The 214,948-nt window shown below is 64.5% G+C and carries 208 protein-coding genes, 2 tRNA genes, 1 pseudogene and 3 riboswitches (1 of these 214 running past the window's edge); of the genes and pseudogenes, 117 read left to right on the top strand and 94 right to left on the bottom strand.

What is annotated here, in order from left to right:
• The 4 genes and pseudogenes from H290_RS31570 to H290_RS0103205 form a co-directional block, all read right to left on the bottom strand.
• Positions 1-287 (bottom strand): annotated as a pseudogene (locus tag H290_RS31570) (HNH endonuclease); the annotation flags it as partial.
• 150 nt (positions 288-437) lie between these two features.
• Positions 438-2,774 carry a serine/threonine-protein kinase gene (locus tag H290_RS0103215; RefSeq protein ID WP_020105324.1) on the bottom strand — a complete coding sequence of 779 codons (2,337 nt, stop codon included), beginning with the start codon at positions 2,772-2,774 and terminating at the stop codon, positions 438-440.
• A gap of 12 nt (positions 2,775-2,786) precedes the next feature.
• A complete protein-coding gene (locus tag H290_RS0103210) occupies positions 2,787-3,788 on the bottom strand; it encodes a glutamate ABC transporter substrate-binding protein (protein ID WP_020105323.1) in 1,002 nt (333 codons plus the stop codon).
• Positions 3,788-5,149: a hypothetical protein gene (locus tag H290_RS0103205; protein WP_020105322.1), complete on the bottom strand. Its 1,362-nt coding sequence runs from the start codon at positions 5,147-5,149 to the stop codon at positions 3,788-3,790. Before H290_RS0103205 ends, H290_RS0103210 begins: the two co-directional genes overlap by 1 nt.
• Positions 5,150-5,368: 219 nt before the next feature.
• Here H290_RS0103205 and H290_RS0103200 point away from each other — a divergent pair, with 219 nt between their 5' ends.
• Entirely contained in the window at positions 5,369-5,869 is a 501-nt protein-coding gene (locus H290_RS0103200) for an NUDIX hydrolase (RefSeq protein WP_020105321.1), read from the top strand.
• Here the strand turns inward: H290_RS0103200 and H290_RS0103195 are convergent.
• Both H290_RS0103195 and thiE read right to left on the bottom strand, forming a co-directional pair.
• Positions 5,862-6,338: a hypothetical protein gene (locus H290_RS0103195; protein WP_020105320.1), complete on the bottom strand. Its 477-nt coding sequence runs from the start codon at positions 6,336-6,338 to the stop codon at positions 5,862-5,864. The two genes, H290_RS0103200 and H290_RS0103195, sit on opposite strands and share 8 nt — an antisense overlap.
• 136 nt (positions 6,339-6,474) lie before the next feature.
• Entirely contained in the window at positions 6,475-7,173 is a 699-nt protein-coding gene (thiE, locus tag H290_RS0103190; RefSeq protein WP_081631467.1) for a thiamine phosphate synthase, read from the bottom strand.
• A 32-nt stretch (positions 7,174-7,205) separates the two neighbouring features.
• Positions 7,206-7,328: riboswitch (TPP riboswitch) on the top strand.
• On the opposite strand from thiE, the gene thiO reads away from it, so the two are divergent.
• The 5 genes from thiO (at position 7,319) to H290_RS0103165 (ending at position 11,162) form a co-directional block, all read left to right on the top strand.
• A complete protein-coding gene (gene thiO, locus H290_RS27665; protein WP_020105318.1) occupies positions 7,319-8,359 on the top strand; it encodes a glycine oxidase ThiO in 1,041 nt (346 codons plus the stop codon). It overlaps the preceding riboswitch by 10 nt.
• A complete protein-coding gene (gene thiS, locus H290_RS0103180) occupies positions 8,356-8,559 on the top strand; it encodes a sulfur carrier protein ThiS (protein ID WP_020105317.1) in 204 nt (67 codons plus the stop codon). Before thiO ends, thiS begins: the two co-directional genes overlap by 4 nt.
• Positions 8,552-9,313 carry a thiazole synthase gene (locus H290_RS0103175; protein ID WP_020105316.1) on the top strand — a complete coding sequence of 254 codons (762 nt, stop codon included), beginning with the start codon at positions 8,552-8,554 and terminating at the stop codon, positions 9,311-9,313. Before thiS ends, H290_RS0103175 begins: the two co-directional genes overlap by 8 nt.
• A 47-nt stretch (positions 9,314-9,360) precedes the next feature.
• Positions 9,361-10,413 carry an ABC transporter ATP-binding protein gene (locus H290_RS0103170; protein WP_020105315.1) on the top strand — a complete coding sequence of 351 codons (1,053 nt, stop codon included), beginning with the start codon at positions 9,361-9,363 and terminating at the stop codon, positions 10,411-10,413.
• The gene (locus tag H290_RS0103165; protein WP_020105314.1) at positions 10,413-11,162 is read left to right on the top strand and encodes an ABC transporter permease; all 750 of its coding nucleotides are present in this window, start codon (positions 10,413-10,415) and stop codon (positions 11,160-11,162) included. Before H290_RS0103170 ends, H290_RS0103165 begins: the two co-directional genes overlap by 1 nt.
• Positions 11,163-11,165: 3 nt before the next feature.
• Here the strand turns inward: H290_RS0103165 and thiD are convergent, their stop codons facing one another.
• Together thiD and thiC are read right to left on the bottom strand one after the other, a co-directional pair.
• The gene (gene thiD, locus H290_RS0103160) at positions 11,166-11,960 is read right to left on the bottom strand and encodes a bifunctional hydroxymethylpyrimidine kinase/phosphomethylpyrimidine kinase (RefSeq protein ID WP_081631477.1); all 795 of its coding nucleotides are present in this window, start codon (positions 11,958-11,960) and stop codon (positions 11,166-11,168) included.
• A gap of 53 nt (positions 11,961-12,013) precedes the next feature.
• Entirely contained in the window at positions 12,014-13,675 is a 1,662-nt protein-coding gene (gene thiC, locus H290_RS0103155; protein WP_020105312.1) for a phosphomethylpyrimidine synthase ThiC, read from the bottom strand.
• Positions 13,666-13,778: riboswitch (TPP riboswitch) on the bottom strand. Its footprint overlaps the gene before it by 10 nt.
• Before the next feature lie 79 nt (positions 13,779-13,857).
• On the opposite strand from thiC, the gene H290_RS0103150 reads away from it, so the two are divergent.
• Positions 13,858-14,295 (top strand): MarR family winged helix-turn-helix transcriptional regulator, encoded by a 438-nt coding sequence (locus H290_RS0103150; RefSeq protein ID WP_020105311.1) that lies wholly within the window; start codon positions 13,858-13,860, stop codon positions 14,293-14,295.
• A gap of 4 nt (positions 14,296-14,299) precedes the next feature.
• On the opposite strand, the gene H290_RS0103145 is transcribed toward H290_RS0103150, so the two are convergent.
• On the bottom strand, positions 14,300-15,106 hold the full coding sequence (locus H290_RS0103145) for an exodeoxyribonuclease III (RefSeq protein ID WP_020105310.1): 807 nt from the start codon (positions 15,104-15,106) through the stop codon (positions 14,300-14,302).
• Positions 15,107-15,252: 146 nt separating this feature from the next.
• Here H290_RS0103145 and H290_RS31910 point away from each other — a divergent pair, with 146 nt between their 5' ends.
• The 6 genes from H290_RS31910 (at position 15,253) to H290_RS0103115 (ending at position 21,637) form a co-directional block, all read left to right on the top strand.
• Positions 15,253-15,387, top strand: a complete 135-nt coding sequence (locus H290_RS31910) for a hypothetical protein (protein WP_020105309.1) — start codon at positions 15,253-15,255, stop codon at positions 15,385-15,387.
• Positions 15,368-16,558 carry a N(5)-(carboxyethyl)ornithine synthase gene (locus H290_RS0103135; RefSeq protein WP_036517694.1) on the top strand — a complete coding sequence of 397 codons (1,191 nt, stop codon included), beginning with the start codon at positions 15,368-15,370 and terminating at the stop codon, positions 16,556-16,558. The genes H290_RS31910 and H290_RS0103135 overlap by 20 nt, the downstream gene beginning before the upstream one ends.
• 70 nt (positions 16,559-16,628) lie before the next feature.
• A complete protein-coding gene (gene eat / locus H290_RS0103130) occupies positions 16,629-18,038 on the top strand; it encodes an ethanolamine permease (RefSeq protein WP_020105307.1) in 1,410 nt (469 codons plus the stop codon).
• Between the two features lie 2 nt (positions 18,039-18,040).
• Positions 18,041-19,462, top strand: a complete 1,422-nt coding sequence (locus tag H290_RS0103125; RefSeq protein WP_020105306.1) for an ethanolamine ammonia-lyase subunit EutB — start codon at positions 18,041-18,043, stop codon at positions 19,460-19,462.
• Entirely contained in the window at positions 19,462-20,184 is a 723-nt protein-coding gene (gene eutC, locus H290_RS0103120) for an ethanolamine ammonia-lyase subunit EutC (RefSeq protein WP_020105305.1), read from the top strand. The genes H290_RS0103125 and eutC overlap by 1 nt, the downstream gene beginning before the upstream one ends.
• 196 nt (positions 20,185-20,380) lie before the next feature.
• A complete protein-coding gene (locus H290_RS0103115; protein WP_020105304.1) occupies positions 20,381-21,637 on the top strand; it encodes a wax ester/triacylglycerol synthase domain-containing protein in 1,257 nt (418 codons plus the stop codon).
• On the opposite strand, the gene H290_RS0103110 is transcribed toward H290_RS0103115, so the two are convergent.
• Positions 21,634-22,203 (bottom strand): hypothetical protein, encoded by a 570-nt coding sequence (locus tag H290_RS0103110; protein WP_020105303.1) that lies wholly within the window; start codon positions 22,201-22,203, stop codon positions 21,634-21,636. The genes H290_RS0103115 and H290_RS0103110 overlap by 4 nt on opposite strands.
• Positions 22,204-22,315: 112 nt before the next feature.
• Between H290_RS0103110 and H290_RS0103105 the strand changes: the two genes are divergently transcribed.
• Positions 22,316-22,765, top strand: a complete 450-nt coding sequence (locus H290_RS0103105) for a protein-tyrosine phosphatase family protein (RefSeq protein ID WP_028462705.1) — start codon at positions 22,316-22,318, stop codon at positions 22,763-22,765.
• On the opposite strand, the gene H290_RS0103100 is transcribed toward H290_RS0103105, so the two are convergent.
• Complete coding sequence (locus H290_RS0103100) at positions 22,734-23,045, bottom strand: hypothetical protein (protein WP_020105301.1); 312 nt, start codon at positions 23,043-23,045, stop codon at positions 22,734-22,736. The two genes, H290_RS0103105 and H290_RS0103100, sit on opposite strands and share 32 nt — an antisense overlap.
• Positions 23,046-23,124: 79 nt before the next feature.
• On the opposite strand from H290_RS0103100, the gene H290_RS0103095 reads away from it, so the two are divergent.
• On the top strand, positions 23,125-23,667 hold the full coding sequence (locus H290_RS0103095; RefSeq protein ID WP_028462704.1) for a TetR/AcrR family transcriptional regulator: 543 nt from the start codon (positions 23,125-23,127) through the stop codon (positions 23,665-23,667).
• A 3-nt stretch (positions 23,668-23,670) separates the two neighbouring features.
• Here H290_RS0103095 and H290_RS27660 read toward each other — a convergent pair whose 3' ends face one another.
• Positions 23,671-24,291, bottom strand: a complete 621-nt coding sequence (locus H290_RS27660) for a TetR/AcrR family transcriptional regulator (protein ID WP_051121839.1) — start codon at positions 24,289-24,291, stop codon at positions 23,671-23,673.
• Positions 24,292-24,427: 136 nt separating this feature from the next.
• On the opposite strand from H290_RS27660, the gene H290_RS0103085 reads away from it, so the two are divergent.
• From H290_RS0103085 to H290_RS0103070, 4 genes are read left to right on the top strand one after another with little or no spacing between them, the layout of a single operon-like run.
• Positions 24,428-26,794, top strand: a complete 2,367-nt coding sequence (locus H290_RS0103085; RefSeq protein WP_036517691.1) for a xanthine dehydrogenase family protein molybdopterin-binding subunit — start codon at positions 24,428-24,430, stop codon at positions 26,792-26,794.
• Positions 26,791-27,666: a xanthine dehydrogenase family protein subunit M gene (locus tag H290_RS0103080; RefSeq protein ID WP_020105297.1), complete on the top strand. Its 876-nt coding sequence runs from the start codon at positions 26,791-26,793 to the stop codon at positions 27,664-27,666. The genes H290_RS0103085 and H290_RS0103080 overlap by 4 nt, the downstream gene beginning before the upstream one ends.
• Complete coding sequence (locus tag H290_RS0103075) at positions 27,659-28,150, top strand: (2Fe-2S)-binding protein (protein ID WP_020105296.1); 492 nt, start codon at positions 27,659-27,661, stop codon at positions 28,148-28,150. The genes H290_RS0103080 and H290_RS0103075 overlap by 8 nt, the downstream gene beginning before the upstream one ends.
• A complete protein-coding gene (locus tag H290_RS0103070; RefSeq protein ID WP_020105295.1) occupies positions 28,147-28,836 on the top strand; it encodes an SRPBCC family protein in 690 nt (229 codons plus the stop codon). Before H290_RS0103075 ends, H290_RS0103070 begins: the two co-directional genes overlap by 4 nt.
• An 84-nt stretch (positions 28,837-28,920) precedes the next feature.
• Here H290_RS0103070 and H290_RS0103065 read toward each other — a convergent pair whose 3' ends face one another.
• Positions 28,921-29,883, bottom strand: coding sequence for an N-acetyltransferase (locus H290_RS0103065; protein WP_020105294.1), 963 nt, complete (start codon positions 29,881-29,883; stop codon positions 28,921-28,923).
• Positions 29,884-30,501, bottom strand: a complete 618-nt coding sequence (locus tag H290_RS0103060) for a peptide deformylase (protein WP_020105293.1) — start codon at positions 30,499-30,501, stop codon at positions 29,884-29,886.
• A 152-nt stretch (positions 30,502-30,653) separates the two neighbouring features.
• Here H290_RS0103060 and H290_RS0103055 point away from each other — a divergent pair, with 152 nt between their 5' ends.
• The 4 genes from H290_RS0103055 to H290_RS0103040 all read left to right on the top strand — a co-directional run bounded on the left by H290_RS0103055 (position 30,654) and on the right by H290_RS0103040 (position 33,567).
• Complete coding sequence (locus H290_RS0103055; protein ID WP_020105292.1) at positions 30,654-31,004, top strand: DUF3263 domain-containing protein; 351 nt, start codon at positions 30,654-30,656, stop codon at positions 31,002-31,004.
• A gap of 138 nt (positions 31,005-31,142) precedes the next feature.
• Entirely contained in the window at positions 31,143-31,622 is a 480-nt protein-coding gene (locus H290_RS0103050) for a LytR C-terminal domain-containing protein (RefSeq protein WP_020105291.1), read from the top strand.
• A gap of 126 nt (positions 31,623-31,748) precedes the next feature.
• Positions 31,749-32,429, top strand: coding sequence for a superoxide dismutase family protein (locus H290_RS0103045; RefSeq protein WP_020105290.1), 681 nt, complete (start codon positions 31,749-31,751; stop codon positions 32,427-32,429).
• 1 nt (position 32,430) lies between these two features.
• Positions 32,431-33,567 carry a glutamate--cysteine ligase gene (locus tag H290_RS0103040; protein ID WP_028462701.1) on the top strand — a complete coding sequence of 379 codons (1,137 nt, stop codon included), beginning with the start codon at positions 32,431-32,433 and terminating at the stop codon, positions 33,565-33,567.
• On the opposite strand, the gene H290_RS0103035 is transcribed toward H290_RS0103040, so the two are convergent.
• The 7 genes from H290_RS0103035 to H290_RS0103005 are packed head-to-tail and all read right to left on the bottom strand — an operon-like array spanning position 33,557 to position 41,368.
• Positions 33,557-34,942, bottom strand: a complete 1,386-nt coding sequence (locus H290_RS0103035; RefSeq protein WP_020105288.1) for an AarF/ABC1/UbiB kinase family protein — start codon at positions 34,940-34,942, stop codon at positions 33,557-33,559. The genes H290_RS0103040 and H290_RS0103035 overlap by 11 nt on opposite strands.
• A 16-nt stretch (positions 34,943-34,958) precedes the next feature.
• Complete coding sequence (mnhG, locus tag H290_RS0103030) at positions 34,959-35,291, bottom strand: monovalent cation/H(+) antiporter subunit G (RefSeq protein WP_020105287.1); 333 nt, start codon at positions 35,289-35,291, stop codon at positions 34,959-34,961.
• A gap of 3 nt (positions 35,292-35,294) precedes the next feature.
• Positions 35,295-35,558: a monovalent cation/H+ antiporter complex subunit F gene (locus H290_RS0103025; protein WP_020105286.1), complete on the bottom strand. Its 264-nt coding sequence runs from the start codon at positions 35,556-35,558 to the stop codon at positions 35,295-35,297.
• Positions 35,555-36,286, bottom strand: a complete 732-nt coding sequence (locus H290_RS0103020) for a Na+/H+ antiporter subunit E (RefSeq protein WP_020105285.1) — start codon at positions 36,284-36,286, stop codon at positions 35,555-35,557. Before H290_RS0103020 ends, H290_RS0103025 begins: the two co-directional genes overlap by 4 nt.
• A complete protein-coding gene (locus tag H290_RS0103015; RefSeq protein ID WP_051121869.1) occupies positions 36,283-37,839 on the bottom strand; it encodes a Na+/H+ antiporter subunit D in 1,557 nt (518 codons plus the stop codon). The genes H290_RS0103020 and H290_RS0103015 overlap by 4 nt, the downstream gene beginning before the upstream one ends.
• Positions 37,840-37,892: 53 nt before the next feature.
• A complete protein-coding gene (locus H290_RS0103010) occupies positions 37,893-38,486 on the bottom strand; it encodes a Na(+)/H(+) antiporter subunit C (protein WP_020105283.1) in 594 nt (197 codons plus the stop codon).
• The gene (locus tag H290_RS0103005) at positions 38,483-41,368 is read right to left on the bottom strand and encodes a Na+/H+ antiporter subunit A (RefSeq protein ID WP_051121868.1); all 2,886 of its coding nucleotides are present in this window, start codon (positions 41,366-41,368) and stop codon (positions 38,483-38,485) included. The genes H290_RS0103010 and H290_RS0103005 overlap by 4 nt, the downstream gene beginning before the upstream one ends.
• Positions 41,369-41,622: 254 nt before the next feature.
• On the opposite strand from H290_RS0103005, the gene H290_RS0103000 reads away from it, so the two are divergent.
• The gene (locus H290_RS0103000; protein ID WP_020105281.1) at positions 41,623-42,045 is read left to right on the top strand and encodes a hypothetical protein; all 423 of its coding nucleotides are present in this window, start codon (positions 41,623-41,625) and stop codon (positions 42,043-42,045) included.
• An 88-nt stretch (positions 42,046-42,133) separates the two neighbouring features.
• On the opposite strand, the gene H290_RS0102995 is transcribed toward H290_RS0103000, so the two are convergent.
• From H290_RS0102995 to H290_RS0102960, 8 genes are all read right to left on the bottom strand, one after another.
• Entirely contained in the window at positions 42,134-42,349 is a 216-nt protein-coding gene (locus H290_RS0102995; RefSeq protein ID WP_020105280.1) for a ferredoxin, read from the bottom strand.
• Positions 42,349-43,623, bottom strand: coding sequence for a cytochrome P450 (locus H290_RS0102990; RefSeq protein ID WP_020105279.1), 1,275 nt, complete (start codon positions 43,621-43,623; stop codon positions 42,349-42,351). The genes H290_RS0102995 and H290_RS0102990 overlap by 1 nt, the downstream gene beginning before the upstream one ends.
• A gap of 85 nt (positions 43,624-43,708) precedes the next feature.
• Positions 43,709-44,551, bottom strand: coding sequence for a mycofactocin-coupled SDR family oxidoreductase (locus tag H290_RS0102985; RefSeq protein ID WP_020105278.1), 843 nt, complete (start codon positions 44,549-44,551; stop codon positions 43,709-43,711).
• 145 nt (positions 44,552-44,696) lie between these two features.
• The gene (locus H290_RS0102980; protein ID WP_020105277.1) at positions 44,697-46,940 is read right to left on the bottom strand and encodes an AAA family ATPase; all 2,244 of its coding nucleotides are present in this window, start codon (positions 46,938-46,940) and stop codon (positions 44,697-44,699) included.
• Positions 46,941-46,959: 19 nt separating this feature from the next.
• A complete protein-coding gene (locus H290_RS0102975; RefSeq protein WP_020105276.1) occupies positions 46,960-47,892 on the bottom strand; it encodes a phosphatidylcholine/phosphatidylserine synthase in 933 nt (310 codons plus the stop codon).
• Positions 47,889-48,602, bottom strand: a complete 714-nt coding sequence (locus H290_RS0102970) for a phosphatidylserine decarboxylase (RefSeq protein ID WP_020105275.1) — start codon at positions 48,600-48,602, stop codon at positions 47,889-47,891. Before H290_RS0102970 ends, H290_RS0102975 begins: the two co-directional genes overlap by 4 nt.
• A 94-nt stretch (positions 48,603-48,696) precedes the next feature.
• On the bottom strand, positions 48,697-49,932 hold the full coding sequence (glp, locus tag H290_RS0102965; protein WP_020105274.1) for a gephyrin-like molybdotransferase Glp: 1,236 nt from the start codon (positions 49,930-49,932) through the stop codon (positions 48,697-48,699).
• Positions 49,932-51,293: a dipeptidase gene (locus tag H290_RS0102960; RefSeq protein ID WP_020105273.1), complete on the bottom strand. Its 1,362-nt coding sequence runs from the start codon at positions 51,291-51,293 to the stop codon at positions 49,932-49,934. Before H290_RS0102960 ends, glp begins: the two co-directional genes overlap by 1 nt.
• 91 nt (positions 51,294-51,384) lie before the next feature.
• On the opposite strand from H290_RS0102960, the gene H290_RS0102955 reads away from it, so the two are divergent.
• Positions 51,385-52,173 carry an HAD-IIA family hydrolase gene (locus tag H290_RS0102955; protein ID WP_020105272.1) on the top strand — a complete coding sequence of 263 codons (789 nt, stop codon included), beginning with the start codon at positions 51,385-51,387 and terminating at the stop codon, positions 52,171-52,173.
• A 15-nt stretch (positions 52,174-52,188) separates the two neighbouring features.
• Here the strand turns inward: H290_RS0102955 and H290_RS0102950 are convergent, their stop codons facing one another.
• The 3 genes from H290_RS0102950 to H290_RS0102940 form a co-directional block, all read right to left on the bottom strand.
• Positions 52,189-52,644 carry an SRPBCC family protein gene (locus H290_RS0102950; RefSeq protein ID WP_020105271.1) on the bottom strand — a complete coding sequence of 152 codons (456 nt, stop codon included), beginning with the start codon at positions 52,642-52,644 and terminating at the stop codon, positions 52,189-52,191.
• A gap of 86 nt (positions 52,645-52,730) precedes the next feature.
• The gene (locus H290_RS0102945) at positions 52,731-53,855 is read right to left on the bottom strand and encodes an acyl-CoA dehydrogenase family protein (protein ID WP_020105270.1); all 1,125 of its coding nucleotides are present in this window, start codon (positions 53,853-53,855) and stop codon (positions 52,731-52,733) included.
• Positions 53,856-53,891: 36 nt separating this feature from the next.
• A complete protein-coding gene (locus H290_RS0102940; protein WP_020105269.1) occupies positions 53,892-55,064 on the bottom strand; it encodes an acyl-CoA dehydrogenase family protein in 1,173 nt (390 codons plus the stop codon).
• Positions 55,065-55,281: 217 nt separating this feature from the next.
• Between H290_RS0102940 and H290_RS0102935 the strand changes: the two genes are divergently transcribed.
• Positions 55,282-56,025, top strand: coding sequence for a hypothetical protein (locus H290_RS0102935; RefSeq protein WP_155976660.1), 744 nt, complete (start codon positions 55,282-55,284; stop codon positions 56,023-56,025).
• On the opposite strand, the gene H290_RS0102930 is transcribed toward H290_RS0102935, so the two are convergent.
• Entirely contained in the window at positions 56,022-56,588 is a 567-nt protein-coding gene (locus H290_RS0102930) for an NADPH-dependent FMN reductase (protein ID WP_020105267.1), read from the bottom strand. The genes H290_RS0102935 and H290_RS0102930 overlap by 4 nt on opposite strands.
• Positions 56,589-56,838: 250 nt before the next feature.
• On the opposite strand from H290_RS0102930, the gene H290_RS0102925 reads away from it, so the two are divergent.
• From H290_RS0102925 to H290_RS0102880, 9 genes are all read left to right on the top strand, one after another.
• Positions 56,839-57,363 carry an MSMEG_0572/Sll0783 family nitrogen starvation response protein gene (locus H290_RS0102925; RefSeq protein ID WP_020105266.1) on the top strand — a complete coding sequence of 175 codons (525 nt, stop codon included), beginning with the start codon at positions 56,839-56,841 and terminating at the stop codon, positions 57,361-57,363.
• 10 nt (positions 57,364-57,373) lie between these two features.
• The gene (locus H290_RS0102920) at positions 57,374-58,465 is read left to right on the top strand and encodes an MSMEG_0568 family radical SAM protein (RefSeq protein WP_051121838.1); all 1,092 of its coding nucleotides are present in this window, start codon (positions 57,374-57,376) and stop codon (positions 58,463-58,465) included.
• 2 nt (positions 58,466-58,467) lie between these two features.
• Positions 58,468-59,877 carry an MSMEG_0567/sll0787 family protein gene (locus H290_RS0102915; protein ID WP_020105264.1) on the top strand — a complete coding sequence of 470 codons (1,410 nt, stop codon included), beginning with the start codon at positions 58,468-58,470 and terminating at the stop codon, positions 59,875-59,877.
• A complete protein-coding gene (locus H290_RS0102910) occupies positions 59,874-60,767 on the top strand; it encodes a carbon-nitrogen hydrolase family protein (protein ID WP_020105263.1) in 894 nt (297 codons plus the stop codon). Before H290_RS0102915 ends, H290_RS0102910 begins: the two co-directional genes overlap by 4 nt.
• The gene (locus H290_RS0102905; RefSeq protein ID WP_020105262.1) at positions 60,760-61,077 is read left to right on the top strand and encodes an MSMEG_0570 family nitrogen starvation response protein; all 318 of its coding nucleotides are present in this window, start codon (positions 60,760-60,762) and stop codon (positions 61,075-61,077) included. Before H290_RS0102910 ends, H290_RS0102905 begins: the two co-directional genes overlap by 8 nt.
• A complete protein-coding gene (locus tag H290_RS0102900) occupies positions 61,074-62,357 on the top strand; it encodes an MSMEG_0569 family flavin-dependent oxidoreductase (RefSeq protein WP_020105261.1) in 1,284 nt (427 codons plus the stop codon). The genes H290_RS0102905 and H290_RS0102900 overlap by 4 nt, the downstream gene beginning before the upstream one ends.
• Positions 62,358-62,368: 11 nt before the next feature.
• Entirely contained in the window at positions 62,369-63,205 is an 837-nt protein-coding gene (locus H290_RS0102895) for a carbon-nitrogen hydrolase family protein (RefSeq protein ID WP_020105260.1), read from the top strand.
• Positions 63,202-64,290: an MSMEG_0565 family glycosyltransferase gene (locus tag H290_RS0102890; RefSeq protein WP_028462696.1), complete on the top strand. Its 1,089-nt coding sequence runs from the start codon at positions 63,202-63,204 to the stop codon at positions 64,288-64,290. Before H290_RS0102895 ends, H290_RS0102890 begins: the two co-directional genes overlap by 4 nt.
• A 387-nt stretch (positions 64,291-64,677) precedes the next feature.
• Positions 64,678-66,279 (top strand): ABC-F family ATP-binding cassette domain-containing protein, encoded by a 1,602-nt coding sequence (locus tag H290_RS0102880; RefSeq protein ID WP_020105257.1) that lies wholly within the window; start codon positions 64,678-64,680, stop codon positions 66,277-66,279.
• Here the strand turns inward: H290_RS0102880 and H290_RS0102875 are convergent.
• Positions 66,183-67,409 carry a benzoate/H(+) symporter BenE family transporter gene (locus H290_RS0102875; RefSeq protein WP_028462695.1) on the bottom strand — a complete coding sequence of 409 codons (1,227 nt, stop codon included), beginning with the start codon at positions 67,407-67,409 and terminating at the stop codon, positions 66,183-66,185. The two genes, H290_RS0102880 and H290_RS0102875, sit on opposite strands and share 97 nt — an antisense overlap.
• Before the next feature lie 76 nt (positions 67,410-67,485).
• On the opposite strand from H290_RS0102875, the gene H290_RS0102870 reads away from it, so the two are divergent.
• Both H290_RS0102870 and H290_RS0102865 read left to right on the top strand, forming a co-directional pair.
• Positions 67,486-68,181: a GntR family transcriptional regulator gene (locus tag H290_RS0102870; RefSeq protein WP_020105253.1), complete on the top strand. Its 696-nt coding sequence runs from the start codon at positions 67,486-67,488 to the stop codon at positions 68,179-68,181.
• A gap of 37 nt (positions 68,182-68,218) precedes the next feature.
• Positions 68,219-69,001 carry a DNA-formamidopyrimidine glycosylase family protein gene (locus tag H290_RS0102865; RefSeq protein ID WP_020105252.1) on the top strand — a complete coding sequence of 261 codons (783 nt, stop codon included), beginning with the start codon at positions 68,219-68,221 and terminating at the stop codon, positions 68,999-69,001.
• Here H290_RS0102865 and H290_RS0102860 read toward each other — a convergent pair.
• Both H290_RS0102860 and H290_RS0102855 read right to left on the bottom strand, forming a co-directional pair.
• Positions 68,964-70,238, bottom strand: a complete 1,275-nt coding sequence (locus tag H290_RS0102860; protein WP_020105251.1) for an MFS transporter — start codon at positions 70,236-70,238, stop codon at positions 68,964-68,966. The genes H290_RS0102865 and H290_RS0102860 overlap by 38 nt on opposite strands.
• A gap of 62 nt (positions 70,239-70,300) precedes the next feature.
• Complete coding sequence (locus tag H290_RS0102855; RefSeq protein ID WP_020105250.1) at positions 70,301-70,639, bottom strand: hypothetical protein; 339 nt, start codon at positions 70,637-70,639, stop codon at positions 70,301-70,303.
• Between the two features lie 257 nt (positions 70,640-70,896).
• Here H290_RS0102855 and groL point away from each other — a divergent pair, with 257 nt between their 5' ends.
• Positions 70,897-72,522 carry a chaperonin GroEL gene (groL, locus tag H290_RS0102850; protein ID WP_020105249.1) on the top strand — a complete coding sequence of 542 codons (1,626 nt, stop codon included), beginning with the start codon at positions 70,897-70,899 and terminating at the stop codon, positions 72,520-72,522.
• Positions 72,523-72,662: 140 nt separating this feature from the next.
• Here the strand turns inward: groL and H290_RS0102845 are convergent, their stop codons facing one another.
• Positions 72,663-73,487: a DUF559 domain-containing protein gene (locus H290_RS0102845; RefSeq protein ID WP_020105248.1), complete on the bottom strand. Its 825-nt coding sequence runs from the start codon at positions 73,485-73,487 to the stop codon at positions 72,663-72,665.
• 213 nt (positions 73,488-73,700) lie between these two features.
• On the opposite strand from H290_RS0102845, the gene H290_RS0102840 reads away from it, so the two are divergent.
• The gene (locus H290_RS0102840; protein ID WP_020105247.1) at positions 73,701-74,360 is read left to right on the top strand and encodes a DsbA family protein; all 660 of its coding nucleotides are present in this window, start codon (positions 73,701-73,703) and stop codon (positions 74,358-74,360) included.
• Between the two features lie 79 nt (positions 74,361-74,439).
• Here the strand turns inward: H290_RS0102840 and H290_RS0102835 are convergent, their stop codons facing one another.
• The 4 genes from H290_RS0102835 to solA are packed head-to-tail and all read right to left on the bottom strand — an operon-like array spanning position 74,440 to position 78,360.
• Complete coding sequence (locus H290_RS0102835; protein ID WP_028462694.1) at positions 74,440-75,144, bottom strand: GNAT family N-acetyltransferase; 705 nt, start codon at positions 75,142-75,144, stop codon at positions 74,440-74,442.
• Positions 75,141-76,316 carry an LLM class flavin-dependent oxidoreductase gene (locus H290_RS0102830; protein ID WP_020105245.1) on the bottom strand — a complete coding sequence of 392 codons (1,176 nt, stop codon included), beginning with the start codon at positions 76,314-76,316 and terminating at the stop codon, positions 75,141-75,143. Before H290_RS0102830 ends, H290_RS0102835 begins: the two co-directional genes overlap by 4 nt.
• 8 nt (positions 76,317-76,324) lie before the next feature.
• A complete protein-coding gene (locus H290_RS0102825) occupies positions 76,325-77,227 on the bottom strand; it encodes a glutathione S-transferase C-terminal domain-containing protein (RefSeq protein ID WP_020105244.1) in 903 nt (300 codons plus the stop codon).
• A 2-nt stretch (positions 77,228-77,229) separates the two neighbouring features.
• Positions 77,230-78,360, bottom strand: a complete 1,131-nt coding sequence (gene solA / locus H290_RS0102820; protein ID WP_020105243.1) for an N-methyl-L-tryptophan oxidase — start codon at positions 78,358-78,360, stop codon at positions 77,230-77,232.
• Between the two features lie 255 nt (positions 78,361-78,615).
• A riboswitch (SAM riboswitch) is annotated at positions 78,616-78,728 on the top strand.
• A gap of 87 nt (positions 78,729-78,815) precedes the next feature.
• Here solA and H290_RS0102815 point away from each other — a divergent pair.
• Complete coding sequence (locus H290_RS0102815) at positions 78,816-80,015, top strand: aminotransferase class V-fold PLP-dependent enzyme (RefSeq protein ID WP_020105242.1); 1,200 nt, start codon at positions 78,816-78,818, stop codon at positions 80,013-80,015.
• Here H290_RS0102815 and H290_RS0102810 read toward each other — a convergent pair whose 3' ends face one another.
• Together H290_RS0102810 and H290_RS0102805 are read right to left on the bottom strand one after the other, a co-directional pair.
• Positions 80,016-81,209, bottom strand: coding sequence for a SpoIIE family protein phosphatase (locus tag H290_RS0102810; protein WP_020105241.1), 1,194 nt, complete (start codon positions 81,207-81,209; stop codon positions 80,016-80,018).
• The gene (locus H290_RS0102805; protein WP_028462692.1) at positions 81,206-82,015 is read right to left on the bottom strand and encodes an alpha/beta fold hydrolase; all 810 of its coding nucleotides are present in this window, start codon (positions 82,013-82,015) and stop codon (positions 81,206-81,208) included. Before H290_RS0102805 ends, H290_RS0102810 begins: the two co-directional genes overlap by 4 nt.
• A gap of 196 nt (positions 82,016-82,211) precedes the next feature.
• On the opposite strand from H290_RS0102805, the gene H290_RS30065 reads away from it, so the two are divergent.
• Complete coding sequence (locus H290_RS30065; RefSeq protein WP_020105239.1) at positions 82,212-82,685, top strand: hypothetical protein; 474 nt, start codon at positions 82,212-82,214, stop codon at positions 82,683-82,685.
• Positions 82,686-82,690: 5 nt separating this feature from the next.
• Here the strand turns inward: H290_RS30065 and H290_RS27650 are convergent, their stop codons facing one another.
• Positions 82,691-85,195 (bottom strand): helix-turn-helix transcriptional regulator, encoded by a 2,505-nt coding sequence (locus H290_RS27650; RefSeq protein WP_020105238.1) that lies wholly within the window; start codon positions 85,193-85,195, stop codon positions 82,691-82,693.
• A 4-nt stretch (positions 85,196-85,199) separates the two neighbouring features.
• Positions 85,200-86,885, bottom strand: coding sequence for an Hsp70 family protein (locus H290_RS0102790; protein ID WP_196809484.1), 1,686 nt, complete (start codon positions 86,883-86,885; stop codon positions 85,200-85,202).
• Between the two features lie 274 nt (positions 86,886-87,159).
• Here H290_RS0102790 and H290_RS30060 point away from each other — a divergent pair, with 274 nt between their 5' ends.
• From H290_RS30060 to H290_RS0102760, 6 genes are all read left to right on the top strand, one after another.
• The gene (locus H290_RS30060; protein ID WP_155976659.1) at positions 87,160-87,744 is read left to right on the top strand and encodes an IniB N-terminal domain-containing protein; all 585 of its coding nucleotides are present in this window, start codon (positions 87,160-87,162) and stop codon (positions 87,742-87,744) included.
• Between the two features lie 174 nt (positions 87,745-87,918).
• The gene (locus tag H290_RS0102780) at positions 87,919-88,935 is read left to right on the top strand and encodes an IniB N-terminal domain-containing protein (protein ID WP_155976658.1); all 1,017 of its coding nucleotides are present in this window, start codon (positions 87,919-87,921) and stop codon (positions 88,933-88,935) included.
• Positions 88,936-89,048: 113 nt separating this feature from the next.
• A complete protein-coding gene (locus H290_RS0102775; RefSeq protein ID WP_028462691.1) occupies positions 89,049-89,378 on the top strand; it encodes a hypothetical protein in 330 nt (109 codons plus the stop codon).
• Between the two features lie 401 nt (positions 89,379-89,779).
• Complete coding sequence (locus H290_RS0102770) at positions 89,780-90,466, top strand: hypothetical protein (RefSeq protein WP_020105234.1); 687 nt, start codon at positions 89,780-89,782, stop codon at positions 90,464-90,466.
• A gap of 84 nt (positions 90,467-90,550) precedes the next feature.
• A complete protein-coding gene (locus H290_RS0102765; RefSeq protein ID WP_020105233.1) occupies positions 90,551-92,341 on the top strand; it encodes a dynamin family protein in 1,791 nt (596 codons plus the stop codon).
• A complete protein-coding gene (locus H290_RS0102760; RefSeq protein WP_020105232.1) occupies positions 92,338-93,849 on the top strand; it encodes a dynamin family protein in 1,512 nt (503 codons plus the stop codon). The genes H290_RS0102765 and H290_RS0102760 overlap by 4 nt, the downstream gene beginning before the upstream one ends.
• A 212-nt stretch (positions 93,850-94,061) precedes the next feature.
• Here H290_RS0102760 and htpG read toward each other — a convergent pair whose 3' ends face one another.
• Complete coding sequence (htpG, locus tag H290_RS0102755; RefSeq protein WP_028462690.1) at positions 94,062-96,011, bottom strand: molecular chaperone HtpG; 1,950 nt, start codon at positions 96,009-96,011, stop codon at positions 94,062-94,064.
• A 116-nt stretch (positions 96,012-96,127) separates the two neighbouring features.
• Between htpG and H290_RS0102750 the strand changes: the two genes are divergently transcribed.
• On the top strand, positions 96,128-96,799 hold the full coding sequence (locus tag H290_RS0102750; protein ID WP_020105230.1) for a DUF4166 domain-containing protein: 672 nt from the start codon (positions 96,128-96,130) through the stop codon (positions 96,797-96,799).
• 68 nt (positions 96,800-96,867) lie between these two features.
• Here H290_RS0102750 and H290_RS0102745 read toward each other — a convergent pair whose 3' ends face one another.
• Together H290_RS0102745 and H290_RS0102740 are read right to left on the bottom strand one after the other, a co-directional pair.
• Positions 96,868-98,205 carry an NtaA/DmoA family FMN-dependent monooxygenase gene (locus H290_RS0102745; RefSeq protein WP_020105229.1) on the bottom strand — a complete coding sequence of 446 codons (1,338 nt, stop codon included), beginning with the start codon at positions 98,203-98,205 and terminating at the stop codon, positions 96,868-96,870.
• Complete coding sequence (locus tag H290_RS0102740) at positions 98,202-99,434, bottom strand: LLM class flavin-dependent oxidoreductase (protein WP_020105228.1); 1,233 nt, start codon at positions 99,432-99,434, stop codon at positions 98,202-98,204. The genes H290_RS0102745 and H290_RS0102740 overlap by 4 nt, the downstream gene beginning before the upstream one ends.
• Before the next feature lie 171 nt (positions 99,435-99,605).
• Between H290_RS0102740 and H290_RS30055 the strand changes: the two genes are divergently transcribed.
• From H290_RS30055 to H290_RS0102725, 3 genes are read left to right on the top strand one after another with little or no spacing between them, the layout of a single operon-like run.
• Complete coding sequence (locus H290_RS30055) at positions 99,606-100,196, top strand: GNAT family N-acetyltransferase (RefSeq protein WP_020105227.1); 591 nt, start codon at positions 99,606-99,608, stop codon at positions 100,194-100,196.
• Complete coding sequence (locus H290_RS0102730; RefSeq protein ID WP_020105226.1) at positions 100,193-100,465, top strand: WhiB family transcriptional regulator; 273 nt, start codon at positions 100,193-100,195, stop codon at positions 100,463-100,465. The genes H290_RS30055 and H290_RS0102730 overlap by 4 nt, the downstream gene beginning before the upstream one ends.
• Before the next feature lie 26 nt (positions 100,466-100,491).
• Entirely contained in the window at positions 100,492-101,370 is an 879-nt protein-coding gene (locus H290_RS0102725) for an aldo/keto reductase (protein WP_020105225.1), read from the top strand.
• Between the two features lie 23 nt (positions 101,371-101,393).
• Here H290_RS0102725 and H290_RS0102720 read toward each other — a convergent pair whose 3' ends face one another.
• Complete coding sequence (locus H290_RS0102720; RefSeq protein WP_020105224.1) at positions 101,394-102,296, bottom strand: helix-turn-helix transcriptional regulator; 903 nt, start codon at positions 102,294-102,296, stop codon at positions 101,394-101,396.
• 292 nt (positions 102,297-102,588) lie between these two features.
• On the opposite strand from H290_RS0102720, the gene H290_RS0102715 reads away from it, so the two are divergent.
• From H290_RS0102715 to H290_RS27635, 5 genes are all read left to right on the top strand, one after another.
• Positions 102,589-103,473, top strand: a complete 885-nt coding sequence (locus H290_RS0102715) for an aldo/keto reductase (protein WP_020105223.1) — start codon at positions 102,589-102,591, stop codon at positions 103,471-103,473.
• Positions 103,474-103,479: 6 nt separating this feature from the next.
• Positions 103,480-103,878 (top strand): cupin domain-containing protein, encoded by a 399-nt coding sequence (locus H290_RS0102710; protein ID WP_020105222.1) that lies wholly within the window; start codon positions 103,480-103,482, stop codon positions 103,876-103,878.
• Positions 103,879-103,905: 27 nt separating this feature from the next.
• Complete coding sequence (locus H290_RS0102705) at positions 103,906-104,334, top strand: PPOX class F420-dependent oxidoreductase (protein ID WP_020105221.1); 429 nt, start codon at positions 103,906-103,908, stop codon at positions 104,332-104,334.
• Between the two features lie 143 nt (positions 104,335-104,477).
• Entirely contained in the window at positions 104,478-104,882 is a 405-nt protein-coding gene (locus H290_RS31565; protein WP_231373488.1) for a hypothetical protein, read from the top strand.
• Between the two features lie 21 nt (positions 104,883-104,903).
• A complete protein-coding gene (locus tag H290_RS27635) occupies positions 104,904-106,520 on the top strand; it encodes a CocE/NonD family hydrolase (protein WP_231373498.1) in 1,617 nt (538 codons plus the stop codon).
• Positions 106,521-106,545: 25 nt separating this feature from the next.
• Here the strand turns inward: H290_RS27635 and thiM are convergent, their stop codons facing one another.
• Together thiM and H290_RS0102690 are read right to left on the bottom strand one after the other, a co-directional pair.
• Complete coding sequence (gene thiM / locus H290_RS0102695) at positions 106,546-107,388, bottom strand: hydroxyethylthiazole kinase (RefSeq protein WP_020105218.1); 843 nt, start codon at positions 107,386-107,388, stop codon at positions 106,546-106,548.
• A gap of 39 nt (positions 107,389-107,427) precedes the next feature.
• Complete coding sequence (locus H290_RS0102690; RefSeq protein ID WP_020105217.1) at positions 107,428-108,309, bottom strand: sulfurtransferase; 882 nt, start codon at positions 108,307-108,309, stop codon at positions 107,428-107,430.
• A 126-nt stretch (positions 108,310-108,435) separates the two neighbouring features.
• On the opposite strand from H290_RS0102690, the gene H290_RS0102685 reads away from it, so the two are divergent.
• The 3 genes from H290_RS0102685 (at position 108,436) to H290_RS0102675 (ending at position 110,563) form a co-directional block, all read left to right on the top strand.
• Complete coding sequence (locus H290_RS0102685; RefSeq protein WP_020105216.1) at positions 108,436-109,566, top strand: LLM class flavin-dependent oxidoreductase; 1,131 nt, start codon at positions 108,436-108,438, stop codon at positions 109,564-109,566.
• Positions 109,566-110,201 carry a GntR family transcriptional regulator gene (locus H290_RS0102680; protein ID WP_020105215.1) on the top strand — a complete coding sequence of 212 codons (636 nt, stop codon included), beginning with the start codon at positions 109,566-109,568 and terminating at the stop codon, positions 110,199-110,201. Before H290_RS0102685 ends, H290_RS0102680 begins: the two co-directional genes overlap by 1 nt.
• Before the next feature lie 140 nt (positions 110,202-110,341).
• Positions 110,342-110,563, top strand: coding sequence for a DUF3263 domain-containing protein (locus tag H290_RS0102675; protein ID WP_081631464.1), 222 nt, complete (start codon positions 110,342-110,344; stop codon positions 110,561-110,563).
• Positions 110,564-110,573: 10 nt separating this feature from the next.
• Here H290_RS0102675 and H290_RS0102670 read toward each other — a convergent pair whose 3' ends face one another.
• On the bottom strand, positions 110,574-111,011 hold the full coding sequence (locus H290_RS0102670; RefSeq protein ID WP_028462687.1) for an SRPBCC family protein: 438 nt from the start codon (positions 111,009-111,011) through the stop codon (positions 110,574-110,576).
• Positions 111,012-111,222: 211 nt separating this feature from the next.
• On the opposite strand from H290_RS0102670, the gene H290_RS0102665 reads away from it, so the two are divergent.
• The 3 genes from H290_RS0102665 to H290_RS0102655 all read left to right on the top strand — a co-directional run bounded on the left by H290_RS0102665 (position 111,223) and on the right by H290_RS0102655 (position 113,781).
• The gene (locus H290_RS0102665) at positions 111,223-111,786 is read left to right on the top strand and encodes a DUF6764 family protein (protein WP_051121837.1); all 564 of its coding nucleotides are present in this window, start codon (positions 111,223-111,225) and stop codon (positions 111,784-111,786) included.
• A gap of 161 nt (positions 111,787-111,947) precedes the next feature.
• Complete coding sequence (gene ppk2, locus H290_RS0102660) at positions 111,948-112,916, top strand: polyphosphate kinase 2 (RefSeq protein WP_020105211.1); 969 nt, start codon at positions 111,948-111,950, stop codon at positions 112,914-112,916.
• Between the two features lie 43 nt (positions 112,917-112,959).
• Positions 112,960-113,781: a hypothetical protein gene (locus tag H290_RS0102655; RefSeq protein WP_028462684.1), complete on the top strand. Its 822-nt coding sequence runs from the start codon at positions 112,960-112,962 to the stop codon at positions 113,779-113,781.
• A gap of 33 nt (positions 113,782-113,814) precedes the next feature.
• Here the strand turns inward: H290_RS0102655 and H290_RS0102650 are convergent, their stop codons facing one another.
• The gene (locus tag H290_RS0102650) at positions 113,815-114,186 is read right to left on the bottom strand and encodes a hypothetical protein (RefSeq protein WP_020105209.1); all 372 of its coding nucleotides are present in this window, start codon (positions 114,184-114,186) and stop codon (positions 113,815-113,817) included.
• Positions 114,187-114,232: 46 nt separating this feature from the next.
• Between H290_RS0102650 and dinB the strand changes: the two genes are divergently transcribed.
• Both dinB and H290_RS27630 read left to right on the top strand, forming a co-directional pair.
• Complete coding sequence (gene dinB, locus H290_RS0102645) at positions 114,233-115,444, top strand: DNA polymerase IV (protein WP_028462683.1); 1,212 nt, start codon at positions 114,233-114,235, stop codon at positions 115,442-115,444.
• Positions 115,445-115,491: 47 nt separating this feature from the next.
• Entirely contained in the window at positions 115,492-116,970 is a 1,479-nt protein-coding gene (locus tag H290_RS27630; RefSeq protein ID WP_020105207.1) for a DUF2079 domain-containing protein, read from the top strand.
• Between the two features lie 339 nt (positions 116,971-117,309).
• Here H290_RS27630 and H290_RS0102635 read toward each other — a convergent pair whose 3' ends face one another.
• Genes H290_RS0102635 through H290_RS0102620 form a run of 5 tightly spaced genes read right to left on the bottom strand, consistent with a single transcriptional unit; the run spans position 117,310 to position 123,606 of the window.
• Entirely contained in the window at positions 117,310-119,349 is a 2,040-nt protein-coding gene (locus tag H290_RS0102635) for a prolyl oligopeptidase family protein (RefSeq protein WP_020105206.1), read from the bottom strand.
• Positions 119,346-120,335, bottom strand: coding sequence for a M28 family metallopeptidase (locus tag H290_RS27625; RefSeq protein ID WP_196809482.1), 990 nt, complete (start codon positions 120,333-120,335; stop codon positions 119,346-119,348). Before H290_RS27625 ends, H290_RS0102635 begins: the two co-directional genes overlap by 4 nt.
• A gap of 26 nt (positions 120,336-120,361) precedes the next feature.
• Positions 120,362-120,613: a hypothetical protein gene (locus H290_RS31560; RefSeq protein WP_231373487.1), complete on the bottom strand. Its 252-nt coding sequence runs from the start codon at positions 120,611-120,613 to the stop codon at positions 120,362-120,364.
• Between the two features lie 5 nt (positions 120,614-120,618).
• A complete protein-coding gene (locus H290_RS27620; protein WP_020105203.1) occupies positions 120,619-121,566 on the bottom strand; it encodes a M43 family zinc metalloprotease in 948 nt (315 codons plus the stop codon).
• A gap of 12 nt (positions 121,567-121,578) precedes the next feature.
• On the bottom strand, positions 121,579-123,606 hold the full coding sequence (locus tag H290_RS0102620) for a DNA/RNA non-specific endonuclease (protein WP_020105202.1): 2,028 nt from the start codon (positions 123,604-123,606) through the stop codon (positions 121,579-121,581).
• Positions 123,607-123,816: 210 nt separating this feature from the next.
• On the opposite strand from H290_RS0102620, the gene H290_RS0102615 reads away from it, so the two are divergent.
• Together H290_RS0102615 and H290_RS0102610 are read left to right on the top strand one after the other, a co-directional pair.
• A complete protein-coding gene (locus H290_RS0102615) occupies positions 123,817-124,185 on the top strand; it encodes a YciI family protein (RefSeq protein WP_020105201.1) in 369 nt (122 codons plus the stop codon).
• Positions 124,186-124,189: 4 nt separating this feature from the next.
• Positions 124,190-125,440 (top strand): DUF6596 domain-containing protein, encoded by a 1,251-nt coding sequence (locus H290_RS0102610; RefSeq protein WP_020105200.1) that lies wholly within the window; start codon positions 124,190-124,192, stop codon positions 125,438-125,440.
• On the opposite strand, the gene H290_RS0102605 is transcribed toward H290_RS0102610, so the two are convergent.
• The gene (locus H290_RS0102605; protein ID WP_020105199.1) at positions 125,367-126,668 is read right to left on the bottom strand and encodes an NADH:flavin oxidoreductase; all 1,302 of its coding nucleotides are present in this window, start codon (positions 126,666-126,668) and stop codon (positions 125,367-125,369) included. The two genes, H290_RS0102610 and H290_RS0102605, sit on opposite strands and share 74 nt — an antisense overlap.
• 128 nt (positions 126,669-126,796) lie before the next feature.
• On the opposite strand from H290_RS0102605, the gene H290_RS31020 reads away from it, so the two are divergent.
• The 3 genes from H290_RS31020 (at position 126,797) to H290_RS0102590 (ending at position 129,358) form a co-directional block, all read left to right on the top strand.
• A complete protein-coding gene (locus H290_RS31020) occupies positions 126,797-126,958 on the top strand; it encodes a hypothetical protein (RefSeq protein ID WP_020105198.1) in 162 nt (53 codons plus the stop codon).
• A 96-nt stretch (positions 126,959-127,054) separates the two neighbouring features.
• Positions 127,055-128,440, top strand: a complete 1,386-nt coding sequence (lpdA, locus tag H290_RS0102595; RefSeq protein WP_028462680.1) for a dihydrolipoyl dehydrogenase — start codon at positions 127,055-127,057, stop codon at positions 128,438-128,440.
• A gap of 6 nt (positions 128,441-128,446) precedes the next feature.
• A complete protein-coding gene (locus H290_RS0102590) occupies positions 128,447-129,358 on the top strand; it encodes a DNA-3-methyladenine glycosylase (RefSeq protein ID WP_020105196.1) in 912 nt (303 codons plus the stop codon).
• Between the two features lie 177 nt (positions 129,359-129,535).
• Here H290_RS0102590 and H290_RS27615 read toward each other — a convergent pair whose 3' ends face one another.
• Positions 129,536-130,411: a DUF559 domain-containing protein gene (locus H290_RS27615; protein WP_020105195.1), complete on the bottom strand. Its 876-nt coding sequence runs from the start codon at positions 130,409-130,411 to the stop codon at positions 129,536-129,538.
• A gap of 210 nt (positions 130,412-130,621) precedes the next feature.
• Between H290_RS27615 and H290_RS0102580 the strand changes: the two genes are divergently transcribed.
• Both H290_RS0102580 and H290_RS31395 read left to right on the top strand, forming a co-directional pair.
• Complete coding sequence (locus tag H290_RS0102580) at positions 130,622-132,724, top strand: ATP-dependent DNA helicase RecQ (protein ID WP_020105194.1); 2,103 nt, start codon at positions 130,622-130,624, stop codon at positions 132,722-132,724.
• 71 nt (positions 132,725-132,795) lie between these two features.
• Positions 132,796-132,957 carry a hypothetical protein gene (locus H290_RS31395; protein WP_020105193.1) on the top strand — a complete coding sequence of 54 codons (162 nt, stop codon included), beginning with the start codon at positions 132,796-132,798 and terminating at the stop codon, positions 132,955-132,957.
• On the opposite strand, the gene H290_RS0102570 is transcribed toward H290_RS31395, so the two are convergent.
• Positions 132,939-134,360 carry an amidase gene (locus H290_RS0102570; protein ID WP_020105192.1) on the bottom strand — a complete coding sequence of 474 codons (1,422 nt, stop codon included), beginning with the start codon at positions 134,358-134,360 and terminating at the stop codon, positions 132,939-132,941. The two genes, H290_RS31395 and H290_RS0102570, sit on opposite strands and share 19 nt — an antisense overlap.
• 73 nt (positions 134,361-134,433) lie before the next feature.
• Here H290_RS0102570 and H290_RS0102565 point away from each other — a divergent pair, with 73 nt between their 5' ends.
• Complete coding sequence (locus H290_RS0102565; protein WP_020105191.1) at positions 134,434-135,177, top strand: FadR/GntR family transcriptional regulator; 744 nt, start codon at positions 134,434-134,436, stop codon at positions 135,175-135,177.
• On the top strand, positions 135,167-135,868 hold the full coding sequence (locus H290_RS0102560) for a sterol desaturase family protein (protein ID WP_020105190.1): 702 nt from the start codon (positions 135,167-135,169) through the stop codon (positions 135,866-135,868). The genes H290_RS0102565 and H290_RS0102560 overlap by 11 nt, the downstream gene beginning before the upstream one ends.
• Positions 135,869-135,880: 12 nt before the next feature.
• On the opposite strand, the gene H290_RS0102555 is transcribed toward H290_RS0102560, so the two are convergent.
• Both H290_RS0102555 and H290_RS0102550 read right to left on the bottom strand, forming a co-directional pair.
• Entirely contained in the window at positions 135,881-136,630 is a 750-nt protein-coding gene (locus H290_RS0102555; protein WP_020105189.1) for a class I SAM-dependent methyltransferase, read from the bottom strand.
• On the bottom strand, positions 136,627-137,157 hold the full coding sequence (locus H290_RS0102550) for a carboxymuconolactone decarboxylase family protein (protein ID WP_020105188.1): 531 nt from the start codon (positions 137,155-137,157) through the stop codon (positions 136,627-136,629). Before H290_RS0102550 ends, H290_RS0102555 begins: the two co-directional genes overlap by 4 nt.
• A gap of 155 nt (positions 137,158-137,312) precedes the next feature.
• On the opposite strand from H290_RS0102550, the gene H290_RS31965 reads away from it, so the two are divergent.
• Both H290_RS31965 and H290_RS0102535 read left to right on the top strand, forming a co-directional pair.
• A complete protein-coding gene (locus H290_RS31965) occupies positions 137,313-138,734 on the top strand; it encodes an ABC transporter permease subunit (RefSeq protein WP_081631476.1) in 1,422 nt (473 codons plus the stop codon).
• The gene (locus tag H290_RS0102535; RefSeq protein WP_020105186.1) at positions 138,731-139,531 is read left to right on the top strand and encodes an amino acid ABC transporter ATP-binding protein; all 801 of its coding nucleotides are present in this window, start codon (positions 138,731-138,733) and stop codon (positions 139,529-139,531) included. Before H290_RS31965 ends, H290_RS0102535 begins: the two co-directional genes overlap by 4 nt.
• A gap of 34 nt (positions 139,532-139,565) precedes the next feature.
• On the opposite strand, the gene ramB is transcribed toward H290_RS0102535, so the two are convergent.
• On the bottom strand, positions 139,566-140,975 hold the full coding sequence (gene ramB, locus H290_RS0102530) for an acetate metabolism transcriptional regulator RamB (RefSeq protein ID WP_020105185.1): 1,410 nt from the start codon (positions 140,973-140,975) through the stop codon (positions 139,566-139,568).
• A gap of 103 nt (positions 140,976-141,078) precedes the next feature.
• Here ramB and H290_RS30045 point away from each other — a divergent pair, with 103 nt between their 5' ends.
• From H290_RS30045 to H290_RS0102515, 3 genes are all read left to right on the top strand, one after another.
• Positions 141,079-141,792 carry a hypothetical protein gene (locus H290_RS30045; RefSeq protein ID WP_020105184.1) on the top strand — a complete coding sequence of 238 codons (714 nt, stop codon included), beginning with the start codon at positions 141,079-141,081 and terminating at the stop codon, positions 141,790-141,792.
• Positions 141,793-142,183: 391 nt separating this feature from the next.
• Positions 142,184-143,479: an isocitrate lyase gene (aceA, locus tag H290_RS0102520; protein WP_028462676.1), complete on the top strand. Its 1,296-nt coding sequence runs from the start codon at positions 142,184-142,186 to the stop codon at positions 143,477-143,479.
• Positions 143,480-143,664: 185 nt separating this feature from the next.
• Complete coding sequence (locus tag H290_RS0102515) at positions 143,665-144,552, top strand: 3-hydroxybutyryl-CoA dehydrogenase (RefSeq protein WP_020105182.1); 888 nt, start codon at positions 143,665-143,667, stop codon at positions 144,550-144,552.
• A gap of 13 nt (positions 144,553-144,565) precedes the next feature.
• Here the strand turns inward: H290_RS0102515 and H290_RS0102510 are convergent, their stop codons facing one another.
• Positions 144,566-144,889 (bottom strand): putative quinol monooxygenase, encoded by a 324-nt coding sequence (locus H290_RS0102510; RefSeq protein ID WP_020105181.1) that lies wholly within the window; start codon positions 144,887-144,889, stop codon positions 144,566-144,568.
• Positions 144,890-144,989: 100 nt separating this feature from the next.
• Here H290_RS0102510 and H290_RS0102505 point away from each other — a divergent pair, with 100 nt between their 5' ends.
• Entirely contained in the window at positions 144,990-145,604 is a 615-nt protein-coding gene (locus H290_RS0102505) for a cysteine hydrolase family protein (protein WP_020105180.1), read from the top strand.
• A 104-nt stretch (positions 145,605-145,708) separates the two neighbouring features.
• Here H290_RS0102505 and H290_RS0102500 read toward each other — a convergent pair whose 3' ends face one another.
• The 3 genes from H290_RS0102500 to H290_RS0102490 all read right to left on the bottom strand — a co-directional run bounded on the left by H290_RS0102500 (position 145,709) and on the right by H290_RS0102490 (position 148,428).
• Positions 145,709-146,428, bottom strand: a complete 720-nt coding sequence (locus H290_RS0102500; protein ID WP_020105179.1) for a hypothetical protein — start codon at positions 146,426-146,428, stop codon at positions 145,709-145,711.
• 357 nt (positions 146,429-146,785) lie between these two features.
• Positions 146,786-147,634 carry an SDR family NAD(P)-dependent oxidoreductase gene (locus tag H290_RS0102495; protein WP_020105178.1) on the bottom strand — a complete coding sequence of 283 codons (849 nt, stop codon included), beginning with the start codon at positions 147,632-147,634 and terminating at the stop codon, positions 146,786-146,788.
• A 5-nt stretch (positions 147,635-147,639) separates the two neighbouring features.
• Positions 147,640-148,428 (bottom strand): TetR/AcrR family transcriptional regulator, encoded by a 789-nt coding sequence (locus tag H290_RS0102490; RefSeq protein WP_020105177.1) that lies wholly within the window; start codon positions 148,426-148,428, stop codon positions 147,640-147,642.
• 131 nt (positions 148,429-148,559) lie between these two features.
• Here H290_RS0102490 and H290_RS0102485 point away from each other — a divergent pair, with 131 nt between their 5' ends.
• From H290_RS0102485 to H290_RS27595, 7 genes are all read left to right on the top strand, one after another.
• Positions 148,560-149,879 (top strand): DUF445 family protein, encoded by a 1,320-nt coding sequence (locus tag H290_RS0102485; RefSeq protein WP_020105176.1) that lies wholly within the window; start codon positions 148,560-148,562, stop codon positions 149,877-149,879.
• A 122-nt stretch (positions 149,880-150,001) separates the two neighbouring features.
• The gene (locus H290_RS27600) at positions 150,002-150,496 is read left to right on the top strand and encodes a helix-turn-helix domain-containing protein (protein WP_020105175.1); all 495 of its coding nucleotides are present in this window, start codon (positions 150,002-150,004) and stop codon (positions 150,494-150,496) included.
• Positions 150,483-151,265 (top strand): hypothetical protein, encoded by a 783-nt coding sequence (locus H290_RS0102475; protein ID WP_020105174.1) that lies wholly within the window; start codon positions 150,483-150,485, stop codon positions 151,263-151,265. Before H290_RS27600 ends, H290_RS0102475 begins: the two co-directional genes overlap by 14 nt.
• A gap of 101 nt (positions 151,266-151,366) precedes the next feature.
• Positions 151,367-151,660, top strand: coding sequence for a DUF2516 family protein (locus tag H290_RS0102470; RefSeq protein ID WP_020105173.1), 294 nt, complete (start codon positions 151,367-151,369; stop codon positions 151,658-151,660).
• Positions 151,661-151,785: 125 nt separating this feature from the next.
• On the top strand, positions 151,786-152,553 hold the full coding sequence (locus H290_RS0102465) for a MerR family transcriptional regulator (protein ID WP_020105172.1): 768 nt from the start codon (positions 151,786-151,788) through the stop codon (positions 152,551-152,553).
• A gap of 21 nt (positions 152,554-152,574) precedes the next feature.
• Positions 152,575-153,624, top strand: coding sequence for an alpha/beta fold hydrolase (locus H290_RS0102460; protein ID WP_020105171.1), 1,050 nt, complete (start codon positions 152,575-152,577; stop codon positions 153,622-153,624).
• Positions 153,624-154,544, top strand: coding sequence for an alpha/beta fold hydrolase (locus tag H290_RS27595; RefSeq protein WP_020105170.1), 921 nt, complete (start codon positions 153,624-153,626; stop codon positions 154,542-154,544). Before H290_RS0102460 ends, H290_RS27595 begins: the two co-directional genes overlap by 1 nt.
• A gap of 16 nt (positions 154,545-154,560) precedes the next feature.
• On the opposite strand, the gene deoC is transcribed toward H290_RS27595, so the two are convergent.
• Positions 154,561-155,253 carry a deoxyribose-phosphate aldolase gene (gene deoC / locus H290_RS0102450; RefSeq protein WP_020105169.1) on the bottom strand — a complete coding sequence of 231 codons (693 nt, stop codon included), beginning with the start codon at positions 155,251-155,253 and terminating at the stop codon, positions 154,561-154,563.
• A gap of 27 nt (positions 155,254-155,280) precedes the next feature.
• Here deoC and purU point away from each other — a divergent pair, with 27 nt between their 5' ends.
• On the top strand, positions 155,281-156,168 hold the full coding sequence (gene purU / locus H290_RS0102445) for a formyltetrahydrofolate deformylase (RefSeq protein WP_020105168.1): 888 nt from the start codon (positions 155,281-155,283) through the stop codon (positions 156,166-156,168).
• Positions 156,169-156,191: 23 nt separating this feature from the next.
• Here purU and H290_RS27590 read toward each other — a convergent pair whose 3' ends face one another.
• From H290_RS27590 to H290_RS0102420, 5 genes are all read right to left on the bottom strand, one after another.
• The gene (locus H290_RS27590) at positions 156,192-157,292 is read right to left on the bottom strand and encodes an LmeA family phospholipid-binding protein (RefSeq protein ID WP_020105167.1); all 1,101 of its coding nucleotides are present in this window, start codon (positions 157,290-157,292) and stop codon (positions 156,192-156,194) included.
• A gap of 47 nt (positions 157,293-157,339) precedes the next feature.
• Entirely contained in the window at positions 157,340-158,170 is an 831-nt protein-coding gene (locus tag H290_RS0102435) for a carbon-nitrogen hydrolase family protein (protein ID WP_020105166.1), read from the bottom strand.
• Positions 158,171-158,329: 159 nt separating this feature from the next.
• The gene (locus H290_RS0102430; RefSeq protein WP_028462673.1) at positions 158,330-159,082 is read right to left on the bottom strand and encodes a hypothetical protein; all 753 of its coding nucleotides are present in this window, start codon (positions 159,080-159,082) and stop codon (positions 158,330-158,332) included.
• A 19-nt stretch (positions 159,083-159,101) separates the two neighbouring features.
• Entirely contained in the window at positions 159,102-159,611 is a 510-nt protein-coding gene (locus H290_RS0102425) for a DUF2505 domain-containing protein (protein WP_020105164.1), read from the bottom strand.
• A gap of 69 nt (positions 159,612-159,680) precedes the next feature.
• Positions 159,681-160,181, bottom strand: a complete 501-nt coding sequence (locus H290_RS0102420; protein WP_020105163.1) for a DUF2505 domain-containing protein — start codon at positions 160,179-160,181, stop codon at positions 159,681-159,683.
• Between H290_RS0102420 and H290_RS0102415 the strand changes: the two genes are divergently transcribed.
• A complete protein-coding gene (locus tag H290_RS0102415; RefSeq protein WP_020105162.1) occupies positions 160,180-161,265 on the top strand; it encodes a UDP-N-acetylmuramate dehydrogenase in 1,086 nt (361 codons plus the stop codon). The two genes, H290_RS0102420 and H290_RS0102415, sit on opposite strands and share 2 nt — an antisense overlap.
• A 78-nt stretch (positions 161,266-161,343) precedes the next feature.
• On the top strand, positions 161,344-162,657 hold the full coding sequence (locus tag H290_RS0102410) for an Ig-like domain-containing protein (protein WP_020105161.1): 1,314 nt from the start codon (positions 161,344-161,346) through the stop codon (positions 162,655-162,657).
• A gap of 86 nt (positions 162,658-162,743) precedes the next feature.
• Here the strand turns inward: H290_RS0102410 and H290_RS27585 are convergent, their stop codons facing one another.
• Positions 162,744-164,333 (bottom strand): DUF6777 domain-containing protein, encoded by a 1,590-nt coding sequence (locus tag H290_RS27585; protein WP_036517676.1) that lies wholly within the window; start codon positions 164,331-164,333, stop codon positions 162,744-162,746.
• Positions 164,334-164,475: 142 nt separating this feature from the next.
• Positions 164,476-165,243 (bottom strand): SDR family NAD(P)-dependent oxidoreductase, encoded by a 768-nt coding sequence (locus H290_RS0102400; RefSeq protein ID WP_020105159.1) that lies wholly within the window; start codon positions 165,241-165,243, stop codon positions 164,476-164,478.
• Positions 165,244-165,286: 43 nt separating this feature from the next.
• Here H290_RS0102400 and H290_RS0102395 point away from each other — a divergent pair, with 43 nt between their 5' ends.
• Entirely contained in the window at positions 165,287-166,435 is a 1,149-nt protein-coding gene (locus H290_RS0102395; protein ID WP_155976656.1) for an ROK family protein, read from the top strand.
• A gap of 35 nt (positions 166,436-166,470) precedes the next feature.
• On the top strand, positions 166,471-167,298 hold the full coding sequence (locus H290_RS0102390) for a transglutaminase family protein (protein WP_028462670.1): 828 nt from the start codon (positions 166,471-166,473) through the stop codon (positions 167,296-167,298).
• Between the two features lie 304 nt (positions 167,299-167,602).
• Here the strand turns inward: H290_RS0102390 and otsB are convergent, their stop codons facing one another.
• The 4 genes from otsB to H290_RS27580 form a co-directional block, all read right to left on the bottom strand.
• Positions 167,603-170,158: a trehalose-phosphatase gene (gene otsB, locus H290_RS0102380; RefSeq protein ID WP_028462669.1), complete on the bottom strand. Its 2,556-nt coding sequence runs from the start codon at positions 170,156-170,158 to the stop codon at positions 167,603-167,605.
• A 97-nt stretch (positions 170,159-170,255) separates the two neighbouring features.
• Positions 170,256-171,734 carry a trehalose-6-phosphate synthase gene (locus H290_RS0102375; RefSeq protein ID WP_020105154.1) on the bottom strand — a complete coding sequence of 493 codons (1,479 nt, stop codon included), beginning with the start codon at positions 171,732-171,734 and terminating at the stop codon, positions 170,256-170,258.
• A gap of 3 nt (positions 171,735-171,737) precedes the next feature.
• Entirely contained in the window at positions 171,738-171,905 is a 168-nt protein-coding gene (locus H290_RS31390; protein WP_020105153.1) for a hypothetical protein, read from the bottom strand.
• A gap of 18 nt (positions 171,906-171,923) precedes the next feature.
• Complete coding sequence (locus H290_RS27580) at positions 171,924-173,441, bottom strand: threonine/serine exporter ThrE family protein (RefSeq protein ID WP_081631461.1); 1,518 nt, start codon at positions 173,439-173,441, stop codon at positions 171,924-171,926.
• A 6-nt stretch (positions 173,442-173,447) separates the two neighbouring features.
• Here H290_RS27580 and H290_RS0102360 point away from each other — a divergent pair.
• The 3 genes from H290_RS0102360 to H290_RS0102350 all read left to right on the top strand — a co-directional run bounded on the left by H290_RS0102360 (position 173,448) and on the right by H290_RS0102350 (position 176,957).
• A tRNA-Thr gene (locus H290_RS0102360) sits at positions 173,448-173,522 on the top strand.
• Between the two features lie 172 nt (positions 173,523-173,694).
• On the top strand, positions 173,695-174,399 hold the full coding sequence (locus tag H290_RS0102355; RefSeq protein WP_020105152.1) for an ABC transporter ATP-binding protein: 705 nt from the start codon (positions 173,695-173,697) through the stop codon (positions 174,397-174,399).
• Positions 174,399-176,957: an ABC transporter permease gene (locus H290_RS0102350; protein WP_155976655.1), complete on the top strand. Its 2,559-nt coding sequence runs from the start codon at positions 174,399-174,401 to the stop codon at positions 176,955-176,957. The genes H290_RS0102355 and H290_RS0102350 overlap by 1 nt, the downstream gene beginning before the upstream one ends.
• Positions 176,958-176,990: 33 nt before the next feature.
• On the opposite strand, the gene H290_RS0102345 is transcribed toward H290_RS0102350, so the two are convergent.
• Both H290_RS0102345 and H290_RS0102340 read right to left on the bottom strand, forming a co-directional pair.
• Positions 176,991-178,310, bottom strand: a complete 1,320-nt coding sequence (locus tag H290_RS0102345) for an acyltransferase (protein WP_020105150.1) — start codon at positions 178,308-178,310, stop codon at positions 176,991-176,993.
• Between the two features lie 21 nt (positions 178,311-178,331).
• On the bottom strand, positions 178,332-178,823 hold the full coding sequence (locus H290_RS0102340; protein WP_020105149.1) for a hypothetical protein: 492 nt from the start codon (positions 178,821-178,823) through the stop codon (positions 178,332-178,334).
• A 97-nt stretch (positions 178,824-178,920) separates the two neighbouring features.
• On the opposite strand from H290_RS0102340, the gene H290_RS0102335 reads away from it, so the two are divergent.
• The gene (locus H290_RS0102335) at positions 178,921-179,307 is read left to right on the top strand and encodes a RidA family protein (protein ID WP_028462668.1); all 387 of its coding nucleotides are present in this window, start codon (positions 178,921-178,923) and stop codon (positions 179,305-179,307) included.
• Positions 179,307-180,494 (top strand): winged helix DNA-binding domain-containing protein, encoded by a 1,188-nt coding sequence (locus H290_RS0102330; RefSeq protein ID WP_020105147.1) that lies wholly within the window; start codon positions 179,307-179,309, stop codon positions 180,492-180,494. The genes H290_RS0102335 and H290_RS0102330 overlap by 1 nt, the downstream gene beginning before the upstream one ends.
• 62 nt (positions 180,495-180,556) lie before the next feature.
• Here H290_RS0102330 and H290_RS0102325 read toward each other — a convergent pair whose 3' ends face one another.
• The 3 genes from H290_RS0102325 to H290_RS0102315 all read right to left on the bottom strand — a co-directional run bounded on the left by H290_RS0102325 (position 180,557) and on the right by H290_RS0102315 (position 182,730).
• Positions 180,557-181,288, bottom strand: coding sequence for a hypothetical protein (locus H290_RS0102325; RefSeq protein ID WP_020105146.1), 732 nt, complete (start codon positions 181,286-181,288; stop codon positions 180,557-180,559).
• 116 nt (positions 181,289-181,404) lie between these two features.
• Complete coding sequence (locus H290_RS0102320) at positions 181,405-182,133, bottom strand: hypothetical protein (protein ID WP_020105145.1); 729 nt, start codon at positions 182,131-182,133, stop codon at positions 181,405-181,407.
• Between the two features lie 523 nt (positions 182,134-182,656).
• Positions 182,657-182,730 (bottom strand) — tRNA-Cys (locus H290_RS0102315).
• A gap of 288 nt (positions 182,731-183,018) precedes the next feature.
• On the opposite strand from H290_RS0102315, the gene H290_RS0102310 reads away from it, so the two are divergent.
• Together H290_RS0102310 and H290_RS0102305 are read left to right on the top strand one after the other, a co-directional pair.
• The gene (locus H290_RS0102310; protein WP_020105144.1) at positions 183,019-183,717 is read left to right on the top strand and encodes a response regulator transcription factor; all 699 of its coding nucleotides are present in this window, start codon (positions 183,019-183,021) and stop codon (positions 183,715-183,717) included.
• Positions 183,714-185,162 carry a cell wall metabolism sensor histidine kinase WalK gene (locus tag H290_RS0102305; RefSeq protein ID WP_020105143.1) on the top strand — a complete coding sequence of 483 codons (1,449 nt, stop codon included), beginning with the start codon at positions 183,714-183,716 and terminating at the stop codon, positions 185,160-185,162. The genes H290_RS0102310 and H290_RS0102305 overlap by 4 nt, the downstream gene beginning before the upstream one ends.
• Before the next feature lie 11 nt (positions 185,163-185,173).
• On the opposite strand, the gene H290_RS0102300 is transcribed toward H290_RS0102305, so the two are convergent.
• A complete protein-coding gene (locus tag H290_RS0102300) occupies positions 185,174-185,599 on the bottom strand; it encodes an HIT family protein (protein WP_020105142.1) in 426 nt (141 codons plus the stop codon).
• Positions 185,600-185,693: 94 nt separating this feature from the next.
• Here H290_RS0102300 and H290_RS0102295 point away from each other — a divergent pair, with 94 nt between their 5' ends.
• From H290_RS0102295 to purD, 4 genes are all read left to right on the top strand, one after another.
• On the top strand, positions 185,694-186,965 hold the full coding sequence (locus H290_RS0102295) for a bifunctional glycosyltransferase family 2/GtrA family protein (protein ID WP_020105141.1): 1,272 nt from the start codon (positions 185,694-185,696) through the stop codon (positions 186,963-186,965).
• Positions 186,962-189,082, top strand: a complete 2,121-nt coding sequence (locus H290_RS0102290; RefSeq protein WP_020105140.1) for a glycosyltransferase family 39 protein — start codon at positions 186,962-186,964, stop codon at positions 189,080-189,082. Before H290_RS0102295 ends, H290_RS0102290 begins: the two co-directional genes overlap by 4 nt.
• Positions 189,083-189,171: 89 nt before the next feature.
• Positions 189,172-190,449: a low temperature requirement protein A gene (locus tag H290_RS0102285; RefSeq protein ID WP_051121864.1), complete on the top strand. Its 1,278-nt coding sequence runs from the start codon at positions 189,172-189,174 to the stop codon at positions 190,447-190,449.
• 35 nt (positions 190,450-190,484) lie between these two features.
• Positions 190,485-191,735, top strand: a complete 1,251-nt coding sequence (gene purD, locus H290_RS0102280; RefSeq protein ID WP_020105138.1) for a phosphoribosylamine--glycine ligase — start codon at positions 190,485-190,487, stop codon at positions 191,733-191,735.
• An 86-nt stretch (positions 191,736-191,821) separates the two neighbouring features.
• Here the strand turns inward: purD and H290_RS0102275 are convergent, their stop codons facing one another.
• On the bottom strand, positions 191,822-192,778 hold the full coding sequence (locus H290_RS0102275; RefSeq protein ID WP_028462664.1) for an alpha/beta hydrolase family protein: 957 nt from the start codon (positions 192,776-192,778) through the stop codon (positions 191,822-191,824).
• A gap of 90 nt (positions 192,779-192,868) precedes the next feature.
• Between H290_RS0102275 and H290_RS0102270 the strand changes: the two genes are divergently transcribed.
• From H290_RS0102270 to H290_RS0102245, 6 genes are all read left to right on the top strand, one after another.
• Positions 192,869-194,017, top strand: a complete 1,149-nt coding sequence (locus H290_RS0102270; protein ID WP_020105136.1) for a pyridoxal phosphate-dependent aminotransferase — start codon at positions 192,869-192,871, stop codon at positions 194,015-194,017.
• A gap of 73 nt (positions 194,018-194,090) precedes the next feature.
• Positions 194,091-194,699 (top strand): TetR/AcrR family transcriptional regulator, encoded by a 609-nt coding sequence (locus H290_RS0102265; RefSeq protein ID WP_020105135.1) that lies wholly within the window; start codon positions 194,091-194,093, stop codon positions 194,697-194,699.
• Positions 194,700-194,767: 68 nt separating this feature from the next.
• Entirely contained in the window at positions 194,768-196,195 is a 1,428-nt protein-coding gene (gene purB / locus H290_RS0102260; RefSeq protein ID WP_028462663.1) for an adenylosuccinate lyase, read from the top strand.
• Between the two features lie 333 nt (positions 196,196-196,528).
• A complete protein-coding gene (locus tag H290_RS0102255) occupies positions 196,529-196,885 on the top strand; it encodes a helix-turn-helix transcriptional regulator (protein WP_020105133.1) in 357 nt (118 codons plus the stop codon).
• Positions 196,882-197,334, top strand: coding sequence for an SRPBCC domain-containing protein (locus tag H290_RS0102250; protein ID WP_020105132.1), 453 nt, complete (start codon positions 196,882-196,884; stop codon positions 197,332-197,334). The genes H290_RS0102255 and H290_RS0102250 overlap by 4 nt, the downstream gene beginning before the upstream one ends.
• A complete protein-coding gene (locus tag H290_RS0102245; RefSeq protein ID WP_020105131.1) occupies positions 197,331-197,825 on the top strand; it encodes a pyridoxamine 5'-phosphate oxidase family protein in 495 nt (164 codons plus the stop codon). Before H290_RS0102250 ends, H290_RS0102245 begins: the two co-directional genes overlap by 4 nt.
• 5 nt (positions 197,826-197,830) lie before the next feature.
• On the opposite strand, the gene H290_RS0102240 is transcribed toward H290_RS0102245, so the two are convergent.
• A complete protein-coding gene (locus H290_RS0102240; RefSeq protein ID WP_020105130.1) occupies positions 197,831-198,121 on the bottom strand; it encodes a SelT/SelW/SelH family protein in 291 nt (96 codons plus the stop codon).
• A 94-nt stretch (positions 198,122-198,215) separates the two neighbouring features.
• Here H290_RS0102240 and H290_RS0102235 point away from each other — a divergent pair, with 94 nt between their 5' ends.
• On the top strand, positions 198,216-199,109 hold the full coding sequence (locus H290_RS0102235; protein ID WP_020105129.1) for a phosphoribosylaminoimidazolesuccinocarboxamide synthase: 894 nt from the start codon (positions 198,216-198,218) through the stop codon (positions 199,107-199,109).
• Positions 199,106-201,223: a S9 family peptidase gene (locus H290_RS0102230; protein ID WP_020105128.1), complete on the top strand. Its 2,118-nt coding sequence runs from the start codon at positions 199,106-199,108 to the stop codon at positions 201,221-201,223. The genes H290_RS0102235 and H290_RS0102230 overlap by 4 nt, the downstream gene beginning before the upstream one ends.
• Positions 201,224-201,306: 83 nt before the next feature.
• Here the strand turns inward: H290_RS0102230 and H290_RS0102225 are convergent, their stop codons facing one another.
• A complete protein-coding gene (locus H290_RS0102225; RefSeq protein WP_369758738.1) occupies positions 201,307-202,707 on the bottom strand; it encodes a DHA2 family efflux MFS transporter permease subunit in 1,401 nt (466 codons plus the stop codon).
• A gap of 325 nt (positions 202,708-203,032) precedes the next feature.
• On the opposite strand from H290_RS0102225, the gene H290_RS27575 reads away from it, so the two are divergent.
• From H290_RS27575 to H290_RS0102205, 4 genes are all read left to right on the top strand, one after another.
• Positions 203,033-203,737: a DUF2334 domain-containing protein gene (locus tag H290_RS27575; RefSeq protein ID WP_051121862.1), complete on the top strand. Its 705-nt coding sequence runs from the start codon at positions 203,033-203,035 to the stop codon at positions 203,735-203,737.
• An 80-nt stretch (positions 203,738-203,817) separates the two neighbouring features.
• Entirely contained in the window at positions 203,818-204,066 is a 249-nt protein-coding gene (purS, locus tag H290_RS0102215) for a phosphoribosylformylglycinamidine synthase subunit PurS (protein WP_028462662.1), read from the top strand.
• On the top strand, positions 204,063-204,743 hold the full coding sequence (gene purQ, locus H290_RS0102210) for a phosphoribosylformylglycinamidine synthase subunit PurQ (RefSeq protein WP_020105124.1): 681 nt from the start codon (positions 204,063-204,065) through the stop codon (positions 204,741-204,743). Before purS ends, purQ begins: the two co-directional genes overlap by 4 nt.
• A gap of 7 nt (positions 204,744-204,750) precedes the next feature.
• Positions 204,751-206,022: a M18 family aminopeptidase gene (locus H290_RS0102205; RefSeq protein ID WP_020105123.1), complete on the top strand. Its 1,272-nt coding sequence runs from the start codon at positions 204,751-204,753 to the stop codon at positions 206,020-206,022.
• Positions 206,023-206,106: 84 nt separating this feature from the next.
• Here H290_RS0102205 and H290_RS0102200 read toward each other — a convergent pair whose 3' ends face one another.
• The 4 genes from H290_RS0102200 to H290_RS0102185 form a co-directional block, all read right to left on the bottom strand.
• Positions 206,107-207,393 (bottom strand): VOC family protein, encoded by a 1,287-nt coding sequence (locus H290_RS0102200; protein ID WP_020105122.1) that lies wholly within the window; start codon positions 207,391-207,393, stop codon positions 206,107-206,109.
• Positions 207,390-207,884, bottom strand: a complete 495-nt coding sequence (locus H290_RS0102195; protein ID WP_028462661.1) for an RNA polymerase sigma factor — start codon at positions 207,882-207,884, stop codon at positions 207,390-207,392. Before H290_RS0102195 ends, H290_RS0102200 begins: the two co-directional genes overlap by 4 nt.
• A 117-nt stretch (positions 207,885-208,001) precedes the next feature.
• Positions 208,002-209,285 (bottom strand): PQQ-binding-like beta-propeller repeat protein, encoded by a 1,284-nt coding sequence (locus H290_RS0102190; RefSeq protein ID WP_028462660.1) that lies wholly within the window; start codon positions 209,283-209,285, stop codon positions 208,002-208,004.
• Between the two features lie 13 nt (positions 209,286-209,298).
• A complete protein-coding gene (locus H290_RS0102185; protein ID WP_020105119.1) occupies positions 209,299-210,228 on the bottom strand; it encodes an AraC family transcriptional regulator in 930 nt (309 codons plus the stop codon).
• A 71-nt stretch (positions 210,229-210,299) separates the two neighbouring features.
• Here H290_RS0102185 and H290_RS0102180 point away from each other — a divergent pair, with 71 nt between their 5' ends.
• The 3 genes from H290_RS0102180 to H290_RS0102170 all read left to right on the top strand — a co-directional run bounded on the left by H290_RS0102180 (position 210,300) and on the right by H290_RS0102170 (position 214,607).
• Entirely contained in the window at positions 210,300-211,136 is an 837-nt protein-coding gene (locus H290_RS0102180) for an NAD(P)H-binding protein (protein WP_020105118.1), read from the top strand.
• Positions 211,136-211,612, top strand: a complete 477-nt coding sequence (locus H290_RS0102175) for a DUF1772 domain-containing protein (protein ID WP_036517858.1) — start codon at positions 211,136-211,138, stop codon at positions 211,610-211,612. Before H290_RS0102180 ends, H290_RS0102175 begins: the two co-directional genes overlap by 1 nt.
• Before the next feature lie 457 nt (positions 211,613-212,069).
• Complete coding sequence (locus H290_RS0102170) at positions 212,070-214,607, top strand: ATP-dependent Clp protease ATP-binding subunit (protein ID WP_020105116.1); 2,538 nt, start codon at positions 212,070-212,072, stop codon at positions 214,605-214,607.
• Positions 214,608-214,697: 90 nt separating this feature from the next.
• Here the strand turns inward: H290_RS0102170 and kstR are convergent, their stop codons facing one another.
• Positions 214,698-214,948 carry the final stretch of a cholesterol catabolism transcriptional regulator KstR gene (kstR, locus tag H290_RS0102165; RefSeq protein ID WP_020105115.1) on the bottom strand. The gene runs 400 nt beyond the window's last position, so only the last 251 of its 651 coding nucleotides appear in the window; the start codon falls outside the window, past its right edge — the gene reads right to left on this strand; it ends in the stop codon at positions 214,698-214,700.

Raw genomic sequence — 214,948 nt, 5'->3', positions numbered from 1 at the left:
GCGACCGATGGAATGTCCTTCAGTGCTTTGCCCACCCGCACGTAGCGGTGGGCCACCACTGGCGCCATCCCGGCTTCCTGTAGCAGCTTCGCCGTAGATCCCTTTCCGGATTTCTGCGCGATCCCACGAGTGTCAATTTCACCCACCAGTCGGAGTAGTTGTTCCACTACATGATTGAGTCGAATAACCGCCACCGTACGCGACGACACCTGCGCATCGTCGCCGGCAACCAAAGCCGCATCCCCTACCAGATCTGAAAGCCTGGCGAACATTCCCCCGAAGTCCATGGCTCCAATGTACCCGCAAATGCAAGTTCGCACAAGCGTTCGACATGAATATTTCCGTTGTCTGGCAACATCTTTCGGTCGTAGGCAGTTGCCAAGCGTTCCATGCTATCTGGAGGGTCCGACACGCTCAGTTCGTGAGACTGCCAGAGGTCAGAACAATGTATGTGGTCGAACGAAGTTGGCGAGATCGACCAGGCGGAAACGTTGGGTGCGGTTGACGGTGCTGCGGGCGAGTCGTCGGAGTGACTTCTCGGTACCGGCTCGGAGTCCGTGATCGTTGAACGGGTAGCCGAGGATGTCGCCCCGTGCCGATGCGTCGGTGGGGGATTGGTCGGGGCGGCGATGGATCCAACCGAGTGCGATGCCCAGGACCAGGATCACCAATCGTTGTTTGCGTGGCTCGGCGTCCGACATGGATTCGAGACGCCGTGCGGCCTCGCGTAGTTCGTCTTCCTGAACCGATGCCGGGTCGCGTCCGTGGACGAGGGTCAGAACCGAGGTGCAGTTGGCGGCGTTGTAGTGGCGGCTGGTCGGGGGTACCTCGTCGAGTGCCCTGACCGCACCAGGGATGTCTCCCATGGCAAACCGCATGCGCGCCAGGCCGAATGCGGCGGTGATGATGGCGCGGTCGGTCTGCCACAACGACCTGTAGTGCGAAAGCGCAACCTCGTGGCGGCCCATGAGTTCCGCCGTCGCCGCCACGGCCAGCTTGGGGGCGGCTTCGCCGGGCATCGCGGAGAGGACGTCGTTGAACCGTTCGTGCGCCGTCGGGACATCGCCGATCAGCAGGGTGCCCAATCCGATGAACCAGTCTGTGCGCCAGGACTTTCCGTGATGTTCGGTGGCGTCGTTCAGGAGGTTGAGGGCCGTTTGTGCCTCGCCCAGTTCGAGGTATGCACGAGCCTCGATCAGGTCGATCTCGCGGGAGGGATGATCGTCGGACGGGTCGGTGCCGATGACCGACGATAAGCCGCCCTCGCGTGCGCTGCGGATCGAGTCGAGTGTCTGGGTCGGCTCGGACAGCGCTGTCGAATTGAGCAGTCCGGCCGCCGGATCCGACTGGTCGACCAGCGGGACCGGAAGGGCCGCCACGATGTCGATCGGGTCCAGGTTTCGTCGGGTGCGGACCGGCTCGAGGATGCCGTCGACGGGCGCCAGCATCATCTCGGTGCCGAAGGTGGTTCGCTGGGGGCTGAAGACCGTCGACAACCCCGGGCGGGGGATGCCGGTGTGGGCGGCGACGGTTTCGCGCAACACGTTGAGCAGTTGTCCGGCCATCTCGTCTGCGGTGGTGAACCGCTGGCCGGGGTCGGGATGGGTGGCGCGCTGCAACAGCCGGTAGAACGACGGATTCTCCTGGAACAGGGGCACATCCGCTGGGTCCGGGAGACCGTCGAGGTAGCGGCCCTTCTCGATCGGCATGTCGACGGTCAACACGGCGAGGGTGCGTCCGAGGCTGTAGATGTCGGTCGCGACCTGCGGGCCGGTCCGGACGATCTCGGGGGCCTGGAATCCGGGTGTCCCGTACAGATGGCCGTAGCCGTTGATGCGGGAGACGGCACCGAGGTCGATCAGCTTGACGTCCTCGCTGCCGATCATGATGTTCTCGGGCTTGATGTCGTTGTACACCAGTCCCACCGAGTGGAGATAGGTGACGGCCGGCAAGACCTCGAGCAGGTAGGCGATGGCCTGCTCCGGTGTCAATTGCTTTCGGCGCGAACCGGATTCGTCCGCGGCGGAAGTGATGTCCTTGAGTGTGCTACCGCCGACGTACTCCATCACGATGTAGCCGAAGGTGTTGTCGCGCCGATCGTGGTGCTCGACGAAATTGTAGATCTTCACGATTCCGGGATGCGAGACCGACGCCAGGAACTGGCGTTCTGCGAGCGCAACGGCCTGTGCCTGAGAGTCTTTCGAGTTGAGCAGGCCCTTGAGGACCACGGGCCGATCGGACACGTTGTGGTCGATTGCCAGGTAGATCCAGCCCAGCCCGCCGTAGGCGATGGCGCCCGCGATCTCGTACTGGTCGGCGACCATGGTTCCCTTGTTCAAACCCGGGACGAAGGAGTATCGAGCGCCGCAGGTGTTGCACGTTCCGGTCTCCGATCCCTTGCCTTCGCCCGACGACCTTCCCACCGGTCGGCCACACTTCCAGCACAACCGTTTTGCCTCGGGGATGACGGCATCGTCCATGACTGCGTCGAAGGGTTCGATGTCGTGGACGCGCGGCACGTCCACCAGGCCGCCGCCGAGTCGCCGTCGGCTACGCGAATTCCGGCTGGTGGGTACGAGGACGGCGGGCTGGCTGGAAGTGCCGATCGGTGTGCGTGCGGTCGGTTCCGTGAAGGCCATGTCCATCGGTACGGCCTGCGTCCTGACATCCGCATGGTTGGTGCCGGTGGGTTCCGTGGCCAACTCGAGATCCCTGAACGTGGCGGCTTGGGTGCCGACCTCAGGGGTCTTGTCGGAAGACGGATGCTCAGTCAATAGATTTCCGTCCTAATCCCGGTACTCGGGTTGCGGCGGATAGTATTTCGGCCCCAGGCTCGACAGCCAGCGGTTGTAGATCTCGAACCACGTCCCGTCGGCGCGGATCTGCTCGAGGATCCCGTTGGTGAAGCGCACCAGGTCCTCGTCGAACTTGTTGATGCCGATCCCGTAAGGCTCCTCGCCGAGGCTCTGCCCAACGACGTGGAGGTACGGATCCTGGGCCGCCATGCCGGCGAGGATGGCATCGTCGGTCGAGACGGCATCCACCTGGTTCTGCTGCAGCATCACGAGGCAATCCGCCCAGCTCGTCACGGTGTCGACGATGGCATCGGGTACCCGCTGCTGGATCGGGGCGATCGAGGTGGTCCCGCGAGCCGCACACACCCGCTTGCCGGACAGGTCGGCAACACCGTTGATGCCCGAGCTGCGCATGGTCAGTATTCGCTGGGACGCTTCGTAATACACCGTGGAGAAGGCGATCTCTTGGAGCCGGTCGCAGGTGATGCTCATGGTCTTGACCACGATGTCGACCGAACCGTCCTTGAGCGCCTTGATCCGGTCGTCGGAGTTGAGGATCCGGAACTCGATGCGTTCGGGATCCCCGAAGATACCGCGGGCGACTTCCTTCGCGATGTCGACGTCGAAACCCTCGATGTTCCCGCTGATCGGGTCACGGAATGAGATGAGATTCGAACCGATGTCGAGGCCGACCTTGAGCCAGCCACGTTTGTAGATGGAGTCCATGCTGGTGTTGGGCGGCATTTGACCGGGTGTCGGCATCGGACCGGGCGTCAGGCTTGCGGTGGCATCGCAGGATTCGGTGGCCGGTGACGCTTCCACCGGAGCGTTGGTGCTGACTCCGGCTGGTGTGGGCCAGGCCGCGACGGCGGAGGGGGGATCGCTCGGTGGTGCGGACGTGTCCACGCAGCCGGCCAGCAAGGCCGCAGTCAGGGCGATGGCAGCGGCGGCGGTGGCCGGTCGGCGAGTACGTCGCATGGTCGGTCGCATCATCACCGGTACTCCCGAATCCGCGGTCCGATGCCGAATACGGACGCGACGGCCGCGGCGATACCCAGTAGCAGGATTCCCAGGCCGGCGTAACCGATCACGACCCAGGCGGTGTTGATGTCATCACGGAAGGTTTCCCTGGTGACCGTGATGCCCTCGACCAGTGCGTCATCGAGCGCGGTGTAGGCGGCCGCGGATCCGTCCGGGTTGTCGCCGACCGCGATGGCGGTGGCACCGTTGAAGTCGCCGGCGTTGGCGCGTTCCAGCATCGCCGCATGAGCCTCGCGCCAGAGGGCCAGTGCGCTCTGGGCCTCGGTGACCGAGTCCTCGGCCACGTCTTTGCGGTCGTCGGCCAGATAGTCGTCGAGCACCGCGTCGATCTCGTTGATCGCGGAGCCCCAGCTCTCCTCGAGAGCTTGCTCATCTCCGCGGCGGACGAGCGAGAGGGTTTCGTCCGATCGGGCCTGCTGGGTGAGGATCCGGGCAGAGGTGAGTTCGCCGAGCGGTGCGGCCCCGAGGTTCTCTGCATCGCTCGTCGACTTCACCGACAACAATCCGCCGATCAGCAACCACATCAACCCGATCACCACGCACCAGATGGCAATGAGCAACCCGACGTTGAATCGGCGGCGGCTGCGACGCGCGATGTAGAGGTGGGTGGCGATCAATGCCGCCAAGACGAGCGCCAGGGCGAAGTAGACGCCCCACGGTGGCTTGGTGAAGTTGGTCCGGGCATCGCCGATGGCTTCGGATCGTTCGGTGTAGAGACGTTCCGCGGCGGGCAGAATGGTCTCCTGCATCATGTTCGACGCCTCGCCCAGATACGCCGATCCGACCGGGTTGCCCAGGCGATTGTTGAGACGGGCCGATTCGATGAGTCCGGTGTAGACGGGCAGTTGCGTCGACAGGGTCGTCAGATCCTGGCGGACCTGGGTGCTGTCCATCGACGTCCCGCTGGCCGACTGGATCAGGGCGTTGGCTGCCGTCGCCACCGCATTGTTGTAGTCGGCACGAAGTGCCGCGGGCTCGAGGCCGGCGGAGATGAATGCGGTGTTGGCAGCGGCGTCGGCGATCGAGAGCGAGCTGTAGAGGACCTGCGAGGCCTCGGCCAGGGGCTCGGTGTCGTTGATCATCTCTTCGAGGGTGCTGGTGCGTTGGTCGAGAGTGTTGGAGGCATACCAGCCGACGGTGACGCACGAGATGATCAGGACCGCCAGGATGATCATCAGCCTGCCGGGGCTGGTCTTGGCGATCTCCCGCATGTTCGTGATGGGGTGCGACACCGACCGCTCACGGGTCAGATTCATCAGTTCGCGACGCGTCAGCGGTGCCGGCCGGTCGGCGTAGGGCTTATCCGCACGCATGAACCGGGTACGCAAAGATGTTGCGTTGCCGCCGGTCACGCGGTCCCTTCTTCCTGGCGTCCGCCCGGTCTCTCGGGTCGTGTCCTGATCGAAGAATTTCTAGAACTGACAGCGACATTACTGCGAATGATCATTGCCTTGTGGCAGTGCGCCCCCGTGTCACTCGGTCACTCCAAGTAGCGTGACAATCAACAACCGCGGGCTGCGAGGAGGTGTCGGGTGCGAGGCGACGGCGACGGATGGGTTTTCGACGCGGACGGGTCGCGATACTGGGGCCGTCACGGTGCTGCCGGGCTATTGCTCTTCACACTTAGTGAAGCGGGTGAGGCGCTGATTCTGTTACAGCATCGCGCGGTCTGGAGCCATCAGGGCGGAACCTGGGCGCTGCCCGGTGGAGCCCGCGATTCCCACGAGAGTGCGATCGACACCGCCGTGCGCGAAGCCGACGAAGAAGCCGGTATCGCCGACGCGGAACTGACCGTGCACACCGAATCGGTGACACATCGCGCACCCAGCGGCTGGACCTACACCACGGTGATCGCCGAGGTTGCGACCCCGCTGGTGACGACCGCGAATCTCGAGTCGGTGGAATTGCGCTGGGTCAGCTCCGACAAGGTGGGCGAGCTGCCGCTGCATCCGGCTTTCGGGGCGAGCTGGCCGGACCTGAGGTCCCAACTCGTGACGATTGTCGCGGCATCGGATTCCGACACCGTCAGCTGAGTCGGTTCGCCGCCGCGATCATTGCCCCGAGTGTCGAGTCCTCGCCGCTGGTGCCCGTGCCCATCGCCCAGATCCGTCGACCGTCGCGGTCGCAGCGCAAGATCGTGGTGACTCCGTCCGCGTGGTCGTACTGGTGGATGCAGACGATCTCGAGCCCGGCACCGAGCTGATACAGCATGTCGGTGAGTGCCCCGATCGGTCCGGGGGCGGTGGCCGTCAGCGCCGAGATGGTGTCACCGTCGGCGATGGTTGCCCGACAGAACAGCAGGTCGTCGGCGCCGCGGTCGGCCGTCCAGGATCCCAGCCGGATCGGTCCCGAGGTGGGGGCATAGGTGCTGGTGAAGGTGGACCAGCTCATATCTGCGGCCTCGGCGCGCAGGGCCGTCGGCAGTGGCCGCCCCAGACGAGCGGTGAAGTGGTCGCAGTGTCGGTGCGAGGAGATCGAATCGGTGTGGATGTGAGTGTTCATGAGAGTTGGTCTTCCGGGAGTGAGGACGACCAGCAGGTAGCAGAACGGCCCGCAGCGGGGGGCCGGTCGAATCAGACCCCGCTACGGCGGTGAACTACGAGAAGCTGCTTCATCATGATGAGCACCACCCTAGCGCTCAGTTTTTGGAAGATGCAAGGAGCATGTCCGTCAAACGGAGTGCTGCCGCCTCCGGATTTTCGGCGGCGGTGATCGCCCGGACCACCACGATGCGATGGGCGCCGGCGGCGATGACCTCGGGCAACCGCTGCTCGTCGATGCCTCCGATGGCAAACCACGGGCGGCTGGTTCCCTGCGTCGCGGTATCCCGCACCAACTCGAGGCCCGGCGCGCTGCGTCCGGGTTTGGTGGGTGTCGGCCAGCAGGGGCCAGTGCAGAAATAGTCGACCCCGGCTTCGGTGGCGGCGCTTCTTGCCTCGGCGGCCGAATGGGTGGAGCGGCCGATGACGATGTCGTCGCCGACGATGCGGCGGGCCGCCGAGACCGGCAGGTCGTCCTGGCCGAGGTGCAGGATGTCGGCGCCGGACGCGACGGCGATGTCGGCGCGGTCGTTGACCGAGAGCAGCGCGCCGTGATTCCTGGTCACCTCGGCGAGTTCGGCGAGCAGGTCCAGTTCCTGAGCGGCTTCCAGCGGACCGAACTCGCGCTCGCCCGGTGAACCCTTGTCGCGGAGCTGGATGATGTCGACACCACCGGCGAGTGCGCGGTTGGCGAACTCGGCGAGGTCACCTCGCTCACGGCGGGCGTCGGTGCAGAGGTAGAGCCGGGCAGCAGTCAAACGATTACGGGCAGTGCCGGGGCGATCGTGGGCAGTCACAGTGCCCGAATGTACCGGCGTATGGTGATCGGCAGTACACACACGGGTGCTCGAGGGATTCGCTCGGGCTGAGATCGCAGGACACGAACCGTCCGCGAGACCGTTACACCTGATCCGGATAATGCCGGCGAAGGAAGGACGTGGGATGAAGACCCTCGGTATTGTCGGTGGCGGCGTCATCGGGTTGTCCTGTGCGCTCAGGGCGGCCGAAAGTGGCTGGCAGGTAACCATTCATGACCCGGGCCGGGGTGACGCGGCGTCGGCCGTCGCGGCCGGGATGCTGGGTATCGCCGGTGAGAGCCGCACCGGTGAAGACACCTACCTCGCCTTTGCCGAACGCGCGATGGAGCGGTGGCCGGCTTTTCTGGAACGCCTGGCGGACCCCCGCGTGAGCGCGGCGCGGTCCAGCGTGATGGCGGGGGTGGACAGTGCCGATGTGGGTGAACTCACGATGGCCGCGGACTGGCTCGGTGAGCGCGGACATCCCGTGCTGCCGTTGACCGGCAAAGAGATTCGCGTCCTCGAACCCGCCGTGTCGACACGGGTGCGGAGCGGGTTTCTGGCCCGTCGCGAGATGGCCGTCGACAACCGGCGGCTGTTGGCTGTGCTCACCGACGCGGTGGCTGCGCTCGGTGTTCGCCGGGTCGAGGGGGAGGTCGTCGATCACGACACCCTGCCGGGTGATCAGCTACTGCTGACCGCGGGTGTGGGGTCGGCAAAGCTGTGGCCGGGTCTGCCGGTGTATCCGTCGAAGGGTGAGGTACTGCGGCTCGGCTGGGCCCGTGGTGCGCTCGCGCCGCCCAAACATGTTGTCCGTGGGCTGATCAACGGCCGCGCGGTCTACATCGTGCCGCGATCGGACGGAGTTGTGGTGGGGGCGACCCAGTACGACGGCGATGCGGACCTGCAACCGGTGGTCGGTGGTGTCGCCGACCTGCTGTCCGACGCGATCGAGTTGATGCCGTCATTGCGCGAGTACCGCCTGCTCTCCGCCGATGCCGGGCTCCGTCCGCTGACACCCGACGGACTCCCGATCATCGGCAGACTCGACGATCGCACGTCGGCGGCCACCGGCCACGGCCGCAACGGCATCCTGATGAGCGCCATCACCGCGGACCTCGTCGCGGACATGCTCGCGGGCAACAACATTGATGAACCGGCCGTCGATCCAGGGAGATTTTCATGACAACCGATGTCGTCGTCAACGGGGTGGCCACCGCGCTGCCCGACGGGATGACCGTGGTCGAACTGCTCGACCACCTCGACCTGCCGCGGACCGGCGTGGCCATCGCGGTTGACGGTCAGGTGCGTCCGAAGTCCACATGGCACACCGGACTCGGATCGTGTGGCAGCATCGAGATCCTGACGGCGGTGCAAGGTGGATGATCCGCTGATCATCGGTGATCGCACACTGCACTCGCGACTGATCACCGGAACCGGGGGCGCAGCGAATCTGGCTGTGCTCGAAGAGGCCCTGATCGCCTCGGGAACCGAACTCACGACTGTGGCGATGCGGCGCGTCGACTCCACAGGCCGGACGGGTGTGCTGGACCTGTTGCGCCGGTTGAACATCGACGTACTGCCGAACACAGCCGGCTGCCGGTCGGCCGCCGAAGCGGTGCTGACCGCCCAACTCGCCAGGGAGGCACTCGGTACCAATTGGGTCAAGGTCGAGGTTGTCGGCGACGACCGCACCTTGCTGCCCGACGGACCCGAACTGGTCGCGGCGACCACCGCGTTGGTCGACGACGGGTTCGTGGTGTTGCCGTACAGCAACGACGATCCGATCCTGGCCCGCCGGCTCGAAGACGCGGGTGCGGCTGCGGTCATGCCGCTGGGATCGCCGATCGGTACCGGACTCGGGATCATCAACCGGCACAACATCGAGATGATCGTCGCGGCCGCGCAGGTACCGGTTATCCTCGACGCGGGTATCGGGACCGCGAGTGATGCCACGCTGGCGATGGAACTGGGTTGCTCCGGGGTGTTGCTCGCCTCGGCGGTCACCCGGGCGTCAGACCCACCCCGTATGGCCGCCGCCATGCGCGCCGCTGTGGTCGCCGGCCGGTTGGCCCATGGCGCCGGGCGTATCCCGAAACGGTTCTGGGCGCAGGCATCATCACCGGACATGGATCGCTGACCTGGTACTCCGCAGATTCGCGATGCCGCGATGGCAGACTGTTGGGCATGATCAGTGTTCAGGGATTGACAAAGGTCTACGGCCAGAACCAGGTGGTCAGCAACCTCACCTTCGATGTGAAGCCCGGTCTGGTGACCGGATTCCTCGGGCCGAACGGTGCCGGCAAATCGACCACGATGCGGCTGATCCTCGGTCTGGACCGTCCCACCGCCGGGACCGCGACCATCAACGGACGGCCGTACCACGACCTGAAGAATCCGTTGACGCAGGTGGGAGCTCTTCTCGACGCAAAGTGGGTGCACCCGAACCGAACCGCCCGCAATCACCTCCGGTGGATGGCGGCGTCCAACGGGATTCCGCTACATCGCGTCGACCAGGTCCTCGCAGACGTGGGGCTCACCGAAGTGGCGGGCAAAAAGGCCGGCGGGTTTTCGCTGGGCATGTCGCAGCGTCTGGGCCTCGCCGGCGCACTGCTCGGCGATCCCGGAGTCCTGCTGTTCGACGAACCGGTCAACGGCCTCGATCCCGAAGGCATCGTCTGGATCCGAAAGTTCATGCGAGCCTTGGCGAATCAGGGTCGTACGGTGCTGGTGTCCAGCCACCTGCTCACCGAGATGTCGCTGACCGCAGAGCATCTGATCGTCATCGGACGGGGACGGTTGATCGCGGACTCTTCGGTGAAGGACTTCACCGGTGGTGCTCACATCACGGTCCGGGTGCGTAGTCCCCGGCTCGGCGAACTGCAAGCAGCACTTGCCGCCGCCGGGCTACGGTCCGTCCCGATCCCGGAGGACGACGGATCCCCGGCGCTGAGTCTCGAGAACGTGACCACCGATCAGGTCGGTGACATCGCGGCTGCCAACGGAATCGGCTTGCACGAGCTGTCCGGGTCGACAGCCTCACTGGAAGAGGTCTTCATGTCGATGACCGCCGGATCCGTCGAGTACCACGGCAGCGACTCCATGGCGAGCAGTGCCCACCAACCGCCGCCCGGATGGGCGCCGTCAGGTCCACCGCCACAACAGGACTGGAATCAACAGGGCGCGAAGCAACCGGACTGGAACCAGCAGGGCTGGAACCAGAGGGGGGGAACCAACTGATGCTGGCACATGCAATCGCAGCCGAGCGGATCAAACTGCTCACCACCAGGTCGGCGTACTGGTGCAGCGGCATCGTGGTGCTGCTCGGACTCGGACTCGCAATCCTGCTGGCCTGGGCCACCACCTCTGACAGCGGCAGCAGCAGTAATACATCGGAATCCGACTTCCTGGTCGGCACCACAGCCTTCGGTGTCACAGTCCTGATGATCATGGCTGTTCTGGCGGTAACCAGCGAGTTCCGCTTCGGGACCATTCGGACGTCGTTCCAGGCGATTCCGCAGCGGTCGAATGTGATGTTCGCCAAAGCTGCTGTCTACGGCGGATTGTCGGCCCTGTTGACGTTTGTCCTGACCGTGATCTCGCTGCCGCTGGCCAAGTCGATCTCCGGCAACGATCTGGCGCTGCTCGGTTCGGACGCACTCCGGTTGTATTGGGGCGTTCCGCTGTACACATTCCTGTCGGTTCTGATCGGTCTCGGTCTGGGTGCACTGATCCGGCAGACGGCAGGGGCCATCGTGATCCTGCTGGTCTGGAGTCTGGTGCTCGAAGGTGTGCTGTCGGTGATCCCGAAGGTGGGCGATGCGGTGGGCCCGTTCCTTCCGTTCCTCAACGGCAGTCACTTCATCGACGGCGGCGACCTGGGCATCGACTGGCACTGGAACGGATACGGTTCGCTGATCTACTACCTGGTGTTCGCCGTGGTGATGTTCGGCGCCGGGGTGCTGGTCACCGACCGGCGCGACACCTGACCTTCAGACAGTCAGGCGCCACAGCGGATTCACCGGTCCGTGGCCTGCCCCGAGCGGGTAGGCTGCGGCCAGTGAACGGGTCACCCACGATTTGCCGAAACGCACCGCATCGGGCACCGAATAACCGTGGGCCAGTGCACATGTGATGGCCGCTGCCAAGGTGTCCCCGGCGCCGTGATCGTGCGCGGTGTCGATGCGTTTTGCGGTCAACTCGATGAAGTCGGATCCGTCGAACAGCAGATCGGGACTGTTCGGATCCGTCCGCAGATGGCCGCCCTTGACCAGTGCCCACTGGGTGCCGAGTGCGTGCAGCGCCCGGGCGGCGGCCTCCTGACTGGCCCGATCGGTCACATCGATCCCGGTGATCAGCCGCACCTCATCGAGGTTCGGTGTGATGAGGGTCGCGATCGGGATCAGTTTGCCGCGCAACGAATCCATCGCCTCATCGGCCAGGAGTCGGTCGCCGTGCATCGACGCACACACCGGGTCGACCACCAGGGGGATCGTCCCGCCGCGACCGATGTCGAGGTCTCCGGCGACATCGACGATCGCGTTGATGATGTCGCCCGAGGCCAGCATGCCGGTCTTGGCTGCCCCGATCCCGATGTCGGTGACGACCGAGCGGATCTGGCCCGCGACCACTTCCGGGGGGATCGCATGAAAGGCGCTGACCCCCAGACTGTTCTGAACGGTCACCGCCGCCACCGCCGCCGTGGCGTGCACTCCTAGCAGCGCCATGGTGCGCAGGTCGGCGTTGATGCCCGCGCCACCCCCGGAATCGGTTCCGGCGATGGTCATCACGCGAACGGGGGTCTGGCCCGGTTCCGGCAGCGGCAGCAGCGGTGTCTCACTCACGGCGTTGCGACCGTATCCACCTCGGTCAGTGACAGATACACGGAACCTCCCTTGTTCAGGAACTCCTGGGACTTGGCCGCCATGTCGGCCGCCAGCTTCCGGTCGATGTCTTCCTGCGTCACCAGGTTGTGCTTCTCCGCGTATTCGCGGACGTCGGCAGAGATGCGCATCGAGCAGAACTTCGGTCCGCACATCGAACAGAAGTGTGCCGTTTTGGCGGGTTCGGCCGGCATCGTCTCGTCGTGATACTCGACAGCGGTATCCGGATCGAGCGCCAGATTGAACTGGTCGTTCCAGCGAAACTCGAAGCGCGCCTTGGACAGGGCATTGTCCCGGTCCTGTGCCCGCGGATGTTCTTTTGCGAGGTCGGCGGCATGCGCGGCGATCTTGTACGTGATCACCCCGACCTTCACGTCGTCCCGGTTGGGCAGACCGAGATGCTCTTTGGGGGTTACATAACAGAGCATCGCGGTGCCGGCCTGAGCGATCATCGCGGCGCCGATCGCCGAGGTGATGTGGTCGTAGCCCGGCGCGATATCGGTGGCCAGAGGTCCGAGGGTGTAGAAGGGGGCCTCTTCGCAGAGTTCTTCCTCCAGTCGGACGTTTTCCACGATCTTGTGCATGGGGACGTGGCCCGGACCCTCGATCATCACTTGCACACCAAAGGATTTGGCGATCTTGGTCAGCTCGCCCAGTGTTCGCAACTCGGCGAACTGCGCGGCGTCGTTCGCGTCGGCGATGGAGCCGGGGCGGAGGCCGTCGCCGAGTGAGAAGGTGATGTCGTACTGGGCGAAGATGCGGCAGAGATCGTCGAAGTGCGTGTAGAGGAACGATTCTTCGTGGTGGGCCAGGCACCAGGCGGCCATGATGGAACCGCCGCGGGAGACGATGCCGGTGACACGGTTCGCGGCCAACGGCACGTACCGCAGGAGGACACCCGCGTGCACCGTCATGTAGTCGACGCCCTGCTCGGCCTGCTCGATCACGGTGTCGCGGTAGATCTCCCATGTCAACTGGGTCGGATCGCCGTTGACCTTCTCCAGCGCCTGGTAGATGGGAACGGTCCCCACCGGCACCGGCGAGTTGCGCATGATCCATTCACGGGTGGCGTGAATGTCCTTGCCGGTGGACAGGTCCATGATGGTGTCGGCACCCCACCGGGTTGCCCACACCATCTTCTCGACCTCTTCGGCGATGGACGATGTGACCGCCGAGTTCCCGATGTTGGCGTTGACCTTCACGGTGAACGCCTTGCCGATGATCATCGGCTCCGATTCCGGATGCCGGTGATTGGCCGGTATCACCGCGCGACCTGCGGCGACCTCGGCGCGGACGAGTTCGACGGGAAGTTGTTCCCGGGCCGCAATGTACCGCATCTCGTCGGTGATCAAACCGGCTCTCGCCCAGGCCAACTGGGTACTGGCGCCGTCGCTGGGTGCGGGTCGTTGCCAGGTGTCGCGGGTTTTGGGGAGACCCACTTCGAGGTCGTACTGCGGGTCGGTCTCGGTGTAGGGCCCCGACGTGTCGTAGAGGTCGAGGTGCTCACCGTTGGACAGATGTACGCGTCGGCCCGGAACGCGCAGATGATCGATCTGTTGATAGGTCTTGGAACTGCCACGAATGGGTCCGGTCGTGACGGAATGGACGGCTGTCGCCATGGTGTTCTCCCTACGCCGGCATTATCCGGTCAGGTTCATACAGTCGACGGCCGCCTGCCGTCATCTCAGCCCCTGGTTCGTGGGAGCCCCCGTGTTGATTTGATTGTCCGCCACGCATGCTACCTCCCTCCGGAGGGTCTGGCATGAGCAGGTCTGAAAATGCGCACGTAAACTAACTGTTTATGACAGCGCCCAGTACCGCCGCCGCCTCACTGTCCCGTGATCTCGCGAGGATTGCCCGGGCGTTGCGAGCCGGGGCGAACAAGAGTTCGTTGCCGCTGAGTTCGCTGTCGGCGCTGTGGGTCCTGAACGACGCCGGGGAGCCGATTCGGCTGTCCGACCTGGCCGAGCGCGAGAACCTGACCGTGCCGACGATGTCCCGGATCGTCGCCGGTCTGGAACGCGATGGGCTGGTGGTGCGCACCGCGGATCCGGCGGACGGGCGGGCGAGCCTGCTGGTGCCCAGTGAATCCGGGGTCGAACTGGTGAACGGCAATCGGTCGCGTCGCGTCCAGGCCCTGGAGCGGGCCCTCGATGGACTCGACGCCGCCGAGCGGGACGTGCTCGCGCGGGCGCTCCGCAAGGTTGCCGAGGAACTGACCGAACGCCCCGCAGAGTGAGCGGCTAGTCTCCGAGCTCGATGATGACCGGCGCATGATCGCTGGCGCCCTTGCCTTTTCGCTCCTCGCGATCGATCTCGGCATGGGTGACGCGGGTGGCTAGCGCCGGTGAACACAGGCTGAAGTCGATCCGCAGTCCCTGGCGTTTGGGGAACCGGAGTTGCGTGTAGTCCCAGTAGGTGTAGACACCGGGGCCGGGCGCGTGGGGTCGCACCACGTCGGCGAATCCGGACTTGATCATCGCCTGGAATGCGCTGCGTTCGGGTTCGGACGTGTGGGTCTTGTCCTCGAAGAGCGCCGGGTCCCACACATCGTCGTCCGTCGGCGCGATGTTCCAGTCCCCGGTCAGCGCGATCTGTGCCTGCGGGTCGTCGGCGAGCCACTTGTCCGCGTTCTCACGCAAGGCTGCGAGCCATTCCAGTTTGTACGTGTAGTGCGGATCGGTGAGGGTGCGCCCGTTGGGCACGTACAGGCTCCACACCCGCACGCCGCCGCACGTGGCACCGAGCGCCCGGGCTTCCAGGGCCGGGTCGATCTCCGCGTCTTTGCTGAATCCGGGCTGGTTGTCGAATTGCTTCGCAACGTCCTCGAGGCCGACGCGCGAGGCGATCGCCACACCGTTCCACTGGCTGAAGCCGAGGGTGGCGACCTCGTAACCGGCGGCTTCGAACCCCATCGCGGGGAACTGCGCGTCCTTGCACTTCGTCTCCTGCATCGCCAGGACGTCGATGTTCGAGCGCTCGAGCCAGTTGACCACCCGCTCACTGCGGGCGCGGATGGAGTTGACGTTCCAGGTGGCGATACGAAGCATGCTGAGATTTTGGCACACCGCTCCGCGGTCACGGACTTTTGCACATCGCTTCCGCGGTGAAGGCGTGCGCCCGGGGTTGCCGGAGCCGGTGGGCGTAGGATGAGCCCATCGGGACCTATCAGGTTCTCAATCAAGGGATCGCCAACATGGCCGACAAATCACCTCGTCAAGGCATGTCCAAAAAGTCCGGCAAGTCCCTGAAAGAAAAGCGTGCCATCAAAAAAGGCAAGGAAGATTCGGCTCCCGGTGAGACCATTTTCAGTGGCAACAAAAAGCGCTGAGGTGCCCACACTTTCTATTGGGATACTTGCACATTCGGCCAAAGAGAATGAACATCGTCTACCGATTCATCCGCGACATTTTGTCGATATCGACCCTTCCTTGCATCCGTACATTCAGCTCGAGCACGGATATGGTGAGCGTTTCGGTGTCACTGATGCGGATCTGCTTCCCCTGGTCGGAAGGATCGCTTCCCGCGCGGAGCTGATTGCCGATTGTGATGTGATCCTGCTGCCCAAGGTCCAGGCCGATGATCTGCTCGAAATGCGTGTGGGACAAACGATCTGGGGTTGGCCGCACTGTGTCCAGGATACTGCGCTCACCCAGATCGCGATTGATCGGCGATTGACGCTCATCGCATTCGAGGCGATGAACCATTGGACTGCCGACGGTCGTTTCGCGCTTCACGTATTCCACAAGAACAATGAATTGGCAGGGTACTGCTCGGTTCTGCAGGCGCTGGAGCTGGCCGGCAAGACCGGCGACTACGGACGCCGCCTGAAGGCCACCGTGATCGGCTTCGGGGCGACCGCCCGCGGAGCGGTGACGGCGCTCAACGCGCACGGTGTCGATGAGGTTCATGTCCTGACCAACCGCGACGTCGCGGCGGTAGGTTCACCGATCCACGGAACCCAGATCGTTCAGCTCGAACACGATGACGGTGACCCCGGCACCATGTGGGCGCAGACTCCGGACGGTCGGGTGTCGGTGGCCGAGTTCCTCGCGGGCAACGACGTCATCGTCAACTGTGTCCTGCAGAACACCGATCAGCCGCTGACATTCCTCGATGAGGATGATCTGGAGACGTTTCCGGCAGGCAGCATCATCGTCGATGTCTCGTGCGACGAAGGCATGGGCTTCAGTTGGGCGCGTCCGACCACCTTCGATGAGCCATCGTTTGTCGTCGGCAACAACGTCCTCTACTACGCCGTCGACCACAGTCCGTCCTACCTGTGGGACTCGGCCACCTGGGAAATCAGTTCTGCGCTGCTCCCACATCTGCAGGTGATCATGGACGGGCCGTCGTCCTGGGATCGCGCACCGGTCATTTCCCGGGCGATCGAGATCCGTGAAGGCATGATCCTGAATCCGTCGATCCTGTCATTCCAGGATCGCGAGAGTGCATTCCCGCATGTGTTGCGGGCGGATCGCAGAGCCGTCGTCACGAGCTGAACAAAACGTACGAAACAAGGTCGCAAGCTGAAGCTAACCTCGCGGCTGCAATCCTTGGATACCGTTCGGCATGACTCATACACCTGAGATCTCGGAATCCGCCGAATATCTTCAGAAGCGTCAACTGCGCAAGGGCACAGCCGGGTGGGTTCTCCTCGCCGGACTCGGTGTCAGCTATGTGATCTCCGGTGATTACGCCGGATGGAATGCCGGTCTGCTCGAAGGTGGATTCGGTGGCCTGCTCATCGCGGCGGTGATCATCGCCGCGATGTACTTTGCGATGGTGCTGGGCATGGCAGAGATGTCATCGGCACTGCCGGCCGCGGGCGGTGGTTACACATTCGCCAGGCGGGCTATGGGTCCGTGGGGTGGTTTCGCCACCGGCACGGCGATCCTGATCGAGTACGCGATCGCCCCGGCGGCGATCGCCACCTTCATCGGCGGCTATGTCGAATCGCTGGACCTGTTCGGTATCTCCGACGGGTGGTGGGTCTACCTCACCGTGTACGTCGTATTCATCGGGATCCACCTGGTCGGAGCGGGTGAAGCACTCAAGGCCATGTTCGTCATCACCGCGATCGCACTCGTCGGTCTGGTGATCTTCGGTATCGCCGCCATCGGGAGCTTCGACGCGAGCCTGCTCACCGACATCGCCCCCGATTCGGGTGCGGCCGGCTCGTCGGACTTCCTGCCCTTCGGCTACCTGGGGATCTGGTCGGCGATTCCGTTCGCGATCTGGTTCTTCCTGGCCATCGAAGGTGTGCCGCTGGCCGCGGAAGAGGCGGAGAACCCCGAAAAGAACGTGCCGCGGGGCATCATCGCCGCGATGAGTGTGCTGTTGCTGACCTGTGCGCTGGTGCTGTTCCTGGCGACCGGCGCGCTCGGTGCGCAGGGTGTTGGTGAATCCGTGAACCCACTGGTCGATGCGCTCGACGGTACGGCGGCCACGGTCGTCAACTACATCGGTCTGGCCGGCTTGGTCGCCAGCTTCTTCTCGATCATGTACGCCTACTCCCGGCAGCTGTTTGCGTTGTCGCGCGCCGGTTATCTGCCGACAGCGCTCTCGATCACCAACAGCCGGAAGGCGCCAATTTGGGCCCTGATCATCCCGGGAATCATCGGATTCGGCCTCACCTTCACCGGTGAGGGCGCAATCCTGCTGAACATGGCCGTCTTCGGAGCTGCGCTCAGCTACGTGTTGATGATGATCAGTCACATCGTGCTCCGGGTCCGTGAGCCACAGATGCCGCGTCCGTACAAGACCCCCGGCGGGATCTACACCACCGGATTCGCACTGGTCATCGCCGTCGCTTCGGTGATCGCGACCTTCCTCGTCGACACCACGGCCGCACTCTGGTGTCTGGGAGCATTTGCTGCATTCATGGCCTACTTTGGCTTGTACAGCCGCAAGCACCTGGTCGCGAACTCGCCCGACGAGGAGTTCGCGTTGCTGGCCGCGGCGGACGAGGAATTGGAATAGGTGTGACGCTCTATCGACATACCCTGGCCGGCACCACGTACACGTTCGATGGATTGGTGGAGCTGCTGGCGAAGGCAACGCCGGCTCGTAGCGGGGACGAACTGGCCGGGTGCGCCGCCGAGTCGGACACCGAACGGGCGGCGGCGCAGTGGGCGCTGGCCGATGTGCCGCTGACGGTGTTCCTGAACGAGACAGTGGTGCCGTACGAGACGGACGAGATCACCAGGCTCATCATGGATACGCATGACCCACAGGCATTTTCGCCGGTGTCGTCGTTCACGGTGGGTCAGTTCCGGGATTGGTTGCTCGACGTGGCCGCCGGCCCCGCAGACGTCGCGGCCAGCACGTTCACGTCGGTGTCCCGAGGGCTGACACCGGAGATGGTGGCGGCGGTCAGCAAGCTGATGCGTAACCAGGACCTGATCGCGGTGTCACGGGCGGTGAAGGTGGTGACGGCGTTCCGGACCACCATCGGTCTGCCGGGAACGCTCGCCACCCGGTTGCAGCCCAACCATCCGACCGACGATCCGACGGGCGTTGCCGCGGCAACCCTGGACGGATTGTTGCTGGGTTGTGGGGACGCGGTGATCGGGATCAACCCGGCGACCGATTCACCGCACGCCACATCGGAATTGCTGCATCTGCTCGACGACATCCGGCTGCGGTACGAGATTCCGGTCCAATCCTGCGTGCTCTCGCATGTCACCACCACGATCGGGCTGATCGAGGCCGGGGCGCCGGTGGACCTGGTGTTCCAGTCGATAGCCGGAACCGAAGGCGCCAACAAGGGATTCGGTGTCGACCTCGCTGTGCTGAAAGAGGGCAACGAGGCCGGCAAATCGTTGCAGCGCGGGACCGTCGGCAACAACGTGATGTACCTCGAGACCGGGCAGGGCTCTGCGTTGTCGGCCGGCGCGCACATCGGTACCGGTGACAAACCGGTTGATCAGCAGACGTTGGAGACCCGCGCGTATGCCGTTGCGCGCGAACTAGATCCGCTGTTGATCAACACCGTCGTCGGCTTCATCGGCCCGGAATACCTGTACGACGGCAAGCAGATTCTGCGGGCCGGTCTGGAAGACCACTTCTGTGGCAAGTTGCTGGGTCTGCCGATGGGGGTGGACGTCTGTTACACCAACCATGCCGAAGCCGATCAGGACGACATGGACAACCTGCTGACACTGCTCGGGGTCGCCGGGGTGCCCTTCGTCATCACCGTGCCCGGCGCCGACGACATCATGCTCGGATATCAGAGCCTTTCTTTCCACGACGCGCTGTATGCCCGCCGCACACTGGGTTTGGCGCCGGCGCCGGAGTTCGCGGCCTGGCTCGACCGGGTCGGGATGCTCGGTCCGGACGGACGGGTTCTGGATCTGGCGCCAGAAGCCTCACCGCTTCGCTCGCTGGCGGGACCGGTGGCCTGATGAGTGAACTGTGGGATGCGCTCCGGCTTCAAACCGCGGCCCGAATCGGGTTGGGGCGCACCGGTGATTCACTGCCGACGACGCGCGTGCTCGAGTTTGCCGCCGCCCATGCCGCGGCCCGCGACGCCGTCCATCAACCCCTTGATGTCGATGCGCTCGTCGCCGATGTCGCGGCGGTGGGTCTGGGGGATCCGCTGGTGGTGACCAGTAAGGCGGGTGATCGCAGCGAGTATCTGCGGCGACCGGATCTCGGGCGGGAGCCGGAAAACCTGGAGTCGGTGTCCGAAACCGATGCCGACGTCGGCTTCGTGCTGGCAGACGGATTGTCGCCGATTGCGCTGTCCGAACATGGGGCCGGGATGCTGTCGGCTCTGAAAGATGTTTTGGCACCCCGCTATTCGCTCGCACCACCGGTGATCGCCACGCAGGCCCGCGTGGCACTCGGTGACCACATCGGGGCGGCGCAAAAGGTGGGCACCCTCATCGTCATCATCGGTGAACGGCCGGGCTTGTCGGTCGCCGACAGTGTCGGGATCTACCTCACGCACCTGCCGACTCCGGGCCGGGCCGATTCGATGCGCAACTGCATCAGTAACATTCACCCACCCGGCGGCCTGGGCTACGCCGACGCCGCCCGCGTGTGCGCGGCACTGGTGGAAGGCGCTCGCAAGCTGGGGCGTAGCGGTTTTGAACTCAAGGACAACAGCCGCGCCCTCACTTGACGAACTTGGGAAACCGATCGAACCTGGAGGCTAGTCGGATCCGCGGTCGTGATCGTCAGGCATGGGGTTCCATTCGTCGTCGTTTCCCCATCACTAGCAGATGCGGACGTCGGATCGTGTTCGTCCACCTCATCGCGTGGCGCGAACCGGCGTACCGTCCGGAATGTTCGCGCAGTGCTCAGGTCAGGGGTAGTCGATGAGCAGTCCGGTTCCGGACGTTCCGATCGCCGCAGTGGATGTGGCGACACTCGGTATCAGTACCGGTGGTCAGCCGTATGTGGTGACCCTGGCCGGATTACTCGGTGCCGGCGGCTTCGTCGACGACAACGGCCGACCTGACATCGATCGGCTCCGCGCCTCGCTCGCGCCGAGGATCGAGGCAGAGGCTGATCTGCACTCCTGTCCCGAGCGCCGGGACGGGCAATGGTGGTGGACGCGGGCACCGGCTGATCTGACAGCGCACATCACCGTCGAGAAAGCGCTCCCGTCCGAAAGCTTTGAAGATGTGTGCGGGCGCTTGGTGATGGCGCCGTTGGAAGCGAGCCGTCCGCCGTGGCACATCGCACTGGTACCGGCCGCCCGGCCGGGTCGCTGCGGGATAGTCGTGCGGTTACACCACGCACTTGTCGACGGCGCCCGCGCCAGCGCGTTGATGGAGCGGCTGTTCGGGTCGGAGCGAGGCGTGTCCGAGCACGAGAAGTCCGGCGCCGGCGCCGCGAGAGTTGCTGAGCGCGAGCAGAGTTCGAGACCATCGTTCGGCGCCAGGCTGGGTTTCCGGGTGCGCTCGCTGCGGCGGTCGCGCATCAGTTCCCGGGCGCTGCTGGGCCCAGTGGGTGCGGCGCGGGCGGTGTCGTCCGCGAGCGTCGACCTGGCGGCACTCGAAGCGGCAGCTCAGCGCGGCGGAGCAACGGTGAACGATGCTTACCTGGTTGCGGTGGGGCAGGGGCTTCGCATCGTGCTCGAGCGTGCGGGAGAACCGATTCCGGAGTCGCTCGCGGTCTCGGTTCCGGTGCGAATCGACGCGGTCGACGCCGCGCACAATGCCGTCGGCGTTATGATCGTCGACGTCCCACTGGCCGAACCCCGGTCCGCACTCGCGGTGGTCGCCCGGCGGACCGCGGCGTCGAAGCCGCTCGCGCGGGCCTCGGGAACCGTCATCCGCTCAGCACTTCTCGCGCGGGGGTTCAACGTGTTCGCCCGACATCAACGGATGATCGCGACCGTTGCGTCCAACGTTCGGGGACCCCGCCATCCGCTGGCACTCGATGGCGCACCGCTCGTCGAACTGTGGCCGTTGGGCCCGCTTGCCGGCAACGTCCGGGTCGGCTTCACGGCAGTGTCTTACTGCGGTCGGTTGTCGATCGGTATCGAAACCGACTCCGGCCACCTACCCTTCGCGGCGGAGATCGCGGTGGCGGTCGAGGCGACGTTGGCGGCGATCGCCGGTGACTAGAGCCCGGGTCCCTGTGCGCGAAGGTCGTCGACCTCGTCCATCGCCGAGCGCAGTTTGCCCAGCCATTCGTCGGTGTGGGCACCGACGAGTTTGACCGACCACGCCAGTGCGTCGGCACGCGACCGGGCGACCCCGGCGTCGACCAGGGTGTCCAGGACCTGTCGTTCAGGTTGCCGCAGCCGGGTCATCACCGGAACGGCGATGTGGGTGAACAGAATTCGTTCGTCACCGACCTTGACGCCCCACGAGACCTTCCGTGCGTAACGGGCCTGGGCTTCATCGGCAATGGACATCCGCTCACCACGGGTGTCTTCGCGGAAGCGGGAGGCGCGGCCTTGTGCAGCAGCGGCCGCGTTGTCGTCGTTGTCGGTGTCGGGGGGTGTCAGGGTGCCGATGACGGTGATTTCGTCGCGGTCGACGGTGACGTCGACGGGTCCGTCGAACCACTCGTCGGGCAGTCGGCCGGCGAACCAGGCGCCGGCGTCACCGGCATCTGGAAGTTCTGCCTGCTGCCAGCCGCCGCGTCGTCCGCCGGGTCCTCGGGATCCTGGGTGTGAGCCTTTCATGATTCCTCCTTGGTGGTTGATTACATAATTACACCGTTGCAGGGATTCGTCATCCAGATTCGCTGTGAGCAGATGGGGAGTTCGTGACCGCTGTCCCGCTTACGCTGTCGACATGGCTCTCACCTGGGATGACTCGACAGGGGTGCTCGAACTCCCCTCCGGCAGACGGGTGCGGGGACGAGGATTACGGGAGTCGATGCCGCCCGGTCCGCAGCCTGAGTTCGGGCTCTATCTGGTCGGTCGCGAGCCCGCACCCGTGGCGTGGCCGAGTCGATGGCTGCGGTGGCGAGATTTCTGGCTACCTGCCGATCGGGCCGCGGCGGCCGATGCGTTCCGGGAGGTGTGGGAGCGTGCCGAGACCGAACGGGTGGAGGTGGCCTGCTTCGGAGGTCGGGGCCGGACCGGGACGGCGTTGGCCGCTATCGCGGTGATCGACGGCGTCCCCGTGCACCGTGCCGTCGACTATGTCCGGGCCAACTACCGCGAGGGTGCCGTCGAAACACCTTGGCAGAGAAGGTATGTCGCCCGGTTCACGCAGGGCGATCGGCCGAGCGGTAGTTGATCAGGTACTGCTCGACTTCGCTGTCGTATTCGGGTGGCGTCAAGAGGTCGACGCTCAGCAGTGGGCTGTCCTCGCGAAGTGGATGCCGGATCTGATACCTGCGCAGGTAGTAGCCGCCGATGGCTCCGGCAAACGACAGGGCGGTACCGATCCCCGTGAACAACGCGATTGGGTGCTGATTCGCGAGGGTGAAGGTGAAGACACCCAGGAATGCGAAACCGGCCAGGATCAGCATGTACGCGATGTAAGGGACGGGGGTTCGTTCGATGATCGATCTCATGTCAGCCTCCTTGGGGCTTCTGATTGCTAACGATACGCTACACGTAGCGTAGCGATCGGGATCGCGCTAATATTCCCGCGTGAGTTCCAGACCCCCGGATGTGAAGATCGCCGACGCCACGCTCCAGCTACTTCGTGAACGTGGTCCCAGGGCGGTCACCGTGGAGGCCGTTGCTGCGGCCTCCGGTGTTGCCAAGACGACCATTTACCGGCGTTTTCGCGACCGTAGGGAGATGCTGTCGAGTGCGCTGGCCCCGGCGACCGAACCCGACGCTCTCCCAGAAGGGCTTCCGGTCGAGGAACAGATCCGATGGATGGTTACCGAGGCTCTGCGTGCCATTGACGACGGAATCGGGTTCGGGGGACTCGCGGCGCTGCTGACCGATGAAGATCCGGAGTTCACGAGGGCATTCCGCTCGCAGCTGACCGATCAGCGCCGCCGGTTCATGCCTCTGATCAGCGCCGGTATCGCCGCCGGTGACATCAGGTCCGACGTCGACCTCGACACGCTCGTAGATGCTGTTGTCGGGATCTACGTATGTGAGCGGGCGCGCACCGGACAGTCGGCTCCGGGAACCGTCGACCGGGTCGTGGCCCTCATGCTCCCCGCGATCTTGGCCTGACGGCTAGTCAGGGGAATGGTCGGTCTGCGAGGGCCGGAGCTCGAGTTGCCGCACCAGGTCGTCCAGTAGCCGCCTGGTCTGGTCGTGGCCGCCGGTGATACCCAGTTCGGTCTCCATGACGAGGGTTTGGGTCACGCAGGTCACCGCCACGGAGACCGCCACCGCCGGGAGGTCGTGGGGATCGATGCCGCGAGCGCCCAGCAGCATGGCAAACGCGGCAGTCTCGATCTCGCGGAATCGCAGGCCGTATGCCGCGATCTCGGAGCGGATCGCCTTGCGGTGATTCGACAGCGCCATGAACTCCATCTGGAGTGCGGTGCCCATCGGGTCGCTGTGCAGCTGCAGGACCGCCCGCATCGGTTGCTTGTCGGCGAGTGCCGCCTTGAGGCGTTTCAGATTCGCTTCGGCACCTTCCCGGAAGACAGCCAGGTAGAGGTCGTCCATGGTCGGGAAGTAGTAGTGCACCAGGGGCGGCCTGATGCCGGCCCGCGCCGCGACCCGGCGTGAGGTGGCCGCCGCGTAGCCCTCTTCGAGCATGATCTGAGCGGTTGCCCGCACCAGGGCGTCACGCGTCTCAGACTCTCCGCCGCCGTCGATTCTTCGGCGCCGTACACCTTCTGTCACGCCAATACACCTGGTGTTTTATGCGACTGCGGAGGAGGGTTAAGCCTTGACCGTCTTCTCCGGGAACTGCTATACATACCGCAATCCTACAAAAGCTGAGCGAGTGCACAAAAGTGGTTGATCATGCGCGATATGAATGGACAGAGGGGTGTTGGTGAGCACTACTGAAGTATCCACCGACCGGTACGTCGGGACCCGGGTTCCACGGGTTGAGGACGCCCGGCTCGTGGCCGGCGCCGGCTGCTACGTGGACGACATCACCCGCGCAGGCATGCTGCACATCGCGTTTGTGCGAAGCACGGTCGCGCGCGGCCGGATCCTCGGTGTCGACACCTCCGAGGCTCTGGCGATCGATGGCGTCAAGGCGATATACCTTGCGGCCGACATCAATCCGGCCATCCACGAACTCCGTTACTCACTCGACGGGATGGTCGGCGGATCGTCGCAGTGGCCGGCGCTCGCCGAGGACGAGGTCCGATTCGTCGGCGACCCGATAGCCGTTGTGGTCGCCACCAACCGGTACGTCGCCGAAGATGCTGTTGACATGGTGATCGTCGATTACGACGTGCTGCCCCCGGTGGTCGACTACCGGACCGCGCCGGAGTCGGATGATCTGGTCCATGCCGCATTCGCGAAGAATCTGGCGATCGAACTGCCCGGGCGTCCGGCATCGGAGATGGACCCGATCTTCGACGCGGCCGCGCATGTCGTCCGCCAGACCGTGTACCAGCAGGCACATTCGCCGATGCCGATGGAAACGCGTGGCATCGTCGCCGAATGGTCTTCTCCCAGTGGAGAGATGACGATCTGGATCTCCAGTCAGTCGCCACATGAAGCGCGTGGATTCGCATCTCGGATACTCGGTGTCCCCGAGCATCGGGTGCGGGTGGTGTGCAAAGACACCGGAGGTGGCTTCGGCCAGAAGGTGGTACCCCAGCGCGAAGAGATCTGCGTGATGATCGCCGCGAAGATCATCGGTGTTCCGGTCAAATGGATCGAGGATCGGCAGGAACACCTGATGTCGGCGGGGATGGCGCGCCAGGATCACGGCAATGCCCGGATGGCGTTCGACGAGGACGGAAAGATCGTCGCCGCCGAACTCGATCACGTCCAGAACATCGGGGCCTACCCCATACCGTCGCCGCTGACCGGAGCGGGAGCGGTGGGAATGCTGTTCCCCGGTCCGTACCGGGTTCCGCAGGCCACTTTCAGTCTGAAGCTGGTCTATACCAACACCGTTGGGCGCGTGGCGTACCGCGGGCCATGGCAGTACGAGTCGATGGCCAGGGAGGTGTTGCTCGACACCGCCGCCCGCCAGATGGACATCGATCCGATCGAGTTGCGTCGTCGTAACCTGCTCCGGGCCGACGAGATGCCGGTGAGCAATCCGTTGGGTATGCCCTATTCGGATGCGACACCTCTGGAGACCTTCGACAAGGCGATCGAGGCGCTCGACTATCCGGCATTCCGGCGTGAGCAGGAGGCCGCGCGGGCAGCAGGGCGTTATCTGGGCGTGGGTACCTGTAGCTACATCGAACCCACGTCGGCGTCGACCCCGTTCATGGCCACCGAGGGTGCCACGATCCGGGTCAATCCGTCTGGGACGGTGGATGTCTACGTGAACGGCGGTTCCGCGGGCAACAGCGTCGAGACGACGGTTGTGCAGTTGACCGCGGACGCACTCGGTGTCGCGATCGAGGACGTCAACACCATCCAGGGTGACACCGCGGTCACCCCGTTCGGTGCCGGAACCCAGGGCAGTCGTAGTGGTTCGATGACCGCCGGTGCGGTGGCCGTGACCGCAACGGGCGTGCGGGAGAAGATCGTGGCGATCGCTGCCCACAAGTTGGGTGTCGATGCGGCCGACATCGACTTCATCCGCGGTCGCGCCTCGGTCCGCGGAGTGCCGGGACCGGAGCTGACACTCGCGGAGATCGCGGATATCGCCTATTACCAACCAGATTCGCTGCCACCCGGTGTGTCTCCCGGGCTCGAGTCCAGTGGTCGCTACAAAGCGCAGGCCCCGATGATCTGGGCCAATGCCACCCACGTGTGCACCTGTGAGGTCGACATCGAAACCGGTGAGGTGACGCTGCTGCGGTTCATCGTCGGCGAGGACATCGGACCGATGATCAACCCGAACGTGGTGGAGGGTCAGATCCGCGGCGGAACCGTGCAGGGGATCGGCGGTGCCCTCTACGAGCACCTGGCCTACGACGAATCCGGAAACCCGGTGACCACAACATTTATGGACTACTTGATGCCCACCACAACCGAGGTTCCGGCGAACATCGAGATCGTGCACGTCGAGACCATGGGCCCCGGCCCGGGTGGCTTCAAAGGCGTCGGTGAGGGCGGTGCCATCGGCTCGGCACCGGCCGTCGTCAACGCCGTTGCAGATGCATTGGCACCGTTCGGTATCGAGATCAGTGAACTACCGCTGAGTCCGGCGAGGATTGTCGCGATGGTGGATGCTGCCCGCGGCGAAGCGGTGGCCCGATGAAGCCCGCAGCGTTCGACTATCACCGGCCGGCCACCGCGCAGGAGGCCGTCAGTCTGCTCGCCGAACTCGGCGACGAGGCGAAATTCATTGCGGGCGGCCAGAGTCTGATGCCGATGCTGAACCTGCGCATCGCAGCCTTTGAGCACCTGATCGACATCAGTCGGCTGTCCGGGCTCGAAGGTATCGAGGTCCGTGGCGGATCGCTCTGGATCGGTGCCGGAACCCGGCAGGCCGTGATCGGCCGCTCCGAGACAGTGGCGGCGTCAGTGCCGTTGCTGGCGCGGGCGACACCACTGATCGGGCACTTCCAGATCCGCAACCGCGGAACGATCGGCGGTTCGATCGCGCACGCCGATGCCGCTGCCGAATACCCGGCGGTGGCCATCACCCTCGATGCAGAGATCGAATTGCTCTCGCCGCGTGGTGCCCGGACTGTTCCGGCGGCGGACTTCTTCACGGGCATGTGGAGCACCGACATGGCCGAGGACGAATTGCTGACCGGCATCAATTTCCCCATCTGGGAAGGCAGATCCGGTTTTGCGATCGACGAGTTCGCCCGTCGCCAGGGCGATTTCGCGATCGCCGGTGCAACGGTGGCCGTGCGGATCGATGACAACGCCCGGATCGACAAATGCGCCATCGGACTATTTGGTCTCGGTCCCGCGGTCACCCGTGCCACCGCCGCGGAACAGGCGCTGATCGGAGTGTCCGTCGACGATGTCGACACCAAGGAGATCGCGGGCCTCGCGGTGTCGGGGCTCACCTCGGTTCCGGCAGACCTGCACGGCTCCACCGAATACCGAACCCGGGTCGGGGCAACACGAGTCAACCGTGCGCTCGATCGCGCGCTCTTGGAGGCGAAGAATGGCTGATGTAGAGATCAAGGTATGGGTGAACGGTGCCCTCCACCAGGCGACGATCCCGCCCCGGCTGACGCTGGCGGATTTCCTGCGTGTCGACTGTGGTTTGACCGGAACGCATCTCGGGTGTGAACACGGTGTGTGCGGCGCATGTACCGTGCTCGTCGACGGTGAGGCCGTCCGTGCCTGCCTGTTGTTCGCGGTCCAGACAGATGGCGCCGAGATCACCACCATCGAGGGTATGGCGTCGTCAGACGGTGAGCTCTCCACGGTCCAGTGCGCATTCCGGGACCACCATGGCCTCCAATGTGGTTTCTGCACACCGGGTTTTGTGGTGTCTGCGACAGCGTTCCTGCGGGAGACCCCCGATCCGAGCGACACCGAGATCAGGGAAGCGCTCTCCGGCAACATCTGCCGGTGCACGGGATATCAGGGAATCGTGGAAGCCGTTCGCGCGGCCGCCGATTCGATCAACGGAAGTGAAGGGTCCGCATGAAGCTCGAGAACCAGTTCAGCATCGCCGTTCCGGTCGAGGAAGCATGGAAGGTGCTACTCGACATCGAACGGGTGGCGCCCTGCGTTCCGGGAGCCACGCTCACCTCGAACGAGGGTGATCAGTTCAAGGGCAAGGTCAAGGTCAAGCTGGGCCCGATCTCGTTGAGCTACGCCGGAATCATCAAGTTCCGTTCGCGCGACGAAGAAGCGAAGATCGCGGTCCTCGAAGGCAGCGGCCGCGAGGCCCGGGGCAACGGCACCGCCAGCGCGGTGGTCACCTGTCGTCTCGTCGATGCCGGCGACACCACCGATGTCTTCGTCGAGACCGAACTCGACATCACCGGCAAACCCGCACAGTTCGGGCGCGGTGCGATGGCAGAGGTCGCCGGCAAACTGATCGGGCAGTTCTCCGAGAATCTTGCCGCGGAAATCGAGAACAAGCCGGACGTCGCACCGGCAGAAGTGGCTGCACCGGCGTCAGAGACCGCTACCTCCGAGACCGCAGCACCCGCAGTGGCGCCGGTGGCCGACAAGCCGGTGGTGCCGAGGAAGTCCGCCGAGCCCATCGACCTGATCGAGGCTTCGGGCCTGGGTGGCGTGGCCACGCGGACCGCGATCGCAGTCGCGGTTTCACTCGTGGTGGCCGCGGTGGTTGTCCTGTTCTTCGGGCGACGCCGGGCGAGCTGACTCTGCAAACGAGCCGGTAATACGAAGACGAGCCGCGAATATGTGGCTCGTCTTCGTACATCTGGCTCGTTTGCGTTTGGCGGACTAGCGGTCCTCGAGGTACCCGTAACTGTGGTGAAGTCCGAAACCCAAGCGGCGGTACCACTCCCGGGCACGTTGGTTGGTGGTCTCGACCTGTAGGTATGTCGAGACCGCGCCCGCGGTGGCGCCCCACGCCTCGATCGCGGCCATGATCGACCGGCCGTGGCCATGGCCGCGGTGTCCGGGAACTGTCAGCAGGGCCGAGAGGCCCAGCCAGACCTCGTCTTTGAGGCCGGTGGTCACCGCACCGCGGCCGATGGCGATGACACCGCCCTCGGGGTCGCGTATTTCGGCAAAGCCAAGCCGTCCGCCATCGTAGGCGCAGACAACAGCTCGCGCCACGGACACATCGGGGATCGTCCGTCCGTCCGCGTAGTTGGCGATCCACTCGTCGGACGGTTGATCGGAGATCGCCACGGTGTGCTCGGGTTGAGTTGTCCCCGTTGTCCCGACGGGTCCGGTCAGGACATCGACCGTGCAGGTGTAATCGGCCACGGGGACATGGGCGCTGGGGATCAGCCGGGACACCGCGGAAATCAGCAGAGGCAGATCCCGCGCGGCGTACCACTGCCGCAACCGATCGGTGGTCTGCGAGTCGAGGCGCGCACCCATCTCGAGTGGCACCGCCGAGTTCGCCCGCCGGGTGAATCCGCCACCCGCGCGGGCGAGCCAGCCGTCGATCATCTCCGACTCCAGCCCGGGCCAGCCCCGGGCCGCCGCGACTTCCAGCGACCGGATCTCCGAATTTCGGACGGGTTTGTCGGACAGCACCTTCACCGCGACCACCAGCTCAGCGGGAATCAGCAGTGACTCGCCCCCGCGACGAACCCGGAGATCCGGGTCCGCGGATTCCAGGATCCCGGTGACGTCGCTGAGGGTGGCGGCCTCGTCGGCGCGCCAATCGGCGGGCGCCCCGGGACCTTTCCGGAAGCGCACCACCACCCGGTCACCCGCGGACGGGTTCACCTAGTTGTCGTCGTCTTCGTCGTCGTGGCCGAATGGGTCGGCCTCCTCGCCGGGCATCCAGGACAGCCCGGGGACGCCCCAGTTGGAGCGCTTGATGGCCTTCTTGGCGGCCCGGGCGTTGCGGCCGAGCAGTACGTCGACGTACAGGAAGCCGTCGAGATGTCCGACCTCGTGCTGCAGCATCCGGGCGAAGAAGCCCTCGCTCTCCAGTTCGACCGGATCGCCGTTGCGGTCGACGCCGGTGACCTTGGCCCAGTCTGCGCGCCCCGTGGGGAATTGCAGTCCGGGGACCGACAGGCAGCCTTCGTCGTTGTCGTCGGGGTCGGGCATGGTCTCTGGGATCTCGGACGTCTCGAGCACCGGGTTGATCACCTCGCCGCGACGACGCGGACCGGCGCGACCATCGCCGTCGGGGCAGTCGTAGACGAAGAAGCGCCGACCCACCCCGACCTGATTGGCGGCCAGGCCGACACCGTTGGCAGCATCCATGGTTTCGTACATGTCGTCGAGCAAAGCCACCACGTCAGCCGGGGGTTTGCCGTCGGCATCGAGGGTGACGATCTCAGTGGGATTGTGCAACACCGGATCACCGACGATGCAGATGGGGAGAATTGCCATGAGGGTCAGATTACTCGGCACGCCACGGCGCGAAATCCACTGGAGGCGTGGTTAGATATAGACCGAACCACACTGATGTAATTCGCGCCATAACTATCGTCAAGTGGTGTGTGGCGACGGGGTGGAGTAGGACCGATTCTCAAGGGAGCGAGATGGACGGCGCAACCGCGCGAGACCAGAAGAATTCCGGACTTGCGGACAACATCAGCCAGGCACACGCAGAGTTGGGCCCCGGTGAGGTTGGAGCCGACGGACTGACTCGGCGCGAGCATGAGGTTTTGGCCTTCGAGCGCCAATGGTGGAAGTACGCCGGCGCCAAAGAAGAGGCCATCAAAGAACTATTTGGATTGTCCGCGACCCGCTACTACCAAGTGCTCAATGCACTCGTCGACCGTCCTGAGGCGCTGGCCGCCGACCCGATGTTGGTCAAGCGCCTACGTCGTCTGCGGGCCAGCCGTCAGAAGGCCCGTGCGGCCCGCCGCCTCGGTTTCGACGTCACCTGATGGGTTCTTTGACCCGCCGCGTGCGGATGGGTCGGGAAGTTTCGTAAGGTTGACCCAATGACCAAGTCCGACCGATCTGGCCCGCCGGATTCTCCCACGCGCCGGGAAAACGCTCACCTGCCGCTTCGCGCTGGGGCAATGCTTTTGATTGCCATCGCCGTGGTGTTCATCGGACTCGGTTGGCAGTCGGCCGCCAACAGCGATTCCGACCCCGAGGACGGGCTCGAAGCTGCCCAGAGCCGGCAATCGACCTCCGCCGCCGCGCCCGAATCGGCGGCGCCGGCATCCTCGGTTGCGGCGAGTACCTCGGCGTCGCCCACGACGTCGTCGTCGATTGACCCGAGCAAACCCCAGGTCTGTGTTTTCAATGCCGGAACGGTCAGCGGCCTGGGCCAGACGTTCACCAAGAAGGTCGATGTTCTGGGTTGGGAAACCGCGGAACCTGGCAATTTGCAGTCGGCCAGCATCACGGAGAACACCATCTTCTACACACCCCGGCAGAAGGCTGCGGCAGAACAACTCGCCGAAGATCTGGGTGGAGACGTCTCGGTCGATCCGCGTCCATCGGCGTTCAGCCAGTGCCAGGGCGGGTTGGCACTGATCGTCGTGACCAACTGAATCCGGAGTGGACGACGAAGCCGGAGGCGGAGGCGCAGCTCGACCCGGGCACCCGATATGATTTCGCTGACCTACTACCGACGGTAGAACCCCGAATTCGTACGCCCAACACAAGGGAGCTCAACCATGGCGCAGCGCTCGCTCAAGAACCTCGGCACTTTGCGGCGGACCGCCGCGCTGGTCGCCCCGGCAGCGATGGCTCTGCTCGTCGTGGCGGGCTGCAGCGCGGGTCAGGAAGCCAGCGATGTTCCGGGAACTCAGCCGAGCGTGGTCACCGGTGATCCGGCGCCGCTGGATGTCGGCGCTGTCGGCGATCCGAGTGAAGGTGGCGAGGCCACCGCAGCACTGTTGACCCCGAGTGGAGGGACGGCCGGAGTCGCGAGCTTCGACACCGTCGAGGGTTCGGTGGTCATCTCGGTGACGGCAGAGAACCTGGCCCCCGGCTTCCATGGCATGCACATCCACGCCGTGGGCAAATGTGAGGCGAACTCGGTTTCTCCCACCGGTGGCGCTCCGGGAGATTTCCTTTCCGCCGGTGGACATCTGCAGGTCGAAGGCAATGACTCGCATCCGGCCAGCGGTGACCTCGTGTCGATCTACATCAATGACGAGGGCAAGGGCGAAACCGTCACCACCAGTGACAACTTCGACATCGAACAGCTCATCCAGACCGCCATCGTGATCCATGAGAAGCCGGACAACTTCGGCAACATCCCCACCCGGTACGCACCGGCACCCGACGAGGAAACTCTGAAGACCGGTGACGGTGGCAAGCGGATCGCCTGCGGCGTCATCGAAAAGAGCTGAGATAAACAACCGTCGATCGATCGACTTCAACACTTCGCCGAGGCCGACGCTCGGCGTGGAGTGGGAGTTCGCCCTCGTTGACAAGCAGACCAGAGACCTGTCGAACTCCGCGGCTCAATTGTTCGAAGAGGTCAGCCGGCTCGACAACCCGAGTTCGGGCGACCGGATCCACAAAGAGTTGCTGCGCAACACTGTTGAACTCGTGACGGGGATCTGCCGCAACACCGGTGAGGCGATCGCCGACCTCTCGGAGTCGATGGCGGTGGTCCGCCGGATCGCTGACGGAATCGGTGTCGACCTTTTCGGCGGCGGAACCCATCCGTTCGCCCAGTGGTCGGCCCAGCAGTTGACGCCTTCGCCGCGGTACGCCGAGATGATCGAGCGCACCCAGTGGTGGGGTCGCCAGATGCTGATCTGGGGTGTCCACGTCCATGTCGGTATCAATCACCGCGACAAGGTCTTACCGATCGTGTCGTCGCTGTTGAACCAGTACCCGCACCTTCTCGCGCTGTCGGCGTCGTCGCCGATGTGGGCGGGGCAGGACACCGGGTACGCGAGCAATCGCGCGATGATGTTCCAGCAGCTCCCGACCGCCGGCCTGCCGTTCCAGTTCCAGAAATGGGCGGAGTTCGAGCACTTTGTCGGCGATCAGATGACCACCGGAATCATCGAGCACCTCAACGAGATCCGCTGGGACATCCGGCCGTCGCCGCACCTGGGGACCGTCGAGATCCGGGTCTGCGACGGAGTGTCCACGGTTGCCGAGCTGGCCGGACTGGTCGCACTCATCCACTGCCTGGTGGTCGATCTCGATCATCGACTCGATGCCGGTGAGGAACTGCCGGTGATGGCACCCTGGCTGGTGCAGGAAAACAAGTGGCGGGCAGCCCGTTACGGGCTCGACGCCATCATCATCACCGACGCCGAATGCAACGAACGCCTCGTCACCGACGATCTCGACGACATCCTCACCCGGCTGATGCCGATCGCCGTCGAACTCGACTGCGTTGACGAATTGGCCTCGGTGGCCGACATCCCGCGTCGTGGCGCCTCGTATCAGCGTCAGCGCAAGATCTATGCGGAGACCGGCGACATGGTTGCCGTGGTCGACGCGGTCGTCGGCGAACTCAGTCGCTGAAGGTGCGCTTACGCCACCACTGATCCACCTGTCCGAGTTCGGTTTCCGGTTCGGCTCCGGTCAGCCACTCGGATTCGATCCGGAACCAGTTGGCGCTCGCGCCGAGCTGACCGAGCATGGCGCACGTATAGAACTCGACCCGCCGGGCCATCAGGTGCTCTTCCGGGAAACGTTGTCTACGTGAGGGTTCGGCATATTCGTGCGCGGGGTGCACGGCAGCCACCATGGCGGCGTTGGCGATCTCCGGTGTGATGGTCAACGTCGTATCGTCCATGTGCCACCACGTGGAGTCATGGACATAGGCCAGGACATCGGCGTCGGTGATGTTGTCCTCGTCGATGAGGATGTCGCCGCGTCGCAAGATCTGGGCGACCTTGGTGGCGTCGCCGGCGCGGGCGGCGATCAGTGCGGATCGCTCGAGTTGCACTGCGCGCTTGGACATCGTCTTACTCGAGCCGAAGTCGAGGAACGCGACGCGGCCATCGTCGGCGAGCATGATGTTGCCCGGATGCGGATCACCGCAGAACGTGGCATCGGTGTGGATGCTGCCGCAGTAGAACCGGTAGATCACCTCACCGACCTGGTCGCGGGTCTCCGCATCCAGGCCGGTCACCTCGTCGAAGCTGATCCCACTGACCAGCTCGGTGGTCAGAACCTTTGGTGTGCAGAGGTTTCCGATGACATCCGGGATCTGGATGAACGGGTGCCCCTGATAGCGCACCGCGAGCCGACGCTGGTTGTCGGCCTCGGCCTCGTAGTCGAGTTCGGCGATGATGTTTCCGGTCACCTCACGGACAAACGACTGTGGATCGACCGTCGGCAGCAGACGTTTGTAGAGCCGCAAGGCGATGGCGAGGTTCTTGAGGTCCGAGCGCACCACCCGGTCGATGCCGGGGTACTGCACCTTGACTGCAACGTCGCGGCCGTCGGTGAGGCGGGCCCGGTACACCTGACCGATGGATGCCGCGGCGATCGGTTCGGGGTTGATCTCGGCGAAAGCCGACATCCGGTCACCGAGCTCGGCCCGGACCACACCCAGCATCGTCTCACTCGATACCCGCGGTGCATTGTCGCGGAGGATGGCCAACTTCTGGGTGAACGCGGGCCGCGCTGACGGGGGCACCATGTCCAGGTCCAGCAGCGAGAGGAACTGCCCGACCTTCATCGCCGCGCCCTTCATGGAGCCGAGCACCGTGATCAGCTCGTCGGCCGCGGCCAGGGCATCGTTCTCGGCACGTCGGCGACGTTCGTCGGGTGAACCACCCAGGGTGGCCGCGCGTGATCGGACTCGTCGGATCGCGGTGTGTGCGGCCACTTTTCCGAGCTCGCCACCGCGGCGCAACGCAGAGGTGGATGGCGAGGGTTCGGTGTCCATCAGTTCGGGACGGGCATCAGTCGGTGCGGTGGGTTTCGATCTCGTCCTCGCGGATGAGGTCGTCGCGCATCCGCTGTTCCTGGTACGCGAGTTTGCCGACTCGATGTGCGATGACCGGCGCGGTGATCAGTGCAAAGATGCCCGACAACACCAGCATTCCGAAATCGACGGTGTCCCAGAGCCGGATGCCGGCCCCGGCCAGCACCAGGAGCAATCCGAGGGTCTGCGGTTTTGTGGCGGCGTGCATGCGGGTCATGGTGTCGGGGAAACGCAAGATGCCGATGGACGCGGTGAACGCCAGCAATGATCCGGTGAGCACCAGGATCGAGACGAAGATGTCGGAGATCATGCGCTACACCTCGTTGTCCCGGACGCGGAAGCGTGCAACCGCAACGGTTCCGACAAAGCTGAGCAGGGCCAGTGCGACGATCCCGGGCACCACGGTCGAGTCCATCGAGTAGGCGGCCCACACCGCCAGTGAGCACATCGACACCGCCACCGCGGTGTCGAGGGCGACCAGCCGGTCGAGTGTGTCGGGGCCGATCAGCATGCGTGCGGTGGTGAGTATCGAGGCGGCGAGCAGGAGGACTGCCGCAATCGTCCAGACAACGTTCACTTCATGACTCCGCTCGGATAGTCATCGTCGATCCCGTGGTACGGGCTGGCGTGCCATTCACTGTCACGCTCGAAGGCCCTGATGAACATTCGTTCGGTGGTCGCGACCTGCTTGTGGAAGGTCTTGACCTTTTCCGGGGAACTTGCGTCGATGAGGTGGACGTACAACAGCCGCCGGCTGTGGTCGATTTCGAGCACCATGGTTCCGGGCACGAGGTTCAGATAGTCGACGGCCAGCGTCAGGACCATGTCCGACTTGATGGCCATCCGGACCCGCAGCACTGCACTGAGCGGGGGCTTCGCGGGCCGGATCGCCAGCCACGCGACCTGAACACTCGACTTGCAGAGGTCGATCAACAAGCGGACGCACAATTCGAGCAGCGTCAACGGGTGGACGCGGCCTTCCACCGGCACGCGGGGCAGGGGCAGCACGATGAGGACAACGAGTGCCACACCGATCCCCACCAGTACATTTGCCAGATCGTAGGTGCCCCAGAGCAGGACCCAGACGCCGGCGAGCCAGGCGACCGTCCACAACCGGACCGCCACCTCGCGGCGGTTGCCGCCGAACCAGCGTTTGATCTGGGTGTGGGTTCTGATCCAGATCAGGATTTTCAGCAGATTCCAGGCCAGGTAGAGGACGGTGGTCCGCCAGGCGTTCACCAGATGCGCACGGATCGGCCCACGCGGGGGCGGCAGCTGTGGTCGCTGCACGGCGGGTTCTGTCACCGGCCACCTCCCAGGACGGCATTGAGGTAGATGCTCGAGTCGGTGAGGTCGGCCGCCGCCTGGTCGGTGAACTCGAAGATCGGACCCGCCCACAGCGTAAGGGTGATGCCGGCGACAACCATGGCGATCGTGGGTACCACCATGCCGACCGGCATCCGGCCGACGTCGACGCGGTCGTCGAAGGCGACGTCATCGGCGTCCGAACCGTCGAGCAGTGGTGAGGGTCCGGCGTCGGCGAGTTCGCCTTCGGGCGCATCGGCGCGGGGGCGCCAGAATGCCTTGGTCCAGACGCGGGCCACCACGTACAGCGTGAGCAGGCTGGTCACCACGGAGCCGGCGACCAGCAGCCAGGCGAGCACACTGCCGTCCTGGACACCGGCTTCGATCAGCGCGACCTTGCCGATGAACCCGGAGAACGGCGGGATGCCACCGAGATTCAATGCGGGGATCAGGAACAGTGCGGCCAGCAGGGGACTGGCCGCCAGGCCGCCGAGCCTGCGCAGCGAGGCCGACCCGGCCTGTCGTTCGATCAGTCCGACCACCAGGAACAGTGTTGTCTGGACCAGAATGTGGTGGGCCACATAGTAAATCGCCCCGGACAGGCCGAACTCTGTGGACAGGGCCAAGCCGAAGATCATGTAGCCGATGTGGCTGACCAGGGTGAACGACAACAATCGTTTGATATCGGACTGGGCGATCGCACCGAAGATGCCCACCAACATCGTCAGCAGTCCGGCGACCATCAGGACGTTGTCCATCGAACCACCGGGGAACAGCAGCGTATGGGCGCGGATGATCGCGTACACACCGACCTTGGTCAGCAAGCCGGCGAACACCGCGGTGACCGGCGCGGGAGCCGTCGGATACGAGTCGGGCAGCCACGTCGACAAGGGGAAAACGGCGGCCTTGATCCCGAACGCGACCAGCAGCACCGCGTACAGCGCACCCTTGGTGCCATCGGGTACGTCCTGCAGGCGGATCGCCATCTCGGCGAGGTTCAGTGTTCCGGTCGCGGCGTAGGCGAAGGCGATGCCGACGAGGAACACCAGCGACGACACCATCGACACCATCACGTACGACACACCGGCACGGACGCGGTCCGCGCTGGCCCCGAGTGTCAGCAACACATAGCTCGCGGCCAGCAGGACCTCGAACGAGACGTACAGATTGAACAGATCGCCGGCGAGGAACGCGTTGCAGACGCCGGTGCACAGCAGCAGGTAAGTCGGCAGGAAGATCGAAACCGGCTGGTCGATCGTGCCGTCGCGAATACCCTGACCGACCGCGTACAGCATGACGCAGAGCAGGACCGCGGTCGAGACCACGAGCATCAGGGCCGAGAGCTGGTCGGCGACAAGGGTGATGCCCAGGGGACCGAGTTCACCGTTCTTCGCATCCCAGCCACCGATGTGGAGGGCGTAGGTGCCGTCGCGGTTGGTCAGATACAGCAGCAGGCAGGCGGCGATGAAGGCAACCGAGATCGCCACGACGGTGACCACACGCTGAAAGCGGGGATAGCGCCCCATGATCAGCGTGAGCACGGTGCCGATCATCGGAACCAGCACCGGCGCCACGATCAGTGTGGGGAACCAGGCGTTGGACAACGTCACGTGTCTGAGCCCCCTCTGATGTCCGGCACGGTCTCTTCGAGCTCCTCGACGAATTCGTCGTCAAGGTCGTCGGGGTCGGGAAGGATGTCGGTTTCGTAGATCTCGGCGCGGCGCGCTTTGATCTGTTCCTCGGTGAGCGGGTTGCCGTCGTCGTCGAACATGTCGCCGCGCTTGGTGTCGGAGCCGGTCACCGGGTCGTCGCTGCGGTCGCGGTCGGGCGCGTCCGCACTGCGCTGGTGCTGGACCTTCAGATCCTCGGGATCGTCATCGACCTCGTCGTCGGTGTTGATCATGAAGCTGCGGTAGGCCAGCGACAGGATGAACGCGGCCATGCCCATCGTGATGACAATGGCGGTCAGGATCATGCCCTGCGCCAGCGGATCTGCGTCTGACGTGCGGTCTTCCGAGTTGCGCCCGACGATCGGTGGATTGCCCATCGCGCCCGAGAGAGTGATGATCATCAGGTTGATCGCGTTGCCGACCAACAACAATCCGAGCAGCATCTTGACGAGGCTGCGTTCGAGGAGCAGGTAGACGCCGCACGCGGCCATCAGCCCGACGACGATGAGCAGTCCGAGATTGACACTCATACCGAGACCTCCTGCGACGCCCGGCGGACCCGGGGAGCGTCTTCGTCGAGGCGAGCGCCGAGGCTGCGCAGGACGTCGAGGACCAGACCGACAACGATGAAGTAGACACCGAGGTCGAAGAACAGTGCGGTCACGAGTTTCACGTCACCGAAGATCGGGAGCGTCAACTCGATGGTCGCCGAGGACAGGGCCGGTGCGCCCATGAAAACCGATGCCACCGCGGTGCCCACCGAAAGACCGAGTCCGATACCGAGGATTCGCCCGGCATCGATCGGGATGGCTTCGCCCAGTTCGTAGCGACCCCCGGCCAGATACCGGAGTACCAGGGCCAGGCCCATCGTGAGACCGCCGGCGAAACCGCCGCCGGGCGCATTGTGGCCGGCGTAGAAGAAGTACAGCGACAGCACTATCATCGTCGGGAAGATCAGTCGCGTGGTCGCCTCGAGCACCATCGATCGATGTCGGGGGTCGCGGAAGTCGCTGCCGCGCAGCCATGTTGTGCGCTCGCCGAACAGCTGGCTGCCGTCGTATTCGGTGCGTGGCGCTTTCTTGCGGGTGGCGTCGGCGACACTGGGCGCTGCTCCGAATCTGCGGTGCCGGAAGACCATCGATGCCACACCGGTCGCGGCAACGAGGAGGACGGAGATCTCTCCGAGTGTGTCCCAGGCGCGGATGTCGACCAGCAGCACGTTGACCGTGTTCGATCCGTTGCCGTACTTGTACGCGGCGTAAGGCAGTTCACTCGCCATCGGGATCGTGTTGCGCGCCCCCGCGGCGAACAGGCCGACCAGCACCAGGACCGCGCCGAATGCCAAACCGAGGAGCGCGCGCAGCGGCTTGAAGCCGGTCGCGTGCCGGGTCTCGGCCTCTGCCGGCAGTTTGCGCAACACCAGGACGAAGATGACCAAGGTCAGTGTTTCGACCAGGAACTGGGTCAGCGCCAGATCGGGTGCGCCGTGCAGCGCGAACAACACACCACAGCTGTAGCCCGTGGCACCGACGAGCAAGACGGCGGCCAGCCGGTTCCGCAGAACGGTGGCGGCGATCGCGGAGGCGACCATGATGCCGCCGATGACCGCCTGAATCGGTGTGTCGAACCCTTCGAGAACCAGGTCGTTTCGAGAGCCCAGGAACAGCACGATCGTCGGCAGCAGCACCAGGGTGACGACGATGATGCCCTGGGTCAGCGGCAGCGAACCGCGCTGGGTGTTGCGGGTCAGATTCACCGACACCGTGTCGGCGCCCCGCAGGACCGCGTCGTAGATGCGGTCGGCGTTGCCGAGCGCCGGCTTCACGAAACCGAGGCGGCCGAGTTCGCGAACAAGCGCGAACAGTGCGGTGCCCGCGACCACTGCGATCGCGGTCAGGGCCAGCGGAAGGTTGAACCCGTGCCACAGCGCGAGGTGGACGATCTCCTCGCCGTAGTTGGGCAGTGTTTCCGCGTAGGGCTCGAAGAGCTCGCCGATCGGACCGGCGAGTGGGCCGGCCACGACACCGGCCACCGCGAGAACTCCGGCCGGGATGAGGAACGCGGCATTCGGCTTGTGCAGGCGTGCAACAGCCGGGCTCGGTGCGGTCTTGCGTTTACGGCCGAACGCGCCCCAGAGGAACCGCAGCGAGTAGGCAACGGTGAGGGTCGAACCCACCACCAGGACGATCACCACAACCGGCCCCTGCCAGGCATTGAGGGCGCCGGTGTCCCAGATCTCGGCGAAGGCGGTCTCTTTGCCGACGAATCCCAGCGTGATCGGCAGGCCTGCCATGCTGGCCGCGGCCAGTGTCGCGATCGCGGCGAGCCAGGGGGCCTCGAGGCCCAGACGGGCCAGCTTGCGCAGGTCGCGGGTGCCGGTGGAGTGATCGACGATGCCGACGACCATGAACAGCGACGCCTTGAAAAAGGCGTGGGCGACGAGCATCGTGAGGCCGGCCATCGCCACATTGGCATCGCCGATCCCGACCAGGACCATCAGGAACCCGAGTTGGGAGACGGTGCCGAAGGCGAGGACCAGTTTGAGGTCGTATTCGCGCAGCGAACGGAACCCGCCGAGGAGCATCGTCACCATGCCCAGCCCGACGACCATGATCTGCCAGGACACCAGGTGGGAGAACCCCGGGGCCAGACGGGCGACGAGGTAGATGCCGGCCTTCACCATCGCGGCGGCGTGCAGGTACGCACTGACCGGGGTGGGGGCGGCCATTGCGCCGGGCAGCCAGAAGTGGAACGGGAAGATGGCTGATTTGCTCAGGGCCCCGATCAGGATCAGCACGATCGCGACGGTGACCGATATGCCGGACGGTGGGTTGGCCACGATCTCCGACATGGAGAACGTGCCGGCGACCTCACCCAGGATGACGATGCCGACCAGCATCGCCAGCCCGCCGGCCGTGGTGACCAACAGTGCCTGGGTGGCGGCGCGGCGGCTGGTGGCGCGCACCGCATAGAAGCCGACCAGCAGGAACGACAGCACCGTCGTCAGTTCCCAGAAGATATAGAGCACCAGCATGTTGTCGCTGCAGACCAGGCCGAACATGGCGCCGGCAAAGGCGACCATCTCGCCACCGAAGCCGGCAACCCGACGTCGTGTCTCGGTGAAGTACTCGGCGCAATAGCAGAGGACCAGGGCACCGACTCCGAGAACCAGCACCGACATGATCGCGGCCAGGGTGTCGAACCGCAGATCGATGTTCATCTCCAGGGCGGGCACCCAGGTGATCGATTCGGTGCGGATGCCGTTCGCTTCGTCGGGCCAGTTCGCGAAGACCCAGATGAGCCCGAAGAAGGGCGCGAGGGCGAGCACGTAGAAGCCGCGTCGACCCAGCCAGGTGATGATCGCAGGCGCCAGTACAGCCGTGATGGCCAGCACGGCCAGGACTGCAATCAAGGGCACTCCGTCGATTAGGTGGGCGGTGTGTCGTCGCGCGAGGCCGCAGGGAGCAAACTACGCAAATCCGGTGGTCTGCGCGTGCCGCTGTGTGGTGTCCGGCCTCGTTCTCTGGTGTCCAGCCTACCGTTGGTGCTGCTAGGTGACGTATTCGGGAGTCAATCACCCAGGTCGGGAACCGTTGGGCCAGGTCACGGAAAAGCGGGCCGCAGGTCGGTGCGCCAGTCGGCGACCTCACCCCCTAGTCTGTTCGCATGGTTCGGGTGCGGGTGGTTGTGATGCTGGTTTTGGCGGGTCTGGTTTTGCTGGTGGGAGCGTGTGGCAGCGATGAATCAGAGCCTGATTCGACGACGGCCGGATCGCTCGCACTGCCGGATGACTTTCCCGCCGCGGTCCCGGTGATCGAGGGCGCGGTGCTCGCTGTCGGCGGCACGGCCAAGGACGGCTGGAATCTCACCGTGGCAGGCCGGGCCGATGCCGGCGATCCATTCGACAACGCATCGACACAACTCCTCGACGCCGGCTACACCGAACAGTTCCAGCGCCAGGAGGGCAGCGAATCGGTGAAGGGCTTTGTCGCGGAGTCGGACGGCAAGCGCTACACCGTGGTGATCGGCACCACCGAAGCATCGGTCAGCGGCCCGACGGCGATCACCTATCAGGTCTCGCAGTCGTAGACGCCTGGGAGCCCAGCACCCCTGAAGACTGTTGAATTCGAGGTCGCCGAGGGTAAATCTCCCTCGCCGACCTCATATCCGACAGGTTTCAGGGCGAATCGGAGATGCTGATCGCTTGCCGGGGACAGGCGGCGATCGCGGCACGGACTGCCTTCTCGGTACCTTCCGGCGGATACTCGACCCAGATGGCGAGGTCGTCGTCGCCGATGTCGAAGACCTCGGGAGCACTCTGGACGCACATGGCGTGGCCTTCGCAGCGGTTCTTGTCCACAGTGAGTCTCGGGCGCGATGTGGTCATGGTCATCACTGCGCCGGCGGGGTGAACAGCAGGTGCAGTTCGGACAGCCCACGGAGCAGAAAGGTCTTTTCGTAGCTGTACGTGCGACCTTCGGCCGGGCCGTGCTTCTCTTCGTTGATCGAGATGTTGCCGGAACTCGCCAGATACCGTTCGACGGTGATGGTGGCCTCGGCGCGTGCCAGCGGTGCGCCCGGGCAGGTGTGTGCGCCGCGACCGAATGCGATGTGCTGGTTGTTGTTCTCGCGGTCGAGATCGAACTCGTCCGGGTTCTCGAACTTGCGATCGTCGCGGTTGCAGGCGCCGGGATGCACCATCACCGTGGTGCCGGGCGGGACGTCGACCCCACCGAGGTTGACGGCCGATTTCGTGTACCGGAAATCGCTCTTCGTGGGGCTCTCCAGGCGAAGGGTCTCCTCGATGAAGGCCGGAATGAGCTTGTTGTCCGCGCGCAGCTTCGCTTGCAGCCCTTGATCTTCGGCGATGATGCGCAGCGCCGAGCCGATCAGCCGCGCGGTGGTGTCCTGGCCGGCGCCGAAGAGGAACGATGCCAGTCGGACGACGACGTCGGGCTCAGGGATGGAACCATCGGGGTAGGTGGCGTTGGCGAGTTGGGTGAGCACATCGTCGCGTGGATTGGCCCTCCGATCGATGACGTACTCCAGGAATCGTTCTTCGCAATACTGCAGCAGGTTGGTCTCGATGGTCTCTGAACTACCCAGGGCACCAACAACCTTGGCCTTGAAGTTGCTCATTCGCAGGTTCACCCGGTCCTCGTCCGGCATGCCGAGGAGGTCGGCGATCACCAGTGTGGTGAACGGCCGCGCAAAATCCCCGACGACCTCACTGGCGCCGCTGCTGACACCTTCGAGGAGGCATTGGTCGGCGATCGCGGACATCGCCTCGACGTTTTCCCTGAGCCGACGCGGGGTCATGATGCGACGAAGCAGGCCCCGCTCCTTTTCGTGGGCCTCACCGTCCATGGTGATCAGGTATTCGAAGAAGAACCAGTGTTCCCGGTTCTGCTCCACGTAGTCGCTGATGTCGTCGCCGGCGGGCAGGCCCTCCAGCGGCGGAAATGGTCCGGCCACGGAATTGCAGGCAGAGAACACTTCGGCGTCGCGGTAGACCTCGATGGCCTCTTCATAGCCGGTGACGGCCATGACCCGTGGCATGCCGATCGGATGCACCGGACATCGCGACCGCAGTTCGTCGAAGTACGGATAGGGATCGTCCGCGAGCGTGGGATCGCTGAAGAAATCTGCTGTCGAGATGTCAACCATCGGTAGGCCTTTCAGTTCTTCATAAAACGCAAGAATCCACGGGCGACGAAACGCCGCTCGTGGATTCTTCCGGACATCGGTCTGACTACTTCAGGCAGCTGCCGGCGTCGACAGACAGCGTGACGCCGGTGACGAAACGGGCTTCGTCGGAAGCCAGGAACAGGACCGCGTTGCTGATGTCTTCGGGTTCGACCCAGCCGATCGGCAGCACGTGCATGAACTTCGCGACGAGTTCCATGTCCTCCGGGCCCGGGTTCTCCAGATCGGGGCGGAACAACTTCATGGTGCCTTCGTTCATGAACATCGGCGTGTTCACGTTGGTCGGGTGCACAGAGTTGACGCGGATGGAATGCTCGCCGAGTTCGACGGCGAAGCTGCGCATGAGCCCGACGACGCCGTGCTTGGCAGCGATGTAGTGACCGGTGTTCGGGTAGGCCTTGAGTCCGCCGACCGAGCTGGTCAAGATGATCGATCCACCGTTGCCACCTGAGATAAGGTGCGGCACACCGGCTTTCACCGACTTCCAGACACCCGACAGGTTGATGTCGATCATCTCCTGCCAGTCGCGCTCGCTGGTCTTGTCGAGGGTGGCGCCGCCGTTGCCGATGCCGGCGTTGGCAACGATGATGTCGAGCTTCCCGAGTTGCTCGACGCCGCTGTCGACGGCTGCCTTCAGGGCATCGAAATCCCGGACATCTGCCTGAATTGCGACGATCCGGCGGTCGAGATCCTCGACCAGCTTGACGGTTTCGGCGAGGTCTTCCGGCGTGGACGCCGCGATCACGGCCGGCTCGTCCGAGATCGGTCCGCAGATGTCGACAGCAATGATGTCGGCACCTTCCTGTGCCAAACGCACTGCGTGGCTACGTCCTTGACCACGCGCCGCTCCCGTGATGAAGGCGACTTTGCCCTCCAAACGTCCCGCCATCGTGCACCAAACCTTTCAAGATCGACAGACGCCGGGCTTCGCTTCGAGCCGACGATTCCGCAAAATGCTGAACACTCGCTCAGCACGATTCCATCAAACGGGTCAGCGTGTCAACGTTTTGACTTAATTGCGCGATTGCGCGGGCTCAGACGCCGCGCTTGTCGGCGTATTGCCGCAGATTCTCCACCTGGTCGGGGTCGAGGGAGGGGCGAACCTTCGCCCTGGCCGAGGCAACGTCCTCGGCGGTCACGGTGGCGGCGTCGATGTTGCGGCGCATGGCGGCCAGGGCCGCCTCGCGCAGGAGCGCCGAGCAGTCGGCGGCGGAGTATCCGTCGAGGTCAGCGGCAAGTTCATCGAGATCGATGCCGTCTGCCAGCGGTACCGACCGGCTCGACGTGCGCAGGATGTCGCCGCGGGCGCCGGCGTCGGGCGGCGGTACGAACACCAGGCGTTCGAGGCGGCCGGGGCGCAGGAGGGCGGGGTCGATCAGGTCGGGCCGGTTGGTGGCGCCGAGGACAACCACGTCACGCAACGGTTCGACGCCGTCGAGTTCGGTGAGCAGCGCCGCGACCACCCGATCGCCGACACCGGAGTCGGACGACTGCCCACGGCGCGGGACCAGCGCGTCGATCTCGTCGAGAAAGATCAGCGACGGTGCGGATTCGCGAGCCCGGTCGAACAGGTCGCGGACGGCCTTTTCGGAACTGCCGACCCACTTGTCCATGAGCTCAGCACCTTTGACGCTGTGGACACTGAGCTGTCCGGATGCGGCCAGGGCGCGCACCACAAAAGTTTTGCCGCAACCCGGCGGACCGTAGAGCAACACACCGCGGGGTGGATCGACGCCGAGGCGGGTGAACGTGTCCGGATGCTGCAGTGGCCACAGGACCGCCTCGGTCAGCGCCTGCTTGGTCTCGACCATGTCACCGACGTCGTCGAGGGTGATGCCCCCGACCGCCACCTCGGGCGAGGCCGACCGTGACACCGGCCGGATCACCTCGAGTGCGCCGCTGAGGTCGGCTTCGGTCAGCTTGGGAGGCCGGCTGTCTCGCGCGCTGCGGGCGGCAGCGCGCAGCGCTGCTTCGCGGGTCAGGGCCGCGAGGTCGGCGGCAACAAAGCCGGGGGTTCGGGAGGCGATGTCGCCGAGATCGATCGTTTCGGCCGGAACTTTTGTCAGCAGAGCGGTGAGCAGGCCGCGCCGGATTTTGCTGTCCGGCAGGCCGATCGACAGTTCCCGATCGCAGAGGTCGGGGTCGCGAAGGCGGGAGTCGAGGTTCTCCGGCCGTGAGCTGGTGCAGATGAGGGCGACCCGCGGCGCGGTGATCGCGGTGCGCAGCGCGTCGAGTATCAGCGCCGACACCGGATCGGCCTCGGTCGGCAGCAGTGCTTCCACGTCACTGATCAACAGGACGGCCCCGCGCTTGTCGGACGATGAAATGAGTTGATCCACGGCATCTTTGACCGCGGCCAGCCGTCCTGACGACTCCAGGGCGCCGGTGAGCGGGCCGTCGAGGTAGACGAGGTTGCGGTCGGCGCACACAGCCCGGATCACCGTCGCCTTGCCGACACCGGGTGGGCCGGTGACCAGTGCTCCGAGGCGGGCCTGGGCGCCGAGGGTGGTGAGCAGTTCCGGGTTGTCGAGGGTGAGCCCGATCCACTCGGTGAGTTTGCCGACCTGCGTATCCACACCGACGAGCTCGTCGACGGGTCGAACCGCCGGTGGCGGGGTGCTCGGGGTCTGTGCGCGCGGCCGCGTGCGGGGTGCCGGTGCGGCCGCTGTGCTGGGGCCCTCTGTTCCGTCCGCCCACAGGACGGCGGTGTCGGGCTGCACACTCACCGGGCCGTCGGGTTCGGCTGCGACGACCGTCAGGAGTTCGTTGGTCCAGGTGATGCCGACCGACCGTGCCAACTTGCGGGTGGCCTCAGAGGTGGCGAAGTCGGGGCCGAGGTCGCGGGGGAGTAGCGAGACCACATCGCCGACCGTCACGACCTTGCCGAGCAGGGCCCGCCGCAATGTCCGTACGTCCACCGATTCCGATGTCAGCGACGAACCCCGGACCACGATGCGGGTGGCGCCGTGGACCACCGCGGGGGCGAGCACCACGGGTGCGTCGGGTTTGATCCCGGCGTTCGACAGCGTCAGTTCGTCGAGCAGGGCGATACCGGTGGGTTCGGTCGATGCGGTTGCGGCGATCACCGCGGTGGTGGTCCGCGATCCGATGACCGCGACGCCATCCCATTCGCGCAACGCCAGGCCGGCGAGTACTTCGGGGTGCACCCGGACGATGCCGCGCCGGGCTTCTGCTGCCGACAGGTTGAGCCGTGCGGTCAGTGTCAGCTGCGGCGATCCGGAGTAGGCGGGACCAGCGGACGCGGAATCGGATGTCACAGAAGCAAAACTACCGGTATCAGTGCCCGGGACGCCTCAATCCGAGGCGGGCTGCGGATTTCGTCGGACGTCCGCGACGCACTTGCCGGATCGCCCGGCGTTCGGCACGACGTTGACGCGGATGGTAGTCCCAGGTCTCCGGTCGGCTGGCGACCCAGCGTTTGGTGCGCCAGGCGAATGGGATGTGGAGCAGGTAGAGCGCGATGGCAGCCAGCATCAGTGCGTACGGGTAGGTCATCAGTGCGGCGGCGAACAGGGCCACGCCGATCAGTACGAGCACCAGCGCATTGGGTGGTACGGCAAACGATTTGAACGACGCGGTGGGTATACGGCTCACCGCGAGCAGTGCGGTCGAGGTCATCCATACGCCGACAAAAGCGTCCGATGTCCACCAACCGCTGCCGAATTGCTGATCGAGCGCGATGGGCATGATCGCGATCAGGGCGGCGGCCGGCGCGGGTACGCCGACGAAGTAGTCCTTCGTGTACTGCGGACGGTCATCGTCATCGATCAGGGTGTTGAACCGGGCCAGACGCAAAACGATTGCGCAGCAGTAGATCAACGCGAGCAGCCAGCCGACGTCGTTGCCCTCCAACATCAACACGTACAGCACAAGTGCGGGGGTGACCCCGAAGTTGATGGCATCGGCGAGCGAATCGAGTTCGGCGCCGATTTTCGTTGTTGCACCGAGGAGACGCGCGATCCGGCCGTCCACACCGTCGAGCAGTGCTGCGGCCGCGATCATCGCGACGACCAAGTCGACGCGGCCGTCGAGTGCGAACTTGGTGGCCGACATCCCCGCGCAGATCGCGAGCACCGTGAAGGCCGACGGCACGAGCAGTTTGCCGGTGTTCAGGGTTCCGGCTCGACTGGGCCGTCGTCGGCGGTGGGGGGTGGTGGAGAGATGGCGGGAGGCCGACCGCTTCGTGTCGCCCCGTCCGGATGCGATCATTTCAATTGCGCCAGGACGGTTTCCGCGCCCACCGCGCGTTGCCCGACGGACACCAGCGGGCGGGTGCCCTCAGGCAGGTAGAGGTCGACCCTGGATCCGAACCGGATCAGGCCGTAGGTGTCGCCGAGTGTGACCTGATCACCGGGCCTGGCATCGCAGACGATGCGGCGGGCCAGGAGTCCGGCGATCTGCACCACGGCGAGCTCGGCGCCGTCGTCGGTGCGGATCAGCATCGAGTTGCGCTCGTTGGCGTCGCTGGCTTCCGGGAGGTCGGCGCTGACGAACGACCCCGACCGGTATTCGATCGCCTCGACCTTGCCGGCGGCGGGGATCCGCTGCACGTGCACATCGAACACGGACAAGAAGATCGAGACTCGGGGACGCGGTGTGTCGCCGAGTCCCAACTCGGCCGGCGGGGCCGCATGATCGACCAGGGCGACCTGACCGTCGGCCGGGGCGACAACAACACCGGGCGCGTTCGGTGGCACCCGGGACGGGTGGCGGAAGAACGCGGCGGTGGCGAGTGCGGCGACGGTGGCCGGCGTGCGGATCCATCCGTGTTTGCGTCCGGCAAGAGCAATGGCGGCGGGTACCGCCACGAACGGGATCCCGGCGCGATGTAGTGGCGGCACTGTCTCGCGGATGAGGTCGGCGATGTGAGCCAGACCGGTAGTCGGCTCGGCGTCTGTCGGAGTGGGGCGTCTGGCCATGGCAATTATTGTCGCAGGCGCACACTGCGGTCCGCGGTCGGCGCTGGTGATACCGCCGTAGCCGCAGGTCCCGGGCGATGTCGGTGATGGGTTGTCATAGCTCTTCGAGTACCAATACCTCGACCGTATTGCCGGCTTCGACCTTGTCGGTGTCGGCGGAGATGTCCAACAGGACGTTGGCCGATGCCATGTATGCGAGGTGGTGTGACGCGGGCGGTCCGATGGGCTGAACCTGCGCGCGACCGTCGGTGACGGTGAGCTCTCCGCGCCGGAACTGCCGCTTTCCCTTGGGTGAGCTGAAGGTCTCGGTGACCGATGCCGGGATGGTTCTGCGCTGGGCGGGTAGTCCCATCGCCGACCGCAGCGGTGGGCGGACGAACACCTCGAACGACACCTGGGCGCTGACCGGATTGCCCGGCAACGTGATGATCGGGACCGGGTTGCCGCCGGCGCTGGTGTAGGTGCCGCAGCCCTGGGGCATCCCGGGCTGCATCGCAACCTTCACGAAGTCGACGCCCTCACCGGTGAGGGCATCCTTGACGACCTCGTAGGCGCCGGCGCTGACCCCGCCGGAGGTGATGATCAGATCGACGCCCGGCTCATCCCCGCCGTCGATGTAGCTGTCGAGACGGGCCCGGAATTCGACGACGTCGTCGGGAACGAAATGAACCTGGGTGGCGTGGGCGCCGGCCTCGATGGCCGCCGCGGTCAGCATCGCGCCGTTCGACTCGTAGATCTGACCGAACTCCAGCGGTGTGCCGGCCGGAACCAGTTCGCTGCCGGTGGAGAGCACCAGCACGCGTACCGGCGCGTAGACCGGTAGCTCGGCCAGGCCCAGCGCGGCGGCGAGGCCGAGCTGAGGGGCCCGCAGGACACGGCCGGCGGGCAGCGCGCGCACGCCGGCGCCGATGTCGGACCCGGCCCGGCGGATTGCCGTGCCGGCCGGGGCAGCGGCAAAGATCGCAACGTTGTCGGTGCCACCGTCGGTGCGTTCGACCTGGATCACCGCGTCGGCGCCGGCCGGCATCGGTGCCCCGGTCATGATCCGGTGTGCGGTTCCGGGCGCCAGGGTGAGTTCGTCGGTACGTCCGGCCGGGATGTCGGCGGCCACCGGCAGGGTCACCGGAGATTCCTCGGTGGCGGCGGAGATGTCTTCGGCGCGGATGGCGTAGCCGTCCATGGCCGAATTGTCGAAGCCCGGCAACGTGATCGGGGCAGCGATGTCTTCCGCGAGGACGCGGCCCAGTGCGGATGCGGCGGGCACTGTGACGACGCGCGGCGCGCGGAACAGCGCCGCCACCACATCCTGATGTTCGGAAACGCTGCGCATCAGTTCTGGGCTCCGTACTTCGAGAGGAAAAGGGCAAGGGACAGTGCAGTTTTGGAGATCTCGTCGGGATCGACGCTCTCGTTCGGGGCGTGGATCCGGCAGGCGGGCTCTTCGACACCGAGGAGTGCGATCTCGGCCTGTGGGCAGATCTCTGCGAGCACGGTACACAGCGGAATGGAGCCGCCCTGACCCGAGTGGACAACGCGTTTGCCGTAGGCCTTGGCCATCGCCTTGGTCAGGGCGGTGTAACCCGGGCCGGAGGTGTCAGCGGAAAACGGGGCGCCGGTGGCCCCGATCTCGACATCCACCCGCGCGTGCCACGGAATGTGTTTGAGCAGATGCTTTTCCAGCGCGGCGGCAGCATCGTCTGGGTTCATGCCGGGTGGTACCCGAAGGTTCAGCTGCGCCGCCGCCCGTGGGTTGATCGCAGCGGGTGCTCCGGCGGTCGGTGGTGCGTCGATGCCGATCACGGTCACAGCCGGACGCGCCCACACCATTTCGGCGGGGGTTCCCGAACCGATGAGGTCGACGCCGTCGAGAGTCGTCGAGTCGGCCCGGAACTGTTTCGGGTCATACGGGGTACCGGGCCAGGCCTGATCGCTGGTGAGACCGTCGATGGTGGTGTTGCCGTCGGCGTCGCGAAGTGTTGCCAGGCCCGCGATCAATGCGGCCAGCGCGTCGGGGGCGCCGCCGCCGAACTGCCCGGAATGTACTTCGGAGGCAAGCGTTTCCACGGACACCTTCACCGCGGCCATGCCCCGCAGGCTGGTGGTGAGTGTGGGGATACCGGGTGCGACGTTGCCGGTGTCGCAGATCAGGATCATGTCGGCCTGGAACAATTCGGGCCGTGTCCGGGCCAGGTGCTCGAGGCCTTCGCCGCCGGCTTCTTCAGATCCTTCGATGACAATTCTGATCCCCACCGGCGGAAGCGGATCGAGAGCGCGCAGCGCGGTGAGAATGGCGACCACGTTGCCCTTGCAGTCGGACGCGCCGCGTCCGAACCAGCGGCCGTCCCGTTCGGTCAGGGAGAACGGTGTGCTCTCCCACAGCTCCTCCGGACCGGAGGGCTGAACGTCGTGGTGGGAGTAGAGCAAGACCGTCGGGGCTCCGGCGGGGCCGGGGACGAAGCCCAGGACCGTCTGACTCCCGTCGACGGTGTCCATCACGAGCGAGTCGACACCGGCATCGGAAAAGGCTCCGCGCACCCAGGCGGCGCTGGCCCGGCAGTCGTCGCGTTTAGCCGGGTCGACGTGCACCGACGGCAGGGCAACCACGTCGGCGAGGTCGGAATGTGCGCGCGTCATCAGGCCGGTCACTCGTTTGGACAGGGCAGAAAAGGTGGGTGCGCGTTGATCGGGCATGAGGCCAAGCATGCCGGACCGGAAGGGCGCCTGTCAGCAAGCTGCCCATCCCACCGTGCGCCCGCGCAGGGGCAGGACTAGTTTTTGAGTCATGGCTGAAGGGTTGCTACTCGACATCGACGGGGTGATCGTCACTTCGTGGGAGCCGCTGCCCGGCGCTGTCGAAGCGTTGGAAGCGATCGCCGAATCCGGGATTCCCCGGATGTTCTTGACCAACACCACATCCAAGTCGAGGAGTCAGATCGCGCAGACGCTGACCCGCGGTGGATTCAAGGTGGCCGACAGCGAGATCCTGACCGCTGCGGTGCTCACCGCCGAGTACCTGCGATCGCATCACCCTGGCAAGCGGGTGATGGTTCTCAACGAGGGCCCGGTCACCGAGGACATGGCCGGGATCAACATCGTCGAAGATGACCCGCAGGTGCTGGTGTTCGGCGGTGCCGGACCCTCGTTCACCCACGATCTGCTGTCGAAGGCTTTGGCTTGGATGATCGACGGTGTCCCCGCGATCTCGATGCACCGGTCCATGTCGTGGTCGACGGCCTCGGGCCCCAAGATCGACACCGGGATCTACCTCGAAGGTCTGCAGAAGGCGACCGGAAAGAAGATCCCGGCGATCGGGAAGCCGTCGCCGCTGGGATTCCGTCACGCGGTGGAGATGCTCGGAGTCGGTGATCCCGCCGAGGTGGTCATGGTCGGCGACGACATCCACGGCGACGTTCTCGGCGCACAGAAGGCAGCGATGGTCGGTGTGCTGGTCCGCACCGGAAAGTTCCGGCCCGAACAACTCGACGCATTGCACGCCGACGAGTTCGGGCAGGTCCCCGACCACGTCATCGACTCGATCGCGGACCTGCCCGCCCTGCTCAAGAAACTCTGATCGACCCCAGGCGGGTCAGGAGACGGCGAGTTTGATCTTCGTCAGTGTCTGATTCATCCCGTCCACCAGTTCAGCATCAAAGGGCTTCTCGCCGCCCATCGCAACGTTGATGAGGACCTGCGAGACCTTGCTGGTGTTGTTGGGTGCTTCCCGGCGTTCGGTGAGCTTCACACCGTTGTCGGAGGGCGTGATGGTGAAACTCCACACGCTGCCGTTCTCCTTGATCCGGTACGCGATCTCCTTGTTCGGCTCGTACCGGACAACCTTGGCCGTGGTCGGCCAGACCAGCAGACCGCGCTTGTTGACGTTGATGGTCTTGGTCCCGAGCGTGATCGGTCCGCTGCCGCGAACGATGACCTTGCGGCATTGCGGGCTCCATTCGCCCATCCGCTTCAGATCGGACACCACCTTCCACACCTGTTCGGCGGAGGCTTTGATCTCGGTGGACGCTTCGAGCAGGGGGGCAGCCATGGTTCTCCTGGTGAGGTCTGGTCGACGAACCCGTCAGCCAGATTCGTCGATGCGCCGCCGGTACGGCATGTCAATGAGTGTTGTCACTATCCGATCAGGATCTTGTCATAGTCCGCGACGCGGTCGGCGAGGGTACGCAGATGTTCCGCACTGCCACCGAGCGTGTGTTCGATGGCCAGCAATCGGCTCGCGTAGTGGCCGACCGGATACTCCGCGGTGATTCCGATACCGCCGTGCATCTGGATCGACTCCTGCCCGACCTTGCGTGCCGACCGGCAGATCTGCAGTTTGGCACGCGAGGCGATCACCGGATCGATGTCGCCTTCGGCCAACGCAACCGTCGCGTACAGGCTCATACTGCGGGCCAGTTCGACAAGGACGTACATGTCCGCGGCCCGATGTGTCAACGTCTGGAATTTGGCAAGCGGCACCCCGAACTGCTTGCGCTGCTTCAGATACTCGGCAGTCAGCCGCACTGTTTCGTCCATGGCGCCGACTGCTTCGGCACACAACCCGACCTGCGCGACCACTTCGCTGCGGATCAAGGCTGCGGAGGTGTCACCGGAATCGAGCAGTGTTGCCGGCGCGTCCTGCAGGACGATCTGGGCGCCGCGCCGCGAATCGTGGGTCCGGAACGCAGTGCGTGCAACACCGGTTGCATCGGCATCCACCAGGAAGAGCCGGATGTCCCCGTCGAGGCGGGCGGTGACCACCAGGGTGTCGGCGCAGTCACCGTGCAGCACCGGGTTCTTGGTGCCGGTCAGTGTGTAGCCGTCGCCGGCCGGTGTTGCGGTGGTCGTCACCGCGGCGTTCGGCCAGCGGTCTCCCGGCTCTTGATGGGCGAATGCGGCGAGCAGTTCACCGGAGGCAAGCGCGGGCAGGTACTTCGACCTCTGCTCGTCGTTGCCGGTGTCGGCGATGATCCCGCCGGGGATGATGACCGCGTCGAGAAGCGGTTCGGGAGCGAGTGCGCGACCGAACTCACCGAGCACGGCGCCGATCTCCTCGGGGCCGGCGCCCATTCCGCCGTCGTCCTCGCTGAACGACAGGCCGAGAATCCCGATCTCCCCCAACGACTTCCAGAGGTCGCGACTCCAGCCGAGGTCGGTATCGGTGACCTCGCGGAGTTTCTCGAGATCGTAGAACTTGGACAGCACGTCGCGCGTGGTGTCACGCAGCATCGTCTGTTCTTCGCTGTATTCGAAATCCATGGTTTTCGGTGGTCCTTTACAGGTGTGCGGGCGACTTCACAGCCCGAGGATGGAGGACGCGATGATGGTGCGCTGCACCTCTGACGAACCGCTGTAGATCGACACCTTGCGGAAGTTGAGGTACGTCGGGACCGTCTCCTGAGCCCAATGGGGAGAAGCGATGTCAGCAGCATTCACTGCGAGTGAGTCGACTCCGGCGATATCGGCGAGAAGCTCGGTCGACGCCTGCTGCAACTCGCTGCCACGCAGTTTCAGGACGGACGACACCGGATCGGGCTTGCCGTTTGCCGACGCGGCGACCACCCGCAGCTGGGTGAGTTCCAGTGCCAGCACCTCGTTCTCGAGCTCGGCGAGCCGGGCGGCGAACAGTGGATCCTGCAGCAGCGTTCCGTCGCCCGACGGGATGGCGGCGGCCAGTTCCTTGGCGCGGGCCAGCCGGGTCTTGGTGATGCCGACCCGGGTCACCCCGGCGCGCTCGTTGCCGAGCAGGAACTTGGCGTAACTCCATCCGGCGTTCTCTTCGCCGACGAGATTCTCGACCGGGACCTTCACGTCTTCGAAGAAGACCTCGTTGACCTCGAAGCCGCCGTCGATCAGCTGGATCGGCCGGACGGTGATACCAGGGGTATTCAGGTCGATGAGCAGAAAACTGATGCCCGCCTGACGTTTCGGGGCATCGGGATCGGTCCGGACGAGCGCGAAGATCCAGTCGGCGAACTGCGCCATCGTGGTCCAGGTCTTCTGGCCGTTGACCACATAATGGTCGCCGTCCCGCACGGCCCTGGTCTTCAGCGACGCGAGGTCGGATCCCGCCTCGGGTTCGGAGAAGCCCTGGCACCACCAGATGTCGAGGTTGGCCGTGGCCGGGAGGAACCGCTCCTTGATCTCCTGCGAGCCGAAGTTGGCGATCACCGGTCCGACCATGTCGGCGTTGAAGGCCAGCGGTTCCAGGACGGAGGCGAGATTCATCTCGTTCTGCCAGATGTGCTTCTGCACCGGGGTCCAGTCCTTGCCACCCCACTCGACCGGCCACTTCGGAACCGCCAGGCCATGCTCATTGAGTTTGCGCTGCACGGCAATCATGTCGTCGGGCCAGATCGAGGTACCGGCTGCGGCGCGCTCACGGAGTTCTTTGGGGACTTCGTTGGCGAAGAAGCTCCGCAGTTCCTCGCGGAAGGCGACGTCTTCGTCGCTGAGTTTGAGGTGCATGGTTCCTTGATACTCCCCGAGGCCGATCCGCGTGAGCGCTACGTGCGACGTCGGTGCTCACGGCTATACTTCTGCTGACGCCGGACCTCATCTGTGAGGGACCCCGTTCTCTTCAACTGAATTGGCGCGGTGAGCTGCCGGACGCGATGGGTTGGTGGAATCGTCCACCGAGTCCCCGCGGGCCGGGCGCCGTTGCCGGGAGAACCAGGTGGCACCGATGACAACACAAACGAACCAAGCACCCTCGCCGTGGCCGGGGTCGGAGTACTCGGCCCAACTCGACTGGGACCTCGACGACGTCGGGACCTTGCCGGAGCTGGCCGGCAAACTCACCGCGACCGGTGAACAGTTGTTGGCCGCGCACGTGGCCGGCTGGACATTGGTGGCGCCGATGTCGGACGGTCGGCTGCATGCGCGTCGGCAGTCCCGTCGCATGCGCGGCCGCGCACCCGTCAGTCCTGTTGGTATCCCGTCAGGCGACCTGGCTCCGCGTCTGCGCTGGCGTCTGCGCATTGTCGACGAACCTGCCGACGAGCGCTCGGACCGGCTGACTGTCGAGGCCGCGACTGCCACGCCGTGGCTGCTGGCCCGGGGCGACAGACTCGAGCAACTGAGCGGGCCGGAGATCGACGCCGACACCCTGGCCCGGGTTCAGGCGCAATTCGGGCCCGGGGAGGCCGGCGATCGCCGGTGGGCGTTGGTCTCGGCCCGCATCGGTCCGTCGAAGGATCTGATCGCCGAAGGCAGTCGACTGCGCCTGCACGCGGTGGTCGACGGTGTTGTGCTGCGCACCGTCGAGACCCTTGGCCACCGGCATGCGGCCGATCGCGCGACGGACCTGCCCGCCGCGGCCGGCGCCTACCGCCGACTGGCGGCAGCGGCGATGGCGATGCACCAGGCAGGTGGCCGGTTGGGCGCCATCGACGACGGCTTCGTGGTGGTCGAATACCCGGTCCGCTAACGCGGTAGAACCGTGAGGACCCGGTGGATGTGGTTGCGGAACTCGAGCATGTATTTGCGCAGGAACTTCTCGGTGGAGGCGTCGTTCACGGTGCCGTCCTCGCCGAATCCCTCTGGGGTGTATTGGATATACGCCTCCGGTGCGGTCATCTGCCGGGCATTGCAGAAGCTCAGTACCGCCCGCAGACTCTGTTGACCGACGGCCGTACCGAGTTTCCCGACTGACGCACCGATCATGGCGGCGGGGATGTGGTCGAAGGAGTTCTGACCCCACGGACGGGATGCCCAGTCGATGGCGTTCTTCAGTGCGCCGGGGATCGACCGGTTGAACTCGGGCGTGACGAAGAGCACCGCGTCCACGGCCGAGATCGCCTCTTTGAACGCGGTGGCTTCGGGAGGAAAGTTGTTGTCGTAGTCCTGGCTGTAGAGCGGCAGGTCCCGGATCGGGATCTCGACGAACTCGAGATCTTCGGGAGCGAGCTTGATCAGTGCACTTGCCAGGATCCGGTTGATCGAAGTGGATGACAGGCTTCCGATGAAGTACCCGACCTTGTAGGTGCTCATGGGTGGATCCGCCCTTCTGCGGTTGCAAGCGGGCCAATGGTAGCCCGCAGTGCCAGGCGTGACCGGGGGTTTGAGCCGCTGATTACCGGAGTGTTACCGCGGTGAGGTCTTGGAAGTGCGCTGTTGGTCCCGCGATAACCACTGTGAAACCACCGGCTTCTTTACTGGAACACGCAGCCGGATCCGGCTTCTCGCCTAGCGGCAGTGTCGCCGCAGCGGCCTCAACATTCCGTCCCATCAGGAGGACCCTATGTCCGAGATCGACCAGACCATCGCCGAGAATATCAAGACCTCCCTTGCCGAGATCCCGCACCCGTCGTTGCCGAAGGGCAGCAACATCTACGGCGGCACCAAGATCTTCCCCGACTACAAGGCGCAGGAGGGAGAGTCGTACTTCACGCTGGTTCACGGCATCGCCCACGAATCGTCGGTGAGTTTTGTGGCGGTCCTGCAGGCCACCAGGGCGCTGCGTAAGGGCTTTGAGTCGGCGATGTACTTCTACGGCCCCGGTGCCATCAATTGCCTTGCCACACGCGGCTTTCCGACCACCGGAGATTCCGGCTTCCCGGGTGAGCAGAACATCAACGATTCGCTCGCGACGTTCATCTCGGAAGGCGGCACCGTGTTCTGTTGCCGTTTCGGTCTGGCACTGCACGGCGGACGCGAGGAAGACCTCATCGAGGGAGTCATCCCGGCGCATCCGCTCGATGTGCAGGATGCGCTCATCCATTACGCGCGCAAGGGCGCCATCATCAACTCCACCTACATGGTCTGAGAGTGCCGACATGCTGGAGACGGAGCGAAGCGGAGCTCGACCGGAGCAGGCACTATCGGCACGCGTAGATCTTGCGTTGCTCGGTGTTCGTGGGTCACCGCCAGTGCGCCGATCCGCCGGCGCCGGTCCCAGCGACGACGGCCACCTGATCATCGATGGCCTCAGTGCTGCGGTCCCACGCAATCCGCTGAGTCCTTATGTCCTGGACGGTGATCGGGTGTTGTTCGACGGTGATGAGACCGGGCTGGAGGTGTTGGCGATCGACAGACCGGTCTTCTACGACCTGCGCACCGACACGGGAATCGCGTACGAGAAGATCGCCAAGCTGCACGGCCGCGACGTCTTGGCGACCACGGTGATGCAGACCTGTATCCGCTACGACGAGTCGCAGCGCTGCAGGTTCTGCACAATCGAGGAGTCCATGCGGTCCGGCGCCACCGTGGCCGTCAAGAAGCCCGCAGAGCTGGCCGAGGTCGCCGAGGCGGCGGTCCGCCTCGACGGGGTGAAGCAGATGGTGATGACGACGGGTACCTCCGCGGCGGCGGACAGGGGCGCAAAACATCTGGCGCGCTGCGTCCGTGCGGTGAAAGCTGTGGTGCCGGATCTGCCTATCCAGGTCCAGTGTGAACCACCCGGCGACCTGGCCACGCTCACCGAATTGAAGGAGGCCGGAGCCGATTCCATCGGTATCCACATCGAGTCCCTCGATGATTCCGTCCGCCGGCGTTGGATGCCCGGCAAGGCGAGTGTCTCCACCGACGAGTACCGGGCGGCCTGGGCGGAAGCCGTGCGCGTCTTCGGCCGCAATCAGGTCTCGACCTATCTGTTGATCGGACTGGGGGAGGAACCCGACGAATTGGTGTCGGGTACAAGAGAACTCATCGAGATGGGGGTGTATCCCTTTGTGGTGCCGTTCCGTCCGCATGAGGGATCGCTGGCCGTCGATGTCGATCATGTCGGCGCCCCTCGCAGTGACGTCGTCGAGGACATCACCCGGCGAGTCGCCAAAGAATTGACAGCCGCGGGCATGCTCGGCGCCGATCAGAAGGCCGGATGTGCCGCGTGCGGCGCATGCAGTGTTCTGCAGAACGTGGGAGGTTGATCATGCAAGCAGGCAGCAGAGATCTGGCGATCCTGACCGGCCCGCGCTTGGCCACATCGCCTGCCCCGTTCCTTATCCAACCTGTCGGGAGCACAGGTGAACTCGCGCAGTATCGGGCGCTTCGCCACGAGGCGTTCGTCGTACGGCAAGAGCTGTTCGCCGGATCCGACCACGACGAACTCGACGATGATCCCCGCACCGTGGTGCTCTGTGCGACGGCACCCGACGGCACCGTGCTCGGTGGGGTGCGGCTCGCGCCGGCCACCGCCGACGACATCGGATGGTGGACCGGCAGCCGGTTGGTGGTGGCGCCGACCGAACAGGCCCGAGGGGTCGGTCCGGCGCTGGTGCGGGCGGCGAGTGCACGCGCCGAGAGTTCCGGTGTCCTGCGGTTTGATGCCGCCGTACAGCAGCGGTACCGGTCGATGTTCACCTCGCTGGGGTGGCAGCACACCGGCGATGTCGACGTGGCGGGCGTATCCCACGCCGCGATGCGCTGGCCGATCAACAAGATCGAACGTCTCGTCACAGCCACCAAGGCGATGCTGGCCGAAGTGCTGGCGCCGCTGGCGGCACAGTCGATGGGATTGGGGCCCAGCGGATTCCGTGGTGACGACGGGACCCCTGTTCCAGGTAGCGATCTGATCGCAGCCTGCGACGCGATCATCCCGTCGATGGTCGAACGTGACCCCGAATGGGCCGGGTGGTGTGCGGTACTGGTCAATCTCAACGACCTGTCCGCGATGGGCGCCACCCCGGTCGGTCTACTCGACGCGGTGGGGGCACCCACCCGATCGCAATTGACGAGAATAATTCGTGGGATGGCCAGAGCCGCTGCAGCCTGGGGTGTTCCGGTCCTCGGCGGTCACACGCAGGCAGGCGTTCCGGCGTCGTTGTCGGTCACCGCGCTGGGCCGCACGTCCAGGCCGATACCCGCCGGGGGTGGACGCGTCGGCCACGACCTGCGGCTCACAGCCGATCTCGGGGGCAACTGGCGGCCGGGATATGCCGGTCAGCAATGGGATTCCACATCGACGCGCAGTTCCGGGGACCTGGCGCGGATGGGATCGTATGTGCAGCGGGCAGCACCGGCCGCTGCGAAGGACGTCAGCATGGCCGGGCTTGTCGGCACCACCGGAATGCTGGCCGAGGCCTGCGGAACCGGTGCGCTCCTCGACATCGACTGTATTCCAAGGCCTTCCGGAGTTGCGATGGGCGAGTGGGTCACCGCCTTTCCGGGATTCGCCATGATCACGGCAGACGCGCCGGGCCGGGAGGTTCCCGATGCGGGACCGGCAACCGGTGCGGTCTGCGGACAACTCATCGAAGGCCGTGGCGTCAGCCTGCGTTGGCCGGACGGCACGATCACACAAGCGGTGCAGGGCACCGTCACAGGATTGGGAAAAGCATGAGCACAACAATTTCTGTCGCGTCGGCTCAGTTCGGTCGCGACATGGAAGAGGCGTACCGGACGATCGGTGCGCTCATCGAACAGGCGAATGAGCGGGGCAGTGACCTGCTCGTTCTCCCAGAGGCGGCGTTGGGCGGCTATCTACCCAGTCTGGGTGGGGGCGACGAGAGTCCGGAGGCACGTCAGCGCCGGCTTGAAAGTCTGCCACCGGCACTCGAACTGGGTGGCCCGGAATTGGCCCGGGTCGCCGCGATGGCCGGCGACATGACAGTGACGTTGGGCTTCTGTGAGGCCGATGGCGACACCCGCTACAACGCCGCCGTCACCCTGTGCGGCGACGGGATCCTCGGATCGTATCGCAAGGTCCATCAACCGCTGGGTGAAAACCTCTGCTATTCAGCCGGTTCGGGGTATCCGACCTTCGAGACGCCGGTCGGGCGGATGGGGATGCAGATCTGCTACGACAAGGCATTCCCGGAGGCTGCCCGGGCGTTGTCGCTCGGCGGAGCAGAGATCATCGCGTCAATTTCGGCCTGGCCGACATCGCGGACCAACACCACACCCAACATGGACGACGACCGCTGGAAGCAGCGGTTCGACATCTACGACCGGGCCCGCGCGCTCGAGAACCAGTTGATCTGGGTCGCATCGAATCAGGCCGGAACCTTTGGCTCCCTTCGATTCGTGTGCAGCGCGAAGATCGTCGGTCCCGGTGGTGAGGTTCTCGCCGACACCGGCACCGAGGAGGGCCTCGCGACGGCAACACTCGACGTCAAGGACGCGATGCGAGCGGCGCGCGGCGGCGGGATGTACAACCTGCGGGATCGACGTCCCGAGCTCTACGGCAGTGTCACCGAGCCCAATCGAGTCGAGGAACTGACCTATGCCTGAGATGAACTTCACCGTCCGCTGGCCGGATGGCTCACAGCAGCAATGCTATTCACCATCCCTGGTGATGCACGATTTCCTGGAACCAAACGTCGACTACCCGTTGGGGGAGTTCGTATCCCGCAGCACCGAGGCCTTGACCATCGCCAGTGAACGCGTCCGCGCGAAGTTCGGTTTCGCCTGCACGTCCGCGGCAGCGCAGATCGAGGACATCGAGGCGGCAGCGAGAAAGATGCCCGACGGGCAGGTCCGGGTACTGGCGATGACCGGTGCCGAATTGATCACGCCCGCACAGGCAGGACAGCAGTCATGAACGATTCACCAGCAGGTACTCCGGCGGTCGAGGAGGTGCCGGTGGTGGTCATCGGTGCCGGACAGGCCGGCCTCTCGGCCAGTTGGCATCTCACCCAGCGAGGTGTTGCCCATGTAGTACTAGAACGCGACACCATCGCCCATGAATGGCGTGATGGCCGCTGGGACAACTTCACGCTTGTCACTCCCAACTGGCAGTGCAAGCTGCCGGGATACGAATACTCCGGTGACGATCCGAACGGCTTCATGACCCGCGACCAGGTCTACGCCTGGGTCCGGGACTATGCGAGAACGTTCGATGCTCCGGTGCGCGAACATGTTTCGGTGACGTCGGTCAGCCGGCGCGCCGCCGGTGGATTCGACGTCCTCACCACCGCCGGGCCGCTACAGGCGCAGCAGGTGGTGGTCGCGGTCGGTGGCTATCACACGCCGGTGATCCCGCGGTTCGCCGAGAAACTGCCCGACCGGATCCTGCAAGTGCATTCGTCGCAGTACCGCGGCGCCGATCAGCTCCCTGCTGGCGCTGTGCTGGTCGTCGGGTCCGGTCAGTCGGGCGCGCAGATCGCCGAGGACCTGCACCTGGCCGGACGAAAAGTGCACTTGGCCACGGGAAGTGCGCCGAGGGTGGCCCGCTTCTACCGGGGTCGTGACTGTGTCGCCTGGCTGCACGAGATGGGTGTCTACGACGTCTCGATCGACCAGCATCCGGGCGGACTGTCCAAACGTGAGAAGACCAATCACTATGTGACGGGCCGCGATGGCGGACGTGACATCGATCTACGCGCGTTCGCCCGCGACGGTATGCAGCTGCACGGCAGATCCACCGGGCTGGTGGGAACGACGATGACCTTCGCGCCCAACCTGGCCAAGAACCTCGCCGGCGCCGACGCCGTCAGCGACGCGATCAAGAACGACATCGACGCCTACATCGAGCGCACCGGCATCGATGCGCCGACCGAACCGCGATACGTCCCGGTGTGGACGCCCGAAACCGAAGTCACCGAACTGGATCTGGCGACCACCGACATATCGGCGATTGTCTGGTCGATCGGCTTCCGGACCGACTACCGGTTCCTCAAGGTGGGAGTCTTCGACGGAGAGGGCATGCCGACCCACAACCGTGGGGTGACGTCGACGCCGGGGGTCTACTTCCTCGGCCTGCCATGGCAGCACACCTGGGGGTCGGGCCGATTTGCGGCCATCGCACGTGATGCCGAGTATCTGGCGGACCAGGTGACCGCAGGGCGTGTTCCGAGCGCACCGGCCAGAGCGAGTCACTAGGCTCAGCGGCTATGGCACCCATTCGAGTTGCCGCACTGGCAGCCCACTTCGGCAGGGATGTCGAGCGGGCGGTGAGCAAGATCGTCGGGATCATCGAGGCGGCCGCGCGCGACGGCATCGACCTGTTGGTGTTGCCGGACGCGTCGATCGGTGGCTACATCGGTGACCTGCGATCACCGGACATCGACCACCTGCCGCCAACAGTGGACACAGATGGTCCGGAACTGACGAGGATCGCGGAGGCCGCGGGACCGATGACGGTGTGTGTGGGATTCACCGAGGCCTCGGAGGGCAAGCGGTACAACACCGCGGTCTGTCTGTCCGGTGATGGCATCCTGGGCCTGCACCGCAAAGTCCATCAGCCGGCCGGTGAATCGTTGGCTTACGCAGCGGGTGACACCTTCGCCGCCTTCGACACCCCGGTGGGCCGGATCGGAATGCTCATCGACTACGACAAGACGTTTCCGGAATCAGCCCGCACGTTGGCGCTCGACGGCGCAAGGATCATCTGTGCCCTGTCGGCGTGGCCGGCGAGCGTCACCGATCGTGCCTCGCGGCTACCCAACGACCGCCAGTCCCGGCTGTTCGACCTGTACGACGCGGCCCGGGCAGCGGAAAATCAGGTGGTGCTGGTGTCGTCGAACCAGACCGGCGTGATGGGTAAGTTGCGGTTCCTCGGGCAGGCCAAGGTGGTCGGTCCCGGCGGCGAGGTGCTCGCGAAGACATGGGCCAAAGGTGGAATGGCGATGTGCGACATAGACATCGATGCCGAGATCAACCGCGCCCGGACCGTGCTGCATCACCTGGAAGAGCGGCGCATCGACGCATACTGGCAGGACAATCCTTGAGAGTTTCATTACTGACCTACTCCACCAAACCGCGAGGCGGGGTGGTCCACACGCTCAATCTCGCCGAGGCATTGGCCCAGGCCGGTGCAGACGTCACGGTCTGGTCGCTGGCGCGGGGCGGCGACCCGGGCTTCTTCCGCCCGGTGGATCCAGCCGTGACGGTGCGACTGGCCCGTTTCGACGACCTCGAAGGCGACACGGTCACCGACCGGATCGTCCGGTCGATCGCAGTCCTGGGCGATGAGTTCGACTCGGCTGCAGCAGATATCGTCCACGCACAGGACTGCATCAGTGCCAATGCGGTGGGTCGGTGCATCCGGACCATCCACCACCTCGATCAATTCACCACACCGGTGCTGGCCGCCTGTCACGAGAAGGCGATCGTCGAACCGTACGCCCGGATCTGTGTGTCCTCTGCGGTCGCACAGGAGGTCCGGCAGGGGTGGGGGTTCGAACCGACGGTAATACCGAACGGCGTGCAGGCGTCCCGGTTTGCGGATGCGGCCGGGGACGATCTGGAATCCGTTGCTGCGTGCCAACAATGGCGCGCCCGTCTCGGAAAGTATGTGCTGGCGGTGGGTGGGATCGAACCCCGGAAGGGGAGCATCGATCTGCTGGATGCCTATGCCTTGATGCGGCGCGACGATCCGGACCTGCAGCTCGTCTTCGCCGGCGGTGAAACGCTGTTCGACTACCGAGGCTATCGAGCCGAATTCGACAGCCGGGCAGCAGAACTTGGCATCGCACCGATTGTCCTGGGTCCGGTGCCCGACGACACCTTGCCGGCACTGGTGGCCGCCGCCGCGGTGTTTGCGTTCCCGTCGACCAAAGAGGGTTTCGGCCTCGCTGCGATGGAAGCCCTGGCCGCCGGCACGCCGGTGGTGGCCCGCGATCTACCGGTATTGCGGGAGGTCTTCGGAAAGACGGTTCGTTACGCTTGGGCCGTCGCTGATCTGGCATCGCAACTGACAGCAGCGATGGACATCGACCGGGTCAGGCAATCGGCCGGCCGGGAACTGGCAGGTGGACTGACCTGGGACCATGCCGCCGAGCGCCACCTGGATTTCTACCGCTCCCTCCTCTGACCCCCGCCGTCGAGCGTGCCCATCGAACCGCCGAGCGTGCCCACATCACCGCCGAGCGGGCCCATCGAACCGCCGAGCGTGCCGAAAGTGATTGCACACGAACAGGTTAGGCACGTTTGATGGTAACGAGGGCACGGTCGACGGCGTTATCGGCACGCTCGGCGGTGATGTGGGCACGCTCGATCACATCATTCTGCTCGACGGAAAGCACTTGCCAGATCGGGAGCCGGTCCTGCACACTGGACGACGTTCTGTTCCCGACAGTCAGGTTTCCAGTGAAGATCATCGACGGCCCCGCGTCCTAGCGCGCTGACACCGTTCGATTCGCCGCGTCTGCGGTGGGATGAGTTGTTGGCGCACTCCGTCACCATCCTCATTGGGAGTCCCATGCCTCCGTATTCTGAATCCGTAATATCTCTCCGTGACGTCTGCCTTGATTGGCCCGACGGTACCTCTGCTCTGTCCAACCTGACGGCGTCTTTTGGTGTCGGCCACATCGGTGTCGTCGGTGCCAACGGATCAGGCAAATCGACCCTGCTGAAAGTCGTTGCGGGCAAGGTTGTCCCGACGTCGGGTTCGGTCACGGTCGGTGGTGAAACCGCTTACCTGCCACAAGATCTCACTTTGCAGACCGACGCCACGGTGACCGACCTTCTCGGTATCCGTGCTCGGCTGGATGCGTTGTCGGCGATCGAGGCCGGGTCCACCGATCCGGCGGACTACGAAACGCTCGGCGACAACTGGGATGTGGAAGCGCGGGCGCACCACGTCCTTGCCGAGGCCGGTATCGGGAGTCTTGGTCTGGACCGTGATGTCGACACCTTGTCGGGTGGCGAAGTCATGCTGACCGCGATCGCCGGGTTACGACTGAGGGATGCGCCGATCACGTTGCTGGACGAACCGACCAACAACCTCGACCGGGCCGCGCGGACGCGGCTCTACTCTCTGATCCGGAACTGGCCCGGGACCCTGCTGGTCGTGTCCCATGACACCGCGCTACTCGAATTGATGGACACCACAGCCGAACTGCGCGACAACGAGATCACGCTGTTCGGAGGACCGCTGAGCGAGTACCGAGAACAGGTGCGACTTCAGCAGGAGTCTGCCCACCAAGATCTGCGGTCGGCACAACAAGATCTGAAGGTTCAACAGCGACAACGGATCGACACCGAAACGAAGGTTGCACGGCGCAGTCGGTACGGGAAGAACAACACCGGCCTGCCGAAAATCCTGCTCGGCGCCCGTAAGCGCAGTGCTCAGGAGACTGCCGGTCGGTTGCGTTCTGAAGGTGACAACAAGATCAATGATGCACGGCGAGCGATCGAGAGTGCCGCCGAACTGATCCGCGACGACAAGCACATTCGGATCGAATTGCCCGATCCGGACGTCCCGGCTGGGCGCCGGTTGGCGGAAATACACAGTGGCGATTCGACGATCGTGGTCGCCGGACCGGAACGGGTCGCCCTCAGCGGCACCAACGGTTCCGGAAAGACGACGCTCCTACGAACGCTGTGGAATCCCGATCCACCCGAGGATGGTCCGTACGCGGTGGCCCACACCGACCATATCGGTTACCTCGCACAGCGTCTCGATGACCTCGACGACGCCGCGAGTGTCCTCGACAACGTGCGATCCGCGGTACCCGACGCCGAGCCGAATGTCGTGCGCGCCAGGCTGGCTCAGTTCTTGTTGCGCGGGGACGCGGTGGATCGGCTGGTCGGTGAACTGTCCGGTGGTGAACGATTCCGGGTGGCGCTGGCGCGACTTCTCCTGGCCACGCCGCCGGTTCAACTACTTGTTCTCGACGAGCCGACCAACAACCTGGACATCGATAGCGTCGACCAGTTGGTGGAGGCCCTCTCGGCGTATCGGGGCGGGATGCTGGTGGTCAGTCACGACGACGGATTCTTGGCCCGGCTCGGTATCTCGCGGTCGCTGGTGCTGTCCGGTGGGGTGGTGGAGTCCGGCGAACTCTTCAACACCGCGTAGACACCGAGGCCGGCGATGAGTGCCCAGAAGGCGGATCCGATGCCCGCGACCGAGATGCCCGCCGCGGCGACGACAAAGGTCAAAATTGCGGCTGTTCTGCTCTTTACGTCATGTAGGGAGGCGGCCAGAGCGCCGGCGAGGGTGTCGAGCAACGCCAGGCCGGCCACCGTTTCCACCAGTCCGGTCGGCGCAATTGTCACCAGTGCGGCAACGGCTGCTGAGCTGATGCCGATGACAAGGTAGACCGGGCTCACTGCGGCAGCGGCAATCCATCGTCGACGGGGGTTGGGTTCGGCGGTGGGCGCGGCCGTCAGCGCGGCACTGATCGCGGCGAGGTTCACCGCGTGGCCACCGGCCGGCGCCACCAATGAGGTGAGGGCGCCGGTCACCAGCATCGAAGGGCGCCAAGGGATCCGGTAGCCGAAGCTGGCCATCACCGCGGTGCCGGGCAGGTTCTGAGAGGCCATCGTGACGATGTACAGCGGCAGTGCGATCCCGACACAGGCCTGCCACGTCCATTGTGGAACAACAAGATCCATCCGGGGTACCAGCGAATCCGCGGTCACACCCTTGTCCGACGTCAACAGCACCACCGCGATGACAACGGCTGCGGTTCCGAAAGCGGCGGGCACCGCCCAGCGCTTGGCGTACCGGATCAAGATCAACCAGACGACGATGACCGGGGCGATGGCCAGGGGTTCGTCGGCAACCGCACGCACGGGTTCGAGGCACAGGGGCAACACGATTCCGGCGAGCATCGCCTGGGCGATGGGTGTGGGAATCGCCTGCACCAGGGAGCCGAGGCGTGGCCACAACCCGGTCGCGACGACCATCACCCCGACTAATACGAAAGCTCCGACCGCGGCTGGGAAGCCGCCATCCGGTGTCGCCGTGCCGGCCAGCAGTGCCGCGCCCGGCGTCGACCAGGCCAAGGTGATCGGCATCCGGTAACGGGTCGCGAGGAACCCGACTCCAATGGCGATGGCCATACACAGGGCGAACAGACCCGAGGCAGCTTGCTCGGGCGATGCGCCGACGGCTCTCAGGCCGGTCAGGACCACCGCAAAGGAACTGGTGAATCCCACCAGCGACGCGACGACGCCGGCGGTGATCGGCTGGGTGAGCGACACACGAACCTCCGCGAGTCGGGACAGTAGTGTTCATCGTAAAGTAGATTGGATCTTGGATCCAATTATAGGAAGAAGTATGCCGCCGACACGTTCCACGCAGGTCCTCGACGCCCTGGGGCTTCGTCCCACCGCGGTGCAGCACGCCCGCACGGTCATCGAAACGACCCTGGCGGCGGCGATCCTCGACGGCTCGCTGGCCAGTGGCACTGCGCTTCGCCAGGCCGAGCTGGCCGAGGTGTTCGGCGTCAGCCGGATGCCAGTCCGCGAAGCGCTCCTGTCGTTGCAGGCCCGCGGTCTGGTCGATCATGTGCCCCACAAAGGTGCGGTGGTGGTCGGGGTCGACCCGGAAGACGTCGTCAACACCTATCGGATCCGGCTGCTGCTGGAACCGGAAGCGCTTGCGGGCTCGATCCCGAATCTCGGACCTGCCGACATCGACGAGGCGCGCCGCATCCTGGCAGCGATGGAAGACGACCCCGACCTGGTGGACCTCGGCCGGCTGAACTCCGACTTCCATCTCGCGCTCTACAAGCGCCATCCAAATGCCAAGTTGCTGAAGCTGATCGGGCAGGAACTCGACGACGAGGACCGCTATCTACGTTTCCATCTGGCCGAGTTGGGGTCAGATCAACTGGCCCAGACCGAGCATCGACAGCTGGTCGAGCTGGCCGCCACCGGTGCGGTGGACGACGCGGTGGCGTTGCTCCGGCAGCACATCGCTGCCGCCGCCGATGCCATCGAGGCGTATTTCTTCAGCCGATCGCACACCTGAGTCGGGTATCCCTGTTTGAGTCGGGTAACAAGGAGGCATGCCCGAAGGCGACACCGTGTTCCAGGCCGCAGCGCGTCTGCATCGTGCATTGGCCGGAAAGACGCTGACCCACTGCGATGTTCGGGTTCCGCGGTACGCAACATCGGATCTGTCCGGCCTTACCGTGGATGAGGTTGTCGCTCGCGGGAAACATCTATTGATCCGCGTGGGCGAGTACACGGTGCACTCTCATCTGAAGATGGAGGGCAGGTGGGAGATCTACACCAAGGGCGCCCGATGGCGGCGTCCGGCATTCAAGGCCCGGATCATCCTGGAAGCAGGACGAGTGCAGGCGGTTGGCTTTGAACTCGGAACGCTCGAAATCCTCCGGCGCGCCGACGAAGACGCGGCACTGGGCCACCTCGGTCCCGATCTACTCGGAAGCGACTGGGACGCCGATGTCGCGGTCGCGAATCTCTCGTCTGATCCGGCCCGGCCGATCGGCCTCGCCCTGCTCGATCAGCGGGTGATGGCCGGAATCGGCAACGTCTTCCGCTGTGAGATGTGCTTTCTGCGCCGGACTCACCCGGCGGTGCCGGTGGCCGACGCGGGCGACGCCGAAGAGTGGGTCGATCTGGCCAAGAAGGTGTTGGAGTTCAACCGAAACCGCTCGATCCGGGTCACCAATGTGGACCGCGCCGGTGAACGCACCTGGGTCTACGGCCGGGCGAAGCGACCGTGCCGGCGATGCGGGACCGCCATCAGATCAGCGGAACTCGGCGGAACCACAGACCTCGAGCGGGTCATCTACTGGTGTCCGTCATGTCAGCCGCCACCGTGACGAGAGGGGCTGCAATCGGTGCATCCACGGGTGCAGCCTGCCGAGCCGCCCGGACGCGCAGGATGGCCGCGGTCCCGGCCGCGATCACGACCACCAGGACATAGATGCTGTACCCGATGGCGGTGGGTCGCAAGCCGTAGTGGCCGACCGCGATTCCGCCGATCACCGCCGGAATACTGAATCCGAGGTAACTCACCACGTACAGGGTCGAGAAGACCTGGCCGCGCTGTGCCGGTTCGGTTGCGGCGATCAGTGTGGCCATCACGCCGACAAACGTCGACCCGAACCCGAAGCCGGCGATCACCGATCCGGTGAGATAGATCGGCAGAGTCGCCGACATCGTTCCGATCAGGTTGATGATCAGGCCGGTTCCGAGCGTCGCGAGTCCGATCCCGAGCTTGCGGTCGGCCGACCACCGTGACGTCGCCACGCATCCGACCGCACCGAAGGTGAAGAACGTCCCGAGGATGAGTCCGGTGGCCATGTGGTTCTCGATGCCGAAGATCGTCGGCACGATCGACGACCCCAACGAGAGGGTCAGTCCGCCGAGCGACCAGGTGGCCAGGACCCCGAAGGTCGACATGAGGAACACGCCGCGAACCGACGGCGGCAGACCGGCGCTGGGACGAAGCACCTGCCAGAAGTGCCGGCGCGAGGTGAAACCGGTACGTGCCGAGGTTTCCGGAATGAAGGCGACGAGGACCGCGGAGATGACAAACGCGACGATCAGCACCAGGAAGATCAGTTCTCGCGGTCGCGGCGCGTATTCGATGAGGATGCCGGCGGTCACCGCGCCGAAGGCGAGCCCGCCCAGGGGTGCGCCAGAACTGATGACGGACCCGAGCCGGGGGTTGGGTTGCAGATCGACCATCGTCGCGCTCAGCGTGCCGGTCAGTGCTCCGGCGGCCAGGCCCTGCAGGATGCGCGCCGCGATCAGGGTGGGGACTCCGTCGGCGACCGCGAACATCACCATCGACGCAGTCATGAGTGCCAAACCACCCAACAGCACCGGACGTCGGCCGATGTGATCCGAGAGCGACCCCACGGTGAGGAGGCCGGCCAGCAGCGCGATCACGTAGACGGCGAAGATGACGGTCAAGGTGAAAGCCGAGAAGCCCCAGAGTTCCTGATAGACGGGATACAGGGGAGATGGCGCTGCCGCGGAGAACATCATCGCGACCGTGGTGGACGCGATCACCGTGAACGCGGCGAGCGGACCGATCTTCAGTGGTGCCATTCCTGTACCCAACCCCCGGCAGGCGCCGACAATTCCTGACGTCTGCGAAAGAGTTGGAGATCTCAGCCGGCCGGCGGGTTCGGTGGCTGCTCGAGTGTTGCCCGGAACGCATCGGCGGCCGCGTCCCCGTGGTGTTTGTAGCTGTTCCGCGGATCTTTCATGTCGAATCGGACAGCACCCGACTTGGCCTCCCGGAGTACCCCCCGGGTCTCACGGGCGGTCGGCGGCCAGAAATCGGTCGTCCATCGCGGTTCTGTGAGCTTGGCACGGAACGGATCGATGCCCGGGACGACGATGTCGGCCGCGAATTCGCGGGTGGGGGTTTGCCCGTCGCTGCTCACCCGGACGATGTTGACGGCCACGATGGTCGCGGTGCCGGATACCCAGGTCTTACCGAACATCGCGTTCCTTTGGTCAGGGAGGAGGCCTAAACCATAAGCGCCGTGAATCGATGTTGCCCGAGTTCAGGAGGTTTTCTCACCCATCGACCTTGCACTCGACCCGTGTGAGTGCTAAAACGAAACCTGGCACTCACCAACCGTGAGTGCTAGGTCGGAACGGTGAGACCGGTCCTAATGACACGACCGGTCGTCCGTCGCGGGCACCGAACCCGACTATGAACTTCCAGTGTCACCCCCTATCGGAGGATCACTTCGTAATGGCCAAGATCATCGCATTTGACGAAGAGGCTCGTCGCGGCCTCGAGCGGGGCCTCAACGCCCTCGCCGACACCGTAAAGGTGACGTTGGGACCCAAGGGTCGCAACGTCGTGCTCGAAAAGAAGTGGGGCGCCCCCACCATCACGAACGACGGCGTTTCCATCGCCAAGGAGATCGAGCTCGAGGATCCCTACGAGAAGATCGGCGCTGAGCTGGTCAAAGAGGTCGCCAAGAAGACCGACGACGTCGCTGGCGACGGCACCACCACCGCCACCGTCCTGGCTCAGGCCCTCGTCCGCGAAGGCCTGCGCAACGTCGCTGCCGGCGCGAACCCGCTCGGCCTGAAGCGCGGCATCGAGAAGGCTGTCGAAGCCGTCACCGAGTCGCTGCTGAAGTCCGCCAAGGAGATCGATACCAAGGAGCAGATCGCTGCTACCGCCGGTATCTCCGCGGGCGACCCTGCCATCGGTGAGCTCATCGCCGAGGCCATGGACAAGGTCGGCAAAGAAGGCGTCATCACCGTCGAGGAGTCGAACACTTTCGGCCTGCAGCTCGAGCTCACCGAGGGCATGCGCTTCGACAAGGGCTACATCTCCGGCTACTTCGTCACCGACGCAGACCGCCAGGAAGCCGTCCTCGAAGATCCGTACATCCTGCTGGTCTCCGGCAAGGTGTCGACCGTCAAGGACCTGCTGCCGCTGCTGGAGAAGGTCATCCAGGCCGGCAAGCCGCTCCTGATCATCGCCGAGGACGTCGAGGGCGAAGCCCTGTCGACCCTGGTTGTCAACAAGATCCGTGGCACCTTCAAGTCCGTCGCCGTCAAGGCTCCGGGCTTCGGTGACCGTCGCAAGGCCATGCTGGCCGACATCGCCATCCTTTCCGGTGGCGAGGTCATCAGCGAAGAGGTCGGACTGTCCCTCGAGGGCGCCGGCGTCGAGCTGCTGGGCACCGCACGCAAGGTTGTTGTCACCAAGGACGAGACCACCATCGTCGAGGGCGCCGGAGATTCCGAAGCCATCGCCGGACGCGTGGCTCAGATCCGTGCCGAGATCGAGAACAGCGACTCCGATTACGATCGCGAGAAGCTGCAGGAACGTCTGGCCAAGCTGGCCGGTGGCGTTGCTGTCATCAAGGCCGGCGCTGCGACCGAGGTCGAGCTCAAGGAGCGCAAGCACCGCATCGAAGATGCCGTGCGTAACGCCAAGGCTGCTGTCGAAGAGGGCATCGTCGCCGGCGGTGGCGTGGCCCTGCTGCAGTCCGAGTCCGCAATCGACTCGCTGACCCTGGAAGGCGATGAGGCCACTGGCGCCAACATCGTCCGCGTCGCTCTGGAGGCTCCGGCCAAGCAGATCGCCATCAACGCCGGCCTCGAGCCCGGTGTTGTCGCCGACAAGGTCCGCAACAGCCCGCTGGGAACCGGCCTCAACGCCGCCACCGGCGTGTACGAGGACCTGCTGGCCCGCGGCATCGCGGACCCGGTGAAGGTCACCCGCTCGGCGCTGCAGAACGCAGCCTCGATCGCGGCTCTGTTCCTCACCACCGAGGCCGTCGTCGCTGACAAGCCCGAGAAGAATGCTGCACCGGCCATGCCGGGCGGCGACGAGATGGGCGGCATGGGCTTCTAGTCCACGCTTTCCAGCTCTACTTCTGCAGACCGGCCCACTCCTTCGGGGGTGGGCCGGTTTCGTCGTTGAGGGCGTGCCTCGTTGCGCACAAATCGTCCTCAGAGGGCCGGATGTGACTTCGCGAGCGAACTTGTGTGCACTCAGGCACGTCGACTGCGACGACGCTTGCGTACGACGCGGATGATGTCGTCGACGACCTCGTCGAGATGGGCCATCGCCGTGGCTGCCGAGTAGCGCAGGATCCGCCAGTCGTTGTCGATCAGTTCGTTCTGACGCTTTCGGTCGTTGTTGAACGGTCCGGGTTCGATGTGGAACTCGCGTCCGTCGATTTCGACGATCACCCGCGCCCGCCGGCACACGAGATCGCCGTAGTAGCGACCAATTCTGGCGTTGATCTCGAGTGGGAAATTGCGTGCGGTCAGGGCGCGCGCGACGATCCGTTCGGCTTCGGACCGTGTCAGCGGGCAGCAGGTGCGTAGTTGTTCCCTGACGGCGGCGATGCCGTGCCGGCCCGGGGACCGTTCGCACATTCGTGCGACCGCACGCCAATCCACCCGTGTACCTATCGCAGCGTCGAACAGCCCTTCCAGAGCCGGCCGATCCATAGTGGTCGCGACATCGATCAGGCACTGCTCGATCGGAACGACGGGGAACCCCTTGCGCACCAGTGTCGTGTCTACCTCGCGGCGATACAGCACGACCCACTTCGGGCCTCGTGCTTGCGTTTTCGGCGGCACGGTCGCCTCGACCAGCGTCGGTTCTCCCTCGATGAGCCCCCAGAGCCAGGCCGCGGACGAGTGACTGATCACAGCGGCCGGCTTCCACAAGGTGACGGCTCGACACCGGTCGAGATAGTCGGGCTCGCTCGTCGAATAGATCGCGGGCAATATTCGGTGCAGCTTCGACAGCTCGCGGCGACTCATCCCGGAGGCCAGCAGCTGTTCGCGACTGTGAACATCTCCCATGGCCAACACGATGTCTGCGCACGCGGACGATTCGGCGAGCGGAGGACATCGGCGAGCACGGTTATCCACAGTTCGCGGACGATGCACAGGCCGTCAGCGGGCGCGGGTGCACACAAGTTCGCAATCGAGGGCCGGATGTGACGTCCTGGATGGACTTGTGTGCAACGAGGCACAGGCGGGAATGGCCTGCCTCATGTGGTTGTTGAACTTCGAGTGCCTACACCCATCACCGTCGACATCTGGTCTGACATCGCCTGCCCCTGGTGCTACATCGGAAAACGTAAGTTCGAGGCCGGTCTGGCTGAGTTCGAAGGCCGTGACGACGTCGAGGTGACGTATCACAGCTACGAATTGTCCCCGGATACGCCGGAGGACTTCGCCGGGTCGTCGGTGGATTTCCTGGTGAAGCGCAAGGGGATAGATGCTGCGCAGGTGCAGCAGATGCTGGAAAACGTCTCCGGGATCGCTGCCGAGGTCGGCCTCGATTTCGACTACGACGCGGTTCTGCACACCAAGACGCTCAAGGCACATCAGGTCCTGCACTACGCCAAGGCGCAGGGCAAGCAACTCGAGTATGCGGAGCGGTTGTTCCAGGCGTACTTCGAGCAGGGCCGTCACGTGGGCCGCAGCGAAGACCTCGCCGATCTCGCCGCGGACGTGGGACTCGACCGGGACGCGGTGCTGAAGGTTCTGGAATCCGGTGAGTACGCCGACGCGGTGGATGCCGACATCAATCAGGCTCGCGCGTACGGCATTTCGGGTGTCCCGTTCTTCGTCATCAACGGCAAGTACGGCGTCTCCGGCGCACAGTCGGCAGAGACGTTCACCGGAGTGCTCGACAAGGTCCGGGCAGAAGAGTCCACCAATGCCTGAAACCCCGCACACCCCGTTCGAACTCGTCGGCGACTCTGAAGGCGCCGTCTGTGTCGACGGGGTGTGCGCGGTACCGGGATCAGAGGCCGGGGGACTGGACCACCGTGAAGGTGATGTTGGTCCGCAGCCGGAAGCCTAGGTGTTTGTAGAGTTCGATCGCGTTGGTGTTGTTCGCTGCGGCGTGTAGGAACGGAGTCTCGCCGCGGGCGTAGATCCCGTGGGCGACAGCCAGAACCAGTCGGGTTGCCAGGCCCTCGCCGCGGTATTCTGCGTCGGTACACACCGCGCTGATCTCGGTCCACCCCGGTGGATGGAGACGCTCACCGGCCATCGCGATGAGCCGGCCCTCACGGCGGATGCCGAGATAGGTTCCCAGTCGGTAGGTTTCGGGGGCGAAGGGGCCGGGCTTGGTGCGGTCGATCAGCTCGAGCATCTCGGGAACGTCTTCTGCCCCAAGCACTATCGCCTCGGGTTCGGGCCGTGGCCTCAGTGTTTCGGTGGCAACCATCTGAACGCCCGGGCCGCTCGTCACAACCTCCCAGCCGTCGGGCAGGTTGGACACCTCCACCGGCAATGCGACCTGCTCTCCGGGACCGATCAATTCGACGAGGTCGGCCCAGGTCTGTTGATCGCTCAGGTCGCCGACGCCCACAAATGGCGAGATCGTCGGAAGGTAACGGCGCGCCCGGGTGGTGCCCTCACTCAGATGCAGGTGAGCGCCGATCATGCTCTCCCACATGGCATTGTCGAGGACATCGGTATCGGGTGTGGTCTGCGCTGTCATCTGCCGTTCCATTCTTTCGAGATGAGTTCGTATGAGCGCACCCGTGCCTCGTGGTCGTGGGTGATGGTCGTGATCGAGATCTCGGCGGCGCCGGTGGCATCGCGGAGCACTTCGAGTTTGTCGGCGACGGTGGCCGGAGATCCGACAAACTGCGTCAGAACCCGGTCGCGCACCAGCTCGCGGTCGTCGTCCGTCCAATCGAAGGCAGCAGCTTCTGCCGGAGACGGGAACGGGATGGCGCCCTCGCCGCGGCGGATACTTCGGACCCAGGGTGCGTAGCCGCTGGCCAATTCGATTGCCTCATCATCGGTTTCGGCGGCCACCGCGTCCACCGACACTGCCACGTACGGTTCCGGGACATCGGCGGACGGTTGGAATGCGGCGCGGTAGGCCTCTACCGCGTCGATGACGGTACTCGGGCTGTGGTGATAGCTGGCGACAAAACGCAAACCCTTGGCGCCGGCCACCGCGGCGCTCGAACCGCCGGAAGCTCCCAGGATCCAGACCTGTACATCGGAATCCTCGCCCGGTGCGGCGTGGGCGGGAAGTCCTTGCGAACTGACGTAGGTTCCGTCGAGGAGCGCGAGCACCTCGGAGATCTGCTTGTCGTAGCCGGGTGCGTACGCGCCGGGCTGCTGGAGCAGGTCGAGCAGGTGGGTGATCGCCTGACTCGTCACGATGCCGGCGGTGTTGTACTGCTTGGGGATCAACAGCCCGTTGGACGTGTAGGTGTCTTCGGTGTGCGCGCCGCCACCGCGTGCTGCGAGGTAGTTCTTCGCAGCTGCTTCGGTCACCGATCCTGACTCCACACCTGACGCGGGTTCGGGCCGGGAGAACGACCGTCCGATCCCGAGGTCGAGGCGGCCCGGGTACAGGGCATTGATCAGGCCGAACTCCTCGACCGTTGCGAGCGGCGTCCGATGACCGAATTGCACTCCGGCCGAACCCAATCGGATCGTCGAAGTGGATCCGGCGATCAGTGCGATCTCCACGGCGGGCGACGAACCGATGACCCCGGGGTTCAGGTGGTGCTCGGCGAACCAGTACCGGGCGTATCCGAATTGCTCCGTGCGCTGGGCGAGGTCGATCGTGTTGCGTAAAGCGGTGGTGTTGTCCGACCCGGCCGAACGTGGCAGAAGGTCGAGGACCGACAATGGAATGGGCGCAGCCATCCGAACTCCTAGTGGGCTGATGCGGATGACGTGATCGGCGACTTCCAGTCGTCGACCACGGCGTCTGATGCACCGAAGGATGTGAAATCGGTGGTGACGCGGAATGCGTCCAAGGAGTACAGGTCTCGGGCGTAGCGCCACAGGTTCGGGAAGTCCGAGAGGCGCCGGGTCCCGGTCCTGGCGGCGGCGGCGTCGTGACGGACCAGCGTCACCCAGAGCCGGACATCGGCCAGGGTCACGTTGTCGCCCAGCAGGAATCGGCTGTCGGCCAATCGGCTGTCGAGTTCGGAGTACGCCCCGAACACCGTGGTTGCCGCTTCTTCGGCGGCCGGACCGGTGCCGGTGGCGACGTTGGCGGTGCTGTTGACGGTGGCACGCAACCACGCCTCCAGCTCGTCGATCTGCGCACGCAGGTTCTCCGGGTAGAGGTCGAACTCGCTGGTGACCTGACCTCGGAACTGCGTCGCGAGATCGGCGTCGAGCGTGTCGAACGTGTTGCTCACCACCTGCTTGGTGGTGCGGTCCCACAGGGTCGGAACCGAAACGTGGCCGTCGAAGCCGGGTTCGGTCGCGTTGTAGGCATCGCGCAGCAGCGTGAAGCCGTTGACCGGGTCGGGGCCGGTACTTTCACGGAAGCCCCAGCCGCGGGCGTCGCGACCACCGGCGACGTAGCTGACACTCACCAGATCGGACAGGCCCGCCAATTCGATCACGAGCGTGACGCGCTGCGCCCAGGGGCAGAACCACCCGGAATAGACGTGATAGCGCCCGGATTCGGCCGGATAGGGCGTGGAACCGTCATCGCTGATGCGACCCGTGAATCGGTACACGGGGCGGGTGTCGTCCGGCGCGCGAGTGATCGTGTACTCGCCGTAGGTTTCGGTATCGACTGGACTGGCGTAGTTCGACATGTTCAAACAACCTTCTCTGCGGAGTGGGAACGGAACGAAAACAGTGCGGGCGCGTCCTTGTCGACGGTGAGGTCGGCGAGGAGGCGGCCGATGGCCGGGACGAACTTGAAGCCGTGCCCGGAGAATCCGGCCGCGACAACAACCGGACCGGACCGGTCGATGACAAAGTTGGAGTCGGGTGTGGTGGCGTACGTGCAGCTGATCGGGGTCAGAGCGTCGGCGTCCACGCCCGGCACCCAGCGCCGGACGTAGTCCTGTAGGGCCGCGAGTTGCCGTGGTTCGGCCGTGAAATCGCGGCGATCGGGGTCGACAATTGGACCGGTTCCGTGGAAGCCGACCTTGACACCTTCGGCACCTGAGGACAATCCGTACACGCCACCGAACTCGGGTGCATCGGGTCCATCCGGATCGTGCAGGATTCCGAAGCTGGGCCAACTGGCGTCCGGATCGCGCGGTACAAAGTGTGCGGGCTGCTCCTGGGTGACGGTGATCGCGGGCAGTGGCGCGATGCCGGTCAACAGCTTTGATGCCCATGCGCCGGCCGCGACGACCACCCGGCGAGCCACATACTCGTGATCGTCGGTGCGGACGAAGACCGAATTGTCGTCCCTGACGTCGATGGATATCACCCGCGATTCGTGTCGGACTTCTGCTCCACCAGCGGCCGCGCTGCGCTGCAGTGCGTGCACGGCATCGTCGGCATGCAGTCGACCGCTGTTGGGGTAGTACAACGCGCGGCCGGCGAAGGTGATTCCGGGCCAACGCTGCGCGGCCTCGGCGGCATCGAGCCACTGATGGGGGAGCCCCAGTTCGGCGAGGGTGCCGGCGATGCCGGCGAGGTGAGTGGCCGCGCCCTGGTCGACGCCGCCGGTGACCGTGAGCAGGTCAGACCCCGACTCGTGCTCGAGTTCCGTCCAGAGCCTTTCGGCCTCGCGGGCCAACTCGACGTAGGTGCGGTCCGCGTACGACGTACGGAAGATCCGCGAAGCGCCGTGCGATGCCCCGTTTGTGTGGCCCGGTGAAAAGCGTTCCAGCAGAACGGTCTCCACGCCACGGCGGGCAAGTTGCCAGGCTGCGGCCGAACCCATCGCACCGCCACCGACCACCACGGTGTCGACACGTGTCGCGCTCATGCGGATCGGCCTGCTCTCTTGTTCGTGCGGCGCTTCGAGGAAGCCGCCGCTTGGAGTTCGAAACGTCGACGAGTGGCCGACCGAGAAATACGAGCGGCCGGGGAGAGGGCATGCTCGGGCTCTGAACTTCAACTGTTGACAGAACGATACTCACGGGTCGGCTTAAAGCCGATGACTGAGTGGGGTTTCGATCACCGGGAAGTTAATTGATTCGTATCTGGACTTGAGCCGGGAAAGTCTGTTAGCGTCAGCGTCGGTCATGAGTGCCAGCGCATAGCCCCGGCTTGCTGGTCAGCAACCCTCCTTCGCGGCGGGGTGCTCCGGGTGAGGACCTGGCCTGTTCGATCCCGAGCAGGCAAGCGCGGACCCCACACGTCCGAGTTGTCGAACTGCCGTATCGGCAGGTTCGTTCCTCAGTGCGTGCGGTATCCCTGACACCGGAAGAGGTGTGAGATATGAGCACTACAACACTTGATCATTCCGTCAAAGCCCTTGCTGCGATTGAGGGTTCGGACACACAGGCACCGCTGAGGGACGGCTCGACCACTCGATACGTCAACTTCGACTACGCGGCGAGTGCGCCGGCATTGTGCAGCGTCGTCGAGAGGATCTCGCAGCTGCTGCAGACCTATTCGAGCGTCCACCGGGGTGCCGGATACGCATCCCAGGTGACCACCAAGGCCTACGAAACCGCCCGAGGGCAGGTTGCGGACTTTGTTGGTGCCGGCAACGAGCACTGTCTGATCTTCACGCGGAACACCACCGACTCCCTGAACCTGCTGGCTCGTTGTGTGCCGGGAAAGGTGGTGGTGCTCGACCTGGAGCACCACTCAAACCTGTTGCCGTGGAATGACGTTCATGTCGTCCGTGGCGCGAATACGTTGGCCGCGACGATCAGTCGGGTGGAGACCGCGCTCAAAGACACCCGCGCAGTCCTGCTCGCGGTCACCGGCGCGTCCAACGTCACCGGTGAGATCTTGCCGATCGGTGAGCTGGCGGAGATCGCGCACCGCCACGGTGCCCGGATCGCAGTCGACGGTGCGCAATTGGTTCCGCACCGCCGGGTCGACATCACCGCCACCGGAATCGACTACCTCGCATTCTCGGGGCACAAGACCTACGCACCATTCGGGTCCGGAGTACTTGTCGGACTTCGGGATTGGCTGGATGCGGCAGATCCGTACCTGGCCGGTGGCGGTGCGGTGCTCAACGTGACCGCTGACGACGTGAAGTGGGCGCCCGCGCCGGCCCGCCATGAAGGCGGCTCGCCCAACGTCCTGGGAGCGGCAGCGCTTGCCGCCGCGTGCGTCGAAATCGAGTCCCTCGGGGATGCTGTGGTTTCCCATGAGGCAACGCTCACAGAGCAATTGCGCGATGGACTGTCCGAGATCCCCGGCGTGCACACGCTGAAGATCTTCGCCGACAGCACCGATGCCGTCGGCGTGGTCAGCTTTGTTGTCGACGGTCATCAGGCCGCCGAGGTCGCGGCCCACCTGTCGGCGGAATACGGCATCGGTGTGCGCGACGGGCGATTCTGCGCGCACCCGCTCCTGGACCGGCTGGGCCACGGATCAGGTGCTGTGCGGGCAAGTCTGGGCCTCGGCTCGAGTTCTGCCGACGTGGACCTTCTCCTGGCGGCCCTTCGCGCTCTGTGACTATCTGAGCGGCACACCCAGCGCCATGAGGGCGGTGTCGTCTTCCAGTCCGGCGCCGAAACTGTCGAGCAACGCGTTAAAATCCTTGACGATCTGCTCGGCGGAGGTCGGCGCGTGCGCCGCCGCGAACTCGAGCAGTGCGCCGTTGTCGTCGTACCTCTCCGGGCCTGGTCCGATCCTCGCCTCGGTCAGTCCGTCGGTGTAGAGCAAGAGCGTGTCACCGGGTGCCAGGTGAACGTGTGTCGAGACGAACTTGGGATCGTGGAGGATACCGACGAGTTGCCCGCCCTCGGTACTCAGATATTGGGCTTCGCCGGCGGCGGTGAGCAACAGGGCCGGCGGATGTCCTCCGCTCGCGAGTTCGACATCGAATCCGTTGTCGCGGCGGGTGAGCACACCGAATATCACTGTGCAGAAACGCGGGTCGTCCTCGTGGTGATTCTCGTGCAGCACGGTGTGCAGGTTGTGCAGAACAGCAATCGGATCGTCGTTGTACACGGCGGCGGCGCGCAGCGTGTAGCGGGTCAGCGAGGTCACCGCTGCTGCACTGGCTCCTTTTCCACACACGTCACCGAGGAAGAAACCGGACTTGCGATCCGACAGGGCGAACATGTCGTAGAAATCGCCGCCGACGTCATAAATTGATGCCGCGTGATAGTAGGCCGCTGCGTCCATGCCTTCCGGAGGCAGGAGCGAGGGCGGGAGCAGTGAGCGCTGCAGGGTCGTGGCGAGCACCTCCACTCGCGCACGTTCCTGTTCGGCGTGACGACGTGCCTCGAGCAACTGTTTCTCGTACTCGCGCCGGTCACGTGCATCCTGAACCGTGATGCGGATGAGCGCGGCGGTTCCGTCCGCACCGGCCTTCACGTTCGCGGTGACGAAAACCGGTAGCCGGCGACCGTCTGCCGCGACGAGATCGACGGTGATTCCGCTCAGTACGCCCTCGAGCTGTACCAGTGGCGCGAAGTGGGTTTCGTAGTGAATCCGGCCACCGGCGGTGAGCAGATCGGTGACAGGTCTGCCCAGCAGGGACTGTCGGTCATACCCCAGCCACGTCGTGAGGGTGGTGTTGATCTTCGCGATGCGCCCGTCCGGCCATGTCGAGAAATAGCCGCACGGTGCATTCTCGTACAGGTCTTCCAGACTTTCGTCGAGTACGTTCTGCGATGAGATGTCGCTGTGCGACTTGCTCATCGAAGTCGGTCGACGAAGGCAACGATGGCATCTGTGGTTGGCTCGGGGTGGCTGAGCTGGGGGCAGTGACCACCGGCGTCGAGCGTGACGAGTTCGCTGCCGGCGATCTGTTCATGTACGTAGGCGCCGACATGGCGCGGGGCCAGGGAGTCGCGTGCGCACTCGATCACGAGGGTGGGCACCGTGACGCGCGCAAGGTCGGACCGGTTGTCGGACAAGAACGTGGCGCGGGCGAACGCGAGCGCTCTCGCTGGGTCCGTCCGGCAGAAGGCGTCGGTCAACTCGCCGCCGAGTTCTGGTCGGTCGGGGTTGCCCACGATGTTCGGCGCCATCGCCGCCGACCACCCGAGATAGTTGCTCTCCAGGGATTCGACGAGTTCATCGATGTCGGCGCGCGTGAATCCGCCCTTGTAACCATCGGACTCATCGTCGAGGTAACGCGGCGACGGGGTCAGCAACACCAGTTCGGCGAACCGGCTGGGATCCTCGGCGACGGCGAGCACACCGATCATCGCCGCGACGGAGTGGCCAACGAACACCACGTCATGCAGATCCAGTTCCGCCACGATGTCCAGGACGTCCTGCGCATATGCATCGAGGGTCGAATAGCGCTCGGCATCCCACGCGGCGGGGTCCGAGGCACCGGCACCGACATGATCGAACAGAACCACCTGGTGGTCCGACACCAACCGCTCGGTCACCCGACGCCACATACTTTGATCGCATCCGAAACCATGGGCCAGCATGATCGTCGGGCCGTCCTCGCGGCCGACGACCTTCACATTGTTCTTCGCACGGGTATCCACGTGTTTCATTCTCGCACTTCTGCGAATTCGGTGGATTTTGGTGAACAAAACCCCAGGTGGGGTCCACCAGAAGCCACCATCATCGGGATACCGGGTATTGCCGCCTCAGAAATCGAGTAGTCCGCTACTCGTGCCCGACCGTGGTCGGTGGTCGTAATTTTGAAGATGCGAACCGCTGACAATCGATGGGGCATCTATGGCTAAGGCGAGTGCGATCGCGACCTGGGTCTGCGAATCCGGTCCGAGGACTGTTGACGAGCTGTTCTCCGGGGTGAGCCTCGGACGTGCCCGGCTGGTCCAGGACGGCGTCGTTGAACCGTTGACTCCGGGATCGTCCATCACCCTCATCGCGGGCATCGCTGTCACGGTGGTGGCCGAGGTCAAGTCGGTCTTCCCGGTCACCGATGTGGTCGGGCAGGTCGTGCGCGGGTTCGACGAGCTGTCTGCTGACGTCGTCCCGGCCGTGGTCACCGATGGGTTCTGTGACGCGATTTCGGCGGAGCGCGGGGGACTGCTCGAGCTGGCTGTCGATGGTGCCCACATCCACGGAGACGTGTCGCTGGTACTTCAGATCGGTCTGATGAGATCCAGGATGACCGACGAAATTCGGTTTCAGATCCAGGCCGCCGCGTCCGAGGATCGCGACGACGCGGGCCGCCTTCTCTCGTGAGCTCATCAGGGTTCTGAATCAGCCTGCATCGCTCGCAACACCGACAACATCTCCGCGCGACTGTTCGCGCCGATCCGGCGTCGAATGCGGGCGACGTGATGCTCGACGGTCTTGGCGGAGATGAACAGCCGGTCGCCGATGTCCTTGTAGGTGATGCCGAGCAACAGCAATGACACGACCTCACGTTCACGCTCGCTCAGCTGTGCCGCCGGAGATTGCGGTGCCGGCGCATCGCTGGTCTCGGTGACGGGGTTCTGGTGCGTCCGCAGGGATCGGGCCAACTGCAGCATCGTCGAGGCCACCCGGGAGTCCGACGAGTAGAGGGCTGCCTGGCTGGCCAGGCGCGACCCGTCCCAGCTGTGACCGACGTCGGCGAGCCCGCGGGCGGCCGTCTCGACATCGGCCGGATCGATGTTCCCGCCGAGCATGTGGATCCAGACCCGTCCGGCACGTGCCAGCGTGGCCGCATAGGGACTGGTCCGGGCGGCCTCGGCGAGCGCTTGCGCATGCGGAACCAGTTCGGACGGAGAGTCGCCGGCGATCGCGGCATGCACGCCGTACCAGTGCATCGATGCCGACCACGATGGTGGATTGCCGAGGTTCGACAACAGCTCCTGCAACTGTTCGAGGGTCGGAGCCAACTCGTCGAGAACCTGCAGACGTGCGGCGGCCACCCATATTTCGCCGATCGGCAAGAGGCCGCACAGATCCACCGAGTACTCGCTCAGCGGTTCTTGCACGGCTTCCCAGGCGCTGCGCAACTCGCCGAAATCGCCGGACCGCCGGGCCAGTGCCACCCGGAGTCCGCCTCGACTGAGCTGATCGCGAAGATGCATCGTGGATTGTCCCAGCCGGTCCAGCTGCGCTGATGCTGCCGCCACGTCACCCTCGAACAGGGTCACCCACGCGAGCAGGAGCTGATGCCGGACCCGATGCAGCGGCGGGATGTCGTCAACCGAATGTTGCGCCAGAACCGCACGCGCCTTCGGCAACTTACCCAGGTGGATGGCCAAGGTGGCGGCCATCGCGGCGGACCTGTCCGGAGTGGTCGTCGCGGCCGTTCCCCGTTCGAGCGCGGACGCGCGCATCAACGTGTTGAGGGCATTCGACGCCGGCGCGTCGATGGACTCCACCAATCCCTCGAGGACGAGTCGATCAACGGCGGCGCGGGTGTGTGGTGGGTTCTGTGCCGGAGCCCCTGAATCTTCGAGCGCCTTGCGCCCCGCAGCGGTGTTGCCGATCGACACGTGCACCGCCGCCGCCATCACGTCGTCGACGCCGGAGGTGTGAGCCAGCCAGCAATACAGTTCGGATGCGCGCCTTGCATTTCCGCGAATTGCCGAGGCGGACGCGACAATTCTGACCGCGAGTGGACGGGTGCCGTCTGACAGGTTGTCCCACAGGGAATCCACGGTGCGCGTCGCCCCGGTGAGATCGCCTGCGCAGGCCCGGGATTCAGCGGCGAGTAGCCGGGTCCGGACGGTCTCGCTGCTGATCCGGGCCGCGGCATCATAGAACGCCGTTGCCTGTGTCGGCTTGGCCCCCGCGGCCGCATCGAGCAATGTGGGAACCAGCTGCGGGTCGGCGATCCCATGAGAGGCCAACTGCAGCGCCAGAGGTCCGGACAGCGGCCCCTGCTCCAGTCTGTTTGCAAGCAACGAACTCTCGATCTCATACCGCCGTTGATGCCCGATGACACCGACCGCGGCCGAATACACCCGCTCACTCCATTCGGCCGGGCCATCGATCAGTCCGGTACACCGTGCGGAATCGATCAGCTGCTCGGCCTCGGAGGGTGATGCTCCCAGCACCGAGATGAGCTCGGCCGTACCGATGGCGATGCGCAGGCTGCACAGCAGGACGGTGGCGACCTCGGATTCATCGAGTGCGTACAAGCGCTCACGCATGGCCCGTTCGACTGCTTTTGCCACCGTCTTGGGGCTGCCGCCGGCGCTGCCGTGGATTGCTGCGATCGCCGCGTCGACGAATCCCCGGTTTCCGCCGGTCAATGCCTGGATGTGATCGATCAGCGTGGACGGTGCGGTCGATCCGGTCGTATCGGTCAACCGGGCTGATATCTCTTCCCGGGTCAGGGGTTCCAGATGAACCGGTGCGGCATCGCGCTGCAGTGTCGCCAGCGTCCGGGTCAGTGCGAGCTTTCGGTGGCGGGGTTCGCAGGCGAACACAACGGTGTGGTTTCCCGCGGCGGCGATGGTCGCGACCGTGTCCAGTTTGTCGTCCGGCAACAGATGCCCGTCATCGATGACAACCGCGTCGTAGTCCTTCAGGCCGGCATCGACATGGGTTGCGACCCGCATGCCCAATTCGTCGAGAGCGAGCCGAACCGAGTGCACCGCAGCGGTTTTACCGGTGCCCGCGTCTCCCACGAGTGCCTGGCACCGGTGCTGCTCCGGGTTGGCCTTCGTCGCGGAGAGGAAGCCGCGAAGCTGCCGCGGCAGCCGCCCGATCGATGGATCGGGCGGGCGTCCGCTGTTCGGTGTCAACGACATCGAGCTACGTCGGGAGGGGTTCCACGGGGGTCTCCACCTCCGGAGACACTACCGGGCTCGAGGACTCGGATTCGCTGGACGGTGTATCCGATGTGGTGACCTGCGGTTCAAAGGTCTCTTCGGGAACGAACGTCTCTTCGGGGACCACGACTTCCTCTTGCGTTGTTTCCTCGGTTGTCTCCGGGGTTGTCGTGATCGACACCGACACCGACGGCGCAGGTGCCTCGGGCGTTCCGGAATCGTTGTTGGTCAGTGCATATGCGGTCCCGGCAGCGGCCGCGAGCACGCAGGCGGCCGCCACGCCGATGAGCAACAGCCGTCGCCCGTGACGGCGGTCCGAGTCTTCGGCGGTTTCCGCGTGGTGGTCGTTGAATGTCAATGCGGGCCGCGGCTGCGCCGGCGGTGGGGTCTTGTTGTCGTTCTTGATCGGGACCAGGTTGGGGTCCGTGTTGGCCGGATCGGGTCTGGCGCCGGCCGATTGGGTGGCGGGAGGCCGGGTGCCCGCCGGAAACGCCTCCGTCGGCGGGGGCTGACGGGTTCCGTTTGCCGGTTGTGGCGCCGTATGGGGCCCACTGTTCGCCTGCCGTGGAACGGGGAACGCCACGGCCCGCGGTACCCGGGTGGGTCCGGAATCGGTGGCCGCCCTGGGCACGGATGCGGCGGCGATCCGCGCCGCACCCGCGGCAATCGTGAGATGGGGGTTGGTGTCGATGCTCACCGGGAGGTGTAGATCTCCGGAAAGGCGTTGTGTCAGTAGAGGTATCGCGGCACTTCCGCCGAACGCGAACACGCCGCCGAGCTTGTCGGCTGCGACCGCTTCCCGGTCGAGTAGTTCCCGCAGGGCATCAACCGTTCGACCGAGCGGTTCGGCCGCGATGTCCTCGAACTCGGCCCGGGTGATCCGGACGTCACCGCCGAACATCGGCAGATCGACCGCGATGGTGGCGGCGGTCTCCGACGAGAGTTGCTCTTTGGCTGCCACACACTGGGCACGCAGTTTCGACAACGCGCCCAACAGATTCGGATCAGGGTTGGACAACTGGTGCGGGTCCTCGACAACGAGTCCGAGCACATGGCGCATCAGTGCGTGATCGAAGTCGACCCCGGCGGGTTCGTCGACGCGGAGCGGTTCTCCGATCAACTGGGCCTTGCCGGCATCTGCGAGTGCCACCGATGTGCCGGTTGCACCGGCATCCACCAGCGCGACGATCCCACCGGACGGAAAGTCGGGGTGATTGCGGATCTGCGCGAGTGCGGCGGCCATGCCCGAGTGGAGTTGCACCGTGGCGGGCAACCCGGCGGCGGGCAACGCACCATGGAGATCGGAGATCGCATTGATCGGCCAGTAGGACGGGTAAGCGATGACGATCGGCGGAGGTTGGTGAGACTGCCCGAGGAGACCGCGGATGACACTCTTGACGGCCGCTGCGGTGAGCATCTCGGCGCGATGGGTGTTGCCGTCCGGGGACGTGATCGGCACCGGATCGCCGACGCGCTCGACAAAACCGGACACCGTCACACCGTCACCGCGGACCCGGGGATTCTCTGACGCGGTCCCGCATTCGATGGGACGATCAGGCGAGAGTGTCAGGACCGGGGTTCGGATGACCGGTGGGGCAAAATCTGTGGGAATCGTTGTGGCAGTGAGACGCTGCGAGCCGATCGCCACTCCAATCGCGGTGGGATGCATGGCCTTTCCTTTCGGTCGTTCATCCATCATCGCAGGCGGCCCCATCCGGGGATAGAGCATTCGGCCGGGAGAAAAATGCTTTGGGAGATATCCCCGATAGGGGTGGGTGTCCCCATCGGGGGTAGTCCCTAATGCCCTTGGTCAGAGTGCGGGTTGAGCCAGTAGTCCATATGGCACGCGCGTCGATATCCTCGGACATACATAGTTTGAAGTTGCCCGGGCCGGCGCGGGCTGGGAAGAGTGTGGCGTGCGAGATGGCACGGAGAGGATGATCATGCCCGAGACCACGTTGTTGGATTTTGTGATGGGACTGGTCCACGATCCGGTGGCGGCCTCCGAATACCGATTGAACCCGGACCAGGCCATTGCCGACGCCGACCTGCACGGTGTGACCGCCGGCGACATCGAAGCCCTTATTCCGATGGTGTCCGAGAGAGGCCAGGACGGTTCGGGTATGCAGAATCCGGATCGAGGTATCTGGAGTGGCGGTGATGTCGTGCAGTCGTTTGACGCATTCGATGCCCCGGGTCTGGCCCCGGAATCGATACATTCTGACACTGCTGCCTTCGATGACCTCGATTCGTTGCAAACATCGCCCGGATTCGACAATGGGAACGGAAACGGTGACGGGTTCTTCGACTCGGTCCCCGATGCGCCACTGCCTTCACCCGAAGTTGTCGACGACGACTCGTTCGCTCAGAGCATCGATCCCCTCGGAGACGTGACACCGTCGCTGGAGCCGGCCGCAGTGCCCTTCGACGATCCCTCATCTGCGCCGCTGGATTCTCACGCCACACCCGGCAATGAAGGATTCGACACGGGTCACGACTGGGGATCAGTCGACGAATTCGACATCTGAGATCTCGGGCTTTGAGTCGATTCCCCCAATGGGCACCCCACCCCGGATAACGCACCCCATATCGGGGATCCAAATGAGGGGGTTCGCCCCCGTTATCCGCAGAGGTCAATTTCTCTAACGTTGGTTTCAGCTACTCCAGAGGGGAGGGCGACACCAACTATCCAGGAGAGTCCGATGACACAGACACCAATGGCCTTGTTCGAGTTCGTGATGGACTTGTTCGGGGACGAAGCGAAGGCGGCGGAGTTCGACAAGAATCCCGGCAAGTGCATGGCGGACGCCGGATTGGACAAAGTGACGCCGCACGAAGTGAGCGCTGTGATACCTATTGTCGCCCAATCTGTTACACCTCCCGGTGGCGGCTCCTGGTCACCCTCGGTCCCGTCGCATGGGAGTCCCTCGCAGATGATCCAGCAGGTCGTCAACAATTTTTACGACCAGTCGATCCACAACGAAATCGTCAACAACGGCAGTGGCGACATCGACGTCGACGTGAAGCAAACCAACGCCAATGGTGAGGGGGCCGTGGCCGTCGGCGGTGACGCCCATGGGCCAATAGCCACCACCGGGGGAGTGGCCGGCACCGGCAACGAGGTCGGAAACTCCAAGGACGATCACAGCACCCACAGGGACGATTCGATTCACGGCGACAACAGCGGAAATGCCTCGAGCACAAAGGTTTCCGACAACAGCCGAAATGACAGTCACAACAAGCTGGATGTCACGTCGACCGGTGCTCCGGCACCCATGGCGCCTCCGCCTCCTCCGGTCCCGATCCCGGTGGACCCGTTCGACGCGCACGGTGGCATTCCGTTTGTACCTGGTGGTGACGACCTCGCGATTGGCGCCAACGACTTCATGTACTTGGACCAGCCAGATTCACCTGAAGGCAGCACTGGTGGTAGTCCAGCTGACAACTCTCACATCTTCGATGCGCTGGATCCGGGCGAAGCCATCTCGCCGGATGTTATCGACGGTGATCTGCAGCCCGGCAGCGACGGCATGCCGGTCCCATTCGACCCCACGGCACCCGATGGCGACGCTTTGGGTATTTCCACCAGCGATATCGTCCCGACCGAGCACGTGGAGCCGATGGTGGCCGAGATGGATATGGGGCAGTCATATGCGGCAGAGCCGGCCATGGCGGTGGCCGAGGCACCCGTTGCAGATCAGGGAGACGCCGACTTCTGACAGCGCGCAAACGCCGGCGGGCACGATTCGAAACATGAATCGTGCCCGCCCTTTTTGTGTGCCCCTATGTCAGGCTCCAGGTGAGTCGTCACCGCGCACCGAGAGTAAGCCCGATGCTTGCCCTCGCAACTGCTGCTCGCCTGGACCAGCGGCTCCGCGAAAAGGTGAACTCAATCATCGACATCTGCTCCCGCAAGATCATTGCCAACCGCGCCGAAAGCCGCGAAGGCGACTACATGGCAGTGGGAATCTTCGAAACCGCATTCACCGCAGAAGTATCCAAACCGCAATGGGTACAGGCTGATTCAGGATCCGTAAGGCGCTCAGCTGCTCCGAATCAGAATTTCGGACCCTCAAACATCGCAAACACTTCCCCCGGCATCTTCGAAACCTCGAACAAGCCCGCGACCAGTCACCACCTACAACCACGACCACCGCCATAGCGGCACACCTCTATACACCCAACGACGTCCACGACGGATCCTGGCGACCAACCCACTACCGCCGGCAACAAGCACTCGACGCCTACTACGCCCAGCACGCCGGTCCTTTTCGAGGCCAGCCACCAACCAACCCGCCCCAGACTGGCCGGCAATCAACTCCACCTGCCCCCGACCCACCACCGAATGACTCCAATCAGGTTGATATCCACCGTGCCCGTCTTCCGGTTGTTGGGTTCACCCCCTAGCCGGCGTGTATTCGGCGTCCTAATCCCCATATCGATCCCCCAGAGGTGCGGGGGTCTTCCCCGTTTTGGCAGAGGCGATCGGTCAATAACGTAGTTGTCATCGGGTTACGAACCCGAGAAACCAAAACAAAAACAACACATCAAGGGAGAACGATCATGACGAACTACGGCCAATGGACCGGCGGCGACCAGGTGACAGATATCGATTCGACAAGCGCGAACGGAACCGGCGCAGTTGCGGTGGGGGGTGACGCCAATGGGCCGATCGCAACCACCGGTGGCGTGGCCGGCAACGGCAACGTCGTCGGGAACAGCTCGGACGATCACAGCACCCACGTGGACAACTCGGTGCACGGCAACAACAGTGGGAACACCCAAAACACCCACATCGAGGACAACAGCTACAACGACAGTCACAATTCCGTCGACGTCACGAGTGAAGGCGGCGGAGAATGGGGTGGCGGCGGTGGCGACATCCATCTCGAGGGTGTCGACCTGGGCAACGATCGTGGAGGTATCGACGTGGACAACAGCAACCAATACACCGAGACCCATGACAGCCACGACATCACTGATTCCTTCAACGATGACCACTCCACCAACGATTCGTTCAACACCGAAGATTCGTTCAACACCAACGACTCGTACAACACCGACGATTCGTACAACACCACGAGTCAGTCGCATGGACTGGAACTCGATCCGGGCGGCATCTTCGACGACGTCGCGGGTGCCGCGGGCTCGGCGCTCGGTCCCCTCGGTGGCGCGGTCGGTGGCGCGGTCGATGGTCTCGGTGGCGCGATCGGTGATGTCGGCGACGCCCTCGGCGATCTCTTTGACTGACGATTGCCGGCCGGCCAGTGTGGTGGCCCTGCTGAAAGCAGGGCCACCACAACATGTTCGAATCGATTGACGAGGAGACCTGCTGTGGATGACAACACCGCCAAGGTGACAAAGATCATCGATCGGCTGCGGGAATTGGTGGCGGAGGCCGATCGCCGCGATATCGGTGCCCGCCTCGACGCCGCGCGTGACCGAGTGCAGGATCCGCGGGCTCGTGTGGTGGTGCTGGGACAACTCAAGCAGGGCAAGAGCAACCTCATCAACGCGCTCCTGAACATTCCGGTCTGCCGCGTAGGTGACGACGAGACCACGTCGACGGTCACGATGATCGGCTACGGGAGTGAGCCCGCAGCGCGACTGGTCGTCGATGACGGGAACGAGGCCCGGCGGATCGAAGTACCCATGGACGACATCCGCAAGGATCTGAGTCGGGCGCCGGCGGCCGGCGGAGCGAGGGTGATTCGTCTGGAGATCGAAGTGCCCAGCCCGTTGCTCAAACGGGGACTGGTCATCATCGACACACCCGGAAGCGGTGGCGTCGGCTCGCCACATGCCGCGGCCACGCTGGGGTTGTTGCCGGCCGCGAGTGCAGTCATCGTCGCGTCGGACGTCAGTCAGGAGTACACCGCGCCGGAAATGGCATTCATCCGTCAGGCAACCGAGCTGTGTCCCAACGCCCTGATGGTGGCGACGAAAACGGATCTCTACCCGCGATGGCGCGACGTCGTCGCAGCCGATGTCGGCCATCTGCAGAACATCGGAAGTTCGCTGGAACCGCTGCCCACCTCGTCGGCGCTACGCTCCCATGCAGTCCGGCTGAACGACAAGGAACTGAATGAGGAATCGGGCTTCCCGAAGCTGCTCGAGTTCCTCGGTGACAAGGTGCTGGCGGCTGACAAGAATCAGATGCAAGAGATGGTGATGAGTGAAATCGGCTCGGCCGCCGGACATCTGCTGCTGGCGATGCGATCGGAGCTGAGCATTCTGCGCGACCCGGAACTGCGTCAGGGAATCGTTGCCGAACTGGAGCGGGCAAAATCCGAGGCGAAGGAACTCGCCGGCCGAACAGCGCTGTGGCAGCAGGTGCTCGGCGACGGGATCGCCGATCTTTCCGCGGACTCGGATTTCGACCTGCGCAACAGATTTCGGAACTTGACCAAAGAGTTTGAGCAGGAGATCGACGGATGCGATCCGGCGAAGATCTGGGAGGACCTGGGTGCGCGACTGCAGGACGAGGTCAGCGCGGCCGTCGGTGACAACTTCGTCTGGACCCACCAGCGATCGGTCGAACTGGCCGAAGCCGTCGCAGAATCGTTCGCAGCAGTTGGTGACGTGATGATTCCGCACCTGGCGCTCGCGTCGGTCGGTTCCGAGATCGCGCCGGTCGACAGCCTGGTCGATCTGGAACAGTCGCCGTCCGGGACGGTGAACAAAGTCATGATCGGGATGCGGGGATCATACGGCGGAATGATGATGTTCGGGATGATCTCGACCCTGGTGGGCATGACCATGGTGAACCCATTCTCAGTGCTCGCCGGAGTGATGCTGGGCCGCAAGACATTCACCGACGACCGCGATGCCCGATTGACCCGCAGGCGCGCTGAGGCAAAAATGGCCGTGCGCCGGTTTGTCGACGATGTTCTGTTCGAAGTCGGTCGCGAATCCCGGGAACGGCTGCGACTGATTCAACGAGTGCTGCGTGACCACTTCCGTGAAATCGCCGAGCAGACAACACGATCGCTCACCGAGTCGATCCAGTCGACCGAAAGGGCTGCCAACAAAGAAGTGTCGGAGAGGGAGTCGAGAGCGAAAATGATAGAGCAGCAGCTGAAGTTCCTCGGTGAAGTGCACACCTGGGCCGGGGCAGCGTCATGAACGCCTTCGATCGAGTTCGTGCGATGCTCGCGGAAGCCGGGCAGGTGTACCGAAATGATCCCGCATTCGGTGGTACCGGTGCCGCGCACGAGATCGATCGGTGTGCCGCCCGCCTCGAAGAGCCGCTACGGATTGCGCTTGCGGGCACGCTCAAGGCCGGCAAATCAACCCTGCTGAACGCCTTGGTGGGAGAAGAGCTCGCACCCACGGACGCAACCGAGTGCACGCGTATCGTCACCTGGTTCCATCACGGAGCGACCCCGGCAGTCCGGGCGTGGCACATGAATGGTCTGAGTGCGCCGGTGCCGGTCGACCGCCGCGATGGACAGCTCCACTTCGATGTCGAATCACTCGACCCGGCCGGCATCGACCGCCTGGTGGTGAACTGGCCGTCCGCGGAGCTCAGCCGTCAGACGATCATCGACACTCCCGGTACGGCGTCACTGAATTCTGAAGTGTCCCAACGGACCTTGCGTCTGCTAACCCCAAAGGACGGCGTTCCGGGGGCCGATGCCGTGCTGTACCTGATGCGGATGTCGACCGCTGCCGACGTCAACATGCTGTCCGAATTGAACCGCCAGGTGGGTGGTCGGTCCGGACCATTGGGAGTGATCGGCGTGGTGTCGCGGGCCGACGAAATCGGTGTCGGCCGAATCGATGCGATGTTCTCTGCGAAAGAGATTGCCGCTCGCTACTCGGCAGAACTGGCGTCGTCGGGCCTGTGCCAGGCGGTGGTACCGGTGGCCGGACTGCTGGCCCTGACCGCGCGAACACTGCGGCAGAGTGAGTTCAAAGCTTTGAAAGCGCTCTGTGATGTCGCTCCTGACGATCTGCAACTGGCCATGCTGTCGGCCGACCGCTTCTGCCGGCCCGACAGTGTGCTGCCGCTCGACAGTGAGGTCCGGGTCCGGCTGATCGAACGCTTCGGTCTGTTCGGGGTCCGGATCGCGTTGGCGCTGCTGCAGAGTGGCTCCACCGACTCGATCGAACTGTCGAAACAGTTGTTGGAGCGCAGTGGGCTGACCGAGCTGCAGTCAGTGATCGACGTCCAGTTCGGCCAGCGAGCCGATCAACTCAAAGTCCATTCGGCACTGAATGAGTTGTCGCGGATTTTGCGGCAGTATCCGACCCAGCGGGTTGCCCCGATTCGCGCGGCCGCCACCCGGATGCTGGGCGACGTGCACGGATTCGAGGAACTCCGACTGCTGGGCATGCTTCGTTCCCGGAAGACATCGCTGACGGAAGGCGAACAGACCGAGGTGACCCGGCTGATCGGCGGGTACGGGACGACCCCCGACGATCGGCTGGGACTCGACCCGTTCGAGACCATGACCTCCGGTCGTGAGGCGGCGCTGGCGGCCGCGCACCGCTGGCGGAACCGGTCGTCGAATCCGTTGAACGACTCGTTCACCGCCCGGGTCTGCCGGGCCGGAAGCCGCAGCGCCGAAGGCATCGTCGCGGATCTCTCGGCCTCCCGCGTGGCCGACCACTCCACCCGCCGCCACTGACCCCGCCGACCGCGCCGTGCGAACCGCCGACCGTGCCAAACCGCCCGCCGCCGAGCGTGCCCATCGAACCGCCGAGCGTGCCGAAAATCGCGCCGAGCGTGCCAAAACTGTTAGGTAACAGGCAGTTTCGGCACGCTCGACGGTCGCAAGGGCACGCTCGGCGGTGATAAGGGCACGCTCGGTGGCGGCGGCGGGGGGCGGCGGCGGGGTGGCTATCCCTCGGAGACGGTTCTCGTCAGAAGGTCGGCGAGGGTTTTGCTGAAGGCGGCTGGTTGCTTGGGTGTGCCACCTTCGGCCAACAGCGCTGCACCGTAGAGCAATTCCGCCGACTGCCGCAGAGCGGTGTCATCGCCGCGATCGGCAAATGCCTTCTGCAGTCCGGCGGTCAACGCGTGATCCGGGTTGAGTTCCAGGATCCGCTTGCTGTCGGGCATCGGGATGCCCGAATCCCGGTACATCCGCTCGAGTGCCGGTGAAAGGCTCTGTGCCTCACCGACAATGCACGCCGCCGAATCGGTCAGCCGGCTCGACAACCGCACCGCGCTGACGTCGTCGACGAGCACGCCGGTCATCCAGGTGAGAAGGTCGCTGAACTCCTCATCCTTCTTGTCGTCCTCTTCCTTGTCGGCTTCGCCGCTGAGATCGACCTCACCCTTGGCCACCGACTGCAGGGGCTTGCCTTCGAAGTCGGTGATCGATCCGATCCACATCTCGTCGATCGGGTCGGTGAGCAGCAGTACCTCGATGCCCTTGGCCTTGAACGCCTCGAGGTGCGGGGACTTCTCGAGCTGCTCCCGCGAATCGCCGGTGGCGTAGAAGATCTGGGTCTGCGTATCCTTCATCCGCTCGACGTATTCGGCCAATGATGTTGCGGTGTCGGCAGAGTGGGTCGAACTGAGTGAGATGATCGCCAGCAGGGCGTCCTGGTTGTCGACGTCTTGGAGCAGGCCTTCCTTGAGGACCCGGCCATACTGCGACCACAGGGTGTCGTATTTCTCGCGGTCATTGGTGCGCAGATCCTTGATCGTGCTGAGGACCTTCTTGGTGAGCCGACGCCGGATCGCCTTGATCTGCCGGTCCTGCTGCAGGATCTCGCGGGAGACGTTCAGCGACAGATCCGCTGCGTCGACGAGACCCTTCACGAACCGAAGGTATTCGGGCATGAGTTCTTCGCAGTCGTCCATGATGAACACCCGTTTGACGTACAACTGCACGCCGGCCTTGTGCTCGCGCATGAACAGATCGAACGGCGCCGTCGACGGGATGAACAGCAGGGCCTGGTACTCGAAGGTGCCCTCGGCCTTCATCGCGATGGTCTCGAGCGGATCGTCCCAGGCGTGGCTGACGTGCCGGTAGAACTCGGCATACTCCTCGTCGGTGACCTCCGAGCGAGGCCGGGTCCACAGCGCCTTCTGCGAGTTCAGGGTCTCCGTCGCGGTCACCTCGGTGGGTGCGTCGTCGCCTTCCTCGGTGTCCTCGTCGGCGGGCTTCGGGGGTGCCGGCTTGGTCACCTCCATGCGGATGGGCCACGAGATGAAGTCGGAGTACTTCTTGACCAGTTCCCGGATCTTCGGCACCGACGTGTAGTCGTGCAGATCGTCCTCGGAGTCGACGGGCTTGAGGTGCAACGTCACCGTCGTACCCTGCGGCGCGCCCTCGACCTCTTCGATCGTGTACTTGCCGGCTCCCTCGGACTCCCAGCGGGTGGCGTGGGTCTTGCCCGCCTTGCGGGTGAGCAGCGTGACCTTGTCAGCCACCATGAACGTCGAGTAGAAGCCGATGCCGAACTGGCCGATCAGCTCTTCCGACGCCGCCGAGTCCTTGGCCTCCTTCAGCTTCTTCCGGACCTCCGCGGTCCCCGACTTCGCCAGCGTGCCGATCAGGTCGATCACCTCATCGCGGGTCATGCCGATGCCGTTGTCGGAGATCGAGAAGGTGCGAGCTTCGGAATCGGCGGCGATCTCGATGTGAAGATCCGAGGTGTCGGCGTCGAGATCCTTGTCCCGGTACGACTCCATCCGCAGCTTGTCGAGGGCGTCCGATGCGTTGGACACCAGCTCTCGCAGGAAGGAATCTTTGTTCGAGTAGATCGAGTGGATCATGAGATCCAGCAGCTGCCGCGCCTCGGCGGCGAACTCCAACTCTTCGACCTGAGCGCTCACGTGATGCTCCTCCATTGTGTTTCAGTACTTATTACGTGCTCCCGACCCAACATTTTAGGCTGACCGTCCGTAGTACATTCAGGGCTCATGCCTGATAGCCGGAACGGGGGGTAGCAGTGAGCTCGGTCATCCAGAATGTTTTGGGTCCGGAATTCGAGAAACTGCACCCGAACTTGCAGTGGCGCTACGGAATTGACTCGCAGTCGCAGCTGGCGCAAGAGACGAGCGGGATCATGGAATCGATTTACAGTTCGCCGGTTGTCTCGACCGCGCTGCGACATTTCGGTAAACGGAACGCCATGCCGACCAAGTCCAGTCGCCTCGTCCCGTTCACGATGCATAATTATTGTTATCAAGATGAACTGGGCCGCGAATCGCTTGCGGTGATGCGATCGCTCAACTACACCAGCGGACCACAGGGATTGAACTCGCTACTCGTGGATGGTCGCGAGGGGCTCGTCGACTACTTCGGTGACGGTCCCGAACTGCTCTGGCCGTTGGAGGCGAGCGTCGACCGCGGCTCGCTGATTTTCCAGAGCGGACCCATGCGACTGCTGACGGCGGGCCCCAAGGTCGGAATGCGTGGATTGCTGGCGGCCCGGATGTTATACGCCGAGGGCTGGGACTCCGAGCGCAACCGGTTCCGCGTCGACGCGTCAGTGCGCAATCCCGTGATCGGTGAGCTGATCCACTATCGCGGCTGGTTCACCGCCCAGGATGTCCCGTGTCGACTACGGGACATCCCGGACGAGGCGTGGCCACATCGACTCATCGAGCGAGAGAGCTGAGCCGATGATGTGCCCTTCTGGCGAGTAAAACCCCAGTTCGGGGCCGCCAAAAGGGCACATGATCGGGTTTAGGCAGGCGCTGACAGGCCGAGGTGGTCGCGCAGGGTGTCGCCCTCGTATTCGGTCCGGTAGACCCCACGCTCCTGCAGTAGCGGGATGACGGTATCGGTGAATTCGTCGAGCCCACCCGGGGTGATGTGGGGGGCCAGGATGAATCCGTCGCTGGCGTCGGCCTGCACGAGGTCATTGATCTGGGTGGCGACGGTCGCCGGTGTTCCGATGAAGGACTGACGTCCGGTCACCTCGATGATCAATTCGCGAGTGGTCAGGTTCTTCGCCTCCGCCAGTGCGCGCCACTGCGCTGCCACTTCCAGCGGATCCCGATGCATGCGCACACTGGCGCGACCCTTCGCGATCGTGTTCTCGCCGACCAGCGGATCGACCGTCGGCAACGGACCATCAGGATCGTGGTCGGACAGGTCGCGGTTCCATAGCTGTTCGAGGAACTTGATCGCCGTCTGCCCGCTGACCTGCTGGAGGCGGACTTCGTGTGCCCGCTCCTGGGCCTCGGCATCGGTGTCACCGAGGACAAAAGTGGCGGCAGGCAGGATCAGCAGCTCTTCCGGGCGGCGGCCGTAGGTCGCGAGGCGTCCCTTGACGTCCTTGTAGAACACCTGCCCCTCGTCGAGCGTGGAGTGGCGCGAGAAGATGGCATCGGCCTTGGCGGCCGCGAATTCGCGACCTTCCTCGGAATCGCCGGCCTGGAAGATGACCGGCCGTCCCTGCGGGCCGCGGGGCACGTTGAACTGACCGGCGATGTCGAACTGGTTGTCGGTGTGGCTGAAGGTTCCGGCGTCGGGGCGCCGCAGGAACGTCCCCGACTCGCGGTCGGCGACGATGTCATCGTCGTTCCACGAGTCCCAGAGTTCGGTCGTGACCTCCAGGAACTGTTGTGCGCGTTGGTATCTCTTCTCCTGCGGCAGATAGCCGCCGCGGCGGAAGTTCTGCCCGGTGAACTCGTCCCACGAGGTCACCACATTCCACGCGGCGCGTCCCGCGGTCAGGTGGTCGAGGCTGGCGAACTGCCGGGCGACCTCATAGGGTTCGTTGAACGTCGAGTTGATGGTGCCGGTGAGCCCAAGTTTGTCGGTGACCGCAGCCAGGGCCGCCAAGACCGTGAAGGTATCCGGACGTCCGACCACATCGAGGTCGTAGATGAGCCCGTTCTGCTCACGCAGACGCAGCCCCTCGGCCAGAAAGAGGAAGTCGAACTTGGCACGTTCCGCGGTCTTTGCGAAGTGGGTGAACGAGCTGAAGTCGATGTGGCTGCCGGCTGCCGGATCGCTCCACACCGTGGTGTTGTTGACCCCCGGGAAATGTGCTGCGAGGTGTACCTGCTTGGTCATCGGCTGATCAGATCCCCTGTTGAGTGATTGTTGGTTGGTGCGTAGCGGTTGGCCGGGAGTTCGAGTCCCAGATTTCCGCGCAGTGTGGACGAGGTGTAGCCGTCGCGGAACCGTCCGCGGCGCTGGAGTTCGGGTACCAGTGCGGTGGTGATCGCAGTCAGGTCGTGAGGGATCGCGCCGGGGCGGAGCCGGAACCCGGTGATCCCGGCCTCTGCCAGTTCTTCGAGGTGATCGGCCAGCTCGGCCGCTGTGCCGGTGAAGATCAGGGCATCGCTCTGGTACTCGGACCCGGCGAGCTCGTCCAGGCGAGCCTTGCGGTCGGCGGCGGCTTGGGTCGAATCATCCAGGAACACAACCAGATCGGCGAAGATGTGGACGGTTTCCGCGGCGCGTCCCGCCGACTCCTGGGCGGCCCGGATGGTGGCGATGGTCTCGGTGGCCCGCGCGGTGGTGTGTGGGGTCACGAACCCGATATCCGCCGACTGGCCGATCAGCTCGTACGGGATCTGCTGATGACCCAGGGCGGCGATCACTGGTTGTCCCTGAGGTGGTCGCGGGGTGATCGACGGACCGCGGACGGAGAAGAAGCGGCCCTCGAAGTCGATGTAGTGGAGCTTGTCGCGATCGACGAAACGACCTGTTGCGGCGTCCCGGATCTCGGCGTCGTCCTCCCACGAATCCCACAGTCGGCGCAGGACCTCGGCGTAATCGCCGGCCTCCTCGAAGAGATCGGCGATCAGCGACTGCGCCGCGGGGCCGGTGAGGTCGGCCGACAGGTCGGGGAAGGTGCGCCGGCCGAAGAGTTTTGCCTCGTGTTCCTGGGCGGAAACCTGCAACCGGACTCCGGCCCGGCCGGTGCTCACGTAGTCGAGCGTGGCGATCGCCTTGGCGAGATGGAAAGGCTCGGTGTGCGTCACGACAGCGGTGGGAATGATGCCGATGTTCGAGGTCAACGGTGCGATCCGGGATGCGATCAGCACGGAGTCGAGACGACCACTGACCCGGTCGGTCCTGGCGTCGAGCCCTTGCAGCGTGGCGGGTCGCAGGCCGAACGAGTCTTCGATGGTGACGAAGTCGAGTCCACCGCGCTCGGCTTCGGTGACCAGATCTGCCCAGTACCCCGCTGTGAGCAGTTCGGCTGGCCTGGCATCGGGTTCACGCCAGGCGGCCGGGTGCCAGCCGGCCCCTTCCAGCGCGACTGCAAGATGCACGCTCGCAGTTGTCGACATCGGTACTCCTTCAATTCGGTATCGGCGGCAAGCAGGATTCATGTCTGCGCCAACAACAAGATTGCCTGAAGGTGGTCTCGGACCCGATGTCATCGGATCAGCGTGGTTCTAACCATCGCCTGTCGAGCGATTTCGCGGCTGAATGGATGCATCATCGCGGAGGGAGCGGCCATGTCGTTTGTCGGAAAGTTGTTGTCGGTCGACCAGATGTTGATGGCTGCGGCTGCGGTCCATCCGGAGGCGCCGCCGGCACTGCCGATGATCGAGGCATGTCGCACGAACATCGAGATCGTGCGTGTCGGACACGATGATCGGCTCGCCCGGACCGCGTTGTCCCAGGTGGCGATCGAGAACAGTCGGCGCTACGGCGGAACGTCGTGCGGCTGGTTCGCGAAGCTGCGGGTTCGACCGGGCGACGCCCTTCTCGTCGCAGTTGCCGACGGAACCCCGGTGGCCGGTGGAGAGTATCGGCGCGCCGATGACGACACCGCCGAGATCACCCGGATCTGGACCACCTCCGCGCAGCGTCGGCAGGGTCTGGGGAGCCGGATCCTGGCCCGACTCGAGGCCGAGGCCGCCAACCACGGACATCGTCGTGTCCTGATCACGACCGGCCCGGATCAGTCCGACGTGCATGCGTTGTGCCGGCACGAGGGGTACCAACCGGTGCGCACCACAGAACTGTCCGGCGCGCAGGCCGGTATCGCAGTGTGGGGCAAAGACCTGTCGGTGGTGCGCATACCGTTTGCTGTTTCGGCATGACCGGATTCAACGGCGGCGGCTATGTCGGAGGTGAAACCGGCTGGGATTGGCGGGTGCACGGCCGGTGCCGAACCGAGGACGTCGACTCGAACATCTTCTTCCCTCCGGCAGGCCGTGAGTTCGCCAAGGAACGTCGTCGACGCGAAGCCGCGGCGAAGTCGATTTGCGGACACTGCCCGGTCGCGCGCGAATGCCGCAGCCACGCCCAGCGCTACGGCGAGAAATACGGGATCTGGGGCGGCCTCACAGTTGGCGAACTGGCCGGCTGACCGACGGAGATCGATAGGGTGGTGTCATGACCGAACAAGTACCCACGATCACATTGAACTCTGGCACCACCATTCCTCAACTGGGACTGGGTGTTTGGCAGGCAACCAACGATGAGACCGAAAAGGCGGTGCGGTCCGCCATCGACGAGGCCGGCTACCGGCACATCGACACCGCAGCAGCCTACGGCAACGAAGAAGGTGTCGGTCGGGCCATCGCGAATGTCGATGTGCCGCGCGGCGAACTCTTTGTCACGACGAAGCTGTGGAACGCCGACCAGGGATACGAACCGGCCCTGAGTGCCTTCGACAAGAGCCTGTCGCGCCTGGGTTTGGACTACGTCGACCTGTATCTCATCCACTGGCCCCTGCAAGATGACGACCGGATCCTGCGCACCTGGGATGCGCTCGAAGCCATTGCAGAATCGGGCCGTGCCAAGGCAATTGGTGTCTGCAACTTCGAGCCGCGTCACCTCGAACTGCTGGTCGCCCGAGGCGGTATACCTGCCGTCAATCAGGTCGAACTCCACCCGCACCTACCGCAGCAGGCGGTCCGGGCCGCTGCTTCGAAGCACGGGATCGCCGTCGAATCGTGGAGTCCGCTCGGCGGAACCAGCAACTCCGGCTGGGGTCCGAACTCCAAGCCGAACACTTTGCTCACTGACCCGATCATCACGCGCGTCGGGGAGCAGTACGGTAAATCGCCTGCTCAGGTCCTGATCCGCTGGCACCTGCAGAACGGGCTCATCGTCATCCCGAAGTCGGTCAATCCGGACCGGATCGCCCAGAACATCAACGTCTTCGACTTCGAACTGAACGACGCCGACCTCGCCGACATCGCCACCCTCGATGACGGTGTCCGGGTTGGTGTCCATCCGGACGAGCTCAATCTGGGAGCTCCGGAGTAGCCGGTTCCGAAACAGTCAAACCGTCAACGCGATTCGCGCACCGAGACGTGTTCGGTGTCGAGCTGTTCCTGGCTCGCGGCCCACGAGGCGAGCAGTTTGAGGGCATCGGCGGTGGGTGTGCCGGCCGCCGCGGTGTAGATGTTCAGATGCAGGCCGGGCTCAGAGGGCAGTTCCATACCTTCGAAGTCGAGGTCGAGTTGGCCGACCGCGGGGTGGCGCAGACGTTTTCGGCCGCTGCGATGGAAACGGACGTCTTGCGATGCCCAGCGTTTACGGAACAGTTCACTCTGCGTGGACATTTCACCGATGAGGGCGATGAGTGCCTTGTCGTGCGGATTACGGCCGGCTTCGAGCCGGAGCATGGCCGCGGCATCCTTTGCGATCTGGTCGTAATCGACAAAGAACTCTTCGGCAGCGCTGGGCTGCAGGTAGATGAATCGGGTGGTGTTGGCCGGACGTCGGGGGTCGGCCAACACCGGAGCGTAGAGCGCGCGGGCGAGCTGGTTCATGGCGATGATGTCGTGACGACCGTTTCGAACCCAGGCGGGTGCATCGGAGATGGCGTCGAGGACCTGCTGAATCGCCGGGCGGACGGTGGTCGGCGCGGTCCGTTGCCGCCGGGCCGAGGAGCTGGACTGCGACTGTCGGGCAAGGGCGAACAGATGGTCACGTTCTGCCTCGTCGAGCTGGAGTGCTCCGGCCAGGGCGTCCAGGACACTGTCGGAGGCACCGGCGAGGTTCCCGCGCTCCATCCGCACGTAGTAGTCGACGGAAACCCCGGCGAGTAGCGCCACCTCTTCCCGCCGCAGTCCTTTGACCCGACGGTTGCCGCCGTAGGCGGGCAGCCCGGTCTGTTCTGGGGTTATCCGGGCACGTCGAGAGCTGAGGAAGTCCTTGATCTCGGTGCGAAGGTCGGTGGTACTCATGCTTCCACGGTAGGCATCGCGACACCGGCGTGGGAGGTACTGCCGTTACCTGGAACAACTGGGACTCCCCGGCCGGCCGGGACTGCGCTCGAATGGTCAACATGACAGCCACCGCTCCCGCCCGTAGAGCCCCGGTCGACCTCGGACGGAGGGCTCCGGGACTACCCGCCGCGATTCTGGCGATCGTCCTTTCAACTCCTTCATGGTGCCCGGCGCACCCCGAAGGATGCCGACGATGACAGGTACTCACAGTCCCTGTCTGGGCGCGCGGCGGACCGCTAGGGTGGATTCCATGGCTCCTGAAAATATTGTCCTCAACAACGGAATCACCATGCCCGCGATCGGTTTTGGTGTTTTCCAGACGCCGCCCGACGAGACGACGATCGCGGTCACCGCTGCGCTTGAAACGGGCTACCGCCACATCGACACCGCTGCGGCGTACCTCAATGAGCGTGGCGTCGGTGAGGCGATCAGCCGGTCGGACCTCGACCGGTCGGACATCTTCATCGAAACCAAGATCTGGATCACCGATTTCGGCTATGACCAGACGCAGCATGCGTTCGACAAGGCGGCAGGCAAGCTCGGGGTCGAACAGATCGACCTGTTGATCCTGCACCAGCCGTTGCCGGGTGAGTTCGACCTCACGATCGGCGCGTACAAGGCGCTGGAAAAGTTGTTGGCGGACGGGAAGGTTCGAGCAATCGGTGTCAGCAACTTCATGCCCGAGCACCTCACGAGTCTGCTGGACGCGACATCGGTTGTGCCGGCGGTCAACCAGATCGAGGTACATCCCTACTTCCGTCAGACCGCCGTACTCGAGGCGGACGCCGAGCACGGGATCGTGTCGCAGGCATGGTCACCGATCGGTGGCATCACCTTCTATCGTGACGGCAAACATGGCTCCACCCTCGAGGACGCGACCATCGTCGCGATTGCACAAAAGCATGGCAAGACCGCTGCGCAGGTGATGCTGCGGTGGCATCTACAGCAAGGACGCCAGGTCATCCCGAAATCGGTGACACCGTCCCGGATCGCCGAGAACTTCGCCGTCTTCGACTTCGACCTCTCCGACGACGATCTTGCCGCCATCGACGCACTGGACACCGGCATACGCGGTGGCCCCGAACCCGAAGCGATCACACGCGAACGTTTCGGCCTGACAATCCCGGAAGCGTGAGAGCCCATGAACATCGATCCACCCACCCCGACCACCAAGAATCCGCCTGAACAATTCACCGGCGACGTCTGGCTCGACCTCATCGCACGTCCCCGCGAGGACGGTCAGCGAATGCTCGTCGCGAAGGTGCGATTCGCTCCCGGCGCGCGCACCGCATGGCACTCGCATGCTCGTGGCCAGACCCTGCACGTCACCCAGGGCGTCGCCTGGATCCAGTCTCGCGGCGAGGTGAAAGTCGAAGTCCATCCCGGACAAACGGTGTATTGCCCACCGGGCGAAGAACATTGGCACGGTGCATCGCCGGATTCATTCATGGAGCATCTGGCGATGCTCGACAACGCCGACGATCCGGCCGCCACCACCACCTGGCTTGAACACGTCACGGACGACGACTACTTGCGGTGATGAGGCCCAGGCGGGAATAGTCGATGTATGGCAGATCAATCAGCACTCCTCGAGTTCTTCAGCGAACACAGCCGAGGCACCCTCGCCACGATCAAACGTAATGGGGTGCCGCAATTGTCCACGGTGGCTTACGCATTCGATCCGCGGTCGCGGGTCATTCGGATCTCGGTGACCGATGACCGGGCAAAGGTTGTCAACCTGCGCCGCGATCCGCGGGCAAGTTTTCACGTCGTCAGCGAGGACGGCTGGTCGTACGCGGTCGGGGAGGGGAGCGTGGAACTGAGCCCGGTCGCCGAACAGACCCGCGACGACGACACGGTCTCGGAACTCATCGACCTCTATCGCGACATCTCGGGTGAACACCCCGACTGGGATGAGTTTGCACAGGCCATGGTCGACGACAAGCGGCTGGTGATCCGGCTTCACGCAGAACGGGTGTACGGGCAGGTCGGCTGAGCGGGTGAAGGTTGACAAAGCTACCCGCTGGTAGAAAGTTATGCGGTACATCACTTTGTGGACCAATGGTGATCGGGCCCACAAAGGGGGAGGGTGTTCGCCGATCGGGCGAACCAGCTGCATAGAAGGCGGGGGCCGGGGGAATGTCGATTTTCAGGGGACGGCATGTAGTTGTCGCCGTCGCATTGCTCGCTGTGCTGCAGGTGGGCCTGATGAATGTCCCGCTCGCCGGCGCTGCACCGATGTCGATCAATCCACCTCAGTGGACCGAGGTTCATTCGTCGGGTGACCAGAAGTATGCCGGTGTCGCCGTGACGCCCAGCGTGCCGATCCGGATGTCTGATGGCACAGTGCTGCGCGGCGACATCTATCGTCCGGCGGACGCTTCGGGGCGGGCCACCGCCGACAAGAATCCGGTGATCGTCAATCTGACGCCGTACAACAAGCTGATCGGCATGATCGCCGGCGTTGCGATGAACATCCCGGGGCTGTCCAAACCCCTCACCGACTTTCTGGCGGGGATCGACCTGTCCGGCTCCCCGATATAGGGGACCGAACGGTTGCTGAAGGTGGCGAACGGCGGTCTGGTCAGTTCGTTTGCGGTGGACCCGCAATTGGTCCGCAGCGGATACACGCAGATTGTCGTAGATGTGCGCGGCACCGGAACCTCGCAGGGTGTCTGGGACGTATTCGGTCCACGTGAGCAGCAGGACAGCCTCGAAGTCCTCGAATGGGCCCGGACCCAGCCCTACTCGAACGGCGACCTCGGGATGTCGGGGTATTCGTACTCCGCGGTCAATCAGCTCCAGGCCGCAGCCGCAAATCCCAAGGGGCTCAAGGCGATCTTCCCGGCAGCGCCGATGAGCGACATCGTCGCCGACGTCGTCGCGCCGGGGTCCGGATACGGTGCCGGATTTCTTGCGCTGTGGCTGTTTGCGGTGAACGCGACCAAGGTGATCCCGGACGTGCCGAGTCTGCTGCGAGGTGAGTTCGATCCGGTGTGGCTTCGTGATCGTCTCGAGAACCCGGCAATCTTCGCCAAAGAATTCCTCCAGGGGCTCACCGCACCGAATGTGGAGTCCCTCGACGGCCGAGCGAAAGAACTGGTCCAGCTCAACTCTGTCTACCGCGAAGCGCTGAGCACCGACACCGCGAAGGTCGAGGTCCCCACCTTTGTCGTCGGTGGTTGGCAGGATCTGTTCACCAACTTCGAATGGCGTGCGCTCGAACAGCTGTCGTCGCTGCCGCCCGACAAGAAGAAGCTCGTGATGAGTACCGGCCAGCACGTCACCAATGGGTGGGACATGCTCGGCAGACCCGGTGAACCACCATCGATGGGCGTCTTGCAGCGGGCCTGGTTCGACAAGTGGATCAAGGGCATCGACAACGGAATCGATCAGTATGGAAACGTGACCAGCCACCAGCAGGGTGGTGGCTGGATCCAGTCGGACACTCTGCCGCGAGCTGGTCAAGAACACCGGCGGCTCTACCTGACGCCGACTGCCAGCGGCACATCACCGACCTCCGTCGAGGACGGAACGTTGGCCGCCTCGGCACCGGGAAGCGCTGCGAAATGGACTGTGAGTCCGGGTGTTACGACCTTGTGCTCCGCGGATACCAATCGCGACCAGATCGGTTTCCTGAGTCCGTTCGACTTCTGTACGGCCGACAACCGGACTGCTGAACGGGGAGCCCTGACCTTCACCTCTCCACCGGTGTCACGGAACACATCGATCAACGGTCCGATCAACGTGCACGTCAGAACTCAGGTCGATGCCACCGACGGCTTCTATGCGGCCGTCGTCAGTGACGTGTCGGCCGACGGTACCTCGACAGTGCTGACCACCGGATCGATGACGGTATCCATTCGAAATCAGTTGGTGGAGTCCAAATCTGGGTATGCGCCCAACGGGGATCTCACCGATCCCTACTACGCGCTCGATGCGACCACCCGGGACACCGTCACTCCCGGCGCCATCGCGAACCTCGACATCGGAGCTCTGGGTACGGACGCATTGCTGAAACCCGGGCACCGACTGCGGGTGAGCATCTACGCGCTGAATGCCCCACGCGCAGTGAGTTTCGGACCGGTGAGCAATGACAGCGGCTTGAAGCCGGAACACGTGCTCATCGATCCGGCCAACCCGAGTTGGGTGTCCGTACCCAGCGACCGGCCGATCGGCTGATCGGGCGGCAGTGCCCCAAGTGGACTCAGGACAGCGAGGTCCAGGTGATCTGGGCCCGCGCGCGGATGTCGTCGGGACCCAAATCGTGGAGTGCGTCGAGGTAGGCGACGGCGAAGGAACCTGGGGCCGAGGTCTTTTCGGCGGCGATGTCCGCTGCGACCGCAACATGGGTGTGCGCCGACACCGCAGCCGTCAGGCCGTCGGGTGTGACCGCCGCGTAGGCGGCGACCAGTGCGCCCAATGAGCATCCGGTGCCGGTGACCTTGGTCAGAAGCGTATGGCCACCGCCCACCTTGAGCAGGTTGTGGCCGGAGCCGGTGGCCGCGACAACATGATCGACGGGTCCCGAGGCGGAGACGGCATCTGCCGACGCGAGCAATGCGCGGGCCGATTCGACCGCGGCGGCCGGGTCGGCCGAGCTGTCCACACCACGGCCCCCACCGTCGAGACCGTGCAAGCCGATGACCTCGGATGCGTTGCCGCGGATCACTGTCGGGTGCTGGGCGAGCAGCTCCCGGGCGAGCTCGCCGCGCCAGGGCAGGCCGCCGGCGCCAATGGGATCGAGAACCCAGGGGGTGCCGGATTCGCGCGCCGAGGTCGCGGCGGCGACGTAGGAGTCGTGCAGTGCCGATTGAGGCGTACCGAGGTTGATGAGCACTGCATCGGCGACACCGGCGAAGATTCCGGCCTCCTCTACGTTGTCGACCATGGCCGGGCTGGCGCCGGCGGCGAGCAGGACGTTCGCGGTGAAGCCGGCGGCGACATAGTTGGTCAAGGCGTGCACCAGCGGTGTCCGCGAGCGCAATTCGAGCAATGCATCGATGACGGCATCAACGTCGGGGGAGCGGGTCGGTTCGAGGGTGGTCATGTTCTGTCCTTCGTGTCGGGTCGGATTCGGGTGTGATGATCAGGATGTGATGAGGGGATTGCCGGGGTCGGCCGCCCATTCGGACATCGATCCGTCATAGACGCGGACGTCGTTGCGGCCCGATGCCCGTAGTGCCAGTGCGTATCCCGAGGCGGTGATGCCGCTGCCGCAGTAGGTCACGACAGGTCCGGGGGGTATCGACTCGGCCGTGCGTCGTGCCCGATCGAGATCGATCTCCGATCCGTCGGGGTCGATCAGTTCGGCGAATGGCAGGTTCACGCTGCCCGGGATGTGTCCGGCCCGTCCGTAGGGAACTTCGTCTCCGGAAAAGACTTCTGGCCGAAGTACATTGACGAGAACGGAATCCGAGCCGAGGTCGCGGACGTCGTCGGCGTCGACGAAATAGCCGGATTGGGCCGACAGTGCCGGTGGAGCGGTCGGTGCCGGGGTGATGTCCCCGGACTCGATCTCGCCGCCGATGCCGCGCCAGGCGTCGAGCCCGCCGTTGAGTACCGAGGCGTCGGCAAAGCCGTAGCTGCGCAACACCCAGACGAGCCGCGCGGCCCAGATCCCGTTCTGATGGTCGTAGACGACCACCGTCGAGTCGACGCCGACGCCGTGGCGTGCCAGAGCGTCGCCGAGTTGTTCACGCGTGGGACGGGTGAAACGCATCTCCGTTGTGGGGTCGGAGAAGTCGTCGACGAGATCGGCATGAATGGCGCCGGGCAGGTGGCCCTCGCGGTAGGTCGGCAGGCCGGTCGTATAGGTGCTGGTGTCGTCGGGGTGGATGTCCCGGGTGACGCAGGCATCGAGGATCACCAGGTTCTCGTCGCCGCGGTGTTCGGCCAGCCAGCGCGCCGACGTGAACAGCGCAGGGATCTCCTGGTCGGGGTTCACGGTTCCCGGTCCCGGTTGCGGCATGTGTATACAGCTACATTTATGGACATATTTGCGCACGCATTTAAATCCAGCTGATTTGAACGCGTGACGATCAGGGGCCCTGGCGCGAGAATCGGGGCGTCGCGCATTGAAGGGATCTGTGCAGTTATGGCCACGACCGACTCCGGTGGTAAAGCCCGCTTTCGTACGCTCTGGTATCTGACCACTGCAAACGGTGACTATCCGTGGACGCCGGGACGGTTGTACCCGCCGGACTTCGAGCACTACAAGGAACTCGCCCAGGCCATCGACGACGGTGGTTTCTACGGCGCGCTGGTGGCCACCTGGCCCAACGATCCGTTCACCTCGGCCTCGTTCGCCGCGGCGGTGAGCAGCCGGATGCGATTCCTCGTCGCGACCTACTCGGGTGTGGTTCCGCCGAAGGCCTTCGCCGAGAAGGCTCTGACCTTCGACCGGTTCAGCGGCGGCCGGCTCGACATCAACGTGATCAACGGAACCGACGACCGGGTGGGCCCGTACGGTGTGAAAGCCGATCACGACGACCGGTACACCCGCAGCACCGAATATTGGGCCGAGGTACTCGAGCATTACCGCGCCGGCACCGACAGCAACTTTCACAATTCGCCGGTCCGCATCGACCCGACCCAGGATGTGCTGGATCTGTGGGGCACGGGGGATTCACCTGCCGGATTGACGCACGCCGGAGCGAGTATTCACAACTACCTGACGATGCTGCGTCCCGCGCCGGAACTGGCGCCGAGGATCGAGGCCGCGCAGAGCGCGGTGGCGGCCGCCGGCCGCGAGTTCGATTCCATCGGCGCACTCGGTGGCGTGATTGTGCGGCCCAGCGCTGATGAGGCGCTCGAGAAGTTCTACACGGTGTTCACCGGCGCGGGTGTCGATGCGGTCCGCGACACCCTCGATGTCGCGGTGAAGAAGCGCACCAACGGTGAGCACAGCCTGCTGACCTACACCGCGCCTGATGCGCAGCGGCAGGGATGGGTCGATGCATTGCGGGCCAACCGTTTTCCCGAGCCTTCGGAACTGCAGGTCGATGAGGGGCTCTACGCCGGGATCACCGCTTGGTCGCCGTTGGACATCTTCGGGTCCCGCTCGTCGGCCCTGTACTTCGTCGGCGATCCCGACTCGATCACCGGCACCGTTCGTCGTTTGAAGGACGCCGTCGGCATCAGCTCGCTGATCCTGGCCGGCTGGCCGCTGGCCGAGGAAGCACGCCAGGTCGCCGAACATTTGATCCCGCGCTTCGACGAGCTCTGATGGACAGCCACGCGAACGGGATCTACCGCAAACTCCGGGAGAATCTGCTGGCCGGCGTCTACCCGGTGGACAGCCCGCTGATCCCGGGGGTGCTCAGTGAGGACTTCGCGGTCTCCCGCACCCCGGTGCGGGAGGCGCTGGCACTGCTGGCGCAGGACGGACTGATCGAACCGGTCCGTCGCGGATTCATGATCACCCAGCGTGGCGACGACGAACTGCTCGAGCTCTTCGAGGCGCAGGCTGCTCTCGACGCCGCGGTCGCGTCGGCGGCTGCCGACCGTCGCACCGACGTCGACCTGCTCCGATTGCAGGACGCACTGGACCGGTCGACCCAGCACGAAGAGCCGGCCGATGTCCGCCTCGCGCTGCGGCAGTGGCACACCGCCCTGCGCGAGGCGGCACACAACCGAACCATGACCGATCTGCTCGATCGACTCGATGCCCAGATCAAACTGGGCGCACCGTGGAAGCCCTCACATTCCGACGGCGCGTTCGAGCGCCCGATCGCCGAGCATCGGGAAATTCTCGCGGCGGTGCGCGAACGTGATCGGGACGGGGCACGCCTGGCGATGCTGGCGCACCACGCCGCCGACCGCGACAACCGAATTGCCCAATTGGCCCAGAGGCACGCGTAATTCGCGTCTGTGGGCTGTTCGGAGTACGTCCTTCCGATCCCTGTGATTTCTATGGCGGTGCCTATTGGCGCGGCGCGCTACCCTATGACTACAGTCACTGATCGTGACTCCAGTCACATGTCGAAGGGAGTGAGTGGGTCTTGGCACCGAATGCGCGGGAAATGTTGGATTTCGAAGTCCAGTGGTACCACCTCGGCGGTGGGCCCTCCGAACAGATTCATGAGCGTTTCGGAATGTCGGATCGCGACTACTTTGCGTCGTTGAACGACCTTCTGCGGGAGAGTCCGCCGGAACAGCTCTCACCGAGTGCAGTCGAACGGATGCGCGGAGTCGTGCGCCGCCGGCTCTGGATGGCCAAGTAGCCGGGTCCGATCACGCGAGCCGGCGTTTGGCCTCCTCCTTGAGACCCTTCTGGGCAGTGTTCAGTGCGGTTTTCTGAGCCTGCTTGACCAGGAGGCCAGGGAGCTTGATCTTCAGTTCCACCTCGAGCTCGAACTCGATATGTGAACCCTCGCCCTTGGGCGTGACCGTGTACTGGCCGTGCTGGTGGGACAGCTGGTCGGCTTCGATGAGATCCCAGGTGCAGGTGTTCTCTGTCCACGAGTAGGTCAGCACCTGATGGTCTGTCATCCCGATGGCCTGGAGTTGGAGCTTCACGGTCTTCGGTGAGCCGTCCTCGTACTCCTCGGTGATCTCGGCCTTCTTGTGTGGTCCCGACCAGTCGGGAAGGGACTCCACGTCGAGCAGGATCTCCATGATCACGGCCGGGGGTGCGTCGATGTCGAATTCGGTCTTTGCGTTCACAGGCATGGAGGAAAAATTACACCGATGCGCCCGCAATATCTGTCAGGTTCGGATCCGGCGAAGTTGTCGTTGGTTTGTGACCGAAGCGTTGCCATCGAATGCGGGCGTGGACCCGCGGCGGGGGAGTAGGGTCTGTCCCAAGTGACCGGCACGGTGAGACGACCGGTACTTCCAGGGCTGGGAATCGGGGGGCCTTGTGACTCCGCTTTATTTCTTGATGGGACGAAAGTTGTTCACTGCACGTAGTTTTGGTGCCCGCTCGCGCGTTCGACGCCGGCTGGCGCTGGCCGGGATCGTCGGGGCAGGGGCGGTGGCAATGGTCGGTTTTGCCGGGCTCGGTACCGCGGCGGCGGATCCGCTCATCTGCGAGGTGTCCAACGGGCACAACGTAATCCACGTGGACGACACCGGTGGCTGCGGCGCCAAGGCCGGCCCCGGCAGCACGGCCCGGGCCGTGGACCAAAGCGGTGGTGGCACAGCTGTTGCGTCGGCGGACACCGGCGGAAACGCGAACGCCCTGAATTTGCAACCCGGCGCCGCGGCCCTTTCTGGAGCGATCTCAGGCGGTAGCGGATACGCCGTGACCACCGGTCCCGGTGGGATTTCCGTGGCGCAGGCGCGGGACGGTGGTACGTCGATCGCGATCGCGGGATGGGGCGGTACCGCCTACTCGGGACCCTATGGGGCACAGTGCACAGGCAGCTTCGCCGCCGCAGTCGACACCAACACAGGCCAGGGCTGTATCGGTGCCGGAGGTATTTGGCTTTCGACTCCCAGATAACAAACCATGATGCGGGACGCTTCCTCCCGCACACCCCGACGAAGAGCGGTGCCGCTTACGGTGCCGCTCTTCGTGTATGGGCGGGCCGATGTCATGGGACGTTGGTCTCGGATTTACAAAGAGGACACGTGACAATCGGTCGTTCAGACTAGATTGAATCGGTGAACGAGATACTGCGTCTTTCGGACTTTGGACCCGATCATCCCGATATCGGTCCCGACTTCAGCGTTGTTGCCGGACGTGAGGCACTGCAAAAAATCGTCGACCTCGCCGACACCACCCAATTCCTGGTCGACGACCGCGATGACGACGACCCTCGATTGCTGACCCTGCCGGGGCGCAACGTCATCGACACCTGGCGTGAGGACTATCCCTACGACGAGCGTATGGGCCGCGACCAATATGAGCTCGAAAAGCGGTTGCTGCAGATCGAACTGCTCAAGCTCCAGCGATGGATCAAGGCGACCAACCAGCGCCATGTGCTGGTTTTCGAGGGGCGTGACGCCGCGGGTAAGGGTGGCACGATCAAGCGATTCATGGAGCACCTCAATCCCCGTGGCGCACGGGTGGTTGCCCTGGAGAAGCCCAGCGAGCGGGAATCGACCGAATGGTATTTCCAGCGCTACGTGCAGCACTTGCCCGCCGCGGGTGAGATCGTCATGTTCGACCGCTCCTGGTACAACCGGACCGGCGTCGAACGGGTGATGGGATTTTGCACCGACGAACAGCACGCCCAGTTCCTGCGGCAGGCTCCGCTGTTCGAGGAGATGCTGATCGATGACGGGATCAAACTGATCAAGTTCTGGTTCTCGGTGTCACCGCTGGAGCAGCGCACCCGGTTTGCGATCAGGCAGGTCGACCCGGTTCGACAATGGAAGTTGTCGCCGATGGACCTTGCCTCCCTGGACAAATGGGACAAATACACCGCGGCCAAGGAAGAGATGTTCGCCGGGACCGACACCGACCATGCGCCGTGGACGGTGGTGAAGAGCAACGACAAGAAGCGCGCTCGACTCAGCGCCATGCGGTACGTCTTGAACCTCTACGACTACGACGACCGCGACGATGAGATCGTCGGACGACCCGATCCGCTGATCGTCGGTCGGGGTAGCGACATCCTCGATGAATAGGACGTTGCGGGGTTTCACGTCTACGGATCGGTAGCCTGAGTCGGTGCGTTCCTTCCTTACTGCTGTGTTCTGTCTTGTCGCGATAGTCGGCGCGGCCATCGCGATACCCGCATTCTGGGTCAACTCGAATCTGGTCGACCGTGATGGCTTCAGCGACATGGTTTCCCCGCTCGCGGACAACCCGAAGGTTCAGGAACATATTGCCGACGAGATCACCGCGGAGGTTTCCGCTGCAGCCCCGTTGATCCCGGAGGCGCTGATCCGACCTCTCGCGGGGGCCTACACCCGCGGCGACAACTTCGAGGCCGACTTCACCGAGGCGATGAACCAGCAACACGACTGGCTCTTCGAAGAGGCCTCCCCTGAAGACAAGGTTCAGGTGATGTCACTGGATCTGACGCCGATGGTCAACCGCATCATCGACGATCGGATCTTCGGGGGTATCGAGATCTCGGGGCCGATCGAGGTGCCGCTGACCGATTCCGCCGCGGCCGGTCTGGAAGCCGGGCGCTATCACGATCTCGGTGATCAGATCGGATACATCGCCTACGGTTCGCTGGTGATCGCCGTGGTCGCGGCGATCGGTGGGCTGGCGGTGGCGCGGCGACGCGGATTGGTCCTTGCCGCAGTCGGATTCGGTGTGATCTTCGGCGGGGTGCTGACGTGGCTGATGGGCGACTTTGCTCAGCGCCGCGCACTCGACGAGGTCTCCGGCGCGGACGGATCGGCGCGTGAGGTTGCCGACCTCATCATCGACGAGGTGGTGGACAGCATGCAGAAGATCGGACTGATCGCTGCCTTCGCGGGCGTTGCTCTGGCCGTTGCCGGCGTACTGGTCACGGTGATGCTCGAACGCCGGCGCTAGTCGGTCACCGCGCGCCGCACGCGGACATCCTCATCACGAGGGCAACAATTGCCATGCCACCGCGAAGTTGTTGAATACGTTCCAGTCCAACGAGGTGGCGATGCCGAAGACCGGAACGCCCTGGCCGCAGTCGACGATGCGGGTCTCCGATTCGCCGGGCGCGAGTTCGGCGACGGTGAATTGAGTGGCCGAGAGCGCAAATCCCGACACCTTCACGTCGTATGCGGTGGTGCCCCCGACGTTGGTGGCCGTGACCGGGCACTGGGCCAGAAGATAGGCGGTTCCGCGCGCCTCGACGGTGACTTTCACGTCTGCCGGAGTGGCGGCGGTGGCCGTGGCAGGCGACGCCAGTCCCAGCCCGGCGGCGATGGCCAGCGTTGCGAAGCAGAACCGCGTTTTGGTCATGGCGATGATCTTATCGGCGCCGGGTGTCGGAGGCGCATGCGAACATATGTTCGTGCCCCGGATCGAGCAGCGTGAACAAGCCAGCATTCTGCATGCTGATCTCGACTCGTTCTATGCCTCGGTAGAGCAGCGCGACCACCCGGAGTTGCGTGGTCGGCCGGTGATCGTCGGTGGCGGGGTCGTGCTCGCGGCCAGTTATGAGGCCAAGGCATTTGGTATCCGGACACCGATGAACGGCCGTGAAGCACTGGCGATGTGCCCGCGGGCAGTGGTGATGCCGGCGCGGTTCGAGGCCTACAGCGAGGCGAGCAAAGCCGTCTTCGAGATCTTTCGCGACACCACACCGATCGTCGAGGGGATCTCGATCGACGAGGCTTTTCTCGATGTCGGTGGTCTGCGACGGATCAGTGGTTCGCCGATGGAGATCGGCGCGCGACTGCGGGCCAGGGTGGCCACCGAGGTGGGCCTGCCGATCACGGTCGGGATCGCGAGCACCAAGTTCCTGGCCAAGGTGGCCAGTGCTGTGGCCAAACCCGATGGATTGCTCGAGGTCGCGGTCGGCTCCGAACTCGATTTCTTGCATCCGCTTCCGGTCGAACGGTTGTGGGGTGTGGGCGCGGTGACCGCGGCGAAACTCCACAGCGCGGGATTGCGAACCGTCGGAGACCTGGCATCGGTCGGCGAACCGTTGCTGGGTTCGGTGGTTGGTTCCGGAGCCGGCCGCCATCTGTATGCGCTGTCGATGGCCCGAGATCCGCGGCGGGTGGAGGTCGGGCGCCGCCGCCGGTCGATCGGCTCACAGCGAGCCATGGGGCGCCGTGCGAAAACGCCCGGAGAACTCGAGGCGACGCTGGTCGCGATCATCGATCGGCTCGGCAAACGGCTCCGCACTGCCGATCGGATGACCCGCACCGTGATCCTGCGCCTGCGGTTCGACGACTTCACCCGCGCCACCCGATCGCACACCCTCTACGAGTCGACCGACCGCACCGACGTCCTGATGACAGCGTCGCGGAAGATCCTTGACGCCGCAATGCCGATGATCGAGACCAAGGGCTGCACGCTGCTGGGTGTCTCGTTCACCAACCTGTCCGGTCGCGACGTCGTCCAGCTGGCGTTGCCCTTCGAAGAGCACCATCAGGAGAAGCTGGACATCACGGTCGACAGTCTGCGCGATCGGTTCGGATCGAAGGCCGTGACCAGGGCTGTTCTCCTCGGCCGCCCCGAGGGAATGCAGGTGCCGATGCTGCCCGACTGAGTTCGATGCCATCGGCGTCTCGCCCCGAGCCGCGCTACGGTGTCAAAATGGCTTCATCGACCGTCGCGGACACCAGTGACGTAACCGGAGATGGCCTCGACGAACGGCCGCACCTCCGGACAAGGCGCAAACAACTGACCGATCCCCGGCGCTGGAGCGCGCCGTGGGTGGTCTCGTTCTGCACGTTTGCCGTGCTGGCGGTCGTGTACATCGTCTATGTGGTCAGGCGCTTCGAGCGGCTCGGATTCTCCGGGTGGGACCTGGGCATATTCACGCAGGCTGTCAGGGCATACAGTCATTTCGAGGCGCCGATCGTGCCTCTCGAAGGCACCGACGTCAACCTGATGGGCGACCATTTTCAGCCGTGGATTGCGCTGATCGGGCCGATCTACCGGATCTTCCCGTCGCCGATGACACTGCTGGTGGTTCAGGCGCTGCTGTTTGCGTTGGCGGCGATACCCATCGTGCGGTTGGCGACCAAGCAATTGGGCGTCGTCGTCGGTGTATTGATCGCCGTCGCCTATGGGATGTCCTGGGGTATATCTCACGCACTGGCCTTCGACTTCCACGAAATCGCGCTGGCCGTGCCACTGCTGGCATTCAGTCTGGTCGCTCTCGTCGAGGGGCGCTGGCGCGCGGCATTGCTGTACGCGTTGCCGCTGGTCTTCTGCAAAGAAGACCTCGGTTTGACCGTCGTGGTGCTGGCAGCGGTGGTGGCGTGGCGATGCGGTAAACCGGCCTACCGCTGGGCGGCCGCTACCGCAGTGTGGGGTCTGGGCTGGACCGCTTTTGCCACGAAGGTGGTCATCCCGGCGCTCGGTAGCGGTGACTATTCGTACGGCACGAAGTTTCCGGAGTCTCCGATCGACGGCCTCAAGGACTTCATCCTCGGAGTCGCGTCGGGCGATGCCCGGGCCTCGACGGCGTTCATGCTGCTGGTGATCACGTTGTTCCTGGCGGTGCGATCACCCATCGCACTGATTGCGGTCCCGACCATCGTCTGGCGGTTCTGGAGCACCAACTACCTGTACTGGTCCGACGACTACCACTACGACGCCATCTTGATGCCGATCATGTTCGTCGCGATGATCGATGCGTTGATGTCGATGGATCGGCAGGGGCGGTCGCGGCGGGTGATCACCGGGTTCGCGGCGGGGGTGGCGATGGTCGCGCTGGTTCTGGCCGCGGGTGGACCGCTCCACCGGCTGGGCCAGCGCGACTTCTACAGCCCGGCCACCGCCGCGCAATCGGTGGACGTGCTCGTCCGTCAGATCCCGGCGGGTGATTCGGTGGCCGCGACCAACAACATAGCGCCGCAACTCGTTTCCGACTACGACGTGACACTGTTTCCGCGTCAGAGCCGCGACCGGTCGGTGCCGGAGTGGATCATCGTCGACAAGAACACCTACAACATGTTCCCGACGAGTCCGGAGGGCGTCCGAAAAGCTTTGGATGAGACCGAATCCAATGGTCAGTACCGGGAGGTCGGCAGCCACAACGGAGTGGTCCTGCTGCACCGCCGCTGATCCCACTCCGTCGAGCGTGCCCAAATCACCGTCGAGCGTGCCCAAATCACCGCCGAGCGTGCCCAAGTCGCCGTCGAGCGTGCCCAAGTCGCCGTCGAGCGTGCCCAAGTCGCCGCTGAGCGTGCCCAAATCACCGCTGAGCCTGCCCAAGTCACCGCTGAGCCTGCCCAAGTCACCGCTGAGCGTGCCCAAGTCGCCGTCGAGCGTGCCCAAATCACCGCAGAGCGTGCCAAAAACGTTAGCGCGTATGCACTTTCGGCACGGTGAACGGCGATATCGGCACGCTCGACGGTTGGATCGGCACGCTCGACGGTTGGCTCGACGGTTGGATCGGCACGGTCAGTGTGGGCCGATGCTCTCCCACAGGAATTCGTAGGCCAGCGCTGACTTGAAGGCTGCCTGCTTGTTGTCGGCGGCGCCGCCGTGGCCACCCTCGATGTTCTCGTAGTAGCTCACCGAATGACCCAGTTCTTCCATCCGGGCGACGAATTTGCGTGCGTGACCGGGATGAACGCGATCGTCGCGCGTCGATGTGGTCATCAGGAGCTTGGGATAATCGGCGTCTTTGCGGAGCAGCTGGTAGGGAGAATATTTGGAGATGAACTCCCACTGCTGCGGATCGTCGGGGTCCCCGTACTCGGCTACCCAGGAGGCTCCGGCGAGCAGCAGGTGATAGCGCTTCATGTCCAACAGCGGCACCTGGCACACCAGGGCGCCGAACAGTTCCGGGTAGCTGGTGAGCATGACGCCCATCAACAGGCCGCCGTTGGAGCCACCCTGGGCTGCCAGCTGTTCGCTGGTGGTCAGGCCGCGTGCGATCAAATCCTTTGCGACACTGGCAAAGTCCTCGTAGACGAGGTGGCGGCCGGCGAGTTGGGCCTGGGTGTGCCACGTCGGGCCGTATTCGCCGCCGCCGCGAATGTTGGCGATGACGTAGATGCCGCCGCGTTCCACCCAGCTGCGGCCGGAGACGGCGCCGTAGCTCGGTGTCATCGAGTTCTCGAATCCGCCGTAGCCGTACAACAGTGTCGGGCCCGAGTCCACGTCGTCGCGCTTGACCACAAAGTAAGGGATCTGGGTGCCGTCGTCCGAGGTCGAAAAGAACTGGGAGGCAGTCACATTGTTCGTGTCGAACAGAGCCGGCGACTGCTTGATCGGAGCGACACCACCGGTGCTCGTCCCGTGCAGCAGGCTCGGTGGGGTGGTGAAGCTGCTGGCCGACAGGAACAGCTCGTCGCTGTGGTCGGGATCGGTGTCGAGAACGGAGATGGTGGCCAGTTCCGGGAGCCCGGCCAGTTCGGAGACCGACCAATCGGACAACGACAACAGCCGTACTTCGGTCTGTACGTCACGCAAGGTCACCAGAACCAGATGATCGGAGGTGAAGGAGAAGTTCTGGAGGCTGGTGTGGTCGTCAGGCGTGAACAGGACCTCCGCATCGCGGTTCCCGGTCAGGTACGCGTCGTGGTCGAAGACCAACAGCGTTCCGGTCGGGTACGCCTGGTTCTCATTCAGTTCCCAGGGCGAGCGGGTGAACACCAGCAACCACTGACGGTGAACGCTGGTGTGCGCATCGGTGGGGACGTCGATGAGCGTCGGGGTGTCGGAGTCCCCGAGGAGGTAGAACTCCTGATTGAAGAAGTCCGTCGACCGGACGACGAAGTGCCGCTCGAAGCCGGGGGTGTCGTCGTACATCGCCTGTACCGCAACATCTTCAACAGATCCGGCGAACACGGTGACCGCGGATTCGAGCGGTGTGCCGCGGGTCCAACGTTTGACGACGCGGGGGTATCCGGAGTTGGTGAGCGCGGATTTGCCGTCGGAATGGGTGCCGAAGTCGGTGCCGACGTAGACGGTGTCCCGATCGATCCAGTCGATGTCGGACTTGTTCTCCGGCAACGCGAATCCGCTGTCGGCCGCATCGATCCACGTGCGGGAGACGAGGTCGAACTCGCGCACGATCGAGGCGTCGGCACCGCCGCGCGACAGCAGGATCAGGGCCCGATCATGCGCCGGACGCAGAACCAGCGCACTCTTCCAGACCCAGTTCTCGTCCTCGGCTGCGGCGACCGCATCCAGGTCGATCAGCACGTCCCATTCGGGGGAGTCCGTGCGGTACTGCTCCAGCGTGGTGCGTCGCCACAACCCGCGCGGATTGGTTGCATCTCGCCAGTAGTTGTAGAGGTGCTCGCCGCGCCGGCGCACGTACGCGATGCGGTCGTCGGTATCGAACACCTCGAGGGCGGCCGATTGCAGTTCCGAAAACCGGGTGCCGGTGGTCAGGCGATCAAGCGTGGGCTGGTTGTGCTCGCGTACCCAGGTCAGGGCGTCTTCGCCGGTCACGTCTTCGAGCCAGAGGTAGGGGTCGGAATCACTCACGCCGACCAGTCTGCCGCACCGACCACTTCGGTGTTCACCAGCGGTCCGTCGCGCACGACTCCGAGGTGGGTGGCGAGGACCGCGAGGTTCATCCTCAGGATCTCCATGGCCAGGGAGGGATCCACGGTGGCGAGGGTGTCGCGGTCGGTGTGCACGTCCGTGTTGGCCCGGTCATCGGCCTCGATGGTGAGGACGGCGGGCAGGCCGGCGTCGATGAACGGCACGTGGTCGCTGGCGAACGGGTTGAGCGAGGTGGTCACCGATAGCTGGGTGTAGGTGCCGGCGGCCGCGACCAGTTCATTCATCAACGGCTGCGAGTTCTGGCCTCCCTCGATCATGACGCCGGATATGGCCGTGTTCCGCCGGCCGATCATGTCCATGTTGATGACGGCCGAGATCTGGGTTCGCTGCTCGGGCGTGAGCGCCTCGACGTACTCGATGCTCCCCAGAAGTCCCTGCTCTTCGCCACCGAACAAGATGAGGACCACGTCGTTCTCCCACTTCCGCCCGGCGAGGACCGCACCGAGTTCGAGGACCCCGGCGCTGCCCGAGGCGTTGTCGTCGGCACCCGGCGCCGGAAGTGATCGTCCGGTCTCATTCACCGAATCCAGGTGCGCGGTGGCCAACACCAGATTTCTGGTATCGGTACCACGTCCAGGAAGATGCGCAATGAGGTTCGCGCTGGTCCCGGCGCCCACACTCACTGGTGTCCGGGTAACCGTGTAACCGGCATCTTCGAGTTCGGTGGTCGCGAAATCCATGATCGACCGGAACTCCGGACTCAGTGAATGCCGGGTGCGCGGGGTGGTGATGGCCGACAGGAACCGGCTGTAGCGGGTGCGCGACAGCGATGAGAGCAACGCGGCGATCTCGGCGTCCGGTGTGGACCTGACCACCGGCGGATGTTCGATCGTGGGCGCGGTCCGCAACGCCGCCGAGCGCCGGCAGGTCTGTTCGTGGTTCTCGATGAGGTCGTCGGTAGGCATTGCCGATCCTTTCGGTGTCACTGCGGTCATCGCCGTCGGACTTCGATGCGTTCGTCGCCCCGGTGGACGATCTCCAACGGCGGAGATCCTGTCGATTCGAGCAGCCGCCGTCCGGGGACGTCGTCGGCGCCGAGACCCAGTTCGACCACTGATCCGTCTGGATCGATCTCGATGCCCCGGCGGCCCCGGGCGGGCGGGAAGTCGAAACCGTCGGGCCGGTAGACGGCCACGTCGTCGTGGTCCTCTTCGAACGAATGCCACCAACGTTGGTCGGCCATGGCGGTCACGAGGTGGGCGATCCCGCGCCGACCTGGGTACTTCCGGTGGCCACCAGTGTCGCCCGCGCGGTATCGAGGCAGGCGCGCATCCGGCTCACCTGTCCGGCGGTGAACATCATCATCGAATCGTCGTCGGTGTAGTCCATGTAGTCCATGAACAGGTCGCCGTTGGGGGCGTTGTTGCAGCTGACGTGGGGAAATGTCGGTTTCCCGGTGTTTTCCGAACCCTGATTCGGGGTGTCGGAGACCTCGTCGGTGCCGCCGCAACCGCTGCCGTCGTCGCCCCAGATGTGGAACAGGTTGAGGTAGTGCCCGATCTCGTGGGTGGCGGTGCGACCGAGGTGGAAGGGCTCGTGTGCCGTGCCCGTCGTACCGAATGCGGTGTGAGTGATCACCACGCCGTCCGTCTCCGCCGGTCCACCGGGGAACTGGGCGTATCCGAGCAGGCCGCCACCGAGCAGTCCGACCCAGACGTTCAGGTACTTGTCGGCGGGCCAGGCGTCGATGCCGCCGCGCGAGGTGAACTTGATCTTGTTGTCGGAGTTGAACGACGTCCTGGTGGTCGAGGTCCGGGTGATTCCACTGGTCGGTGCACCGTCGGGGTCAACCGTCGCGAGGGAGAACTCGACCAAGGCGTCACCGATGCGGTCCTTGAAGACATCCGGCACCCGGTCGAGGTCGTCATTCGTGGCCCGGAAATCACGGTTGAGAACCTCGATCTGGCTGTGTATCTGAGCATCCGAGATGTTCTCGGCGTCGGTGCGCGCAACCACATGCACGACCACCGGGATATGGACGACCTCGGTGCTGATGGCCTCGAGGGCTTGGAGTTCGATGGTTGCGGTTTCGAGATCGGCCCGCGCCTGTCGATAGTCGGCCGACTCGGTCAGCAGGCGGCGGTGTTCGGGCATGGCCCCACAGAGGCGCTGGGTCGGGGGTTCGATGGTGGTCATGATGTTCTCCGATCAGAGGATGAGATCTTCGGTACGAATGAGTTCACGTGCGGTAGAGGAGCTTTCGATGTGTTCCAGTGGATCCGCACCGATGTAGGCGCTGAGGTCGAGGCCGGTCGCGGCGGCGATTCTGCGGACCTGAACTTGGTAGGTGCGGTATGCCCCGAAGGAAAAGGCTTCCGGGGCGGTGCTGAATTCGTCCAGCAGGGCCTGTTGGCTCAGGAGGTAGCCGGTGGCCGACAGTGTGCCGTCGACCTTGACCATTGTTGCCACTTTCCAGAACTGCTTGGGCAATTTGAACCCACGGTATGGCGGGTCGTCGTCGGCGAACACCGGTCCGGTGAGGACATTGACCTTGATCGCGTTGTTCTGGGCACTGCGCAACAGGTAGTCCTCGAGCCCCACCCACAGGGTCGCTCCGGCGTTGAAATCATGATGCTGCGGTGTGCAATTGGTGAAATGGAAGGTGTCGTCGTTGGCGGCTTTCGCTCGAGGACCCCACGCCGGATCGAGCCGGCGCACCAGATGTCCACGGTCGAGTGGGTTGTCGCGATAGAGGGCTTCGTCGGTTTGTTCGTCGGCGCCGATCCGCGGATCGCGGATCCATCGGTCGGACTCTCGGGGTGGGTCATTGGCCGCGCTGCCGTCGATGTTGACGGCGGTGAACAGAGCCATCCGGCGGGGTCGATTCATCACCACGCTGAAGTGGTGGTACCGAAGTTCTTGCGACGTCATCGGTTTGACCGCGGCGGTCGGAGTGGGAAGCGGTACCGGACGGGTGAGGAAGTTCGGGTCGTAGCCACCGCGGGTCGTGTAGTCGGGGTCGATGGAGATCGCCTCGGTACTTGCCGACCCGCTGGTGCTCGTTTCAGCCGGCATGACCTGGGCAGTGGCGGAGAGGGTGTCGGTGAGGCGCACCGTGATTTCCACCGGCACCGTCACGGTCCGGATCGTGCCGGCTGAGGTTGCCTCACTGTGGTCTGGCTGGGGTGCTACCGCCGGTGTCGTGGGTGGCGGATCGCCGAGCAAGACAGCGGCCAGCTCCAATTGATCGGCGGTCAAAGGCTGGGATCGGAGGTGGGCGAGGATGCTGCTGATCCGGATTCCCTCGTTCAGATAACCGCCGGCCTGGACGTCTTCGGCGACGGGCACGCTGGCGTGGTGCAGCGCAACAACTTCCCACTGATCGTTGAACACCGGCGACCCGGATGACCCGGGTTCGGTATCGGCCGAGTAATGGACGAAGCCCTCGGGGATGTCGATGAGTTTGTTCTCCCGCAACACGATCTGCTTCTTACGACCGCCTGGGTGCTGAACGATTGTGACGTATTCGCCGATGATCACGGTGCCCTGCGCGGCGGTGAGCCGGTTGTATCCGAACGGTGCGAGTTCGGACAGCGGAGCGTCGACGGCGACCAGGGCGAAGTCACGCTGACGGTCGGCCAGGAAGAATCGGTCGGGGGCGAAGCGGAACTTCGTGTCGGACAGTGGGGCACCGCCGGGCCCGTCCTGATAGTTGAATTCGATTTGACTTGTCCGGGCCGTCTCGGCGTCGGGCAACACGTGATGGTTGGTCAGCAGCAGCGACGGTGCGACGAGGAATCCGGTACCGAAGCCATGTGCCTGCCCGGAACTGACGTCGATGTTGACCCGGCCGATCGAACGCGATGCGCTCACACCGTCGTCGAGATACCGGACGGCGAGGAAGTCGGCGGCGTTGATGATCCGTTCGAGGTCAGCGCCTTGCACGGCGAGGGCCGTTGCCGCTCGATCGATGCCCATGGCGATGGTGGGTTCGGGCGTGGTCGCCAAGGCGGGATCGTAGTAGTGCGCGATCCGTGCCAGACGGTTCGTGATTCGTGCCGGAGAATCGACGCCTGCCAGGTCGCCTCGCGCCAGCGCGTCCTCGTTGCCGCTGCGGTTGCCGATTCGTCCGGCGAGTCTTCGAGCGGCCGCGTCGGCCTGCAATTGATGTTCGGAGTCGAATGCGTCCGGATGTGAGTGTGCGAGTCCATCGGACGGTGTTGGGATGATCGTCATCGCCGGTCCCTGTGGTCTGTGTATGGAGATCGTCATTCGAGAATCCCGCACATCGGGGCCGGGTGCACGCGTAGTCCGCTACTCGTATCCGGGACCAGGTACTACGTGGATTCCACCGGAAGACACGTCGAATTGCGGGTCAGTCGATCGTCATCACTGTGATGGTCCGGAAAATCGGCCCACAATGACTCCAGATGAGAGGAGCTGACGTTGCGATACGCACTACTTCTGAACAACACCGAGCCCGGTGAGGGTGAGATCCCTGCCGAGGTCATCGCCGAGATGCAGGAAGCGTTCGGGGTCTACGGGACGGCACTGGCTGCAGCCGGTGTCCTGGTTGCCGGGGAAATCCTGCAGCCGGTGGCGGCCACGACAACGGTGACCCGGCGCGATGGCAGCCTGCAGATCCAGGACGGACCGTTCGCCGACACGAAAGAGGCATTGGCGGGGGTCTTCGTGATCGACGTGCCCGACCTCGACGCGGCGCTTGCCTGGGCCGAGAAATGTCCGGCGACGCAGTATGGCGTGATCGAGGTGCGACCGGTCGGGATCTCGCTGGTGGACGGTCACTGGGTGTAGGCGCGTGCCCGGTCTCGAGTCCGCGTCGGAGGTGGACGCGGCGGCGGCGATGTCCGCGCGCACGTCCTACGGCCGATTGCTGGCGCTGCTGGCGGCCGCCGATGGCGATGTCCCCGCGGCCGAGGATGCGCTCGCCGACGCGTTCGAGCGGGCGCTGATGCTCTGGCCGCGCGATGGCGTGCCCGCCAACCCGGACGGCTGGATCCTGGTGGTCGCCCGCAATCGGCAACGGGACCGGTGGAAGTCGTCGGCTTTCCGCAGTTCTGTTGTGCTGGAGCCTGATCGACACTCCGGAGTACATCTCGACGTTGTCGACCCCGATGCCATCGAGGACCATCGCCTTGCGCTGATGCTGGTGTGTGCGCACCCGGCCATCAACCCCGCTGTGCACACTCCGCTGATGCTGAACACGGTGCTCGGTTTCACCGTCGAGCAGATCGGCCGGGCCCTCACGATACCCACGCCGACGCTGGCCGCGCGTCTGGTTCGCGCCAAACGTCGAATCAAGCAGGCGCGCATACCTTTCCGGATCCCGGATGCGACTGTCCTGGTCGACCGGATGCCCGCAGTCGCCGAAGCCGTCTACGGCACCTTTGCCATCGACTGGCACAGCAGTGGCACGCAGCGGCGGGACTGCCTGCAGAGCGAGGCGCTGTATCTGGCCGAGACGCTGGCCGACCTGGCCCCGGTGGGTCATCCGGAGATCGTGGCCGAGGCGCACGGATTGGCGGCGCTCATCTGCCTGTCGAATGCCCGGCGGCCGGCCCGTCACAACTCGGACGGTGGGCTCGTCCCGCTGGCCGAACAGGATGTGACCCGCTGGGATGGTGGTCTCATCGACCGTGGTCGGGAGCATCTTCGGCAAGCACACAGCTGCGGGGTGCTCGGGCGTTTCCAGCTCGAGGCCGCGATCGAGTCTGTGCACATCGCGCGCCGGGATAGCGGAACGACCGAGTGGTCGGTCCTGCGTGACCTGCACCAAACCCTGAACGCGGTGGCGCCCACACTCGGCAGCGCGGTTGCGCTCGCTGCGGTGACCGCGGAAGTCGACGGCGCCGCGGCCGGCCTGGAACTACTCGATGAGGTCGCCGACCGGACCCGTCATTTCCAGCCCGCCTGGAGCACTCGGGCGCACCTGCTCTGGCAGGCCGGGAGACCGGCCGAGGCCCGCGAGGCCCTGGTCAAGGCAATTTCGCTGACCACAGATCCCGCGCAGCGCGTCTACCTGGAACGCCGGCTCGGCGAACTCGGCTGACTGCTTCGGCTTCGCTGACCTCGCCCGTCCGGATCGGGCAGCGGGTATGTGAGTAGATGGTCGGCATGCACAGGTTGCAGTGCACGCACTTGGAGACTGTGGTCGGGTCGGCCTCGATGCGCAGGGGAAGGTCGGGTTCACGCAGCAGAGCCCGCCCCATCGCGACGAAATCGAATCCCTCGGCGAGTGCGAGATCCATCGATGCGCGATCGGTGATGCCCCCCAGCAGGATCAGCGGCATCGACACGGCTTCGCGCAACTGCCGAGACAAGGGCAGCAGGTAGGCGGGCTCGTAGTCGTACTTCTTCATGAAGACCGGTGCAATCGCTTTGATGCCCCAGCGCATCACGCCGTGGAAGGCGTTGGAGAACTCTTTGCGCGGAACGTCACCGTGGAACAGGTACATCGGGTTGAGCAGGGAACTGCCTGCGGTCGGCTCGATGGCATCGAGGTACCCGTCGGCTTCGAACATCCGGCCGACCTCGCAGGCTTCGTCGACACCGAAGGAACCCGGGAACCCGTCGTACATGCTGAGTTTGGCCCAGATCGCCACGTCGTCGCCGACCTCGTCGCGGACGGCTTCGCTGATCTCGCGGCAGAAACGGGCTCGGTTGACCAGCGATCCGCCGTATTCGTCGCGACGGCGGTTCAGTAGTGGGCTCAAGAAACAGCTGGCCAGGTAGTTGTGGCCGAAGTGGATTTCGAGTCCGTCGAAGCCGCTGTCGACCGCGAGCCGGGCCGCCCGCCGGTATTTCAACAACGTGTCGGAGATGTCGTCGGTGGTGAGCTTTTTGCACAACGCCATGCCCATGGGGGCCGGAATACGGGACGGCGCATGGGCTTTGGCCTGATTGGAGATGGAGTTCGCGACCGGTCCGGCGTGTCCGAGCTGAGCTGCGGCGAGGGCTCCCTCGGCGTGAATGGCATCGGTCAGGTCGATGAGACCGGGGACGGCTTCCGGGCGCATCCAGATCTGATGCCGGTCGGTGCGGCCTTCCGGTGAGATCGCGCAATAGGCGACGGTGTTCATCGCGACACCGCCGGCGGCGACCTCTCGATGGAACTCGATGAGTTCTGGTGTCACCAAGGCATCCGGTGTCGCTCCCTCGAACGTGGCGCACTTGATGAGTCTGTTGCGGAGTTTGAGCGGACCGAGGGACGCGGGGGCAAACGGTGTGGGCTGCACCTCGCTGAGGGTATCCGCCAATTCGGCATCAAACAAGAACATGTTCTAGTTTTGATGTCGGGGTGGTTCAATCCGCCCAGACCTGGGTAACGAATAGGGGTAGACGCTCGTCCGGGGAAGGGCGGTCGTCATTACTGAGTGCGGTCGGGGCCGAACACAGGGGATAGGACATGGAAGCCCAGGAGACAGGAATTCTTCGCGGTGACGAGCTCGGCGACGGGCTCGACGCCTTGCCGGCGGACCCGGATGCCCAGGAGTTCGCCGAGCGTGGCGGCGGTTATGCGGCTCTGATGTCGCCGCCGGACCGGTGGCTATCGATCCCGGCGGGGTGATCGCCGTACGGTCGTCTGGTGTCGTTCGTCGATGCCACGCGACGGCTAGGGGGTATCCGTCAGCGTGTCGAAGTGCGGAGACGTAGGGTGGAGCGCGTGGCTGAACACTTTGACACAGTTGTCCTTGGCGGAGGTCCGGGAGGTTACGTCGCCGCGATCCGGTCGGCGCAACTCGGAGCTAAAACCGCAGTAATCGAAGAGAAGTACTGGGGCGGTGTCTGCCTGAACGTGGGCTGCATCCCGTCCAAGGCGTTGCTGCGCAACGCTGAGCTGGCGCACATCTTCAACCATCAGGCCAAGACCTTCGGCATCTCCGGGGACGTGAGCTTCGACTTCGGCGCCGCGTTCGACCGCAGCCGCAAGGTGTCGGACCAGATCGTCAAGGGTGTGCACTTCCTGATGCGCAAGAACAAGATCACCGAGATCGACGGGTATGGCGTCTTCAAGGACGCCAAGACCATCACCGTCGGCGACCGGGAGATCACGTTCGACAACGTCATCATCGACACCGGCTCCACGGTGAAGTCGCTCCCCGGCGTCGAGTTGTCGGAGAACGTCGTCGACTACGAGACCCAGATCATGACCCGCGACCTCCCCGGCTCGATTGTCATCGTTGGCGCGGGCGCGATCGGCATGGAGTTCGGGTACGTGCTCGCGAACTACGGCGTCGACGTCACGATCGTCGAGTTCCTCGATCGTGTCCTGCCCAATGAGGACAAAGACTCGTCGAAGGAGCTGGCCAAGCAATACAAGAAGCTGGGCATCAAACTCCTTACCTCCACCAAGGTGCAGTCGGTCGACGACCAGGGCTCGAAGGTCGTCGTCAAGTACAAGGACGCGAAGGACCAGGACGGCGAACTCACCGTCGACAAGGTGCTGATGTCGGTCGGATTCGCTCCCCGCGTCGACGGCTTCGGTCTGGATAAGACCGGCGTCGAACTCACCGACCGCGGCGCCATCGCGATCGACGACTACATGCGCACCAACGTCGAGGGCATCTACGCCATCGGTGACGTCACCATGAAACTGCAGCTCGCCCACGTGGCCGAGGCGCAGGGTGTGGTGGCCGCGGAGACCATCGCCGGAGTCGAGACGATGCCGCTCGGTGACTACCGGATGATGCCGCGGGCGACGTTCTGCCAGCCGCAGGTCGCGTCCTTCGGACTCACCGAAGACCAGGCCAAGGATGAGGGCTACGACGTGAAGGTCACCACCTTCCCGTTCACCGCCAACGGTAAGGCCCAGGGGCTCGGCGAGCCTGCCGGTTTCGTCAAGCTCATCACCGACAAGAAGCACGATGAACTGATCGGTGGACACTTGGTGGGCGACAACGTTTCCGAGATGTTGCCTGAGCTCACCCTCGCTCAGAAGTGGGACCTGACAGCCAACGAACTGGCCCGTAACGTCCATACCCATCCGACCTTGTCCGAGGCGATGCAGGAGACCTTCCATGGCGCCATCGGTCACATGATCAACCTCTAGGTTTCGATGACTGATGAAGGGCCCGGCGACAATTCGCCGGGCCCTTCATTCATTTCCCGGCTCTGGACACCGCCGGGTCCGCTGGATGTCCGGGCAACGCTGAGCCTGCATCGTCGCGGCAGCGGTGATCCGGCCACCAGATTTGCGCCGAACGGGTCCATCTGGCGAGCCGTGTACACCCCGGATGGTCCTGGGACGCTTGCTGTTTCGCGGCCAGACGGTAAGGACGTTCTGGGGCGGGCGTGGGGTCCGGGTGGGCCGTGGTTGCTCGAACAGATGCCGAAAATGCTCGGTAGTGACGACAATCCGGACGAGTTCGTGGCCCATCACGACGTCATCGCCAAACTTGCCAGGCAGGGTCGTGGACTTCGTATCGGTCGCACAGATCGGGTCTGGGAGGCACTGGCGGCCGCCGTACTCGAGCAGAAGGTCACCGGTGCCGAGGCCTGGCGGTCCTGGCGGTACCTCGTGACCAAATACGGCGAGCCGGCACCGGGTGCACCGAGTATGAGAGTCCCTCCACCGCAACAGGTATGGCGTGAGATCCCGCAATGGGAGTGGCATGCCTCCGGTGCCGAACCCGCGCGACGGCGGACGATCGTCTCCGCGGCCGGCTACGACGTGGAACGCAAGGCCGATCGGCTGCACCTGCTACGCGGTATCGGTCCGTGGACGGCGGCCGAGGTTCGGGCACGTGCAGTGGGAGATGCCGATGCCGTTCCGGTGGGGGACTACCACATTCCCTCGATGGTGGGCGGCACCCTCATCGGTGAACGGGTCGACGATGAGGGAATGCTGGAACTGCTGAAACCCTATGCCGGACACCGCTATCGGGTGATCAGACTGATCGAACTGTACATGCCGATGCCCGCCCGCCGCGCACCCCGAATGCCGACCCGCGACTACCGCAACCTCTGACCGACCACCGCCCACCGCCCCCCGCCCCCGCCGTCGAGCGTGCCGAACGAACCGTCGACCGTGCCTTACCGTCCGTCGACCGTGCCGAACGGGCCGTTGACCGTGCCTTACCGTCCGTCGACCGTGCCCTACCGACCGTCGACCGTGCCCTACCGACCATCGACCGTGCCGAAGTTGTCATCGGTATGCGCCGCGATCGCGTAGGTGGCGGTCGATTTCGCTCAGGAGTTCTTCGGGTTCATCCTTCATTCGTTCGCCGGTGACACGCACCATGATCCAGCCCAATCGATTCAACTTTGCATCTCTGGCCGCGTCGTGTGCCTTCTGTTCTGCCGAACCATGGGAATCGGCGCCGTCGAACTCGATCCCGATCTTGAAGCGGCGATAGCCGAGGTCAATCCTGGCGAACTCGTAGCCGCTCTCGTCCATCACCCAGATCTGAGAGTCCGGCCGGGGAAGTTCGGCATCGATGATGAGAAGCCGAAGCCAGCTTTCGGGTGGAGATTCGGATGTGGGATCGATGTGGGGCACCAACTCGCGGATCTGCCGGATGCCGCGCATATCGGGGTGATCGACGATGTAGCGCCACAACACCCGCAGATCGAGAGCGGTGGCGTTGATGAGGTCGTCGAGATGACCCAGCGCGCGCCATCGGGGAGGTCGACGGCCGAGGTCGTAGGCCGTACGGACTGCCGTCGTCACGCGGCGACCGTCGATGATCGTGACGTCGTCGGGTGCCAAGTCCGCTCGCACCACGCGAATTCCGCCGCGGCACCGACCCTGTCCGGTTGGATGTCGACTGATTTCGATCGGGGAATCATCGTCGTACCAGGACAATCCGTGGAGGAATGCCGCCGACAACCCCGACAGCGCTGCACTGGGTCCCGCTCGCAGCAAGGCGGCGTCGATCAAATCGAGTGGGCCCAGCGTTTTGGTCGAGCTGACCAGGACTCCCCGATGCATCCGGCGGAAGTTCCTTTCCATCATCCGGCGGGTGATGCCCTCGGGGCGTGGGGCATCAGGGCCCCAGAACGGTTTGTCGCCAAGTGTCATACCAAGGTGGACGTTGGTGAGCGAAGTGCGGTTCCGGCCGGGTCCGTGCCTGTGGATAAGTCGCCCAGACGAGAGTCTGGCCTGTGGATAACGGCCCGCTCGGCGCGAGTTTCGGCACGGTCGGCGGTTCGTTCGGCACGCTCGACGGTGGGGTGCTGCTGGTCAGGCGCCACTGCGCGGGATGTCGGGGTGACAGGGCACGATGGGCACATGACCACTGGAACCACCGCCACCCGCGAGCAGGCTCAAACCATCCTCGAGCAACTGGCCGGCCCCGGCGCCACACTGCGCGACGACCAGTGGACGGCCATCGAGGCGCTGGTCGTCCAGCGCCGTCGTGCGCTGGTGGTACAACGGACCGGTTGGGGCAAGTCAGCGGTGTATTTCATCGCGGCCAAGCTCCTTCGCGCCGAGGGACGCGGTGCCACCGTCATCGTGTCGCCCTTGCTCGCGCTGATGCGAAACCAGGTTGCCTCCGCCGAGCGTGCCGGGGTCAAGGCCGCCACGATCAACTCCGGCAACGTCACCGAGTGGGATGACATCCATCAGAGGGTGGCCGACGGCGATCTCGATGTCTTGCTGGTCAGTCCGGAGCGGCTCAACAATCCGGACTTTCGAGACAACGTCCTGCCGGCCCTGGCCGCCGACGCCGGACTGGTGGTGGTCGATGAGGCGCACTGTGTGTCGGATTGGGGCCATGATTTCCGCCCCGACTACCGCCGAATCCGGACGCTGGTCGCCGAACTCGGAACGGACGTCCCGGTGCTCGCCACCACTGCGACCGCCAACGATCGTGTCGTCGATGACGTCGCGGCGCAACTCGGAGTCGGCGGTGGCGACACGCTGGTGCTGCGTGGTGGTCTCGACCGGGAATCGTTGCACCTGTCTGTCGTCAAGGTTCCCACGTCTGCCGAACGAGTCGCATGGCTTGCGGCCCACATCGATTCGATCGAGGGTTCGGGCATCATCTACACCCTCACCGTGTCGGCTGCTCGAGATATCGCGACCCTCCTCACCGACCTCGGTCACAAGGTTGCGGCATACACGGGTTCCACCGATTCAGGCGAGCGGGAGCAACTCGAAGCCGACCTGCTGGCCAACCGGGTCAAGGCGTTGGTCGCCACCTCCGCGCTCGGCATGGGTTTCGACAAACCCGACCTCGGCTTTGTCATCCACCTCGGTGCTCCGTCGTCGCCGATCGCCTACTACCAGCAGGTCGGACGTGCGGGCCGTTCGACGGCCAGCGCCGAAGTGATCTTGCTGCCGGGAAGCGAGGACCAGGAGATCTGGCGTTATTTCGCATCGGTGGCTTTTCCGTCGGAAACGTTGGTACGCAGGGTGATCGAGGTGCTCGATGCCGATCGGGCGCAATCCACTCAGGCGCTCGAGCCGCTCGTCGACCTCGGTCGGTCCCGGCTGGAGATGGTTCTCAAAGTTCTGGACGTCGACGGCGCGGTCAAGCGGGTGAAAGGTGGCTGGATCGGCACGGGTCAGCCCTGGGAATACGACGAGGCTCGCTATGAGAAGCTGGAGTTGGCCAGAAAGCGCGAACAGCAGGCGATGCTCGACTATCAGAGCACTCCGAATTGCCGGATGGTGTTCTTGCGTTCCCAGTTGGACGACCCGGATCTGGTGCCCGACAGCAAGTGTGGCCGATGCGACAACTGTGCAGGCCAACGCTATTCGGCAACGGTCGACGGCAAATCACTGGATGCGGCGCGAGAACAGTTGCAGCGTCCGGGTGTTGAACTGGCACCCCGCAAGCAGTGGCCGACCGGCATGAAGAAGTTGGGCGTCGAACTGTCGGGCAAGATCGCGGACGGACCCACGATGGGCCGCGTGATCGGTCGACTCAGTGATCTCGGATGGGGTACCCGACTGCGCCGGTTGCTCGATGAACCGGACGCCCCGGCTCCCGACGAGGTTGTGCGCGCCGCGGTTGCCGTTCTCGCGGCCTGGCCGTGGCAGACCCGGCCGACCGCGATCATCGGCCTCGATTCGGATACACATCCGATCCTGATCGGGTCGGTGGTTGATCGGCTGTCAGAGTTGGGACGTCTCACCAACCTCGGGACCCTGCGATACTCACCGGAACATCGACCGGTGACGGCCGCGAACTCGGCGTATCGGGTTGCAGCCCTGGTCAATTCATGGATCGACCCGGACCCTGCCACCATTGCGGACCTGACCGGGCCGGTCCTGCTGGTCGACGATCTCGCCGACACCGGGTGGACCCTGACGATCGCAGCGCGCCAACTTCGTCGCGCGGGTGTTGTCGAGGTGCTGCCTTTTGCCTTGGCGAGCGTCAGCTAGGCCGCATTTACAGCACGGTCGACGGTAACGAGGGCCCGCTCGACGGTAATGAGGGCCCGCTCGGCGGTTCGATGGGCCCGCTCGGCGGTTCGATGGGCCCGCTCGACGGTAATGAGGGCACGCTCGGCGGTTCGATGGGCCCGCTCGGCGGTTCGATGGGCCCGCTCGGCGGTAACGTGGGCCCGCTCGGCGGCTGGTTCGGCACGGTGGACGGTCAGGTGGGCTGGTCCTGAATCCGGGCAAAGGGGTGAGCAGCCTCGAGTTCGAAGGCCAATTCGAGCAGGGTGCGTTCGTCGCCATGGTCGGCGGAGAAGTGGATGCCGATGGGCAGTCCTGATGCGGTGCGGCCCAGCGGGAGTGACATCGCCGGTCCGCCGGCGGCATTGTTCAGGGGTGTGAAGCTGACGTAGTTGACCAACCTTGGGAACATCACTTCGAAACCGGCCGCGGGGGAGAGATAGCCGAGTTCGGGTGTGGTGTGGCCCAGCACGGGAGAGAGCACCACATCGACGTCGGTGAACGTTGCTCGGTATTTCTTCTCGCTGCGCTTCAGGCCGAGAATCGATACCGGTGTCAGCCATGGCTTTCGGAGGAAGTCGCGGGCCAATCCCGCGGTGAGTGCATCGACCTGGGTCTTGTCGAACTTGTCGCCGGTGACGTGCTTGCCAAAGTACTTGGTGGAGAACGCCATCAGCGTCCAGTAATGCTCAAAGTCGCGGACAAACGTGAGGTCGGTGGGGACGGTGAGTTCTGAGACGTCGTGACCGAGTGACGTCAACAGGTCTGCGGTCTGGACAACGGCGTCTTTGGTTTCGGCATCGGTCGGATCGCCGACGATGGAATTGGTGACCAGTCCGATCCGCAACCGTCGGTCCGACGGCCCATCAACCTTTCCTATCGGCGCCAATTTCTTTGCGGGCCGGTACTTCTCGATCGCCGCCGCAAACGCGGCGGTGTCCCGCACGGTCCGGGTGAGCGCTCCGTTCGACACGATGTCGACGGGCATCTGATGACCTTGCAGGGACTGGACTTCGCGCCCGCGTGTCATTTTCAGGCCGACGAGGCCACAGGCCGCGGCGGGGATCCGGATCGACCCGCCGCCGTCGTTGGCATGCGCGATCGGAACAACACCGGCTGCCACCATCGCCGCCGAACCGCCCGACGAAGCTCCGGACGAGTAGCCGGTGTTCCAGGGGTTTCGGGTGGGTGGCAACGACTCGAACTCGGTGGAGGCGCTGAAGCCGAACTCCGGCAGGGTGGTCTTGCCGAGCACTGTCATGCCCGTCGACAGGTACTGGTCGGTGAAGGGTTCGTTGGCCGGCCGCGGTGTCGGATGGACCGCGCGCGAACCGTATGCGGTCGGCAACCCGGCGACGTGGGTGTTGTCCTTGATGAAGGTGGGAACCCCGGCGAATGCGCCGGCGGCCGGGGAACTCGACACCGCGAGCGCCCGGTCGTAATCGCGGATGACCAGAGCATTGAGGTCGGGGTTCACCTTCTCGGCCCGGGCGATGGCGGCCTCCGCGGCCTCGCGGGCACTGATCTCACCGGCCGCGATGGCGGCCGCGAGTGACACTGCGTCGTGCTCGCCCAGCGCGTCGTCGGTAAACGCGTGGACGTGGGTGCGGTCAGTCATGCCAACAAGGTACTGGGAGATAAATTGGTAAGACCACTTGACCTCTTACCGCCGGTGGTCCTACCGTCGAAGCATGCCGTTCCAGCCCATCGAACACCGCAGCGTCCCCGAAGACGTTTTCGAGCAGATCATCGAAGGTGTCCTCAGCGGTGATCTCGCAGCCGGACAATCGTTGCCCAGTGAGCGTGAACTCGCCCGAGTGCTCGGGGTGTCGAGGCCCGCGGTGCGGGAGGCGCTCAAGCGGGTCGCTGCCGCCGGACTTGTCACCATCCGGCAGGGAGACGGCACCACCGTTCGCGATGTACGGAAGTTCGGTGGCCTCGACCTGTTGCCCCGACTACTCATCCGGCAGGGCGAGCTCGACGTCTCCGTGGCCCGTTCGGTCATCGAGGCCAGGGCGCATATCGGACCGAAGGTGGCCGAACTCGCGGCACTGCGCGCCTCCGACGACCAGATCGCCGCGGTGAGGGATGCGGCGACCAAGCTTGCCGACCTGACCGATCCCATCGCGCAACAGGTTGTCGCCCTGGACTTCTGGGATGCGCTGGTCGACGGTGCGGATTCAATTGCGTTTCGGTTGATGTACAACACGATGCGAGTGGCGTACGAGCCCGCGCTTCCGGCGCTGGCCGGCGCGTTGTCGGCGGAGGTCGGGAATGCCGATGGCTACCGCGCGATCGTCGATGCCGTCGAAAAACGTGATCCGAACGGGGCAGCCCGGGCCGCGACGGTGCTGCTCGAACCTGCCACGACAGCCCTGATGTCGGCGTTCACCGAGATGGAGGCAATTCTGAAGGAGGGTCCGGATGACGACTGAACGCGCCGCGCGCGCAGAGGTCGATGGTGACGAGCGCAAGCTTGCGCAATCACGCCGAAAGCTGACTTTGGACAAAGCCTTTCGCGAGTTCGCCAAGCATCCGACACCGTGGATGATCGCTCCGCTGTTTCTCGGATCGGTAGTCGCGAGGATCGTCGTCGGCGACTTCGCCTGGACCGACGGGCTCGTCCCGGCCGTGATGATCGTGTCATTCCCCTTGGCAGAGTGGATGATTCACGTGTTCATCCTGCATTGGCGACCACGATCATTGGGCCGATTGAGGATCGATACCCTGCTATCGCGCAAACATCGCGAGCACCACAACAATCCGCGGGACATCCCGCTGGTCTTCATCCCGTGGCAGGTGCTCTGCGGCGTGATTCCAGGCGCGGTGCTACTCGGTGTCTTCGCTTTCGGCCGAGTCGGATTGGGTCTCACGTTCCTCGCGACCCTGGGACTGCTCGGCCTCGCTTACGAGTGGACGCACTACCTCATCCACACCGACTACAAACCCAAGAGCCGGCTCTATCGCGCGACATGGCGAAATCACCGGTTCCACCACTACAAGAACGAGCACTACTGGTTCACGGTCACCACGGCGGGGACCGCGGACCGGATTCTCGGGACGTATCCCGATCCGGACTCCGTGGCGAAATCGCCGACCGCGAGGAACCTGCACGCGATGGGTTGACCGCGTGGTGGTTCAGTCGGACTTGCGGGCAGTCACGTATTGAGCCAGACCGGTGATCGTCTGTTCGACGTCCACCAATCCGGCGTTCCGTAGTCGGTCGGTCACCTCGTTGCGGCCGAAAACGTGGTAGCCACCGACATTCGCGATCTTGGTGACCACCCGCGACCTGGTGAGCGGCGTGTGTACCGAGGTGAAGATCGCAACTTCACCCCCGGGAGCCACCACGCGGGCAAGTTCGTCGATGACCTCGTGGGGCTCGGGAATGAGGTACAGCGCGGCCAGGCAACACACGGTGTCGATCGAGTTGTCGTCGAACGGCAGTCGACGTGCGTCACCGCGGATGTAGGCAACCCGTTCACCGCTGTTGTCGGCCACGGCCCGGGTCAGCATCGGGATCGAGAAGTCGAGGCCGATGCACAGACCTTCACCGGTCAAACGTTCTGACAGCCGACGTGTGTAATTGCCTGGCCCACAGGCGACATCGAGGACCGTTCGTTCGCCAGCGCGACCCAGATGGGCGACCAGCCGGGTATCGAACTTCTTCGTCGACGTGCCACCGAGACTGAAAAGCCGCGTGAACACCGGACGCCACGCGCGCTCGTAAACCAGTGCAAACACCGGGTTCTGCATGAACCACAGGGTGCTGCTGGCCGCGGTCTCCGGTGGTCCGAGAAGATCGAGATAACCACGGCTGTCGTCGATGCCATCCGGTAGCCGCGACGGATCGAGGAGTTGCCGGGCACGTGCGAGCGCGGTACTCAAAAGTCCCGCTGGATCCGCAGGGTGCCGATGGTGGTGGCCAGCGAATCATATTGTCCGACCAGGAGAACGAACTCGATCAGCTCGCGTTCGTCGAAATGGGAGGACAACTCTTTCCACGTGACATCACTGAGATCCTTGGTTTCGACCAACTCGTCGACACCGCGGAGCAACGCCGCCTCGAGGTCGGCCCAGTCGGCATCGGGACCGGCAAGTATGCGTTCGAACTCGGCGTCATCGATACCGGCTCGCCGGCCGAGACGCCTGTGGTGGTCCAATTCGTACTGGCAACCTCGCACGTGAGCAGTCCGGATGATCACCATCTCGCTGTGATGCCGGGGGAGACGGCCGAACGGCATCATCCGGCTCGAGAAGTACAGCCATCCGCGGAACAGGCCCTTGGCTCGTCCGAGTGTCGAAAAGATATGTGCGTCCGGTACCCCGATGACGCGCGCAGCACCCTTGCTGAACACCCAGTTGAAGGGCCCGAGCTGGCGGAAGTTGCCGGGGTCGATGCGTGGTGTGGTCACGTCTGCCAACCTAGCGGAAGGGCAGTGGAGGATGTCTGATCGCAAACGTTTCATCGCTTGCGAGTCGGTGTTAGTCTTCCCCGACCTGCTCGTTCAAGGACGGGAGTCCTATCGTGCGTCGGATCTTGATCGTGATCGCGGCCGGCGTTCTGGCGATGGTGATGCTGGCGAGTTGTGGCGGGGACGACGGCGCAACAGGATTCGACAAAGTCGAGAAATCCGGCGTGCTGCGTGTTGGCACCGAAGGCACCTACCCGCCCTTCAGCTACCACGACTCGTCCTCCGGCGAGTTGGTCGGTTACGACGTCGACGTTGCCCGCGAGGTCGCGGACAAGCTCGGCGTGGATGTCGAATTCGTCGAGACACCATGGGATTCCATCTTTGCGGCCCTCGAATCAGGGCGATTCGATGTTGTCGCCAATCAGGTCACGATCACCGATGAGCGCAAGGCCAAATATGACCTCTCCGACCCCTACGCCATCGGTGAGGGTGTGATCGTCACCCTCGCCGACGACAACTCGATCACCTCGCTCGAAGATCTCGAGGGCAAGACGACCGCGCAATCGATCACCAGCAACTGGGCGCAGGTGGCGAAGGACGCCGGCGCGCAGGTGGAGGCTGTCGAAGGGTTCACCCAGGCCATCACACTGTTGCATCAGGGGCGGGTGCAGGCCACCGTCAACGACAGCCTTTCGGTGCTCGCCTACCAGGCGACCACCGGTGACAAGAGCATCAAGATCGCCGCCAATATAGGTGAGCGCAGCGAGCAGGCCTTTGCCGCCGTCAAAGACAGCGGAATGCTCGACCCGGTGAACGGTGCCCTCGCCGAACTGAAAGAGGACGGGACGCTGGAGGCGATCTCGCAGGAGTACCTCAACGCCAACGCGGCCGGGACTTCGGAGGACAAGACCGCGCCCAGTACGTGGAAACTCATCGCCGACAATCTGTGGCCGATGGCGAAAGCCACCATCACTGTGACGATCCCGTTGACCGCGATCAGCTTCTTCTTCGGCCTGATCATCGCGCTCGGGATAGCGATGGCGCGCATGTCCAAGAATCGGGCGTGGTCGTCTTTCGCGCGGGTCTACATTTCGTTGATCCGCGGAACGCCTCTGCTGGTACAGCTTTTCATCATCTTCTATGCACTCCCCGAGCTGAACATCCTGATCGATCCGTTTCCGGCCGCCGCGATCGCCTTCAGTCTCAACGTCGGTGGCTATGCGGCCGAGATCATCCGGTCTGCCATCGGCAGCGTCCCGAAGGGGCAATGGGAGGCCGCCGAGACGATCGGCATGAATTATCGGACCGCGTTGCGGCGCATCATCCTCCCGCAGGCGTTGCGCACGGCCGTTCCGCCGCTGTCGAATACGTTGATCTCTCTGGTCAAGGACACGTCGCTGGCCTCGACGATCCTGGTGACCGAACTACTGCGCACCGCACAGATCGCGGCCGCGCCGACCTTTGAGTTCTTTGCCCTCTACGGCACCGCCGCATTGTATTACTGGGTGGTGTGCCTGGTCCTGTCGTCCGTTCAGGGCCGCATCGAGATCCGACTGGATAGGTACGTGGCAATATGACCGATACTCCGGTGCCCCAGAACAAGTCCGAATCCTCCGGCGAGCCGGACAACGTCGTGACCGTGACCGGCTTACAGAAATCCTATGGAGACAATCACGTTCTCCGGGGTATCGATTTCACGGTCGCGGCCGGATCGGTGACCACCATCATCGGCCCGTCCGGATCGGGTAAGACCACGATCCTGCGGTCGCTCAATGCGCTCGACGTCCCGGATGGTGGCCAGATCACCATCGGTGATGTCACCGTCGACTTCGGCAAGACGGTCCCGAAATCTCAACTCGTCAAATACCGGGCGCAGTCAGGCATGGTCTTCCAGGGACACAATCTGTTTCCGCACAAGTCGGTGCTCGAGAACATCATCGAGGGTCCGGTGATCGTGCAGAAGCGAAAGCGCGACGAGGCGGTGGCCGACGCCGAGGCATTGCTCATCCAAGTCGGACTCTCGGACAAACGTGACCAGTACCCGCACCAACTCTCCGGTGGGCAACAGCAGCGAGTGGGGATCGCTCGGGCGCTGGCGCTCAAACCCAGGCTGATGCTGTTCGACGAACCCACCTCAGCGCTCGATCCCGAGCTGGTCGGTGAGGTTCTCGGCGTCATGAAAGACCTTGCCACACAGGGCTGGACGATGATCGTCGTCACCCACGAAATCCATTTCGCCCAGAAAGTCGCAGACCAGGTTCTCTTTGCCGACGGGGGTATCGTGCTCGAGCAGGGGCCTCCCGCCGAGGTCCTCTCGAAGCCGAAACATCAACGGACGAAACAATTTCTACGCCGCATACTGGATCCGGTGTAGCGCGAACTCGCCTGCAACGGGTGGATAGTGGACGTCAGCGCACCAGGTACGGCGACACGGTGCTGCGATGCGCATCGATGTCGAGTTTGGCTCCGAGTGCGGGGAATGCACGTTGCGGGCAGTTGAGCCGTTCGCAGACCCGGCAACCTGCGCCGATGAGAGTCACGTTGGCCTGTGGACCGATCTCGAGCCCGTCCGAATAGACCAAACGCGCGGCATGGCGCTGCTCGCAACCGAGTCCGATGGCAAAGGTCTTGCCGGGCTGGCCGTAGCGGGCCGCGCGACGTTCCACCGTCCGTGCGACCCAGAGGTAGTTGCGGCCGTCGGGCATCTGCGCGATCTGGGTCTGGATCTTGCCGGGCGAGGCAAAGGTCTCGTACACATTCCACAGCGGACAGGTGCCACCGCTGGTGGAGAAGTGGAAACCGGTGGCCGACTGCCTCTTTGACATGTTTCCGGCGCGATCGACCCGGACGAAGGTGAACGGGACGCCCCGGAGGTTCGGACGCTGCAGCGTGGAGAGTCGATGGCAGATCGTCTCGTACGAGACCGCGTAGAAGGCAGAGAGCCGTTCGATGTCATAGCGGTAATCCTCGGCAGCGCCGTGGAACTGGGCGTAGGGCAGGACTGCCGCGGCGGCGTAGTAATTGGCCATGCCGAGCAGTGCCAGCGCACGGGCTTCATCGGAGGTGAAGTTGCCGTCGTCGACCATCTGCTTCATGAGGTCACCGCATTCGAGATGACCCAACTCGGCCGCCAGTTTGAACACCCGCTGGCCCTGGGACAGGTGGCCGGAGATCTCCAGACGACGCGATTCGGGATCGAAGTGGTGCAGCACCGTGTCACCGAGGTCGACGCGGCGCACGATCTGGACACCGTGGACGGTTTGCAGCCGGTTGGTGATCTCGCTGCGGACATCCCCGGAGTGCATCCGCATCCGGGTGGTGAGCTCCTCGGCGGCGACATCGAGTTCGTGGAGGTAGTTCCGGCGCTGATAGAAGTACTCGCGGACCTCTTCGTGGGGCGCGCTGATGGAACCGCGCATGCTGCCGTCGCCGCGTTCATCGGTGGCGGCGGCCAGCTGTTCGGTGGCGATCCGCAGGCGGCGATGCAGATTGACCATGGCCTTGGCCATGTCGGGATGGCTGGTCACCAAGTCGGAGATCTCCTGCGCGTCGGCGCTGGAATCGAGGTCCTCGTCCATCATCACTTCGCGCATCTCGGCGATGAGCCGGGCGTTGTCCTGAGAATTGAAGAAGCCGGTGTCGACACCGAAGACCTCGCTGATCTTGAGCAGTACCGGCACCGTCAGCGGACGGGCATCGTGCTCGATCTGATTGAGGTAGGACGGCGAGATCTCGAGTGACTGCGCCAGCGAAACCTGCGACATCCCGCGCTCGGAGCGCAGTTGTCGCAGACGTGCACCGACGTAGGTCTTGGACATACTTCTAGGGTATGCGGCCCGGTCTTCCAGGGTGTGCGGCCGAGTCGCGCAGCAGCGCATGTCGGCAACCGAGCCCGGGCTGGGCGCTGTCTAGGCTGTGGGCATGCTGCGCGGGAAGCTGTCTGTATCGGTGATTGTCTTGGTGTCTCTGTGCCTTCTCGGAACATCGTGTTCGGACGACACCTCGCCGGTATCGGAGTCGTCGCCACCGCCGTCGAACACGCCCGCCGCACTCCTGCTCCCGGCTCGCGCATTTCCCCAGGGCTATCAGCCCGCCGAGTTGAGTGTCATCGACCTGCGCGAGCAGAACGCAGCTGCCCTCGAATCGGCGGGCACGGCACAGTTCGACCCGCCGCAGTGCCGGCCCACGGCCGACGCCGACCTGAACAGCAAGCTCGATGTGTCCAACACAGCGGTCTCGGCGTGGCAGTCAGCAGCCGGCAACACCATCACCGAATTGGTGACGACCGTTCCGCGGGATATCGACGCGGATGTGCGAGCGACCGTGGGTGAGTGCGCGCAGGTCACGATCACGATCACGCAGGGCAGTACCGCCGGGACCACGGTCCTCACCCAGAACCGGCGACTCACACCACCGCCGCTTCCCACCTCACTCTCGCTGATGGCTGAATCGGTCGCGACCACCACATATCCAGGGGGACGTACGGCGACCTCTCAGACGCTGGCCGGGTACGCGGTGGTCGACGGAGTGACCGTTCAACTGGTCGCGAATTCGACCGAAAATGGGCTCAGCGACCTCGAGTTCGCTGATCTGTTCGCCCAAGCCGTGGCCAGGGTCAGCGCCGCAACTGACTGATCGGTGGCATCGACGCCTTGTGATTCCGCTCACCGGGACGGACTTCGGGATCCGATATCCGAGTGCGGTAATGAGCACGGTGAACCGGCCTTTGCCGGGATGAGGGGTCACCAAACTTGCAGTACGCGCGTACTTTTTGGCGTACTCACGAGTAGTGAATCGCGAGTTGTTTACAGCGCAATCTTCGCAATATTTGCAAACGCTCGCGAAAACCTCGCCCGAATTCACATCTGCGGCGTGTAGACCTGCGGCTTTGCCTGTGGCACTCTCGGTGAAGCAGACGCCCCTCGGGGTAAACGAATTGCTAATTCGCCCCGAACCGAGTCCGGCCCCACCGGACTCGGGCGGACCGCCACACAGCACAAGCTCAACGAATATGGAGCGCGAGAATATGAGCACCGTCGGAAAACCAAGGACTGCCGCCGAAATCCAGCAGGACTGGGACACCAATCCTCGTTGGAAGGGCATCACCCGCGACTACACCGCTGAGTCGGTCGTCGAGTTGCAGGGCAGCGTCGTCGAGGAGCAGACCCTCGCACGTCGTGGCGCCGAGATCCTCTGGGAGGGTGTCACCCAGGGCGACGGCAGCTACATCAACGCGCTCGGTGCTCTCACCGGCAACCAGGCCGTGCAGCAGGTTCGCGCCGGCCTGAAGGCCGTGTACCTCTCCGGCTGGCAGGTCGCCGGTGATGCGAACCTGTCCGGACACACCTACCCGGACCAGTCGCTGTACCCCGCGAACTCGGTTCCCTCGGTTGTTCGCCGCATCAACAACGCACTCCTGCGCGCCGACGAGATCGCTCGCGTCGAGGGTGACAACTCCGTCGACAACTGGGTTGTGCCGATCGTTGCCGACGGTGAAGCCGGCTTCGGTGGCGCACTGAACGTCTACGAACTGCAGAAGGCCATGATCGCCGCCGGTGCCGCCGGAACCCACTGGGAAGATCAGCTCGCCTCGGAGAAGAAGTGTGGCCACCTCGGTGGCAAGGTGCTGATCCCCACCCAGCAGCACATCCGCACCCTGAGCTCGGCTCGCCTGGCTGCTGACGTTGCCAACGTGCCGACCGTGGTCATCGCCCGCACCGACGCCGAGGCCGCCACCCTGATCACCTCCGACGTCGACGAGCGCGACCAGCCGTTCGTCACCGGTGAGCGCACCGCCGAGGGCTACTACCATGTGAAGAACGGCATCGAGCCGTGCATCGCGCGTGCAAAGTCCTACGCGCCGTACGCCGACATGATCTGGATGGAGACCGGTACCCCCGATCTCGAGCTGGCTCGTAAGTTCGCCGAATCCGTCAAGAGCGAGTTCCCCGACCAGCTGCTGTCCTACAACTGCAGCCCGTCGTTCAACTGGAGCCAGCACCTCGACGATTCCACCATCGCCAAGTTCCAGAACGAGCTCGGCGCAATGGGATTCACCTTCCAGTTCATCACCCTCGCCGGCTTCCACGCCCTCAACTACGGCATGTTCGACCTTGCCTACGGTTACGCCCGCGAGCAGATGACCGCCTTCGTCGACCTGCAGAACCGTGAGTTCAAGGCTGCCGACGAGCGCGGCTTCACCGCCGTCAAGCACCAGCGCGAGGTTGGCGCCGGCTACTTCGACCGCATCGCCACCACCGTTGATCCCAACAGCTCCACCACCGCGCTGAAGGGCTCCACCGAAGAAGGCCAATTCCACTAGAGCTAGACCGCCTCTCCGGATCTTTGGCGAACTAGCAGGCGGCTCGCAGCGTTTCGTTGCGGGCCGCCTGTTGGCAAATTGATTGGCTTCTGGGCGTACCCCAGCAGAGTTACCCTCATCTCGCCGCAGGTGTTGGTTTCGATTTGTTCAAAGATATTGCGGCTTCGTAGTTTTCGAGGAGAGTCATGAGCGAGAAGATTTCGCGGGTGGGCGTCATCGGTGCCGGGCAGATGGGCGCAGGCATCGCCGAAGTGTGTGCTCGTGCGAACGCCGACGTTCTGGTCTATGAGACGACCCGCGAGCTCGCCGCTGCCGGGCGAACCCGCATCCTTCGCTCGCTCGACCGAGGTGTGAGCAGCGGAAAGCTCACCGAGCGGGAGCGTGAACAAGCTTCTGGGCGTTTGCGTTTCACCTCTGATCTCGGTGACTTCGCCGATCGTCAGATGGTGTGCGAGGCCGTTGTCGAAGACGAAGCCGTCAAGACCGAACTCTTCAAACAGCTCGACAAGGTGGTCACCGATCCGAACGCGGTGCTGGCCTCTAACACCTCGTCCATACCGATCATGAAACTCGGCATGGCAACCGCCAACGCCCACCGTGTCGTCGGCATGCACTTCTTCAACCCCGTGCCGGTGCTCCCTCTGGTCGAGCTCGTCACCACATTGCTGACGGCGGACGATGTCACCGCCCGCGCCGAAGAGTTCGCCCGCGACATCCTCGGCAAGCAGGTCGTGCGGTCGTCCGACCGTTCCGGGTTTGTGGTCAACGCCCTGCTGGTCCCGTACCTCCTGTCGGCGATCCGCATGGTGGAGAGCGGCTTTGCCACGGTCGAGGACATCGACAAGGCCATGGTCCTCGGCTGCGCACACCCCATGGGCCCGCTCAAGCTCACCGACCTCGTCGGCCTGGACACCGTCAAAGCCATCGCTGACAAGATGTACGAAGAGTTCAAGGAACAGCTGTACTCGCCGCCGCCGCTGTTGCTGCGCATGGTCGAGGCCGGCCGGCTCGGAAAGAAGACCGGCCACGGCTTCTACCAGTACGCGGACACAAAGGTCGGCGCCAAGAACTAACGACCGCGGATGCTCAGTCGATGGTGATCTCACCCATGGCCGACCAGTCGTCGGCGTCGATGGTGTGGCTGATGATTCTGGGCGTCGCTGCGAGTGCCTGGGGCATCACTTGTGTTGTGGCCGTCTTGAAATGCTCGCTGTTCACGTGAGCTCCGGCAGCATCGTTTTCGAACGCCTCGACCAGGACGAATTCGTTCGGATCGTCCACGCTGCGCGACCAGTCGAACCACTTGTTGCCCGGCTCATTGCGTGTCGCCTGGGTGAAGGGTGCCACCAGATCCAACCAGCGGTCGGTCCACTCCGGCTTCACCTGAAACTTGACCACGATGAAAATCACTTCGGTTCTCCATTCTCGTCATCTGCAGGCGCACGCTGAGGAAAATGGTAGTTGCGCGGGCGAAGGGCCCGTCCACACTTCGCAGGAACTGGTGATTTGAATGTCTGACGCATTGACCCTCGATCCGACCAAGACCGCCCTGGTGCTCATCGAATTCCAAAACGAGTTCGCTGCCGAGGGTGGGGTGCTGCACGACGCCGTGAAAGCGGTCATGGAGAAGAACGGCATGCTGGCGAACACCGCCGCGCTGGTCGACCGGGCCCGCGACGCCGGGGTGACCATCCTGCATGCGCCGATCACCTTCGCCGCCGGCTACGGCGAGATCACCAAACATCCGTACGGGATTCTCAAAGGAGTCGTCGACGGCAACGCTTTTGTGAAGGGGACCTGGGGTGCGGACTTCGTCGCCGAGGTCTCGCCCGCTGATGGTGACATCGTCATCGAGGGCAAACGCGGTCTCGACACCTTTGCCAGCACCAACATCGACTTCATCCTGCGTAGCAAGGGAATCGACACCATCATCCTCGGCGGATTCCTGACCAATTGTTGCGTGGAGTCGACCATGCGGACCGGTTACGAAAACGGCTACCGCGTCATCACATTGACCGACTGCACGGCCGGCACGTCTGTCGAGGAACACGACAACGCGATCAACTTCGACTACCCGATGTTCTCTCATCCGGTCGAGTCGAAAGACGTTGCCGCCGCGCTGTAGTCGTCACATTCCCAGAAAACAAAATTCGCGCCACCTGCCCGCGTTTGCTCCGGTCGCAACCGGAGCCAACGTCAGTAGGTGGCGCGAATTCGTTGGTGGAGAGACTAGGAAAGCGGGATCAGGTTGCTGAGACTGACACCACTGAGCGAGCCGAAAGCGTCACCGGCCGGAGCCTTCTTGGCGAAGTTGGTCGTGCAGCCGTTGAACGTGACGTCGTCAATAAGCGCAGTTTCGCCGACAACCGCGGTCTGGATCGAGATGCCGTAGTGGTCGATGACTGTTGACGGACCGGCGGCCTGCTTCAACTTCGCCAGGGTGGTATGCGTGTACGCGGGGATCGTGCCGCCCAAGGTCTTGGTCGACCACCACTCGCTTGACTCGCTCACGTCCGTCGCGCCGGCGCCGGCATACACCAGGGTGGCGAATCCGGACTGTGTACCGGTCGCAGCTTTGGTAACACGGATCTGCCAGCTTGCGGGGGATCCCTGGTGCTTAACCGTGAGCGGTCCCGTCAAAGCAGTCAACTCGAGCTGTCCGGCGGAGTGGTAGGAAGCCGAACGCGCAGGCGGGTTGCTGCCCGGCGCGTCCACCGTCGTGAGTTTAAGTGCACCATCTGCGTCAAAAGCCTCGTCGGCTACATAAGTGCCGGCCTGGTTCGGTTCGTCCTCGAAAGGATTGCCCCAACCGTTCGGGCTGGCTTCCGACGAGACCTCAGCGCAGGTCTCGGCAGAGACCGGCGCCGCGGTGGCGACGGCAGGGAAGAGAAGTGCCGCAGCTGTCACTGCGGCAACTGCCGTCGTGGTGCGGAGAATGATGCGGTTCATGCGGTGTAACGACCTCCAGAAAGTGACTACATATGTTGTTCGACGTCAACATAGCAAACGCCATACGAGCCCTTTGCAATGTGTCCGTCATTTGGCCTTAACACGGCGACCTATTTAGGCCGCGATTTCTGTGGCCAGCGCTAAGTTGTTGTGCGATGGGGTCTTTCGTGAATCCAGGCGTGAGCTGGGACGATGCCGCTCGCGTGAATTCGCAACCGAAAAAGCCAATGGCAGCCTGCAGAAAATATCGACTATTAAATACAGGGCGTATTTAATTGTCCGATGTTCGTATGATTTATTTCTGCACCATTGGTGATATGTGCACTCAGCGCGTACGAATATGCCGTACGGATCGAGTCAATTCGGCGGGAACAACGGACCGCCGCCGAACGGCTCGCGATGCGACTTCGGCAATCCGCCATCGTTGTTGGTCAATCCGTATGCGGCACCGAGTTCGGCGGTCACGAGGGTGTGGCCGTTGTTCTCGAGCAGTGACGGATCCCGCCACAGGCGGTCGATGACCCGGCCGACGAATTCCGGGTGCTCCGCTTCGTCGAGGCGGAAGCCGGCGAATTCGTCGATACCCAGTGACATGAGCAGCTCGGTCTGAATCAGGCCCAGCCACAAGGAGATTGCGCTGACGCCGGTCCCGGCCAGTTCGTGACCCATGTCGAAGGCCATCTTGTCGAGTGCGGCTTTGCTCATCCCATAGAGCACCGAATGCAGATGGCCGCGGGTTCCGAATGACGAGATGTTGACCATCAACCCGCTGCCTCGCGGAACCATGATCTGTGCGGCATGAACGCACGCAACGTAGTGGGCGCGCACGCCCACGGTGATCAGGGTGTCCCAGTCGGTGATCGGACGTTCCCAGAACCTGTCGCTGAAACCGCCGAAACCCTTTGGTGCGGCCCACGCATTGTTGACGAGCAGATCAAGCCGGCCGTGGCCGGACGAGATCGTCGCGAACAATGAGGCCACCGCGTCGTCGTCGGCGTGGTCGCAGCTGACGCCGATCCCGGTGGCACCGGCGGCATCGATGGCGGCCACGGTCTGACCGAGTCGGTCGTCGGGACCGGTTCCGCCGCGCGCGGTCACGTATACGGTCCAGCCGGCCGCGCCCAATGCCGTGGCCACTCCTTTGCCGACACCGCGACTGGCCCCCGTGACCAGAGCAACCGGAGCGACTGACTTGTCCTCACCCATGGGCGTCAATCTATAGGTGGAGGTGCCTCGGGGAGGGGATGTTCTTGCGCGTTGAAGTATTCGGGGGAGCCGCCGGCAGCCGCGATTCCGGAGATGGCCGACCACACCATCATCGTCAGATAGTTGATGAGCTCCTCTTTTCCGAGGCGCTGCTCGACCATCCACCAGTGCACCGCGAGCTGGATGGCGCCGACGAGGCTGTACGCCCACGTCTCGACGCCCGCGGTCTCGGAGCCCTGGTCGACCATCCGGTTGATCATCACAAACGCGAGCATCTGGGCCACGAGCTTCTGCGAGTCGGCCAGGACTTGCGCACCCGAACCGCCCACCATCACAAACGAGTAGATCTGGGGTTCGTCGGCGACGGTCTGGACGTAGACGGAGATGACCGTCCGGGTGAGGTCGAACTCTTCGAGGTCCTCGTTGATGGCACTGCCCAGACGCGGGACCAGCACCGTCTCGATGAAACGCATCATCGCGGCGGTGGTGAGGTCGCTCTTATCACTGAAGTATCGGTAGAGGACCGTCTTCGAGACACCGATCTCGGCGGCGATCTCGTCCATCCCGGCGTCGGGACCAAGCGTGCGGACCGCGGCGAGGGTTCCGTCGACCAATTCGGTACGACGGGCCTCCTTGTGCCCCTCCCAGCGACGTTTTCGACCGTCGGTCTTGACGTCGTCGATGCCCACCTGACTGCGGATGGCCTGGGGCAGTGAAACGCCCTTGGCGGCGGCCGTCGCCGCGGCGGCGACCGCAGCGCGCGCGGCTGCTGCCGGGTTCGGTCGAGGGCACATCACACAGGTCTCTTCTGGTCGACAGTCGTTGCCCGTCCACCTTATGTTCCCGGGCACCCGGGTAACCCGATTGAGGGAAGGTTGCACCGCTGTACCGGTTTCACGGCCCGACATTCGGTAACACTGGATGGATGCAAACGACACAGGCGCCACCGGTACCGCAGGCTGTGCCCAAGCGCACCATCGCCGGCATCGGCGGTGCTGATGCGCAGCGCAAGGCCGCATTGCGGCGGATGAAGATGGTCGCGACCGGGTTTCTGCTGCTCGCGGCGGTGATCTACTTCTTCTGCCGCTGGCTCGAGGACCGCGACGGAGAGAACGTCGCGGCCTGGGTCGGGTACGTGCGGGCAGCGGCAGAGGCGGGCATGGTCGGTGCGCTTGCCGACTGGTTTGCCGTCACGGCGCTGTTCAAGCACCCGCTGGGCATCCCGATCCCGCACACCGCATTGATCCGGAAGAAGAAGGATCAGATCGGCGATCAGCTCGGCGAGTTCATCGAAGAGAACTTCATGACGCCGGATGTCATCGAGGAGAAGGTCGCCCAGCTGGCGTTGCCGAAACGGGTGTCGTCGTGGCTCGCCGATCCGAAGAATGCGCCGCGGGTGGGGGCAGAGGCTGCGCGCGGGATCGCGTTTGCCGCCGAGATGCTCGATGACGAAGACATCGAGCAGCTGATCCTGGCCGCGATGAAGTGGGCTGCCGAGCCGGAATGGGGTCCGCCCGCCGGGCGGGTACTCGAACAGCTCATCGCCGAGAACAGACTCGAACCGGTCATTCAGCTCGTCTGCGATCGGGCGCATGATTTTGCCCTCGGTAGTGAGGAAATGATCGAGAAGGTGATCGACAAGGACGGGCCTGCGTGGGCACCGAAGTTCGTCAATCACTTTGTGGGAGACCGGATCTACCGCGAGTTGGTGGAGTTCACGTTCAAGGTGAAGTCCGATCCATCTCATCAGGTGCGGCTCGAGATGACGGCGATGCTGGTGCAGCTCGCTGACGACCTTCAGCATGATCCCGCCACCATCGAGCGGCTCGAGACGATCAAGTCGGAGCTGCTCGAGCGCGACGAGGTGACCGGTGCGGCCTCGACTGCCTGGAGTGCGGGCAAGGCACTCATCGAGCAGCTGCTCGCCGACCCGAACGGCACCCTGCGCAAGACCCTCACCGACTCCGTCATCGGGGTTGCCGAGCGGATCCGTGATGATCATGAATTGCAGGAGAAGATGAACCTGTGGATGGTCCGGGTGGCGCGGCACGTGTCGGAGAACTACTCGCAGGAGATCATCTCGGTCATCACCGAGACGGTCCGCGGATGGGATGCCGACGACACCAGCAGCAAGATCGAACTGCAGGTCGGTCGTGATCTCCAGTTCATCCGCATCAACGGCACGGTTGTCGGCGCATTGGCCGGACTGACGATCTACACGGTGTCTGTACTGCTCTTTCAATGAGATCCGCCCGAAAAAAGGACGGGCTGTCTGTGGCGTTCGTCACGAATTAGCACAGTGCTTGCAATTGCTAGCACATGTGGCACCATGGGTATCGAAACCTGAAGGAGTGACCGATGGTTCCAATGCCAACTGATCCAGAAGACGGTCCGGTGACGGCCGTTGTTGCCCATGCGGCGCAGGACATCGCTCAGGACATCAGTGCCAACGTTGCCACTGCCGCCCAAGATATCGGGAGCTTCATCAGGTCTCAGCGGATTTCCGCCGAGGTGTCGTTACGCCAGCTCGCGGAGCGGGCAGGGGTGAGTAATCCGTACCTCAGTCAAATCGAACGAGGGTTGCGCAAGCCTTCGGCCGATGTGCTGGCCCAGATCGCCAAGGGTCTTCGCGTGTCGGCGGAAGTGCTGTACGTGCGGGCCGGGATTCTCGAAGAGCGTCCCGCGAGCCCGGTGCGCGACGCGCTGATGGCCGACACCGTCATCAGCGAACGCCAAAAACAAGTGTTGCTCGAGATCTACGAGTCCTTCTGTAAAGAGAACCGGGCCGAGGTTGAAAGTGACACGACCACAACACAAACGACCTCAAAGTCCACGCTGGAGGAACATGATGACCAGAGCTGAACGTAATCTCGCAAACCCGCTGTACGCCGCTGTCGGTGCCGGAGATCTGGCACTCAAATCGGTGACCGATGTGATCACGCAGCTGCGTGAGCGCACCGAAACCGCCACCGAGACAGCGCAAGCCCGTTTCGACGAGACGAAGACCACCGCACAGGCCCGTTTCGAGGAGACCAAGACCACCGCGCAGAGCCGTCTGGAAGAGACTCGCGAGCGGCTTTCGGCTCTGCCGGAAGAGGTTCCGTCTAACATTGACGAGTTGCGTGCCAAGTTCACCGCCGACGAACTGCGCAAGGTCGCCGAGGCCTACATCGAGGTCGCGGCCAACATCTACAACTCGCTCGCCGAGCGCGGCGAAGAGACCGTGGTGCGTTTGCGTGCCACCCCCGCAGTCGAAGAGCAGCTGAGCCGGGTCGAGAAGGTCTACGGCGACGCCGTCGATCTCACCGAGGACACCCTCGGCACCATCTCGTCGCAGACGCGGGCCGTCGGCCAGCGGGCCGCCAAGCTCGCCGGACTTGCGTCGGACAAGATCGTCGACGTGGCGGGCGAGGTCGAAGACGTCGCGGACAAGATCGAAGAAGCCACCGACAACGCCACCGACGCGATCAACGGTGCCGCCGGCACGGTCGAGGCGAAGGCGCGCACCGCGAGCGATTCGCCCGCCAAGAAGATCGCCGAGGCCAAGGCTCCGGCGAAGGCTCCGGCCAAGAAGGCTCCCGCCAAGGCTCCGGCCAAGAAGGCTCCGGCCAAGAAGGCCACGACCGACTAGGGCATTCCGCTAGTAGCTTCGGCACACCGCCGCCGCAGTGCGACGCTGCGACCGTCGGGTGATGAGGACAGTAAGGTGAACTCGTGGATGTATTGGCTTTCATGGGTTACGCGCAAAACTTTGTCCTCCTCGCTCTGACGGTTGTGGCCGGCACTGCGGCGGCGGTCGCGTTGGTCCATGCGGCCATCCAGCGGCCTGATGCGTTTCCGGCCGTCGATCGCCAGTCCAAGGTGATCTGGGTGTCGATACTGGCAGCCGCGACCGCGTTCATCTGGCTCTTCGGGGCCATCGGTCTGCTGGGGATCGCCGGGGTGGTGGCCATGCTGGTCTACCTCGTCGATGTCCGGCCGCGGGTGGATTCGATCCAGAACAAGTCGTGGTTCCGTAAGTCCTGATCGCCGACGTCGTGTGCGCGTTGTCGCCGTGACCGTGACGCACCCAGACCTTGACAATGCCTGGTGTCATATAGCACCGTGGTGGCATCACCAAGAACCGCTGGTGGTCGACCTAGAATGAGCAAATGGCTGAATACCGGATCAACGAGCTCGCTGATATCTCCGGCGTCAGTGTTCGCAACATCAGGGTCTATCAAGATCGCGGGTTGCTGCCTCCTCCGAAGATCAAGGGGCGCACGGGGTGGTACTCCTCCGAACATCTGAGTCGTCTCAAGATGATTTCTCAGATGCTCGAGCGTGGGTACACCTTTGCCACCATCAGCGAACTGCTGATGGCCGCGCGAAACGGGCTCACAGTGGAGCACGTCCTCGAGGGTGAGCCCAAGCGCAACAGCCGCTGGAAGAACCTGCGCCGCGTTGCCACGATCACCATCTCCGAGTTGCGAAAAGGCCTCGGCGCGACCGACAGCAGCATCGCCCTCGGTCAGCGGCTCGGTCTGCTGGTCAAAGAAGGCGCCGGATACGCCGTCACCAATCCCGAGGTTCTCGCCGGAGCCGAGGTCCTGGTGAAGGCCGGGATCGACCTGGAGGTGCTGCTCGACCGCTGGGAGCGCGTCCAGGATGATCTCCAGGACATCGCCGCGAGCTTCGTCTCGATCGTCACCGACAAGTACCTCGCCGAAGGGACGACCTTCGAAATGGAGGAGAGCGAAGTGATCAGGCTGGCGGAGCTGGTGCAGACGGTACGGCCGATGGCACACGACATCGTCGAGGTTGCGTTCGGTAAGGCGATGGATGCGGAGATCTCCAAGGCACTCGATCGCGGTGCCGAGATGATGATGGCTTCGGATGATGAAAAGTCGGCCGCGGCTCCAGATGTGGATACTCGCTAGATCGAGCACGAGGGGGTAAGTGTGGACGGAAAGAAGATCGCCATCGGGGGTGCGATCGTCGGGGCCGGTGTTGTCGCGGCCGGTATTGCGATCACCGGTACGTTCCTGGGGTCGATTGTGGGTGCGGCGCTACTCGCGCCGGATCCTGTTGACGATCAACCGGATCCACTCCTGGCCACTCCAGCCACGGAGCCGGACCGAATACCCGTTCGCGCCGCCGACGGGACCGAGCTCAACGTTGTCGCCTACGGTCCTCCCGACGGTGACGTGCTGGTACTGGTCCACGGCTGGGTCTGTAACACGCAGTACTGGTACCCGCAGATCAATGCCTTCTCCGACCGGTACCGGGTGATCGCGTACGACCAGCGCGGGCATGGGGGCTCGCCGCGAGGGACGTCCAAGCTGTCCGTTGATCTGATGGGGCAGGATCTGCAGGCGGTCCTGAGTGCGGTTGTCCCGCAAGGCCGTAAGGCGCTCATCGCCGGGCACAGCATGGGCGGCATGACTGTGCTGTCATGGGCGAACCAGTTCCCTGGCAGCGTCCCGGACACAGCCCGGGCAGTGGTGCTCACGTCGACCTGCGCCGACAATTTGCTGCCCAACCTCGGACTCATCCCGCTTGATCTACCGGACGCACTGTCGCCGATCGAGTATCTGATGTGTCGACTGGTCGCCGGTGCCACCATTCGTCTACCGCGAACCAAGATGTCGCGCAAGGTGACCCAGTACATGGCGCTCAACACGACCTCGCGCGGATCCCACGTGGACTTCTGCGACGAGATGGTGGCAGCGTGCCCGGGCCGGTCGCGGGGTAAGTGGGGCAACGCGATGGTCGGGCTCGACGTATCCGGCGGACTGGATGCGCTGTCTGTCCCGACACTCGTGGTGGTCGGCGAAGACGACAAACTGACCCCCGTGGTCCACGCCGAATCGATGGCTGCCGCGCTCCGCGAGCACGGGCACCTCGACAATCTGGTGGTGTGGCCGGGCATCGGGCACATGAGCAGCATCGAGAACTCCGAGGGCTACAACGCCCTGCTCACCGATCTTCTCGATCGAACGGCAGGCTGATGTCCGGGGGTCGGTCACTGTTGCAGGCCCCGCAGTTCGATGTGCGACACACCGTCGTCGACCGGCCGGGCGGCGCGTCGATCGCCGTCTACGAATACGGTCCCGCCGACGGTGACCCGGTGGTGCTGGTGCACGGCTTCGCCGTCAGTGCGCGGTATTGGAATCCACAGATCAACGGTCTGGCCGGACGATTTCGGGTGATCACCTACGACCAGCGGGGCCACGGCCGGTCCGAACTCGGCAGCGAGACGACGGTCAACGAACACCTCGGCCAAGACCTGGCGGCGGTGCTCGAACACACTGTGGCCGACGGCAGGCCGGCCGTGGTCGTCGGGCACAGCATGGGCGGTATGTCGGTGATGAGCTGGGCTGCGCAGTATCCGTCGGAGGTCGGCCGGTACGCGAGATCAATCGTGCTCGCCGGTACCTCGGCAACGTCGCCGGTGACGAAAAGGCCGGTCCGCCTGGGTAAACCGGTCAGTGTGGTGCGCCGCGCCCAGTACGAGACGGCCTGGCTGGCGTTCACCGCCATCCACTGGCCCGGCGGTGACCTGCTGATGAGATCCGGAATGATGGCTGCGGGCATGGTCTTTCCCGGTACCGGCCGTGCCCAGCTGATATTCCTCGACACAATCTTGCGTGACACAGATTGGCGCACAAGGGAAAAGGTTGGCCGATCACTCGAGGGTTTGAGTGTGGCACGGGGATTGTCGGCGATGGATGTGCCGGTTGCGGTGCTGGTCGGGTCCCGAGATCGACTCACGCCGCCACGGCTTGCGATCCGGGTCGCCGACGCCCTGCGTTACACGGGTTCGCTGGAGAGGTTCGAAACCTGGCGGGATGCAACACATCTGCTCAACTGGGAACAGCCGCACCGGTTCAACGCCGTCATCGCCGACCTGTCTGCTGCGGGCCACTGACGTAGCCAGCCCTACCTCAGGCTTCCGGGAAGCCATCCAGGACGGCCCGCGACCCGGACAACCCGAGCCGGGTGGCGCCGGCCGCGATCAGTTCGGCGGCGAACTCCGCTGTCCGGATACCGCCGCTGGCCTTGACTCCGACGGAGGCGGGCACCGCCGACGACATCAGTTGCACGGCTTCGACACTCGCACCACCGGCCGGATGGAAGCCCGTTGAGGTCTTGACCATCGTCGCGCCGGCTTTGACAGCGACTTTGCAGACCGATGTCACCGTCTCCGGACCGGCGAGCGCGAGGAGTGCGGCGGACTCGATGATCACCTTCAGGGTGACGTCGGGGCCGATACCTTCGCGCACCGTCAAGATGTCGGCGAACACCTCGTCGAATTTGCCGTCGACCGCCGCTCCGACGTCGATCACCATGTCGATCTCCTGCGCGCCGGAGTCGACAGCCAGCTTGGCCTCGGTCGCCTTGATCAGAGAATGGTGCTTGCCCGACGGGAAGCCGACGACAACACAGGTGAGAGCGTCGCCGGTGTCGATGGGGAGCATCGACGGAGACAGGCAGACCGCGAGCACGCCCAATTCGGCGGCCTCGGCGACGGTGGCCTCGGCGTCGGCGCGGGTCGCCTCGGGCTTGAGGAGCGTGTGGTCGACCATGGCAGCGACGACTGATCGGGCGAGTTGTGTACCGGTCGGGGTGTCGGGCATGGATCGAGCTTGGCACACTGAACAGTTGTGACCACATTCTCGCCGCCAAATCCGGACGGCCATCGGTACGTGCTGACGCTCGGATGCACCGACACCACTGGAATCGTCTCGCGAATCTCGGGCTTTTTGGCCGAGGTCGGCGCCTGGATCGTCGAGGCCGCGTATCACTCCGATCCCGACACGGGCTGGTTCTTCACCCGCCAGGCCGTCCGGGCCGATTCGGTGGCGCTGAGCGTCGAAGAGCTACGCGCCCGTTTCGAAGCGGAAGTGGTGGCAGAGCTCGGCCCGGAAACCGAATGGCGCGTCAGTGATTCGGCCGTACCCAAGAAGACTGTTCTCCTGGTGAGCAGGGAAGGTCATTGCCTCGGCGACCTGCTGGGCCGGTCGTATAGGGGAGAGCTGCCTGCGGAGATCAACGCCGTGATCGGTAACCACCGCGACCTCGAAGACTTCAGCACCCGCATGGGTGTGCCGTTCCATCACATCCCGTTCGACAAGGACAAGGCGGGTGCATTCGAAGAGCTCCGTACCCTGGTCGACTCCCACAATCCCGATGCCGTCGTGCTGGCGCGGTTCATGCAGATCCTGCCCGAAGCCCTGTGCGACCACTGGGCGGGCAAGGCGATCAACATTCACCACAGCTTCCTGCCGTCGTTCATCGGTGCCAGGCCCTACCACCAGGCCTTCACCCGGGGCGTCAAGCTCATCGGTGCCACCTGCCACTACGTCACCGGCGAGCTCGATGCCGGGCCGATCATCGAACAGGATGTGATCCGCATCGACCACTCGGACTCGGTGGCCGACATGGTGCGCCAGGGCCGCGACATCGAGAAGCTGGTGCTCGCTCGCGGGCTCCGGTGGCATCTCGAGGACCGGGTTCTGGTGCACGGTCGCAAGACTGTGGTCTTCAGCTGACGCCGTGAGCGCCGGTCCCCGGGTCAGATGACTGAGCAGGTTTCCTGGTTGCCCGACTCAGTGGTGGGACCGACGGTCTGCTCGTTCAGCGCGAGATCGTTGCCCGAGACCGCGAACTCCACACCCTTGTCGGAGACGGTCAGCTGCTCGAAGGTCAGGTCGTCGAACAGCGGCGGGAACAGTCCGGCGCTGATCTGATCGACCAGTGCCTGTGCCCACGAGTTGGGGATTCCCAGCGTCGCGGCGCTGGCATCGACGACCTCAAACGTGAGTTTTCCGTTTTCGGTGACGGGCTTGAGCTCGGCCTCGGCCGGGATGGGCAGCATGAGCAACTGGAAGTTGCCCTTGACGGTGATCGTGCCGGCGGCGGCGTCGCCGGTGACACTCTCCACGGTCATCCCGCCACCCATGGCGCCGAGCAGGCCGGCCAGACCGCCTCCGTTGCCGGGGTCGGACGGTTCTGTGGCCTTCCCCTGCGGCGTCTGACTGAGTTCCATGATGCGGGCGAAGGGCACATAACCGGAGCCCCGGAGTTCAGCGATGGTGGTCTCGTTGTCCCCGTTCTTGATGTCGTCGGCGCGGGCGTGCAATCGCATCGCGGACTCGCCCTCATTGCTCGTGTCGACCTGGACGTAGGGGACCGTTCCGGAAGCCCACTGCAGCAGCATCGGCTTCTTGCTCAACGTGACCGAGGTCGAGGCGCCGGTGAGGTCGCCGAAAGACTCCTCGAGGCAGTTCTGGGCTTTGTTGCGGATGTACAACTCGCTGCCGAGACCGGCGATCACCAGTACCAGGACAAGACTCAACGCGAGGAAGCCGGCGATCACGCCGGTCCGCCGTTTGGGGCGCTCCGGCGTGATCGGGCCGCGTGCGGGATCCGGTGGGGGACCAGCGGTGTACGGCTCGAAGCCGTCCGGCGGCAGTTCGAGCTGCGCGGTGTCCTGGCGGCCGTACGAATAGGCCTCAGGGATGGGCCCGTGCGCGACCGGTGGGAACTGATCGGTAGCTGGGTTGAACTCGTCACCGGATGCATTGTCAGACACGGCAGGCGTCTGCGCACCCTCAGACCGGGCCGGCGTGTGCGGCCCGTCCTGGGTCGAGTCGGAATCGTCGCGATTATTCATCACCGTCGATGATGCCCGGTCGTTGCGGCCGAGTGGATAAGAGTTTTCTAAGACTCCGCATCGGCGCTGGTGGAGGCCAGGGAATTGATGTCGCGGCGGTTGGGCAGTACCGCGATCGCACGACGTGCCCGGTCGACTTCGTCGAAGTCGAGGTCGAACACCGCCAGCTCAGGGGTTTCGCCGAGTTCGACGTGGACCGATCCGAAAGGGCCGGCCAGGATCGAGTGGCCGATGCCGGTCGGGGCGTTCGATTCGGCAACCGCGGGGTCGGACGGCACTGCTTGACCCACCGCCGCGACAAAGCATCCGCTGTCGAGCGCGCGGGCCGCGGCGAGGGTCTGCCACTGCGTCAGTTTCCCCGGACCGGCTCCCCACGACGTCGGGACGACGATCAGGGTCGCACCGCGATCGGCGAGCGTGGTGAACAGTTGCGGGAAGCGGATGTCGTAACACGTTGCGGTCCCGACGGTGACGGCGCCGGATTCGAACGTGACGGTCCGGTCGCCGGGTTCCACGGTGCGTGATTCGGCAAAACCGAAGGCGTCGTACAGATGGATCTTGTTGTACCCCTGGATCTGACCGTTCGGGCCGGCGATCACCAGGGTGTTGCGGACCCGATCGCCGTCGCCCGGCGTGAACATCCCCGCCACCACGGTGACCTGATGTTCGGCGGCGATCTGTCCGACCGCGGTGGCCCAGGGACCATCGAGTGGTTGCGCGACGGGGCCGAGAGGAACACCGAACCGGCACATCGTGGCTTCCGGGAAGATGACCAGGTCTGCGCCCCGCGCTGCCGCAGCGGCTGTCTGCTCCGCAACCGTCACCAGATTCTTCTCCGGGGCCGATCCACTGCTGATCTGGGCCATGGCGATACGCATGCAATCCACCCTACGACCGTCGAGCGTGCTCATCCGACCGTTGAGCGTGCCTAATGGGCCGTTGAGTGTGCCCAACGAACCGTTCACCGTGCCGAAAATGCCTTCTGGCCTGCAACTTCGGCACGCTCGACGGTTTTTGAGGCACGGTCGGCGGAGGGGTCAGGTGGCCGGGGCGACCTGTTCCCAGGGGACGGTCAGGATGTTGTCGCGTTGACGGCGACGATCGGGGGTCGGTGCAAAACCGAAGCCCGACAGCAACTCCAGCGTGTGTTGCCAGCGCTGGCGGGGTCCGAACGGCGCCAGCGGTGCCGCGATGTCCCAGCAGCGATCCAGGCCTGCCAGGAGATCGTGGACTCGTTCACCGGGCACGTTGCGGTGGATGAGCGCCTTCGGAAGGCGTTCGGCGAGGTCGGACGGACGGGCACTGTGCGCCGGATCCCAGGCCAGCGTGAAGGTCAGTGGGCGGTGTGCGTCGAGCAGGATCCAGCAGCACCGGCGGCCGATCTCGTCGCACGTGCCTTCGACGATGAAACCGCCCGGTGCGAGTTGGCGCTGCATCCGTGACCAGGCCGCATCGACCTGTGACTCGTCGTACTGGCGGAGCACGTTGAAGGCCCGAACCAGGTGTGGTCGCAGGCCGGCCAATTCGAAACCTCCGACAGCAAAGCGCACCCCCTCCCGCGGCGGTACCACCCGGGCGGGATCGATTTCGAGTCCGACGAGCTGGGTGGCGGGGACCACGGCGCGGAGCCGCGATGCCAGTTCCAGTGCGGTGTCCGGGCGGGCGCCGTAGCCGAGGTCGACGGCGAGCGGCTGTTGCGCCGATTCCAGTGCGGCAACAATCGGCTCGTGGTGCACGATCCAGCGGTCGATCCGCCGGAGCCGGTTGATCCCGGTCGTGCCCCGGGTGATCGTCCCGTCCGGCCGGTGGTCAGAGGTTGGCGTCGATCCATCCCGACGTGAATTCCGCTTCGCCGCGGAACAGGTCAACGAGGTTGACCAGCATCAACTGCTCGAGTTTGCCGTTGATGAACGGGATGTAGACCTTGACCTCGGTGGTCCGGCGGATGGTGCAGCCGGTCTCGGTCGGGAACAGCTCCTGCACACCGGTCAGGCTGCCGGGGCCGGCCGGGATCGATGCCCCGTACGTGCCCTTGGTGCTGTCCGGGTCGAACGGGCCCAGCGATTCGGTGCGGGTGATGATCATGTCTTTGGTCATCACGGTCTGCGCGATGGGCGGCAGCTCTGTGCGCGGAAGGACCTGCTTGAGGACCACATCGACTCCGTTGTCACCGACGGTGTAGGAATCGATCTCCGACTGCGGGGTGAGCTTCCGGAACTCGTCCATCTGCGCATCCCAGAACTCCCGAAGGCTCAGCGCCTCGTACACCTTCTTCGGGGCATGGTGGTATCGGGCGGAGTAGGACAGACGTCGTGCCATGCGGAAAAGGGTAACCCGTGGGAATGCGGCTCCCCGTTCCGCCCGTCGATCGAGGCGGTCAGAAGGTGATCAGCGCGCGTTGATCCATTCGACGGTGTAGTCGCGCTCGGCCGTCACCAGATCGATGATGTTCTCGACGATCGCCTTCTCGACCTTGCCCCCGACGAAGGGGATCGCCACCTCGGCGGAGCCCTCGAACGTCACCGTGCTGCCGGTTGCCGTCGCGGCGAGGATCTGAGTGCCGTTCACCTTGGCGGGTGCACCTTCGACCTGCGCGGCGAACTCACCGGTCGAGACGGTGCCGCCGGCGGTCGACCAGATCATCGTCCGAGCGATGCGCAGATCACCGGGCCGGACCTTGGTCACGATCGAGGGCAGCTTGTCCTCGGGGACCCGTTGTTGCAGGACAACGGTGACCTTGTCGTCGGTGGCGGTGAAGGATTCGAGCTCCGAGATGTCAGCGGCGACGTTCGCGACCAGGTCTTTCCAATACTGCTCCGAGGTGACCGCCGCAGCGAAGTCGGCCGGGGGACATGGAAAGTCGATCGAATGCTGCAGCTTGGTCGCCATGAGTGCAGGTTACCGTTGCGGGGTGGCCGCACAAACACATGACCGCCCCCAACTGTCCGAACTGACCACTTTGCGCGTCGGCGGTCCCGCCCTCGACATCGTGAACTGCGACGACGCCGAGTCGTTGATCGAGACCATCGGGCGCCTCGATGCCGCGGGGACGGCGGTGCTGCTCGTGGGCGGCGGATCGAACCTGGTGATCGGCGACGACGGATTCGACGGAACCGTGGTCCGGATCAACAACACCGGACTCGATTGGCGATCCGATCACGTCGTCGCCGATGCCGGCGTGAACTGGGATGCGCTGGTGGCCGAAAGCGTCGCGCGCGGATTCGGGGGACTCGAGTGCCTGTCCGGGATCCCCGGTGCTGCCGGGGCGACACCGGTTCAGAACGTCGGGGCCTACGGCGTCGAGGTGGGTTCCCTGTTGCGGTCGGTACAGGTGCTGGACCGCCGAAACGGTGCACTCAACTGGATTGATCCGGGTGATCTGGACCTGGGATACCGCACCAGCAGACTCAAACACCGCAGCGACGAACTGGTCGTCCGGCTCTCGCTTCGGCTGCGCGACGACGGTCTGAGTGAGCCGATCCGCTACGGCGAACTGGCTCGGGCCCTCGGCATCGAGGACGGGGAGCGAGCGCCGGTGGCGCAGGTCCGCGAGACGGTGCTGGCGTTGCGGGCGAGCAAGGGCATGGTCCTCGACCCCGACGACCACGACACCTGGAGCGTCGGGTCGTTCTTCACGAATCCGATTGTCCCACATGAGTATCTGCCGAAAGTCCTGACGCAGATCGTTCAGGAACTGGGCGACGAGGCCACCACCGTCCCGCAGTTCCCGGCGGAGTCCGGTGTGAAGCTCTCGGCCGGCTGGCTGATCGAGCGTGCTGGCTTCGCGCGGGGCTACCCCGATGCCGATGCCCGCGCACGTCTGTCGACCAAACACACGTTGGCGCTGACGAATCGGGGCCAGGCCACCTGTGCCGACGTGATCGACCTGGCCCGAGCGGTTCGTGAAGGTGTGCATCGCAAGTTCGGGCTGTGGCTCGAACCGGAACCGATCCTGGTCGGCTGCTCTTTGTAGTTCTTATCGCGTCGTTGTCGTCGCAGGTCAGGGGTCCGGCGTCCGGCGGAACCCGACACCACAGGTAGGGTTTGGCGCATGACTGATTACCGTGACCGTTGGCTGCTGTCGAGGCGCGCGGCACTCACGGCGATTGCCGTCGGCGCGGCTGGGGTGACCGCAGCAGCCTGCAGTTCCGACAGCGATTCCCCCGGCAGTGCCGAGGAAAGCAAGGCGCCCGACGAGCCAAAAGCCGACATTGCGTACAGCCCGGCCCTGGACACAACCGATGCCTCACCGATCGACGAGGTGTCGGTCAAGGTCACCGGTGGCGTGCTCAATCCCGATGTGCAACTGACCAATGCGAACGGCCGGGTCGTGACCGGCGAGCTGTCGCCCGACCGCACCACGTTCAAGATCACCGAACCTCTCGGTTACGGCGGCCAGTACACCTGGGCGGGTTCGGCAATGGGCGAGGACCGCAAGCCCGTGCAGATCGCCGGCACCTTCGGCACACTCACCCCGGACAACCAGATCAGTCTGGTGATCAACATCGCCGACGGTCAGGAAGTCGGTATCGCCGCGCCGTTGATCCTCAAGTTCGATGGTGTCGTGACCGACAAGAAGGCCGTCGAAGAGGCCTTGAAGGTCACCACCACACCGGAAACCGAAGGCAGCTGGGCCTGGCTGGGTGAAGACGGCGGTTCCCGTGTGCACTGGCGCACCAAGGACTACTACCAACCGGGCACCCAGGTGTCGATGGTCGGGAAACTCTATGGCGTGAACTACGGCGACGGCAGCTACGGCGAAGCCGACGTGACAAGCGATTTCGTCATCGGTCGCAACCAGATCGTCAAGGCCGACGCCGACTCGCATCAGATCGTTGTGCAGAACGACGGCAACACGTTGATGACGTTGCCGTGCAGCTACGGCGAAGGCGACCTCGACCGAAACGTCACGCGCTCCGGTATCCATGTCGTCAGCGAAAAGCACGAGCAGTTCTACATGAGCAACCCGGCCGCCGGATATTTCAATGTCCTCGAACGCTTTGCCGTCCGGATCTCCAACAATGGTGAGTTCATCCACGCCAACCCCGAAACCATTGGCGTGCAAGGATCTTCGAACGTCACCAATGGTTGCATCAACCTCTCGCTCAGTGACGCCGAGCGGTACTTCAACACCGCGATGTACGGCGACCCGGTGGAGGTCATCAACACCCGGATCCCACTGTCGGAGGCCGACGGTGACATCTACGACTGGATCTACGACTGGGAAACCTGGACATCGATGTCGGCGATCGCCGGTGACCCAGAGGTGAAGTCGGCGCCGGCCACACCGGAAAACGCCCCCGACGTCTCGGGCATCCCGAGCACTCCGGTGAACTCAGGAGCACCGCAAGCGCCGGTCGGCTGAGTCCGGCCGGACACCGGCATGAGGGCCACATGACAGTGCCCCGGAGCCCGAGCTCCGGGGCACTGCCATCTGTCTTCGGTGTGTCGTCAGCCGGCCGCCGGTGCCGATGACGCGGTGGTGGGTTCACTCGTGACCGTGGTCGGCTTGCTGGTCGGCGCAGCCGTCGCAGTCGATGTCGGAGGCGCCGCGGTGGCGGTCGGGATGAGGGTCCACACCGCCGATGTGATCGTCGCCGTCTCCGGCTTGGGGAGCGCCGGATCTGTGATGTCGGTCAGTTTGACCGTCCAGACCCCGAACGTGTCGGTTGCGGTGGTGATCGAGGTCTGTCCGAGCGAAGTCGTCGAGACCGTCCGCTTCACACCATCGCTACAAATGAGTTCGACCGTGGTCTGCGTCGGATCGGGGACCGTGCAGGTGACCGATGTGTTGTCGGCGGTGAAGGTGAAGCGCGAGACGATGTCACCGCTGCCGGTGAACACCGTCGGTGTCGGGGCGGCACTGCTGCTCGGCGCCGGTGCGGCGCTGGACGACGGGGCAGCCGGAGCTCCGGAGACCGCGGGAACAGCCGGATCCGACGACACCGGAGATGCGGGGTCGGCTGATTCGCCGGATGACTCGGCTTGCGGTGCTGCCGAATCGATCGCCGCCGACACGGATGTCACTGCCGCCGCTCGGCGCTGGACTTCCGGAGCGGGCGCTCCATCCGCCTGGATTCCGTTGGCCTCCTGCAGAACCGGATCATCGGTCGTGAACGGCGCGTTCAAGGCTGCCGGTGTGGGCAGCGGTTCCGTCAGTGGCGGAAGACCCTCGAGATTCAAGATGCCACCGACCGTGCGGATCAGTGGCTGCAAGGTGTTGAGGTCGATAAGCGTCAGGGCTGCCGGAGCAGGTGCCGGATTGGGTGCTGCCACAACGGTTGTGGTGTTGTTGACGATCGTGGTGTGCTCGTTGTAGTAGGTCACGTACACAACCTGGCTGGGGCCGTAGTGGTCCCACGGATGGCCGACGGGGCGGTACCCGGCGATCGGTGTACTCGCCGGTGGCGCAAGCGGATTGCCGCAGGCGCAGCGCACACGCGGGACACCGTAGGCGTCGACGAGCACCGCGGTACCCGCCTGGAACACCGACTGGAATGCGTATGCCCCGTCCGCTGAGTAGCTGTGGTTGGTGACCCAGGTGTCACGGGTCAGGACAACCGGGGTGAGGGTGTCTAGGTAGTACGGGATCTGTGCGGTGTCGATCCCGAACACGCTCGCCCAGGCACGGGCCTTGGCGGGGTTGTTCGCCAGAAAGTTGGCCAGCGCGGCGGTGTCACAGACTGCGTCACCATCGGAGGCATACAACCCGCTTGTGGTGCCGTCGATGCCCTCGACGCCACGAACGGTGACCGCGCCCTGCGGGGCGAGGGCGGCCGCGTCGCCCAGCGGCCGGTTGCTGACCGCCACCGACGGGGAGAACGGATCGGTGCCGCTGCTGCCTGCCGCCTCCAGTACCAGGTCGGGGGCCGTCGTCGCCTCGACCTTGCTGCCGGAGTTGGTGAGCATGTACGCCGCGCCGACCCCCAAGAAAGTCAGTAACAGTGCAGCGACCACTGCAAGGACGATGACTATCTGTTTTCGATCATTGGGTGGAGACGGGATCGGTCCGGGCGGGGCAGCGTTATAGGGGTAGCTCACTCGCGTCTCCAACGTCGGGTGCGGACCTCGGCCCGCCGTCTGAGGGGCAGGTGTACCCGCTCATGGATTATGTCTGAAGGTCGCGCGATGTGTGCGGTCTGTTACCGGACCCCGAGAGGTTCATGCGAACGTACCAAGACGATCAGCCTGTCTTGACGTTTCGGCGTGCGGTGGCCTGGTCGCGGGGCATCAGCAGGATTGTGTCGAGGTTGACGTGCGGCGGCCGGCTCGCGACAAAACCGATCACCTCGGCGACGTCCTGGGCGACAAGTGGTGTCAGGCCTTCGTAGACCTTTCCGGCCTTCTCCGCGTCGCCGTCGAAACGAACAAGGGAGAACTCGGTCTCGACCATGCCGGGCTGGATTTCGGTCAGTCGCACCGGCTTGCCGAGGAGTTCGGGCCGCAACGTGCGGTGCAGGACTGCCTGGGCATGTTTTGCCGTCGTGTACCCGGACCCGTTGTCGTAGGCCTCGATCGCGGCGATCGAGCTGATGGTGACGATCAGACCGTCGCCGGAGTCGATCAGTTTCGGCAGCAGTGCCTTGGTCACCCGCAGGGTCCCGAGGACGTTGGTCTCCCACATCCAGCGCCAGTCGTCGAGGTCGGCGTCTGCGACGGGGGCGATCCCCTTTGCGCCGCCGGCATTGTTGATCAGGACGTCCACCGCGGGGATCTGTTCACAGAACTTCTGCACGGATTCTTCATCGGTGACGTCGAGCGAGATCGCAGTTCCGTCGATCTCGCCCGCCAGCTTTTCGAGGCGGTCGACGCGACGGGCGCCGACGACGACGTGATAACCCTGCGCAGCAAGAACTCTGGCGGTGGCCTCGCCGATACCCGAACTGGCCCCGGTTACAACGGCGACCTTGCGATCACCAGGATTGGACGCGGTGGTGGCTGCAATTGTCATGGTGTGCAGTCTAGGTGCGGGGAGGACCGGTAGTTTTTTCAGCATGCGGTCTGATGAAGCGGGAGGCGGAGCGCGACCAGCCATCCGGGTGCGGGAATCGAGGACCGTGTCGTTCGAACGGGGCGACGGTGCGGCCGCGGTGGTTTTTCGGGCGGTCCGTACGCAGGGGCCTGTCACGCGGGACCGATTGCCGGCGGCAACGGGCCTGTCCCCGGCGACGGTCAATCGGCAACTGCAGGCACTCGACAGGCTGGGACTCGTTCGCGAACGTCCGGATCTCGTTGCGGGCGGGGCCATCGGACGCCCGAAGATCCCGCTGACCCTCGATCGGGATCGGTTCTGTGTGATCGCCGTGCACATCGGTGCGCTCTCGACCCTGCTGATGGTCGCGGACCTCGGTGGCCGGCCGCTGCAGACCGTGGCGATGTCGACGCCGGTCGGTCCGGCCCCGGAAGCGCTCGGGCTGATCGCGCGCCGGGCGGCGCTGGTCGCCGACTCGTTCACACAGCGGGTACCGCTGTGGGCCGGCGCCGCAGTCGGCGGCACGGTTCATGAGGACGGCAGTGTCGATCACGCTCAACTCGGTTGGCGTCGGGCTCCGGTCGGAGCGGCGCTGGAGGACGAACTGGGTCTGCCGGTGTCGGTCAGCCCACATGTGCAGGCGATGGCCGCGGCCGAACTACTCCTGGCCGGCGCCGGCAACACCACCGGTACCGACTTGCTCTTCTACGTCCGTGAGACGGTCGGCCTGGCCACGACCATCGACGGCAGGGTCCAGGAGCGGCCCGGCAACATCGGTCACATCCCGGTGCACGCACCGCTGTTGACGGGGCGGCCGCAATCGATATTGCAGGACGTCGTCGGCCGCAAGGCGTTCGACGACGCTGTGGCCGCCGGGCGCGATGCCGGCGACCTGCATGATGAAAGAGCCAGGGTGCTCGGGGAGATGGTGGCGCTGGTGCGCGATCTGATCAATCCGGATCGGGTGGTCCTGGCCGGTCACGTATTTGCCGAGCATCGCCACGGTCTGGCCCCGGTGCAGGCGGCATTCGACGCGGCCAGCGGCCTGCCGCCGCTGGAATTGTCGCCGCCGCGATTCGGTGCGCGGGTCCAGGAAGGTGCAGCCGTGGTGGTATCGCTCGGCGCGCTCTACGCTGACCCCATCGGTGCCTTGCAGAACTTCAGTGCCTGACTCGGCAGACCTTCGGGAAGGGATCATCCATATCCATGTCAGGTGACTTCAGGCAAACCGCTCAACGCGATGTAACGGCCGTACTCGATGTGGTGGTGAACAAGTCCGCCGAGATCGAACTGCAGATCGCTGTGTCCCGGCTCGGTGGGGCGCAGGTGACCGAGACCTTGTCGGTTCGGTTGAATGGCAACCCGATCATCCCGGAAGAGATCGTGACGGCCAGCGGTAGTCGTATCCACTGGTTGCAGGCGGAACCGGGTGACCTCTACATCCAGTACTCGGCGAGCATCAATACACCGGCCGAACCGGCGCAGGTGGCTGCGTTCGACCGCTCCCTCTATCTCCGTCCGAGTCGATATGCGGAGGCCGACAAGTTCTTTGGCTTCGCGGCGGGCCAATTCGACACGAGTATGCCGCCGGCAGACCAGTTGGTTGCCGTCACAGATTTTGTCCGACAGCGACTTGCGTACATCTTCGGGGCGAGCGACCCCATCGACGGTGCCGTCGACACCTTGCTGTCGGGGGCCGGGGTGTGCCGGGACTTTGCGCATCTGGTGGTTGCGCTCTTGCGTGCCTTGGGAATTCCGGCCCGGCTGGTGTCGGTGTACGCCCCGGGGCTGTACCCGATGGACTTCCACGCGGTGGCCGAGGCGTTGATCGACGGCCGGTGGGTGATTGTCGATGCCACCGGGCTCGCGCCACGTCAATCGCTGGTCCGGATCGCCTCCGGCCGGGACGCCGCCGATACGGCGTTCCTCGACAGTCATTTCGGCGACATCGTCCTTCGTAGCTATGAAGTGGGTGCAGTCGTGTCCGGTTACCTGCCGATCGACGATCCGACGTTGCAGGTTCAGTTGCGGTAGGAGCGGTTCACAGACTGTGGCGACGGGCAGGTGAGCGCCAGGGTCGGGGGTTCGTGCATCGCGTCAGTGCGGCGGACTTCGTTGTGGGCATCGGGGTCTCCGGTGCCGGCGTGGCGGCCGAACAGGTCGACGTGAAGCTTCTCGCGCGGCGTGGTTGGTAGTTCATACCGAAACTGTGCAATCCGGTGCTTGGTATCCGCTTGGAACGCGCTTGGGAGTCGAACTCCCAGGCGCGATTCCACGACCGGCTCGATGGCTGAAAGGTATTGCAGTGCAAGCCCACCTGACATGTCGGTGAGGGTTGCTACGCCCCCAGCAGCCGGGCACACCGGAGGAGCCCGATGTGGCTGTAGGCCTGCGGATGGTTGCCCAGGGACCGTTCGGCGACGGGATCGTATTCCTCCGAGAGCAGTCCGGTCGGGCCGGCGGCTTTGACCATCTGGTCGAACAGGGCCTCGGCGTCGTTGCGGCGGTCGATGAGGAGGTACGCCTCGATGAGCCATGCGGCGCAGAGGTGGAAGCCACCTTCGTCGCCGGGCAGACCGTCGTCGTGGTGGTACCGGTACACCGTTGAGCCACTGCGGAGTTCGGCCTCGGTCGCGACGACCGTGGCGGTGAACTTCGGATCGGACGGGTCGATCAGACCCGACAATCCGATGTGCAGGGTCGCGGCGTCGAGGTCGACGCCGTCGTAGGCGGCCGTGAATGACTTCGCCTTGGCGTTCCAGCCCTGCTTCAGGACCTGGCGCGCGATGGTGTCGCGCAGCACGGGCCATCCGAGTTCGGTGTCGTAACCGAATTCCTCGCCGAGTTTGAGTGCCCGGTCGACAGTCATCCAGCACATCACCTTGGAGTACACGTGATGGCGGGGGTTACCGCGGATCTCCCAGATACCGTGGTCGGGCTCGGTCCAGCGGCGTTCCACCGCGTAGACCATGTCCTTGACCAGGTCCCAGTCGGCGGCCGACAACGCATCGCCGTGACCGGCGGCCTTCCGGGCGTGAGCCAGTGTCGAGATCAGGTCGACGATCGGTCCGAAGACGTCCAGCTGGACCTGTTGGTTGGCCGCGTTGCCGACACGGACCGGACGCGAACCGGCGTAACCGGGCAGCGAGTCGATGACGGCTTCGGGCGGCAGTCCGCCGCCGGCGAGCGTGTACAGCGGATGCAGCCATTCGGGGCCGGTGACGGTACCGAGCACGCGGTGCAGCCATCCCAGGTAGTCCTCGGCCTCGGTGTACGAACCGACGGAGACCAGAGCGGACGCGGTCAGCGCTGCGTCACGCAGCCAGCAGTAGCGGTAATCCCAGTTGCGGACGCCGCCGAGTTCCTCCGGCAATGACGTCGTGGCCGCCGCCATGATCGACCCCGTATCTGAGTGGACCAGACCGCGCAGTGTCAGCGCCGACCTCTTCATCAGGTCGCGTTTGATGCCGGGGAGGTCGAGGGTGGCGGCCCATTCGCTCCAGTACTTCTCCGACGCGGAGCGACGCTCGGACTCCGGAACCGCGGAGGGCTCGAGATCTTCGGAACCACAGCGCAGTTCGAGGACCAACGGCTCCTCCGAGAGCTCGACCACCGCGGTGGCGGTCTGGTGCTGACGATCGGTCTGGATCTCCCAGGTGACGCCGGGGGCGCGCAGTACCAGCGGCTCATTCGAGCCGTACACGCGCAGTCCTTCGTCGAATGTCTCGATGCGGACGGCGGCCTGACCGAACTCCGGACGCGGCGAGAACCGGATCCGGGCTTTGACGCTTCCGCGGATCACGCGCGTGAGGTCGGTGCGTCCGACGCTGACGTCGTGTGGCAGGTAGTCGGTGACCTCGAGGCCGGCCCAGCGGGTCCGGACGGTCATCGTCCCGTCGATGTAGCGCTGGCTCAAGGGGAGGGGGCGCTTGCCACCCTCGACCGCCGGGCCGATCGAGAACTCGCCGGCCTCATCCGTGCCGAGCAGGCCGGCGAACAGCGCCGCCGAATCGGGCTCGGGATGACACATCCAGCAGATGTTGGCTTCCGGGGTGACCAGGGCGACGGTGCGTGGCGACGCGAGCATCGTCAGACGCTCGATGGGGACCGCGTCGTCGCCGCGAAGCCAGGTGCGACGTTCCTCGACGAGGAACGCCAACGCGGTGGCGACCTGTTCGGTGTCGTCGACCCGGTAGGTGGCCAGGGTGTCGCCGTCGCCGACTTTGACACCGAAGTCCGGTCCGTGGAGCCGGTGGAACGCCTTCTCGTCGGTGACGTCGTCGCCGAAGAAGACCGCCGCGCTGGCGCCGGCCTCATGACGCAAGATGTCGAGAGCCTGGCCCTTGTCGGTCTTGATGACCGCGAGTTCGATGACGGACTTGCCCTCGGTGACCTGCACACCGTCCCAGGTGGCCGGCCCGGTGCGGACGCGGTGCAGCGCGGCATCGGCATCAGTGGTCGAGGCGTTCCGAACGTGCAGCGCGGTACTGGCCGGTTTGGTCTCCACGGTCACGTTGGCGAAGGCTCCGGCGATGTCGCGGAGTTCGACGATCAGCGTGTCGAGGAGTTCGGTGGCCTCAGGGGTGATCTCGTGGACAAAGCCCACATCGAACTCGCTGCCATGGCTGCCGACGAGGTGGACCTCGGCAGGCAGGCGTGACAGCGTGGCCAGATCGCGCAGCGCACGCCCGGAGATCACGGCTGCGGTGGTCGAATCCAAGTCGGCGAGGGCGCGCATGGCCCGTACAGAATCGCCGTTGGGTCGTGCATCTTCGGGGCGGGAAACGATGGGGGCCATGCAGCCGTCGTAGTCCGAGGCCACGAGCAGCCGGGGCATTCGAGCGATTGCTTTGAGGGCGCGCCGCAGTTCCGGAGCCAGGTCTTGTGCACTCACCACGCGAGTCTAAGTCTGCGCACCCGGGCTGAGTCCAATTCAGCAGACGTTATGTGTGTAATTGCATCGCTCGTCACAGTTTTGCCGGCGCAAACCCTCAGACGAGGTCGAGTCCGCGGTTCTCGCTCGGGATCGTTTCGGTGTCGGCACCGAGCGCACCGAGGAAACTTTTTGCCCAGCGCTGTACGTCGTGGGTGAGGACCTGGCGTCGCAGGGCCCGCATCCGGCGTTTGCCTTCCTCGGGGTCCTGTTCGAGCGCATCGGTGATGGCCAGCTTCACACCGTCGGTGTCGTAGGGATTGGCCTGGAATGCCTGGCGGAGTTCAGCTGCCGCACCGGTGAACTCGCTCAGCACCAACGCGCCGCCGAGGTCGCTGCGGCAGGCCACGTACTCCTTGGCGACCAGGTTCATGCCGTCGCGCAACGGCGTGACGAGCATGACGTCGGCCGCGACGAAGAAGGCGATGAGGTCGTCGCGGGGGACCGGGCGGTGCAGGTATTGCACCACCGGATGTCCGACCTGACTGAAGTTGCCGTTGATGTTTCCGACGAGCTGTTCGATGTCGCCGCGCATCTTGATGTAGCTGTCGACCCGTTCCCGGCTGGGCGTGGCGAGCTGCACCATCGTGATGTCGTCGGGATTGATCCGACCCTCCTGGAGGAGTTCGGCAAGCGCCTGCAACCGGACATCGATGCCCTTGGTGTAGTCGAGGCGGTCGACTCCCAGCAGGATCTTCTTCGGATTGCCGAGTTCTTGGCGGATCTCCGCGGCGCGCTTGCGGATCTCTTTGGACTTGGCGCGGGCATCGAGTTCGCCCGAGTCGATCGAGATGGGGAAGGCGCCGACCCGTACCGTGCGGAAACCGACCTGCACGACACCGAATTTCGAGCGGACGCCGACCTGTCCTTTGGAGGTGGCCTGGCCGGCGAGCCGGCGGGCGAGGTAGAGAAAGTTCTGGGCACCGCCGGGCAGGTGGAAGCCGATCAGATCGGCCCCGAGCAATCCCTCGATGATCTCGGTCCGCCACGGCATCTGCATGAACAGCTCGACCGGCGGGAACGGGATGTGCAGGAAGAAGCCGATCTTCAGATCGGGGCGCAGCATCCGGAGCATCTTCGGCACCAGCTGCAGCTGGTAGTCCTGGATCCAGACCACCGCACCCTCTGCAGCCGCTTTCGATGTGGCTTCGGCGAACCGTCGATTGATGGCGACGTAGGCATTCCACCATTCGCGGTGGTACTCGGGTTTGACGATGACGTCGTGGTAGAGCGGCCACAGTGTGGCGTTGGAGAAGCCTTCGTAATACTCGGCGATCTCCTCGGCCGACAACGGCACCGAATAGAGCTGGAGCCCTTCGACTTCAGGATGCTCTTCGACATCGGGCAGCCCGGACCAGCCGACCCAGGCGCCGGTTTGCGATCGCAGAATCGGTTCGAGTGCGGTGACCAGGCCGCCCGGACTGCGATTCCAGCGGATGCTGCCGTCAGCGAGTACTTCTTTGTCAACCGGTAGCCGATTGGCGACCACTACGAAGTCGGCGCGGGTGTCGGACTTGTTCGATCGCTTGGTTGGCACAGATCAGGCTTCGCCCGGTGCAATCCCGAGCATTGCCAGCAACATCCGGCACTCGTCGGCATCGATTGCGTACGCAGCGACGACCCGTCGGGCGGAGTTCGCGGTCTCGTCGGCCACGGGCTCCAGATCTTCGTCTGCGATGTCTGTTTTTTCACTGGTCTTGGCAGGCATGGCGAATATCCTACCTGGTCATATTCGTCTGTCGGTCAGACCTGGGCGCACGTCTGACTTCCGCAACGGCTGGGTGACGGCGTCCGGGTCGACATCGGGTTCGCCGGTCATGCGACCAGGGCGGATGCCCGAGCGCGCGGTCAGGAGCGCTCGGGTCGGCCTGGTCGGAATCCGGGGCCGGCGCAGCGTTCGGGCGACGAACTCACCGAGGGTCACGCCGGCTGCCAGTGAGCAACCGACACCGATCGCCGATCCGAACGCGGTCAGGCCGTCGATCGTCTGACCGCTGATCAATCCGTAGAGCCCTCGGTAGATCGCCAGACCGGGCAACAGCGGGGTGATCCCCGCGACCGCGACAACGAGTGGCGGCGTCAGTGCCCGGCGGGCGAGCAGGCCGCCGACGAGCCCGACCATCGAGGCCGCGATGCCCGCTGAGATGACGGGGCCGAAGTTGTAATGGCCGGCAGTCGCGACGATGGCAGCACCCATGGCGCCACCGATGAACGCAGTGGGGAGCGCCCGGAACTCCGCGTAGCTGGCGACGGCGAACGCGGCGGCGGCGGTACCGCCGGCGACGACCCGAACCGGCGTGTTGGCGAGGTCGAATTCGGTGGTCGAGGTGATTGTCGGCAGGTAGATCCCGGTGGCCTCCATCAGCCGGATGGCGATACCGACACCACTGATGATGCCGCCGGTCATGATGAGCAACTCGAAGAAGCGTGCGCAGCCGGTGATCGGTGCGCCGGTGATGGCGTCCTGCACGGAGCCGACGAGCGAGAGCCCGGACAACAACACCACCACGCCGGCCGCGATGACCAGCGATGGTTTGATGTCGACCCCGAGGGTCTCCCGGTTCTCGTAGACGATCGCCGCCGGTATCACCGCGATGAAGCCACCGGTCATCTGCTGAAAGAACAGCGGTGTGCCGATCTTGTTGAGCAGACGGTTCGTTCGGTCGATCACCGCCGTGGTGAGGAAGGCGACCACCGCTACCAGCCAGCCGCCGCCGAGCAGCACCGCCAGCGCACCGGCCATCGACGCCCAGGCCAGGGTCGCGACCCAGCGCCGATAGGGGTGGGGTGCGGCGATGATGGCGTCGATGACCGTGTGGGCTTCGCCGGGATCGATCGCGAGGTTCCGGATCTTGCGGACGAGGCGGTCGACCGCCGCCAGTCGGGTGAAGTCGAGTGAGCGGTAGTGCACCGATCTCATCGCGGTCACCGGCGGCATCGAGGTACCGCGACGAGCACTCACCCAGATGGTGTTGTACGTCACATCGACTTCGCAGTTCTCGACGCCGTACATGCTCGCCACGAACCGAACCTGCATCTGCGTATCGATCGCGCCGGTGCCCGAGTCGAGCAACACCGCTCCTACCTGGATCGCAAGGTTGAGAACTTCGGTAACTGCGGCATCGTCGGTGAGGTCGATCGGCTGTCTGGGCGATACCGCCGGTTCGAACGGCTCGATCGTGTCGATCGTCGCTCGACGACTGCCGGCGATGAGCCGGGGAAGTCTCGCGATATACTCACGCACGCAGTTGCCTCCTTAGCTCAGTGGTAGAGCACTCGCCTTGTAAGCGAGCGGTCGTCAGTTCAATCCTGACAGGGGGCTCCACAGACTTCAGGGTCAACTCGCCGGTTCCGGGGGGTTGACCCTGTTGTCGTCTGCACGCTTGAGCAGAAACACGCCGGGATCGGGCGTGGAGTTTTAGCATTTCTTATGCGACCACCGCATCTCGCGGCTGGAGATTCGTCGGTCACGCCACCAAAGGGAGGCTTGATTCGACATGAAGCCGGTATTGCAACTCGCAGGCGTCGGTAAGTCATACCGCCGGGGCGACGAGCAGGTCCTCGTCCTCGATGATTTCGACTTCACTTTGGACGCAGGCGAATTCGTTGTCGTGACCGGTCCATCGGGAGCCGGAAAATCGACCCTCCTGCATGTGGCCGGCGGGTTGGATGAACCGGATCGCGGGACCGTTTCGGTGACCGGTCGGGACGTGTGGTCGATGAGCGCCGGCGCTCGCGCGGCGTTCCGGCGACGCAACCTCGGATTCGTGTTCCAATTCTTCAACTTGGTGCCGATGCTGACCGCGGTGGAGAACGTGTCGCTGCCGCTGGTCCTGGACGGTGTGCGGGCCCGGTCAGCCGACGCCCGCGCCCGCGAGCTACTGGAACGGATCGGTCTCGGCGACCGCGCCGGGCACCGGCCGGCCGAGCTGTCGGGTGGACAGATGCAACGGGTGGCCGTGGCGCGCGCGCTGGCGGCCCGGCCGTCGATCATCCTGGCCGACGAGCCGACCGGAAACCTGGACAGTCATTCCTCGACCGAGGTCCTGGATCTCCTGCGGTCGCTGTCCGACGAAGACGGCGCGGCGGTCGTCATGGTGACCCACGACCCGGCCGCGGCCCGCTACGGATCCCGCGAGCTGCGCCTGGTCGACGGGCGTGCATCTGCGGTCGACGAAGCCGCGCCTGTCGAGGAGAAATGATGCGACGGTTGCGTGCCGGATGGACATCCTTCCGGCGCATCCACCTCGCCGCGTTGATCTCCGACTGGCGCCGGACGCTGCTCAGCGTGATCGGGGTCGCGATCGGGGTGACGGTCGTCCTCGGCGTCCTGATCCTCAAGTCCGAACTCGTCCGCCCGTTCGATTCGTTTGGCCCGTCGCTCACCCACGCCGCCGACGCCGGGGTGGTCGAGGTGACGCCGAACGTCAGTGGCCGGCTGCCGATCGAGACGGTCGACCGGCTGGACGACGAGGTGGCGGGCGCGCAGGCCGTCATTCCGATCGTCGCCGGGTTGACACCCGTGGCCGGCGACGGCGGCTCACACGGATTTTTTCTGCTCGGTGGGTCGTGCCAGATCGAGCTGCTGATCGGCCCGTTCGACTGCGAGCAGCGTGCGCTCGAGGTCACCCCGGCAGACGGTCCGGGCGTGCCACTCGCGATGCCCACGGCCATTGCCGAGCGGCATGACCTGCAGCTCGGTGACGAATTGCGGATCCCGGGCCTGCCACCGGGGTCGGCGCACCTCGGATCGACCTTCCCGGAGTTCGAGCGCGTCGAGGGCATCAACGACGGCTACGTGGTGGTGGCCCCGTCGTCGGACATCGCCGCGGGCCTGTTCTCCACGCCTGGTTACGTCACGGCCGCGTTCGTGGTCCCGACACCGGGCGTGGATATCGCAGCCGACGTCGACGAAGTCATCGCCGGCGTCGCGACGGCAGGCCCGCCCCGTCCGCACCTGCCGGCCATCTTCGAGAACAGCATGCAGAGTCTCAACCTCGTCGCGCTGGCCGGAATCATCGTCGGCGTCCTCATCGCTGTGAACACCATCCTGCTGGCCGTGGAGGATCGGCGAGCGGTGATGGGGACCATCGGCGCGATCGGCGCCAAACCCTTCGGGTTGTTCGGCGGGATGCTCGGCGAAGGCGCGGTCGTGGGCGTTCTGGGGGGACTGTTGGGTGTTCCGAGCGGATTTCTGTTCGGGATGTATCTGGTGGACAGATTCGGGCAATCCATGTTGACCGGGTCCGGCGGCGCCATCACCGCGCATTTCACGCCGGACCTGATCCTGATCGGAGCCATTGCGGGGATCCTCTGCGGAATCCTCGCGATGATCGGGCCGGCCATCAGGCTGGTTCGCGACGGACCCCTGGCGTCGATGGCGAGTGTCGGTGGAGTGCAGCGCGCCCGGACTATCCCGTTGTGGCCGCTGCTCGTCGGGGCGGTCCTGCTGGCGGGGGCCGTCGTCGTGTTGAAGATATTCGAGCGCGGGTCGCTGCCGCTGAACGTGGGTGTCAACGGTATGACGGTGGCGTTGTGCGGGGTGGTGTTGGTGACGGTGTGGGTCGCTCCGCGTGCCGCCGGGCTGGCGATCGGGTTGCTGACGATCGCCCGTCCCGCGGTCGGGCGGCTGCTCGGAGCCGAATTTCGGCGCTACACACTGATGTTCGCGATGTCCGCGGCGCTGCTCGCCGAGGGCACCAGCTTTGCCATCGGCTCGCACAGCATGCAACTCCTCGGTACCGAGCAGGTTGCCGAGCAAAAGGCCGACCGACTGCCGGCAGCGTTGTTGATCGCCCCGCAATCGGTGCTCGACCAGCGGGACGGCGCGATTTCCGACTCCACATTCGAGTCGGTGACCGGCGCCGCTGACGGGCGCAGCGTGTCGTCCCGCCGCCGATCGACGATCTCGTCAGGGACGTTGTCGCGACTGGTCGTCGGCGTCACGCCGGGCGACTGGTACAGCCAGGCACTGTATGAGCCGGCCGATGGCGGGGACAAGCTCTGGCAGGGATTGCGGGACGGGGAGATCGGCCTGAGCGAGATCGCGGCCGCCCGGCTCGATGTTGCGGTGGGCGACACCGTCGAACTGCCGACCGTCGAGGGACGAAAGCAGTACCGGGTGGCCGGGACCTTTCATCCACGGATGATCAACGACGCAGCAGTGGGAGACGTCGTCCTGGTATCCGATTCTCTGGCGCGTTCGGATTGGGCTGCCGTCCGCGACCAGGTGGCGGTGGCGTATCCGTCCTCCGCCGAAGCGACCGCTCACCGTGGGGATTTCCTCGACCTCGGCGCCGGACTGTGGGTGTACGACAACGAGGAGTGGCGATCGGCGGCCACCACCGGGATCACCCGCTTCCTGGAGCCATTGACGCTCGCGGGGTACGTGGTGATGGTCGCCGCCGGATTGAGCGTGCTGAATGTCTTCGTGCTGGGACTTGTCCAACGCAGGCGTGAACGAGCTGTGTTGCGGGCCATCGGGATGACGTCCGGGCAGGAGCAGGGCGTGATCATCGTCAACGCCGCGCTGCTCGGTGTACTGGTCGCCGCGGTTGCCGTGCTCGGAGGTATGGGCCTGACCTATCTCTGGTCGCTGGGCTCACCGGTGTACTACGGCATCAAGATCGAATGGGGTGTGTTGTACCCGTCGCTGCTGACCGGAGTGGTTGCCGTATTCCTACTCGTCGCGACTGCTGCGGTGTACCCCGTGATTCATTCGCGGCGGCTGGAGGCGGTCGAGGTGCTGCGAGAGAGTTGACGACACGAGCGACGTGCCATCGAACGGCAGCCGTCAGCCGTGAATCTCCCGGTGCAACAGTGGAATGTCGTCGCCCTCGCGCCGGAACCGGTGCATGTGTTCCCGAGTCGCGGGGCTCGACGTGGCCTCGATTTCCTTGGGCGGCAAGGCCATTTGGAAGACCAGTCCGCGGCCATCTGCCCCGTCCAGCAGGGCACCGAGTCCGGCAACGGGCAACTTCAGCAACGCCGTGTAATAGAACGGGAAGGTGCCCTCGAACTGGAGGCGGTACACGCCGAAGCCGCTCTGGTTCGAGACAAGCGGGTTCCACCGGGCCGGATCAAAGGCCGTGGAGACACAGCGAGCGGCCCGCCATGGACCGGCAGCGTCCAGGAACTGCTGGTTGATCCGCATGTCGCAGTGTTCGTCGGCAAAGTGGTCCACGATGTGGCGAAGGCGTTCGGCAATGGAACTCGCGGCCTCTCCGCGCCGCAGTTCAAGACTCAGCGTCGTGAGGATATTGCCGATCAGCAGCGGATCGAGACCGCAACGAGTCCGCGCATTCACGGCGATGGCGAGGGTGCGACGATCCACCGCGGGATCCGCCTCCATCAGCGCCTCGGAGATGTGCGCGCACACAACGTCGTTCGCAGACAAGCGCTTCCCGTTCCCGTAGGCCTCGCGCATGCGAATGATTTCGTCTTCTCCGAAGTACAGACTCAGAGTTCGCTGCTTGCGCGCATCCTTTGCCAGGTACAGCGCGCTACGTGCAAGCTCCGCAAGCCCGAGAGTTCGCACCCCGGGTTCCCGCGCGCCATCGGCAGGTAGATGCCCATCGAGGTAGGCAGCGCGGTCTTCGACGATCAACGGCTCAGCGAGTGGCTCGCCGGCCGCAGCGGCGGTCCACGCGTTCATGAAAACCATGAATGTCTGCATGTCGCCGATTGCGTGGTGCCACGAGAAACCGATCGCGGTCGCATCGTCCGCAAGATGCGTGACACGGACCTTGCACAACGGGCCTCGCCCCCATCGGGCCGTGGCCCCGTTCACCGGGTCGATGAGCCACAGTCCACCCTCGTCCGTTGCGGAACGGATGGCGTCAGCGAGCGTGCGGCCGGACGACACAGATGTGAAGGGCACACCCTGCCCCTCGCATCGGATTCGCATCGTGCCGCCGGCAAAGGCCATTCGCCCCGCGAAGACCGGAAGATTCGTGAGCGCCTGCGCAAATGCATCGCCGAGCGCCGTGACGTCGAGATGCCGCTTGAAGAAGAAGACGAGGTGGATCGCCAGGTTGGCGACAATCGCGTCGCCGACGTTGCAGCGGACGTCAAGCCGCTGTACGTCCAAAGGCTTGATCAGCTGGGTCGGCACGACGAGTTCCGAGACGATTCTTCACGCAGCGGTGGGGTACACCCGCTGCGACATCACCGGCGCAAACCACACCCGCGAAAGGTCGATACCGGCATCGCGAGTGGTTTCGAAGGGCACCAGGTTGTGGTCGACGCCGCCCGGTGACCAGTGTTCGTGCAGGTCTTCCACGGCAAAGATGAACGGCAGCCAGTCCGTCATCTCCGCGGCGCGGGTGAAGCCACCGGCGATTGCCCAAGGTCTGTCGTCTTCGTTGTAGGCGAAGAAGTGGTCGCCGTATGCAGGGCTGACGCCATCGCCGACCAGAGCGGTCAGTACAAACCAGTCGGCCGACTCCAGCACCTGTTCGGACGCGATGTCGCGGGCAAGGGTGTAGTGGTGATCAACCGAGGCGAGGGCGGCTTCTTCTTCGAAGAACACCTCGGCCTGGCTGATGTCGAGTCCGGTACCGACCAGAGCGTGGTCAGGCATACCGAGAACAAAATAGGCGCTTTGCGGTGTGACACCAGGTCCCATGACGGCATTGTGCCAGTGCTGCCGGTCGTCCGTCGGAAACCGCGCGGGTTGCCCCGGGTCCAATTGCCGCCGATGTGGTCACACCTAGGATTGCGTCATGTCCTCAGTGCAGATCAACGGACCGGAAAACGGTCATACCCGTAGCGCAACGATTGCACCCGGAAGCCTGGTCTTCACCGCCGGCGCGGCACCGATCGACGAGAACGGGGTCACGGTCGCACCGGGGAATGTCAGCGAACAGGCCCGTCAGTGCATGAAGAACCTGGAAGCCGCACTCGTCGAGGCCGGGGCGTCACTCACCGATGTCGCGAAGGTCACCGTGTTTGTGGCCGAACACCTGCAGGCCGACCTCGTCGTCGCGTGGGATGTCGTCACGGCGGCGTTCGGCGATCACAAACCGGCCGGCAGCCTGCTGGGGGTGTCGGTGTTGGCCTACGACAACCAACTCGTCGAGATCGAAGCCGTGGCGGCGATCGCGCCCTGATGAGTCGGCCGGCGATCAGCACCGAGCAGCGGCGCGCGCGGCTACTGCGCCGGCATCGCCTGGTGGCCGACGAGTACGCGGACACCCCAGAACAGGTCGCGGAGGCGGTCGTCGGCCTGCACGCGACCACGCCCTCGACGGTGTTCTTGTCGGCGTGGGCGCGGATGGAGGCCTTCGAGGTCGCCGACCTCGAGCGGGCCCTGTACACCGATCGGACGCTGGTCAAACAGTTGGCGATGCGGCGAACGCTGTTCGTGTTTCCCCGGCCGGCACTCGCCGACGCTGTCAGTGCGGTCGGTCCGCGGGTGGCGGCGAGTGAGCGCACGAACATGCTTCGTGATCTGCGCCGAAGTGAGGATTTCCCCGATCCGGAAGGCTGGATCGAGAAGGCGCGGGCCGCCGTCGCCGGGGCCCTGATCGGTGGTCGCTCCGCATCGTCGTCGGAGTTGCGCCAAGAGTTGCCCGAACTGTCCGGGTCGATCCGTCATGGGGAGGGCAAGTCCTGGGGCGGGGTCTCGTCGATGGGTCCGCGGGTGCTCAGCCACATGTGCGCGTCCGGAGCCATCGTCCGCGGACCGAACGACGGGAACTGGCTACGGTCACGGCCACGCTGGACGTCGATGTCCGATTGGCTGGGGGCTCCGCTGGAGCTGACCGATGTCGCCGGCGGGCACCGGGCGCTGATCGAACGCTGGCTTCGACGGTTCGGGCCCGGGACCGAGACCGACATCGTCTGGTGGCTGGGATCGACCAAAACTGCCGTCCGCAAAGCGCTTTCGGAACTCGAAGTGGTCGAGGTTGATCTCGACGACGAATCGGTCGGGTACGTCATGGCCGACGATCTCGAGCCGCTCGAACCCGCGCCGCCCACGGCGCTGTTGCTGCCCGAACTCGACCCCACCCTGATGGGCTGGAAACAGCGGGACTGGTATCTCGGACCGCACGGTTCACACCTGTTCGACAGCAACGGCAACGGCGGGCAGACGGTCTGGTGGGACGGGCGGGCGGTGGGTGGCTGGTATCAACGGGCGGACGGGTCCGTCGGTGTGCACATGCTGGAGAAGGTCGCGCGACCTGCGGTCAAGGCGATCCGTGAGCGGGCCGACGAGTTGTCATCCTGGCTGGGTGATGCCAGACCCAAACCCGGCTACCCCGCACCATTTCACAAGGTTCTGCCTGGCGGTTAACAGCGAGTGCCACATCACCGCGGGCTGCAAGCAGAACCGCGGTGATGTGGTGATCGGTTCGGCTAACTCGATCCGGCCGGTAGGGGTTCGAAGTCCCACCTCGCGCAGCCGTATCTGACGTCATCGGCGAATCCGTCCTGTGGCGAACTCTGGGCTGTCCCGACGCTCACGCCGTATGCAGTGACTTGTGCATCGGGGTTCGCGTCTGAGATCTCTTCGAGCGTCAATGTAGACACATTGTCGTCTGGCAGCCCCTCGATGTCGCGGGTCGACCGCCAGTTACCGCTGGCCAGGTCGTCGCTGTTCCACCACTGGTTCAATCCTTCGTCGCCGTTACTGGACGGCTGCCACACAAGCGTGGTGAATCCGTACCAATCATTGTCGATCCGATCCGCTCCACGAATGCGCAGTTGGAATGTGGTCAGTCCTCGGTGCTCGAACCCGAGGCTGTTCGGGCGGAGCAGGTCGGACAACGGAGTGTCGATGCCCGCATGGAAAAAGTTCGTCTGTGTGCCCGGCTCTGCGTGAAGATTCAAGAAACCATTTCCTGTCCCTGCCGAACCCTCCTGATACGTCGGCGCGTTCGCTTCGAGGTTGCGCCAGCCCCAATCGAGGACCGGGAGCGGATAGACGTTCGTGTGAATGCACGGAAAGCCTGGCGGAAGCAGAGTGATTGGGTCGACGCTGCCACCGTCTCCGGGCGCCGCGGAGGCGGGCGCGCTGATTGCGACGGAAACTGCCACGGCCGCCGCAGCCGCCATGGCGGCGCCCGACCGAAGGTACTTGTGAACCATGATTTGCTCCTTGACTTCGGCTGATCAATCGCGCCGTGGTTGACACAATGTGCGCGAATGGGGGTGCATCACAACATAACTAGCAGGTGCTGCGTGCCGCAGCGTGATCGATTCGGTTAACTCGATCCGGCCGGGAGGGGTTCGAAGTCCCACTTCGCGCAGCCGTATCGAACATTGTCTGCGAAACCCTCGTCTGGCTGGCTCTCGGCTGTGCCGACGAGCACGCCGTATGCGGTGACTTGTGCATCAGGGTTCGCTTCGGCGATCTCTTCGAGCGTCGCCTTCTCCACGGCATTGGCTGCCAGCCCCTTGATGTCGCGGGTCGACCACCAATTACCACTGGCCAGGTCGTTGCTGTCCCACCACTGGTTCAATCCTTCGTCGCCGTTATAGGCCGGCTGCCACACGAGTGCGGTGTATCCGTACCGATCGCCGTCGGTCCGATCCGCTCCGCGGATGCGCAGCTGGAACGTGGTCAGCCCTCGGTGCTCGAACCCGAGGCTGTTCGGGCGGAGGAGGTCGGACAACGGAGTGTCGATTCCAATATGGAAAAAGTTCGTCTGTGTGCCCGGGTCTGCGTGTAGGTTCAAAAACCCATTTCCTGTCCCTGCCGAACCCTCCTGATACGTCGGCGCATTCGCATCGAGCGCTGTCCAACCCCAATCCAGGACGGGGAACGGGTAGACGTTCGTGTGGATACACGGAAACCCTGGCGGGAGCAGAGTGATCGGGTCGGAGCTCCCGTCTCCGGGCGCCGCCGATGCCGGCGCGCTGATTGCGACGGATGCTGCCATGGCCGCCGCAGCCGCCATGGCGGCGCCCGACCGAAGATACTTGTGAACCATGATTTACCCCTGACCTCGGCTCATGGTACGCATCGGTCTTGACGTCCCATGTGTGCGAATGGTGATGTACTGCAAAATAATTCGATCGTGCGCCAGCCGGACCGATCCCACGGCGCGCTGTCTAGGGAAATGCGATCGGTGCCGCCGAAGGGACCACCATCCCGACCGCCGCGCGATCAAGCTGGCCGGTTATCCGCCAATTGCACTGACAATTGGTTTACTGCAGGGTGGGTTGATACGCAGTCCAGATAACAATCTGTTACCGTTTCGTGATCTGCAAATTTCGATCGAAGTAGAATGATTCGGGTCAATTCGATTGTCGGAGATCTCGGAGTGCGGATTCCTCGCTCGCGGGGTACTCTGCAGATCGCGAGCCGGCGGGTGACCCCCTGCGAGCCTCCGCCGAGGCGTTCAATTGGTGCCCGGCCGTGTTCGCCGGTACGCGGAAGGAAGCGCGTTCTGTCCGTAGCACGACTAACTGCGGATATTGACCCATGGAGGCCACTTTTGTTGGGCCACACTTTGGAGCGAGTGACGGGATTCGAACCCGTGTAAACGGCTTTGCAGGCCGGTGCCTGACCGCTCAGCCACACCCGCGTTATCTGAAAACAGATTTCCATTGGCTTTGCTCGCCGTCGAGGTTTGCGACCACGTCGATCTGAACGTTCATTTGGGTAGTCTTTCCTAAAGCAATCGTGCCGAAATCGGTCATCCGATATGAATTCCGTCTGAAATGAAATTCCTCCCGAAATGAATTTCCTGCGATAGTGAGCCTGCCGAAATATGAGCCTTCCGAAAGGTATCTTGGGGAAATGAGGACGGTTCACAGCAACTTCCCAGCTCACCGGCAGGAAGCCGAAAGTATCACCAGGCATTGTGGGCGTCATGAGTGATCAAGGTGCCCGAGTGCTGGTTGTCGATGACGAGCCGAACATCCGGGAGTTGCTGTCGGTGTCGCTGAAGTTCCAGGGGTTCGATGTCGAAACCGCTGCCGATGGCCCGCGGGCGCTCGATCGCGCTCGCAGTTTCCGTCCTGACGCCCTGATCCTGGACGTGATGATGCCCGGTATGGACGGCTTCGGGTTGCTGCGTCGCCTCCGGGCCGACGGTGTCGAGGCCCCGGCTCTGTTCCTCACCGCGCGGGACTCGTTGGAAGACAAAGTGACCGGGCTGACGATCGGTGGCGACGACTACGTCACCAAGCCGTTCAGCCTCGAAGAGGTGGTCGCCCGCCTGCGGGTGCTACTGCGGCGTGGTGGTTTCGGTGACAACCCGGAACAGAATCCGCGCATCACATTCGCCGACATCGAACTCGACGACGACACCCACGAGGTGTGGAAGAGCGGTGACCTCGTGGCGTTGTCGCCGACCGAGTTCACACTTCTGCGCTACTTCATGATCAACGCCGGAACCGTCCTGTCGAAGCCCCGGATCCTGGACCATGTCTGGAATTACGACTTCGGTGGCGAGGTCAACGTCGTCGAGTCGTATGTGTCGTACCTGCGGCGCAAGGTCGACACGGGCGACAAACGGCTCATCCACACCTTGCGCGGTGTCGGATATGTGATGCGCGAACCGCGGTGACCACCACCGCGGAGGTCACCAGTGCAGCGCGGCCACGCCGAGGCGTCCCGCTTCGGGTATCGCTGGTGGCCCTGACGCTGGTGCTCGTGACCCTCGGATTGCTGGTCTCGGGCATCGCGGTCACCACGGCGATGCGGAACGACCTGATGTCCCGCACCGACAAGTCGCTGCGGGAGGCCGCCGCGGGCTGGGCCAGGCCGCGGGCGCTTCCGCCGGGTGAAATGGATTCTCGAGACGCAGACAAGGGCCGTCCACCGACACCGTATTACGTCCAGATCAACCGCTCGGACGGTACGACGGTGGTCGTCAACGACACCGGAGAGGAGCCGGATCTCTCTGATCCCACCGATTTCGGGCCAGAGCCGGTGACCGTGCAGTCGGCCGACGGTGACGGGCCGCGGTGGCGGGTGGTCGAGACGACCTCGCCCTTCGGTACGGCCCTGGTCGCGGTGCAGTTGGACGATGTCGACGACACGCTGAGTCGGCTGATCTGGCTGCAGGTGGGGATCGGTGCCGGGGTGATCGTGGTTGTCGGCGCTCTTGGATATCTGCTGGTGCGAACCAGTTTACGGCCGTTGGAGCGGGTCGAGAGCACTGCGCACGCCATTGCCGCCGGAGATCTGAATCAGCGTGTGCCCCCGGCGGCGGCCAACACCGAGGTCGGCAGTCTGGCGGCGTCGATCAACACGATGCTGCATCAGATCCAGGGTGCCTTCGCGGCGTCTGCGGCCTCCGAGGATCAGGCCCGCCGCTCCGAGGAGAACATGCGCCGGTTCGTTGCCGACGCCAGCCACGAACTACGCACACCGCTGACGTCGATCATGGGGTTTGCCGAGCTCTACCGACAGGGCGCGATGACCGATACAAAAGTGTTGATGTCGCGCGTCGAAACCGAAGCCGGGCGGATGGGGTTGCTGGTCGAAGACCTGTTGATCCTGGCCAGGCTCGACGCGCAGCGTCCGTTGGAACGTGCGCCGGTGGATCTGCTGGCTCTCGCATCCGATGTGGTCCACAGCGCCAAGGCCGGCGCACCAGATCGGACCATCTCGGTGGAGGTGTTCGACGGACCGGGCATTCCCGAGGTATCCGGCGATGCCGCCCGGCTGGCGCAGGTGCTGAGCAACTTGGTCGGCAACGCCATCCTGCACACACCCGACGACGCGTCGATCACCGTCCGGGTCGGCACCGTCGACAACGACGCGGTGCTGTCGGTGAGCGACACCGGTCCGGGGCTCAGCGAGGAGGACGGGGCGCGCGTGTTCGAGCGGTTCTATCGCGCTGATGCCTCGCGCCACCGCACGGACAACTCGTCGGGCAGCGGCCTGGGCCTGTCCATCGTCGCGGCGCTGGTCGCCGCCCACGGAGGCACCGTGGGCGTCGACTCCGAGCCCGGTGCCGGTGCGACGTTCTGGGTGCGGATTCCGCGGGACCAGGTCAGTCCCTGACGTAGTCGGCCTCAGTTACTGACGTGGTCGCTGTGGCCGAGGGCGCGCAATTGTTCCCTGATCTTGTCGGCGGCGGCGTCGAGGGCCGCGGGATCAGGATTCTTCTGCGCGTTCGCCAGATCGAAGGTCTCCAGCTGCCACGCCGGGAACACATGAACGTGCAAGTGCGGAACCTCCAGGCCGGCGATCAGCAGTCCCATCCGTGGCGCGTCGAAGGCCGCTTTCACGGCGAGCCCGACCGTCTGCGCCACTGAGCTGATCTTGCCGAACAGTTCCGGATCGACACCTTCCCAGTGATCGATCTCCTGTCGCGGAACCACCAGCAGGTGCCCGTCGGTGACCGGGTTGATGGTCAGGAACGACACGACGTCGTCGTCCTTCCACACAAATCGTCCGGGGATGTCGCCGTTGATGATCATTGTGAAAACCGATGCCATGCCCTGACCATATCTCCGCGGGCGATGCGGCACTCATAGGAACCTGGCAGGAAGGGCCAAGGTCTGGGACATCTGCGGATTCCACAGTGGGTGCATGACAGCAGACACCATCGACGACGTCCCGGCCGAGGTGGCCACGATCGTCGTCGACCTCACCCCGGCGGCGCCGGTGCTCGACATCGTCGTCCCGGTCTACAACGAGGAAGCCGACCTGGGCTCGTGTATCCATCGGCTCTCCGAACACCTCGGCGCTCACATGCCGTATTCGGCCCGCATCACGATCGCCGACAACGCCAGCAGCGATGGCACATTGGCCATCGCCAAGGAACTGGCGGACTCGATCGGGGACGGTCGACGGGTTCGGGTCGCCCACCTCGATGCGAAAGGCCGTGGCCGAGCGCTCAAAGCGGTCTGGCAGCAAAGTGACGCCACAGTGGTCGCCTACATGGATGTGGATCTCTCGACCGACCTGAACGCCCTGCTGCCCCTGGTGGCGCCACTGGTGTCCGGGCATTCCGACCTGGCGATCGGCTCGCGGTTGACGCGGTCATCCAGGGTGATCCGCGGGACCAAACGGGAATTCGTCTCGCGGAGCTACAACCTGATGCTGCGCACCACCATGGGCGCGAGTTTCTCCGACGCCCAATGTGGTTTCAAGGCAGTGCGTTCCGATGTTGCACGCTCACTGCTGCCGATGATCGACGACACCGGCTGGTTTTTCGACACCGAAATGCTGGTCATCGCGCAGCGCGCCGGTTTGCGGATCGCCGAGATACCGGTCGATTGGATCGATGATCCCGCCAGCAAGGTCGACATCATCGCGACCGCAATCGAGGACATCAAGGGTTGCTGGCGCGTGGGCCGGGCGCTGGCCGCCGGACGACTCCCGGTCGCCGAGCTGCGAGAGAGCCTGGGGCGCCATGAGATCGGACCACAGGTTGTCGGTGTCCCGCGCGGGCTGACCGGTCAGCTGGTCCGATTCTGCATGGTCGGCGTCATTTCGACGGCCGCGTATGCGGTGCTCTATCTTGCGCTGCATTCCATCGTCGGCGCCCAAGCCGCGAATCTGCTCGCCCTGCTGATCACCGCGGTGTTCAACACCGCAGCCAATCGGGCGTTCACCTTCGGTGTGCGGGGCCGGATCGGCGCCGCCCGACACCAACTCCAGGGCATCGTGATCTTCGGCTTCGGCTGGATGCTGACCGCCGGATCATTGCTGCTCCTGCACATCTGGGCACCTGAGACGTCCAAACATGTCGAACTGATCGTGCTGGTGGCGGCGAATCTCGTTGCCACGATCCTGCGATTCATCGGATACCGCTTGGTCTTCCGCAAACCACAACACAACAAGGAGGTACCGGCATGACGGTGCTGATCGATCGACCGCCCGCCACGCCCGGACCCGAATCCAATGACGATGCGCTGCCATCGTCGCCCCGGCCGCGGTGGGAATGGCCGGCATTCGGCTTGCTCCTGGTCGCCACCGCAATCCTGTACCTGTGGAATCTGAGTATCAACGGCTGGGCAAACTCGTTCTACTCCGCGGCAATTCAGGCGGGATCGCAATCGTGGGAGGCCTGGTTCTTCGGGTCGTCGGATGCAGCGAACTCGATCACGGTCGACAAACCACCTATGTCGCTGTGGATCCCGGGATTGTCCGTTCGGCTGTTCGGGCTGAACTCGTGGGCGATTCTGGTGCCGCAGGCACTGATGGGTGTGGCCTCGGTCGCGCTGCTCTACTGGATTGTCCGCAAGCGTTTCGGTCCTGTCGCAGGTCTCATCTCCGGCGCCGCGTTGGCACTGACCCCGATCGCGGTACTGATGTTCCGCTTCAACAATCCCGATGCACTGCTGGTGCTGTTGATGATCGCGGCCGTCTGGGCAACCCTGAAGGCCATCGACGACGGCCGGATCCGGTGGATGATCCTGACCGGGATATTCGTCGGACTGGGATTCCTGACCAAGCAGATGCAGGTGTTCCTGGTCATCCCGCCACTGGCGTTGACGTACATCGCTTTTGGGCAGAGGACCTGGATGATCCGGCTCGGGCATCTGTTCGCGGCCCTCGGGGCGACGATCGTCTCGGCCGGCTGGTGGGTACTGGCCGTGGAACTCTGGCCGGCCGGCTCGCGCCCCTATATCGGTGGTTCGCAGAACAACTCGATCCTCGAGCTCACCTTGGGATACAACGGGTTCGGCCGTCTCAACGGAAATGAGACGGGAAGTGTGACCCCTGGCGGCCGCGGAATGGGCGGAACGGAAGCCGTGACCGCGGGTGCTGCAGGTTTTCCCGGTGGCGCTGGTGGTCCCGGTGGAGGCGGTATGTGGGGCGAGACCGGCTGGACGCGGATGTTCGAGGCAGCCCAGGGCGGACAGATCGCCTGGCTCATCCCCGCCGCATTCATCTTGGGTATCGGCGCAATCATCCTGCGCGGCAAGGTAGTACGAACCGATAGCAGGCGTGCCCTGCTGGTGGTGTGGGGTCTGTGGCTGGTGACCACGATGGCGGTGTTCAGTTTCATGGCGGGGATCTTCCACGCGTACTACACGGTCGCGCTCGCGCCGGCGATCGCCGCCCTCGTCGGTGCCGGTGCCGTGCAGTGCTGGCAGCGCCGTGACCGGTTGTGGGTGCGATTGTTGTTGTCCGGTGCGTCCGTGGCAACGGGTGCGATGGCCTACGTCCTGCTGGGCCGTTCCCCGGACTTCCTGCCGTGGTTGCGTTACGTCGTGTTGATCGGATCGATCATCGCCGCGGTCGTGCTGCTGTTCTCGCATCTTGCCGCACCGGCACTGCGCCGTGGCGCGCTCGTCGCAGCATTTGTGGCTCTGGCGCTCGGGCTGGCCGGTCCGGCCGCCTACGCCATCGACACCGTCTCGTCGACCCGGTCGGGTTCCATCCCCAGTGCGGGTCCGGCAACCGAGGGCGGTTTCGGGCCCGGCGGTGGGATGCGTCGGATGGCCGGCAACGCCGAGGGCATGATGCCGCCCGGGATGACCGGACAACCGGGTGTGACGGGGATTCCCGGGATGCAGAGAACACCGGGCGGTCAAGGTGCGATGCCGGGATTCGGTGGCGCCACCGATGGCCGGACCCAGATGGGTGAAGCAGGTCAGATGGGTGCTGCGGGTGGCGGACTGCTGGCCGGATCGGAACCCACCGAGGAGATGGTTGCGCTGTTGAATGACAACGCCGACGACTACACCTGGGTGGCAGCGGCGATCGGCTCGAACAGTGCGTCGGGCTATCAGCTTGCGACAGAGCACCCGGTGATGCCGATCGGCGGGTTCAACGGCAGTGATCCGTCGCCGACGCTGGCCGAGTTCCAGGTGTACGTGAACGAGGGGAAAATCCACTACTTCATCGTCGGCGGCGGCCAGATGGGTGGCGGTGGCGGCTCGGAGATCACCGAGTGGATCGAGGCCAACTTCACCAGTACGACGGTGGGTTCGGTGACCCTCTACGATCTCACCGAGCCCACCTGATCCACCCGATTCTCCGTGTGCGGTCCTGGGGCGGGTTGATCCTGGCCACCGGCCGGTGATCGTGAATGGGAGAAGGGCGGGCGCTCGGTATGACCCAACACAATGGCGGCGCACAGGCGGTGTCGGCCGTGACCGACCTCAAGCATCGGGTGACCCGGATGACCGGTCGGGACCCCCACGAGGGCGGCCGGGCGGCCACAAACCTGGAGTTGTTCTTCGACCTCACGTTTGTGGTCGCCTTCGCCTTCGCAGGTGCGCAGGTGTCGCACTATGTGGCCGAGGGGCACTACAAGACAGCGGTGCTCGGCTTCGTCTTCACCATGTTTGCCGCGATCTGGGCGTGGATCAACTTCACCTGGTTCGCCTCGGCGTTCGACACCGACGACTGGCTGTACCGCCTCACGACGATGGTCCAGATGATCGGCGTGCTGATTCTGGCGCTGGGCATCGAGCCGGTCTTCGCATCCATCGACGCCGGCGGTGTGATCAACAACCGGGTACTGGTTCTCGGCTATGTGGTGATGCGCCTGGCGATGGTGGCGCAGTGGGTTCGGGCGGCCTCGGGGGATCCGCGTTACCGCAGCACGTGTCTCACCTTTGCCGGCGGTATCGCGGTGGTGCAAATCGCCTGGGTGGCAGCAATATTCCTCGACACCGAGCTGTACGCGACGATTGTTCTCGTCGCAGTTCTCGTGGCATGCGAGATGTGTGTCCCGGTCATCGCCGAGCGGCTGGCCGACGAAGGATCGACCCCGTGGCATGCCCATCACATCGCCGAGCGGTACGGGCTGCTGGCGATCATCACACTCGGTGAGGGCATCGTCGGAACCACCGCGGCCCTCCAGGCGGTGGTGCACCTGCAGGGCTGGACGGTCGAGACCGCGGTCCTGGGTCTGGCGGGTGTGGGTATCACCTTTGGCATGTGGTGGATCTACTTCGTGGTCCCGTCCGGCCGGGCACTGCACCGGCGCCGTGGCCGGGGGTTCGTCTTCGGCTACTTCCACATCATCATCTTCATGTCCATCGTGATGATGGGTGCCGGACTGCACGTCGCGGCGCTCTACCTCGAACACGAGGCGACGATCGGCGAGACCGCCGTGGTGGTCTCGGTGGTCATCCCGGTGGGCATATATCTGGCGAGCATCTTCCTGCTCTACGGCTTCCTGCTGGGCTTCGACCGCGTCCACCTGGCCGAACTGGCCGGTATGGCGGTGATTCTTTCCGTGGCGGTTGTGCTTGCCGCCGCTGGGGTTTCGGTAACGATCTGCCTGATGGTCGTGGCGTTGGCCCCGGCACTCGGCATAGTCGTCGACGAACTCTCCGGTGGGGAGCGTACGCGTCAGGCGTTGGAGGTCCTGGAGGCGTAGGTGTGAGCACCGGATGCGGGCGGTAGGGTCAGCACGTGCGAGTACTCGTCATCGGATCGGGCGGCCGTGAACACGCCCTCGTCCTGGGTCTGAACCGCGACCCGTCTGTCACTGACCTACATGTGGCTCCGGGCAACCCCGGTACCGCGGCGTTGGCCACCAATCATGCGGTCGACATCGTCTCTGCCGATGCTGTTGTGGCGCTGGCCACATCGATCAAGGCCGACCTGGTGGTGATCGGTCCCGAGGTGCCACTGGTACTCGGGGTTGCCGACGCCCTGCGGGCAGCCGGCATTGCCACCTTCGGCCCCGGTGCCGAAGCCGCAAAGATCGAGGGCTCCAAGGCATTTGCGAAGGGTGTGATGTCTGCGGCCGGCGTGCGGACCGCGCACAGCGAGATCGTCGACAATCCGGCACATCTCGACGCTGCACTCGATCGCTTCGGACCCACCTGGGTGGTCAAGGACGACGGCCTGGCCGCCGGCAAGGGCGTGGTTGTCACCACGGACCGCAACGCCGCCAGGATCCATGCGGCGGATCTGCTCGAGAGTGGGCATCCGGTGTTGCTGGAGTCCTTCCTCGACGGACCGGAGGTGTCGCTGTTCTGCCTGGTCGACGGAGCCACCGTGGTTCCACTGCTGCCGGCGCAGGACCACAAGAGGGTTGGTGACGGCGACGCCGGACCCAACACCGGTGGCATGGGCGCGTACACCCCGTTGCCGTGGCTGCCCGACGCCATGGTCACGCAGATCGTCGACGACGTCGTCGAGCCTGTCGCGGCTGAGCTCCTGGCCCGCGGTATCCCGTTCTCCGGCTTGCTCTATGCCGGACTCGCGATCGGCGCCGAGGGTCCGGCCGTCGTCGAATTCAACTGTCGCTTCGGCGATCCGGAGACCCAGGCCGTGCTCGCGCTGCTCAAGTCGCCGCTCGGTGTGGCATTGAACGCCACGGCCACCGGAACGCTCGCGGCGCTGGCGCCCCTGGAATGGGAAGACGGAGCCGCCGTGACCGTGGTCGTTGCCGCCGAGAACTACCCGGGTCGGCCGCGGACCGGCGATCTGATCACCGGTTCCGACGGCGAAGGCGTCCTGCACGCGGGTACCACGATCTCCGACGGTGCAGTGGTGTCCAACGGTGGCCGCGTGCTCAGTGTTGTCGGGGTCGGTGCCGACCTCGCCGCCGCGCGGGCCCAGGCCTACAGCCGGCTCGGAACGGTCAAACTGGCGGGTTCACATTTCCGCACCGACATCGGGCTGGCCGCCGAAGAAGGCCGGATCAGCATCTGAGCCGGCGCCCCTGAAAGCTGTCAAACAGAGAGGTGCCGGGGGACATTTACCCTCGGCGCCTTGCTATTGGACAGTTTTGAGGGGCGCTAGTCCGCGAGGCTGCGGCCGAGGAAGGCGATCTGTTCGGGGAGAACCCCACGCCAGTAGCGGTTGGTGTGTCCACCGGGCGATGTGCCGAATGCCGGGGGTGGTCGGAGTCCAGCCATCCACTGGCGGGTGTAGGTGAAGAATTGGTCGCTGGATCCGCATTCGATCAACAGCGGTATCTGGGTGAACGAATCCTGTTGTCCGAAAAGAGAATTGGCCTGGTAGTCGGCGAGCGTGTCGAATGCCCGGGGAGGGAAGTTCGCGGGGTCGCCCCACAGTGCGGGGGAGCTGACCGCGATCGCCGCCACCCGTGGAGCGCCGAGCATCGCACCGAGACGCAGCGCGCCGTATCCGCCCATCGACCAGCCGAAGAAGCCGATGCGATCGGTACGCAGGCCCAGCTCCGGGTTGCCTTCAAGGAGCGGGAGGAACTCGTCGAGCACCATCGCGCCGCCGTCGGTGCCGTCGGTCCGCGGGTGGTAATAGCTGCGGTCCGCATCCACCGAGGCCAGGGCAAACGGGGCGTTGCCCTCGGTTGCCCAGTCCTGCATCAGGCTCTGCATCTCCAGGCCGCCCATGAACGCGGCTCGATGGTCGGTGTTGAGAGCGTGCAGGACCACGACGACCGGGAGTTCGCCGGTCACCCCGGCGGGGCGGGCCACCATCCAGTTCGTCTCGCGCCCGAGCATCTGCGCCGATTCGAAACTGCCGGTGAATATCTCCGCGGCATCGGTGGGTGTGGGGGTCTTCGGCACCTGGGTGGACGGATCATCGGCGCGCACCGGTTGGGGTGCGACCCGCTGAACCTTCTCGTCCGAGCATGCCGCCAGCAATCCGAGGGCTCCGGCCGCGAGTCCGGCACCCAGCAGCGCGCGACGGCCGGTCACCGGGCCACCGCGTGTCCGAGAGTCGCCGAGGGGTCCAGGCGAAGGGGCCTGGTTCGCGGAGGTAGTCATCGCGAGACACGGTACCCGGTGGGTTGCACCAGTTGGTCGCCGAATGGCGGTGAACTCCCGGTTTCGAAGGGGAACAGATAGTTTCGAGGTATGCGTTCGGAATCTCAAAGGTCCCAGGTCGAGATGTTCCATGTGATGGACGTGCAGGCCGCGATCGCCGCGCGGCGAGCCCGGGGTCTCGACGTCATCTCGCTCGCCGCCGGGCAGCCGTCGACGCCGGCGCCGGCCCCGGTCCTGGCCGCGACCACCAAGGCGCTGGGCGAATCGTTGCTCGGATACACCGAGTCGCTGGGTATCGCGCCGCTACGCGAAGCGATCGCCGGACACTACCGCGACACCTACGACATTCCGGTGGAGCCCGACGACGTGGTGGTGACCACCGGATCCTCGGGTGCCTTCACGCTGATCTTCCTGGCGGCGTTCGACGCCGGGGACACCGTTGCGATGGCCCGTCCCGGATACCCCGCGTACCGAAATGCGCTGTCGGCACTGGGCTGCGAGGTCATCGAACTCGATTGCGGTGCGCAGACCCGATTCCAGCCGACGGTCGAGATGCTCGAAGCCCTGGATCGGCCGCCGGCCGGATTGATCGTCGCGAGCCCGGCGAATCCGACGGGGACCATCCTCGATCCGGCCGAGTTGGCGGGCCTGGCGCGCTGGTGCGACGCCCACGGCACGTTGCTGATCTCGGACGAGATCTACCACGGCATCAGCTATGGCCGCGAGACGACGTGCGCGTGGAACACCTCGCGGCAGTCGGTGGTGATGGGTTCGGTGTCCAAGTACTTCAGCATGACGGGATGGCGACTCGGCTGGATGCTGGTTCCACCGCCACTGCGCCGCCCGGTGGAACGGCTGACGGCGAACCTGACCATCTGCCCGCCGGCGATCAGTCAGTACGCGGCGGTCGCCGCCTTCGGTCCGGAGTCGAGGATCGAACTCGACGGTCATGTCACGCGGTACGCCAGGAATCGGGAACTGTTACTCGGCGGGTTGGCCGATCTGGGTATCGACGACATCGCCCCACCGGATGGCGCCTTTTACGTCTATGCCGACCTCGGTGACCGGACCGACGACTCGTTGGGATGGTGCGAGGGCGTGCTCGAACAAACCGGAGTGGCCATGGCGCCCGGGCTGGACTTCGATACCCGCCACGGAAATCGGACCGTCCGGATGAGTTTCGCCGGGGCCACCGAGGACATCGCTCTGGCATTGGAGCGCCTCGCGCCGGTCCTTTAGCCGAAATGCTTGCGCAGCGCCAGTATTTGACGGAAACCACCCATCACCGCGCGGCCTTTGCCACCATGACGGGGTGAACTCCGCAGGAACTCCCAAAGGTGCGCGCCGTCGGGCGCTGCTGATCGCTGCCGCGGGGGAGTTGCTTCTGGAGGGTGGTTTTGATTCGGTCCGGCATCGTGCGGTTGCGGATCGGGCCGGACTGCCACTGGCGTCGACTACCTACTACTTTGCCTCGCTTGAAGATCTGGTCGCCGAGGCCGTTGAGCATGTCTGCGACGACGACCGGAACGCCATCGCCGAGCGAAGCCGAGCGCTCTCGCGTCGGCGTCGCGGTGCCGAGGCGACCGCGGAAGCGTTGGCCGAGGTGTTCGTCGGAGACGGCACGCCACGGGCCAGGCTGACCTGCCGGTACGAAGCGGTGATCCTGTGTGCGCGGATGCCCCGCCTTCATCAGATACTTGCCGACCATCGGAACCGGATTCGGAACGTCCACTTCGACGTCCTGGAGAAGTCCGGGCGTAGCACCGACCTGTCGGGGATCGCGCAGTTGATGGCCGTCGAGGACGGTGTGGTGATCGGTGCGCTGGCCGATTCGGTCGACGATGTCGTCTCCGCGGCCAAGATCGCGCTGTGTGAAGTGATCGACCACGTGGCTCCGGTGGCACCGGTAGCGGTGGGCTGACCTGCGGCGGATGCGGACGGCATTCTCGGGTGCCGCATAATGTACGGGTGTCTGATACCGAGCAAACCCTGACGAAGCCCCGCGTGTCCAACGTCCTGGCCGGTCGCTATGCGTCCGTTGACCTGGTGCGACTGTGGTCGGCGGAGTACAAGATCGTCCTGGAGCGACAGCTCTGGGTTGCGGTCCTGAAAGCGCAGCGGGAACTCGGTATCGACGTTCCGGCCGAGGCCATCGCCGACTACGAGCGTGTCCTCGACAAGATCGATCTGGAGTCGATCGCGCAGCGTGAACGGGTCACCCGGCACGACGTGAAGGCCAGGATCGAGGAGTTCAACGCCCTCGCCGGGCACGAACAGATCCACAAGGGCATGACCAGCCGCGACCTCACCGAGAACGTGGAGCAGCTGCAGATCCTGCGGTCGCTCGAACACGTCCACGCCCACGGTGTCGCCACCGCGGCCCGGCTCGCGGAACGCGCGGCGCAGTACTCATCTGTGGTGATGGCCGGACGCAGCCACAACGTCGCCGCGCAGGCGACCACGCTGGGCAAGCGTTTCGCCTCCGCGGCCGATGAATTGCTGATCGCCCTGACCCGGCTGCGTGAGCTGATCAACCGCTACCCGCTGCGCGGCATCAAGGGGCCGATGGGCACCAGCCAGGACATGCTCGATCTGCTTGATGGCGACGTGGAGAAGTTGTCGGAGCTGGAGTCGAAAGTTGCTCAGCACCTGGGCTTTTCGAAGTCACTGACTTCGGTGGGTCAGGTCTACCCGCGCTCGCTCGACCACGATGTGGTGTCGGCGCTGGTGCAGGTGGCGGCCGGACCGTCGTCGTTGGCGCAGACCATCCGCCTGATGGCCGGCCACGAGCTGGTGACCGAGGGCTTCCAGCCCGGACAGGTCGGGAGCTCGGCGATGCCGCACAAGATGAACACCCGCAGCTGTGAGCGGGTCAACGGTCTGCAGGTCATCCTGCGTGGCTATGGCTCGATGGCTGCCGAACTCGCCGGTGCCCAGTGGAACGAGGGTGACGTGTTCTGCTCGGTGATCCGCCGGGTCGCCCTGCCCGATGCGTTCTTTGCCATCGACGGATTGATGGAGACCTTCCTGACCGTCCTCGCCGAGTTCGGTGCGTACCCAGCGGCGATCGCCAACGAACTCGACCGCTACCTGCCGTTCCTCGCGACCACCAAGGTGCTGATCGCGGCAGTGCGTGCCGGGGTCGGACGTGAGGTCGCCCATGAGGCGATCAAGGAGAACGCGGTGGCCGTGGCGCTGGCGATGCGGGAAGACGGCCGCGAGCCCGACCTGCTCGACCGGCTGGCCGCCGACGACCGTCTGCCCTTGGACAAGGCGGCACTCGAAGCTGCACTCGCCGACAAGTCGGCCTTCATCGGTGCTGCCGAACATCAGGTCGCCGCAGTCGTGGCGCAGGTCGCGGAGCTCGTTGCGCAATACCCGGACGCCGCCGCGTACACCCCCGCTCCCATTCTCTGACCCGCGTCCGTCGAGCGTGCCCATAACGCCGTCGAGCGTGCCGAAAATGCGGCAATAAAGGCACGCTCAACGGCAATAAAGGCACGCTCAACGGGGAGGCCGGCGAGCGTGCCTCAGTGACCGTTGACCGTGCCGAAGGTGCGGCAATAAAGGCACGCTCAATGGCAATAAAGGCACGCTCAACGGGGACGACCGTCGAGCGTGCCCATAACGCCGTCGAGCGTGCCTTTGTTGCGTGCTTCTTCAGGGGGTTGAAACGTTTCGACGTCGCAGTAGTATTCAACTTGTTGGTTGATAACCAATAGGTTGAATAGCCCGGGAGGGTGGAAGCCGATGGGTGCAGCAATGGCCGATCAACTCAGTGCCGTGTTCGCGGCGCTCGCCGATCCGACGCGGCGGGCGATCCTGGAGCGACTGGCCGAAGGCGAGGCCACGGTGTCGGCGCTTGCCGAACCGTTCGACATGAGTCTGGCCGCGGTGTCCAAACATCTGAAGGTCCTCGAACGCGCCGGTCTGATCTCGCGGGGTCGCGATGCCCAGTGGCGTCCGTGCTCGCTCGAGGCCCGTCCGCTCGAGCAGGCCAGTGACTGGCTCGGTGACTACCGACGTTTCTGGGACACGAAATTCGATCGACTCGAAGAACACATCAACCGGATCGCAGGGTCCGGCAACCGAGAGGAAGAATCATGACCGACACAGCAGATCGAGAGTTCACGATCGTCCGCGAGTTCGCGGCGGGGCCCGAGGTGGTGTTCGACGCCTGGGTCGATCTGGACCAGTTGTCGCAGTGGATGGCGCCCGAAGGCCTGACCACACCGCGTGAGCGCATGTACGGAGATCCGCGGCCCGGTGGTGGGTACGGCGCGGTGATGGTGCTCCCGGACGGACTCGAAGCAGCCATCGATGGTGTCTATAAGGAGGTCGATCGCCCTAGTCGCCTGGTGTTCACGTGGCCCGATCCGACAACGCCGGAAAGTGTTTCGTTGTGCACGGTCACGTTTGTCGAATCGGCTCCGGGCCGGACCACCATGACCTTCCATCTGCTCGCGCCCGGTCCGATCAGTCCCGATGACGGCGCCAGAGTGGGCTGGAACAGCTGCTTCGACAAGCTGCACCGTCAGTTGGAGACAGCGCCGTGATCACCGCGGAGGCTCTACCGCAGGGCGACCTCGCGCTGCTCGAGACCGAGGTGGCGCAGGAACTGCTGCACACGGACATCCCGGCTCGACTCGCGTACGTCGCCGCCGACGGCACACCCCGGGTGCTGCCGATGAATTTCTGGTGGAACGGCACCGAATTGGTGATGGCAACGTTCACCGGTGCCGCGAAGGTGCCGGCGCTACGACGACATCCGGCGGTTGCGCTGACGATCGACACCGTGGCCGGCAAACCCCATGTCCTGCAGATCCGCGGCGAGGCCGTCATCACCGACGTCGACGGTGTGGTCGAGGAATATGAGCTGATGATGCGCCGCGGCATGCCCGCCGACGTGGCCGACGGATACTTCGCCGACCTGCGGGCCGGTGGGGCACAGATGCATCGCATCTCCGTGGTCCCGGCGTGGGTGGGTGTGCTCGACTTCGAAACACGTTTCCCGGGCGCGGCGCCGGCCGCGGTGAGGAAACGCTGACGGGATCACTCGGGCGTCGAGTCCGCGTGGCCGAGGTTCCAGTCGGGTACGGCGATGTTCCGGACGAGCTTCTTGAGCGTCACGATGTCAGGGAAGCCGTTGTCCCGCTTGCGCTCCCAGATCAGCGTGCCGTCCACCTCGATGTGGAACACGCCGCCGGTGCCGGGCACCAGTGTGACCGAACCGAGCTCGGTGCCGAAGGTGTTGAGCAGTTCGGTGGCCATCCAGGATGCCCGGAGGACCCAGTTGCACTGGGTGCAGTAGGTGATGGTGACGGCAGCTTTCGATTCGCTCACGGGCCTATTGTCGCAGCCGTTTACGTAGACGGTGTCGACCGAAGTGGGCCGGGCGGATACACCGCGTCCGCCGAGGGCCACTAACCTTGAGGTCATGCGTCCTGCTCTGGAGTCCTATGAACACCTCGCAGCCGGGAAGGTGCGGGATCTCTATTCGATCGACGACAACACCATGCTGATGGTTGCCTCTGACCGGATATCTGCGTTCGACCACATTTTGTCGACACCGATCCCGGACAAAGGGCGCATCCTGACCGCGATGAGCGTCTACTACTTCGGTGCCCTGGGCGTTCCGCATCACCTGGCGGGCGGGCCCGAGGATCCGCGGATTCCGGCGTCACTGCTCGGCCGGGCGCTGGTGGTCAAGAAGCTCGAGATGCTGCAAGTCGAGTGCGTTGCCCGCGGATATCTCACCGGGTCGGGCCTGCTCGACTACAACGCCACCGGATCGGTCTGCGGGATCGAACTGCCGTCCGGTCTGGGCGAGTCCAGCAAGCTGCCCGAACCCATCTTCACCCCCGCGAGCAAGGCCGCGATCGGTGAGCACGATGAGAACGTCAGCTTCGACGCAGTCGTGGCCATCGTCGGTGAGGAGATGGCGGTCCGCCTGCGGGACCTGACGCTCGACATCTACTCGCGTGGGTCGCAATTGGCAGCCGAGCGCGGAATCATCTTGGCCGACACCAAGTTCGAGTTCGGACTCGACGGCGACGGCACGGTGGTGCTGGCCGACGAGGTCCTCACCCCGGACAGCTCGCGATACTGGGATGCCGACACCTACACACCCGGACAGGTGCAGCCGAGTTTCGACAAGCAGATCGTCCGCAACTGGCTCATCAGCCCCGATTCCGGATGGGATCGGGCTGCTGACACTCCACCACCGGCCCTGCCCGACGACATCGCGCAACGCACTCGCGCCCGCTACATCGAAGCGTACGAACGTATTTCAGGCCTGTCATTCGATGATTGGCCAAGAGGAGAGCAGTGAACGACACCTCGAAGGATTCCGCAGCCACCGTGCCGCGCGTCGCAAAACAGGTTCCATTCGAACGCACCCATCACGGTGAGACCGTGATCGACCACTACGAGTGGTTGCGGGACAAAGAGGATCCCGAGGTCATCGCGTTCCTCGAGCAGCAGAACGAGTACACCGCTGCCCGCACCGCCGAGCTCGCCGATCTGCGCGCCGACATCTACGGCGAGATCAAAAGCCGCACACAGGAAACCGACATGTCGGTGCCTACCCGGCGGGGTCAGTACTGGTACTACGCCCGCACCGAGGAGGGCAAGCAGTATTCGCTGAGTGCACGCTGCCCGATCAGTGGCCCGGACGACTGGACTCCGCCGACCGTGGAACCGGGGCAGCCGGTTCCGGGTGAAGAAATTCTGCTGGACTCCAATGTCGAGGCCGAGGGTACCGATTTCTTCAGTCTGGGCGCGTTGTCGGTCAGTGAGGACGGCACGCTGTTGGCCTACAGTGTCGACAACACCGGCAACGAGCGATACACGATGCGGTTCAAGGACCTTCGCAGCGGTGAACTGCTCGCCGACGAGATCGCCGATACGGCGCCGGGTGCGCTGTGGTCACTCGACGGCCGTCACGTTTTCTACCAGACGGTGGACGAGGCGTGGCGTCCCGACACGGTGTGGCGGCACGACCTCGGTGCCGGTACCCCGGACGTCAAGGTGTTCCACGAACCCGACGAGCAGTACTGGGTCGGCATCGGCGGAACCCGCAGCGACAAGTACCTGATGATCACGATCGGATCGAAGATCACCTCGGAGGTCTGGGTTCTCGACGCCCACGATCCCACCGGTGAGTTCTCGGTGGTGTGGCCGCGCGAAGAGGGCGTCGAATACGGCGTCGAACATGCCGTCATCGAGGATCGTGATTGCTTCCTGATCCTGCACAACGCCAATGCCGAGAACTTCGAGCTGCTCGAGGCCCCGATCAGCGATCCCACCGCGACCCGCATCCTCGTCGCGCACGACACGGCGGTACGCCTCGAGGACGTCGACGCGTTTGCCGGCCAGCTGGTCCTGAGCTACCGGCGTGAAGCGTTGCCGCGACTGTCGATCGCTCCACTGACAACCGGCGAACCGGTGTTCACCGAAGTTGCCTTCGACGAGGAGCTGTACTCGGCGGGTCTCGGAGCGAATCCCGAATGGGCGGCCCCGCGACTGCGCATCGGATACACGAGTTTCATCAACCCCACCGAGGTCTTCGACCTCGATGTCGCCACCGGTGAGCGCACGCTGCTCAAACGCCAGCAGGTGCTCGGCGACTTCGATCCGGCCGACTACGAGCAGCGCCGCGACTGGGCCACCGCACCCGATGGCACCAAGATCCCGTTGTCGGTGATCCGCCGCAGCGGCGCCGCCGACGGGCCGGCCCCGACATTGTTGTACGGCTACGGTTCCTACGAATCCAGCAACGATCCGGGCTTCTCGATCTCACGGCTGTCGCTGCTCGACCGTGGCGTCGTCTTTGTGGTCGCCCACATCCGTGGCGGTGGCGAGATGGGTCGCCACTGGTATGACAACGGCAAGACCCTGACAAAGAAGAACACCTTCACCGACTTCGTCGCCGCAGCACGGCATCTCATCGACACCGGTGTCACCGACGCCGAACATCTGGTGGGTGAGGGCGGCAGTGCCGGTGGTCTGCTGATCGGTGCCGTCGCCAACATGGCGCCGGAACTGTTCAACGGAATCCTGGCGGTCGTGCCGTTTGTGGATCCGCTGACGTCCATCCTCGACCCCTCGTTGCCCCTGACGGTCATCGAGTGGGACGAATGGGGAAATCCGCTGGCGGACAAAGAGGTCTACGACTACATGCGGTCGTACTCACCGTATGAGAATGTCGCCGCATTGCCCTACCCGGAGATCCTGGCGGTCACCTCACTCAACGACACCCGGGTGCTGTTCACCGAGGCGGCCAAATGGGTTGCCCGCCTTCAGGCCAACACCACCGGTGACGCCCCGATCCTGCTCAAGACCGAGATGAAGGCCGGGCACGGCGGCGTCAGTGGGCGCTACAAGCAGTGGGAAGAGGTTGCCTTCGAGTACGCCTGGGTCCTGCGGCAGACCGGCGCCGTCTGATCTGCGCCACAACCGAATACAGACAACAGCGCCGCCCGGGAAGATTTCCTGGGCGGCGCTGTTGTCGTGTGGTAGGTGAATCGCTAGTGCATCATCACCGGCACGGGCTTGTCATTGGTTTCGAGCACCCGGGCAACTGCCTTGCGCGGCAAGAAGAATGCCGGGATGAAGCAGAGCGCTATCAGAAGGGTAGTGACGACGAACGTGGCGCCGAACCCGTCGGCCATGTCGCTCAGGTTCTCGGCGCCCTTGAGGTTGTTGACCAGGATCACCGAGGTGATGGCGGTACCCACCGAGCCGGCGGCCTGCTGAACCACGTTCATCAGCGTCGAACCGTCTGGCACCTGGCTGTCGGACAGGGTTCCCAGCGCGGCCGACATGATCGGCATCATGGTCATACCCATACCGAGACCCTGCACGAACAGCGCGATGCTCAGCAGCCAGAACGAGGTGTCCGGGCCGACGTAGATGAAGGCGCCCATACCCAGGGTGATCAGGACGATGCCGATCATCACCAACTTGCCGGGGCCCTGCTTGTCGGTGAGCTTGCCCGACATCGGCATGGTGAGCATCGCGCCGAGTCCCTGCGGTGCCAGCAGCAACCCGGTCATCAGCGTCGACTCGCCGCGTACGCCGATGTAGTACTGCGGGAACAGCAGTGCGGCACCGAGGAACGCGATCATGAAGAACGTCATGGTGGTCACGGCCATGGTGAGCTTGCGGTTCTTGAACAGGCTCAGATCGAGCAGCGGATTCGTCGCGCGGGTCGCGTGGAAGACGAACCCGATCATCAGGAGCAGGCCGATGCCGGCGGTGACGAGGACCGGGGTATCGGTGAAGCTGCCGTGTTCGGTGCTCAGGGAGATGCCGTACAAGAACAGCGCCAAACCGGGTGAGAGCAGCAGCAGTCCGATGAAGTCGAACGAGGGTCGCGCCCTCTCTGACTGGCCGGGCAGGATGGCGAACGCGTAGAAGAAGGCGGCGATGCCGATCGGCACGTTGATCAGGAAGATCCAGTGCCAGCTGGCGTATTCGATGAGTGCGCCGCCGATGATCGGGCCCATGATGGGGCCGAGCAGCATCGGGATACCGAGCATGGCCATGACCGAACCGACGCGGGCCGGACCGGCCGCCTTGGTCAGGATCATCATTCCGATGGGCATGAGCATGCCGCCACCGAGGCCCTGGAGAACGCGGAACACGGTCAGGGACGTGATGTCCCAGGCGAGCGCGCAGAGTGCCGAGCCGAGCACGAACAGGACCAGCGACGTCAGATAGACGTTCCTGGTGCCGAATCGGGCAGCGGCCCAACTGGACAGCGGGATCACGGCGGCAAGTGCCAGTGTGTAGCCGGTGATGGTCCAGGCCGCCCCGGCCTGGTTGGTGTTGAACTCTTCCTGGAATGTGTTCTGCGCCACCGATACAACGGTGGTGTCGAGGATCGCCATGATGGCGCCGAGCACGACTACTACGGCAATCTTCAGGACGGCCGGATCAAGCTTTGACTCGGCGGCGCGGCCTAGTCGGTCGAGGTCATCAAAGTGCTTTCTGCAAAAGGGTTGAAATGCTTCGTCTTTCGGTATCGCCGGCGATGCCGACGCAAGCAATCACTGGACGCCCGGTGATCGGTGCAGTCCTGATACCGGCTAACGGTATCGTCCAGGCAACCGTAGACTCCTACGCAAACAATGTGCGATCCACTACAGGTGGCACGCGCAGTGAGTCGGGTCACGGGCGTGTGCCGGGTGTTCGCGTGTTGTCCACATCGAGGCAACCGCCTGACCACGTCCGACGGCGATACTGATGGCCGTGACCGGACAACTCATCGTGTCCATCTCGGGCATCAGAACGGAAACCCTGGAGGCGACTGCGGCCTTCACCGAACGGCTCGCCGCACGAGACGTTCCGGTCTCGTTGCTGGTCGCCCCGCGTCTGAAGGGTCGATACCGCTTGGCCGACGACTCCGAGACCTGCGAATGGTTGCGTGGGCGACGGGCCGGGAACGACGCGATCGTGCTCCACGGATACGACCAGGCGCCGGTGCGTCGTCGTCGTGCAGAGTTCGCGGTGTTGGGTGCGCACGAGGCCGACCTGCGACTACTCGCCGCCGACCGTGTTCTGGAACGGATGGGACTGCGCACGCGCATATTCGCCGCACCCCGCTGGAACTCTTCGCCGGGTGCCCGGCAGGTACTGCCCGGCCGGGGTTTCCGGATCGACCTGGGCCTGACGTCGATCGACAACCTCGTCACCGGTCATCGTCTGCGCGCCCGGGTGCTGGGCATCGGCGACGGATTCGGGACCGATGCCTGGTGGTGCCGGTTGCTGATCGCCAACACGGTGCGGGTGGCCCGTCGCGGAGGAATCGTCCGGCTCTCGGTGGCGGCCAAACATCTGGACACCCCGATGGCCGCCAACGCGCTGATCAACTGCGTGGATCTGGCGCTGCTGCAAGGAGCTTTGCCGACGACGTATCGGACCGTGGAGGCATCGACCGCCCGCAGCGCTGCCTGATCGGAGTCCTCCCGCCGGGAAGCCTGCCGTCAGCCGGTAGAGTTACGTCCAGCAAACCGCAGCTGAAGAGGAGTTCCGAAGTGGCCCGAGTCGTAGTGGACGTCATGCCCAAAGCCGAGATCCTGGACCCGCAGGGACAGGCGATCAGTGGCGCCCTGGGCCGACTCGGATTCGCCGGTGTCGCCGATGTCCGGCAGGGCAAGCGATTCGAGCTGGAGGTCGACGACTCGGTCGACGACGAGGCCCTGGACCGGATCGCCTCCGAACTCCTGGCGAACACCGTCATCGAGGACTACTCGGTGACCCGGGTCGACGGCGCATCGTCGTGACCGCACGGATCGGGGTCATCACGTTCCCCGGAACACTCGACGACATCGACGCTGCCCGGGCCGTGCGCCTTTCCGGTGGCGAGGCGGTTGATCTGTGGCACGGCGACAGCGACCTCAAGGGCGTCGACGCGGTTGTCGTGCCCGGCGGATTCTCCTACGGCGACTATCTGCGCGCCGGTGCCATCGCCCGATTTGCGCCCGTGATGGGTTCGCTGGTCGAGGCCGCCGGCAAGGGTTTGCCGGTTCTGGGCATCTGCAACGGTTTCCAGGTGCTGTGTGAGGCCGGGCTGCTTCCGGGTGCGCTCACCCGTAACCAGGGACTGCACTTCATGTGCCGCGACCAGTGGCTGCGCGTCGAGTCCAACACCTCGGCCTGGAGCAGCCGCTTCGAACAGGGTGCCGAGATCCTGGTCCCGTTGAAGTCCGGTGAGGGACGGTATGTCGCCTCTGAAGCCGTGCTCGACGAGCTCGAGGGCGAAGGCCGGGTGGTCTTCCGTTACGCCGGCGACAACCCGAACGGGTCGATGCGGTCGATCGCGGGTATCTCCAGTGCCAACGGCAAGGTTGTCGGATTGATGCCGCATCCCGAGCACGCCACCGAAGCGCTGACCGGGCCCAGCGACGACGGGCTGGGTCTCTTCTACTCGGCCCTCGACGCCGTTCTCGCCAACGCCTGAGCCGCACATGGTGACAACGTCCGCCGATGCCGCCGGTCTCTGTAGTTTCGTCGATGCGTCACCGTCGCCGTTCCACGTCTGTGAATCGGTGGCAAAAGTTCTGGAAGCCAATGACTTTCGGGAGCTGAAAGAGTCGCACCAGTGGCCGTCGCAGCCCGGTCGGCACTACGTCATCCGGGGCGGATCGATCGTCGCCTGGGACAGCACCGCCCGCGGTCGTAGCTTTCGTATCGTCGGCGGCCACACCGACAGTCCCAACCTTCGCGTCAAGCAGAACCCGGACCTGCGTTCGGCCGGCCTGCGGATGGTCGGGCTGGAGAAGTACGGCGGTGCCTGGCTCAACTCCTGGCTCGATCGTGATCTCGGCATCTCGGGCCGTCTCGCCATCCGTGAGCCCGACGGCCTGCGTGAACATCTGATCCGGATCGACGACCCGGTACTGCGCGTCCCGCAACTCGCGATCCATCTCTCGGAGGATCGCGCCGGGGTGTCACTGGATCCGCAGCGTCACGTGAACGCGGTGTGGGGTGTCGGGGTCGATGGCCCTGGATTCATGGAATGGATTGCGGCGCAGGCAGGTGTGGCGCTCGATCAGGTTCTCGGTTGGGAACTGATGACCCACGATCTGGCCCCGAGCCGGGTCGTCGGGGTCGGCGGCGACCTCATCAGTGCACCACGCCTGGACAACCAGGGAACCTGCTACGCGGGTACCCGAGCGCTCATCGACGCCATCGAGTCGGAGTCGTCGGCAGCCATCCCGGTGCTGGCCCTCTTCGATCACGAGGAGGTCGGCAGTGGTTCGGACCGCGGTGCGTCGTCGGACCTGCTCGGTACCGTACTCGAGCGAATTGTGCTGGCCGGCGGTGGATCTCGGGAAGACTACCTGCGGTCGATGGCGATGAGTGCCTGCGCATCCGGAGACATGGCACATGCCACGCACCCCAACTATCCCGATCGCCACGAGCCGGCGCATCAGATCGCCATCAACGGTGGTCCGGTACTGAAGGTGAACCAGAATCTGCGGTACGCCAGCGATGCGGCCGGCGAAGCGCTGTTCGCGGTCGCGGCCGACAAGGCGGGGGTCCCGCTTCAGCGGTACGTCCATCGCGCCGACCTGCCCTGTGGTTCGACGATCGGACCACTGACCGCCACCCGCACCGGACTCAACACCGTTGATGTCGGTGCGCCGCAGCTTGCGATGCACAGCGCCCGTGAGGTGATGGGCAGCGCCGACGTCGGTATGTACTCCGCCGCCCTCGCCGCGTTCCTCGCTCCCTGAACCCCGATGATGTGGCCTTTTGGCGGCTCTCACCTGGGGAAATGCCCGCCAAAAGGCCACATCATCGGGGTGCGGAGGTGCGGGTCAGTACTGGCCGAGGTAGAAGCGGGCGCCCTGGTCGTCGAGGCATTCGGCGGTGATGGCGTACGGCTGCTGTGACGGTTCGGCGATCACGGTGCCACCGCCCTCGCGTACCCGCTGCACTGCCACTTCGATGTCGTCGACGACCCACATCGGGACGGCCACCGAACGATCCTGCCCGCCGACGAAACCGGTCATCGGGTGCATACCCTCGACCTCCCAGCCGTCGTCGACACGGCCCTCGTTGAACGTCCAACCCAGTACCCGGCCGTAGAAGTCGCGTAGTCGCGAACTGTCCGGGGTGTAGAACGTCATGTACGTGAGCTCACCGTGGCCGGTGGCGTTGAGTGACGGACGCGGATCCAGCGCTGTCGGCCGATAGACGGAGAAGGCGACACCCTGGTTGTCGACGGCGTCGAGCAGTTCGCCGAAGCCGAACTCCTGCAACTGATTCGGTGTACCACCCGCCGCGATGATGTCGGCGCGGGCGATATCGATGTCGTCGACGGCGTACACGCACAGCATGGTCGGATCGCCTGGTACCGAATAGATTCCGAGACGGTGGGACAAGTTCGTGACCTGGTGGGTGGCGGCATTGAACTCCCAGCCCAGGACCGATCCGTAGAAGGCCGCGGCGCGGTCGACGTCCGTGGTCCACAGCGAGCAGTATCCGATGTCGCCGCGGTGGATCTGCTCGACCCTCGCACCGGTCATCGGACCGGTGATCATCCACCGATGTCCGAACGGGTCGACGATCACTCCGGTTCGTGCGCCGTGGTCTTCATACGGTTCACGCTGGACCGCTGCGCCTCCATCGCGCGCCTGGGCGAAGGTAGCGTCGGTATCGGTGACCGCCAGCATCAGCGATACCGAGACCGATTGTGGCAGTGGTGCTCTCAGGCCCAGGTCGGGGAATTCGCCGGCCAGATAGATCACACCTCCGCCGACCAGCAATTCCGCATGTCCGATCGTGCCGTCATCCATTACGATCGGTTCACCGCGCAGGCGGGCTCCGAGGTGGGCGACGTACCATTCGATCGCCGCAGCCGGATCCGAGACGGTGAGATAGGGCAGGGCCCCGGGCCGTTCCGCAAGGGTCTGGATCTCTGATGTGAGGGTCTGGGCCGATGGCGCAGAACCGATGTCGGTGCTCATGGTGACTCCTTCGGGTAGTTCGAGTCCGCGCTCGAGACGGGTACGCAGGCGACGTGCGAAGTCGGCGTCGGGGGACACCGGCACGTCCGCTGTGGCCAGCACGCTGAACGGGTCAAAGGCGTTCGGTGCGTTCATGACTGGCCTCCCTTCACGATGGGCGCGGTGTGGTCGGGGTAGGCCGCGCGGAAGGCCCGCTTGGCCCGGGTGAGTAGTGCTTCGGTGGCAGTGACTGTGCGACCGAGCAATTCGGCGCATTGCGAAACGGTGCAGTCGTCGACGTATCGCAGAGTCAGAACGGAACGGTGGGTGCTCGACAACCGGGCCAGGGTGAACTCGGCGAGCATCCGGTCGAGGTGCACGTCCCATTCATCTCCGCCCGGCTGATCCGGGACATCTTCCACCGGCGTCGGGGTGCGTTGCATCTTGCGCCAGTGGTCGGCCAGTTTGTGCCTGGCGATGCCGATGAGCCAGGCGATCGTCGGTTCGACGGGATCGTCGCCCCGAGCCCGGTCCATCGCGGCCAGGAATGTCTCCGAGGTGACGTCCTCGGCGACGTTCTTGTCGCCGGCCCGTCTGATCACGTATCCGTACACCGCCGGCAACGCTTCGTCGTACAGAGCGAGCAGCGCGGTACCGGCCGGCGCGGCGCCGGACCGATCGTGGGGGTTCCCACCCGTTGAGCTGCTCACATACTCATAGTCGTCCGCGGAGCCGGTTTTCCGACGCCCAACCGACAACCTTTTCTACGACGGTGCGAGCAGCGAGAGCGTGGTGCCCTCCTCGAGCACGAGGTAACCGTCGACGACAGCGGGCTGGCCGCCGACCACTGACCGCTGCCAGGCGACCGATCCGGTGGCGATGTTGTAGGCCGTCAGCTGGGAGTTTCCGCCGAACACGATGGTGTTGCCGCCCTGCCCGACGCATCCGAGGATGTCGATGTTGGTGGACGGACTCATCGGGTCGCTGCGGGGAAGTTCTCCCAGCTTGTCCGCGGTGGCGAGGTCGAGAACCGCGCGCGTCCCGTCTTTGCGGGCAAAGGACACCGTGTCACCGCAGGGTCGGGCGCCGACCTTCGACAACTCGGCTTCGGAGACCTGCCAGAGCCTGGTCGCCTGTTGCGGGTCGTACGCGGCGTAGGTGCCCTGGGTCTGGTAGATCTGCTCGCTGCCTGCGCCCGTCGTGACGGCAAGGGTCGACGGGCCCGGCACCAATTGCTGCTTGTCGTTTTTCGATGTGCTGGTGCCGTCGGGGAGCAGGAACTCGACGCGCTGCGCATCGCGCTCGGTGAACTGGGCCGCGATGCCGGTCGGATAGATCAAGAGATCGCAGGAGCATCCGAACCGGTCGTCGCCGGTGGCCGGGTCGATGAGGTGTTGCGTGCCGTCCGACGCCCGCACGATCGCCACGTCGCCGTCCACCTCGACGGTTGCCGCGCCGGCAAAGGTTCGGGCCCAGACCTCGGTGCCGTCCGGGGTGTTGCGGCTCACCTGGTAGCCGGAGCTGTTCACCCGCAGGTAGTCGGGTCCGTACCCGGTGACGGCCTGGGTGCTGTCGAGGTCAGAGACCGAGTCGAGTTCTCCGGTGTCCAACTCTGCTGTGTAGAAACCGTCCGGACGATCCCCGAGGCGCACCGCGCAGCCGACCTCACCACGGGCATTGAGGGCGCAGCTACCGAGCCCGGCGTCGATCGGCCGTGGCCAGAGACGCTCACCGCCTCGGCGATCGATGGCGAGGTAGGTGTTGCCGAGCCCGGATGGGTAGGAGATCAGCCAGGTGTCCTCGAACGTTCCGGCCACCAGCGGCGTGGCGCCGGCGTCGTAGGTGCGCATGCCACTGAGGTCGAGGCTCCAACGCTCTTCGGGTTCGATCGGATACGACCGGAGTCGACCATTGTCGTAGGCGGTGGTGCGCTGTGGCGGCGTATCGATCGCCATCACCGCGCCCACGGTGACCACCATGATGATCGACAGCAGGAACACGACGAATCCGATTCCCGGGGCGGACCGGCCTTTGAGCATGACGCTCATCCAATCATGGGCCTCAACCGGCCAGGGACCTGCGGTAGTCGCGGGGACTGATGCCCCGTACCCGTTTGAATGCGGCGCTGAGCGCATAGGCGCCGCCGTAGCCCACCTGTGCCGCAACGGCATCGAGCGTGCGGTCGCCGCCGGCGATCAGATCGGCCGCCATCGACAGGCGCCATTCGGTCAGATAGGCCATCGGCGATTCGCCGACGAGCTCGGTGAACCGCTTGGCCAACACGGCCCGGGACACCGCACACTGTGTGGCGAGACCGGCCACCGTCCACGGGTGCTGCGGGTTGTTGTGGATCAGTGTCAATGCCCGTCCCACGACCGGGTCCGATTCGGCGGCAATCCAATTCGATCCCGACGACTCGGTGGTGGCGAACCAGGACCGCAGCGAGTCGATCAACACCAGGTCGAGGAGCCGATCCAGCATCACGTCCTGTCCGGGGGCGTCGCGCAGGATCTCGGTGGCGAGGAGATCGATGAGCGGGGAACTGTTGTCGCGCAGGATGATCAGTCGGGGCAGTGCGTTCAGGAGTCGGGTGGATACCTCGCCGGCAACACCGTACGTGCCGACCAGCGACACGGATTCGCCGTCTGCACTGTTGCCCCAGCTGCGTATCCCCAGGCGCATTGCATCGATCAGTTCGGCACCGTCGACGCTGACACAGTGCTGCCCCTCGTCGATGATCGCGGTCACCGGAGACGTGCCGTCGCCGTAGGTGTAGGGGTCCGGGCCCCGGATGATCGCCACGTCGCCGGGGTCCACGGTTGCCTGCTCCCCGTCGTCGAAAGCGATGGTGGCGGTGCCGGACACGGCCACCACCACCGTCAGCGGGGCCTGGTCCTCGACCCGGATCGACCACGGCGGCGTCATCACCACCCGCAACAGGAACGCATCCATCGCGCGGGGTCCGTTGAGCACACTGCCTAGCGCATCCACAAGACGATTAAACATGAAATCAAGCGGATAAGCCATGGAAACGCTCGCATTGAACCCCTGTACTGGAGTGCATGACAAACACAACATTTCCCCAGCAACGTCCCTTCCTCGTTATCGGTGCAACCGGCAAAACCGGTGGCAGAGTGGTCGACCGTCTAGAGCGATCGGGTCTGCCGGTCCGGCGGGCCAGTCGCACGTCGACCACACATTTTGATTGGACCGACCGCAGTACCTGGAAGCCCGCGCTCGAAGGTGCTGGCGCGGTCTACATCACCTACCAACCGGATCTGATCGCGCCGACTGCGACGGACGACCTCACTGCGTTCGTGGCAGCTGCGGGCGACGCCGGTGTCGATCGGCTGGTGCTGTTGTCCGGGCGCGGTGAGCCGGAGGCGCTGGCCTGTGAACAGATCGTTCTCACCGGCGGTATCCCCGCAACAGTGTTGCGGTGCAGTTGGTTTGCCCAGAACTTCAGTGAGGCCTTCCTGGTCGACGGGATCCGCGGCGGCGAACTGGTGCTGCCGGTCGGATCGGTCGGTGAGCCGTTCCTGGACGCCGACGACATTGCCGACGCCGCCGTCGAAGCGCTCACCGGCACCGGCCATACCGGACGCGTATATGAGCTGACCGGCCCGCGGTTGCTCAGTTTTGCCGACGCCACCGCCGAGATCGGGGAGGTCCTCGGCCGCGACATCGCGTTCGTGACGGTCCCCGCAGCCGACTATCGCGCCGCGCTGCTGGCAGAGGGCATCGGCCAGGAGTTCACAGAGATGGTGATGACGCTGCTTCGAACATCATTGGACGGTCGTAACGAATTTTTGACCGACGGCGTGCGCGAGATCCTCGGACGCGAACCGAACGACTTCTCCGATGTGGCGAAAAGGGCTGCCCTGCAGGGAGTCTGGTGATGACCGTCTTGCGCGAGTCGGTGCTCGTCGCCGGAGTGGTGACGGTGGGCCTGATGGCCGGGCTGTATTCGGCTTTCTCCTACGCGGTGATGCCGGCGCTCCGGCGGGTCGACGACAAGACATTCGTGGCGGCGATCCAGCGGATCAACGTGGCGATCGTCAATCCGTTGTTCCTGCTGATCTTCTTCGGTGGCATCGGCTTCACGGCGGTCGCCGCGGTGCTTTACCGCGACCGGCCGATGCTGTGGTGGATCGTCGCCGGCGCGGTTCTGTACGGCGTGACCCTGGTGATCACCGTCGCGTTCAACGTTCCGCTGAACAACCAGATCGCGGCGGCCGGGGACCCCGATCGGATCAGCGATCTGCACGCGGTCCGGGAGGCTTTTGAAGATTCCTGGGTGCGGTGGAACATCATCCGGGCGGTGGCGAGCACGGCAGCGTTGGCTGTGCTCGCCGCCGGTCTGGCGACCCGATAGTCGGCAATTGTGGACATTCTCCGGCCACCCACCCGTTTTTGCTCCACCCACCGACAATTGTCGGTGGGTGGAGCAAATTTGGGTGGGCGGTGGCGCGACCAAACCCCGACAACACCCGCGCCGAGATGCCCGATATCACGTGACGGGTGATTAGAGCCATCACGATCGAATGGGTGTGGCCCGTTCGCTGACGGCGTATCGCAGACCGAATACCCGCGCGAGCTGCGGTGTTGATGAGTTCAAGCGTCGAAAACAGGGTCCGCAGGGCGAACAGGGTGACACATCTGCGGTGCCGGTGACCTGCGGCCATTAGAGTGGAGTCAAGGCCGCTGAGGGTGACGTTTCGTTGTTGCCGTCGGCACAGGCCCACCCTGGGAAGATCGACGCCGATGGACCAGTCAGACTGGGACAAGAAGCTGTAGGCCGAGGCCGACCCATTGAAACGTAAGGGAGAACAATGTTCGAACGGTTCACCGACCGCGCTCGTCGGGTTGTAGTCCTGGCTCAAGAAGAAGCGCGGATGCTCAATCACAACTACATCGGTACCGAGCACATCCTGCTGGGTCTGATCCACGAGGGCGAAGGCGTTGCTGCCAAGTCCCTCGAGTCGTTGGGGATCTCCCTCGAAGGCGTACGCAGCCAGGTCGAGGAAATCATCGGCCAGGGTCAGCAGGCGCCGTCCGGTCACATTCCCTTCACCCCCCGTGCCAAGAAGGTCCTTGAGCTCTCGCTGCGTGAGGCCCTGCAGCTCGGCCACAACTACATCGGCACCGAGCACATCCTGCTCGGCCTCATCCGCGAGGGTGAGGGTGTTGCTGCCCAGGTGCTGGTCAAGCTCGGCGCCGACCTCAACCGTGTCCGTCAGCAGGTCATCCAGCTGCTCTCGGGCTACCAGGGCAAAGAGCCCCAGGAATCCGGCACCGGCGGTCGCAGCACCGAAGCGGGTACACCGTCGACGTCGCTGGTCCTCGACCAGTTCGGCCGCAACCTGACCGCCGCCGCCTCCGAGGGCAAACTCGACCCGGTGATCGGGCGCGAGAAGGAAATCGAGCGCGTGATGCAGGTGCTGAGCCGCCGCACCAAGAACAACCCGGTGCTCATCGGTGAGCCCGGCGTCGGCAAGACCGCCGTCGTGGAAGGCCTGGCCCAGGCGATCGTGAACGGCAACGTTCCCGAGACGCTCAAGGACAAGCAGCTCTACACCCTCGACCTCGGTTCGCTGGTCGCCGGTAGCCGTTACCGCGGTGACTTCGAAGAGCGCCTGAAGAAGGTCCTCAAGGAGATCAACACCCGCGGCGACATCATCCTGTTCATCGACGAGCTGCACACGCTCGTCGGCGCAGGTGCTGCCGAGGGCGCGATCGACGCTGCCAGCATCCTCAAGCCGAAACTGGCCCGCGGTGAGCTGCAGACCATCGGTGCGACCACCCTCGACGAGTACCGCAAGTACATCGAGAAGGATGCCGCCCTCGAACGCCGTTTCCAGCCGGTTCAGGTCGGCGAGCCCAGCGTCGAGCACACCATCCAGATCCTCAAGGGTCTGCGGGACCGCTACGAGTCGCATCACCGTGTCTCCATCACCGACGGCGCCCTGGCTGCTGCCGCGACGCTGGCCGACCGGTACATCAACGACCGCTTCCTGCCGGACAAGGCGATCGACCTGATCGACGAGGCCGGCGCCCGGATGCGCATCCGCCGGATGACCGCACCACCAGATCTGCGCGAGTTCGACGATCGCATCGCCGATGCCCGCAAGGAGAAGGAATCGGCGATCGACGCCCAGGACTTCGAGAAGGCCGCGAACCTGCGCGACAAGGAAAAACAGCTCGTCACCGAGCGCGCCGAGCGTGAAAAGCAGTGGCGCAGTGGCGACATGGACATCGTCGCCGAGGTCGATGACAACGAGATCGCCGAGGTTCTGGGCAACTGGACCGGCATCCCGGTGTTCAAGCTGACCGAGGAAGAGACCACACGTCTGCTCCGTATGGAAGATGAGCTGCACAAGCGGATCATCGGCCAGACCGAAGCGGTCAAGGCCGTCTCGAAGGCGATCCGCCGTACCCGCGCCGGTCTGAAGGACCCCAAGCGCCCGTCGGGTTCGTTCATCTTCGCCGGCCCGTCCGGTGTCGGTAAGACCGAGCTCTCCAAGGCACTGGCCAACTTCCTGTTCGGCGAGGACGACGCGCTCATCCAGATCGACATGGGTGAGTTCCACGACCGCTTCACCGCTTCGCGCCTGTTCGGTGCCCCTCCCGGGTACGTCGGCTACGAAGAGGGCGGCCAGCTCACCGAGAAGGTGCGCCGCAAGCCGTTCTCCGTCGTCCTGTTCGACGAGATCGAGAAGGCTCACCAGGAGATCTACAACACGCTCCTGCAGGTCCTCGAGGACGGCCGTCTCACCGACGGTCAGGGGCGTACGGTCGACTTCAAGAACACCGTCCTGATCTTCACCTCGAACCTCGGTACGGGTGACATCTCCAAGGCCGTGGGTCTGGGCTTCTCGCAGTCGAATGCGGAAGGCTCGAACTACGAGCGGATGAAGCAGAAGGTCAACGACGAGCTCAAGAAGCACTTCCGTCCCGAGTTCCTCAACCGTATCGACGACGTCATCGTGTTCCATCAGCTCACGAAGGACGAGATCATCAAGATGGTCGACCTGATGATCGCTCGCGTCGAGACGCAGCTGAAGAACAAGGACATGGCCATCGAGCTGACCGAGAAGGCCAAGAGCCTGCTCGCCAAGCGTGGATTCGATCCCGTCCTGGGTGCGCGGCCGCTGCGTCGCACCATCCAGCGCGAGATCGAGGATCAGCTGTCGGAGAAGATCCTCTTCAACGAGATCGGTGCCGGCGAGATCATCCTGGTCGATGTCGACAACTGGGACGGCGAAGGCGAAGGCGAAGACGCCAAGTTCACCTTCAAGGGTTCGAAGAAGCCGATCGAGCTTCCGGACACCCCGGTGGAGCTCGCCAAGACCGGCGACTCCGAGAAGTAGCAACCGAGACAGAAGGGGCGCAACCACGAAAGTGGTTGCGCCCCTTCTTTGTGTCTTCGGACCGTGGCAGACAACGGTCGGGGTTGGTGACTACTTGTCTGCGGCGTCGTTGTCGCGGCCGGCGAGCAGGAGGGTGATCGTCAGTTCCAGGCGGTTGGTGACGTCGGTGGCCGAGGCCCGGCGGGTCAGCCACTGGACCAGATTCGACATCCAGACGTCGGAGACGACGCGGGCGATCTTCAGGTCCATGTCGGTGGGCTCACCCTCGACCATGGCGTTGGCCAGCAGCCGGTCGATGATGGTTGCGACCTTGTCGACCTCGGCCGAGGCCGAGGCGTCGG

Source organism: Nocardia sp. 348MFTsu5.1, assembly GCF_000383535.1.
In the GTDB taxonomy this organism is placed as follows: domain Bacteria; phylum Actinomycetota; class Actinomycetes; order Mycobacteriales; family Mycobacteriaceae; genus Williamsia; species Williamsia faeni.
This window is presented reverse-complemented; position numbering and strand designations above follow the sequence as displayed.

Coding starts and splice junctions, on each gene's coding strand:
- glp (WP_020105274.1), bottom strand. CDS start 49,932: ATGCGCAGCGTTTCCGAACATCAGGATGTGGTGGCGGCGCTGTTCCGC.
- H290_RS31560 (WP_231373487.1), bottom strand. CDS start 120,613: ATGGCCGACCAACGTTGGTGGCATTCGTTCGAAGAGGACCACGACGAC.
- H290_RS0102720 (WP_020105224.1), bottom strand. CDS start 102,296: ATGAGTACCACCGACCTTCGCACCGAGATCAAGGACTTCCTCAGCTCT.
- H290_RS0102470 (WP_020105173.1), top strand. CDS start 151,367: ATGGGTTACGCGCAAAACTTTGTCCTCCTCGCTCTGACGGTTGTGGCC.
- H290_RS0102500 (WP_020105179.1), bottom strand. CDS start 146,428: ATGAACCGCATCATTCTCCGCACCACGACGGCAGTTGCCGCAGTGACA.
- H290_RS0102475 (WP_020105174.1), top strand. CDS start 150,483: ATGACCAGAGCTGAACGTAATCTCGCAAACCCGCTGTACGCCGCTGTC.
- H290_RS0102340 (WP_020105149.1), bottom strand. CDS start 178,823: ATGGGACCTGGTGTCACACCGCAAAGCGCCTATTTTGTTCTCGGTATG.
- H290_RS0102620 (WP_020105202.1), bottom strand. CDS start 123,606: ATGACGATCATCCCAACACCGTCCGATGGACTCGCACACTCACATCCG.
- H290_RS27620 (WP_020105203.1), bottom strand. CDS start 121,566: ATGACCACCATCGAACCCCCGACCCAGCGCCTCTGTGGGGCCATGCCC.
- H290_RS27590 (WP_020105167.1), bottom strand. CDS start 157,292: ATGAATAATCGCGACGATTCCGACTCGACCCAGGACGGGCCGCACACG.
- H290_RS0102495 (WP_020105178.1), bottom strand. CDS start 147,634: ATGGGTGAGGACAAGTCAGTCGCTCCGGTTGCTCTGGTCACGGGGGCC.
- H290_RS0102200 (WP_020105122.1), bottom strand. CDS start 207,393: ATGAACGCACCGAACGCCTTTGACCCGTTCAGCGTGCTGGCCACAGCG.
- H290_RS31020 (WP_020105198.1), top strand. CDS start 126,797: ATGGAAGCCCAGGAGACAGGAATTCTTCGCGGTGACGAGCTCGGCGAC.
- H290_RS0102270 (WP_020105136.1), top strand. CDS start 192,869: ATGCGTTCGGAATCTCAAAGGTCCCAGGTCGAGATGTTCCATGTGATG.
- H290_RS0102275 (WP_028462664.1), bottom strand. CDS start 192,778: ATGACTACCTCCGCGAACCAGGCCCCTTCGCCTGGACCCCTCGGCGAC.
- H290_RS0102560 (WP_020105190.1), top strand. CDS start 135,167: ATGACGACTGAACGCGCCGCGCGCGCAGAGGTCGATGGTGACGAGCGC.
- H290_RS0102970 (WP_020105275.1), bottom strand. CDS start 48,602: ATGGCCAGACGCCCCACTCCGACAGACGCCGAGCCGACTACCGGTCTG.
- H290_RS27615 (WP_020105195.1), bottom strand. CDS start 130,411: ATGACACTTGGCGACAAACCGTTCTGGGGCCCTGATGCCCCACGCCCC.
- H290_RS0103110 (WP_020105303.1), bottom strand. CDS start 22,203: ATGAAAGGCTCACACCCAGGATCCCGAGGACCCGGCGGACGACGCGGC.
- H290_RS0102335 (WP_028462668.1), top strand. CDS start 178,921: ATGTCCTCAGTGCAGATCAACGGACCGGAAAACGGTCATACCCGTAGC.
- H290_RS0102935 (WP_155976660.1), top strand. CDS start 55,282: ATGACAACACAAACGAACCAAGCACCCTCGCCGTGGCCGGGGTCGGAG.
- H290_RS0102790 (WP_196809484.1), bottom strand. CDS start 86,885: ATGCATCCCACCGCGATTGGAGTGGCGATCGGCTCGCAGCGTCTCACT.
- H290_RS27600 (WP_020105175.1), top strand. CDS start 150,002: ATGCCAACTGATCCAGAAGACGGTCCGGTGACGGCCGTTGTTGCCCAT.
- thiO (WP_020105318.1), top strand. CDS start 7,319: ATGAAGACCCTCGGTATTGTCGGTGGCGGCGTCATCGGGTTGTCCTGT.
- H290_RS0102905 (WP_020105262.1), top strand. CDS start 60,760: ATGCCTGAGATGAACTTCACCGTCCGCTGGCCGGATGGCTCACAGCAG.
- H290_RS0103210 (WP_020105323.1), bottom strand. CDS start 3,788: ATGATGCGACCGACCATGCGACGTACTCGCCGACCGGCCACCGCCGCC.
- H290_RS0102880 (WP_020105257.1), top strand. CDS start 64,678: ATGCCTCCGTATTCTGAATCCGTAATATCTCTCCGTGACGTCTGCCTT.
- H290_RS0102940 (WP_020105269.1), bottom strand. CDS start 55,064: ATGCACCTCAAACTCAGCGACGAAGACGTCGCCTTCCGCGAGGAACTG.
- H290_RS0103050 (WP_020105291.1), top strand. CDS start 31,143: ATGCTTTTGATTGCCATCGCCGTGGTGTTCATCGGACTCGGTTGGCAG.
- H290_RS0102285 (WP_051121864.1), top strand. CDS start 189,172: ATGACCCAACACAATGGCGGCGCACAGGCGGTGTCGGCCGTGACCGAC.
- H290_RS0103035 (WP_020105288.1), bottom strand. CDS start 34,942: ATGGACACCGAACCCTCGCCATCCACCTCTGCGTTGCGCCGCGGTGGC.
- H290_RS0102565 (WP_020105191.1), top strand. CDS start 134,434: ATGCCGTTCCAGCCCATCGAACACCGCAGCGTCCCCGAAGACGTTTTC.
- H290_RS0103145 (WP_020105310.1), bottom strand. CDS start 15,106: ATGCTTCGTATCGCCACCTGGAACGTCAACTCCATCCGCGCCCGCAGT.
- thiS (WP_020105317.1), top strand. CDS start 8,356: ATGACAACCGATGTCGTCGTCAACGGGGTGGCCACCGCGCTGCCCGAC.
- H290_RS0102975 (WP_020105276.1), bottom strand. CDS start 47,892: ATGATCGCATCCGGACGGGGCGACACGAAGCGGTCGGCCTCCCGCCAT.
- H290_RS0102810 (WP_020105241.1), bottom strand. CDS start 81,209: ATGAGCAAGTCGCACAGCGACATCTCATCGCAGAACGTACTCGACGAA.
- H290_RS0102580 (WP_020105194.1), top strand. CDS start 130,622: ATGACCACTGGAACCACCGCCACCCGCGAGCAGGCTCAAACCATCCTC.
- H290_RS0102900 (WP_020105261.1), top strand. CDS start 61,074: ATGAACGATTCACCAGCAGGTACTCCGGCGGTCGAGGAGGTGCCGGTG.
- H290_RS0102670 (WP_028462687.1), bottom strand. CDS start 111,011: ATGCCTGTGAACGCAAAGACCGAATTCGACATCGACGCACCCCCGGCC.
- H290_RS0103105 (WP_028462705.1), top strand. CDS start 22,316: ATGGCTCTCACCTGGGATGACTCGACAGGGGTGCTCGAACTCCCCTCC.
- H290_RS0102205 (WP_020105123.1), top strand. CDS start 204,751: ATGGTGACAACGTCCGCCGATGCCGCCGGTCTCTGTAGTTTCGTCGAT.
- H290_RS0102775 (WP_028462691.1), top strand. CDS start 89,049: ATGCTTGCCCTCGCAACTGCTGCTCGCCTGGACCAGCGGCTCCGCGAA.
- H290_RS0102425 (WP_020105164.1), bottom strand. CDS start 159,611: ATGGCACGACGTCTGTCCTACTCCGCCCGATACCACCATGCCCCGAAG.
- H290_RS0102170 (WP_020105116.1), top strand. CDS start 212,070: ATGTTCGAACGGTTCACCGACCGCGCTCGTCGGGTTGTAGTCCTGGCT.
- H290_RS0102310 (WP_020105144.1), top strand. CDS start 183,019: ATGAGTGATCAAGGTGCCCGAGTGCTGGTTGTCGATGACGAGCCGAAC.
- solA (WP_020105243.1), bottom strand. CDS start 78,360: ATGAGCGCGACACGTGTCGACACCGTGGTGGTCGGTGGCGGTGCGATG.
- H290_RS0103195 (WP_020105320.1), bottom strand. CDS start 6,338: ATGAACACTCACATCCACACCGATTCGATCTCCTCGCACCGACACTGC.
- thiC (WP_020105312.1), bottom strand. CDS start 13,675: ATGGCGACAGCCGTCCATTCCGTCACGACCGGACCCATTCGTGGCAGT.
- H290_RS31390 (WP_020105153.1), bottom strand. CDS start 171,905: ATGCCTGCCAAGACCAGTGAAAAAACAGACATCGCAGACGAAGATCTG.
- H290_RS0102715 (WP_020105223.1), top strand. CDS start 102,589: ATGGCTCCTGAAAATATTGTCCTCAACAACGGAATCACCATGCCCGCG.
- H290_RS0102255 (WP_020105133.1), top strand. CDS start 196,529: ATGGGTGCAGCAATGGCCGATCAACTCAGTGCCGTGTTCGCGGCGCTC.
- H290_RS31395 (WP_020105193.1), top strand. CDS start 132,796: ATGGGCCCGCTCGGCGGTTCGATGGGCCCGCTCGACGGTAATGAGGGC.
- H290_RS0102605 (WP_020105199.1), bottom strand. CDS start 126,668: ATGTTCTTGTTTGATGCCGAATTGGCGGATACCCTCAGCGAGGTGCAG.
- H290_RS0103000 (WP_020105281.1), top strand. CDS start 41,623: ATGGTTCGGGTGCGGGTGGTTGTGATGCTGGTTTTGGCGGGTCTGGTT.
- H290_RS0103010 (WP_020105283.1), bottom strand. CDS start 38,486: ATGAGTGTCAATCTCGGACTGCTCATCGTCGTCGGGCTGATGGCCGCG.
- H290_RS0103015 (WP_051121869.1), bottom strand. CDS start 37,839: ATGATCGGCACCGTGCTCACGCTGATCATGGGGCGCTATCCCCGCTTT.
- H290_RS0102665 (WP_051121837.1), top strand. CDS start 111,223: ATGGGACGAAAGTTGTTCACTGCACGTAGTTTTGGTGCCCGCTCGCGC.
- H290_RS0103100 (WP_020105301.1), bottom strand. CDS start 23,045: ATGAGATCGATCATCGAACGAACCCCCGTCCCTTACATCGCGTACATG.
- H290_RS0102175 (WP_036517858.1), top strand. CDS start 211,136: ATGACCGTCTTGCGCGAGTCGGTGCTCGTCGCCGGAGTGGTGACGGTG.
- H290_RS0103165 (WP_020105314.1), top strand. CDS start 10,413: ATGCTGGCACATGCAATCGCAGCCGAGCGGATCAAACTGCTCACCACC.
- H290_RS0102865 (WP_020105252.1), top strand. CDS start 68,219: ATGCCCGAAGGCGACACCGTGTTCCAGGCCGCAGCGCGTCTGCATCGT.
- H290_RS0102990 (WP_020105279.1), bottom strand. CDS start 43,623: ATGGTTGACATCTCGACAGCAGATTTCTTCAGCGATCCCACGCTCGCG.
- H290_RS0102410 (WP_020105161.1), top strand. CDS start 161,344: ATGACTGATTACCGTGACCGTTGGCTGCTGTCGAGGCGCGCGGCACTC.
- H290_RS0102960 (WP_020105273.1), bottom strand. CDS start 51,293: ATGCCCGATCAACGCGCACCCACCTTTTCTGCCCTGTCCAAACGAGTG.
- H290_RS0102395 (WP_155976656.1), top strand. CDS start 165,287: ATGCGGTCTGATGAAGCGGGAGGCGGAGCGCGACCAGCCATCCGGGTG.
- H290_RS0102350 (WP_155976655.1), top strand. CDS start 174,399: ATGCGACGGTTGCGTGCCGGATGGACATCCTTCCGGCGCATCCACCTC.
- H290_RS0102435 (WP_020105166.1), bottom strand. CDS start 158,170: ATGCGTATCGCCATGGCCCAGATCAGCAGTGGATCGGCCCCGGAGAAG.
- H290_RS0102780 (WP_155976658.1), top strand. CDS start 87,919: ATGACACAGACACCAATGGCCTTGTTCGAGTTCGTGATGGACTTGTTC.
- H290_RS0102690 (WP_020105217.1), bottom strand. CDS start 108,309: ATGCCGCAACCGGGACCGGGAACCGTGAACCCCGACCAGGAGATCCCT.
- H290_RS0102420 (WP_020105163.1), bottom strand. CDS start 160,181: ATGGCGACCAAGCTGCAGCATTCGATCGACTTTCCATGTCCCCCGGCC.
- H290_RS27595 (WP_020105170.1), top strand. CDS start 153,624: ATGTCCGGGGGTCGGTCACTGTTGCAGGCCCCGCAGTTCGATGTGCGA.
- H290_RS0102945 (WP_020105270.1), bottom strand. CDS start 53,855: ATGGATTTCGAATACAGCGAAGAACAGACGATGCTGCGTGACACCACG.
- H290_RS0103075 (WP_020105296.1), top strand. CDS start 27,659: ATGGCTGATGTAGAGATCAAGGTATGGGTGAACGGTGCCCTCCACCAG.
- H290_RS0102930 (WP_020105267.1), bottom strand. CDS start 56,588: ATGAGCACCTACAAGGTCGGGTACTTCATCGGAAGCCTGTCATCCACT.
- H290_RS0102180 (WP_020105118.1), top strand. CDS start 210,300: ATGACAAACACAACATTTCCCCAGCAACGTCCCTTCCTCGTTATCGGT.
- mnhG (WP_020105287.1), bottom strand. CDS start 35,291: ATGATCTCCGACATCTTCGTCTCGATCCTGGTGCTCACCGGATCATTG.
- H290_RS0103060 (WP_020105293.1), bottom strand. CDS start 30,501: ATGGCAATTCTCCCCATCTGCATCGTCGGTGATCCGGTGTTGCACAAT.
- H290_RS0103205 (WP_020105322.1), bottom strand. CDS start 5,149: ATGCGTGCGGATAAGCCCTACGCCGACCGGCCGGCACCGCTGACGCGT.
- H290_RS0102860 (WP_020105251.1), bottom strand. CDS start 70,238: ATGGCACCACTGAAGATCGGTCCGCTCGCCGCGTTCACGGTGATCGCG.
- ramB (WP_020105185.1), bottom strand. CDS start 140,975: ATGTCCAAGACCTACGTCGGTGCACGTCTGCGACAACTGCGCTCCGAG.
- H290_RS0102910 (WP_020105263.1), top strand. CDS start 59,874: ATGAGCACAACAATTTCTGTCGCGTCGGCTCAGTTCGGTCGCGACATG.
- H290_RS0102515 (WP_020105182.1), top strand. CDS start 143,665: ATGAGCGAGAAGATTTCGCGGGTGGGCGTCATCGGTGCCGGGCAGATG.
- thiM (WP_020105218.1), bottom strand. CDS start 107,388: ATGACCACCCTCGAACCGACCCGCTCCCCCGACGTTGATGCCGTCATC.
- thiD (WP_081631477.1), bottom strand. CDS start 11,960: ATGACCATCGCCGGAACCGATTCCGGGGGTGGCGCGGGCATCAACGCC.
- H290_RS0102300 (WP_020105142.1), bottom strand. CDS start 185,599: ATGGCATCGGTTTTCACAATGATCATCAACGGCGACATCCCCGGACGA.
- H290_RS0103085 (WP_036517691.1), top strand. CDS start 24,428: ATGGACAGAGGGGTGTTGGTGAGCACTACTGAAGTATCCACCGACCGG.
- H290_RS31910 (WP_020105309.1), top strand. CDS start 15,253: ATGGCCGACAAATCACCTCGTCAAGGCATGTCCAAAAAGTCCGGCAAG.
- H290_RS0102995 (WP_020105280.1), bottom strand. CDS start 42,349: ATGACCATGACCACATCGCGCCCGAGACTCACTGTGGACAAGAACCGC.
- H290_RS30045 (WP_020105184.1), top strand. CDS start 141,079: ATGCTGCGCGGGAAGCTGTCTGTATCGGTGATTGTCTTGGTGTCTCTG.
- H290_RS27650 (WP_020105238.1), bottom strand. CDS start 85,195: ATGTCGTTGACACCGAACAGCGGACGCCCGCCCGATCCATCGATCGGG.
- H290_RS0102290 (WP_020105140.1), top strand. CDS start 186,962: ATGACGGTGCTGATCGATCGACCGCCCGCCACGCCCGGACCCGAATCC.
- H290_RS0103070 (WP_020105295.1), top strand. CDS start 28,147: ATGAAGCTCGAGAACCAGTTCAGCATCGCCGTTCCGGTCGAGGAAGCA.
- H290_RS27625 (WP_196809482.1), bottom strand. CDS start 120,335: ATGCCTACCGACGACCTCATCGAGAACCACGAACAGACCTGCCGGCGC.
- H290_RS0102505 (WP_020105180.1), top strand. CDS start 144,990: ATGTCTGACGCATTGACCCTCGATCCGACCAAGACCGCCCTGGTGCTC.
- H290_RS0102760 (WP_020105232.1), top strand. CDS start 92,338: ATGAACGCCTTCGATCGAGTTCGTGCGATGCTCGCGGAAGCCGGGCAG.
- H290_RS0102985 (WP_020105278.1), bottom strand. CDS start 44,551: ATGGCGGGACGTTTGGAGGGCAAAGTCGCCTTCATCACGGGAGCGGCG.
- H290_RS0102950 (WP_020105271.1), bottom strand. CDS start 52,644: ATGGCTGCCCCCCTGCTCGAAGCGTCCACCGAGATCAAAGCCTCCGCC.
- H290_RS0102535 (WP_020105186.1), top strand. CDS start 138,731: ATGACCGATACTCCGGTGCCCCAGAACAAGTCCGAATCCTCCGGCGAG.
- aceA (WP_028462676.1), top strand. CDS start 142,184: ATGAGCACCGTCGGAAAACCAAGGACTGCCGCCGAAATCCAGCAGGAC.
- H290_RS0103055 (WP_020105292.1), top strand. CDS start 30,654: ATGGACGGCGCAACCGCGCGAGACCAGAAGAATTCCGGACTTGCGGAC.
- H290_RS0103080 (WP_020105297.1), top strand. CDS start 26,791: ATGAAGCCCGCAGCGTTCGACTATCACCGGCCGGCCACCGCGCAGGAG.
- eutC (WP_020105305.1), top strand. CDS start 19,462: ATGAGTGAACTGTGGGATGCGCTCCGGCTTCAAACCGCGGCCCGAATC.
- H290_RS0102465 (WP_020105172.1), top strand. CDS start 151,786: ATGGCTGAATACCGGATCAACGAGCTCGCTGATATCTCCGGCGTCAGT.
- H290_RS31965 (WP_081631476.1), top strand. CDS start 137,313: ATGGTGATGCTGGCGAGTTGTGGCGGGGACGACGGCGCAACAGGATTC.
- H290_RS0102325 (WP_020105146.1), bottom strand. CDS start 181,288: ATGGTTCACAAGTACCTTCGGTCGGGCGCCGCCATGGCGGCTGCGGCG.
- H290_RS0102295 (WP_020105141.1), top strand. CDS start 185,694: ATGACAGCAGACACCATCGACGACGTCCCGGCCGAGGTGGCCACGATC.
- H290_RS0102830 (WP_020105245.1), bottom strand. CDS start 76,316: ATGGCTGCGCCCATTCCATTGTCGGTCCTCGACCTTCTGCCACGTTCG.
- H290_RS27630 (WP_020105207.1), top strand. CDS start 115,492: ATGGCTTCATCGACCGTCGCGGACACCAGTGACGTAACCGGAGATGGC.
- H290_RS0102920 (WP_051121838.1), top strand. CDS start 57,374: ATGCTGGAGACGGAGCGAAGCGGAGCTCGACCGGAGCAGGCACTATCG.
- H290_RS0102745 (WP_020105229.1), bottom strand. CDS start 98,205: ATGACCAAGCAGGTACACCTCGCAGCACATTTCCCGGGGGTCAACAAC.
- H290_RS0102955 (WP_020105272.1), top strand. CDS start 51,385: ATGGCTGAAGGGTTGCTACTCGACATCGACGGGGTGATCGTCACTTCG.
- H290_RS0102925 (WP_020105266.1), top strand. CDS start 56,839: ATGTCCGAGATCGACCAGACCATCGCCGAGAATATCAAGACCTCCCTT.
- groL (WP_020105249.1), top strand. CDS start 70,897: ATGGCCAAGATCATCGCATTTGACGAAGAGGCTCGTCGCGGCCTCGAG.
- H290_RS0102725 (WP_020105225.1), top strand. CDS start 100,492: ATGACCGAACAAGTACCCACGATCACATTGAACTCTGGCACCACCATT.
- H290_RS0102250 (WP_020105132.1), top strand. CDS start 196,882: ATGACCGACACAGCAGATCGAGAGTTCACGATCGTCCGCGAGTTCGCG.
- H290_RS0102855 (WP_020105250.1), bottom strand. CDS start 70,639: ATGTTCGGTAAGACCTGGGTATCCGGCACCGCGACCATCGTGGCCGTC.
- H290_RS30065 (WP_020105239.1), top strand. CDS start 82,212: ATGGCTAAGGCGAGTGCGATCGCGACCTGGGTCTGCGAATCCGGTCCG.
- H290_RS0102400 (WP_020105159.1), bottom strand. CDS start 165,243: ATGACAATTGCAGCCACCACCGCGTCCAATCCTGGTGATCGCAAGGTC.
- H290_RS0102815 (WP_020105242.1), top strand. CDS start 78,816: ATGAGCACTACAACACTTGATCATTCCGTCAAAGCCCTTGCTGCGATT.
- H290_RS0102845 (WP_020105248.1), bottom strand. CDS start 73,487: ATGGGAGATGTTCACAGTCGCGAACAGCTGCTGGCCTCCGGGATGAGT.
- H290_RS30055 (WP_020105227.1), top strand. CDS start 99,606: ATGTCGTTTGTCGGAAAGTTGTTGTCGGTCGACCAGATGTTGATGGCT.
- H290_RS0103170 (WP_020105315.1), top strand. CDS start 9,361: ATGATCAGTGTTCAGGGATTGACAAAGGTCTACGGCCAGAACCAGGTG.
- H290_RS0102490 (WP_020105177.1), bottom strand. CDS start 148,428: ATGTGCCCTCGACCGAACCCGGCAGCAGCCGCGCGCGCTGCGGTCGCC.
- dinB (WP_028462683.1), top strand. CDS start 114,233: ATGTTCGTGCCCCGGATCGAGCAGCGTGAACAAGCCAGCATTCTGCAT.
- H290_RS0102685 (WP_020105216.1), top strand. CDS start 108,436: ATGGCCACGACCGACTCCGGTGGTAAAGCCCGCTTTCGTACGCTCTGG.
- H290_RS0102190 (WP_028462660.1), bottom strand. CDS start 209,285: ATGAGCGTCATGCTCAAAGGCCGGTCCGCCCCGGGAATCGGATTCGTC.
- H290_RS0102680 (WP_020105215.1), top strand. CDS start 109,566: ATGGACAGCCACGCGAACGGGATCTACCGCAAACTCCGGGAGAATCTG.
- H290_RS0102415 (WP_020105162.1), top strand. CDS start 160,180: ATGAGTGCAGGTTACCGTTGCGGGGTGGCCGCACAAACACATGACCGC.
- H290_RS0102570 (WP_020105192.1), bottom strand. CDS start 134,360: ATGACTGACCGCACCCACGTCCACGCGTTTACCGACGACGCGCTGGGC.
- H290_RS0102825 (WP_020105244.1), bottom strand. CDS start 77,227: ATGTCGAACTACGCCAGTCCAGTCGATACCGAAACCTACGGCGAGTAC.
- H290_RS0103115 (WP_020105304.1), top strand. CDS start 20,381: ATGAGCAGTCCGGTTCCGGACGTTCCGATCGCCGCAGTGGATGTGGCG.
- H290_RS0102730 (WP_020105226.1), top strand. CDS start 100,193: ATGACCGGATTCAACGGCGGCGGCTATGTCGGAGGTGAAACCGGCTGG.
- H290_RS0102330 (WP_020105147.1), top strand. CDS start 179,307: ATGAGTCGGCCGGCGATCAGCACCGAGCAGCGGCGCGCGCGGCTACTG.
- H290_RS0102770 (WP_020105234.1), top strand. CDS start 89,780: ATGACGAACTACGGCCAATGGACCGGCGGCGACCAGGTGACAGATATC.
- H290_RS0102705 (WP_020105221.1), top strand. CDS start 103,906: ATGGCAGATCAATCAGCACTCCTCGAGTTCTTCAGCGAACACAGCCGA.
- H290_RS0102740 (WP_020105228.1), bottom strand. CDS start 99,434: ATGTCGACAACTGCGAGCGTGCATCTTGCAGTCGCGCTGGAAGGGGCC.
- H290_RS31565 (WP_231373488.1), top strand. CDS start 104,478: ATGTCGATTTTCAGGGGACGGCATGTAGTTGTCGCCGTCGCATTGCTC.
- H290_RS0102835 (WP_028462694.1), bottom strand. CDS start 75,144: ATGACAGCGCAGACCACACCCGATACCGATGTCCTCGACAATGCCATG.
- H290_RS0102485 (WP_020105176.1), top strand. CDS start 148,560: ATGCAAACGACACAGGCGCCACCGGTACCGCAGGCTGTGCCCAAGCGC.
- H290_RS0102895 (WP_020105260.1), top strand. CDS start 62,369: ATGGCACCCATTCGAGTTGCCGCACTGGCAGCCCACTTCGGCAGGGAT.
- H290_RS0103150 (WP_020105311.1), top strand. CDS start 13,858: ATGACAGCGCCCAGTACCGCCGCCGCCTCACTGTCCCGTGATCTCGCG.
- H290_RS30060 (WP_155976659.1), top strand. CDS start 87,160: ATGCCCGAGACCACGTTGTTGGATTTTGTGATGGGACTGGTCCACGAT.
- H290_RS0103045 (WP_020105290.1), top strand. CDS start 31,749: ATGGCGCAGCGCTCGCTCAAGAACCTCGGCACTTTGCGGCGGACCGCC.
- deoC (WP_020105169.1), bottom strand. CDS start 155,253: ATGCCCGACACCCCGACCGGTACACAACTCGCCCGATCAGTCGTCGCT.
- H290_RS0102870 (WP_020105253.1), top strand. CDS start 67,486: ATGCCGCCGACACGTTCCACGCAGGTCCTCGACGCCCTGGGGCTTCGT.
- H290_RS0102590 (WP_020105196.1), top strand. CDS start 128,447: ATGACTGATGAAGGGCCCGGCGACAATTCGCCGGGCCCTTCATTCATT.
- H290_RS0102650 (WP_020105209.1), bottom strand. CDS start 114,186: ATGACCAAAACGCGGTTCTGCTTCGCAACGCTGGCCATCGCCGCCGGG.
- H290_RS0102355 (WP_020105152.1), top strand. CDS start 173,695: ATGAAGCCGGTATTGCAACTCGCAGGCGTCGGTAAGTCATACCGCCGG.
- eat (WP_020105307.1), top strand. CDS start 16,629: ATGACTCATACACCTGAGATCTCGGAATCCGCCGAATATCTTCAGAAG.
- H290_RS0102710 (WP_020105222.1), top strand. CDS start 103,480: ATGAACATCGATCCACCCACCCCGACCACCAAGAATCCGCCTGAACAA.
- H290_RS0102915 (WP_020105264.1), top strand. CDS start 58,468: ATGCAAGCAGGCAGCAGAGATCTGGCGATCCTGACCGGCCCGCGCTTG.
- H290_RS0102320 (WP_020105145.1), bottom strand. CDS start 182,133: ATGGTTCACAAGTATCTTCGGTCGGGCGCCGCCATGGCGGCTGCGGCG.
- H290_RS0102235 (WP_020105129.1), top strand. CDS start 198,216: ATGCGTCCTGCTCTGGAGTCCTATGAACACCTCGCAGCCGGGAAGGTG.
- H290_RS0102390 (WP_028462670.1), top strand. CDS start 166,471: ATGTCAGGTGACTTCAGGCAAACCGCTCAACGCGATGTAACGGCCGTA.